This window comes from Paenibacillus sp. F411 (genome assembly GCF_017582705.1).
Classification (GTDB): Bacteria; Bacillota; Bacilli; order Paenibacillales; family Paenibacillaceae; genus Paenibacillus_AQ; species Paenibacillus_AQ algicola.
Map to the genome: position 1 here is coordinate 1 of NZ_JAGFIP010000008.1, position 195,695 is coordinate 195,695.

Genomic DNA, 195,695 nt, shown 5'->3' on the forward strand with positions numbered 1-195,695 from the left:
CGCGGCGCGGCGCAGGCCAGCGCGGCGCCGGTGACCTCGCAGCGGGCGCCCGCCGAGCCGGTCCGCGCGTGGGTGTGCAGCGGGGCCGGCTGCCGCGGCTGGCAGCGCATGGACCACCCGGCGGTCCCGAGCAGCGCGGCGGGCCCCGCTGGCAGCAAGGCCTGCCCGCTGTGCGGCGCGCCCATGCAAGCGGGCATGAAGCAGGCTCCTGCCGCCGGCAGGCGCCCGCCAGGCTAACCCTCGCCTTGCTGAACATCCCGCACTGATGCATCCCAAGCCAGAGGCCAGCCGCCTCTGGCTCTTTAGTTTAGCTGGCGCCAAGCAGCAACCTCCCCTTCGCCCCAGCGTTCTCCTGTTTTTCCTGTTCGTCTTGCCATGCTTATCCTGGAAGGGCTAAAATAGAGACAGCACGTTGCTTTATATACCACTATATACATACAAAAAGGAGCCGTAACGAATGAATGCACAGCAAAGCCATATCAAGCTGGTCGTCACCGCGCTTCTGCTCGGTATTCTGATGTCCGCGATGGATAACACGATTGTAGCGACGGCCATGTACACCATTGTGGAGGATCTCGGCGGGTTTGATCAGATCGTATGGGTCACCTCGGCCTACATGGTTGCCGTCATGGCCGGTACCCCGATCTTCGGGAAACTGTCGGATATGTATGGACGGAAGCGCTTTTTTGTATTCGGTCTGTTGATTTTCCTGCTCGGCTCGGCGCTGTGCGGTCTGGCGGACAGTATGATGCAGCTGATCATCTTCCGCTCTATTCAGGGTATCGGCGGCGGTGCCTTGATGCCGATTGCCTTTACAATTGTGTTCGATTTATTTCCGCCGGAGAAGAGAGGACGGATGACGGGACTGCTCGGCGCTGTCTTCGGCACATCCAGCATTCTGGGGCCCCTGCTCGGCGCTTTTATTACAGACAGCATCGGCTGGGAGTGGGTCTTTTATGTCAATCTCCCCATCGGGCTAATCTCCCTGGTGCTCATTCTCGTCTTCTATAAGGAAACCTTGTCCCGGGTTCAGCAAAAAATCGACTGGACCGGTGCCGCAACCCTCGTCGGCGCGATCATCTGCCTGATGTTCGGTCTGGAGCTGGGAGGGCAGGCTTATGCATGGGACTCTATTCAGATCCTGAGCCTGTTCGGGGGCTTTCTGCTGCTCTTCTTTCTATTTATCTGGGCAGAGAAGCGGGCGAGTGAGCCGATCATTTCCTTCAACATGTTCCGCAAGCGTCTGTTTGCCGCCAGCAATGCTGTCGCGCTCTGTTATGGTGCAGGCTTTATCGTCGCCACCGTCTATATCCCGATCTTTATCGCCGGGGTTTATGGAGGCTCTGCGACCGACTCCGGCTTGATGCTGATGCCGATGATGCTGGGCAGTGTAGCCGGAAGTCAGATCGGCGGACTGCTGACGACCAAGACTACCTTCCGCAACATTATGATCCTCTCGGTCATCTGTTTTGTCACCGGCCTCTTTGCATTAAGCACGCTGTCGCCGGACACGCCGCGGGGCTGGCTCACGGTTTATATGATCCTGACAGGCTTCGGTGTGGGCTTCTCCTTCTCCGTGCTCAGTATTGCGTCGATTCACAATTTTGAAGCGCGTCAGCGGGGAGCTGCCACTTCAACCAACTCGTTCCTGCGCTCGCTCGGGATGACGGTCGGCATTACAGTGTTCGGCATTATCCAGCGCAATGCCCTGACGAACCGCCTGGCGGATACCGCTTCCCAAGCCCCGGGCAGCCTGCCGATCGATTCAGAGTTTACACCGAGCACTGAGGCGCTCCAGCAGCTGCCGCCGGAGGCTCGGGAGCTCGTGACTGGTCTGCTGGCCGACTCCATCACCCAGGCCTTTGCCTGGGCGCTGGTTCCCGCAGGACTGGCCGTATTCTTCGTGCTTATGATGGGGAAGGAACGGGTTCAGGTGAACAAGAAGCCGGCCATGTCCGGCTCATAGTAGATGGACACAGGCGCAATGAATACGACAAAAAGAGGCCTTGCGGACTTCCCCGCAAGGCCTCTCTTCTTGCTACACTTCTTCTCTTGCTTAGATCTTGATCAGATCTTGCTTAGAACAGGAATTCGTCCGGGTTCGGACCAAAGCGCTTGTTCTCGTTCAGGCTGTCCAGCTGTGCCAGATCCTCTGCCGACAGCTCGAAATCAAAAATATCTCCGTTCTCCCGAATCCGGTGCTCCTTCACGGATTTGGGAATAACGATAATGCCATGCTGGAGATCCCAGCGCAGAATGATCTGAGCCGGAGTCTTGCTGTATTTTGCAGCCAGCTCGGTAATGACCGGATGATCCAGGTGACCCTGCATCAGCGGGCTCCAGGCTTCCAGCACAATGCCCTGCTCCTGGCAATATTGAAGCAGCTCCTTCTGGCTGTTCAGCGGGTGCAGCTCAACCTGGTTTACGGTCGGTACGACACCGGAATCCTCGATAATATCCCGAAGGTGATGAATCTGGAAATTGCTGACCCCGATCGAACGCACCAATCCCTGCTCCTGCAGATGGATGAGCGCCTTCCAGGTTTCCTTGTACTTATCTTTCCCCGGCCAGTGGATCAGGTACAGGTCTACATAATCCAGCCCCAGCTTCTTCAGACTGGTTTCACAAGCCCGAAGAGTCGCTTCATACCCCTGATCATCATTCCATACCTTGGTGGTAATGAACAGCTCCTCGCGCGGCACGCCGCATTCGCGAATGGCCTGTCCTACACCTTCTTCATTGCCATAAATGGCCGCAGTATCAATGCTGCGGTAACCGGCCGCAATGGCAGACTTTACCGCGTGGATGACTTCTTCGCCTTCCTTACTCTTGTATACGCCGAGGCCCAGCCACGGCATCTGAACGCCGTCACGCAGCGTAGGCCCTTCATTCAAAACAGGATGCTCCGGATGAGTCATAGTCAATTCCTCCTAAAGGCAAGTTGGATTCGGCAGGCAATTGCCGCCTATACAGTATACTCCTTCCGGCGGAACGTCTCAAATGTACCTCTATGACCCCTCCGCAGCGTTAGCTTCAGTCTCTGTCACCTACATTGCTGCCGCCGCCAGAGCTACGGGCTCAAGGTCACATCGAAGGCAGACCCGGCAGCACCCAGGAATACGATGGAGCCGTTCTCTGGCAGCTTCACCGCCTGGTTACCGGAGATGATGGAATAATACAGACATGCCCCTTGCCCGTCATAAACGGCGAATGCGCTATGAAGCGGAAGAGCCACCTTCATCGCCTTACCGGCCGCCGCAGCCGGAATTGTAAACCAGCGGGCATAGCCGTCATTACCGATCGTCACCTTCGACCGCTTGCCGGCATACAGCTCCTTGATGCTGTCTCCGCTCACGAACAAGGTTCCGGCTGCTTCCAGATATTCTTTGCCTTGCTGCTTGTAGAAGCTGAAATCCATCGTATCCCGGCTGCCCACGCCCGGCACCTCATGCTGACTTCGCGCAGTGTTCGGACCCGTAATCTTCTTGTCGAGCAGATAACCCTTCATGCTGGGGTCCCGCACAATGGCTATGGAAGGCTCCTGCAAAAAGTAAGCCATGGAGCTGTACTTCTCGTTCAGCGGATAATATTTCAGTCCTTCCCGCTGCTCCCACGCGGCAGCCGAAGCTTCATCCAGCTTGTGGCTTTGGAGCTTTTCGCCTGAGTATAGTGATGTTGCCATCTGCCCCAGTCCCGGTGCGGATGCATATTCCTGAACCCAGATGTACGTGCGGCCGTTACTTTCCGTTACGAACGTAATCTTCACCGTGCCCTCATCATTCAAAAAGCTGCCATCCTTCGTGTACACATACTCCTGTGCGGGAAGCTCCGGCATAATGGGCATAGTCAGAATCAGACGTCCCTCTTCCTTCACCGTTGCCTGAAGCACCTGATTCGTGGAGACATAGCGGCCGGCAACATCCATAACCTCTTTCGGCATCGGTGCAGCCACCGGCTTGCCGAAGGATTTCTCCGGCTGGATGGCTTGAATTTCCCCCTTCGCTTTCAGCTGCTGGAGCAATAGCTCACTCGCCATGATCTGGTTCAGCGCGCTGCTGCCGCCAGAGGACAAGACGGCCGCTGCCATATCATGCTCCGGAAGAACGATGAGAGAAGCGTGGTACACAATCGCATCGCCGCCTTTGGCTAATGCCTGAATACCGTAATTCTCGAACGGGAACAGCCGTACACTATCCCACCCCAGTCCATAATCGACAGAATTATCGGCATCCTTCGGCCACATCCCTTTCTTGTACTCCTCCTGTGCCATGATCTTGGCAGAAGAGAAGGACAAGACCGATTCTGCCCCTCCTGTAAACACCTTGGAGAATTTCACTAAATCCTCCGCTGTGGAGTAAATCCCGCCGGTGCCAATCGCATTGACAACTGCATCCGGAAGCTGGACATCAAAGCCGGGGTAAAAGATTCCCGCCCGTGCAGTGTCCTCTAGCTGATCCTGAGGAGTCTTCGTATGCTCCAGCTTCAGGGGCTCCGTAAAATGCTGATGAATAAAGGTCGTAAAGGATTGACCGCTAACGCGTTCAACCAGAAGCTCTGCCAGCGTAAAGCTGTCATTGCTGTAAACCGAATAGGCCCCAGGCTGCGCCTTCAATGTCTGCTTCGAAAGGTTGCTCAACAGGCTGTCATGCGCAGCCGTATCATGATCCTCAAACAAAAAAGCGTTAGCCAGCGTGGACCCATGCAGGCCGGAGGAATGATTAAGCAGCATACGCGGCGTGATCTGCTTATACCGCTCATCCTTCATCGTGAAATCCGGCATATACTGGATAAGCGGAGTGTCCAGCTGAAGCTTGCCCTGCTCCACCAGCTTCATAACGGACGCGGCGGTAAACATTTTGCTCGTCGAGCCGATCCCGTACATCGTTTGCGGCGTCAACGGAATCTGGCCTTCTGCATCATGGATGCCGCTGACCCCCGATAACACCAGCTCCTCTCCATCCAGGAGCGCATACTGTACACTTGTTACACCGTACTGCTCTGTCAGCAGCGACGCTTTCTGGGATGCCAGAGTCTCCAGCTTCGAGGCGACCTCCGTCTGCGAGACCTGCTTCTGATCTTCAGCCGCCATCGCGCCTGGCGACAGGAGCGGATTGAGTGTGAGTGTAACCGATAATGATAGCAGCCACAGCCATTTCTTCTTCAACCTAACAACCTCCTCAGCAAATTTTTCCTTACTTAGTACGGTTCAGTCATCCAATCGGTTCAAAAAAATAAAACCGGATTTTCTGCGAATAAAAGCAGAAAATCCGGCTCTTCTTGCCGGCACAAGCGTCCCCTTGATTGCCGGTCTTATCTTACGCGCTTAAATATACCTACGGCCAGCAGGATGCAGGCCACGATAAATACATACGGTCCGCTGCCGGCAGCATTCACACTGCTGCCCAGGAAATCTACAGACTTTGAAGAAATATAAATGATGCTGAAAATAACACCTACAGCTGCCAGTATATACCCCAGCAGCTTGTTCAGGCGCTGCTCGCGGATCACCACGATCAGCGGATACAAAAACAACAGAAAGAAAAACACGGCGCCCTGCCCGAACCCGTTCTGGGAAGCGAACCCGATATCCACCCAGTCAAAAAATAAAGATACAAATGCTGCACAGGCTGCAATAAAGATCAGTTTACCGCCTATATCCCACTTCTGAAAATTCACTACAATAGCCTCCTATGTACGTTCATGTCGTTTAGCCGGGGACTGGCCTTATTTCGACAAATATAGGTCTATTATACCAACATTTTCAGCGATTTGGTAGGATTTTAGACAGGGTTTCGACCGATTAGGACCCGTTAGGAAGGAACGATTAGGACTCCAGACGGCGTGTTGACTGGTCAATAAAGGTCGTCTTGGATGCAGCGCTCTCGCGGCGGCCTTCCTTCGGCGTCATGTCCGGCTCTCCGATGTAAAGGAAGCCTAGCATTTTATCCTGTTCTCCCAAGCCAAAGGCTTCGTTCACCTGTGGCTTGTAGCAGAAATCACCGGTTCTCCATACCGCGCCAAGACCCAGGCCATGGATTTCAAGCAGCATGTTCTGAATCGCAGCGAACGCAGCCCCGTATTCCTCCAGTTCAATCACTTTAGGATCATCGGCTGGCGCGACAGCAACACCAATCACCAGTGGAGCCCGGTAGGCTCGGCCGATCGCTGCTTCGCGGGCTGCAGCCAGCTCCTCTTCACTTTTGTCTTGAGCACTGGCTTCGGAAATGTCAGCCATAACATGGCCCAGCAGGTCACGTCCACCGCCGGTCATGACGAAGAACCGCCAAGGCTCTGTATGTCTATGCGTCGGGGCCCAGGTTCCTGCCTCCAGAATCTGCTCGATCTTGTCCTGCGAAATCGGTGTATCCTGCACCTTGCCGATACTGCGGCGAGTTCGGATCGCTTCATGAATATTCATACGTTAGCCTCCTCAAAAATCGTTATACAATTAGCTTCTATTGTATCAAATAAAGAGCGCTCCTCATAGGGGAGCCGGATAAGGACACATACGAAGACAAAAGCTTGTCTGATCAAGATGTTGTCGCCAAAATTTGCAGAAAAGCCCTTGCAATTACCCCGGAACCCTTTATAATAAAGATAAACATACCTGATAATGATTATCATTACCGAGTCAGTGAGCATCAAGATCTTCCACGCTGATCGGTATGAATTCCAAACATAAAGGAGAACCGGATCCCCTATGAGAGAGCACCCTCGGCGTACGAACCTGCAGGTAGACGATTACCTGGATCTGTTGAATCTAGCCATTCAGCTCGGTGATCTGAAATGGCAGAAGGAAATTACACGCAAGATGGAAATGAACCTGAAGCCTGTAACCCCGGCTTAATTGGATATAGATGTGGTAGATAAGAACCGGATGCCTCGCGGCTTGAATGCGCGGCATCCGGTTTTTTTGCAGGACAATTTAAAGACGGCCTGCACCGCAGGCCGCTCCCTCGTTAACGCGCCTGGTTCTGATTCTGATCCAGATCCGGCTTGTTCACATAGTGGTACATAAAGGCCATAAACACACTGCCGCCAATCAGGTTCCCGAGCGTCACCGGCACCAGATTGTAGACGGCTCCAGAGAGCGAGATGGTGTCGGGATGATCCACGACAAGCGCAATGGCGAAGGTACACATATTTGCGATGCTGTGCTCATAGCCGGAGATGAAGAAGCAGAATACGAACAGCATCATCGCAAACAGCTTGGGCCCGTCAGACTTCATCCCCATCGGGATGAAAAAGGCCAGACAGACAAGCCAGTTACACAGGATTCCCCGGAAAAAGAGCTCTGTCCACGGCGCATGCATCTTTTTATCGACAACAGACAGCAGAAATCCATTCACCTCAGGAGCATGAAATAATCCTGTGAGATAGATCAGCAGTGCAAATACGGCCGCGCCGACAATATTGCCGAAGTAGCTGGCCACCCACAGCTTGATGGTATCGACCCAGCGGAGCTTTCGCCGCAGCGCACCGTAGGTGTAATAGAATGCATTTCCTGTAAACAGATCCCCGCCCCCGAAGGCGATGAGAATAATAGCGGCCCCAAACGTCAGCGCAGCCATAGGGTACATGGCCGGAGAGTCCACCGCGTAAAAATAACTGCCTGTTCGGAAGGCCACAATGACCCCGAAGCCGATAAACATACTGGCTAACGCCGAGCGCGCCAAATAACGAAGCGGACTTTGCTGAAACAGCCTCATTTTCTTGAGGGCCAGCTTCTCCACTTCATAAAGTGATTGAGTTTCCATGGTGCCACATCCTTTAGCTTCATTCCCATTATCTGATTCTCAACGACTGACTCCTAGTCACAGTATACCTAAATTCTCCCATCTAAACTGTGATATAGTTCACAATTCAGGAAAGATCAGGTTATGCTGCCGATCCAGGATTGCTGCATCAAAAAAAGGCGCGAACCGCAGACCTCCGTCTCCGGCTCACGCCTTTTATATGAAACAGTCATTACGCACCCGAAGCGGGCCCGCTTTAGCCAAGCCTACTTGTCGTCGTTTTCGTTCTCACTGTTTTCCAGCTTATTCTCATGCTCCATCTGATACTTCTCCCGCATCAGCTTCTGCATGATAAACTTCTCCTGCCCATTCAGGCCTTCCTGGTTGTCCTGCAGAATCATGTTGTCGATGTTGCGTTTCAGCACCTCATTTTGCGTATTCAAAATACGGTTCCTCCTTTGGAATTTATGCGATTTTCCGCATGTTTTTATACATAACCCCTAAAATAGGGGATCATGTAATAACTAACCGCTGCCGTCTATTTTGTAACGGTCTTGCGTTCGTCAGACGATGCGGGAGTCGTACATTTTCGAAAAGATACCGACCGTATCTGCGCCGCTTTCGTGGCCCTAGCCGCTATTTCCGATCAATCAGAATCCCTTTGCCAAGTGATTTTTGCTTCTTATTCGTATTGACGAGTAAGGGCAGCATCCTGCTTTCCTTCTCCATCGGAGACTGGCAGAGCTGACATACCGGCTCTGTCTCAAAAGCAAAGTCATCCCGGATCCATCCCTTGCAATCATCCTTAGTACAGGACCACACCTCGGTCATTTCCTCCGGCACAGCTTCCATCGCATTCTTGCGCGAATACATGAGTACGCCTCCTTGTCCCGTCTTGCGAATATTGGCTTTCATCCTGGTTGTACAGCTCACCAGAACCTGAAAACAAAGCTGCCCTTAATGTCACACATTAAGGGCAGGCGTTGTTACATTATTACAGCTTTACCACGTTTTCAGCTTGTGGTCCGCGGTTTCCTTCAACGATGTTGAATTCTACGCGTTGACCTTCGTCCAACGTTTTGAAGCCGTCGCCTTGAATCGCGCTGAAGTGAACGAATACATCGTTACCGCCTTCAACTTCGATAAAGCCGAAGCCTTTCTCTGCATTAAACCATTTAACAGTTCCTGTTTGCATAGTAGTGTACCTCCTTTAAAGATTTACATGACCTTTTTTACTTCGTTAACGAATAAAAAAATTCACATATTGTACAAGGTTATTCATCATATAACAACCCTCTACAATGTGTGATTTCAGGTCGCTCTAGTGATACCTATATTATCACACCTAACGTGTGTTGGCAAGGTGAAGCGTAATTCCGTGAGCAATTTATAAACTTATCTTATGCAAATATTGCCTGAAATATAACTTGTTCTCCTAAAAAAGGCGGCGTCTGCCGCCCCTTCCCTCATTGCCTTAGCTCCTCCAGCGTTTCTCTCCAGCGGGCCAGCACCTCCTCCGGCTGCTTCAGCCGGTAGGTTACGCCACATACAATATCGGCGTAAGGAGCCTGGTCCTCCCGGATAGCCTCCATCCTGGCCTCGAAGCGCTCTCGCGGATGCCGGGCGGAAGCCAGCGTCGCCAGATGCACAAGGACGAGGCGGATGTAATACATTTTTGCCCCGTGAACCAGTACGATCGTCGCTTTACCCGTCCGTATCACATTCCCGGTCGTCATCGTTCCCGGCCAAAGCGCCAGCCGCAGCACGTCCTCCTGCAGGGCGATTATCTCCCCGGCACCGATCATTGCACAATGCGGCCAGCCGTCCTCACACTGCGTGAGCAGCTGGATGCCTTCGCCCTGTTTCTCCTCCAGGTTCTCTCCATCCAGCAGACGGCACAGCTGCTCTGGAAGCTTGATTGAATGAGACATGACTCTCTCTCCCCGTGGTATTCATATTCGTTGACGTTATTTTACCAATTCAGATATGTCAATTTCAACAGACCCTGTCACGGGGTAATGACTTAGCAAAATCACATCCTGCGGGAGGTAGCTCTTATGAAAGCAATATGGCGCATTCCGGGCATCGTGCTGATCCTTTTGGTTTTGTCCGGTTGTTCTCTTTTGGAAGATGTAGATCAATCATTGGATTACAGTGATGAGGCGACCCGGTTCGTAAATGAAACGGTGGCGTTTGCCAACCAGGTTCCACAGCTGGCAGAGGAGGCTGCGAACAACAGTGAGATTTTGCAGCAGCTGAAGGAGCGGCTTGGGGACATGAAGCAGAGCATCTCGGAGTTTAACGGACTGGAGGCTCCCGCTTTTGCACAGGATTTTCATGACCAGCTCACAAGCTATAACGACACACTTAGCGGCCAAATTGACGAGTACTCCACTCAGCTCGAGAACGGCGTGACGAATTTTGAGAACACCAAAATGGCCGATACGCTGGGGCAGATCGAAGGCGCCTTAAGTGAGCTGGGCAACTTCGGAGAAGGGGAATAACCTTGGAGTATTAATGGAGCGAAATCAAGAACAAGAGCAGGCTATCGATGCAGATAGCCTGCTCTTGTGTTGCGCGCGAAAAGTCACTTGACAAGTAGTCTCAAATGCGTGGCGAAGCCTCTTGAAAAATGAGACCACAATTACGCCTCCGGATACATCTCCTGCAAATATGCTACAGAATGCTGGATCAGCTTGATCAGAACAGACTCGTCAATGTCTGCCAGCTTGTTTACATATACACAGGATTTGCCGGTGGTATGCTTGCCTAGCTGCTCCAGCAGCGCCTCTCGTTCCGGCTCACAGGCGGACAGGTACAGACTGATCTTCGCCTTGCGCGGAGAGAAGCCCACCAGCGGCGCATCTCCTTCGTGGCCGGTTGCATACTTGTAATGGTAAGAACCGAAGCCAATGATGCTCGGCCCCCACATGACAGGAGGATACCCTGTTGTCTCCGCAAAAATATCTAACAGCCGGTAGGCATCCTCTTTTTTCTTCGGATGGTCTACAGCCTCTATAAATTCAATAACATTCTCGTCACTGGGGAGGGTCTTTTGCTCGTACATGGGCACGGCTCCTCTCGATTAAAATGGTTCCTTCATTAGATTACCTCTATTTCTAACATGCCGGCTGGGGCGCGTCAACCGGAACGTATTCCCGTGGATGGACAGGCCTATATTTTTGAAGCATTGATAGGTTTTACCCCTCCCGTTCGTATTCTCTAATGTATTATCCTTAAAGGAAGCAGCAGCAAGCAGAGGAGGGAAGCACGCGTGGAGATCACGGAAGACAATATCGTGCAGCAGCTTAGGGAACGCAATGAGAACGGCATTGCCTTCATTATTCATCAGTATGGAAGCCTGTTATCCGGCATCATTCGGCGCCATGTCCATTATAACCCGCAGGAGCTTGAGGAATGCCTGGACGACGTGCTGCTGGCCATCTGGAATCACATTGATGATTACGACGAAAGCAAGAATACGTTTGTTCAGTGGATTGCAGCCATTGCCAAATACCGTGCCATTGACTACCAGCGGCGGATGATCCGCAATGAGCAGCGTTTTGTACAGGGCAAGGGTGAGGATTCGCGCCGAGAGGAAAGGCCGCCCATGACAGGGCCGGGACAAAGAGATGCTGCCGAGGTGCTTGCCCATTTATCGGAGGTCGAGAGGAGCATTTTTGACAAGTACTATTTACAGGGTGTCCCGTCTGCTGAAATCGCGGCGGAGCTGCAGGTCAAGGAATCGTGGATTCATAACAAGCTGTCCCGGGGCCGCAAAAAGCTGCGGCAGATTTTTATTCCAAGTGCAAAGAGGTGCGAGTGATGTCTATTTATAAAGAGCTGAACGACGTTAAGCTGGACGTGTCCTGCTACGAGCAGGAGCCGTTAACGGCCCTGGAGCAGAAGCAATGGGAGCAGCGCGTAAAATCCAAGCTTCGCCCTAGGCGCAAGCGGCTTCCAATCAAGCGTAAGGCCGCAGCATTAACTGCAGCCGCGCTGATGATTCTCCTCGCCATGAGCCTCCCGCAGGTCTCGCTGGCCCGAATCCCGGTGGTAGGGGGATTAATTGAGAATTTCAACAGTAATCACAATGCCTTACAAGCAGACTATTCTTCCTACAAAACAGCGGTCAGGGAAACGGCAGAGAACGAATATGGAAAGCTGACTCTGAATGAGGTGCTGGTCGATGCCGACCGGCTGCTGATCAGCTCCACCCTGCAGCCTGCTCAAGGTATGCGATTTGACTACAAAACCCATCTTCCCGTGGAAGTAATGATTCATGGAGAACGCCGCCAGCTGTCCGCCATGAGCCAGTCGGTTCAAGAAGACGATGGCAGCTATACCGTGTACGGAGATGTGTCTTTCTCAGACTTGCCGTTGCCGGAGAATAAACTCCTGGATCTGCAGATCGCCTACCATACCGTAAACCGCGGAGCACAAAGCATGACATTGGAGCAGCCTTGGGTATTTGATGTTCAGCTATCTGCCGAGGCCATGAGCCAGGACACGAAAACCGTAGAGATTCATAAAACTTTGGATCTGAACGGGCAAGGAACGGTGACGGTACGTAAAGTCGTGTTTACACCGGTCTCCACGCTGCTCTACTTTGACGCTTCCGAGGAGACACAGTCGGTGAGCTTCAAGCTGACTTCGATCCGCGACGGCAGCGAGATTCCGCTCAGTACAGTCACGCTGACCCATGAACCCGGCACGGCCTCTTATGCCCGCTTCTGGTCAGCCAATGCTCTTCAAGGTCCCTATCAATTGACCCCTGTAGACGGGATGGATCACGAGCTCGAGCTGGGATCGGGATTGATTCTGGAATAGGGCGGGTAGCCGCAGATGAGCCGGGATCAAGCCTGTCCGTTAACGCGCGGGACTGCTGCCCCCGCTGCCTGCAGCCGGATGCCGGACTGCTGCAGGGCGCTATGAATCTTCTTCGCAAAAGCGGCGGCATGCTCGCCGTCTCCATGAATACAGACCGTGTCTGCACGGATGGAGACGTCGATGCCCTGCTGTGACAGCACCTTGCCTTCGTCAATCATCCGAATGACCTGAAGCACCGCCTCATCATCGTTAGTAATCAGGGCATCCGGCAGGCGCCGGGACGTAAGCGAGCCGTCTACCTGGTAGGTACGGTCCGAGAATACCTCGCTCGCGGTTCGCAGGCCTGCCCGCTCTCCTGCGGCAATCAGCTCACTGCCGGCCAGACCGAACAGCATAAGGCCGGGATCCACTGCATACACTGCTTCCGCTAACGCCTCCGCGAGCTTCGGCTGGTACGCTGCCATATTGTACAATTCGCCATGCGGCTTCACATGCTGCATGGCTCCGCCTTCAGCGCGGATAAAGCCCCACAGCGCGCCGATCTGGTATACGACCAGATCATAAGCCTCCTGCGGCGTAATATCCATTCGCCGGCGGCCAAAGCCGACCAAGTCCTGCAGGCCGGGATGCGCGCCCAAGGCGGCTCCTTTGTCCAGCGCCATCGTCACCGTCCGGCGCATCGTTGCTGCATCCCCTGCATGAAAGCCGCAGGCGATATTGACCGAGGTTACGTACTCCATCAGCTCCTCATCAGAGCCCAGTGTATACGCACCGAAGCTCTCACCCATGTCACAGTTCAGATCTACTCTCTTCATCATGCCCCTCCTCTACCGCCTGAATTGCAGTACAATGCTCTGTTCTAATTGCCGCAGCCTCAGCTCTGCCTGAAGCAGGAGCTCCTGGGCCTCCTGCAGAGTGACCCGCTGAAACCGTACCCGGCAGCCCGGCTTTCCCTGCGCCAGCAGCGGCAGATCGGCAGTAATCACCTGACCGGCTCTGGGGTAGCCCCCGGTCGTCTGCCGATCAGCCATCAGCACGATGGGATGGCCGTCCGGGGGCAGCTGCACGGTGCCAAACGTGACCGGCACTGATTCCAGCTCCCTGGAAATGCCCAGCCGCAGCGGCTTGCCGGCCAGACGGCAGCCCATCCGGTCCGATTGGGGCTGCAGCGTGAACGTTCTAGAGAACAGCTCACTTTGGCTCTCCTCCTCCAGCCAGTACAGTTCAGGACCTTCCAGAAGGCGCAGCACGGGATGCTCTTCATACTTCGGCAGCAGCGTCTCCGAGATCCGCCAGCTTACCGTGCCAAACTGCGCCTCCCGGTCCATTCCTTTCAGGATTGCGGTCAGCAGAGGCTCTATTGCTTCGTCCCTTGCCCCGACGGGCAAGACATCTCCGGCCCTAAGCGCTCTGCCCTCCAGGCCGCCGAGGCCGGCGCGGAGATAGGTCGAGCGGCTGTTCATGACGAGCGGCACATCCAGTCCGCCGGATATCGCCAGAACCCCCCGGCAGCCCCGTTTCGGGGCATCCACGGTAAGAGTACTGCCCGCCGGCACATATACCGGCCGCCACAGCGGCAGCGGGGAGCCGTTGATGTGCGCGCGGAAATCGCCGCCGCAAATCGCAATTAGCGCGGCATCCTGAAATTCCAGCACCGGGCCCAGCAGCGTCATCTCCAGCGCCGCGTACCCCGGGGGATTTCCTACCAGCAGGTTACCTGCCCGATGGGCAAAGGTGTCCATCGGGCCGCTGACCACGACGCCATACTGCTGAAAGCCATAACGCCCGCTGTCCTGAATCGTCGTCAGGAGTCCGGGCCTGTGTACATGAATGCTCATGGTGACGTTCCTTCCCATGTCTCGTATTCCCGGCGCGTGATCGGGTAGAACCGGAGCATGTCGCCTGCCTTCAGAAGCGCCGGAGGCTGCCGGTCGGGGAGGAACAGCGCTGCCGGCGTCCGGCCAATCAGCTGCCAGCCGCCCGGGGTGCTGATGGGGTACACTCCGGTCTGCTCTCCCGCTATGCCTACAGAGCCCGCAGGGACGAAGAGCCGAGGTGTCGCTTTACGCGGAGCGGCAATCCGCCGATCCATGCCTCCCAGATACGGAAAGCCCGGAGCGAAGCCCAGCATATGCACCTGATACGGCACCCCGTGATGAATGGAGATCACCTCCTCCACGCTCAGTCCACTCAGCGCTGCGACCCCTTCCAGATCAGGGCCGAATTCCCCGCCGTAGCATACAGGAATGTAGACCACGCTTTCAGGGGGCGCCTGCTGCTCTTGCAGGGTCTGCACGAGAGCGTCAAGTTTCCCCACAACGATCTCATAGGGAAGAAGAGTCCCGCTCCCGAGTGCCTGACCTTCGGCCTCCTTACATACCAACACGGGATCATAGATCACGGTCACGGAGGTGAATGCCGGAATGTATTCCACCATGCCCTTTAAGGGCTGCTCCGCCAAAGCTCGTGCCAGCATGCGTACGCCGGCGCGGACGGCGCTGTTGTTCTCCTTCCCGAAGGAAACGACGACCGCATGGTCGCCTTCAGGCTGAATCTGTATTTGCTGCAAGCGCCTGCCTCCTCTCCTGACCCTCCATAGATAGGTACAGCATAGCATAGCAGGGACGGAGACGTCAGCCGCATTAAAGGCTCTTTCAGCAGCAGAAAAAGCCCCGCCTTACACCCTTCCAGGGAACCGGGACTCCTATACAACACTGCTCAGCAGCTTCAACAATCACCATATTTGAAGACCGTCCCCATCACGGATGACGCCGAACCATAGGCGTGATACGCTTCCTCCGCCGCTTGTACAGGAACGATACGCGAGATAAGCGGCTTTATATCGATCCGCTTCTCGGCGAGAAGACGGATGAACTCCGCCGTATTGCGCCCTTCCGTCCAGCGTACGAAGCCGATGGGGTAGTCCTTGTTGTCCATTTCATAGCCAGTGTCATAGCGTCCGGGGCCTCCCGCACGCGAGATGAGCACCTGGGCTTCCTTCCGGAACATCTTGCCCCGGCTGAAATTCATCGTCAGATCACCGACCATGACGACCTTGCCCTTATCCATAATCCAGTCCAGCGAGGCGTTAATCAGCTCTTCGCCGGGACCGCCGGCGCAGAGCAGCACAGCGTCCGCCCCGTGACCACCCGTGAGCGTGTCCACGGCCTTCTCCAGCTCTTCCTGCGTGTCATAAGTATGGAATATGCGTTTCTTGAGGCTGTCTGCCCGCTCCGTATTGAGATCATAGCCAAGCACCTGATAGGCGGCTGCAGAAGATATCTGAGCGATGATTTGGCCCAAGATGCCCAGTCCGACGACGACGACCGATTCGCCAAAGCGCAGATCGGCCGTCCGCAGCGCATGAATGGCAATGGCACCCAGGCCTGCAAAGGATGCCTCCTCCAAGCTGACCTCATCCGGAACTGGAGCGACCAGATTGGCCGGAACGCAAAGCTCCTCTGCATGACGCACATACGGCGCCCCGTAGCAGGCGACGCGCTGTCCAAGATGAAGACGACTTACCCCTTCTCCGAGCTCTGTCACGATGCCGGCGGCACTGTAGCCGATCACGATCTGCTTCTCCGAAGCCCGGCGGATAAAGGTCATCTCCGTTCCCGGACTGATGGCCGAATACACGGTTTGTATCCGTACATGCCCTGCTGGCAGGGCTGGACGCTCTACCTCGGCCAGGCTCACCTTTCCATGCTGTGTAGCAACTGCTTTCATCGTATGGCTCTCCCTTCTCCACCCTGCTCCGCGGCTTTCTTCCGGTACTCGCTGGGAGATACACCGCAATATTTCTTAAACGTGGTTGTGAATGTCGATGAGTTCGTGTACCCCGTCTTCTCGCCGATCTCGGCAATACTGAGGTCAGAGTGCTTGAGATATTCCCTGGCATGAGACAGCCGGACCTTGTTCAGGTATTCCACAAAGTTCACGCCAAAGGTTTTCTTGAAATAGTTGGAAAAATACTTTGAGCTGGTCTCCAGCACCTCCGCCATATGATCCAGGTACAAATTCTCCATATAATGAAGCTCGATATATTGAGAAATAAACGCCGGATCCAGCTTGCTGCGGGAATCCACACTGCGCATCGCGCCGATGCGGCGCAGCCCTTCCTGCAGCGTCTCCCGGACAGACTGGGCATGTTCCGACTCCTGCAGCCGTCTCATCACCTCGGTTTCAAGCCGGAACAGCTCATAGCGGCTCCCCTCCGTGACATCACCCTGCCGGAGCATCACATACATCATGCTCTTGGCCATATGCACCAGCTGATGATGCTGAATATGGCGCTCCGTGTATTCCTCAATGACGTCATCTACGAGCTCCGCGGCCTCATCCTGCTTGCCTGCCAGCAAGCAGTTCGACAGCTTCTCGATCTTGTGGAGCGGAAAATGGATTTCCGCGGCCTGAAAGCTCGCTTCCGCATCAATCAGCGTCTCCCGGCCTCCGGCATCCCGGTACTCAAAGCCCGCCTGGATTTCCTGGTAGGCATCCCGGCAGTTCACAATCTTGGACTCATACACCCGGCTGACACAGCCCTGAAGCCGGAAGCCCTGCAGCTCCTGCCGCTCTGCCTCTCTCAGGACCATCTCCAGAGTGCGCAGCAGCTGCCGCCGCCCTGCCGGCAGCTCTACAGAAAGCAGCAGCAGAAATTTCAGATGGTCCTCATGAAAGACGACAGCCTGCTCCAGCCCCCGCGTCACCGCTTCCCGAAGGCGCGCTGTCACCTCTTCCATCGTAAGCTCCGGCGCGCCTCCCGGCGCTGCAGGGGTCAAGTGGACAGAAGCCATCATGAAATACCTGCGCTGAAACCAGTCCGCATAATGATTCTGGAGCTGGATTTCGTACTCCCTGGAGTGGGAGTAGCCCTCCAGCGTCTGCAGAAAGACGCCCCGCTGAATTTCGGCGTCCACCAGCTGCATCTGATTTTTGAGAGATTCGTTCTCCCGCTGGATCTTCACAATGCCGATCTGGATTTTCACAAAATCATTGCCCTTCAGATTGGAGCTGCCCAGCAGCTGCGCGATATTGCGGACCGGCCGGTACAGATAGATGCTCAGCAGAATTGACAGCAGTCCCGCAAGCACAATAGCTCCGTACATAATGAGCTGGTTCGCACTCGTGACCGAGCCGATATTCTGGAACTGATAGGGGAGCTTGTTAATGTAAATAAAGCCGTTATAGTCCGATTTGTAGAAGTTATACTCGAAATCCTCCCGCTTGAGCGAGCCCTCACTGGATGGATTGAAGTAGACATCGTTCAGGATATCCACCAGATCCAGATTTTTCTCCGTACTCAGAATGAGATTGCGGTCACCATCCATAACGATCAGCGAGGCCCCAGGAATCATTCCCTTGAGGTCGATGCTGTTCAGCAGCCGGTTCACATCAATGAGCACCATAAGCTTCTTGCTGGACATACTCAGCCGGCTGCTGTCTACCGCAACGATCAGCTCTCTCTTCGTGCTGGAGTCAATCTCCTTGTACGTCTCTGCGGGAAAGACCGTGAAATCATGCTCCGAGCGGATAAAGTTCTGCCAGAACACGGAATTGTACTTGAGGTTCGTATACTTCCGGTCGAACAAAGCTTCCATGCTACTGGTGCCTTTAGGCGTAATGACGAGCTTATAATCGTACGTAATCATGGCATTTTCCACAAAATCCATCGTCGATACCATCCGCGCCAGGCTGTCCTCCAGCGACAGCACCTTCTCCATATCCGTCTGCCCGCTGCTGTTCGTAATCTGATTGAACGGCAGCGCGTGGATGTTAAACATCAGGTTATTGATCGAGGTGAAGCTGGCGTCAAACGACTGGATAATGTTGCGGATGACCATCCGGTTGTTCTCCGTCACTTTTTCATAGATGCCGGAGATGGAGTTTTTGTAAACCATATAGTTGAAGATAAACATGATGCCGACGACCAGCTGCAGAGCGAAAAAAATCTGTAGCAATCCTCTGTTCGCGATCAATCGATTCAAATGGATCACCTCTCTTGATGCCATTCCTTATTAACACCATGTTATACTCCCGCGGGACTGGCGTCACCCTTTTTCGGAGCCGAGCATGACGCCCTTGGCGAAGTATTTTTGTGCAAAAGGGTAGATCAGCAGCACAGGCACCATCGCCAGCACGATCGTAGCGTTCTTCATCGCCTGCGGCGCCAGGGCCGAAGCATCTACCAGATTGGCGTTCACCCCGCCCTCCGAGAAGATGAGCATATCCCGCAGCACTACCTGCAGCGGATACATATTCGCATCGTTCAAATAAATCAGCGGCAGGAAGAAGCTGTTCCAGTGACCCATGAAATAAAACAGCCCGATCGAGGCCAGCGCCGGCTTGGAGAGCGGAATCATAATCTGGAACAGAATCCGGTACTCCGAGGCTCCGTCCATGACGGCGGCTTCGCGCAGGCCTTCCGACATATTTTCATAGAAGCTCTTCAGGATGATCAGCTCGAACGTCCAGATGGCATTGGGCAGCACGAGCGCCCACACCGTATCAATCATGCCCAGCTCCTGAACGATCAGATAGTTGGGAATAATGCCGGGATTCAGGAACATGGTCAGGATAATGGCCACCATGAAAAACTTTCGGCCGAAAAATCCGGCCCGGGACAGCGGATAGGCCGCGATGGCTGTAAAGAGCAGATTAATCGTCGTCCCCAGCACCGTATAGAAAATAGTATTCAAGTATGCACGCGGTATCCGGTCATCCTGCAGCACCTGGGCATAGGCATCCAGATTGAAGCCGACCGGGAACAGGGCGACTCTGCCCTGCAGCACGGCCGCTGTGTCACTGAACGACACCGCCGTAATATACAAAATCGGATAAATCGTAATGATCGCCAGGCAGATCAAGATGATGGCGTTAACGACAGAGAACAGTGAGAGGTGTTTGACGCTGAATTTTACCATAGTCCCTTCCCTCCCAGTCTTCGGCTCATGTAGTTGGACGACAGCAGCAGAACCATGGCCACGAGAGCCTCAAACAGACCCACAGCCGCCGCATAGCTGTAGTTCGCCTCCAGCAAGCCCTTCCGGTACACGAAGGTGGAGAAGACATCGGCCACATCGTACGTCATCGGATTGTAGAGCAGGAGCACCTTCTCATAGCCGATCCGCAGCAGCTGACCGGTCTTCAGGACAAACATGATAATGATGGTCGGCATCAGAGACGGAAGCGTAATATTAAAAATCATATGCCGCCGCTTGGCACCGTCCACCCTGGCCGCCTCATACAGTGAGGGGCTGATGCCTGCAATGGCCGCCATATAAATAATGGCCTCGTAGCCGGTATGGGTCCAGATATCGGATATGATATAAATCGGGCGGAACCAGTTCGGATCGATCAGGAAATACTTGCTCTCGAACCCGAACACCGAAAGAATCTGATTGATGATGCCGTTATTCGGTGACAGGAAATCAATGACCATACTGCTGATAATGACGACCGACAGAAAAGAAGGCATGTAGCTGATCGTCTGAACGGATTTCTTGAACCATTTCACCCGCACCTCGTTCAGCAAAATGGCCAAAATTATCGGAAACGGGAACGAGAACACCATGGAGGTGACGCCGAGAATGAGCGTATTCTTGAACAGCTTCCAGAAATCCTGGCCGCTGAAGAAGTTGATGAAATGCTTGAGGCCCACCCAGGGACTTTCGATAATGCCTGTAAATACACTGTAGTCCTTAAATGCAATGAGCAGCCCGTACAGCGGGCCATAACGGAAGATCAGATAGAACAGGAAGCAGGGAATGAACAGAATCAGCAGCTGCCTGTCGCGCTTCATGTGCTGAAAAGCTGTCAGCTTGCGGCGGGGCGCCGATTTTTTAGGTGGTGTGCTTGCTGCTTCCACGCCGGCCTGTGACATGAGGGTTCCTCCTTTAGATCATGAGCAGCATCCGGCAGAGCGGATGCTGCATTGATCTTTTTTTACAGGTTCAGTGGCTTACTGGGAAGCCGAATCCAGACGCTTCTGGGCATTGTTGAACACTTCTGCCAGCTTATCTGCACCCTGAGCGGTAGCCGTCTTCTGCCACTCTTCCCACTGTGCATCACCGTAGCTCTTGTTCAGAATGTACTTGGAGTTAAATTCATTGGAAGCCTTCTGCAGGTTCACCTGAAGCTCGGCAATGCTCGAAACCTCTTCATCGGTAAAATTCAGCACCGGCTCCAGCGGCTCAAAGCTGTTCGCTTCCAGGCGCTTGTCTTGAGCCTCCTGCTCCTTCTCCGTAAAGCTGTAGTAGACGCTGCGCTGATCGGAGTTCACGTACATGCCCTGTACCCACAGGCCATAATTGTCTTCCAGCACCTTAATATCTACGAGCGGCACATCCGTCAGCTCCGGATACACGGCTTTGCCGTCCTTCATCTCGAACGTTTCGCCTTCTACCCCCATCGTTACCAGTGTTGCACCGGACGGGCTTGCGAGGTAATCCAGCAGCTTGAGCGCGGCTTCCTTGTTCTTGCCGTTGCTGACCGCGATGCTGAAGTCCGGCGTGATCTTCGGCAGTGTCGCACCATTGCCTGTCGGACCTACCGGTGTTCCGTATCTCAGGTCATAATTCGGGTTGGTATCTTTGATCTGGTTGTAGAACATATCCAGGCGGCCAATCCAATCCCAGGTCACGAACGCTTTGTTGCTGGTCGTCATCTTGGCCGTCCAGTTGTCGGACGTATCGGTCAGGAATTCCGGATCCATCAGACCCTCGTTATACAGCTTCTTCATGAAATCCAGCATGTCCTTATGCTCCGGTTGAATGGAAGCATATTTCCAGGTCTTGGAATCCTCATCATAGTAGATCGGATAGTTTGGTCCGCCGATGCCCCAGCCATAAGCCCAGTCCCGGAAGATGTATTCCTTCGTCTTGGAAGCATATGGATAGGAATCCGGGTAAGCTTCCTTCAGCTTCTTGAGTGCCTCATAGAACTCTTCAGTGTTGCTCCACTCTTCAATCCCCAGCTCGTCAAATACATCCTTCCGGTACAGGAAGCCATGGTTAACATCACGGGCGATGTTCGCGACCGGCCAGGTGTAGATATTGCCCTTCTCATCGCCGTAGGATGGAATCACCCAAGGGTTCTCCTCGACGAACAGACGCTTGAAGTTAGGCAGCATATCGAGATGCTCGTTAATAGCTACGACTGCATTTTGCTGGCCGATTTTTTTCAATTCACTGGATTTCAAGCCGTGGAAAATGTCCGGAAGCTTCCCGGAAGCCACCACCACTCTCAATTTATCGTTATACGTTGCAGGAGAATACGCCTGGAAGTCGATCGTGATGCCTGTACGCTTCTCGATTTCCTTCGCGATCAGAGAGTCATTCAGATCCGTCTTCTCACTCGCTACCATAAAGGTGACCGTGGTTGGTTCATCCACCAGTGGGAGCGCCAGACCGCCAGTATCGCCGTACTGATCCGGATCTGCCGGCTGCTCGGCCTGCTTATCCGGCTCCGCCGGCGTTGGTGCAGGCTCTGCGGCTTCCTTGTCTCCGCCGCAAGCCGCCAGCAGTGTCATCAATAAGGTAAAAACAAGTGCCATACTCAGCCATTTCTTGGACATGTTTATTCCTCCTGTCGTGCTTCATTAGAATAGGTGTTGCTCCTTGCCAAACTGCTTTGCAGAACCCCCGAGCTTTTGTTGTTCATACTCCTTGATGTTTCAACAGCCTCAAAAAACGCCTCCTTTCTGCCGCTTTCCTTTCCTCTTTCGCAAGAGGCAGATCCAGTGTATGCCCGGCAGCCGCTGCGGTTGAAAGCGTCGGTTTTTTCTACCCACCCCCATCTTAAAAACGCTTCCACTTATCGTAAAGCGCCGTATTTCATCCAGCTGTCGATCCGGAAGGGCAAACCTGCCAAGTTAACAAAAAACCTTGATATATCAACGTTTTTGGCGTGTAGAAAATGCTAAAGTGGTAGAAATAGAGCAAATACAGATTGTATTTTTGTTCAAATTCCATATTTCACAAGCCGGCTGCAGATCTCCATCCCTGACACCTACCTGTCCTGACCATGAAAGGTCTTGCAGGCAGGGCAGCTATACTGTTACCCTGATTCCTTGCTTCCGGCTGATCTCGGCTGCCTCCAGAAATGCAATCACCTCGATTGAGTGCGAGAAGGGAAGCGGAGACTGCCGGGTCTTGAACAGGTTCATGACCTGCTCCAGCAAATCTGCATAGATTGGCTTGCCCGACGCCTGGGCATCTACATAGGTATGGCTTCCGAAGCGGTGAAGAAGCGCGCCAAAGCGATAATTCCCTTTCCGGTTCCCTCGTATCGTTCCGATCCGTCCATCCTGCCATATGCCGGTTAACAGATCATGCTGCGGTGAAGAAGCGGCATACACCTCCCGGCAGCCCGGTCCCATGATAGAAAACAGCATCTCTGCCGCATGAATGCCGTACCAGAAATAATGGGACTGTGTGAGCTCCACCTCCATCGGCCCATGCACCTCAGCGCCGAGTATGGACTCCCGGCCGTCAGCGAGTGCTTGGGCCAGGCTGTCAGCATAACGCAGGGCAGAGGCGCTCATCACTGGCACTCCGTACTGCTGCGCCGCTGCCTGGATCTGTGCGGCGTCCCAAGCGCTCAAGGCGAGCGGCTTGTCAATGAACACGGGCTTGCCGTAAGGGGCCAGCCGGCGAAACAGCTTCGCATGGACCCGCCCGTCCCCTGACAGCAGCATCAGGGCATCACAGGCTTCGGCCGCCTCCTCCGGCGTCTGCGTTATGAAGACACCATAATGATCCCGGAGGGTGGCCGTATAGCCACCGACCCGGGAAATGCTCCGCTCTATATCCGGAGAGCCGCCGGGGTATGCGGCAGTTACCACACCCCCCGGAACATGCCAGGCTCCCTCTTCTTCATGCAGCAGCTTCGTAAAGGCGACGCAATGTGAGGTATCAAGGCCGATCAGGCCAATCTGCATGGCCCTCATTTCCGATCTCCCGGGTCCTCAGAGGTTTCAGAGGAGGTATTGCAGGAGGTGCCGGGGGAGGTGCCGGGGGAGGTGCCGTACAGATCCTTTAGAATTTTTTTGCCGGTCGGTGTCTGAGCCAGTCCCCCCTTGGCCGTCTCCCGGTGCTTGGACGGCATTGCTGTGCCCACCTCCAGCATGACCTCCACCACTTCGTCGGAGGGAATGACACTGCGCACGCCGGCGAGCGCCATATCGGCCGCTGCCAGCGCCGTTACAGCCCCGAATCCGTTGCGGACGATGCATGGAATTTCGACCAGCCCCCCGACGGGATCACAGATGAGGCCCAGGGAATTTTTGAGCGCCAATCCTACAGCGTGTACCGCCTGCTCCGGGCTTCCGCCCCGCAGCTCCGTCAGCGCTCCGGCCGCCATCCCGATCGCGGACCCCACCTCGGCCTGACAGCCGCCCTCGGCACCGGAGATGAAGGAGTTGTTCGCAATGACATAGCCGATCGCTCCCGCTGCGAACAGCCCCATCACCAGCTGCTTATCCTCCCATCCCAGCCGCTGCTGCGAGCTGACAAACACGCCGGGGATAATACCGCAGGAGCCAGCCGTCGGCGTCGCTATAATCCGGCCCATGGAGGCGTTCACCTCCGAGACGGAGAGCGCATAAGCAAGAGCCGTACATGCCTCGGCTCCCAGGGAAGGCATGCTGCTTCCCAGGTAGTCCATGACCCGTACGGCATCTCCTCCCGTAAGTCCGCTGCGGGAGGGCACCGGTTCATGAATACCGCGGTGGACGGCCTCCTTCATCACTTCATAATACTCTGCCATCTGTCTGAAAATTTGTTCCACCGGCTGGCCGGTTTCCTTACCCTGCTCCGACAGCATCAGCTGCCCGATCGTGCTGCCTTCCTCGCGGCAGCACTCTACCAGCTGCGATAACGTTGCAAATTTCATCCTTCCTGCCTCCTCTGATTGAGATCGGCCAAGATCACGCGGTGGACGTGGTCCAGGCTGCGGATGACAGCCATCAGCTCCGGCGATACCGCCTCGTCGGTCTCCACTACGGTTACGGCCTCGCGGCCGCGCCCCTTACGGTCCACATCCATATAGCCGATGTTGACGCCGGAATGACCGAGGATGGTTGAAATCCGGGCCACCATGCCCGGCGTATCCTGATGAAACACGATTAACACGGGATAATTCATGGTGCATTTCACGTCAAAGCCATTAATACCGAGCAGCTCCACATTGCCTCCGCCGATGGAAGCCCCGAGAATCGTATCCTCCCGTCCGCTTGCCTCCTTCAGCTTCAGCAGCACGGTGTTAGGATGGTAGGCTGCATGGCTGGCGGTCTTGAAGCTCAGCCTCATACCCGCCTCCTCAGCCAGCGTCAGAGAATGGCGAATCCGGATATCATCGGCCGGGAAGTCCATCAGCCCGCCGACCACGGCCAGATCCGTGCCGTGCCCGCGGTAGGTGTCGGCGAAGGAGCCGTAGAATACGATCTCCGCCTCCGCAGGAAATGCGCCGAATATGCGCCGCGCTGTCCTGCCAATCACCACCGCACCCGCGGTGTGAGAGCTGGAGGGCCCCACCATGCTGGGCCCAATAATTGAGAAAACATCTTTAAATCGCACGGCATTCCCTCCTCTTCTGCTGCAGCCAGCCTTCACGGTTGGATGAATGATTCTAAGCTAATCCGCGAGCCATTGTGCCAAATGCTCCCGCACAAATGCATCATCATTCAGATGCGGATAATCCCGGTATACGCGGTCAATCTCCTCCATTTGTCCCGGTGACAGCTGCTCTGCAGGATTCAGGCACCATGTACCCTCCAGCAGGCCTTGACGGCGAAGCACCTCATGAATGCCCGGTATACAGCCATGGAATTGATTCCCCGGATCGAAAAAGGCAGCGTTACTGTCGGTCACTTCAATGTTGCGGGTCAGCCATTCCGGGGAGATAGGCCCGCCCTGGGCGCGTAATTCCTTGATCTCCTCCAGCAGCTGAACGGCTTGGTGCGTCCATACGGCCCAGTGACCGAGCAGGCCGCCAATGACGGGCTTCTCTACCATCTCTTCCCCTACCTTGAACCGGTATATCGTCAGCAGGTCATTGATAATGTTGTCATCATTGCCGGTGTACAGGGAAATCTCATCCCGCCGGCTGGAGCCGCATACTGCACGGGCTACGTCGATCGTCTGGTAGCGGTTGAACGGAGCCATTTTGATCGCCACGACATTCGGAATCTCGGCAAATCGCTGCCAGAACGGGAAGCTGAAGCTTCGACCGCCCACTGACGGCTGCAGGTAGAACCCGATGACCGGCATTCGCTGTGCAATATCTTCGGTTCTGGCCAGCAGATCGTCCTCGCCCAGGTCCTGGAGCCCGCCCATCGACAGCAGCGCCGCATCATAGCCGAGCTCTAGCGCGGTTTCTGCTTCTTGTATCGCCTGTTCTGTCGGTCCGCATACCCCGGCTATCATCAGAAAAGGTCGCTCCAGCTCTGCCTTGCGGATCTCCTCTGCAGCCAGGCGCAGCACCGGCTCATAGAGCTCTACGCCCGGGTCACGGATTTCGAACTGGGTTGAATGAACGCCAACAGCGATGCCGCCGGCACCAGAAGCCGCATAGTAACGGGTCAATGCCCGCTGCCGCTTCTCATCCAGCTTACGGTCTGCATTCAGCGCGAGCGGATGCGCCGGAATGACCAGGCCCTCAGCCAGCGCCCGCGCTTTGTCGGGAGAGAGTCTGCTTGCGTCCATATCAGAATTTCCCCTTTCTTTCCTGAAAATGTGTCGGCTTGTTCCAGGTATGTCCGCCCGCCTGCACCCATTCCGCCGTCCAGTCGATCAGCTGCAGCAGCGATACACGGGGATAGCCGAACAGCTGATGGGACCGCGATGCATTATTCAGCAGCGCCGTGTCCGATTCGGTACCGGTCAGCAGCGCTTCCTTCCCGAGCCGCTTCGCCAGCTCTCCCGCTGCCCAGCGGATCGACATCGTCTCGGGTCCTGTTACATTCAGAATCTCCGGCGGTGTGCCGCAATGATTCAGACAGCGCAGTGCCATTTCATTAGCATCCCCCTGCCAGATCACATTCGCATAGCCCATAGTAACGTCAATCTCCCGTCCCTCCTGAATCGCCTTCGCCAGCTCCAGCAGCACTCCATACCGCATATCAATGGCATAGTTCAGGCGATAGATCGTCATCGGGGTTTGATTCTGATGGGCAAAATATTCAAACACACGCTCTCTGCCCAGACAGGATTGCGCATATTCGCCAATCGGCTCGGGGGCTACGGATTCATTCACCCCGCCGCTGCCGACCGGAGAGAACGGATAGACGTTGCCGGAAGAGAACACAACGATGCGCGAATGCTTGTATTTCTCGGCCACGCGTCCGGGAAGATAGGCATTCATCGCCCATGTGAAATACTCCCGCCCTGTCGTGCCGAATTTATTGCCCGCCATATAGATGACATTTCGAGCGTCGGGGAGACGCTGCAGCTCCTCATCATTCAGCAGATCGCATGCGATCGTCTTCACGCCCGCCGCTTCCAGCTCCTGTCTCGCCTGGGCATTGGAGAAGCGGGACACCCCGATAATTTGCTTGCTGAGCCCTCCCTGCCGCACCGCATTTGCCGCTAACCGCGCCAGGCTGGGTCCCATTTTGCCGCCTACACCCAGGATCAGGATATCGCCTTCCATGGCAGCCAGATCATCTATCAGCGCCTGTGATGGCTCCGCGAGCCGCGCTTCAAGCTCCTCTACCGTCTTCATATTCTTCAGCTCCTTTATGCTTCTTCTCCCCTTCATCATAACGAGCCGTTAAATATAAAGACAAATCTTTTAATCGTCTTTAAATGAAGCTGCTCACGCTGGAATGAGCCTTATTTCTCCCGGTTACAGAAAAGCTTTCTCCAGAAAAACAAACCGGAAAATCTGCCGCGGCCGTCCGCGCGGCACCTTCTCCATACCGGATATTTCAACAAGTCCGTTGTCGATCCACAGCAGGAGCAGCCGGTGTGCGCTGCGCACGGTAATGTCCAGCAGATAAGCCAGCTCGTGCACCTTGTACTCGTATTTGCCAAACCGGGCGCGCTGATGCAGCAGCTTGCTGAGATAAGCGCTCGTCATGCCTGCATCCTCTGCCTGCTTGATCAGGGCAGCATCGGTGAAGGACAGCACATCCCGTACAGGGTCGGCCATCTCCAGCGGCCCGATCAGGGTGCCGTTCTCCCGGACGATAAAGCAGGTATTGCCGCCAGCCTCCTTCGCCTTGCGCATTGCTGCGCGGGCGCTCGTGCCTGCCGCGCTGGCCGTACGTCCAAAGCCCATCCCGATGCTCAGGGAAATGCCATGTGTCTTGTTCAGCTCCTTCGCGAGCGGAATGCTCTTGTATCCTCCGCTTTCTCTCTCAAAAATACCGCGGGTCGTAAAGAACAAATACTCATCACCGCCCATAGGAGTCAAATAGCCGTCAAGCGCCTCCACATAATCGAGCACCATCCGGTGAATGTCCAGCTTCAGCTTCTGCACCTCATGCTCCGTGCTGCGCTTCAGCGCCTCACTGCTGAAGTCATCCACATTGATCATGCCGACCACGATCTGGCTCTCCCGGTTCCGCCGGGAGCTTGTGGACAGCAGGGCCCGCTCCAGAGAGACCACAATGTCCTGACTGGACGGCCGCAGCCATACACTTGGTACGCCGCGGTTCGCAAGCTCCACAGCGGCCGACTCCAGGCCGGTAAAGGCGATGGCGGATGCCCCCGACCGATAATGCGCTTCATGGAAGTCTGCCAGCTGCGCTGGCGCCGCATAAGCCGGACCGTCATAGATCTGGACATCGCTATGCTGCATACCCATCTCCTTCAGACTGCGCCGTACCATGGCTTCGGTCAGGCTGTCTACCGAGAAGCCGCCGGTAAGCCTGCCTGTGCGGAGCGCATAAAAGAGTCCCCGGTACAGCCCGGCTTCCGTCACCGGCACATAGCTGACCGGAATAGGCAGGGTCAACTGCTCCTTCACCTTACGCCGCGACAACGGATCGGCAAGAAGCAGCACCTCGACATCTGGAGCCAGGTCTGCAGCAAGCGTCACAGCCTCGTTCTCCCCGGTACAGCTTCTTGCGATCGGCGCAAAGGAAGGAAACGATTCCAAAACACGGAGAATCTGCTCCACCACCTGCTTCGGACCTATAATTCCAATTGAAATTTGCGGTTCTGGCCGTTGCTGCTGGTCTGTCATCATATCACTCTCCTCACAGGGCACAGACCCTCCACCTCGCAGTGCCTATACCCGGGTCTTTATGTCCCATCATAAGGCGCCGGGCTGAGTCTGCGCAATGCCCCATACGCTTAGCTGCTCTTCCTGGTGCCTTGTACCGGTCCTTCCCCGGCTGCATTCAGGGGGTCAACAAGCGGGAGCTTTTGTATTAGAATAAGAGATATCTACATTCAAGAAATCACATGAAAGGCGTGTCCCTATGTCCCGATTAATGGTCGATATGTTTCATTCTCCGTCGGATAATCCACTGGATCTCCGTCTGCGTTTTTTTGGCAGGGAGGAATGCCAGCCTGGACACGCCTGGGGGCCCGGTCTGCGGGACTCCTATATCATTCATTTTATTCATAGCGGCCAAGGCCGTTTTCATATTGGAGAGCACAGCTATGATCTGCAGGCAGGCCAGGGATTCATGATTCCGCCCGCCACGCTGGTCCATTATGAGGCAGACCTGGAGGACCCATGGATCTACTCCTGGTACGGCTTCTCCGGCGTTCAGGCGAAGCCGCTGATGCAGCAGGCCGGGATGACGGTGACTCAGCCGATCTTCGATACCCGCGGCGGCGAGCCTTCGGAAGACGGAGGATTTCACACCTTTCACCAGGAGCTTGTCGAGGCCCGCGACAAGCGCAGCCGGGATGTACTCAGCCTCAGCATTTTGTACCGCCTGATGGCTGAGCTGATTCAGTGCTCCCCGGAGCAGACTCCCTCCTCTGCCGCGCAGCCGTCCTCTCCGAAGGAGGCCTACATCCGCCAGGCTGTCGCCTACATCGAGAATCATTACAGCCAGAGGGTGACCGTCCAGGACATCGCCGATGAGGTGGGCCTCGACCGCACCTACCTGTCCGGTCTGTTCAAGACCAGGTACGGTCTTCCGCTGCAGGCCTTTTTACTGGAGTACCGAATGAGCCGGGCCGCCGAGCTCCTGCGGAATCACGCCCTGTCTGTCAGCGACGTCTCCCGCTCGGTCGGCTACACCGACCCGTTTCTGTTCTCCAAAATGTTCAAAAAAGCAACCGGCCTCTCCCCCACCTCCATGCGCGATAAGCAGTAGCAGGGGGCAGGGGGCTGGTGCATACGAAAGCGAGGAATTATCATGAAACGAGGGTCAGCTCATTTCCGGAATCTGCCCTTACAGCTTCAATAGCCATTGATTCTGTTAATGAAGACCAAGTATTTCGGGCAGAGCAGCAAACCGGTCACGGAACAATTGTTCACTGTTGCCTCTAACTAAACGCGGTTCATTGGCTAATGCCGCTCAGACAAGCGCCGCAGATCATCCACGAGCAGCTTTCTTACCTTTTCATGAAGCACGTACTTGTTATGAAATTCAGGATAGTTGATTATGCTTGATTGTATAAAGCTGTATTGGGGGAACATTTGAAAAAAATCTTTATCCAGAAGCTTGATCTGCTTCGCAGGGATGCTGACAGCATCATCAATCAAAATGTAGCTTATCGTCCCAACCATTAAAGCACAGTACTCACTGAAATCCGCGTTGAAGCATTCGTCCTCCAGTGATGCAAAATCGTATTCAAAATCTTTTTTCATTTTATATATATCTTCATACGGAAATGCAGTACACAATTCATCATGATACCGATCAAACATGTTGCTACTCACCCTCCTGGACCCTAAATCTTTCACTCGTATGACGAAGTTCCACCCGTTACGTTTAAAGTGCGCGAAATTGTTGTAACTTTCATAACCTCGATCGTCAATAACAATCATTTTGCCTTCATGATACACCTCATATTGAATATTTTTCCATTAAATCCTATAATATAAAGTAAAATACAAAATAATTCAATATAAGGTGAAAATAGTGAAAAGAATATTTTTTCTGATAATATCCTTATTATTTGTATGTGTCACAGCCACTTCTGCTCAATCTGCTCAATCAATGCAGAAAACAAAAAAAAATATTCAGGTTTACTGGAATAATAAGCAGCTAAAATCAAACCCAGGTGAAGAAGCTAAAATTATAAACAATCGTGTTTATGTGCCTCTTTATGTATTAAGAGAGGCAAATCTAAATGTTCAGTTCAAAAATTCAATCGTTTCAATTTCAAATAAAAAAGATAATTATGTTGGAAATTTAAATTCATTGAATTTATTTAATGCAACTTATATGACTTATTTATCAGAAATGGATCAAGAGTCACTCACATTACTAGGGAAAATCGTTTTAGGTGAGGAAGCAGATGTTAAGCGGCTTCAGGAACTGACAACCCAAGTGAAAGCAAACGCCTCTTTTAACGAAAATTATACCTTTACAAAGGTAGGAGATGAGGAGTTATTTACATTAGAAGCTCGTTCTAGTATTGAGAGTTATGAAAAAGCCATTAATGCATTAGTTAAGTACTCATCAACGCAAAACCCAGAGGATTTGAAGACATTCTATAAAGAGAGAAATGAGGCGCTGTCATCTCATAAAGCGGTTCAAATAAAATTTGATCGTATTTTTAGACTCAGCGTTCTAAGAGCTTTATCTTAAGTGGCAGAAATACAGGGGAGTTAAAGGTTGGAATAATAAACCCTAACCTCATGCACGGGCGATAACTTGGCGTTGAAAGTCCGCTGTACTTGCTAGGCTAGAGTTTTAGTTATATTTTATGTGTCATATATTGTATAGAACCGCCGCCATGCTACAAGGAGGCGGTTATTTTTTTCTCCTGTGCATCCTACTAAAATCAAGAATAAAAGAGCCAGTGTAATCAGCTTATTTCACATGTCCAACAACCTCCTTTATGGTTATAGGTTACCTTCTGCACAATCCGTTTATGAATTGAATCTATCAGATTCTGTGCATCATAAATATTGATTACAGTCGACTCTATGGTTAATTGTTTACAAAAAAAGGGCATCCTTCCGGATGCCCTTCCTTCTCATCGCGCTTGCGGCGCTTCTTACTTATGATTGTTCAGAAAGCTGACGACCTCAGCCGGGTTCAGGCGCTCGGTGTAGTTGGCGTTGGAGCTGGCCAGCACGACTTTGCGGTCGGTGTTGATGACGAAGGTACCCGGTACCGGCAGGCTCCATGGCTCGTCAGTGCCGTTGTACTCGGATAGCTGGATGTTGAACTTGTCAGAGTACGTGCGGATCAGCTGATCCGGCAGGGTAAAGTACAGGTTGTACGCCTTGATTACCTCATAGGTATCATCACTGAGCACTTCAAAGGACAGCTCGTTCTTCTCCTTTGTGGAGAGAGACGCGTCCGGCTTCTGCGGGCTGATCGCCATCAGGGACGCTCCGGCCGCTTGAAGCTCAGGCAGCACGTTCTGGTATGCTTTCAGCTCCAGATTGCAATACGGGCACCAGCCGCCGCGGTAAAACGTCAGTACGACAGGGCCTTTCTCCAGCTGTTTATATAAAGAAACCTGGTTTCCGGCTGCGTTCGGCAGCACAAAATCCGGGGCCTCCTCGCCGACTTGAAGACCGGTGGCCACGCCAGATTCAATTAACTCCTTCGTTGCCGCCTCTACGCTGTCCAGCACCTCCTGCGGTGCGTTAGCCATAAAGCCTTCTCTTGCCTTGGTCAATTCTGCTGTTAAATCCATGAATGTGGGGCCTCCTTTAAGGTTTTATAATTCGATAACTATCGAACATAGATACCATAGCATGTTTTACTCCAGGATTCAAATTCGGCAACAGTCTGCCGCCGATAGGTTGCCCCAACACCCATTTAAATATCTTCGTCTTTAACCGAGACCAGCGATTCCAGCAGCCCAGGGAACTTTTCGTTCATTTCCTCCTTGCGAAGAGAATAAATATGCTCCTTCCCCTCAATTCGGCCTTGAATAAGGCCGGCCTCGCGAAGAATCTTGATATGGTGGGACACGGTAGATTTGTTCAGCATAAGAGAGTTGGAATACGCCGTGCAGTTGTTCTCTCCACTGTGGTATAGGCAGCGCACCATTCGTATGCGGTTGGGCTCACTTAGCGCCTGAAGCACCTTGGAATAGGGGATGGTCTCCAGCGGCGGGTGATATAAATTTTTCATAAATGGCATTGCACCTCCAATCTAAAGCAGAGCTTTCTGTCGCCACATGCCGCAGATCAGCCTGGATCCTTGGCCAAGCGCTGAAACAGCACCTCGTAGTATTCTGGCGTCTGAGGAGTGATGTCCGCGGCGCTTACTCTGCGGCTGACAGAGCGCAGCTCCCCGGTAGTCTCATCGTAGAGAACGCCCTTCATCACCACACTGTCGCGGCGACCGGAGATGAGCTCCATGAATTCCTGAATCGTGGGGCGGAACAGCCCGGAAATTTCGCTTTTTTGAAAATCATACTCCTCCAGCCGCCGGCCGCATTCGTAGATATAAATATGTGTCATTTCCCGGTCCTTCAGCTTTCCGTCAACGTAATCCTGCCGTACCTGACCGCAGTATTCGAGATCCTGTACTTCCGCAGTCACGCCCAGCTCCTCCGCCAGCTCTCTCACGCCATCCTCGATCTTCTCTCCGGCGAGCAAATGTCCGGCGCAGGAAATGTCCAGATACCCCGGAAAGGTATCCTTATCCTGATGGCGCAGCTGCAGAAGCAGGCCGTCTTCCTCATCATCGGACGAACCGTAAACCCAGCAGTGAAAGGTCTGATGCCAGTACCCTTCCCGGTGTACCTTCTCCCGTGTCTCGGTGCCCAGCCAGTTCATGCTGCGATCGTAGATATCCAGCAGCTCATGCTCCGACATCGTCTGCTGCACCGCCTTTCTGTCCGCCAAGTCCCAGCTTCAGCACCAGCGGCTTGATGGATAAGCCCTGCACGAGCAGCGAGAAAAGCACAACACTGAACGTCAGGACGAGCACATCCTCCCGGCCCTCAAAGCTTGAGGGAAGGCTCAATGCGAGCGCAATAGACAGACTGCCCTTCAGGCCGCCCCAGTTGAGGATAATTTTCCATGCGCCGGAGAAATCCTTTAGCCAGGAGAGGCTTACATAAAGCGCAAAGGTACGGGCAGCCACCACGGTAACCACAGCAGCTGCGATGAGGCCCCATTTGTCGGTGAAATCAATGTTTTTGATCTCCAGGCCGACCATGAGAAAAATCAGCGAGTTCGCCACCAGCGTCACCACATCCCAAAACGAGTTAATATTCGTCTCCGTCGTCTGCGACATTCCGATGCGAGAGCCGTAGCTGCCAAAGATCAGACCGCCCACGACCACGGCAATGACGCCGGATACATGAAAATGCTCCGCAATAAAGTAGCTGCCGAAGAACAGCAGCATGGAAAATGCAATCTCGAGCGGGTAGTCATCATACAGACGGATTAGCTGCGAGAAGAGGAAGCCCAGCACCGCACCTACCGCAATCCCGCCCAGACTGAACTTCAGGAACAGCAGCAGGCCGCTGCCAAGCCCGGCCCATCCCATCTCCAGATAGGTCAGAAGATACACGGACGAGATCTGAAACAGCACGACGGCAATGCCGTCATTAAACAGCGACTCGCCTTCGATGATGGTGACGATCTTTTTGGGAACACCCAGTGATTTAAAAATAGAGATGACACTGATCGGGTCGGTAGCGCTCATGAGCGCCCCGAAGGTAAACGCGACCGCGAGCGGAAGGCCCAGCACATAGTGACCGGTCAGTGCCACGATCAGGAAGGATAACAGCGTCCCGCAAAGCGCGAGTGCCAGGACCGGCTTGCTCTGCTCGCGCAAATGGGAGAAGGGCAGCTTCAGCGTAGCATCTCCGAGCAATATCGGCAGAAACAAGGAAATGACAATGGCCTGAAACACGTCCGATTGGGTAATAAACGCCTCCGCTTCCTCCAGGAAAGGAACATTCGTGACGCCCAGCAGCAAGCCGACGATGACGAGAGCGATAGAGTAGGTCAAGTTGATTTTTTTGGCAATCGCAATGACTCCGACCGAGACCGCCAGCAGCACGAGCAGCTGGATAAAAATATCATGAAACATGCCGTGACCTCCTGTTGCTTGATATGTATATATAAACATTGTACCACCTTCTTGCAGCCCCTGTTGAGGAAACCGGTCCAGAGTTTATACATGAAAATGGTAAACATCCAGAACGGGTATTTGCACAACTCGCGAAGGCCAACGTATTCTCTAAATTACTCACTGCTCCTTCTCATGGCCCGATCTGGGCTGGCGTTAATATCGCGAAGGTAAATGGGTTCTAATTTACTATATTGTCGAAAAAAAGCTTAACATCCTCGATATCATGGGTTGTTAACTTCGTTTCTTTGTTATCAGTAACTAGAATAGTTGGGAATTTGTCAATATCTAGTGATTTTACTTTTGACTGATTATCCTTCCTATCTACATCGTATACTTGGATACCATTAATGATTTTAAGTAATTCATCACTAGAATTCATATAACTGAGTAACTCTTCATCTAATTGAGTTTTATACTCATAGAATAAGTGGATCATATAGGTATCATCTGACTTAGAATAAAGGGATTCAATCTTTTCATCTTTACTCGTGCCCGTGCACCCTGCCGTTAACAAAAAAATCAAAAGAATGAGCAGGAATTTAGTTTGTTTCATATCTGCACCTCACTTTTTATTATGTAAATAACATTATCATATGCAAAAAACCAGTAAATGTAAAATTATGGCGACTTACTCAAAAGATGTATTCCTCAATGGTGGACCTCACCACCAAATTATTGCCCATGCCAGGCGCACATAAAAGATCCAGGCCCCCGGCTAGCGCCGAAAAGCCTGGATCTTTCGCTGTCTATTGGTTCAGCAAAAATTGCTCACCTGCAATGCCTGGAGAGGTCATATGATACGGATCCAGAATGACGGCAACCTGCTCCTCGGTAAGCAGCCCCTTCTCCAGAATAATTTCCTTCACGCTCTGCCCGGTCTGCTGTGCCTCCTTCACGAGCCGGGATGCCACATCGTACCCCAAATGCGGATTCAACGCCGTAATAATACCGTAGCTCGTATCGACATAATGGCGGCAGCGCTCGATATTAGCTTCCAGCTCCTGGATCAGGTTCTGATGGAAGACCTCCATGCCGTTCTTCATTATTTTGATGGAATGCATCAGATTGTTTGCCGCCACCGGCACCATCACGTTCAGCTCGAACTGTCCCGCCTCGCAGGCCAGACAGATGGTGTGGTCATTGCCCATAACCTGGAACGCAATCTGGTTCATAACCTCCGCCATGACCGGGTTCACCTTGCCCGGCATGATCGACGACCCCGGCTGGCGGGCGGGCAGAAGCAGCTCGTTGAAGCCAGCTTTCGGGCCGGAGGCCATCATCCGGATGTCATTGCACATTTTGGAGATATTTACGGCGCACACCTTCAAGGCTGCGGAAAGCTCCAGATAGGCATCCGTATTCTGCGTCGCATCTACCAGGTCATCCGCCAGCGCCAGCGGAATTCCGGTCTGCTCCTGCAGCCGGGAAACGACGCTGTCCATATACTCTACCGGTGCATTCAGCCCGGTGCCGACCGCCGTTGCGCCCATATTAATCTTCAGCAGCCCCTCTGTGGCCCGCTCGATCCGCACAATGTCGCGGTTCAGCACTCTAGCATAGGCACCGAATTCCTGTCCCAGGCGGATTGGAACCGCGTCCTGCAGATGGGTGCGCCCCATCTTGATCACATGATCGAACTGCTTTGCCTTCTTCTCAATGCCCTCCACCAGGCTGCGGAATGACGCCAGCAGCTCATGCGCCAGCCGGTAAGCCGCAATCCGAATGGCCGTCGGGATCGCATCATTGGTGGATTGGGACATATTGACATGGTTGTTCGGGCTGCAGTGAAAATAATCTCCTTTGCTCTTGCCCAGATGCTCCAGCGCCCGATTCGCCAGAACCTCATTCATATTCATATTTATGGAGGTGCCTGCACCCCCCTGTATAGAATCGACGATAAATTCCGAACGGTATTGACCGGCCATGATCTCGTCAGCAGCCGTGATGACCGCTTCTCCGATCTTCTTCGGCAGCAGCCCCAGCTGCATATTTGAAAGTGCTGCAGCCTTCTTCACTTCTGCCAGAGCGGAGATCAGCTCCGCATGGACGGGCACCCCGCTGATCGGGAAATTCTCTACCGCGCGAACGGTATTGATCCCGTAGTACGCCTCGGACGGAAGCTTCTTCTCCCCCAGAAAATCCTTCTCTAACCGGTAATTTACGTCTGTCATTGACATCACCATAACCTTTTTTATTTCATTTCCGGACCAAAAGCTGACACGGCCGGTTACATATACATTCGATCCCTACAGACAGATTCCTTTAATGCTCCCGCCGCAATTTCAAGTCCAGCTATTACTGTTCTTCTATACTATGCGCAAGAGATCCACCTTGCCGGTCTGCAACCTCAGCCAGCACGCCAAAATGATCCGATACCACCGTTCCCCGCTCCCCGTTCATCACCACGTAATGGCTCTTTACCTCTACCGGCAGATGGGAAATGATGTAGTCGATGCGGAGTGGAGACTTGTTGTTCTCCCAGCCGGCAATGCTCTTGAGCACGGTAAATCCCTCGTCCCGCTCCCTGGCCAAGGTGTACAGGTCATGCCAGCCATGCTGCAAAATATAGTCATAGCCTTCTTGACGTATCTGCGCGACATTATTGAAGTCCCCCATCACGTACAGCGGTCCATCCCGGTACGGCTTTAATCGCTCTTCTGTCTGATCCCATTGCCCGCGAAACGGCTCCTCATCCTCCCACCAGCCATAGTGTCCGTTCACGAACCAGGTGTCCTCCCCTTGTGGACAGGTTCTTACGCCAAGGATTTTGCGGGTACGGTAGCTCTCGTAATCACGGAGCTGCGATACATGGTGGGACCAGGCTTCCTTAATGGGACTCCTGGACAGTACGGCCAATCCCTCATCATATACAGCAAAGCCGACATGCACCGGCACCCACGTCCAGTAATAAGAGAGGCCCAGACCCTGCAGCTCCTGCTGCAGCACATAGGCATAATTATCCTCCGTGATCGGTACCCCTTCTTCGACTGGAGCATAAAGCTCCAGCTCGCAAGTCTCTACCAAAGGCGCGTTCATACCCTGGTTGACCTCCTGCAGCGCCACAAGCTCTACCGACTGCTCCTTGATAAAATGGGCCAGCTGCCTGATCTTGTCCCGCTGTGCCTCCTCCTGCCATGCATGAGTATTCAATGTCATTAGCTTCAAAATATCACCTGCTGTCGTTTAGATTGAAATGTTTTATTTATGCCCTTACGAGACAGAGTTCAGACTATAGAAGGATCTGCTGTCCCTCCTGAAGGCTTCCCAGCACAGGCCGCCCTTTCCTGCTGAAACAGGATCGTTTACACTTTGGATACGAGAGCATGACCCGTTAAAGAATCCGAAGCCGCCTGCGCCCAGGCGAGTGATCCCTAAAGGAGAGGTTCGCCCGTGACAAGCCCCCCCATTGCCCTCATTCAAGGGTTCAAAAAAGCAAACGCCCTGCTGAACGTGACCCTGCAGCAGATCATCCATCCCGAAGCTGCGCTTCATGTGCATTACTGGGGATTTATGCCGCAGCATTTCGATAATACGGAGCATAAGCACTCCTTCTTCGAAGCGTGCTATGTGCTGGACGGCACCGGCTCCTATATTGAAGGAGATACCGAGCATCCGCTGGAGGCTGGAGCCCTGTTTCTCTCCCGCCCCGGCATCCCGCACCAGATCCGCAGCCGGGACGGTCTTGCCTTGTGCTATGTCGCCTTCGAGCTGCTCTCTCCCCAGAGAGAGCGTTCTGGAGCGACAGCTGTGAAGGGCCCGGCAGACGTCGCCTCAGGGCCCGGCGGCTCAGACGCCTTTCGCGGTGCCCTCAGCAGGCTCGCAGCGGAAGGCATCTGCGTGCTTCCCGGCGGAAGCCTGGCCGCCCAGCCGGCGGTCATGCTATGGCATTCCTTGCTGTCCTGGTTTCAGCCGGGACGTTCCGAGGCGGGGGTGCCGCCCCTGCTGCTGCAGAGCACGGCTCTCTCGCTCCTCCTCGCCCTGATTCAGGGGCATAGTCCGCCCAAGCCGCAGCAGCCCTCACCACCCGGCCCCGCCGAGGAAGGCGGAATGCTGATGCGCCAAGCCGAGCTGTTCATTAAAGATAATCTGGGCGAGGCGCTGTCTCTGGAACGGGTCGCCGGCTATTTACATATTACCCCGCGGCATTTGACCCGCAGCTTCCGGAAATTCAGGCAGCAATCCTTCGTCCATTATGTACAGGAGCAGCGGGTACAACGAGCCAAGCAGCTTCTCCTCCACACCGAGCTTCAGATCAAGGAGATTTCTGCGCTGTGCGGGTTTGAGTCTGTACATTATTTTACCCGGATCTTTACGATTAAGCTCGGTGTCAGCCCCGCCCGCTTTCGGCGCTCCCAATTCACGGAAGGGCGCTTCGATTCCCGGGACCGGGCGAGCGCGCCCTTCTCTCCTAAGGCGGAGGACAGTAATCTCCCTTCTTCCGGCAACGACAGTCCGTAGCCTCTCTCCCCTTCTCCAGAGAAAGGCTGCGGATTCCGACTCTGCACTCTCCATGTCCTGATATTACAAAAACAGATCCTCTTTTTGCAAAGACGCTCTGCTGCTCTCCTTCTACAATGAACCTATACGCGATTGTTGCAGAAGGAGGGAGTTATTGTGGAGCAGCATTCCCACACATCATTTAACCGTTACCCCATTAATCGGCTAAAATCACCAGAGTTCGTTAATGAGCTGCAAAGCGGCATCGACGCTTTCACAGCGCATATTCTAACGGGCGCGGATCATCCGGAGCCTGCCGGCCCTCTTCGGGTCTGCCTCGACGGAACCCATGGCGCCCATTTCAAGAGTCTGACTTCTGCGCTGGAGCAGGTCTGTATAGAGCAAAAAAAATCACTGCACATCCTTCACACCGCTGCCTATCTCAAGCCCGAGGCTCAGCTGCGGGAGGAGATGGCCCGTTATCTGACAGATAACCGGGCTTTCGGCTATACCGCGCAGGAGGTGCGGCCGATGAATTATTTTCGGGAAGACGCCTTGGCTCAGGTCCAGCAGGATTTGAACGCCCCCGGCATTGACATTTGTGTACTGGCAGGGCCTGGTGCCGCTCTGCTGACCCCGGGTTGGCCGCAGCTGTCTTACTATATTGACCTTTCCCGGGAAAACCAGCAGCTGCTGCATGCACAGGGTATGGGCAGCTTCGGCCTAGGGAATACCGCAGACAAGGTTGAAACCTATAAGGACTGTTATTTCCTGCAATGGCCGGTCTGGGAGCCGTACCGCCGGGACTGGCTGCATCATTTCGGGCAGCTCTCTGCAGCAGGTCATGAAGCCTGCTATATGGATCTGAACCGGGATGAGCAGCCGGTATTTCTGCCGGTTACTGCTCTGCATCGTATGCTTGTTCAGCTGGCGGGCCAGCCGTTCCGGGTAAAGCCGTTTTTTGCACCGGGCATTTGGGGCGGGCAGTATCTGAAGGAGCTGTGTGACCTGCCCAAAGAGTGGGACAACTGCGCCTGGGGCTTTGAGCCGATTGCGCCGGAGAACACGCTGCTGATCGGGGTGGAGGAACAGGTTCTGGAGCTTCCCTTCCCTCTCCTGATGGAAGCCGCGCCGAGCTCCATTCTGGGAACGCGGAATGCGGAGCTGTTCGGGGACTATTTTCCAATTCGGTTCGACTTTCTGGATACGATGGACGGCGGGCGCTTGAGCGTGCAGGTGCATCCGCAGCAGGAGTATATTGAACAGGTTTTTAATGAGCATATGACACAGCAGGAATCCTATTACGTGATGGAGCACAAGCCCGGCTCGACGGTGTATCTGGGATTGACCACGGGAACGACCACGGACATTCTGCTGGACGCCGTGGAGGAAGCTCATGCCACCAGCGTTCCGCTCGATGTTCCCCGATATGTAAATGAATATACAGCGGAAAAAGGGGCGCTCTACCTTATTCCGCCCGGCACCGTGCACTGCTCCGGACAGAACAATCTCGTGCTTGAGATCTCCTCGACCCCGTGGTGGTTTACGTTCAAAATTTACGATTATTTGCGCCGGGATGCCGATGGCAAGCCGCGCCCGATGAATCCGGGGCATGCCCGCCAGAACATCAAGGACGACATGGACACCCAAGCCGCCGAGAATGGCCTGATCCCAAAGCCTGTCGCCGTTCGGCGCCAGGGCGACAATCTGGAGGAGCTGCTGGGCCAGCGGGAGGATCTGCTGTTTCAGGTGAAACGGCTGAAGCTGACAGATGTCTGGACCGATGACACCAAGGGTGAGTTTGTCATGTTTAATCTGGTGGAGGGCCAGCGGGTCCGCCTGATCCCGTTAGACAATACATCCGCGGCGGTGGAGTGGGGCTATGCCGAGGCGTACATTGTTCCCGCAAGTCTCGGGCCTTATCGGCTGGAGAATGCATCAGAGGGCCCGTGCACGCTGATTGCCGCCCGGGTCAGCCCGGAGTGGAATCACCCCCTGCTGCCATTCACCCGCGCGCTGAGCGGAGCGCAGTTCCAGTGACGTCTGTCGTGACGGGAACAAGTGTCAAGGACGCGGCGGTCCGGCCCAAGCTTACACTAGTCCTGGATGCCGGAGGCACCATGCTCAAGGGCGCCGTGCTGCGTAATGGCAAGCGGGTGCCCGGCATTCAATTGAAGCAGCCTTCCCGCGCCCAGGACGATGCAGCACACATCGTCGCCGGATTCGCCCATGCCTGTATAGACCTGCTGGAGCAGTACCTCTCTCAGGAGCAAGGGCTGGAGGGAAGGCTGAATGCAGGGCGACTGGAGGGGCTGCAGAACGAACGGCTGAAGGTCGCCCAACCGATAGGGATCGGCTTTGCTTTTCCGGGACCTTTCGATTACAAGGAGGGCATCGCCCTTCTGCAGGGGGTCGGCAAATACGATGCCTTGTATGGTCAGTCCGTTTGCAGTCTGCTGAAGCAGCAGCTTCTCTCGCTGAAAACAGCTTTTCCGGCGCCCGCCTTGAACGCGCTGGCTGAGGCCGACATCCGTTTCGGCAATGATGCGCTTATGTTCGGGGCAGGGGCAGCCCTGCGGTACCCTTGTGAGCGGCTCATCTGCCTGACGCTCGGGACCGGACTCGGCTCCGCGTTTATCGACCGGGGCCGCGTCGTCGCCGGCGTTCAGGGAGTGCCCGCGAGCGGAATGCTGTATGCACAGACCTTTGAGGGAGCGCCCGTGGACGACCAGTTCGGGCGGCGCGGCCTGCTGCAGTTAGCCGCCTCTCAAGGCTTGCTGCAGCCTGATATGGATGTAGCGGAGCTGGCGGCGGCAGCGGCGGCAGGTGATGAGCCTTGCCTGGCGCTGTTTCACTCCTACGGCGAACGGCTCGGAAGCATGCTGCTGCCTTATGTCATGGATTTCCGTCCAGACCGAATTCTCCTGGGCGGACAGATCTCCAACAGCTGGGAACTGTGGAGAGCTGCTCTGCAGCGCATCCTTGCGCCCAGCGGCGTCAGCCTGGTTCAGCTGCCGGATACGATGTCCTGTGTGTACCAAGGCATCCATCGGCTTTTTGAAGAAGATGAGCAGGATTGAAAACCACTTTACAGCCAAGCCCGAAGCGGCTGGTGATCTGAGCCGAATTTATTTGAAACTGGAGGTCATTTTACGATGAGCGCTATTCCGAAAAACAATCACAAGCCTTCCCGTCCCTGGACAATCTACGCCATTCACCACTCTCATACAGACATTGGCTATACCGAGCGTCAGGAGCGGATTGAGCAGTACCATGTGGATTTCATCCGTCAGGCCGTAAAAATATCCGAAGCCGCGCACCGTGGAGAGCGACCGGATTGGAAGCCGTTCCGGTGGACCTGCGAGACTTTTTGGGCGGTGGAAAAATTTCTGGAGTCTGCTTCTGCAGAGGAGCAGGAAGCCTTCCAGCAGGCTGTCCTTCGGGGAGATATTGAGCTGTCCGGTACGTATCTCAATATGACAGAGCTGCCGGATTACGATCTGCTGCTTCGCAACCACAGCAAGGCGCAGCAATATGCAGCCACCTTTGGCCACCACATCGACAGCGCCATGACCGCCGACATTAACGGCTACAGCTGGGGGTATGCCTCGAGCCTGCTTGAGAACAACATTCAGCACCTGTTCTCCTGCATTCACACGCACCATGGCATGTATCCGCTGGGACGCAAGCAGACGCCATTCTGGTGGGAAACGCCAGACGGTGAGAAGCTGCTCGTATGGAACGGCGAGCATTATATGTTCGGCAACGAGCTCGGGTTCTGCCCGGATGCGCTCGGCAAGTACATGGCCCGGGATGAAATCCAGCATAACCTGATGGAGCCGGAAGAGCTTCACAATGAAATTGCCGAGATCCGGATTAACCGCTATTTGTGGAATCTGGAGCAAGAGGAGTATCCGTACGCCTTCGTACCCATTATGGTATCGGGTCTGGGAACGGATAACGCCTCTCCGAACAGTGATATTGCAACCTGGATTGCGGACTGGAACGCCCGGTACGGCGAGCAGATTACGATTCAGCAGACTACGCTGACTGAATTTTTCTCGGTGCTAAAGCAGCAGGATCTTTCCGGCATTCCGGTGCACCGCGGCGACTGGCCGGACTGGTGGACCGACGGTGTAGCGTCGACCGCGATGCATACTCAGATTTACCGGGATGCCCAGCGCACGCTGCGCAAGGTCAAGTCTCTGGATCCGCAGCATCAGGCGGTTTCGGCAGCGCGTGTAGAGGAGGCGGCCCAGGCACTGACGATGTATGCAGAGCACACCTGGGGCTACCATTCCTCCGTGTGGGAGCCATGGCATCCACAGGTGCAAATGCTGGAGGTCCGCAAGCAGGCATATGCCGCTCAAGCAAGCGTGCTGGCGCACCGGGCACTGGATGAGACGCTGGCGGCTCGGGGCAGTGCCCTGCTGGCTCCGCACCGGGCGCTGCGCTACGAGGTGATTAACACCGAGTCCCGTGAAGCCACGCTGCAGGTGACGCTCCCGCTGGACTCTTGGGAGATGGTTATTCTCGACAAGCAGTACGAGCTGATTGATGAAGCTGACGGCTCGACCCTGGCATGCCAGCCGACCCGCTCGCTGCAGCTGGTGACGGAGCTGACACTGGCACCGGGAGAATCCCGGAAGCTGCTGCTGCGCCAGGTTGATCCCAGCGAGGTCTCCCCGTCCCATCGTATCATGACTGCCCGGAACATAGCTTCTGTCGCGGCGGATGGTGTGGACGATGTCCTCAAAGCGACTGCGCCGGAGGGCCGCATCGTATTCAGCAGCCAGGCGGTGGAATCGGACAGCCTGCGCATAGAGTGGCAGGAGGGCGTCGGCATTACCGCATGGTATGACAAGCAGCGTGATGCAGACCTGCTGGACCCGGAGCGCAAGCATGCTCCGTTCACACCGGTGTATGAGGTCACGCCGGCAGCCGATCTCAGTGATGCGCAGCAGGTTGTAGGCGCCCGCTCCCGCATGGGGCGCAACCGCAAAGGACCGAATGTCCAGCGGGACGCCGGGCGTCTGTCCCGGGTGAAGCTGCTGGATAACGGACCGCTGTTCGCACTTGTAGAGTTTGTGTTTGAGGTTAAGGGCATGTCCTACTACGCCCTGCACGTCAAAATGTATACGCAGCAGCCTCGCGTTGAGGTCGGAGTGCGCTTCCATAAGGACAGCGTATGGCTGGCGGAGAATGTTTATGTGGCGCTGCCGTTTACGCTGGGTGCGGACGCAGAGCTATATGCAGATAAAGCGGGCAGCCCGGTTCGCCCATGGGTCGATCAGCTTCCTTACAGCCTGCTGGATTATACCAGCGTGCAGGAGGGTCTTTTCTGGCAGGACGCCGTGCAAGGCGACGTGCTGGCTCTGTCCATGCCGGACACGCCGCTCGTGCAGCTCGGCTCCCTGGAACCGCAGCCTCGCCTGCTGCACGGTATGCAGGCCGAGGGCAGCCGTCCATCCACGTATGCGTGGATCCTGACGAACTACTGGGAGACCAATTTCAAAGCGACGCTCGGCGGTTTTTACGAGTTCCGCTATGCCGTGGAAGCACTCCGCGGCATCGCCAAGCCGGAGCAAGCCGCGCAGGCGCTGCACGCCTCCACGGGCGGCTTCACCGTGCACCGCATTTAAGAAATCACCCCCGCTGTGTTTGGTCAGGACCGCATTTAGCAGACATGGAAAAAAGCCCTAGGCTGCAAGCTGACGCCGGTACTCAACCGGCGTCAGCTTATTTAGTTTTCCCTATGCTCTTCCCTTGTTGTGAAAGTGAATGTATTCCTCCATTCGCCTTTGTGCCTCTTCAATGCTACTCATGTGATAAGCAATGATTTCACCTCTGGGGATGCTTTATTTAGTGAATACATAAGCTTTAAGCTCCTGAAGTTCGTCCTTTTTCCCCTTTAGCCATTCCACTTCATCATGACTTGCCATTTGATTTACACGATCCTCGTCGAGAATGATTTGAACTGCTGGTATTAACTCCTTATTCCCCTCATCCATTTCATCTAAAATAAAAGGAATAGCCGGAACACCAAGATCCACCAATGCTTTAATTTTTTCTTCGTCACTCAGCTTGTTGAAGCTAACAGTTTCATGAACTTTGCCTGGCGTTAAAGATAGCTGCTTTTTCCATTGGAGAGAAAACTCATTTCCTGTCTCCCAAGCTCCTCTTCTCTTAAGATCGACTTTAGAGATTTTTTCAGCAGCCATAGGTGTGCACGAGTGCGGCGGCACGGCGCAGGGGTACCGGGCGGAGGGCCGCGGGCGCTTCGGCGGCGGAACGAACGCGCTTTTTCGCGTTCGTTGAGGCCGCGGGCGCCTCGGCGGCGGATCGAACGCGCTTTTTCGCGTTCGTTGGGGCCGCGGGCGCCTCGGCGGCGGATCGAACGCGCTTTTTCGCGTTCGTTGAGGTCGCGGGCGCTTCGGCGGCGGAACGAACGCGCTTTTTCGCGTTCGTTGGGGCCGCGGACGCCTCGGCGGCGGATCGAACGCGCTTTTTCGCGTTCGTTGAGGCCGCGAGCGCTTCAGCGGGGGAACGAACGCGCTTTTTCGCGTTCGTTGTGGCCGCGGACGCCTCGGCGGCGGAACGAACGCGCTTTTTCGCGTTCGTTGGGGCCGCGGGCGCCTCAGCGGCGGATCGAACGCGCTTTTTCGCGTTCGTTGAGGTCGCGGGCGCTTCGGCGGCGGAACGAACGCGTTTTTTCGCGTTCGTTGGGGCCGCAGGCGCCTCGGCGACGGAACGAACGCGCTTTTTCGCGTTCGTCCCGCCCGCAAGCGCACCCGCACCCACGCTCCCCCTCCCCCACACCAAAAATCCCGCCGGCGCACCGCAGAATCAACTCTGCACATGCGCCAGCGGGATCGCCGGCTTGACTTGCATTCACTTTTACAACTGGTTCAGATAGTTGTTCTTCACCCAGTTCATGCTATTCTCGATGCTCTGCAGCGGCGGGTTCTGGCAAACGTCCTGCTCCACGATCAGCCACTGGGTTCCTGCGTCCGAGGCTGCCTGGATGACCGCCGGCAGATCCACAACGCCCTGGCTCAGCTCCAGGGTCTTGATATTGCCCTCAGCATCCTTGTCAAAATCCTTCAAGTGCAACAGCGGCAGGCGTCCGGCATACTTGTTGATGTAAGCAATCGGGTCATGACCGGCAAACTGGACCCAGCATACGTCCATCTCTACCTGAACATATTCCGGAGAAGTCGCCGCGTACATCGCATCAAATGCGGTTTCGCTGCCGACCTGATCCGTCAATTCAAATGCGTGGTTGTGATACCCAAACACCATTCCCTGCTTCGCAGCTTCCGCTCCCGCTTCCTCCAGGAACGAGAACAGCGCTTTCCAATCCTCCTCGGTTTCCCGGTCTTCCGGGGCCACGTAAGGACACATCATGTACTTCGCGCCAATGGTTTTCAGGTACTGGATCTCCTTCTGCAGATCCTCCCGGAGCAGATGCAGTCCCACATGTGCGCCGATCGCCTTCAGGCCGAGCTCGTCCAGCAGACTCTTCATTTCCTCTGCCGGGATACCGCCGTAGCCTGCAAATTCCACGCCCTCATAACCGAGCTCTGCGACCTTGCGAAGGGTGCCCTTGAAGTCAGCCTCCGTTTCGTCACGCAGTGTGTACAATTGCAAACCGATACCCATTTTTCTCATTTGCGAAGACACCTCTATTCAAAAGTTTAAATGATTGCTCTATCTGGTACCATCATAATGTATTTTAAGCTAAAATGAACATAAACTATATTCCATCTACATGAACTATCTGCTTATTTTTACATTGAGGTGTTGATTTCATGCCAGAGGCCAGACTGCTGATCTGCGACTATTCTTACCATAGCGCGACATTTCATACGAGTCACAAAAACGGATTGACCACCTATCTGTTCCGTCTGCAGACCGAAGGGTCATGTACGGTATTTTGCAATGGCCAGGAGCACCATGTTCAGGCAGGAGATCTGCTGCTGCTGGAGCCGGGCGATGTTTACGAGCTGCAAATCCGGGAGGATCAGGACGGGCGTTTGGCGAGCGCCGATTATTATATGTTTTGCGACGGGGAGTGGATCAAGCAATGGTGGAAAAGGATGAACCGCCAGCGGGTCAGCCGCATTCCGATGGACGACCATATGCTCGGTCTGTGGAGACAGCTGCTGCTGGAGAAGCGCCGGGGACTGGAAGGCGAGAATGGCGAGCTGATCGGGTATTTGCTGCGGGGGCTGTGTCTTTGTCTAGACCGGGCGATGACGGAAAATAAAACCGCTGACCGCTCCGCCTTTACCGCCTTGCGGCTGAAACGGTTTATCGAGGAGCATGCGACCGTCACCTTCAAGCTGGAGGAAGCGGCCTTGCATGTCGGGCTGAGCCTGTCCCGGGCCGTCCAGCTGTTCAAGGCCTGCTATGGCAAAACGATGATTCAATATGCGTTGGAAATTCGCCTGAACGCCGCCGTGGAGCGAATGAAATACAGCTCCATGACGCTGGAGGAAATTGCAGAAACCTGCGGCTTTGCCAGCTATTCGTATTTTCACCGGGTGTTCCGTTCCAAATACGGCATGCCGCCAGTGAAGTACAGAGAGAAGAAGCAGCAGATGACGCTCCCGGCCGAGCCGCTGCCATAACGCGGGAGCCTGTGAGGGAAACCCTCGATCTGCGGTTTCAACGCAACTCGGGATATGTTAGATTAGAGCCAGAAACTTTGCAGCTTTATAGGAGATGAATAGGATGAATCTTGCCCAGCCGCTGGATGACCTGGAATGGCAGGAGCTGATTGAAGATACTGCACAATATTTTAATGAAATTATGCTGAAGCGCGGCTTCCAGTACTATAAGCAGCAGCGCGTACGCGACCTGGAGATTACGGATTCCGGAGACATCAGCGCCGGTGTATCCGGCACCGAGCCGTATTATGTACGCCTGTATCCTGCCGATCTTCAGCGCAGCATATGCAGCTGTCCGGTCGAAACACGCTGCAAGCATCTCGCTGCGGCCTTACTGGAGGCCGCTTCCCGGCAGGGACGGTCGATCACGGCGCTCGTGAACGCCCACTCCGCCCCGCTGCTGTCACGCCGCAGCAAAGTGACTTCTGCAGCACGCGGCACAGGCACCCCCCAGGACGAGCTTGATCACGGTAAGCCTCAGCTCCAGAAGCTGCTTCAAACCGCTCCGCGGTTAGGGGAGCTTTCCATTGCGGAGTGGCATGAATTTTTCCACCAAGCCTCGCTGCTGCCGGGTGTCGCTGTGACGCATTCGATGTACTCCCGCAGCGCGATGGATGCCATTCAGCAGCTCAAGCCAGCAGGCGCAAAGCTGAGCATGGCGTCCTTTACTACGCTGTATGATTTCAATGCGAGCCTGTTTATTCTGGGTCAGCTGATTGGACAGTCCAAGAACAGCAATGGTGCGACCCTGTTCATGGGCTACCATGTGCAAATGGCAGCAGAGCAGCTGCTGAATAGCATGACGAACCAGCTGGACTCCGGCAAATGGAGCTTTCGCATTCAGGAAATGAAGGAACGCGAGACCTTGCTGCTGCAGGGTACGATTGATTTTTTGCGTGACAAGATGCTCTCCGGTGCACCCAAAAGCCCAACCTACTATCAGGTGTACAGTCTGCTTTGGGCCCGAGGAATTGCACCCTACAGCTTCAATGCCGCCTTTTATGAGCGGGAGCTGCAGCAGCTAAAGACGGCCGCTAACGAGAAGCAGCCCCCGGCTTCGAGCTCTATCAGCCTGATGGCATCTGCCCTGATGCACTTTTATTTGAAGCAGGACGAGGCTTGCTGGGACAAGCTGTACGGCGCCGATGAAGTCATGCACATCCATCCCTATGATCTATTTCAACTTCTGGATGCCGTGGAGCAAAATAAAGACGGGCACCGGCTTGTTCGCTGGCTGGTAGAAACGGGGCCGCTGTTTGCCCATTACAATAATCCATACATGAGCCAGTATATGAGCTTCTGGGAGCAGGCTTTAGAATGGGTTCCTCAAGCAGAGGCCCAGATGTGGGACACACTCACCGCGATGCTTCCGTTCTCCAAAGTCATCTACGACGATGCCCTGTGGAGCCGCGGACAGTGGCGCCGCTGGATCGATCTGCAGCTGAGCACCGAGCGCGAGCCGCTGGATTATCGTGTCAGTGTGCTGGCACCCATTGAAAAAGAAGAGCCGGAGCTGCTCCTCCCCTTCTATCATCAGGCCGTGGAGCGCTATGTGCTGCAAAAGAACCGCAGCAGCTACAAATCAGCAGTCAAGCTGCTGAAACGGCTGGCCAAGCTGTACAAGAAGCTGAAGCAGCCGGAGCGCTGGGAGCTGTTTCTGGATGCATTTATCGAACGTCACAGCAGACTTCGTGCCCTGCATGAAGAAATGCGGAGAGGAAAGCTGTTATCATGATCGGATCTGCCCTGACTATCCATGTACAAATTACGCTAAGCGCCTACGGCGATGCGCTGATCTACGGTTCCCTGAAATCCGGTGCTTACGTGCCCGGCCTTTACCTGAAGCAGCGGTTGTTCGCTTGGCATGAGGAATCTTTTTACGGCACCGCCCTGGAGGTGCAAAAGGTTCAGGAGGTGGAGCTCGTCGTCCTGCCTGCCGAGCAGGTGCTGCCCTACTTTGCGAAGCTGCCCCTGCTCTCTCACATATCATGGAAATGGGGCGAGGAGAGCCTGCCATTTATTGAGGCAGCCCCCGCTCTGATGGAGCTTGTCCGCAGCCGGAAATTCGTGCCTGAATTTGAAGCCTACCGGGAAGGCCGGCTGCAATGGCTGTGGGAATCCCGGCAGCTGGAGCCGGCCAGCCGTTCGGTGGTGGCCCAACTGCAGGAGGACCCCCTGTTCAGTGCAGGAATCCGGTCTGCCTTCACGGCAGCGGTGTTCCAGCAGAGCTACGGCACGGAGGCGGCGGCAGCTGACCTGCGGCGGGAATATCCGCTCCTGTTCGCTGCGGATCGCTCCGCCGCCGCCGGTATGGACGCCGAGGCCTGGCTGCTTTCCATCGGCTGGAAAGCCGATACCGCACCGTTTCGTCCCCTGCTGCAGCTGCTGGAGCCGGAGGAGGAAGAGACTCACTGGCGCCTGACGCTGGTGCTGCAGGACAAGGAGGATCACTCCAGCCTCATGCCGATCACGCTCTCCGGCGATGGAGCGGCCTCCGGCAGCTGGCCCGAAAGCTGGACGCCGTTTGTGACGGAGCGTGCAGCGGGATGGCTGGAACGGCTGCGCGGCGCACTGCCGGACGGAATGCTGTCCGGCGGTGACGATCTGTTCGGCGAGCCGCTTACCGGCGAGGAGGCCTGGCGCTTTCTAAGCGCTGAAAGCCAGCGTTTGCTGCAAACCGGCTGGCAGGTGCTGCTGCCGGCATGGTGGGAGGCGGCCAGCCGCAAGCGGCCGCGGCTGCGCGCGAAATTGCGCTCGGGCGAAGGCCAGGAACGCGGTCAAGGCAGCTCCCTGTTCGGCCTGGATTCGCTCGTCAATTTCGATTGGCGGATTGCAATCGGCAATGCCGATCTGAGCGAAGCCGAGTTTGCACAGCTGGTTGCACAGAACCAGCGGCTCGTGAAATTCCGGGGCCAGTGGATTGCGCTCGACCCGGCGCTTATTGCCCAAATCCGCCAGGCGATGGCAGGTGTGGACCCTTCGGAGGGACTGTCCTTTCAGGATATTTTGCACCTGCATCTTCTGGAGAGCGGACAGGCGGATGAGGATGAGAGCTCTTCCGAGGACAGCGAGGACAAATCGCCGGAGCGCATCCGGCTGGAGGTAGAGCTCAACGAGCATCTGCTGCACCTTATCTCCCAGCTTGGAGGCCAGAGCGAATGGCCGCAAATACCTGTGCCGGCCGGCCTTAGGGCAGAGCTGCGGCATTACCAGCATGAGGGATATTCCTGGCTCGCCTTCCTGCGCCGGTTCGGTCTCGGGGCTTGTCTGGCAGACGATATGGGCCTTGGCAAAACCATTCAATACATTACCTACCTCCTGCACATGAAGGAAGCTGCGATAGAAGAAGCCCGCACGCCTTCCCTGCTGATCTGCCCCACCTCGGTGCTTGGAAACTGGCAGAAGGAGCTGAGCCGCTTTGGGCCATCCATTCGCGTCATGCTCCATTATGGCAGCAAGCGGTACAGCAGCGAGGAATTCCTGGCCGAAGCGATGGAGGCGGACCTTGTCCTGACCTCCTATGCGACCGCAGCGCTGGATCAGGAGCTGCTGCAGGGCATGAAGTGGGATTCCATCTGCCTGGACGAAGCGCAAAATATTAAAAACGCGCAGACGAAGCAGTCCACAGCGGTACGCAGCTTTCCGGCAAGGCATCGCATTGCCCTGACCGGAACGCCGATCGAGAACAAGCTGGCGGAGCTGTGGTCCATCTATGATTTTATTAATCCCGGCTATTTGGGCGGATTACGGGCGTTCACGCAGCGCTTTATTCAGGCTATTGAGAAGGGGCAGAGCGAAGAGAAAACCGCTGATCTGCAAAAGCTCGTCAAGCCATTCATGCTGCGCCGCAAGAAAAAAGACCCCCATATCCAGCTAGACCTGCCGGATAAAAACGAGATGAAAACCTACATTCATCTGACCCAGGAGCAGGGCGTCTTGTACGATCAGACGGTCAATCAGCTGCTGGAGCAGATGAACAAGCTGGAAGGCATTGAGCGCAAGGGCGCCATTCTATCCACCTTGACCCGGCTGAAGCAGCTGTGCGATCATCCGCTCCTGATCAGCCGCGAGGCGCTGCCGCTGAAGGAGAAGGAATCCGCCGAAGGGTTGTCCTCTCGTCAGCTGCAGCCGGCAGGTTTGGCAGAGCAAAGCGCTCTGGAGGGTGACCCTGCAGGGGAAGCCGCAACAAGCAGGCGAGGCTCCAAGGCCTCATCCTCCACGCCGCAGCTGGATACGGAGAGCATCATCAGCCGCTCAGCCAAGCTGGAGCGCCTGATCGCGCTCGTCAAAGAGCTGCGGGAAGAGGGCGAGCGCTGTCTCATCTTCACGCAATACATCGGCATGGGCGAGATGCTGCAGCAGGTGCTGCGCCAAGAGCTCGGCGAGCCGGTGCTGTATCTGAATGGCAGCACGACCAAGACCGCCCGGGACAAAATGATCGAGCAGTTCCAGTCGCAGGTCCTGCCGGCAGAGCAGCAGCCCGGTGTGTTTATTCTATCGCTGAAGGCCGGCGGCGTCGGCCTGAATCTGACGGCTGCGAACCATGTATTTCACTACGACCGCTGGTGGAACCCGGCAGTAGAGAATCAGGCGACCGACCGCGCCTATCGAATGGGCCAAACTAAGGATGTACAGGTGCATAAATTTATTGCCCTGGGCACGCTGGAGGAACGGATTGATGAGATGCTGGAGAGCAAGCAGCAGCTGAGCGACAACATTATTACTTCAAGTGAGGGCTGGATTACGGAGCTGTCTACGGAAGAGCTGAAGGATTTGTTTACCTTAAAGCGAGACTGGGCGTAAGCCGGAAAGAGCAATGCCCTGCCGGGCTTTATGCATAGAACACCGCGATACGCGGCCTGTGAAATTTATGAAAATTGTGAATTTGAGCCAGGAGGAGATTCATTAATGTCTTTTATGAAGCCCTCGCTGATTCAGGCCTATGGCAGCTACGAGATTCCCGATATGATTCAACGCCTGTTCCAGCTGAGTCATTCACTTGCAGCACAAGGTATCGACATGAGCATGATTGGCTTTCGCATGGAGGATAGCTATTTTGCTTATTCTATTACACCGCCGGACCTTATTCCTTTTGCCAGCACTGGGGGGGATGGCATTCACTTCGGTTTTTTAACCGAATTCGGGAGGATCTCCCGGCTGGAGGAAGCCAGCATTGTCTGTGTCACTCCTACAGACGATCCTCCTATCCGCTTGATGGCACGAAACCTTCAGGAGTTTCTGGATCTGATTGTATCCGTTCATCACGTAGAAACCCTGGAACGCTGGTGGGCGTACAAAGGTCTGAACCAGCCCCCATGGGAGGAAGAAGCCTGGGCTGACGATACTCCGCTGTGGCTTCAAGAACACCATCAGGTCATCCAGGAAGCACTGAAGCAGCATTTTGGAGCAGCCCCCCGGCCAGTCCTCCCCTATTTCCAGGAGATCCTGCTGGAAAGGCAGCAAAATTGCGCGATTGACACTTCCGACGGATTGGGAATCGCAGGCAGCCCTGCTGCCTCTGCTGGACGCTATCCCTTTAGGGACGGGTGTCCGGAGGATGAGGCGGAGCTGCAGCGGATGAGCGCTTTTTTTATGACGTCCTGTCTGGAAGAGAAGCTTGCAATGCTCCGGGATTTAAACTTCAGGTATGTGCATGATGCTATGGGCCCTCCTTCTCCCGTTTTTGAATTAATGCAGCAATTTCTGCTTTCACTTGGCCTGCAGGCGGAGGCTGACCGAATGTTTGTCATTGATCGCTTCGAATGATAGAGCCGTACATCGCTTCAGGCCCGCAGCTCATTCACCATCCCTGAAGGTTCCAGTGCTTCGCAAGGTGAAATACGGCCGCTGCTGTGGTACAATACTGAAATTGCAACGCACGAACACCTTAGGGAGGTTTAGGGAAACACCATGCTCATTATTGGAATCGCCGGCGGCACCGGCTCTGGCAAAACAACGGTGGCCCGCTCGGTTATTGATCGTCTGGGACCCGGTAAAGTGACATTTATATCTCAGGATAATTATTATAAGGACAACCCCCACCTCAGTCTGGAGGAGCGGGAGAGCATCAATTATGATCACCCGTTTGCTTTTGACACCGAGCTGCTGGTAGAGCATCTCCAGCTGCTGAAATCGGGTCAGCGTGCAGAAGCCCCTGTGTATGACTTTACTACCCATGCCCGCTCCAAGCAGAAGACGGTAGAGCTTACACCCGGTCATATCACGATCCTTGAAGGCCTGCATGTGCTGTCGGATGAGAATCTGCGCCCGCTGCTGGACATCAAGGTATTCGTGGATACGGATCCGGATGTACGGATTCTGCGCCGGGTGGTGCGCGATATCGAGGATCGCGGCCGCACCATCCAGTCGATTTATGATCAGTATCTGAACACGGTCAAGCCCATGCACGAGGCCTTTATCGAGCCCTCGAAGAAGTACGCTGACATTATTATCCCCGAAGGCGGAGAGAATGAGGTCGGCATTCAGCTGCTGTCGATTCTGACCGAGAAATATTTAAGCGGTGAACGCACCTGGGGCAGCTAGAGCAGCCATTTTCGCTCACCCCACACAAGAAAGGCTGGCGCCAAAGTGCGCCAGCCTTTCTTGTTGTATTCTTTTTCATGGCAATCAGCCTGTCAGCGGCCTGTTCAGCCGCCTCTTCAGTTGCATTGCAGGCAGACCCGCAATCAACACGGACCCTGCTTGAGATGGAGAACCGCGATGCGATTACTCCAGCGCCTTCAGCAGATTCAGCACGGCTTGCGCGCTCTGGGCCCGGGTCGTCCAGCCCTTCGGCTCAAATGCTCCGCCAGGGTGGCCCTGCATAAGACCGAGGAATGCCGCCTGGTTGACCTGTTTCTCAGCCCAGTGTGAAATATGCTCCTGATCCTTCATGCCAGACTTCTCCGCTGCCGGAGCTTCATGCTGGAGCGTATAAGCTCTTACCAGCATAACCGCCATTTCCTCCCGGGTAATGCTGTCATTCGGTGCGAAGACGTTACCGCCCTTGCCGCTGACGAGTCCATGCTGATAAGCGGTCTGAAGGTCTGCGGCATACCATGCATCACGGGACACGTCCTTAAAGGTGCTGCCTGCTGTATTCACAGGCTCCAATCCCAGCGCCCGCACAAGCATGGCGGCGAATTGTGCCCGGGTCAGCTTCTGTGCCGGACTGAAGGCTTTGGCACTCGTTCCTTGTACAATATGCTTCGCGGCCAGCTCCTTCACCGCATTCTGCGCCCAATGTCCGTTCAGATCGGTGAAGATCTTCTCGTACTCCAGCACAGCATACTTGCTGAAATGTCCTGCCTCTGCCTCAATCTGTCCATCCTTCAAGCGGCCTCCGGCATATGTGATGCTTCCGTCATCCTGCAGATGGTATACTCCTGCCCAGCTGGCGTTGATTCCCGGAAGCAGATCGAAGGTCAGTGTGACCGGCGACTCAAACTGCTCCAGCTTCCATTCCGCCCCTCCTGCAGCCTTGACACTCAGATGCAGGTCATACATCACGCTGCCCGGCTTGAGGTTAACCCCCGGAGTTTGACGCTCGGCTTCAAGCACCAGAGCCTTCGTATCCGCAAGCGGCGCTTCTTGCACAAGCAGCGAAATTGTGGATGCCTTCTGCTGCTCGGCAGACACCAGCTTCTGCAATGCCTGCAGCAAAGCCGAAGGCAAGGTGATCTTGATGCCATCTTTACTCACTTCCACCGACTGTCCGTTCAGAAGATCCCCAGCTCCGATGGGAAGCAGCAGCTCTTGATCCCCAGCGCCCAGCTTAACCGATACCGGGGCCTGTGGATTGTTCAATAAAGCCTCACTGATCTGAACAGTGCCCTTAGCTGGCGTACTCACTGGCGCTCCGCTTCCTGGAGCTGGCCCGCTTCCGTCATTGCCATTGCCATTGCCGTTACCGCTTTCTGCTGCGCTTGCCAAAATCACAGTGCCGCCATCTGCCATAGCCGGAAGAAGAACACTCACCGTCTGATCCGACTTCACTTTATACTGCTTTCCGCTGTACAGATCAGCAGCCATGCTTCCCGCTGGGAATGGCACTTTAAAGCTGACCGTCCGCTCCTGTGTTCCGACATGAAGCGCAGTAACAAGATGCTTATCTTCATACTCCTTGTCAAATGCCAGATACTTCTCGTCATCTGAAGCGACAATCGAGGTCCGAACACCCTTCGAGAAAATCCCGGAATGCTCGGCACGAATCTTCAGCAGCTTCCGGTAATGCTCTAGCAGCTTCTTCTCGCTCTCCACCTGATCCCACGGCATATCCGTACGATTCTCGCTAAAATTGCCTTTGTCGAGATCTCCTGAGGCACTGCCGGAACGTCCGAGCTCCTCTCCGTAATAAATGACAGGCTGCCCTTTCGATGTAATCTGCAGTGCTGCAGCAGTCATCAGCTTCGCTTTGTCTCCGTTCACATAGTGTGACAGGAAGCCGTTCTCATCATGGCTGCTCAGGAATTGTCCCATCATCTGCGTGTTATCCAGCCTGGCTTCCCGTTCAGCCAGATAAGACTCTACGTCTTCAACACGGCCATTCACAAAATCACGCGCTCGTCCTTTAAAGCCGAAATCCAGCAGGCCGTCCATCTGTCCGCTTTGCAGCGTTCCTCCATCATTATCCAGCGTACCGCCATAATATTCGCCGATCAGTTTGAATTCCGGATCGATGGCTGTAAGAGCGTTCTTGAACGCCTTCCAGGTGGCTTCCTCCACATGCTTCACGGTATCTACACGGAAATAGTCAATTGTATCTCCGCGGTCCGTCCGGGCACGCTCCAGCCAGCCTGCCTGCCAGTCAATGATTTGCCGGCGCACGTCCGGATCCTCCGTGATCAGATCGGGCAGTCCTGACAATTCTCCCCGCAGCGGATCATCCGTTGTGGACAGCTTAGTATCCCGGAGCATCCCTTCAAACCGGGCTTTGTCGTCCTGGGCCACCGGGGCTGTGTCACCTGGCTTCAAGCCATAGCCTGTATGATTCAGCACAACATCCACCATGATTTTGATGCCTCGGTCATGTGCTTTGTCAATCAGCTCCTTGAACGTATCCAGATCACCCAGATGCTCATCCAGCTTCGTAAAATCCTTGGCCCAATATCCATGATATCCATACTGAATGCCGTTAGAGTTTGCTTTGACATTGTAATCAATGTTATCGACAATAGGTGTGATCCACAGCGTGTTGACTCCGAGCTCCTGAATGTAATCAAGCTTATCAATCAGCCCCCGGAAATCTCCACCGTGATATGCCTCCAGATGGTCCTTGTTTACGTTTTCATTATTAGAGGCATCACCATCCATAAAGCGATCCGTCAGTACAAAATAAATGCGCGCCTCATCCCAGTCAAACTCCGCTTTAGCGGCCGCTTCGGCTGACTTTACCGTGACTTCAGCCGTCCCCTTATGGAAGTTGCCATACTGGTCTATCAGCGTAATGCCAATGGACTTGCGTCCAGACGGGATCCCTTCCTTCACGGCGATGCTCTGCTCCAGCAGCTCCAAATCCAGCTTCACTTGAGGTGATCCCCCCAGTGAACTTAAATCCAGGTACCCGGCTTGGAAGGAGACAGGACCCTCTTCTTCTGAAACAGATACCGCCACCTTCAGCACGGCATGTTCCTTATAAGAAATGCTTTCACGTTGTACAGAGCCGGTCACGTTCACCACAGGCTTGACATAGATCACCACAGATTTGCCGTCTTGCGTATTCTTCGGATCGGTGACCTCCACCGTCTCTCCGTCTGTGGTGACAAGAAAGCTGTATTCATGAGTACCGGGCACGGCATTGTGCCACGTATAGCTGAACCATTCCTTCTCAGCATCGTACGTCATGACCTCTTCCCGACTGCCGATCTTGAGAGACACACTGTCCATGGTATCCATCGCGTTCTCGCGGAATTTAGCCTCATCCCGATAGACAAACGTAATATTTCCGCCCTCCAGCAACGGTCCTGTAGGGCTTGGCACTATAGTAAGCTCCTTCTTCATGCTGGTAACATACACCTTCGTAAAGGCTTCGCCCGGCGTAAGCGGAATGTTACGATCATCCGGGTAGTCCTGCTTGGTGCCGTCCCAGCCTGTTCCCTTGCGAAGTACAAATCCGATACTGCTCGTGTTCGCGGCTACTTCCACAAGTACTGTGGCCATGCCACTCTCAAAGACTTCGAAATCAATCTGGTCGTTCTTGACTCCAGTGTCCCATATCCAGAGATTCCAGTCCTCATAGTCGGCATCCGGCCGAATGTAGTTGATCTGAACATAGCGCTTGCCGGCGGTTACTTTAGTCACCTTCACCGTGACTTCCTGCTGACTGCCCTGATAGCTGATCGTGATGACTGCAGTACCTGCTCGGTGGCCGGTAATCAGGCCTGAAGAACTGACACTTGCGACATCAGCATTGCTTGATACATAGGCAGCCTGCTTCGTAATGATTCTGCGGCTCTCATCGTTATAGATCGCGTGAACGATCGCCTGGCGGGTCTGGCCTACTCCCACAGTGTAGCTCGATTGATCTGCAGCCACCGATGTCAATGCAATGGGATCACTGGCGGTTTTGATCACTACGGCAGTGAGAGGCTCCAGTGTAATGGAGCTTGAATCCAGCTCAAAGCCCGAGGCTTGCTCTACTTCAGCGGTGCCGGCTTCGTCGTTGTCCACGATGACCGTGCCTGAGGTCAGGTCCTTGGACAGCGTCATTGTCCGTGAGACTTTATCGCCATTGACGAACACATAGTATTGTCCCGAAGCATCCGTGGCCTTGGTCGTATAGCCAATGGCTACGTCCTGGGTCCCAATCTCCGGAATGGACAGCAGCGACACGCGGCTGTTAATGAGCTCCTGATCCCCGAGCCGGAAGGCGTCGCTGGATTTGCGCAGCTGGATCAGGCCGGCGGTATATTCCTTCGTCACGTGATTGACCGGGAATACGTCCTTATTCGTCGCCTTCTCCCAATCAAACTTATTAATTGCATCCGATGAATCGTAGGAATCGTGTACGAAATAACCGAATGTCTTGCCGCTCTGATCCTTCAGTTCGTGATATTTCTGCTGCGGCACGCCCTCTCCCAGCCACTGCTTCGTACGGCCATATTCCTGTCCCGCATGCAGGAAGGCGGTGCCTTGAGAGGTCAGAATCAGCAGGTTGCCCAGCCGAATCCGCTTGTGAATTTCCAGATCATTCTCTGCATTTGCCGGATCCTTCTTGGTCGCCTGGGCAATAATGTCGTACAGCGGCAAATTGTCGTGCGCCTCAATATACTGCACAACGTCTCCCGGGTCATCCTCTTTCATATTGCCCGGCTGCGCCTTGATATTGTTAAAGATCATGTCTACACTTTGCTTGCCCCCTGTAATAAATCGAGGCTCTCCTTCACTGCCATAGCCGGATTTCAGCGCATTCCGGAACTCGTCAGAGAATACGCCGACGTCATCCGTGCGGTCCATCCAGTTCTGATCGGCTCCTTGTCCTGCAAGAGCAGGATCTGCCTGAGCACCCTTAAATGTAATCCAGCCCTCCCCAATGAACAGGGCATCCGGATTGATTTCGGCTGCGGCGTCATAAGCGCGTTGTACCGCGTCCTGTGTAGCATCGCCCATCATATCCCAGCGCATGCCGTCAATTTTATATTCCTCAAACCAGTATTTGACGGAATCCACCATCAGCTTCTCTGCCATCTTGCGGTTGGTAGCCAGGTTGTTACCAAAATCGCCAAGGAATTTACCATTCACATCCTGAAAAGCATAATATCCGGGCACAATGTCATTCAGGAAATCCGACTTGGCCATATGGGTATACACCACATCCAGCACTACACCCATCTCGGCCTCATGGATGGCATCAATCATATTTTTCAGCTCCCGGATTCTCAGCTCCGGATCCTGTGGATTCACCGAATATGCACCGTCCGGCGAGAAATAGCTGTGCGGGTCATAGCCCCAGTTATACTCGTTGTTTCCAGCAGAGTAGTTCAGCTCACGATTCTTCATCTTGGACTCATCGCCGTAATACCAGGCCATCACCGGCAGCAGCTGCACATGGGTGACGCCAAGTGATTTGATGTAGTCCAGCTTATGCTTGAACGCTTCGAAAGAGCCCCATTGTGCGTTGTGCAAATCATCTTCAATGGAAGGATCTGACGTGAAGTCGCGGACATGAATCTCCCAGATGATCGCATCCTCCCGCTGTTCATAGCCCGGAATTTGGGCAAAATCATAGCCTTCCGGATTCGTTTCGCTCAGATCCACAATCGCAGCCTTGCCCACGATGTCTCCATCCGGACCCGCTTTGCCCGTCGTGTCGACCCGGAACTCGGCCATGGACTTGGCATATGGATCCAGCACTCGCTTGGACACTCCCTCATGCGTGACCTCATACTGATAAAAGGCTCCTCTGAAATCTTCGATATCGAAATCGCCGCGCTCCAGGCGGACAGACCAGACACCCTGTTCCTGACGCTGCAGCTCCTTAGTACCGATCACTGTGGTGCTGTCATCCTTGCCGTATACATCGACCGTCACCTTGCTCGCCGTCGGCGCCCACAGCTTCAGTACAGCTTCTCCGTCAGCATACACAGCACCGAGATCGTTGCCATCATACGCATATTCCTGATCGAGGTATCTCCAGCCCTTGCTCGCGGTGACGGTCTTCCCGAGAAAAGTCACCTGCAGCGGCACCTGATCCATGGTGAATGAAGCGGTCAGCTCTACGGTCAGGGGACCGGTGACAGCAGCTTCAGTAATGCCAATGCTCTGATCGCCGCTTTTCAGCTGGACGCCTTCCTTCAGGGATTCCGGCGTCAAACCTGCCGTCATCGTATAGCTCAGGCGCAGCTTGCCTTGAGACAGTACCTCCGCTGAGATCAGGCCGGTCGGCACTTCTCCGTACGGGGACGTATAGACGGTGTTATCGCCTTCTCGAATAAACAGATGACGGTAACGGTCAGCCAGGCTGAAGGATTTGTCCCCCCCGTCTTTCCCGTTGTCGCCCACAGCGGGATCCAGAACGATTAAATTAATCTTTGCTCCCTGCGGCTGCAACGGAACATCCAGGTAGGCACCGTACCCATCCAGCTGCTCTTGCGAGAAACGGGTAGCGCCGTTCGGGTAATTTGTTGAAGGAGACGCGACATCGCCCCACAGCCACAAGGCATATGCGGAGTAGTTCTGGTCCTCACGCTGATAGTGAATCCGGACGGTGTCTGCCGGCAGGTCCACCGGCTCGTACGTATACACCTCGTCTGTGTCCTGCTTCAGCCACACCTCGTTCATCTCCGGGGTGATCAGGCTGAACACTTTGTCTTCTCCATCTTTCTGTTCAGTCATACGATTCATCACGACAAGTCCAATCTTGGATGCTCCATGCTGAATCGGCAGATCCACGAAGGCACCGTAATGATCCTGTTGTCCTTCAGGAAACGGTGTAGCGCCTTTCGGCCAATTCTGTGAGGGCTCGGCGACGTCGTTAAAGATCCACAAGGCCCAGCCTTCATAATTAGCATCTGTGCGCTGATAATGTACACGTAAATGTCCATCCGCAACCGGAAGCCCCGGATCTTGCGGAACGGGTGCAAGCTTTATGTCCTCAGCAATCTCATGAGTGTCTGCATCGTACGTGAAGGTGACCTCTGCATCCCGCTCCACGTTCAGCGACATCGGGGTGCCATCCTCGGGATACAGCCTGCCTGCGCCAGGATCACCCAGCGCCACCTGATACTGATGATCCCCTGCATATACATCGGCCGTGACGGAGTAGATTCCATTCAGACTATCATCATTCATGAGGAGCGCCGGACTGTTCTCTATTCCATTTTGGAAGCTGCCAATGACTCTCGGAAGGTGATCTTGCTCTAGAGGTATGTAGTAAGAGGAGTCGGCAACAGCGTGTGTCTTATGATTATAGTAAAAGGTAACCTCTGTCTCCTGTGACAGGGAAAGCTTGATATTCCCATTATCACTCTGTTTGCCGGGAGACGTGTAATGGTCATTGCCGTAGCTTTGATCCCATGTGCCCCCGACAGCCACTTTATATTCATACTCGCCAGCCGGAAGCTTCCCGGTAAACCGGTATTCATCCGGTCCCGCTGGGGTCATAGCGGTTTCAGCAGCATCCGGCTTCCAGTCTGAGGCTGCACCCAGCTCGGATTGCAGATCGCCCACGACAACCACCTGTAGTGCCTGCGAGTCCGTGGCCGCCTGAACCGGCGGGATGCCGATCAGAGAGCAGAGCATAGTTACAATCAGAATAATAGAGCATAATTTCTTGCTTTGAACAGCCGATAACATAGATCAAGTCCTCCTTTATAGATGGGTGAACTCACGCCTGCATCTTCATTTGAGCAAACGTTTGCATAAATGGCATGATCCTCCTTCCTTGATTTGATCAGCAGCGACAGGAAGTGACATTATTCATAGAAGCGCTTACATCAATAAGTGTGTAAACGTTTGCATTTATTTTACGGCGGAAGCCGCTTCTCGTCAATCGGAATTTTTCCTAAGAAACGCTTCGGCCGCATCAGGGGGTTTCTATGGCAGTTCCTGCCCCAATTCAATCTGAATCTGCTGCATGGCAATCTCCCAAGCTTCCTCGGGTTCGATCCTCTCCTGCTCCACCTTCCGGAGCACATCAAACATGACTCTCGCAATCAGAAACTGATCAGAGCCCTCGTAGGTCGGCTTGATCTGACTCGCAATCTGGCTATAAATCTGTCCGGTCGGCGCATCATTAAAATAAGGATCGGTATGCTCCATAATGACCGGATCTGAGAATAGTTCAGGCATGGACGGAAAATTGCCATTGGCCTTGAACAGCTGAACCTGCTGCTCCGCCTGGGTCAGCCAGTCAATCAGATGATACGCCTCCTGAGGGTGCTCTCCTCCCTTGGGCAGGGTTAGAAAGGAACCGCCATAATTACTCGCAATCTGCGGGATAAAGGTCATATCCCATTTTCCAGCGGCGTCCGGTGCATTCTTCTTCAGAATGTCGATCATCCAGGAGGGGGCAAAGGCTACTGCGAACTCTCCCTGCTGCAGCCCTCTGCTCCACTCCGGAGAGAACATCGGCAGACCCGCTGTCAGCCCTTTTTCCTTGGCCTTCATGACGGCAGACCAGGCCCTGTATACTTCCGGATTCCGGTGTACGATAAGCTCTCCGGTGTTCTTGTCGTAATACTGCTCCTCTGCCTGCCCCAAAATGACCCGGTACAGCATATCCAAATTGTCGATCATATACTTTCCGGTCTCCCGTTGGACTTGATCCGCTGTATCCAGAAAATCATCCCAGCTGGACATCTGCGCGGCTACCTCGGCTGGCCCCGCCGGCAGCCCGGCCTGCTCAAAGTAATCTCTGCGATACGCCATCGCGATCGGACCAATGTCTGTCGGCAGCCCGAGCAGAAAGGACTCATCGAATGCTGACGCCTGCTGCCATTTCCAGGGCAGAAATTCCTTCGCTCGTGCTCCTGCGCCGTAATCCAGCAGATTCTCAAAGGAGCCGGACAATTCCTTGAACCGCTCCATGAAGCTGATCTCTACAAGAGCGATATCAGGCACTCCATTGCCAGAAGCGAGCGTGGTCTGCAGCTTGTTCGAGAGCTCCGGATATGAGGAGGTATGAAGATGCACCCGGATCTGTGGATGCTCCTGCTCGTACGCTTCGATCAGCGGCTCCAGCCCGGAGCCGGGAAACAGCCAGAAGGTCAGCTCATGGACAGGCTCCTTCTTGTGCTCTACAGGCATGGAGACCTCCGTGCAGCCCGGAAGCAGTATTAGCAGCAATCCCAGGCTGATTCGCTGAAGCATCCTGTTCATAGCACCTCTCCTCTCTAAAATCAGACGTCTGCCTGCCGGCTGTTCTGATATTCCTGGGGCGTCACGCCAGTGTATTTCTTAAAGGTTTGACTGAAGTACGCAGGGTCCTTGAAGCCAACCTGATCACAAACCTCGTATACTCTGATTCTGAAATCCTCCAGCAGCTGCTTCGCCTGTTTCACCCGAACCAGATTCAAATAATAATTAAAGCTGTGGCCGGTATCTTCCTTAAAAATCCTCCCCAGGTAGGTAGGGTTCATATACACTTCATCGGCCAGGAGCCGAAGCGACAGGTTGTCCGGATAACGCTCGTCGATGACCTGCAGCATATGCTCCACCACCCGCCGCTTTCCTTTTTCGGACATATCCGGCACCCACTCATCCAGCTCCTGTTCGCTGTCCTCGTTTCCATAGCTGCACAGATGCTTTGAAGGCTCCTGTAGAGCGGCCTGCATGGCTTGGCAGCTCTGCCGGTAACGACGTGGAACCTCGCTTTGATGCTGTGCCCCCTGTGAAAGCCCGAGCTTCACGGTCAGCTTCAAATTGCTCTGAATCGCCGAATGCAGCTCCAGTGCCAATGCCTCCATCTCCGGCAGAGTTCTGACATGCTCGTTGAACATGTAGATGACCAAATGGTCTTCTTCCAGAATACCGACCGCCCTCACTTGCGGCTCCAGCCACTCCTCGGCGATATTTTTGACGGCGTTCAGCGCCTGCTGCTCATTCCAGATGAGGTGCGGGACCTTCTCCGCCGGCGCAATACACAGCAAATAAATGCACTGATAGACTGGCAGTATGGATTGATTAAAATACGGAATCGGGATCCCGTAGAGCAAATCGTTCAGATGCTTCTCTAAGACGTGGGAGTGCCGAAGCTGCTCCACCTGCTTCTGAAACCGTTGCAGCCGGTGCGCCTCTGCAAGCTTTTCGATGACCTGAATAATCTCTGCCGAATCGCACGGCTTCAATAAATAATCGGACACCTGATACTTCATCGCCTGACGCGCGTACGAGAAATCCGCATAGCCGGTCAGCAGCACGATTGAAATCTCGGGGTTGTATTCATAAATTCGGCGGCAAAGCTCCAGTCCGTCCATTCGGGGCATTCGTACGTCGGTAATAACCAGGTCAACAGGGTGACTCTGCAGGATCTCAAAGGCCTCTTCTCCATGCCGTGCTGCTCCTGCAATGACATACTCTGAGCTGGCCTCCCGAATCGTTTCCGTCAAGGCTTCCCTCACAAATGACTCGTCATCCACAACCAGTATGTTCAATATGATGATCACCTCTGTGTTAGAAACACTACTTTCTTTAAATTATGATCCAAAACCCGGAGCGGAGAAATATTAAAAATTATATTTTTCTACAAGAAATCATACCATAGCATGCGGCGCGCACGAGAAAACGTTCAAGTTCCTGCTGTTTTAAGGTAGGATACAAGGTAATACAGCGGCTCAACCGTGACACTCAAGCCAAGCTTCCGGGGGATGGACATGAAACGTAAACGCAAGCAAACGATCTTTGCCCAGCTGCTGACTGGATTTTCGGTCATTCTGGTGCTTCTGCTCACCACTATTGGATACTTTACCTACCGCACCAGCTCTGAGGTGGTCCTTGATAAAACATCCCGGTTTCTCACAGAATCCGTGAAACAAATGAACCAGAAGCTGGACATCCTGCTGCAGGAATTCGATACCCTTACGCTCGACATCGGATTTGATCCGGTGCTGCAGCGGGCCTTGCAGGCTCCCGGGGACAGTGAGGAGATCAGCACGTTTGATATTGAGAAGCATCTGAATCAGAAAATGAGATTTATAGGCAGTGACGTGCTGGTGCTGGTGATGGGCAGCAATGAGCGTTACTTCTCAACCTCTAGCTCCTATTATTTCTTATGGAAGAAAACGCAGGACATATTGGAGAAGGAGTGGTATCAGCTGGCTTTGAGCAATGAGGGCTCCATCCACTGGTTCTCCGATACGGTCTGGCAGCTGGGAGAGAAGCCTGCCCTCGTGGGCATCCGGCAAATCCGGAATTGGGGCAACCTTGAAGGCCTGGGTGTGCTGATGATTGCGGTTCCGCTGGAGACGATCAATAATCAGTTCAAGAATCAGCAGGACAGTCCCTTTGACAAAATCCAGATCCACGACACCTACGGCACGATTGTGTACTCTACTCATCCGGACGAAATCGGCACCCCTATGCCGCAAGGCTTCCTGCCGGGGAAATCCGGGGATGGCTCCGGCATCCAGTATTCTGCCGACACAAGCAGGTACTGGACGTCTCTTCCTTCCTCCTACAGCGGCTGGAATCTGGTGGCTTATGTCAAGCCGGAGGAAATCGTGGGAGACCTGAACAGTGTACAGCGTAATATTATGCTGATCGGCCTGTTCGGCAGCCTGTTCGCGCTGGCCCTGGCCGTGTTCTTCTCCTGGTCGGTCGCTCGGCCGATCCGCATGCTGTCCATCAAGCTGAACAAGACGGAACGCGGCTCATTGACGCCAATATCCACCCGAATGAGAAACCGCGAGGTGGAAGGCTTGTTCCAAAGCTTCAACCAGATGCTGGCCAACCTGGATGAGACGATCCTCGATCTGTCGCGGAGGCAGATCAGCGAGCGGCAGGCTCAGCTGGTTGCGTTGAAGGCGCAGTTTCGCCCGCACTTTTTATACAACACCTTGAACACCATCTACTGGACACTGCACCGCAAGAAGCTGACCGAGGAATCCCGAATGGTCATTACGCTGAGCCATTTGCTCCGATACAGCATTGATGGCCGGAGTGAGCTCGTTACGCTGGAGGAAGACATCGGGCAGCTGAACCGGTATGTGTATTTACAGCAGCTGCGTTATGGCGACAAGCTTTCTGTCCGGCTGGATATTCCCGCTGCACTGTACAGCGCCCTGATCATGCGCCTGTTGTTTCAGCCGCTGGTTGAGAATGCGATCGTGCATGGGCTGGAGACGTCAGAGGAAGAGCATTGGATCATCCAGATTACCGGCTTCCAAGAGGGTGGACTGCTGCACCTGACGGTGGAGGACAACGGCATTGGTATGAACAGCGACCAATCGCTGCAGGCACTCACCCTGCCGGAGGATGATGCGGACCCACCCGATCTGCATACAGGCATCGGCCTGTCGAACCTTCAAAACCGCATTCGTCTGTATTACGGCGCCGAATACGGAATTTCGTTAAGCGACAGCTCGCTGTGCGGGCTGAGGGTGGACATCACCCTGCCGCTGGAGATCCGCTGAAGGAAGGCAGCCCTCGAGCGCAAGCTCCGAAGCATCACACGGCGGCGGCTTGCGCTGGACTCACTGACAGCCGCCGCGAACAACAAACAGGGCAGCTCCGACAGATGAACAATCTGCTGGAGCTGCCCTGTTTGAGGGGAGGCGTTATGGCTCGATGATTTGATATTGCCCGCTTGCCGCCAGCAGGCTGAACATGTACAGCATGGAATCATAGTACCGGTATTGGCCGGTCGGGACGTCCATATCCCACAATCGCTGCGCAAACTGCAGCCGATCTTCATGGGTGGAAATCATGGAAGCTGCCCCATTCACTGCAATCAAGCCCGAGGAACGGTTATCCGCCATCGGCTTCCCCTCCACAGTATACCTGGCCACATACCGGTCGATGCCCTCTTTTATAAAAAATTGATGCAGCTGTTCTATATAGCCCCTTCTCCACTCAGACTGCTCGCCGCCATGCCAGATCTCGTCCAGCGTGACGTTGAGAGCAACCCGGTGGGCATCGTAGGAGAACAGATAATGATCGCCGTTCCGGTAAGGCACTCCATCAAAGGTAGTGTAATTGGCCATGAGCCCGGTGTCCGGGTCTGCTGCCTGAGCCCAGAACGCCCGGCTGACCTTGGCCATTTCCGCCCAGCGCTCACGGTCCGTCTCTGCCCATCTGGCCCACAGCTCGTAAAAGGCAGGCAGATGGTAGGAAGGGTCTGTATATCCCTTGCCTGAGGTCCAGGGCACAAATACAATCTGATTCCGTTCCTCATCAAACATATTATAGCCCTCACCGTCATCGGCTTGATGCAGCATCGCCTGCAGTATCTTGTTTCCCTGCTCCCGGTAATGATAGATGCCTTCGCCGTCTCCCCAGCGGTTGGAAGCAAACAGAAGCGCCATGGCAAAATACTCTTCGCCATCCGGTGCCGGATTGCTGTCAAGCACATCCCCCTTCGGGGTATTATGCCAGGAGAAATAATGCTTGAACGGACCCTCTTTATGCTGCATATACGTGACGGCCCAGTTCCACAAGCGGTCAAACTCCTCCTTCTTATCCAGCTGAACCGCAATCATCATCCCGTAGGACATTCCCTCGGTGCGTACATCCTGATACCCCGTATCCAAAATATAGGCCATATCCTCCCCTACAGGGTAATAGATACGCTGCTGTGCATCATCCCCGTAAAACATCTGATCCCAGGCCTGCTGCAGCTTGGCCGAGATGTCCTCCTCGCTTTTGCCAAGCTCCTGAAACACGCTGCGGTACGTCTTGGGCGACGCTTCCTCTTTACCGGTCCTCTCCTGAGCCCACAGCAGGGCCACACCGATCAGCACGGCTGCAAGTATAACGAAGAGCTTTAAGCTTTTTGTATTCATTGTATTCCTCCTTGCTGCATGATTACGGTTCATTGTAACTGGGCGTGCAGGGAGCAGCCTATGGGCCAAACATGTGATAACTTGTGAAAAAATGACCTTTTGTAAAGCCCGCTTGCGCCGGCATCGTAAAGTAGTCGATTTTATACAAGAGATGTAATGTTCCTCCTATACCGATGCTTACGGGGATGCCCTAGAATTTGTATCAAGGATTCACATTCCTTAAAACTAAGAATACAGGGGGCTCTTTACCATGAAAAAACGTTTGGGCACTTTGCTGGCATGTCTGCTTCTGGTGTTCACAACCGCCTGCTCCTCGGGCAACAGTGAGGAAGGCACGTCCACCGGCGGTGAGACCGCAGGCAAATCGGAAGCCTCGAATGGCAAGGTTGAATTATCTCTATGGATGTTCACCGGCACGGGCCTGGAGGGCTTAATCGAGAAATATCAGCAGGAGCATGAGAACATCAAGATTAATGTACAGACCCAGGAATACAATGATCACCATAACGGCCTGATGACAGCGCTTGCGGCAGGCAGCGGCGGACCGGACATTGCCATGATCGAGATTGGCTTCATCGACAAGTTCAAGTCGGATGAGAAGCTGTTCCACAATTTGGCCGACCATGGCGCCAATGACATCATGGGCGACTATCTGGAATGGAAGCGCGTTCAGGCTTCCAGCCAGGACGGCTCCTTCATCTACGGGATCCCTACCGATGTCGGTCCAATGGCTATGTATTACCGCACAGACCTTTTTGAGCAAGCCGGATTGCCGACAGAGCCGGCAGCGGTTGCCGAGCTGATGCCGACTTGGGAGAAATTTATTGAAGTAGGCAAAACCATCAAGGACAAGACCGGCAAGCCTATGGTATATGGCGCCGATATCGTCTATCAGAGCATTCGGGGACAGGCGAAAGAACAATATTTTAACAGCAATGGCGATTTGATTGTCGAGACGAACCCGGCCATCAAACGGGCATGGGATCTCTCCACCGAGATTGCCAACAGCGGACTGGCTGCCAAAATCTCGGCCTGGTCTCCGGAGTGGGGCGCAGGCATGAACAACGGTGACTTCGCCGTCATGCTCGGTCCATCCTGGATGGTAGGCTACATGAAGGGCAATGCGCCGGACTCCTCCGGTAAATGGAATCTGGCACCGATGCCGGAAGGCTCCGGCAACTGGGGCGGCTCCTTCATGACCGTTCCTAGCCAGAGCAAGCATCCGAAGGAAGCGATGGAGTTCCTGAAATGGCTGCTTTCTCCGGAGCAGCAGCTGGAGCTGTTTAAAGAGAACGGCTCGAACTTCCCGTCCACACCGGCAGTGTATGATGATCCGGCGATCCAGACGTACACGGACGAGTTCTTCCAGAACGCACCTCTGGGCAAAACCTTCTCGGATGCTGCGAAGAAAGTCGTTCCTGTCTATCTTGGACCAGACCACATTACCGTGGATACCCCGATCCTGCAGGCACTCGCTAACGTAGAGCGCAACGGAGAAGCTGCCGATGCAGCATGGCAAACAGCGATGGATCAAATCAAGCGCGACCTGCGCCGCTAAGCTTACCTGTCATTCCAATTTCATCATTCCTGATGCGCCGATGGACATCTGCTCCGTTCGGCGCATCCTCTTCTAAAGGAGGACCATAATGAACACACCTGGTGAATCCAAGCTATGGCATAAACAATCCTTCAAGGACCATGTGTCTGCTTATCTTTATTTACTGCCGTTTTTCTTAATATTTGGAATCTTTACGCTTTTCCCTGTCTTCTGGTCGGCTTATATATCGTTCTTCTCGTGGGATGTGCTCGGCACCAAGAAATACATCGGCTTCCAAAACTATATCTGGCTGTTTACAGATGATCCGAAGTTCTGGAAATCTGTCCTGAACACGTTCAGCATCTGGCTCATGTCCACCATCCCGAACCTGTTTCTCGCCCTGGTGCTGGCTAATATTCTGAATCAGCGCTTTATCAAAGGCAAGAAGCTGTTCCGCCTTGGCGTCATTATTCCGAACATTACCTCACTCGTTGCGGTGGCGGTCATCTTCGGCAGCTTCTTCGGATACAATTACGGCCTGATCAACTATTTCCTCTCCGAGCTTGGCCTGGATAAATATGACTGGGGCGCTTCCTACTGGGGAGCTCAGTTTGCGGTCGCGGTCATGGTGATCTGGAGATGGACCGGATATAATGCTGTCATCTATCTGGCGGCGCTGCAGAGTATTCCGGCAGATCTGTATGAAGCGGCGAGAATTGACGGCGCCTCCAGGACACAGCAATTTTTTAAAATTACGATTCCGATGATCCGGCCCATGATTATTTTTACAGTCATTATGTCTACGATTGGCGGGATGCAGCTGTTCGTCGAGCCGCTCATCTTCTCCGGACCTACAGGCGGACCTGAGGGCCAGACCTTGACGATGGTGCTGTATTTGTACACCGAAGCGTTCACCAATAACAATTACGGCTATGCATCGGCTATCGCCTGGATGCTGTTCCTGATCATTTTGCTGTTCTCGATGTTCAACAACTTCCTGACCAAAAAAATCAACTCTGCCCAATAGGAGGAAACCATGAAATCTTTACAACGCCTGCTTACCTACAGCCTGCTTATTCTGACGTTTCTGGTGTCCGTGTTTCCTTTTTACTGGATGCTGGTTATCGCTTCACACCCCACCTCGGAGGCAAACAAGTTTCCGCCGAACTTCATTCCCGGCGACCTGTTTATCACGAATGTGCAGACGATGCTGGATCAGATTGATTTTGCAGGAGCCCTGCTCAATTCGGTGTTCGTATCTACGACCGTTACCATTGCCCAGCTATTCTTCTGTGCGCTGGCGGCCTTCGCGTTCTCCAGACTCCAGTTTAAGGGCAAGCACTTTCTGTTTGTATTTATCATCGGTACCCTGATGATCCCGGGCCAGCTTGGACTGGTTCCATCCTACATGATTATGACCCGCCTGGACTGGATCAACAGCTTCAATGCCCTTATTGTGCCGGGCCTCGTCAGCGCCTTCGGTATTTTCTGGATCAAGCAGTATATGGATACGACCCTGCATCCGGAGCTCGTAGAATCTGCCAGAATGGACGGCTGCTCCAACTTTCAGACCTTTTGGCGCATCGCTCTTCCCACGATTTCGCCGGCCATGGCTACGCTGGCTATTCTGACCTTTATGTATCAATGGAACGACTTTCTCTGGCCCTCGATCGTCCTGAAGGATTCGGCGGTGCACACCATCCAGATTGCGCTGCGGAATCTGAATAAGGTGTACTTCCGTGACGTCTCGGTCATTATGGCCGGTACCTTCCTGGCAACGATTCCGCTGCTGGTGGTGTTCGTCGCTTCCAGCCGCTACTTCATATCAGGCATTACAGCAGGAGCCGTGAAGGGCTAGCCCGCAGATAGAGAGCCTGCATTTCAACATGATAGGAGTGACACTGCATGCACATGATTACCAATCCGATTCTGCGGGGATTTAACCCGGACCCTTCTATTCTAAGGGTAGAGGAGGATTATTATATTGCGACATCGACGTTTGAATGGTTTCCGGGCGTGCAGATTCACCATTCCAGGGATTTGGTGAACTGGCGTCTCTTGACCCATCCGCTGCAGCGCCGGGAGCAGCTGAATATGTCCGGCAATCCGAACTCCGGCGGTGTCTGGGCACCGCATCTCAGCTTTGACGGCGCGTTATATTATCTGGTATATACCAACGTCCGAAGCTTGACCGGTGTCTATAAAGACACTCCCAACTATGTAGTCACCGCAAAGCATATTACAGGCCCCTGGTCGGACCCGGTGTACCTGAACAGCAGCGGCTTCGATCCGTCTCTGTTCCATGACCAGGACGGCAAGAAGTGGCTGGTCAATATGGTATGGGATCACCGCAAGGGCCGAAATCCCTTTAAAGGTATTGTGCTGCAGGAGTATTCCGTGCAAGAACAGCGGCTGGTTGGCCCGATTCATACGATCTTTGAGGGAACCTCGCTTGGCTGCACCGAGGGTCCGCATATTTATCGCATAGAGAACTATTATTACCTCCTCGTTGCTGAAGGCGGCACCGGCTATGAGCATGCGGTGACGCTTGCGCGCTCCAGAAGCTTGACAGGTCCATATGAGGTCGATCCGCTCAATCCCGTGCTGACCTCTAGCCATCACGAGTCCCTGCCGCTGCAGAAGGCCGGCCATGGCAGCCTGGTTCAGACTAGCACCGGAGAATGGTACATAGCTCACCTATGCGCCCGGCCGCTGCCCGGAAGAAAGCAATGCCATCTGGGGCGGGAGACGGCGATTCAGCGCTGTCACTGGACAGATGACGGCTGGCTGCGCGTTGCCGATCCGCAGCACCTGCCGCAGGAGAAGGTCGCCGGGCCTGCGCTCCCGCTGGCTCCTGTGGAGAAGGAGCCGGCCCTGGATCATTTTGACCATCCGGCACTCAGTCCTTCGTTCAGCACGCTGCGGGAGCCGGCCGATCCCTCCTGGCTCAGCCTGGAGGAGCGGCCGGGATGGCTTCGCTTGAGGGGACGCGAGTCCTTGAACTCCTGGCACGCTCAGAGCCTTACAGCCAAACGGCTGGCCTCGTTTACGTGTGAAGTCGAAACCCGGCTTCAATTCGAGCCGAAGTCCTTTCAGCAGATGGCAGGGCTCATCGCTTATTACAACACGAAGAATTACTATTACGTTCACGTCACCCGAGAAGAAGCGGCCGGCAAGTGCCTTCACCTGATCTCGGTCGTGCAGGGACAATATGATGAGCTCACAGAGCCGATGCCGCTTCACGGCACCGAGCCGGTCTATCTGAAGGTATGCTTTCACTACGATGTCCTGCAGTTCTATGCCTCCGTGGACGGTTCACATTGGAGCTCCATCGGCCCTGCCCTTGATGCCGGCTGCCTCTCGGATGAAGCTGCTACCACCTTTCAGAACGGTGTCTTTACAGACTGGGGCTTTACCGGAACCTTTGTCGGTGTCTGCGCCCAGGATTTATCCGGTCAACGCCTCCATGCGGACTTCGATTATTTCTCCCTGAAAGAATGAGAGCAGCAAAGAACCTCTACGGAAGAGCGGAGCATTGGGCTCCAGCTATTCTATAGAGGTTCATTTTGTCTTGTTAGATCAGCTTGTGCGCATACCACTTCTTCCCTCGCAGACGCCAGAGGAAGACGGCTCCCCGCACGCCCCACTCCAGATTCATCGCAAGCCAAACGCCCAGAATGCCCATACCCAGCGTAATACCGAGCACATAGCCCAGAATGACCCGGAACAGCCACATCGTCAGCATGGAGGTGATGGAGGTGAATCTGGAATCTCCTGCCGCCCTGAGCGCGGAAGGCAGAACGAAGCTGACTGACCATAACGGCACTTGCATAATCGTGTTAATCAGCAGGACCAGGAACAGATCATCCACAATGTCCGGCGGCGGATCAAACAGGCTGACCAGCGGGTGAAACAGCGGCATGACAATCAATCCGGTCAGCAGCAGCGATAGAGAACCGAGCCACAGAAAGGAACGGATGAACTTCCGCGCATCCTGAATATCCCCCCGCCCAATACACTGGCCAACGACCGTGACGATCGTCAGCGATAACGCTGCCGCGGGAATCTGGGTAATACCGGCCAAGGCGCCGCTGATCGCATGGGTCGCGATGGCGTAGGTGCCCAGGCTGACAATGAAGATCTGTGTGAGCAGCTTCCCGCCGTTGAAGAACATCTGCTCGGCCGCGAAGGGAACCCCGATAAACATAATCTTGCGCAGCATGGATACCGGGAAATGAAACAGATCGCGGACCCGCAGATGAAGAGTCCCGTCCAGCTTGAACAGATAGTACAGGGCACAAGCCGCACCGACATAGCGGGCAATATTAATGGCCAGGGTCAAGCCGTTGACCCCCATATCCATCAGCAGCACAAACACAACATTCAGCGCCACATACAGAAGATTCATGATCAGCGAGAGCACGAGCGAAGCCCGGCTTCGGCCAATCCCGCGCAATACCCCGCATACCGCCTGAACGATCCCGATACCGACATAGGATATACTGCTGCCGATGAGATAGGTTCGGGCGTTGCCCAGCACCTCCGGGGAGGCCGAGCCGAATAGCAGCGACAGCACGGGATTGTGAAATGCCACCAGCAGCATGCCGATCCCGAAGGCAATCATGCTGACCGAGGCCACCGTTGCTGCTCCAGCCCTCGATACCATGTAGTTATCGCCGCTTCCCTTGTACTGCGCCACCACCACCGTTCCGCCGGTAGCGACCGCGACAAACAGGCTGATCATAAACATATTGAGCGAATCCACCATATTGACCGCACTGACCGCGGATACGCCGGAGGAGCTGATCATGGCGGTATTAATCAGGTTCAAGCCGATAATGAAAGCCTGATCCACCAGAATCGGCAAGAACAGGGCAAAAATCTGCCGATAATCCATCGACTCACCGCTGAAATATTTGTCCAGCAAGCCTGAAAGCCGCCATCTGGAAGGCTGCATCTCTATCACATTCTTTACTGTTTTATTGGCCGTCTCTTTTGACTAGGAGGATAGCACTCCGCCCCGTGCCTGTCAATGAAAGCGCATAAAAAATGTGATGGCCAGACACTTCGGCCTGGCCTTGGATCTCGTGATCAATAGGGCTGTATCGTTACAATGGTTCCGTCCTCGTTATAGGTCAGCTCCGTATACTTCACACAGCGCAGGTGATTCACGCCGCCGGAGAGAGAGCTGTCATGGTAGAACAGATACCATTTGTCCTGAAATTTCACAATGGAATGATGGGTCGTCCAGCCGATGACCGGCTCCAGAATCACGCCCTGATACGTGTACGGACCGTACAGATCACCGCTGACCGCATACACCAGCTTGTGGGTCGTTCCGGTGGAGTAGGACAAGTAGTACAGATCTTCATGCTTGTGGATCCAGGGTCCTTCAAAATATCGGCGCTCCTCATCCCCGGCCCGCAGCGGCTGACCTGTTTCGTCCAGAATGACGATCTCCTTGGGCTCGTGCTGAAAGGACCGCATATCGGATGACAGCAGCGCTGCCCGAGGACCGATTGCCGCTTCATCGGGGGCAGGACCCTCCCCTTCCGGGTTAAAGCTGCCTTCCTGCCATTTCTCCAGCTGCCCGCCCCACAAGCCGCCAAAAAACATATAGGCCAGTCCGCTATCATCTACATAGACCGCCGGATCAATGCTGAAGCTGCCTTCCATGTAGCTTGCCTCCGGCTGAAACGGACCCTCCGGCGCCGTGCTGACGGCGACGCCAATTCGGAAGATGCCGTCGTGATCTCTTGCCGGGAAGAACAGATAATATTTGCCGTCCTTTGAGGCAGCATCCGGGGCCCACAGCTGGGCAGACGCCCAGGGAATGTCGTTGAGGTGCAGCGCCTGGCCGTGATCTGTCACCGGTGCGCCCGGCGCATCCATAGACAGCACATGGTAATCCTCCATCGCATATTGATCGCCATTATCGTTCGTTTCTCCTGCATGCTCCAGATCATGCGAAGGGTACACATAAATACGTCCATTGAATACGTGCGCCGAGGGATCCGCCGTATAGATATGGGTTACCAGCGGCTCGTTGGGCTTTTTGCTTTCGGTTGTCATGGTTTCAGATGCTCCTTTAAACTGGGAATAGATTTTCTGTACTTCATCGGGGAGATGTGAAGCCTTTTCTCAAACTCCTTCAAAAAATGGCTGTAGTTACTATAGCCGACACGCTCGGCAATTTCGGTGATGCTATACTGTACCTCCTGCAGCAGCCGGGCTGCTTCCTGTATTCGCAGATCGTGGACGAAGATATGAAAGCTGACTCCATTCTTCTTCCTCAGCAGCTGTCCAAGATACGCGGGATGCAGATAAAATCGCTTGGCCAGGCTTTTTATGCTGAGCTTCTCCTGGTAATGCTCCTTCAGATACGCATTGATTTCCTGGACAACGCCGAGGGCCTCCTCCTCCCTGCACAACAGCAGCTGCCGAAAGCATGCCTGTCCATACTGGGACACCCGCTCCATAAGCGCATCTAATCCGATAACAGACAGATCCACCTCCAGGAAATCCGGCGGCTCGGCAGCGGCGGCAGGATGCCGAGACATCGACCCCCGGACATACTCCCGGACGTGATGCATGCAGTATGCAGTCATGGTCTTCACCTGCTCCGGATGCACCCGGCGCGCTTTGAAGCCTGCCGCCGCTGCAGCGGCCGCGTCTACATATTCGGCCCAATCCAGCGTGGCAAGCGACCCCAAGATCCGGTTCAACCACGGTGCAGCTTCGCCATAACCGTTCGTGAAGCCTCTCCCTTGCACCGAGTGAATGCTCAGGACCCCCATATATGTGATGTCATAAAATTTATGCGCTATGGCCTCCTGCGCATCCCGCATGCTGGCCGCTATATGCAGAATCGAGGCTTGGCTGGACCCGCAAGCCATGTGAGTCCGAAAGCGTGCCAGCCTTGCTGACAGATCCTGCAGCCGCTTGTCCAGCTCCCGCTCCGCCCCATATCCTCTGACTGCAAACACGATGGCCCATTGCCGCTCGGTCAGCGGCAGCAGATACAGCTGCTCCTGTTCCCAAAGAAAATGCTGAAGCCGCTGCTGTAGATCGCGTGAGCAGGGATCGGCACTGTGGATCAAGCACACCTGCCATCTAGCCCCTGACAGGTCCAGCGACTGCAGGATGGCCATGGCCTCCTCAGACAGCCCATGTCCTCGGAGCACAGCCTGTAAGGCTGTACTCCGAGCCTCCTGCTGTGCCGCCAGATGAATGAGCTGCTGCTTGTTGTGCGCTGACAGCCCCTCACATAGCAGATGGCTTCCCTTCATGAAAGAGCTTGTCTTCCTTGGCCTCCAACCCTCACTGGCTATACGCCTTTCTTTCCGGTCTTTGAATGTGAATGATCCCAAGCATACTCCCTCCTTCCGGTATCCCGTCTGGCAAAAAGAGGCGTCACGGCAAGCTTCGGCCCTGATTTATTGCTGTCTGTACACCGTGGGCAGCAGCCCTGTTGTCCGCTTGAACATACGGATGAAATAATCCGCGTTGGAATAACCGACCTCCATGGCAATCTGATGTATGCTGCTCCCGGTATGTCTTAACAGCCGCTTGGCTTCTTCAATGCGCCGGCTGTGAATATAGGCCTTGAAGGAAACCCCGACTCTGCGCTTGATGATATATCCCAAATAATTAGGGTTCACATGAACGGCACGGGCCAGCTCCTGAAGCTGCAGGCCGCTTCTGTACTCCTGATCGATCCGGGAGATGGCCTGCTCTACAGGACTGCTCTCCTTTCCCTCGTGCAATGAATCCAGAAGGACAGCCGCCTCATCATATAGGGTAAGGCCATAGGCTTTCAGTGTGCGGTAAGTGCTCAGCTCCTCCAGGCTCCCAGACCGGTACCTGAGACGTTCTAGGAGGGGAGCAACGTCACCGCCAAGCTGTGTAATCCGGCTGCACACCTCCAGCTCCAGCATGGAAATCCGAAGCCGAATCATGACAACATCCGGGACTCCCTTCTTCGTGAGGCGGAGAACCTGCTCCAGCTCTCTTACAAACAGCTCCCGCTCGTGCTTCTCGATTCTTGCCGCCTCCAGGTGTACATCGTCCTCCAAGGTGAGTTCCGCCACTGCAGCGCTGCGCCTTCCTCCGCTTATAAAGCCGCTTCCAGCTTCATACTGCTTCTGTAGCAGCAGCTTTAATGCACTGGCATATAACGCTTGAATAGAACCTCTTCCCCTCATCACAGGACTTATGGCGATCAGCACTGAAGGCCATACAGAGGCAAGGCGGCTGTACAGCTGCTCTCCTGCAGCATCAACGGTCTGGGGAGCTTTTAATATGACCAGCAGCCGGCCTGCAGAATCTGTAAACAGCTGATCCCAGGACAGGCACAGGCTCTCTTGAACCTGCTTCTGAAGCAGCGGGCTTTGTTCGCGGGTCTGAATCAGCATGCAGCTTAACGCATCCTCGCTTTCGATGCGCCATAGATCATACAGCTCCCGCTCCAGGGCGGGAGCCGTTTCTCCCTGCAACACAGTTTTCAGAAGATGATTGTAATACCATGCAAGACGCCGCCGCTCCAGCTCCTCCTGCGCAACATTTCGAGGCTTAGTCATGGTCTGCGGCAGCCCGTCCATCAACAGCCTGTGAATCACCCTTCCACCTCCAGGAGCCGGGATCTCACCCGGCATATCACTTCAGACCCGTTGCTCTCTTTATCATAAGGCTACCCTTAAGAGCATGTCATCCGAGGTAAATGTGCTATATATATCAAAAATTTGAGGTTAGACTGCAGGTGCGGATCATTTTTTTACTGAAACATCTCGCAGTATGGTAACGTATAACAATAATCACCATAACCGTATGAAGGAGGAAAATGATATGTTCTCAGATCCGATGGATGGGGGCTTTGGAGGTGGATTTGGAGGTGGGCCGGGGCCTGTCTTTGAATTTATGTTTAACGTGTTTCCGATTATATTCGGTATCGTATTTGTGTTTATTCTATACACCATCATTCGCAACGCCGTGCAGCATGCCAAGAATGCCCGCGCTCCCCGGGAGTCTTCGTATGCCCGGATTATTTCCAAGCGGACAGAGGTGACCGGCTCCAGCCGCAATCATCATGATCACCACCACAGCAGCTCATCCCGAACGTACTATTACATTACGCTGGAATTTGACAACGGGGAGCGAAAGGAATATCTGGACGTGAAAAAGCTGTACGGTCTTGTTACCGAAGGGGATACAGGCTATGCCGCGGTTCAGGGAGACTGGATCGTTGATTTTGAGCGGGAGCATCAACAGCAGCTTGAGAGCAGATAATTCAAAGGACCGATACGATCTTGCCGTATCGGTCCTTTGGGGTTGGTTATGACTTCATGAAACCCTCCATCTCATGAATGTACTGGAGGCTTCCGCTCCTTATTTCAGAGTGGCATCATAATTCCGCTGATAAATATCAATCATTTCGTCTGCACGCAGCGTCTTCAGCTGCTCCAGATGCGCGTCCCAATCGCCTTGGGTTACTCCGTTAATGACGAACTTGGCGGTAATTTTGTCGATATAGTTGTTCTTGCCGCTCAGGTCCGGCTCAATCACCGACAGCTGCTCATTGTCTTCTGGAGTCAGCAGCAGATTGCCACGATTCTCAAACTTGACCGTCGGCTGATACAATTGAACCATCTGCTCGATTTCCTTGCCGATTTCATCCAGAATAATCTTATCCATCGTGGACTTCAGCAGCGCCGACGCACCGAACGTGCCGGGTGCATCCTGGAACGTAAACGTATCATTGCTCATTCCCTCCGGAGCCGGAAGGTGCTCGATCTTGCCGTCGGCGGTTTTCTTCCAGTTCACATTCTCCGGGCCGTAGAACATTTTCAAAGCCTGCTCCTCCGTATAGCTCTGATCAATCCATCTCATCGCGAGTTCCGGGTTCTTATTCGCCGGTGTAATGGCGAAGCCGGAGCGCGAGAAGTTGATGAAGCGCTTATACCAGGATTGGTCTCCGTTCGGACCTTTCAATGCAGGCACGAACGCGTAATCACCAACCTGCTCCTTCGGAATCACCGAAGAGATCCGGAAGTGGAAGAACGCACCGACGATCGGCTCGCTGTTTTTGATTTTGGCCTCATAGACCTGATTGTTCTGAGTGAATACCTCTTCGTCAATCAAACCTTGCTGATTCAGCTTGTTCAAATATTCCACGTAACTGCGGTATCCCTCCTGTGCCGGAGCAAATACCATTTTGCCATTGTCGATGTATGTGTGATGGTAAGGATCGTCCATAATGCCGAACGAGCCGGAAAGCGGGCCAGGACCGCGCGCATGGTTACCATAAACGAAGCTCAGCGGAATTTCATCCTGCTTGCCATTGCCATTCGGGTCGCCCTCTTTGAACGCCTTCAGCACCTGCTCCAGCTCATCCGTCGTCGTCGGCACTTCAAGGCCAAGCTTGTCGAGCCACTTCTTGTTAATGACCATGGCGGAGCTAAACGCTGTAGATTCGTTCTCTTGAATCATAGGGACCGAATAGATGTTACCATCCGGGGCGGTAGCCATCTTCGCAAAGTCCGGATTCTCCTTCAGGAGCTTCGATATATTCGGCGCGTGCTTCTCGATGAGATCATTCAGCGGAATAATAGATCCCTCGGCACCATACTTCACAATCTCCGGGTCCGTTAATGAGTACGCTCCGTAAATAACGTCAGGCAGATCACCGCTCGCGAACATCAGATTCTTTTTCTCTACCTTGTTTTGACTGGTGACCAGGTCCCACTCAATATTGACATTGGTGGCCTCCTTCAGGTCCTTGTAAAATTTCAGATCATTGTAATCTTTGGTCACCAGCTGAGACTTCTCTGCAAAAAACTTCATCGTGACCGGCTCGGTCAAAGGAAACGTTATTTCTGCAGCCTCTTTCCCTTCCTTGCCTTCATTGCCCTTTGCCTCTTTACCATCGCCTCCGCTGCAGCCCATCAGCATGGCTGTGACCAGCATGAGCGATAAACCAGACGAGACCCACTTTTGTACCTTCACTTGTGTATACCTCCTAATATGGAATATGCGAAACCATTTTTATATGAGGGTCGCAAGGGTTATCCCTTGATCGAACCGATCATAACACCCTTAACGAAATAGCGCTGCAAAAACGGATACAGTACCAGCACCGGCAAACTCGCTACAATGACCACACCGTACTTGATCTGCTCTGACAGCTTTTGCTGCTCTGCCGCGGAGGATGAATCCAGCATGTTGCCGTCGGCCTGAGCCTGTATCAAAATATCACGCAATATGATCTGCAGCGGCTGCTTCGCCTGATCGCGAATGTAAATGAGTGCATCAAAGTAGGCATTCCATTCACTCACGGCACGGAAGAGAATCATAACGGCAATAATCGGTGTCGACAGCGGAAGTACAATTCTCAAAAAGAAGCGTGTATTGTTACAGCCGTCCATGACAGCCGCCTCCAGCAGTTCGTCTGGAATCGTACTCTGGAAAAAGGTCCGGCAAATAATGAGCTGGTACACTCCTACTGCATTGGGAATTACGAGCGCCCACAGCGTATCCAGCATGCCGAGCGATTTCACCAGCAGATAGGTCGGGATCAGACCGCCGCCGAAGAACATCGTGAACGCGATCAGCATCATAATGACATTACGTCCCGCGAGATCCTTTCTCGACAGCGCATAACCGCCCGTCAGCAGCAGCACTACCGAAATGACGGTAGATACAATGGTGTATATGATCGTATTCCTATATCCCACCCAGATCTGATCGTTCTCCAAAATGCGCATATAGCCCTCGATGGCGAGCTCTTTAGGCATAAACCATACCTGCCCCGCATTGACAAGATCGGGATTACTGAACGAAGCGATCAAGATAAAGTACAGGGGATAGATGACAATAAACAATACAATAATCCAGAACAGCACGTTGATCCGGTCAAACCAAATGTCGGATTTGCTGCGCTTCCATGTCTCCATTGGTACACGCCTCCCTTTCTACCACAGGCTCGATTGCCCGGCTTTTTTTGCAATTTTATTCATAGTTACCAGAAGAATAAAGTTGGCCACATTGTTAAACAGGCCGATCGCTGCAGAGTAGCTGAACTGTGCGCCGACGAGGCCGCTTTTGTACACGTAGGTCTGAATGACCTCGGCTGCCTCGATGTTCAGCGGGTTCTGCATCAGGTAGATTTTCTGGAAGCCAACCGTCAAGAAGCTGCCCACGTTCAGGATGAGCAAAATGATGATGGTCGGCATAATGCCCGGAATATCAATGTACAGAATACGCTTCAGCTTGCTCGCCCCATCGACGACCGCAGCCTCGTGAAGATCCGGGCTGATGGAGGTCAATGCAGCGAGGTAAATAATCGTACCCCAGCCGGCATTCTGCCATAGACCCGAGAAGACAAAAATACTCGTGAACCAGCCCGGCTCTCCCAAAAAGTAAACGCTTTCCATGCCTAGCGCCTGAAGCAAGTGATTAACAAGACCGTTGCGCGGCGACAGGAACAGCTGAAGCATGCCAATGATGACGACGACCGAGATAAAGTGCGGAGCGTACGTAATCGTCTGCACCAGCTTCTTGAACTTCGTGTTGACCAGCTGGTTGATCAGCAGCGCCATAATGATCGGAATCGGGAACACGGCCAGCTCGTACAAGCTGATCTTCAACGTGTTCCATAGAATCATCTCAAAGGAATACGATTCGAAGAAACGTACGAAATGCTTGAATCCTACCCAGGGGCTGTCCATAATGCCCTTGATCGCCGAGAAATCCTTGAACGCAATTTGCAAGCCGTACATCGGTCCATACTGGAACACGATAAAATAAATCAAGGTCGGCAGCAGCAAGAGATACAGTTCCCAATTCTTCATCGCCTTCGCGAAGGCATGTTGTCGTTTCCGGGGACGAACCGGCACTTCTTCACCGGCAAGTTTTGCTTCCATATGTGCTTTCCTCCTTCGTTAGCGTCATCGCACCATCGACTTACGATAGCGTTTACATCCGCTTGCATCACATCGTAGCAGGCACCATTACGCGGTGCAATTTGCGAATTGCAAATGGATATGCGAAACGCTTTCATCCCTGTGCAGCACTGGGTTTTAGCCATCCATAAATGGCAGGATATGCGAAATGAAAAGTGCTATGCCAAAAGCAAAGAACAAGAAAAGCGGCTCTCCCAAAAATCAGGAAACACAAAGAAACCGCCCCTTGGTAGAGTGAAGTGACTAAGCCACCATCTAAAAAGGAGCGGTTTCATTTGTACATTCATTTAGAAGGCGGTGCCGGGCTAACCTCCGTGACTCCACCATATCTTTATTTGTTGCTTCATATTTCACTCCAGTGAGTTACCTCGTTCAGGCGTTCTTGAAGTGATGTCAATCCATTGTAGACACTACGGTCTTATCTCTCCGCCGCTTAATTCCAGCAGGTTCACCAGTGCCCGTGACGCTTCTGCGCGAGTCGTTGGTTCCATGGGAGCAAAGACCCCGGCGGCGCGGCCCTGCATCAGCTTAAGCTCCGCTGCCTGTTGAATCCATTCCCCAGACCATCCGCGATCTACAACGTCGTTGAACATGTATTTGAAAGAGGTCTCATCCTCTCCAGTTCCGGAGCGGCTGGCTTGTGTGAGCTCCATCCGTTGCGCTGCACGCACCAGCATAACTGCCATCTGCTCGCGAGTGACGGGCTGCTCCGGTGCGAACTGCGTCACACTCACCCCAGCGATGAGCTCAGCCTCCTGCGCTGCTGCAATCGATTTTGCGTACCAGGCCGTTGGCTGAACATCTTCAAACGGTTCTGACGAAGCTGGCGCCAAAGCGTTGCTCTTCTGAGTGACATGCAATAGCTTTATTAGCATCTGGGTGAACTGGGCACGTGTGAGAACAGTATCCGGTTGAAAGGTACGGGCCGTCATTCCGTTGACAATCTGTTTGGCGGAGAGCTCCTCAATGGAACTGCTTGCCCAATGAGAATCACTCAAGTCGTCATATGCTTTGCGCACCTCCAGAACCGCATAGCTGCTGAAATGATTGATCGGGGCCCGCAGCTTGCCATTCGTCAGCCACCGTCCACCGGCATACTCAAATTTCCCCTGCGAATCAACATAATAGACGCCTGTCCTTCTACGGTCTGCACTGACATCAACACGGAAGTCCATCAAAATAGGCTCCTTAAATTGAGATACCACAGCCTCCGTTCCATCCGCTTGAGTTACAGTAAATGAGAATTCGTACATCACACCCACAGATCGCACTGTTTCCAGCTCCGATGTCTGCAGAGATGTAACCGCTGCTTCGGCTTCGGAGGTGTCGGCAGGCACAGCTGTGAACGTAACCATTCCCTCCTTCCCTTGCTGTCCTGAAGGGGCTCCTGCTAAACCCGCCGCAAGGCGGAGCTGCTGGAGCACGGCAGCTGGAATAATCATACTCAGCCTCTCGGAATGGATCTCTAAAGGAATCTGTTCTAGAGAGGACAATGTTGACCATGACAAAGTAAACTGCGGGGCCTTATCCTCAAGCATAACAATCGCTCGTCCATCCTTGAACACCGGAACGGCTTCCAAGAGCTCAGGCGTTGACTCTTTCGTTCCACCTCCTAGCGGTGCAGATGGCGCTGGTGTCGGATCCACCGGTGCAGTTCCCTCTCCCTCGGAAAGCTCTGCCTTCCCGACACGCACAGAGATTGGCAACGACAAATTCCCTGCTGCATCCACTGCTCTCACTCCATATGAAATCTCAAGTCCTTGAGCAGGTGCATCCAGTAAAGTGTATACCGAGTCACTCACCGTCACGACTACGGGGATCTCGGTTTGTTCTCGATACACCTTGTAGCCGCTGACAGCCACATTATCGGTCGCTGCAGGCCACACCAATTTCATAAAGTTGCCGCTTATCTCTGCTGTGAGCCGAGCACCATCCTCCCACTGAGGTGCGTGACCATCCCATACAGCTGCGGCCGATGTGGAAGACAATCCTGCCGTATCAATCGCTCTCACGGTAACCGTGTAGCTCTCTCCAGAGAGCAGCCCCTCTATCACTTGCGACTGTGCAGCCCTATCGAGTGTCCAGCTTTGCAATGGCGTGACAGCCGTTGACAGTCCTTTATAGACTTGAAGCTCGTAATGCCCAACTCCTCTTGCATCGGTGGAGGGCTCCCACTGCACAAGCATTGTGCCGTCTCCCGTCCACTGCAACGTCGGCTGACCAGGTCGAGTTGGAGGAATGACGTCTTCTATGCCGGGGTCGGCATACCAGTCATACTCATTTTGCATAAGTACATAAGGATCCTCAGCCATATCCTTGAAGCCCTCTGCAGAGGCTACTCCCGTGTAAGGAGAAAATTTATTCGTGCCCCCGTCGAGAATACTTTTCTCATACGTGAACCAGGTCATCGCATAACGAATTTTGTTGAGCACAGGATCAGACTTGAAGGCGTTCAAATAATGATTTGTCCAATAATCCGTGATATCAGCATGATTCCAGCTGTGTCCTTCCGTCATGGCCGGAACCTTTCCCCGGTCCTCAGCAAGACCCACAATGGCTAGAAGCGTCGGGTACACCTTTTCATCTTCCAAAATAGGCTTTTTGTCGTTATTGTTGTAGTTATCTAACCCGATGATATCAACGTAAGCATCCCCGGGATAGTATTTGAAAAACTGTGCTTTGATCGCGTCTACATTCGTTCCGACTTCATAATACGCGGCAGAGCCTGAAGGGGCCCAAGCGACTAGCATGTTTTTTACCTGCTTCACGTTTCGCAAGTAGTCGATTGTATATCGGAATAGCTGAATATACTCCTCCGGTGTGGTTGTATCTTTACCCCACCAGAACCATCCTCCATTCATCTCATGAAACGGTCGGTAAATAACCGGAACAGGGCTTCCGTCCGACAGCGTAATGGTGTTCAGCATTAACGCCAGCTCATCGAGATCCTTTACAAATTCAGCATGCTTGGACCCTCCGGGCATAACTGCCTGCACTGCATTCATGCCTGGCTGCCACATGCTGTCACGTTTCACCCAAGAGGTATTGCCCGTTAGATAATTGCGTTGATGCTGGCTTACGCTAATGACGGATCCGGCTCTGGCAAGCTCCATCAGCTTAGCTGTAATGTATGGCGGGTTGTCCACCTTCTCTGAGGAAGGACTGAAGTCACTGCCAACGAAGCCTGGATATTGACCTGATAGCTCGTGCACATAATCAAAGGATTGTTTATAACCGCCTGGGTTACCCGGGTACATCTGTGTACCCCATAGCAGCTTGCCCTCAAGCAAATACAGCTGCTTTAACAAGTTAATGGTCTTATCTGTTCGGGTGGACATTGGCTCTAGCGTAACTCCGCTCACAGCCGCACTAAAATCCGAGACGTTGCCTTCTAGGTCTTTCGCCCTCACCTTGATTGAGTATTCGCTGCCGGGGTTCAGCTTTCCAATGAGTTGAGTTACCTTGCCATTAACAGACCTCGGTTCCACGGCTTCGTGATGCAGTACATCATCTACATACAGCTCATAGCTGTATACGCCCAGATTATCGCTTGATGACTCCCAGCTCAGCGTCATCGTAGTTTCGGTTGGACTCTGCAATGATAGCTGCTGCGGAACGGTCGGCGGCTGGCTGTCCTCATACGCCTGAGTAATTACCGTTAAAGTATCGGTGGCCTCCGAGAGTAATCCCGTATTGTTCTTCGCTTTGACGGCAAAATCGTAAGAGGTAGAGGCGTTCAATCCCGTTATCACTTCCTCATGCCCCAAGCCGTCAGCAGAAACTGCGATTCTAGTGATCGGCTGCTGATCTCTATAAATGATGTATTCAGATATACCTCCTTCCCCATCCGTAGCCGCTTCCCAGCCAATAACTACCGAATTCTCCGTCTTGCTCAGCAGGCGAAGTCCAACGGGAGAGGATGGCGGTGTGTCGTCCAGCGCGGCAATAACCACATCTTGATATACTACAGGGTTTAAGTAGCTGTTGATCCCCGCCTTGCCCGCTGGATACGCGCTGTCCGAGCCAGAAACAACCAGCTCTCCATCGACATAGCCCTCCAGCTGATCTCCGGTGACCACAAATTTGAACGTATATGTCTGTCCAGCCACAAGCTGCTTTTCAATATTACCGATGGCAATTTTTGATTTGTTCACTCGTTTTTGAATATGGAACTTTCGGGAGCCAGGCTCATAATAAAACCAGTAATAATTATTGCTGTCCTGATAACGTGCAATAACACCTGCATTATTGTTCCAGTTATCTGAGGTCAGCTTCGCCTCTACAGATATATCTTTCCATTCGGCGGAACCAAAGGTAGCGACGCTATTGCCACTGGTACCGGTTGCTTTAAATCCTTGTCCGGAACCGGAAGGAACAAGCTCGAAAGAGCCCCCCTCCTTCTTCCAATCTGCAGCTTGATTCTCAAAGCTGGATGCGGCGATTGTTTTCCAATCCGCAGTAGATACTGTAGAACTAGTCTCTGACTCATTGCCAGCCTCGAAATTATCCGACATAGGGACCGTACTGTGCGCTTCTGAAGCCTGCACTCCGCTGAACATGGGCTGCAGCAGTGTGAACACCAGCAGCGCGCAGAGCAGCAGACTGACCTTCTTATGGAATCTCTGAACCATTCTTCTTCCCCCTTCTGCTTCATTTGAAATGGACTGAATTGAGCCCATTATATACAGAAAGCTAAAGACCCGTAGATGTCCCATCCTCTGATTCGCTCAACTATTCGACGCTCCTCCCCAGCCTTTATTGACTTCACAAATCTGTCCCGATACGATTCATTGCAAGCCCTCACACAAATGTCTTTTTTTAATAACGCTGGGCTAAACCAAGAGAAAGGAGAGCATAAATTAAGGATTTCGCTATCGCAATCAACCAAGCTGTAACTATTCGAGTGGAGGTGCTATGATGCACAAGATTTTGCTTCGTACCTGTGTAGCTGTATTGATCGCCGCTTTGTTATCCGTGTCTGGACAGGCTTATGCCCATACCGTGGCTCCAGTCAACGGGAATGCTAATCAGAAGACCAAGAACACGATGAATTACCTGGCGCACCTGCCTAATAAAAACAACAATTCTATTCTGTCTGGCCTCTTCGGAGGCTACAGCAATGACACCTTCACGCTGAACGAATTCAACCAACTCCATACCTCCACCGGACAATACCCGGCAATCATGGCATGTGACTATGCAAGAGGCTGGGCGACAGCACAAGACCCGACAACGCTCATTAATTACAGCTGCAACAGCGGCCTGAAGTCTCATGCCAATCAAGGCGGGCTCGTCACCGTCAGCCTGCATCTCCCGAATCCGGTCAATGCCAACGGGGGCGGAGTGAAGGAAAAGGGCTCACTCGTTTTTGCCGACCTGCTCAAACCTGCGACAGCAACCGGAAAGCGATGGATTCAGTATAAGAACAAGATTGCCGAGGGCCTTGCAGACCTGCAGAGCGCAGGAGTTACAGTTCTGTTCCGCCCCTTTCATGAGGTCAATGGCAGCTGGTTTTGGTGGGGAGGACAGGATCCGGCCACCTTTAAAAATGTGTGGATGGATCTGTACAACGATTTCACAAATACTAAAGGGCTGGATAACTTACTCTGGGTATATGCCGCTTCCCAAAGCCGGGATAATAAGCTGCTGTATTACCCTGGCGCAGCCTATGTAGATATTGTAGGTATGGATGCCTATCTTGACGATCCTGTAACGGCAGAGGGATATACCGAGCTCCTCAGTTTGAGGAAGCCGTTCGCCTTTGCAGAAATCGGACCGGGTACTGTTAACAATTCCTTCGATTACACTAAATGGATTAATGCCATTAACGAGCGCTATCCTGAGGCGATATATTTTCTTACGTGGGATAAAGGCTGGTCTCCAGTGAACAACCTGAATGCATCCGCGTTCATGAATAATGCCTCAGTCGTTAACCGTGGAGAGGTGACGTTAACCAGTATTACAGAGTCCGTAAACAAATTTGATTTCGAGAGCGGGACGCTTGGCTGGACAGGAACAAATCTAACCGGCTCACCCTCAACAGATACCACCTTTAAGGTAAACGGGAATAACAGCCTGAAGGGAAATATCACCTTGACAGGCGGCAGCCAATATTCGCTGCGCTACAACTCGGCAGTTCAAAATTTCAGCAGTAAATCGTTTCTGAAAGCACGCGTAAAGCATGCCTCATGGGGAACGCTGGGAGCCGGAGGAATGACAGCAAAATTGTATGTGAAGTCAGGCTCCTCCCTGACCTGGAAGGACGGCGGTACTATAGCGATTGACTCCGCTGGACCAACAACGCTGACACTTCCGCTCAGCAACGTATCGAATGTAAACGACATTCGTGAGGTGGGCATTATGTTCAGCTCGCCTGCCGGAAGCAGTGGCAGTTCCGCTGTATACGTCGATTACGTAACGCTGCAGTAATAGTCCGTAATAGTCCCATCACTGCGCAAACTCAAACAAGCCCCGCGACGAACTCAGCTCATCTAAAAAAGAGCGGGCCGCCGGGGCTTGTATTTGTCTATCGTTCCATCCAGCCACTCGGATTATAAAGGGGAGCGGGATGCAAATATTTCAGCTGCTGCGGCATGAGCTGGGGCGCTCCCGGCTGCCTAGTCTTATATGCCGCGGTGCGGTACGTGCTTTGAAGCAGCCATTGCAGCAATGCAGCCTGCAGTTTCCGCTTCACCTCCTCATAATTGGCATCATCAAACCGATTGTACAGCTCGTGCGGATCATCCGTCAGATCGTAGAGCTCTCCCTGCTCTTCTTGACCCGTGTAATGCACCAGCTTATGTGTGGCGCTGCGAACCATAGTTAAATAATTATCCTCGCAATAAACATAGGGTCTGTCTATCTCTTCCCGCCCTTCCAGCAGGCCAAGCAATGAGCGACCCTCCAGATAAGACGGCACAGCTACGCCGGCTGCCTCCAGCAGGGTGGGTCCAACGTCCATCAAGGAAACCAGCTTCTCATGCACTAGAGCCGTTGCAGGCTCCCTCTGCTCGCTCGACCAGGAAAACTGCCGCTCTTCGCGAGCTCCTTCCTTGCGTCTACGGTCCCAAACAAGAAAAGGCACTCGAACGACAGAGTCATACATCAGCCACTTGTAAGGTAGGCGGTGATCTCCCAGCATATCTCCGTGATCAGACATCATAAGAACGAGTGCATGCTCCAAATAGCCCTTTTCCTCCAGCTTCGTCATGATGCGGCCAAGCTGCTCATCCACCGTTGTCACCTTCGCATAGTAATGACGCCTCATCTCCACCAGCTGCTCGTCCGTGGCGTCCGGCATCGCGATTTGAGACTCATGATCGAACCGGTTATTGAAATCCTGATGTGCAAGGTGCTGCGGCGGCTTACTTTCCAGCTCTCCTTCACGCCAGACCGGAAGCGGAACATCACGCTCCCGATACAGCTCCAGATGGCGTGGCAAAGGGTCATACGGCTCATGGGGACCGGTGAAGCCAATCTGCAGCAGTACGGGCCGTACCGGCTGATGCCGCTCTATCCAGCCAATGGCTGCATCGGCAACAAACACATCGGGATGAAGCTCTTCCTCCATTGACCATGGAATACCCTGCAGCTTGTCTCTCCACTGTGGATCTGTCCGATGCCGGTTAAGCGGGCGGCTCCTTCCGTGCAGGGAGAGCAGCTTACCCCAATCATCATCCACTCCACTGTTTCGCAGAAAATCAGAGGTTGGATTCTCAACAATTACACGCTCGTGAAACCCCATTCGTTCATCTCGGGGTGAGATATGCATCTTGCCGATGTTTACAGCATGATACCCGGCAGCAGTCAGGTCATGAACCCAAGACCGCTGATGTGCCCAATGTCCAAAGCTGTAGACACCGGTGTTGTGAGGGTACATCCCCGTAAACACAGCTGCCCGGGAGGCCACACATGTGGCACCCGGGCAGTAGGCTTGACTGAACGATACGCCAAGTCGAGCGAATCGATCTAAATTTGGCGTAATCATATGAGGATGCCCATGCGCAGCAATGGTATCAAATCGCTGCTGATCCGTCATGATGACGATAAGATTCGGTTTCTTCATATCCATAGAATAAACAGACTCCTTTCTTCACAGAGCTAACCCTTTACAGAGCCCAGCAGCATCCCTTGGTTAAAGTATTTTTGTAAAAATGGGTACACAAGCAGTAATGGTACTGCCGTCACGACTACCGCAGCCATTTTTACCGCCGGACCATACTCAAAGCCTCCGGAATCTGCCTCTGTGCTTAAATCCGTCTCTATAAGCAGCTGTCTTAAAAACACCTGCAGCGGCCATTTGGCGGAGTCCTGCAAATACAATATCGCGTGAAAATACGTGTTCCAATTGTGTACAGCGTAGAACAGCGTGAATGTCGCAATGGCAGGAAGCGACAGGGGAATAACGATGCTCACGAGCATTCTCCATTCACCACATCCGTCAATGATTCCCGCTTCAGTCAGCTCGTTCGGTATGTTCTGGAAGAAGCTCCGCATCACAATAAGATTGAACGGTGAGATTGCCGCGGAGAGAAACAAGGCCCAGTAGCTGTCCAGCAAGCCAAGTGATTTCACGACGAGAAATGAAGGGATCATCCCTCCGGCAAACACCATTGTAAATAGTACGATAAAATTAATTGGCTTACGTCCGTGAAGCCAGGTTCTAGATAAACCGTAAGCCATGAGACTCGTAAACGCCATGTTTACGACGGTTCCAACGACCGTAATGTATACCGCGTTACCAAACGCCGTCATGAAATTGTCATTGTTCAGCAAATATGCATAGTTGCTGAAGGTCCATTCCCGAGGGATTAGAAAGAAGCCTCTCGTGATCATCTCCTGCTTCGTGGAGAACGAGCTTAGAATAACATAAAGAAACGGAATGACGATAAGAAGGGCGCTGAAGGCCAGCAGACCATATACAAGCATTCCGTATCCGCGGCCACCTCCGCGTGCATCAAATTGCTTGGCCATTAGTATACACCCTCCTCTCCTGCTCGTCGGGCTAGCTTATTAGCACCGACAATTAACACCAAGCCGATTACGGATTTAAACAACCCTACGGCCGTCGTGTAGCTGAAATCACCTTGGAGAATACCATTGCGGTAAATGTACGTATCGAAGACGTCAGCGACACGGTAGTTAGATGTGTTCTGCATCAGCAAGATATGCTCAAAGCCAATGTCCAGCACATTGCCGAGACGAAGGATGAACAGGATGATAATCGTTGACCGGAGTGCAGGCAGCGTGATCGACCAGATCTGCCGCCAGCGGCTGGCACCGTCTACAACGGATGCTTCATATAAGGTAGGATCCACGGACGCTAAGGCAGCTAGAAAAATGATCGCACTCCAGCCCGCTTCCTTCCAAATGTTCTGCAGCACGTAGATGGACCGGAAATAATCCGGGTCTGTCATGAAATCGATTCGCTGAAAGCCTCCATCTGACAACAGATCATTTACAGCACCGTCCTGTGACCCAAGCAGGATGGTCGTAATAGCAACCACGACGACCCATGACAGGAAATGAGGCATGTAAACGAGCGTCTGAATGCTGCGCCGAAACATCGCCCGGCGCACCTCATTCAAGAGCACAGCCAGCATAATCGGAACCGGGAAGAAAAATGCCAGATTTAAAAAGCTTAAAATAAGAGTATTACTGAACAAAGAATAAAAATCCGGCTCGGAAAATAAGCGGGTAAAGTGTGAAAAGCCTACCCATTCGCTGTCCAGAAAGCCTAAGAATGGATCATACTCTTGAAAGGCAATCGAAATGCCCCCCATAGGAACATAACGAAATACGATAAAGTAGAGCAGCCCCGGCAAAATCATAAGATATATGGGGATCCCTCGGATCAGAAACGGATACTTGGCCGGTTTCTTCTTTGGTGTGGGAGGGACTATGCTGCTTGATGAAACATGCCTGGTGTTATTCACCGGCTCTCCCCCTTCTGCTTAATCCTGGAGCAGCACCTGTTGGTGCCGCTCCGAGATTGATAGTGTACACATTTATGGTTGATATTGCTCGTTGAACTCCTTGACGATTTCCTCGCCGCCGTTCTTCTTCCAATAATCATACGCCTTATCAAATTCTTCCGGAGGCGACGAGCCCATAATGACCTTCGTCACCGTCTCCGTCCACTTCAGCTTGAGATCTTGTCCCTTCTTAATCTGCGTTTCCGAGAAATATCCATCCGCAGGATTAGGAACCTTGTATTTCTCATTCATATCGAAATATCCCTTAATCATATTTACCGTATCCTGATTGTCGAACAGCTTCATCTGATTCAGTGGATCATCACGACGAAACAGCCAAGCGACTAACAGGAACGGCCGATCACTTTCGTAGGCAGGCAGCTTCGTATAGCTGGAGCCCTCCTTTTTGTAATGGACGCCCTCGATCCCGTTGCCGATTAGCGCGGTGCCTTCATCCGACAGCATATAATCGAGCAGCATGAGCACTCGCTCCTGCTTCTGTGCATCCGTCTTGGCATTAATGACGATCTTCTCTATGCCATTCGCAAACGTTCTCTGCCCCTGCTCGCCGTTCGGACCGACTGGCGGTGCAAGCTGGATAATTTCCGCATTCGGATCGAGCTTCTTCAAAGCCGGTAGTGTCTTGTTCTCTAATTCATTCGGATTCACATAGGCAATGCCGACCTTACCCGCCTCGAATTTTGTGATCGTATCCGATGGTCCGCTGATCGGGAAGTCCTTGTCAATCACACCCTCAGCATATGCTTCGTTCATGAAGCCTGCGAATGCCTTCCACTGAGGCAGGAACTCCTGCATCGGTACGAGCTTGCCATCCTTCTCGGCAAATTGATTGGGAAGACCGAACGCATAGCGGAAATGCTCCTCCATCGCCAAATCTCCGTTTTTGTAACCAAATGTAATGCCGATCGTATCCTTTTTTCCATTGCCATCGGGGTCGCCATTTACGAACGCTCGCGCTACGTCCATATATTCCTCGATTGTCGTCGGCACCTTCAGATTTAGTTTATCCAGCCAATCCTTGCGCACAACGATAGAATCTCTCGCAGCAACGCCCGTGTAAGGAAGAGACAGCAGCTTTCCCTTCGGGTTACCTACCTCTAATGTCTCTTTGGATAAGTGCTTCGTCAGGTTCGGGTAATTGTCCAGGATGGGAGCCATATCAAGGAATGCTCCTCTCTCTTTCCATTTGTCGAAGGATTCCTTGTCGATCCAGTACAAATCCGGAAAATCATTGGATGCAGCCAGGACATTCAGCTTCTCTTTGTAATTCGGACCAGGCACCCACTGCATTTTGAGATCAATGTTAAATTTCTTGTTCAGCTCATCCAGCACGGGGTGAGAGTCACCCCAGCCTCCCCCGGCAAAGCTCCGGGTCATGACCTCGATCGTCAACTTCTTGGACAGATCCGGCTCTCCCTTGCCGGCTGATGCAGTAGTTCCCCCTTGAGTGTTTCCTTGACTGCTGCTATCGCTTCCGCCAGAGCAGCCGATAACGCTTCCAGCTAGCAGCACCATGGCAAGCAAAAGCGATGTGCCTTTTCTCATCTTCATGTTTCGTTCCTCCCTCATGTCCTTATTGCCTCTTTATCATAATCAAGGCGGCTCTATCCCACGATGTACAGATCCATGAAATACTCCACTATTCTATGATCTCCTTGTTCTGTGCCAGCTGAGGCTGGGGAATGCGAATGCTTACGATCGTGCCGATCTCGCCGTTCTCACCGGCTGTATGAATCGACACCCCATATCGTTCACCATACTGAAGCACCAGCCGGGCATGCACATTGGACAATCCAAAAGACTCCTGCTCAACGTACGACTCGTGCACCTGCTCCGTAATTCTCCGCAGCTTCTGTTGAAGCGCAGATAAAGTCTCTGCCGTCATGCCTTTTCCCTTGTTCATGATCTCCAGCACCAGATCCTGCCGATCCTCATAGGCGCTGACATAGATTGCTCCGCAGCCTCGGTTCGGTTCGATTGAATGCTTGATTGCGTTCTCTACAATCGGCTGCAGAGTCAGCTTGACAAGGCTATAGCCATAATATTTTTCATTGACAATGATGCTGCTCTTGAAAGAATCCTCGTCGAAACGCAGACGGTTAATTTCCAAATACATTCTCAGCACCTCCAGCTCCTGACCAAGCGTGACCTCCCGATGGATGAAGCGGGCGGAGTATCGATATAAAGCTGCCAGGCTCTGGCTCATTGTCACAATCTCCGGCACCTTACGGATGTATGCAATGCTCTTGATAATGTCCAGCGAGTTATATAGCAAGTGCGGATTGATCTGGTTTTGCAGCGCCTTAATGACAGCCTCTTTCTGCTTCAGCTCCTGATTGACCTCCTTCAGTTTGAGTGCAGTGATCGTCTCCATCTGATCACGGAGTCTCTCCACCATGTGGTTAAAGCTTTTGAACAGCGAATGGAATTCCTCAGAGCCCGGATTGCCGGAGGCGGTCACGTCCATTTTGCCCGCAGAGAGCGTCAGCATAAGCTGCTTCAGCTTTAAGATTGGCTTTACAAAGATCCCCGATATGAGGGGAAACGACAGCACGGCAAGACAGCAAATGAGTACAAATACGATAATAACGGACTGCTTGGCGGACTTGAGGCCGCTTGCTACCTCGTCGAAGGGAACCATAGCCACCAGCTTCCAGTTCGTTATGGAGGATTCGCGGATCGCTACGAGCATGTCCTTGTCGCGCCAATCCAGCATATGAGCTCGATCTTCAATGCTCAGATCAATTTTAGATAGCCCGGTAGCGTCCCACGACTGCCCAATCCACTCGTTATCGGCATAATAAATAATAGTGCGGTCTGTAGAGACAACGGCGAACTCCCCTGTCCTGCCGAGATGGATATCCTCCATACTGTTTCGAATCTCCGCGATAGACAGTTCAATAACTAGCGTGCCGATTCTTCCCAGATCCTCCGTGCTATATATAGGCCGCAAGAGCTTGATCCCAGGGACACCGTAGCTAGCGTCAGTGAGATACAGATAGGTCGGCTGCACCTTCAGCTGCTCTCCCTCGGACCAGCTGTCAAGCTCCTCAGATAACTCGATCAAATCGTTGAGGTAGGGTTGATTCATCGTCAGCACCCTTCCGTCACGCGACACAAGGCTCATCGAATAAATTTCAGAATAGTTCAGTGCTACATAGCGGCGCAGCTCTTGATCGACCTCATTCAATTCATATTTGGTGAATGGACGGGAGCCAACAAGCCATTCCTGGATGGCCTGATCATGAACCAGTGTATATGTTGACTTACCAATCTGGGTAAAGTAATAGTCGAGATGGTAGTTGAACTGTGAGGTAGACTCTTGTGTGTTCCTATAGAAATCTTCACGCACTGCGCTTGTATAGTAATAGTTGGCCATGTAGGCCATGGTTATGATAGACAGCAGGCTAAACGTAAGGAAAGCAAGCACCATCTTGAAACGAAGTGTCTGAAAAAATCGCAGCGACCGGTTCCACTTCATAAGCCGATGCTCTTCCGGTATTCTGAAGGCGATTGACCCGCGAACGTTTTAAATACTTTGAAAAAGTAAGACATGGAGGTGTAGCCGACCATCTCGCCGACCTCGTGAATCTTCAAATCCGGCTCTAACAGCAATTCTTTGGCTTTTTGGATACGCACGTAGTTCACATAATTTGTATAAGAGTAACCCGTCTGCTTCTTCATCAACAGGCTGAAATGAGACAGGCTCAAATTGGCCAGCTTTGCCATGTCCCCGATCGGCAGATCATCCATATAGTGTGTTTGAATATGCTCACATACCTTCTTCATCATGTAGTTGCTCGTTGTAGTCTCATCCTGCTCACGCTCCCGATCCTTCGCCTGTCTGCGAAGCCACGCTTCGAGGAGCATGTCGAAATAATGCTGCAGCGGCCCGATCTCGGTCGTTGCAGGCAAAGTGAATTGCACCTCTAATTCGCCGGGCTGCATGACGCTTGCAAGCAGTTGTACCATGCGATGAAATTCAGAAAGATGGTGATGTTTCAAGCTCAGGACCATTTTTACAAATCGTTTATATACTTTGGATGCTTCCTGTGGATCGAGACGCAGCATCTGCTCCTGCAGCTGTCTCAGCTCACTTGTAAGCGGATACATATTATGTAATCGGTGAAGCTGATCTGCTGCTCTTTGCAGGGCGTCACGCAGATCATCCTCCCCGACCGGCTTTAGCAAATAGCTGGAGACGCCGTATGCAATACCTTGCTGCGCATATTGAAAATTATCAAAGCCGCTGAGAACGATGGGGATGACCGGGTATTGCGCTGCATGCAATTCCTTCAGCAGCCATAAGCCATCCGTTTCCGGCATTAGAATGTCCGTAATAACAATGGAGGGATACCACTGCTGGTATGCCTCCATCGCCTCCTTGCCATTCGCTGCCTCTGCAACAACGGCAAATGGTCCGTGTATATTACGGACCATTTCGACAATCCCTTTTCGTATCCACTTCTCATCCTCGGCGATGACAATCTTATGCATGATGAGCCCTCCTCAATTGCTTTTCCCAGTAGTCTTGTGATTACTTTAATTATAAGAGGTACCTCTGTCACTGCCTAGATGATAACGCCAAGCCCCTCCTTTGCAGGTCGAATACTACGAGAAAAAAACCTTCCCCTATACTTCAGGATCCGTAGCCCGCAAAATATATGGCATTCTTTCTTTCGCCCTTTCACTGTCTTCTTCACTCCACCAGGATACCGGTCCGAGTCCGCGTTCCAGCAGCCGCTGCTTCAGTGCCGGGAAGTGAGGCAGCTCGAACATCCGGCGATCGTCCAAATCGTAAGGATGGTCAGGAAACGTAGCCAAGTATGAATTCAGCTCCATTTGCAGTATTCGGAGCCGCTGCTGATGCTCCGGCTTTGCCGCGAGATTACATTGCTCCGTAGGATCATTTCGCAGATCGTATAGCTGATCAGCGTCTAGCGCGTGCGGGAATACATCCATCGTGACATACGGCTGATGCTGATTCGGCATATCCAGGTGATTCGGAAGCTTGTCCAGCTCCCCCTTGGCAGCAAGCTCGGTCAGCCGGTGAGGATAGCGCAGCGAGATATACTTCCATTCATCCATCAATACAGCACGCAGAAAGCCCATCTCAAAGTACAGGCTGCGATGCTTTTCTTCACCCTCCAGAATGCCTCGGATCTCGCGGCCATCCAGCTGCATATGAGAAGGCGGCTGTACCCCCGCTGCCTCGAGCAGCGTTGGCACGAGATCGATATTTTGGACATAGTCGTGGTTAACCGTCCCTTGTCCGAATCCATCCGGCCAGCGAAGAATGAGCGGAATTCGGGTGCCGAATTCATAGCAGCTTGCCTTGCCCGGCTCGACATTATGATCCGATGCATAAACAATCAGGGTATTATCCAGCTCGCCCATCTGCTCCAGCTTCGCGATCACTTTTCCGATCTCCTTGTCCGTCCAATAGGCGCCGACCGTCTGGTGATTAATCGGCAGGCCTGCCGCCTCCAGCTCTTCACAAATCTGCTGCCGTTCTTCTTTAAGTCCAGCAAGCTCCGGATCAGAGCCGCTCCAGGTGAGACAAGGATCCCCCAGCCTTAGCGAGTCATGATGCAAGGGACCATGGAATGAGGATGTCGCATAGTAGAGGAAGAACGGGCGCTCCTTGTCAAAGGTGTCCAACAGTTCAAGAGCTCCTTGAGTCATCCATTCGAGATGATGATAGCGGAGACGGCGCACCGGCATTTCGTCGATATTGCCCCATGCAATACTCCGCGCGTGCTTCACGCCTGTCGTCCGCTTCAGCTCGGCCTGTAATTCTGCTTGCAGCTCCCGGATCTGCTGATCAACGGCAGGATCATAAGGATCTGCATCTGCTGCAAGCTTCGGGATATTAAGCTCGCCCAGCTTTCGTCCGCAATGATACTTGCCTACATATCCCGTTTCGTATCCGGCGTCATTCAGCAAGCCCAGCACGTTCGGTACATTTTCGTCAATGGCGACGTTAAAATTAACCTTGCTGATCTCCCCATCCGGATTATCCCGCTTGAATAGCTCATGACGATTGCGTCCCGCATAGTGCCCTGTCAGATAAGAATATCGGGACGGTGTGCATACGGTGGACGAGCAGTAGGCCCGCTCAAAGCGTACGCCCTCCCGGGCGATTGCGTCGATGTTCGGTGTCAGTACCTGGCCCTTTCCCTTGTAACAGCCCAGGCAATCCTTCTGCGTATCGTCCATAATTAGAAATAATATGTTGGGTTGACGTTTTTCCATTTTGTGAACACTCCTTCACTAAAAATCACTTCACTTGCCTGTCGCTTTTATTAGCATCATAATGCCGGATCAGAGCAGATGGAAATGTACTCTTCTCTGAAATGATGAACTATATTCTTGTTTATTCATATTGTGATTCCAAGTCCAGGTCGAATGCAGAAAGCCACGCTGCAAATAACCTTGCAGCGCGGCTCGCTCTTGTCATCACACTTGTATGCTCTCTTCTCAGCCTACGCCTCGATCAGCCGGACACTTAGTGCCCGCACATCCGCGACATGCCGGCCTGCAATATGCGACGCCTGCAGCTTCAGCACGCCCCTTCCCGCTTGCATCTCCAGCGTCCCGATCCGTAAATGCGTAAATTCCTTCTCATAGGACTCATCCCGCTGGACCCGGTCATCCTGATCCTTCAATGGTGCTTCGAACGGATTCTCAATCACCGCCCGGATCTGCGCTCCGTTAAACGACACCTCGATCTCCGAGCCCTCCTCCCCGATGAAGCATCCATACTTCATCGAAATTTCGTACATTCCTGACGTATGCACCTCAATCTCCCAGGACATTGTCTCCTCTGTGCTGCCCCATTGGATGAAATAAGACGCATTGGGATGCACCGACGACCAACGTATGCCTCCTGTCGGTATGCCATCCTGAGCGTTCAGATAGGTCACCGGAAAGGCCGGATAGCCTACCGGAAGGGGCCGGTCATCAGAATGGCGATCCCGCTCTGCAGCCATCTGCTCTGACCAGCGGGCAGCTCTAAGGTTTAGCTCCGCTGCCAGCTCCGGAACGAATGCAGACACATCCTGCTGCTGCCCTATATCACGGTACATGTCATATAACCCACCCGTGTGACCGCCCGCTCGGTATTGCTGCGTACGTATTCCGGTTACTGTTCCATCATGGCTGTGGGCGAAGATCGCTCGCTCCGGCCACTCACACTCCTCCTCCAGCAGCAGCGGCTTGAGGCTCACCCCGTCCAGCGGCTTCGTCCCTTCCACCGTAATACCAGCCAGCTCCGCCAGCGTAGGCAGCAGATCAATCGCCCCTGCAATCGGCTCGATGCGCTGACCGGCAGCAATCTTGCCCGGCCAATGAATGACGCACGGCGAACGGACACCGCCTTCGTCCGTCGAGCCCTTCTTGCCGCTCATCCCGCCGTTCCAGCGCCAGGTGTTGGGGCCATTATCACTGAAGTACACAACCACCGTGTCCTCCAGCAGCTCCAGGCTGCTCAAATGCTTGATGATTCGGCCGACGTTGTCATCAATATTTTCGCACATGGCCAGCACACTTCGAGTCGCATCCAGTGACTCCGGGTCACTAGGTCGGGCTCGCAGAGGCAGAGGGTGGTTCCGGAACCTGTCGAACCATGGATCAGGGACCTGAAAGGGAGAGTGCGGCGTATTGAATGGAACATAACAGAAAAAGGGATCATTCCGATGTGCTGTCATGAAAGCCATTGCCCGGTCAGTAAGGACATCGGTCAAATAGCCGTCTGCTCGCGTCTCCACACCGTTATGCTCCACGGTGCTGTCAAAGTAGTGGCTCCAATGGCCGCAGCAGTATCCAAAAAACTCATCAAAGCCTCTGCCGTTCGGGTGGTAGGGATAGGCAGAACCGCTATGCCATTTGCCGAAGCAGCCTGTCGCATAGCCAGCGCGCTTGAACACGTCGGCAATGGTTGTTTCCTCCAAATCCAAATACTCGGCCCGCCGAGTGACTCCCTTCACCCCGGTTCGCGGAAAAGAACGGCCCGTCAAAAATTCAGCACGCGTCGGTGCACAGAGCGGCTGGACGTAGAACCAGTTCAGCATCGCTCCCCTCGCAGCCAGTGCATCGATATGAGGCGTGTACACGTTATTATTGCCGTTCAGGCTAAGATCGCCCCAGCCTTGGTCATCCGTCAGAATGACGACGACATTGGGTGGTTTAGGGCTTGATTGTTGAGTCATATGTGTTCTCCTTACGCTCCAGCACCTTGCCGTTTTTTAGATAAATGATGGCCTTCCACTCGCGGTCATCAGGACGCACCTTCCAAGCGGATTGCTTCCAGCTGGTATCAAAATGGACGGTGAATGGCTCCACGTAGGTTGTGTATACCCATTCTTCATTACAATAGAAATCGACATAATCGATCGTCTCCGGATCCAGGCTTGCAAGACGAATCCAACGCTGTCCTTCGTACTCCATCTCCGGCTCGAGGCCCTGCAGGTAAAAACGATCTTCCTCTGGTATATCCGGTACCTCGATGCCGATTCCTTCGGCCATTCGATTGGCGAAAAATTGGTCCTCGCCCCGCGTAATTCCCCAATCGCAGGGGGGCTCTTGCTTGGTCAAGTTGTTATAGTAGCCCCAAGAGGTTCCGCTTCGGTAGGCAACACTCATATTACCGATGGCCTGTGAATCCTCATTGCAAACAATGGGCTTGTCCGGAGCCCAGGACTGGACCCGTCGAATCGCATTGTAATATCCCTGTCTTGTAAGGCCATTGCCATGAATAAGAATGACATCGCTCTCCCTGCACACCTCTTCATCCAGGAAGCCTCCGGTACCGCTGCACCCGACCGGCAAGCCGCCCGACTCATTACGTGCAATCTCCATGAGGGCGACCATCCCTTCGGAGGTATAGATCAGCGGATGAGGCTGGGCGATGTTGTACTCGTTGCATACCTCGATGATGACATTGGTGTATCCGCCCTCTTTTAAAAATCTCGAGGCCACGCGAACAGCATTGAGTACGGCTCGCGTGTCCTGCAGCCGAAACACCTGTCCGGGGTAGAGATAACTGACGATGACCACCATGCCCAGCTCATCCGCAGCGCGAATCAAGCGATCCATACGTTTCGCGTAGGCAGGATCGAGCCTGCTGCCGTCCGGACCGAATGGGTTATTGTCAATGGTGCTGTTAGCGATCGTAAAGCAGGGTCCTCCGCCTTGAAAACCGACCGTAAACGCACGCAGCCCATATTTATACCATTGGGGCAATGCGGAAATTAATGCATCCGTGTTGGAGTCAGCATCGAATTTTTTTCCAAATCGGTGGTATCGGCTGCGATCTCCTTGATCGTCAAATACCCCCTGAATAAATCGGGCGTTCATCAACAAGCCGTGTGCTTCGGGGCGGCTCTTCGGAATCTCGGAATAGGTCTTCTTCCCGTTGATCATGAAATGCTTCCCTTGGATACTTAATATCGTGTTATTCATGTCCTCCTCCTTAAAAGCCGGTTTCGTCAGCCGTAACCACCCAGCTGTCCTGAAAAAGTGCCGCTTCATTATTTTTCACTTCGATGTTCCAGTTTCTCGCATTGTTCGTCCAATGAATAAAGCCGACAATATCCGGCGTATACGTCCGGATGCTGTTAATGACGTCCATATTATTGCTAGTGGTCGAGTCGTCCAGGTATTGTCCGATCAAGATGGGCTTGTTCGGGTGCTGCGCTTTAAAGTTGTTATACGCGCTTAACGTAGCGCTGAACGGCGGAGTTTGAATGCCGAAAATGTCTGTCTTGTCCACCACGAGGCCGCCCATCTGGTTGCTGCGCTTATCCGTGATTTCGTAACAGAAGAGCACATTATGCACCCCTTTAGTCTGTGTCAGATAATTGACCGTATAAGTCCATAGTGCTTTAAACTGCGCATTGGACATTTCCGGCTGATTAAAGTGATACCATGCGTCCCCGTAGTTTGCCTCTCCATACATTCTTAAAATTACCGGGGTGTTGTCCTTCTGGAACTGGAGCAGCACGGCCGCCATATTGTCCAGCTGCTTGTGAAAATTAGTATAGGCGACGGTATTCCGGTCGTAAATGTCCTCCAGCGTCCGGCCATTGGGTACGAATTCCGTGTCCTGACCGTATCCGTTCTTGGTCCATGGGTTGAACGGATTAAACAGCAGCATCGGAATCGAGCCTTTGTTCCGTAATGTCAGCATCTGATCATAATACGTCCCTGTGCCAAAATCCAGATTGGCACTGGATGCAGCGGACCACCAATTCGTCGGCCATGTTTGGGCAAGGCCCGGATACTTGCCGGTGCTGTTGTACAGCTTGGTAATGTCGGTATAAAAGCTGGTCTCTCCTTTGAGTCCGTCCCAGGATTGTCCGGCCAACACCTTATTATTGGCGTTGCCTTTCAACTGGACCAAGTAATTCATCAGCTCCCTGGTGGCTGCTGTCGCGGATGCATCCACAGGTGCCACGGATGTCATTTCAATATAGTCAATGAACACATAGGATTGGTTCTTGGAGAGGACGATCGTGTTAGCGCCACGCTTTAAAGGCAGGGTTACTTTTGTGGTCTTCCATGCTTTCGCAGAGGGGCCTAAGCTCGTTGTGACGACTCCGCCTCCGTTCGCCCGTACATTGATAAGCTTGCTTTGGGAAGTGTTTACGTTCAAGTAGTAACGGAGCGTCACATGGTAGCTGCCGGCTGCCGGCGCCTGCACGGTGAGGGACACCGAGGAGTTATTCCCTGATGACCCGTCAAAATCGACGTAGCCGCTTCCACTGTAGCCGCTGACCGAGGATGAGGTGCTTAACGCAGTCAATGACCCGTTTTCCGCCTCATATCGATACACCCCGGAGCTGGCATTAGCATAAGCATGAGACTGAAAGCCTCCCGCCAGCATAGACACCACAACGATCCCCGAAAGAAGGACTCGCATCCCCTTCATTTTTAATTGACGAAACATCATTACCTCATCTCCTCTTATCTGGAATATAGGCCTGGCCGGGAAAACGTCGGTACGACAAGGTCGTACGCGTTCTCCGGGTCAGGAGGTTACAAGCAGCAGGCAATCAGCTCCTTATTTCAGGGTGGCGTCGTAGTTTCGCTGATAAATATTAATCATTTCCTCCGCACGCAGCTTCTTCAGCTGCTCCAGATGCGCGTCCCAATCGCCTTGGGTTACTCCGTTAATGACGAACTTCGCGGTAATTTTATCAATGTAATTGTTCTTGCCGTTCAGGTCCGGCTCAATAATGGACAGCTGCTCAATGTCATCCGGAGCAAAAAGCAGATTGCCACGATTCTCAAACTTGACCGTTGGCTTATACAATGAGACCACCTGCTCGACCTCCTTGCCAATATCATCGAGAATGATCTTATCCAGTGTGGACTTCAGCAGCGCGGATGCGCCAAATGAAGATGGTGCATCCATGGTCGTGAAGGCATTGTTGCTCATTCCCTCCGGAGCCGGGAGAAGCTCGATTTTGCCATCCGCGGTCTCTTTCCAGTTAACTCCTTCCGGACCATAGAAAATATTCAGTGATTGCTGTTCTGTATAGCTTTGATCAATCCATTTCATCGCGATTTCCGGGTTCTTGTTGACCGATGTGATCGCGAAGCCGGAGCGCGAGTAATTAATGAAGCGGGTATACCAGGATTGGTCTCCCTTCGGGCCTTTTAACGCAGGTACAAACGTATAATCTCCGACCCTTTCCTTCAGCACGACGGAGGAGATCCGGAAGTGGAAGAACGCCCCGATAATCGGCTCACTGTTTTTGATTTTGGCCTCATACACCTGATTGTTCTGAGTGAATACCTCTTCGTCGATCAGGCCAGCCTGATGCAGCTTGTTCAGATATTCCACATAATCCCGGTATCCTGGCTGGGAGGGAGCGTACACCATCTTGCCATTATCAATGTACGTATGGTGATAGGGATCATCCATAATGCCGAAGGAGCCCGCGATCGGGCCGGGGCCGCGCGCATGGTTCCCATAGACGAAGCTCAGCGGAATTTCATCCTGCTTGCCGTTGCCATTGGGGTCGCCCTCTTTGAACGCCTTCAGCACCTGCTCCAGCTCCTCCGTTGTCGTCGGGACTTCAAGGCCCAGCTTGTCGAGCCACTTCTTGTTGATGACCATGGCGGTGTTGTACGCAGAAGATTCTCTGTCCTGCACTGTCGGGATGGAGTAAATGTTGCCATCCGGCGCGGTAGCCATCTTCTTGAACTCCGGGTTGTCCTTGAACATTTGTGAGATATTCGGCGCATGCTTCTCAATGAGATCATTCAGTGGAATGAGAGATCCCTCCGTGCCGTACTTCACAATCTCCGAGTCAGACAATGTGAACGCTCCGTAAATAACGTCAGGCAGATCTCCGCTCGCGAACATCAAGTTCTTTTTCTCTACCTTGTTCTGCCCGGTGACCAAATCCCACTCAATATTCACATTGGTGGCCTTCTTCAGATCCTTATAGTATTTCAAGTCGTTGTAATCCTTCTTCACTTCGTCTGACTTTTCAGCGAAAAACTTCATCGTGACCGGCTCGGCCAAAGGAAACGTGAGATCCGCAGCCTCTTCCCCTGCATTGCTTTCTACCGGCTTGCCGTCACCTCCGCTGCAGCCGATCAGCATCGTCGTCAGCATCATGATCGACAGACCCGTCGAGACCCACTTCTGTACCTTCATCTGTGTTTACCTCCTAAAAATAGAAATAAGTAAAACGTCTCTTGGTAGCGTTTACATCTGCATGCATCACATCGTATCAGGATCTATCCGGAGGTTCAATTTGCGAATTGCAAAGGAGTATGCCAAACGCATGAAGCCTTGTGCAGCCTGGCATTTCAGCGTCATCATCCTCTGATCAATATGCGAAAAGCAAAGAAATCAGACAGCAGGCTTGGCCCGGAAGGCCAAGCCTGCTGTCTGTATGGCTGTTTCTGGATGTCCAGCCTCCGCGTTTACCGGTACTCCTCTCCATCTCCGCCGACGAGCTCCGAATTTTCCTTCAGATAAGCTAACAGCTCATCCACCTGCGTGTAAGCTACTGCCACATACGTATCTGCTGCGCCGTAATAAATAGCGATCCGCCCCGTCTCCGCATCATGAAGTGTCGCGCAAGGAAACGCGACATTCGGAACGAAGCCCACCGTCTCGTACGGCAGCTCCGGGGTCAGCAAGTAATCTCGTGACCGATACAGCACCTTCGACGGGTTATCCAGATCCAGAAGCGCTGCACCGATACTGTACACCAAGCCGTTGCATGTACCGCTCACACCGTGGTAGAACAGCAGCCAGCCCTCCGACGTTTCTACCGGAATGGGTCCTCCTCCGATCTTTACGCTTTGCCACCAGCCGTTTCCTCCCCGGCTCATAACGCGTCGATGCTTGCCCCAATGGACAAGGTCCGGGCTCTCGCTCAGGAAGATATCACCGAATGGCGTATGGCCGCTATCGCTCGGACGGCTGAGCATCATATATTTATCCTTGATTTTGCGCGGGAATAGCGCACCATTGCGGTTGAACGGGATAAATGGATTCTCCAGCCGTACGAACTCCTTGAAGTCCTTGGTCATCCCGAGTCCGATCGTAGCACCGCCAAATTCCGTACACCAGATGATGTAGTACGTGTCCTCCAGCTTCACCAGCCGCGGATCATACGCATAGGACGGCTGGTACGGACGGCCCTGCTCATCCTTCCAGAGCACCTCTTGATCCTCAATATCCCAGCGCAAGCCATCCTTACTGCGGCCTACATGAATCTGTGGCTTGCCGTGCTTGTGGTCAGCACGGAAGACGCCGATGAAGCCGTCCTCGTACGGCATGACCGCACTGTTAAAAATACGGGCAGTCCGTTTCGTCGGATTCCAAGAAATAATCGGGTTCTCGGTATGACGCCACAAGACGCCTTCATGGCCCTCAGGCTTCTCCTGCCATGGCATGTGGGGTAAGGGCTCACCAATAATGCGTACGTTTGTCATTGATCATGTCCTCCTTGAATGGCTTTATTCTCTTCTTGTGTGCGTTCTGCTCTGTGCGACCACGCGGTCAGCTCCGAGCGCAGCCGTTGGACGATGTGCGCGTTGGCCGGTCTGGCTGCAACGTTCGTCAGCTCCCCCGGGTCCTCTTCCAGATCGTACAGCTCGTCCTGGTCCCCCATGGGATCGTGAACGAGCTTCCATTTCTCCGTTCTTATCATTCGACGCTGCCCTTCGGCCTCCCGTTCTTTCAGTGAACGGTTCAACGCGGGCATGCCTGTACAGCTCTCTTCCTCATGCAGCTGCGCCAAGGTGTACGCCGGACCCCCGGCACCGTAGACCGCATACACGCAAGAACGCGGCTCAGCAGCTGTTACGCCTGGCAGCAGCTGTCCATCCATGGGGGCGGACAGCTTGAGGCCCTGCAGCTCAAGTACTGTAGGGACAATATCGAGCAGACTGACGGGACTCGTCTCCCGTACACCCTGCGGCACATGTCCCGGCCAGGACACAATCAGCGGCACCCGGGTCAGGCAGTCATAGAACACACCGCCTTTATCAATCATGCCATGCTCCCCGGCGAAGTCGCCGTGATCGGAGCAGAATACGACGATGGTATCGTCCCGGAGCTGCAGCCGCTCCAGCGCCTCCATAATCCGCCCCAGCTCATCATCAATGAACTGAATCATGCCATAATACGCACCCAGGGCCGCGTAGACATCTTCCTCTGATTCCTGGTCAATCCGCAGGATGTCGTAGAGCACGCGGTTGCGCTCTGGTGCCTCGTGCCAATGATCCTGTCCCCAAGGCGGCAGGACAATCTGTTCTTTGGTATACTTGTCCGCATACACACGGGGCACCTCCAGCGGGGTGTGCGGGTCGGGGAACGAGACCCACAGAGCGAAGGGCTCCTCTTGGTGATCCTCCAGGAACCTCACGGTTTGTGCTGCTACAAGTGAGGTGGAGTAATCCTCCAACGGATAATCCGTTACTGCGTAGCTCATGACTGGACTTTGTACCGGCATATTTCGGCGAACCTCATGCGACCGCCAAATCCCCTCCTGCGGACGCACCCACTCTGCTCCCTTCAGGACGGTGTCCTCTGACAAGCCGAGATGGCCGATCTCGCATATGATATCGAACATGTCAGCATCCTGCTTCAGATCGAAGCAGTGATTTTTGCCAATCAAGCCTGTCCGATATCCCGCCTTCTTCCATTCCCGAAATGCATGAGGCTGCGCCGGCGGTATCGTCTGGTGATTCTCGCGCAAGCCCGATCGGTCAGGGTATAGTGCGGTCCATAGTGCCATGCGGGCCGGAGCGCACAGCGGATGCGGTGTATGCGCCTGTTCATATAACACACCACTGTTCGCCAGCCGCTCCAGGACAGGAGTTCTGCAGAACGAATTGCCGTACAAGTGCGAGGCCGTTGCCTTCATCTGATCGACCATAATAACAATCACATTGGGCTGTGACATCATGGTGTCCTCCCTTCGCTTACCTTAACTCGCTCCATGAGCTCCATGCAGGCGCGTCCGTTGTGGTAGGGACACTTCCACACCCCGGCCTTCGGCAATGTACGGTCCACGTTACCCTGCTCATCGACCTTCCAGTGCCATTCGCCAAGCTCATGATCTATCATATTGTCCTTCGTGTAGGTCCAGCTCCGCAGGGCGGCATGAAGATATCGGGATTCACGTGTCAGCTCGTAGGCGTTCATGAACCCGACGATCGCCTCGGCTTGGAGCCACCATTCCTTATGCTTGGCAATATGCTCGCCGTCCCGCTCATACCACAGGCTGCCGTCTGGCTGCAGCGCCTCTTCGTAAACAGCCGCCGCCAGCTGGATGCATACCGGGCGGGTGCGTGCGAGCAGCTTCTCATCACCAAGCACCCGGGCCGCCTCCCACAGCAGCCAGCTGCCTTCAATATCGTGACCGAACGAGATGGCTGTAGAGAGTGGCTGCCAATTCCGATGAAAGAACCGATGGAAGTGACCGGTGCTCCTATTCACAATATGCGACAGCGTGATCTCGATCAGCTCTGCCAGCTTTCTGCGCAGCCCGCTGTCCTCCCAGACCCGCAGCAAGCACGTATACGCTTCCAGCATGTGCAGCTGGGTATTCATCGATTTGCTTGCCAGCCTATTCCCTTCACCAAGCTCGATACCATGAGCCTGACACCAGTCCCGGTCATATCGCTCCATGTAGCCGCCATAGGCTTCATCATAAGCGTGCTTCTCCAGCAGCCGGTACAGCGCCTTTGCCTGCTCCAGTGCCGTCTTACTGCCCGTTGCCCGGACATATTCGGCCAGCCCGTAAATGGCGAAGGCTTGACCGTGCACCTGCTTCTGATCCTCTTTAGGGCTTCCATCACAGGCAAGCAGCCAAAGCATCCCTCCCTGCTGCGAATCCGTAAAATGTGCAGTCAGGTAAGCATATGCCCGTTCCATATAGGCGGCGTAGGTGACATCGCCCGTGATTCGGCAGGCTGAGGAGAAGGTCCACAAGATTCTCGCATGAAGCACGAGCCCTTTATCGGCCTTCTCCCGCATGGTGCCGTCCGAAGATACCTCGCCAGCGAACCCGCCATACCGCTCATCTACCGTGTGCTCCATCCAGAAGGGCAAGATGTTATGAATCAATTGTCCCTCCAGCTCCTGGCAAAGCTGCTTCATGGTGTCCTGCATTCATGTCCTCCTCGCAGTGACAAGCCTAAATATATAATTCCCACCTAAAGTTATCATAAAATTATGTTATTTACAATAAATAAACCTAATAAAAAAGCAGCCCTCTGCTGCTGATTGAGGACTGCCTGCTTCTTCATACCGTTTCAATGGCAAATGAGTTTTTACTATATCGCTACCGCACGATCTGATTGTATAGCCTGTACAGCAGGGCGGCCATTTCAGCCCGAGTAGTCGGCGCTTTAGGCTGCAGACGTCCATCTGCGCCTTGGATCAAGCCTGCTTGGGATAACTTATTCACACTTTCCAGCGCATAGGAAGATATGTCTGCGGCATCGGACCAGCTCTTGACGCTGGAGTCTGGATCCTGCGCCTGAACCCATCCCGGCTTTAGCTGCAGGGCAGCTGCAGTCATAACCATCATATCTTGACGAGTCACGGCCTCGCGCGGAGCGAACCGATGATTACCTACGCCGCTGGTGATGCCAAGGGCACGCGCTGTCATTACTTCACGGGCATAGTCATCGGAAGCCTCCACATCTGTGAACGGTACCCAGCTCGAAGCAGGGGCATTCAGTTCCAGCGTGCGTACCAGCAGCGTCACGAAGTCGCCTCTGGTCATAAGCGCCTCCGGTCCGTAGACATTAGCGGTTCTGCCTTGGATGATGCCTTTGGAAGCCAGCACACTCACTGCATGCCGCGCCCAATGCGATTCCATATCTTGAAACGATTTGTCCACGTACACAACCTTGTATGCACTGAAGTGGTTAACCCGGAACGTCACCATCCCGGACACCTCGTCATAGCCGCCATTGACGACCGGGTGGGCCATCCCGTCATCATGGATGTGATGAACGGTTATGAATTCACTCTTCTCGCCACGCTGTAACGTATAGGGCAGGGCGACATGAACGAGCGCATCCTCACCATCCCATTCCAGCACTTTTCCGTCCACTATAAGATCCAGCTCTACGCCCGGCTTTCCGTTCTTCGCGAGGAGAGGTACCGCCCGCAAGGCAAGCTGCTGCTCTTTGCGAAGCTGGTTCTTGGCAAGCATGTGACCTGGCAGAGCCACGACACCAAAGCTTGTCTTCACCTCCATGATCTGCTCCTTGCCAAGCTGCAGCGCTTCCGGGGGCAGGCTTAGCTCCAGCGCTGCGTCTGCCGGCAGCGAAGCAGCGTCCAGCGTAACCCGTTTCGCCCCGTCCAGCTGCGCAGGGGCTTGCTGGAATGCCGCCCGCAGCAGCTCACTGTTCACGGACAGTACTTTCATGGATAACCCGTTATCCGTCTTGGTTTGCAACTCCTTCAGCTTCAATGTGACCGCACCGTCGCGCCCGCGCTGAAGCTCAGCAGAGGGTGAGGGTAACGGAACAACTGCTGACTGGCCAGGTGTTCCATCCGGCTGCACCGGCGCCGGATCCAGTGGCTGCGGCTGCGGCGGCTGGGCTGCTTTGAAATACGGCAGCAGCCTTTGATACAGCTCATCATTGCGTTCATAAGTGCCGGTAGCAGGGTTCGTTTCATACAAGCCGAAGCGACCGCTGCCTTGCCGGAAATTCCAGACCGTCCACGGGATGCTCTCCTCGTTCAGCAGCGACAGCACATCGTCATGCCACTGCAGATAGCCCGGAGCCGTGTTCTTCGCGCCCACCTGATCACAATAAATCGGCACGTTAAATTTGTCGCGGAACGAAAGCGGCACCTCCAGCCGCTTGGACAAAAATGCTTTGTCCCAGCCCTTGCCCGCATTCGGGTATTCCAGCAGCGGCGACTTCTCTGCATGTGTAAATTCATGCGGATCAAAGTGATTGAACGCATAAATGATCGGATACCCCTTCAGGTAGTACGTATCAATTAAATTCTCGGCATTGTAAAATTTCGCCGGGCCGATCACAAACGGAGTGTCGGTGTCCACCTGCATGATGCGGTCAATCGTCTCCTTATACAAGCGGACGACCTCCTCATGCTGCAGTACGGTTGGCTGCGGCTCTGCATGAATTTCATACGAGGCCATGTAAGGCTGATCCTTATACCGCTCCGCAAGGAACGTCCACATCGTCATGAACTTCTCTCTGGTCTCCGGATCGTTCAGCAGATCATCGTAATGGGTCGTGGTGTTGACGAACAAATCGATCCAGATCCCATTCGAAGACAGCCATTCAATATATTGATCCAGCTGCGCCAAATGAACAGGGTTAATATGTCCCGGCTCATCATCCTTGCGGGCATTCCAGGGATGGGTGCTGTCTCCGAAGTTCCAGCGGAAGTTCAGGCGGACGAAATTCCCTCCCATCTCCTTCAACAGGACCGCATCCTCGGCCAGATTCTGATCCCACCAGCCCCAATTGTAGCCTCGGAGCGTAAGCGGTGTGCCGTCCGGAGCGAGTATGCTCTTGCCGTCGAGCTTCAAGCGGGGAGCGCCTTGCTGATCGGTCGGCTTCGTAAGCAGCAGAACCACCTCTTCTCTCGCCTCACTCTCCCCGTCTGTGGCAATGAGGGTGATTTTATTCCAGGAATCCGCTTGCGCACCCGGTGTCCATGTGAAGGCACCGGTCGTTTCATTCAACTGCGCCCCTTCTGGAAGCTGCTCTGCCCGATAGCGAATAGGATCGCTGTTTCCGTCCGTCGCCTTCATGGTGAAAGAAAGCGTGCTTCCAGCCTTCACACGCTGCAATCCGATCTGTTCCAGGATTGGAGGCTTGTTTAGCTTTGGCAGCGGAACCGGCTCGTCGTTCTGATGCAGAGCAAGATCGGTCAACTCAATATAATCGAGGTGAATGCTGCCCCCGTTTTTTCGGATCTGCAGGCTGTTATAGCCCTGATTCAGCTCAAGCTTCCTTGTGTCCGTTACCCATCGTCCGGGTTCTCCGAGCAAGAACGTCTTGACGTAGGTCTGTTTACCATTCACCACGACATCCTGCACCTTGTTGGAATCTGCCCCGTACAGCTGATAGGCGAATGTCACATCATAAGTGCCTTTATAGGAAACGTATATATCAAAATCGATCGCATCCTCCGTATTGAGAAATCCGGTGATGTAGCCGCTTCCGGAATAACCCTCTGCCCGCGCTTCTGTCACCACACCACCTTGCTTGCTCGCAGACTCAGCTTCATATCTTCTCTGGATTGGCTGAAGCGAGTATCCTTCCTCCAGCACTGCAACGGTTACGCGGTCCTGTGCCGTATATACTCCGTCAGTTACACTGACCACAGGGGTATACGTACCGATTTGACTCGCGGTCGGCACCCATTGAAATTCACGGCTGACCGGATCAAACATCGCGCCTTCCGGCAGCTCAGACATGGAGAACGTCATGACATCTCCGTTCGGATCGGCAGCCTCTACCTGAAAGGCTACCGGCTCTCCTGCGACAGCGGCCTTCAAGGTTAACGGCTGCAGCACCGGTCCAGAAGGCTTTTGAGGCTCCGGTAAGGGCAGCTTCGTCTCGGCATCCACAGGGGCATAGTCGTCATATTCTACATAGTCAATCTTTAACCAGCTCTGATTCTTCGCCAGAACCAGCTCATTATGGCCCTTTTGCAGGCTGAGACTGACAACGGCATTCTGCCATTGGTCTCTTGGCGGTGCAAAGGTAACTGCACTCTGCTTCACGCCGTTCACGTACAGATCCAGCTTCTTGGAACTGCCTGCCTGTACCTGGTATCGCAGTTTTACATCGTATACTTTGGACTCGGAGGCATAGGTCTCAAACACAAGCTGGTCGGATATGTCGTCAAAGTGCCCCACGTAGCCTGCTCCGGAATATCCGGACAGCGCCGTCTCGACAGCCAGGTTAAAGCCCCGGAGCTTCGCTCCTTCCGCTTCGTATTTGCGGGCGATCTGCTTCAGCTTCACACCCGGCTCCACGACCCGGACTATGAAAGAACGGGACGCCTCGAATACGCCGTCTGTCACCTTGCAAGAAAGCGGATACGTGCCAATTGCGTCCGCCCCCGGCGTCCATGTCAGTACACCGGTCACTGCATCCAGCGCTGCTCCTTGCGGAAGAGAGTCACACGAATAAAGGAGCTCCTGAGGCTCCGGACCCGCACCCGGCAAAGAAAGCTGGAGCGTCTCGCCTGGACTTACCTCCTGATCCTCGACAGGCTCCATCGTGATTAGCTTGGCCGGGTCCACTGCCAGCTCCATATAATCGATCAAAATATAAGCCTGCTCCTTGGACAGCTTGATCGTGTTCTTGCCGCGCGTCAGCGATACCGTGATCTGCTGTGTCGTCCATTCCTTGGAGGAAGGGCCTAGCTTTACAGAAAACGCCGTACCCTCATTCACGGTGACACGGATATTTTTGGTTTGTGCACTGGCAACGTTCAGGTAATACCCGATCGTCAGCTGATGATCCCCCGACTCGGTCGCGTTTACCGTAAACGACATGGACGCGTCCTGTGCGGTAGAAGCTCCCATCTCCACATAGCCAGTGCCGCTGAAGCCGGATGTGGATGAAGTCGCAGTGACGTCTTTTAGCATCGCCTCCTCCGACTCATACCGATTCACTTCCCTCTCCGCTTCGCTATTTGTCACGAGTGGAGACCACTCGGCCTGCTCCGCACTCTCTGCGGCGCCAGGCGCAGCATTCGCCTGACCTTCCACCGGTACGAACAGCGAAGCCAGCTGAAAGCACACCAGCAGCATTGAAATGATGCGTGTGAACGTTCTCTTCATACTATCTTCTACCTCCTTCAGATAAAGACCCGGCACTCCATCCACGTGTACAACCTTGAAAGTGAGGGTACATACGCGGAATAGTGAATGCGTTTCCAAAAGTCTGGGCTTCATCGTACCAGAGTAGCTTTTGACAGCACAATTTGCGATTTGCTAAGTCGTATGCGATTTTGAAAGCGTATACCATATTAGAGCCCATATGCGAAAAGCAAAGCCCGCCGTCAAGGGCTTTAGCCGGACCGATACAGCTTGCGATACTCACCCGGCGTCATCGAAACGAGCTGCTTGAACTTGCGGATAAAGCTCGACACGTCGCTATAGCCGACCTGGTTGACAATATCCTGCAGCGGAATATCTGTCGTTCTTAAAATATCCTTCGCCTTTTCGATCCGCAGCTTATTTGTATATTCCAGCACGGTGCTGCCCGTTTTTTCTTTAAAATATTTCCCGAGATACACCGTCGAAACCGAGAAGTGCTCTGCCATCTGCTTGACGGAAAATTGATAATCATTATATTGCTGATGAATGTAATCCAGCATGAGCTGTTCCAGCGGCTTGGCACCCTCTTCCTCCTGCTGCTGAAGCTGCTCCATCTGGGCACATACATCCCTGCACATCCGCAATACAGACTGCTCCAGCTCCTCGAGCGTATTGTTGCGCGTCAGCGACAGCACATCCGGATAGTCATACGCGACTGCGCTCGGCACCGCATCTGTCATCGCTCTGCTGAACAGATGCACGATGTCGAAGCAGTAATATTTGGCGGCCAGCAGCGTTCGGCATTCAGCCTTCATGGTCTGCATCAGAGCCGCAGCAGCAACCATGGACTTGTCTGCATTGCGCTGGCGCAGCGCCTGTTCCAGCACATCCAACTGCGCCTTCGGGTACGATTGAGAGGATGCTGCAGCCGTATCAATCTCTTGAAAAAAAATCATTTGCCTCGCGCCCTTGATCGACTTATATTGCAGCGCGGTCGTGGCCTCAAGAAACGATTTGGACAGCTCCGTCAGATCTCGGTAGGCATACCCGATGCCTACCGTTAACGGAATATCGTTCTTCTCACTATAGGCACTGTACAGTTCCTGCCACAAGCTGTTCGGAGCCGCTTCCTCCATGCCTGCAATCATCACGACCGTCGCCGGCTCGGTTCCCTCCACATCGTATGCCGTAATATCGCCGGGCAGCAGCGAAAGCCAGCGGGCAGCTGCTTGCTGCTTCAGCTCTGTCGCCGATGCAATATGAGTTGGCTCCTCCTGCTGCTCCAGCTGAAGCAGCAGGACCGTATAATACGGCTTATTCAGCTGAAGTCCCAGCGCAGCCCCCTTCTCGTTAAACTCCTTCTCTCCGTGCACATCTCCCCGCAGCACTCGCATGAGCAGCTGCTGCCGCATCGCTTGCTGGCTTCCCTCGAGCTGCGAGCTCATTCTGCGCACCATCGCCTGTACCGGATTGTAATTCAGGTGCATCGCTGCATAGATCAACAGACTGCCGATGATAAGAACTGCGGCCGTTGTCCACAGTGCTCGATTGCGGACTTCAGCCACTGGCTGCAGCAGCTCTTCCTCCGCAATCGCGGTCACATAGGTCCAGCCCGTGACCGGAGAGCGCAACGCCGAGACGTAATATGGGGTGTCCCCCAGCGCTGTGCGGATCGTCTCTCCATCCTCTGACAAGGGAATGGTACGTAGAAATCCCGTTTCCTGCAGTGACGGCTCGCCACTCAGCGAGGTCACGACGCGATCACGGTCATCGATAATGAATGATACCCCCTTGCGATACGGTATCGTAGCTGCGATCAGATCCTGCAAAGCACTTTCGTCAATCATGTACATAACCGCCCCATGCGGCTTTGAGGAATTGACCGGCAGCGGAACAAGATACGTAATAAGACGGCGGCTCACTTTATTGTCTGAGCCGACCAGAACGTCCTCCGCCGGCCGCAATGTCGGCTTTCGCAAGGTATCCAAATCTTTCTGCAGCTCCTCCGGAGACCAGCTGCTGTAATTAAACAAGGTATGAAAGATAGGAAGAGAGTAGCTGCTATTGTACGAGTACAAGAAGCTGCTTCCTTGAAAATAGAGCAGAATATCCGATATAAACGTATTCGCCACGGAATAATTAAACAGCTCTCTTACCTCGAACAGATCATAGGGACGCTGCAGCTCGCGAGGAGACAGCTCCCTCGTCATTGAAACATGCGCAGATATTTTGGTAATCTCGCTCATTTTCGTATCGACAGCCTGCTGCGCTTCCTGAAGCGCCTTCCGGTTCGTCGAGAGCACCTGATCCTGAAGGATAGAGACAAAATGCGTATAGGCTACGGCCCCGATCACAATAATGGGCAGAAAGAGCAGAAGCATATACGACAGGAGATACCGGTGAAACAAAGGAAACCGCTTCATGACCTGCCTGCACGCCGTACAATAACCCCATCTGAAGGATAGCTGAAGCTTACAGCGTCTCCGGCTCCGGACGGAACATCGATGAGCCGAAGCGTAAGCTCAAATCGTCCCGCTTCCAAGTGTACGCGGCCTAACAGACAAGGCTGTCCCGACCGCAGCACGCCTTGAATGCGAATGTTCCCGATGCTTACCTCTGCCATCGTACCTTCCTTTAAGACGTCAGCACGCAGCTGAAGCTCATATTCCCCGGGATCCAGCACCTCGATATCTGCCGACTGTCCGTCCCCTGCCATCATCCAGCCCTTGCTGCTATGACTGCCCGGAACGACATGACCGCTAACCGCAACAGGGGCGTAGGTCGGAATGACCGTCTCCTGCTCACCAGGGTACCCGATGTAAAAGGTTGCCGTCCGGTGGGCGCGGCCTGAACGAACGAGCTCCTCAAACCATGACTGCAGCTTGTTAGCCAGCCCGGAGGTCGTTTCCGGCAGCTCACTGGCCAGATCCGTCGTCTCCCGAGGATCTGCCTCCATATCATAAAGCTCATGCCTTCCATCTCCCGCTGGAACGAGCTTGTATTTCCCATGGCGAATCGACAGATTATACCGCTGGTCCAGGTAAGAGAATTGCCGGTCCCTTGGAGGCACCGACCATTCGTTGGGACGTGCGGGCCAGTAGGTTTGATGGGTGCCGTTTACAATGTAGCGGTCATCCGGCTGCTCCGGCAGCTTGGCCGCTGTGGGCTCCTTCTCAAGGACAGGCTCAAGCATCGGCACGAGGCTTCTGCCGTCCAGCGGAAAGGCATTCTCTTTTCGCGACGCTCCCGTCAGCTCTAAAATAGTAGGAAATAGATCCGTGACATGAACAAGCTCCTCGATAATTGTCGGCCGGAAACGAGCAGGACTATGTATGAAGCAAGGAACCCGGGAACCATTATCCCAGATCGTCCCCTTGTTGCCGCGCATCCCGGCTGCATTGCGGAGTGACATTTCCTCTGCTGTAAGGTCAGGCAGATTCGAGGAACCTGCGATCGGTCCATTATCACTCATAAAGATGACTATCGTATCCTCCTCCAGCCCTTCCTCACGCACTGTATCCAGCAGACGCCCTACCTGGGTATCCACCTGCTCAATCATCGCAAAGACAGTGGCCAGACTCTCGGAGAGGCCCTTGGACTTATACTTCTCAATAAGCTCATCCGGGGCATACCATGGCTCATGCGGAGCAAGATACGGCACATACAGGAAAAAAGGCTCCTCCTTGCTGCTCCGTATAAAGTCGATCGCCTTATCGGTTAACGTATCCGTCGTCCAGCCTGTCGTATCGACCCATTCGCCATTATGATCCATCCGGTTATTCATATGGACGTACAGCTTCGCCATCCATACCTCATCAAAGCCACGATGATACGGCAAGTATGCATTCGTCTTTCCTGAGTGCCACTTGCCCATCATGCCTGTGCGGTAGCCATGGTCCCGCAGCACCTCAGGCAGCAATGTCTCATCGGTGTTCAGAAAATCCCGTCCTCCATGAACATGCCAGACGCCGGTTCTTAGAAATTGTCTTCCTGTCAGAAGCGAGGCTCTTGTCGGTGCGCATACAGGTGTTGCATAGAACTGCTCAAATCGAACCCCTTCTGCACCCAGGGCATCCAATCGCGGGGTTTCTACATACGAATTGCCGTGCAGGCCGAGATCACCGTAGCCTTGGTCGTCCGTTAATATGAGGATAACATTCGGTTTCTTAGCAGACATAAAGCTGTCACACTCCTCGCTCATTGTAGTACTTGCTTTATACATCTCATAAACATAAAGTTATCATAAAATTATGTTGTCATCAAATAAAATTATATACATGGACCTCCGTTATTAGCCGCTGTTTCCCATCAAAAAGCCTCGGCAAACACTGTCTGCCGAGGCGCTATATTTCTCCTACGTTAGCTGCAGGGGGGCCGTGCTGCTGCCCAGCAGCATATGACCAGAAAGCAGCACCTTCTGAATGGGCTTCTCCGGATTTTTCAGCCGATGCAGCAGCAGCTCCACTGCCGTTGCCCCGAGTTCCTCCTTACTGACATTAATGGTACTAAGAGAACGCCCCCCGGTCTGTTCCACATGATCGAAGCCAAACACCGAGCATTGCTGCGGAACCTGGATCCCCAGCTCTTCAAGAGCTTCCCAGGTATAGAGCGCGATGACATCATTGACGCACAGAAACGCGGTTGGCAGCGAGTCGGCTTCATGCAGGCGCCTCAATTGCTGTCTCACCTGATTTGGCAGTCCTGTTACCCCCTCCAGCTGAATGGTGCATCGTTCCAGCACCTCCTTCTCTCCAGCCGCCTCCATCGCCATCCGAAAGCCGAGCCAGCGATCCATGAAGCTGCGGGAATGCGTAAGGCTTCCGATATACTTAATATCCCGGTGGCCGCTGCCCAGCAAGTGCTGCGCCGCCTTCCGGAAGTCGTCCAGATTGTTCGTAAACACAGAATCGGACGGAAGAAGCTCATCCTCATGATCGACCAGCACATACGGAATTCCTGCACCCTTTACCTGCATCAGCAGTGCGTTGGAGATCATCCCGATGCCAATTAACCCCATTACCTTATCCACCTGAATGATATGTGTAAACAGCTCATCATTAAATTCCGTAATGACGACGGGGTGGACGCCCTCCGCTTCCAACGCATCCGTAACGCCATTCATCACCCGCCCCCAGTACAGCGAATCCTTAGTCTGAAAGCGTACATTGGGAATAAGAACAATAACGGTCGGCACCGTGCTTGACGGTTGCTGCTCTTGATGAGTGTCAGCCAGCTGCGTCCGCGGCTTCATACGTACGTGATTCTGGGAGTAATAGCCGAGACTGGCGGCAGCCTGCCGTATTTTCTCTCTCGTCTCGGCACTGATGCCCGGCTTGCCGGACAACGCCATAGATACCGCGAATTTAGATACGCCAACCTGTTCAGCGATATGCTGAAGTGTAATTTTTTTGGACAACCGACAACCCTCATTCCATGACAATATGAATAACCATAATTTTATCATAACATAGAAGCTGTCGTTTGAAGCAGATTAAAAATCCCCGGCAATGACTCCAATGACACAATAACAGCCGCCCTTTGTCACCTCATCGGCTTAGGGGCGGCTGTGATAGATGGGCAGGTTATTGCCCTGATCTCAATGGAGTACTTAGCTCTTCTTTCGGAGCTTCTGTGGTATACATCCATACATAAACAGGCAGCTCTTGTGCTGTAAAGTTCTCGTAGACATCCATGCGGCGGTTATCCCCATCTCCCCTCAGCCATGTCTTGGCTGGTTTGGCGTAAATACGTTTACCTCCCTCTTCCAAATAATAGGTCTGGGTTACGCCGCCAAACCGGGAATCCTGGCTTGAGGACTCCACATACAGATGACCGTCTTTTCGGTAATAGGTGAATTGAACAGGATACGCTCCCAGGCTGACCTCTACGCTTTGGCGCTGCTCGGAAATCCGGTTTAACAGAATCGGGGTTCCGTCTCCCTCGTGCTCATCGATCCGATGCTTGGCCACCAGCGTCATTGGAAGTCCCGCCAACTCATCCGCCTTCAAGCCGTTCATTTCAAACCTTAGCTCGGTGGATTTTGAATAGTCTACAAGGCTGCTTCCACCCTGAAGGACGGTCTCTCCTGCATGAAGCTCAAACCTTTGATATGGCAGGAGCAGAACCTTCTCTTGATGCTTCAGGATCACCTGAACCTGGGTAGGTGTGATGATCAGCTCATGCACAGAGGTTCCACCCGGCACCTGCGGCAGCGGCACGTTCAGCTTCTCTTGGAAGGTGCTCTTCTCCATTTGTTTCTTGGAAAGCTGCAAGTCGATTCCCCATACTCCTGTTGACGTTCGGGCAGCTCGGCTGTACACCATCTCAAAACGCGTGTCCTCCTTCTGAAGCTGCTCGGCACTGAATACCTGCTCATTGATGACCTCACCGGGCTTACCCGGAGTCCCGAAAATTCCTGGATTGCGCGCTGCCGTTCGATGCTGGTCAGATTTCTGCTCTATCTCGATCCGGACCCAGCCTGCTTGTTCTGGCTTGAAGTTCTCGGCGAATCGAAATACAGACCGCAGCAGCACTTCTCCTTCAGACTGGGGAAAGGATTGAATCAACAGTGACTCCACCCCATCCCGGCCGATCTTCAACTCTTGTGCTTCCGATTGCTTCGGATTGTACGATACCGGAAAGCGCGCCTCCTCCATGAAATGCACATCTTCGATGCCAAAGGTCAATTCACTCAGGGAACCGCTCGGTACCCATTCACTTTCAAAATATCCCTGTACCACTCCAAGCTGTTCATTATATCTCTGGTTAAAATCACCTTTAATGAGCTTTCCCTTATCATCTCTCAAGCTCAACTGGCCATAATCTATGGATTGTCCCTCGGTCACCGAACCGGGATCCAGTGAATATAGCAGAACCGTCCGATTCTCATCCGTAAAGGCGGTGTGTACCGTCAGCGTAATCCCGTTTCGGGTCACGGACTGCTCAATGGTTTGCCCGAGTCCATCCTCCAGAGCGGTCATGATCCCTGAGCGGTACGACAGAAGGTCAGACCAGTCATACTGAATGGCCGCATAGACCGGTACAGCCACCAGCGCTGCAGAGATCCCGAGGATCATAGCCGCTCTCTTGTGGAACCGCTGAGACACTACAGGCGTCCAGGACTTCCCGCCAGCCTCGGTCTCGGTATGCAGCTCATTCTGCTGAATACGGCCCCACATCGCTTCAAAGTCTGGATAGGGTACGCCTCTGTCACTTTTCATCTGATTCTTGAGATCTCGTTCAAGGTGCTCCATACTGTCGTTCACCTCTCCTATCATATAATTCCTTGCTTTCCAGCTTGCCCCGCATCAGCTTGAGGGCTTTATGCAGCCGGGATTTTACCGTCCCTTGAGGCAAATTCAGCGACTGTGCAATTTCAGCGGTAGACAGCTCTCCAAGGTATCGAAGAACCACCACGGCCATGAGCTTCTCAGGCAATTGTCCCAGCAGCTTCTCCCACTCTTCCGACGATTCCCGCTTCAGCACCTGCGCATCTACAGCAGGAACCGAAGCCTCTTGATGCTTCCGCATCCACTGCAGCTGAGGCTGCTTTACGGTTCGCCTCTGCTGCTTGCGCAGCAGATTCAAGCAATGATTGACAGAGATCCGCAAAATCCAGGCTCGCAGCTGCTCAATCTCGTGCCAATCCTGGCGAAATACGGTGACGAATACGTCATGACATACATCCTCCGCATCCTGAACGTTACGCAGCATATAATAGCAGGTACGGTATACATCTTTGTTATAAGCATCAAACAGCTCTCGATCTGTCAATTTCAGAGCCCTCCTTTCCGGTACGTGATGTAATATAAACAACGGACCGGCTAAAACGGTTCATTTTTTCGGACAAAAAAGCAAACAAAAAAGACAGCCTCCGCTTTGGACGGTTCAACACGGTCCAAGCGGAGGCTGTCTGTATTTCATACATAGGTTCTATCACGTAACGCATAAGCTCCTCATCCGCAAAGCATGCCCTCGTAGACGTTCCTACCGCTTGCCGGAATCGAACGGCTCACCAACCGCTTTCGGTGCGTTAGAGGACTTGGAGAAGATGACCAGGGCAATCAGGGTGACCACGTACGGGAACACCTTTAGCACTACGGGTGGAATAACCGCCAGCGACGGAATGACCTGGGACACGTTCGCCACGGTGCTTGCAAACCCGAAGAAGAAGGTTGCGGCAAGCACACCCAGCGGCCTCCACTGACCGAAGATCAAGGACGCCAGCGCCAGGAAGCCCAGACCCGAGACGTTACCATTAAATTCTCCGGAGTAGGTCATCAGGATGGCGGCACCGCCAAGACCCGAGAAAGCACCGGAGATCAGCACGCCGGCATAACGCATGGACTGCACCCGCACCCCGGCAGCTTCAGCCGCGTGCGGATGCTCTCCGCAGGCGCGCAGGCGCATTCCGAACGGCGTCTTGTACAGAACGACCGTGCTGACGGCGAGAATAATAAGCACGAACCAGGTCACGGGGTTACTCCGCGTGAAGAATAAATCCCCCAGAAAGGGAATGTCCGAGAGCAGCGGCACATTGAAGGGCTCAAAGATGCTGATGCGGATATTCCCGCTGCCCGTCATGTTCCGCGCGAGAAAGATCGTCAACGCGCCGGCGATCAGATTGATGGCCGTACCACTAATGATCTGATTCGCGCTGAGGTTGATGCTGGCAAACGCATGCAGCACCGAGAACAGCATGCCGGCTGCCATAGCTGCCAGCAAGCCTACCCACAGCACCCAGGGCGCATCTCCATATTGCTCCTGAAGCTTGAAGGTCACAAAGGCGCCCATGAAGGAGCCGATGATCATCAAGCCGTCCAGACCAATGTTGACCACGCCGCTCCGTTCACTGAACAGGGCACCCAGGGCGGTAATCAGCAGCGGAATTGTGAACACGATCGCGTAGGGAAAAATTTGCTCAAGTGTCGTCCACATTGGTTCAGCCCCCCTGCTTCTTGTTCGCCGCACGGCGTGATTTGTATTTACGATACAAGCGATCCACGAGAATGCTCGTCGCTGCAAAATAAATAATAATCGCGATGATCGAATCCGCAATTTCCGGCGGTATATCGGTCATGGCGTTCATAAAGCCCCGGCCAGAGTAAAGCAGGCCGAAGAAAATAGCAGCCAGCAGCACGCCAAGCGGTGCGTTGGCACCCAGCAGTGCAACGGCAATGCCGTCAAAGCCCTGGCTCGGCAGGATGCCGATCTGAATGCTGGAGGCATTGCCCGTATACTGGGTTACTCCCGCAAGGCCTGCGATGCCGCCGGAGATAAACATCGACAGCACGATGCTCCGCTGCACCCCGATGCCGGCATACTCTGCCGCATGACGGTTAAAGCCGACTGCCTTCAGCTCGTAGCCGAGCGTTGTTTTTTGAATCAGGAAGGCCACCAGAACAACACTGATCAAGGCGACGAACAGGCCCAGATTGATGTAGGAGCCTTGAAACAAATCGCTAAGCCCCTGCTGCTGGAGCAGGGCATTGGCCGGAAGCTGCCGGGATTCCGTCTCACTGCTTCCCTTGAAGTAGGAAGGCACCGCATAGAACACAATCCAGTAGGCAATCCAGTTCATCATAATGGTGCTGACCACCTCATGCACGTTGTACCGGGCCTTTAGAATGCCCGGCACCAGCGCCCACAGCGCCCCGCCGATAAAGCCGGCCAGCACAATGACGACCAGAAGAAGGGCGCGGGGCAAGTCCAGCCAGTGGCCGACCGCCGTTGCACAGAAGCCGCCAAACAGCATCTGCCCCGCGGCCCCGATATTGAAGAGACCGGTGCGGAACGCGAACGCGACGGACAGGCCTGTCAGAATGAGCGGGGTAGCGGTAGCGAGGGTGTTCCCGATCCGCTCCGGATTTTTCAGGCCGCCCTCGATCAGATATTTAAAGCCTTCCACCGGGTTGTGACCGGTTACAGCCATGAGCAGAACTCCGGCCAGCAGTCCGAGCAGGACGGCGACAAACGATTTTATACTGTTGTTCATGCGCTGCCCTCCTCTTTGCCATAACCGGCCATCATCAGGCCCAGCTCCTGTTCATTCGTTTCGGAAGCGTTCACGATGCCGACCAGCTCCCCGCTGTTAATGACCGCAATGCGGTCAGAGAGATTCAGAATTTCATCAAGCTCCAGCGAGACGAGCAGCACGGCTTTCCCTTTATCGCGCTGCTCTACCAGGCGGCGGTGAATGTATTCAATCGATCCTACGTCCAGACCCCGTGTGGGCTGCACAGCGATGAGGAGATCAGGATCACGCTCCACCTCACGCCCGATAATAGCCTTCTGCTGGTTCCCTCCGGACAGCGAGCGGGCCACAGAGCGGACACCGCTGCCAGAGCGCACGTCAAAGCTCTCAATAATATGCTCCGCATGCTCCCGCATCGCGTTCGGCTTCAGCAATCCATTCCGGGAAAATGGCGGCCGGTTGTACACTTCCAGCATCATATTCTCTTCCAGGCTGTAATCCAGCACAAGCCCGCGCTTGTGGCGGTCCTCTGGAATATGCCCGATGCCTCTGTCATTCCGCTCCCGGATCGACAGCTCGTGAATCGGCTTGCCGCTCAGCAGCACTTCGCCGCTCTCGGCCTTCTGCAGGCCGGTAATGGCCTCGATGAGCTCGGTCTGGCCATTGCCGTCCACGCCTGCAATGCCGACAATCTCACCGGCGTGAACGCTCAGGCTAAAGCGCTTCAGCGCTTCTACCTTCTTGCTGTTCTTCACCGTCAGAGACGACACCTCCAGCACGGCAGCTCCCGGAGCGCTCGCGGTCTTATCCACCTTGAAGGATACGCTGCGGCCGACCATCATCTCCGCCATGGCCTCCCGGCTCGTCTCCGCCACATCCACGGTGCCGATCGTCTTGCCGCGCCGGATGACGGTGCAGCGGTCTGCCACTGCCTTGATCTCCTTCAGCTTATGGGTGATAAGAATGATGGACTTACCTTCCTTGGTCAGGTTCTTCATGATTTCCTGGAGATCGGTAATCTCCTGAGGAGTCAGCACCGCCGTCGGCTCGTCAAAGATAAGCACATCTGCATTGCGGTAAAGCATCTTCAGAATCTCCACCCGCTGCTGCATCCCGACCGAAATATCCTCAATCTTCGCATAAGGGTCCACGTTCAGGCCGTACTGCTTCGACAGCTCCCCGACCCGCTTCGCGGCCTTGTCTGTATCCATGAACAGTCCGAACTTGCGGGTTTCATAGCCCAAAATAATATTCTCCGTCACGGTAAACGGCTCGACCAGCTTAAAGTGCTGATGCACCATGCCAATGCCCAGCTTGTTCGCAACGTTCGGGCTCGTGATCCGCACTTCCTTGCCCTCGACCAGAATCCGGCCGCGATCCGGCTGATACATCCCGAACAGAATGCTCATCAGAGTCGATTTGCCTGCGCCGTTTTCCCCGAGCAGAGCGTGAATCTCCCCTTTTCGCAATCTGAGTGTAATATCGTCGTTGGCAACGATGCCCGTGAATTCCTTTCGGATGCCCTCCATCTCGACAACGTAGTCCATAGGTTCGGCTCTCTCCTTCTTCATCCCCGAAGGCCGGGGAGTCTTCAGCATCCATAAGCTCTGTTTCTTACTCTCAACAAAAAAGACGGATAGCTTCTCCGTCTTTTTTGTTGCGGGTTGACTGGATTACTGGATCAGGTCGCCCTGCTCTGCAGATACCGTAATCTCACCGGATTTGATTTTGCCGAGAACTTCCTCTACCTGCTTCATCACGTCCTCGCTCAGGTTCGGGTTCTCTTCCGGCAGGCCTACACCGTCAGACTTTGCATCCAGCGTAAGAGTCTGTCCGCCCGGGAAGGTGCCGTCCATCTCTGCCTTGATCATATCGTAGGCAGCCTGGTCCACCTTCTTCACCGCCGAGGTCAGCACGACGGACTTGCCGTCTCCGTATGCTCCATCCTCATACTGGTCTACGTCAACGCCGACCATCCATACCGCTTCTCCGCCCTTCGCGCGGGTTACTGCCTCTTGAATGGCACCGACACCCACACCGCCGGCTGCCGCGAAGACAACATCCACGCCGCGGTCATACATTTGTGCCGCAAGCTGTCCGCCTGCTGCTACGTTATCGAAGGTGCCTTGGTATACGACATTCTCCTTCTTGATCGTTACGTTTGTGCCGAGGTTCTCATTGGCGTAGCTCAGGCCCTGCTGGAAGCCCCAGTTGAACTTCTGTACCGGTGGAATCTGAATGCCGCCGATGAAGCCGGCTTCGCCTTCCTTCAGCTGCAGCGCAGAGGCAACACCTGCGAGGAAGCCGGATTCCTGCTCCGCGAAGAAGATAGAAACTGTGTTCTCAGCTACGACGGGCGCCGCGCCCTGCTCTCCGGAATTCGGAGCGCCGTCGATCAGAACAAACTTCGCATCTTTATACTTCTCCTGCGCCTTGAAAATCGCCGTTTCGAACTTGAAGCCTGGTGTCACGATGAGTCTGTAGTCTGCATCATACAGATTGCCGATCTCCTTCGTATACTCCGCCTCTGTCGTGCCCGCCGGCTTGAGATATTTCATCTCGATGCCGAACTCCTCGCTTGCTCTCTTGATTCCCTCATAAGTGCCCTGGTTAAAGGACTTATCATCAATGGTACCTGCGTCCGTAACCATTCCTACCGTAAAGCTAGCTTTCGGTGCTTCTCCTCCAGCTCCGCTGGTTGCACCTTCCTCCGGTTTACTTCCGCAGCCTGCAAGCATGGTAACCGACAGTGCGAGACTGATTAAAGACATGACCCCTTTTTTCATATGGGAAGACCCTCCTAGATAATTTGCTGACAACGCGATGTTTGTCCTATTTACAATATATTAATAAATGTACCGCTTTTCAACTTAAATGTTCGTCTTTCAAGCCAAATGCACCTTTAACGCGGTGAAACGTTGGAGGAGTAAATAGCAGATTCCGAACAGCAAGCAACCGACCAGATGCTTCCTCAGGCTGCCCGCTCCGGCTTGCGGATTTGCCTGGTCACCAGCTTGATGATTTCGTTGATGATCAGCGGAATGAGCGCCAGACCAATGACCAGTCCCCAATCGGAGAGGCTCAGGTTCTGCACCTTGAAGGCTGCCGCGAGCACGGGTACGCTGATGGAGATGAACTGCAGCACCAGGCCGGCCAGCACCGCCCCCACCAGATATTTATTGGAGAAGACTCCGATTTGAAAAATCGACTTGGTCGCGCTCCGCTTCGTAAATGCGTAAAACAGCTGCGACGCAGCCAGAACGACAAAAGCCATCGTCCGCGCATAGGTCATGGCATCATCCGGGATATCGGAATCTCCCAGGCTGTAGCCAAACTCCCGCAGGCCGAGATAAAAAGCCAGCAGGGTCAGGCTTCCGATCAGCAGCCCGCCCAGCACAGCATTCACAGCGGCGCCGCCAGCGAAGAAGCTCTCCTTCGGATCACGCGGCTTCTTCTTCATAATATCCTTCTCACCGGGATCTATACCCAGCGCGATGGCGGGTAAAGTGTCCGTAACCAGGTTGATCCACAAAATCTGTGTCGCCAGCAGCGGCAGCGGCCAGAAGAACAGGATGGAGGCGAGAATGGCCACGACCTCCCCGAAGTTACATGACAGCAGGAAGGTGACGGTCTTGCGGATATTTCCATAAATGTTCCGCCCTTCCCGGATGGCGTGCACAATCGTCGTAAAGTTGTCATCGGTCAAAATCATATCACTGGCGCCCTTGGACACATCCGTGCCGGTGATGCCCATGGCAACCCCGATGTCTGCATTTTTGAGAGAAGGTGCGTCATTGACGCCATCGCCGGTCATGGAAACGATATTGCCCTGCGCCCGCAGCGCCTTCACAATCTTGACCTTGTGCTCGGGAGACACGCGGGCAAAGACGCGCACATCCTTGATGCGGCTCGCGAACTGTTCTTCGGACAGCTCGTCGATCTCGGCTCCGGTCATGCTCTGGCTGAGATCCTTCGCAATGTCCAGCTCTCTCGCAATAGCAACCGCCGTATTTTTGTGGTCCCCGGTGATCATGACCGGTGTAATGCCGGCCATCTTGGCCTCGCGGATGGAATCCTTCACCTCGGTCCGCGGCGGATCGATCATGCCGACAAAGCCGAGGAAGGTTAAGTCCTGTTCCATGTCCTGCGGCTCTACCTTGGAGGGGCTGTCCTTAAAGGCCGCGGCCAGAACCCGGAGTGCCTGATCGGACATTTCTTCAGCCGCCTGCAAATACTGCTGCTTCAGCGCCTCTGTCATCGGTACCGTTTCTCCGCCAACCCTGGCAGAGGTGGAGATACGCAGCAGCTGGTCGATCGCGCCCTTTGTGTGAACCCGGAACCCGCCCGGGACCGTGTTTAGCGTAGACATGAGCTTGCGGTCGGAATCAAACGGCCTCTCGGATACACGCTTGAATTCCGTTTCGAGGTTTCTTTTGGATAACCCCTGCTCTTCTCCTTCATACACCAGTGCAATCTCGGTAGGGTCGCCGGTAGCCTCGCCATCATGAATGCTGGCATCACTGCACAGGACAAAGGCCCTCAGCATGTCCTGCTGAGTTTCCGGGTGAGCCTCCGGTATACTATAGCGCTTTACGACGGTCATTTTGTTCTGGGTCAGCGTTCCCGTCTTGTCGGAGCAGATAATGTTAACCGAGCCGAGCGTTTCGACGGCAGGGAGCTTTTTGACGATAGCGTTGATCTTGGACATTCGTGTGACGCCAAGCGACAGCACGATTGCTACAATCGCCGGAAGTCCTTCCGGAATAGCCGCCACTGCAAGGCTGATCGCTGTCAGGAACAGCTCGAACAACTCCCGGCCCTGGATAAGGCCGATCACGAAGATAAGCACGCACACCCCGATGGCAATATAGCCCAGAAACCTGCCAAGCTCCTCCAGCTTCTGCTGCAGTGGGGTCAGCTTCTGCTCGTCGGTGTCCAGCGCCTGGGCGATTTTGCCCATCTCGGTGTCCATTGCCGTGCCGATCACGACTCCTTCGCCGCGTCCGTAAGTGACCAGGGTGGACATGAACGCCATGTTGGAGCGGTCTCCCACCGGTGTCTTGGGATGCTCGTGCACGGCTTCTGCGTGCTTGTCCGAAGGCACCGACTCTCCGGTCAACGCGGATTCCTCAATCTGCAGATTCGCGCTGTCCAGCAGCCGGACGTCGGCGGGGATGAATCTGCCTGCATCCAGGATGACCACATCTCCCGGCACGAGGTTGACGGAGTCGATTTCCTTCACAGCCCCGTCCCGGCGAACCAGGGATCTCGGGGCAGTCATTTGCTGCAGCGCCTCAATGGCTTTTTCCGCCTTCTGCTCCTGAAATACTCCGATTGCTGCATTCAGCAGCACCACCGCCAGAATGATTACAGCATCCATATACTCGCCAACGATCAGCGTCACGACCGCGGCGCCGAGGAGGACGTAGATAAGCATATCCTTCAACTGGGCAAAAAACAGGGCCGCCACACTCTTCTTCGGCTTTCCCTTCAGCCGGTTCGGGCCATGCTGCTCTCGCCTGGCTGCGGCTTCCTCCGCGCTCAGTCCCTTGGCAGGATCTACGTTTAGCTTCTCCAGCACTGCTTCTCTTGTTTCCGAGAACCACATCCTACCAACACCTCTTTATTCATATGTGTGTCAAGCATCCGTTACGGGTATTGTAAACAGGGAGAGGGATAATTAACCGGGATTTGTGGAATTCGCGGCGGGGTGAAGGCAGGCGGCGGGTTTGGAGTCATTGTATTCCTTCCGGACGATATTACCTTATGTCGACATAGCAAAAACAGCCCATCGGCCATAATTCCGCCAACAGGCTTTCAACCAGCTGTTGCTCTTCCTTCAATCTTTCAGCAAATGGAACCGCTCTCGAAAGCGGATTAGCTGTACAGTCCCGAACAGGGCCACCAGACAAAAAACTCCTTGCTCAAGCAGGTAAACGTCCGAGGGTAGCCCTGTAACCTGGCGGTACCATTGCATGAGGTAGAGAGGTCCCTGCCCGCTCCCGCCGGTAAACAATCCGAAAAAAAGAAAAATCAACCCGCCGCAAAGACCGAATGCACTATTCTTAAAAAGTGTGGTAATCAGGGCGATAAGCAGCATGTACATAAGAACCGAGATGCATCCTCCTGCCACCTGCGCAGGCGTGTAATAACGGTGAAGCACAGATGTGAACAAACCTGCATACAACAAGCTCATTAGAAGTGGACGTACAGCGCCTGCACGCCATGGCGATACGGGCAGCGTGATCCACAGCTCCTTCTGATAAGCTGATCCGATAGACGACATCAGTCCAACCACCGGGAAGGCCAGGCTTGGGTACAGCAAAAATACGGCCAAATCTTTGGCAAGCTGCTGCGATGAAGAGCCAGCTAAAATGACAACCAGCCACAGCATAATCGGAATTAACAGCAACGGTCGCTGTGTTTTCCACACAAATCGCCACTGTATTACTTCCTGTTTAACCAAACCATATAGCCCTCCTCCAATGTAGGCTGCAACGGCTGCGCATCTTCCGAAGGCTTGGAGGCCGCAACCACCCGTATATGATAGAGCCCTTCCTGCTGCTCTTTCAGGTCGGTAATAAAAACGGATGGATCGCTGCGGAGCTGCTCGTACTTCCCCTGTTCAGTCTGAAGTCCCCACACGCTGCCTGCCGCATATGCCACTACCTCACGCACATGGTCATGTGATTGAAGCCAGCCCTTGTTCATCAGCAGTACACGGTCACAGGTTACGGACACATCTTCCGTTATATGGGTGGATAGAAGAACCGCTCTGCTGTGACCCAGCCGTTTAATCAGATTCCGGAAACGGATCCTCTCCTCAGGATCAAGACCTGCGGTCGGTTCATCCACAAGCAGAAGCGCAGGCTCATGAATTATTGCTTGCGCAATGCCCAGCCGCTGTTTCATGCCTCCAGAAAGTGAACGAACCTTCTCCCTCCCCACCTCTTCCAGATTAACCTCTCTCAACACTTCATTCATTCGTTTATTGATGCTGCTACTGTTCATTCCCCGCATACTTGCGATATAGTCCAGATACTCCGTAACTGTCAGAGAGGGAAATAATCCGATGTGCTGCGGCAAGTAGCCAATGTCCGCGCGAAGCTTCTCCATATTGGCTGAGGTCCATTCTACCCCGTTCAGCAACAGCCTTCCCCCACTAGCCTTATGATAGGTAGCGAGGATGCGCAGCAGCGTTGTTTTTCCGGCTCCGTTTGGACCCAGCAGGCCGGTTATCCCTTTCTCCAGTGTGAAGGTCGCTTCCTGCAAGGCTGTCTTGGATCCATAGCGCTTTGTCAGCTGTTCAGCCACCAGCATTTGTTTTCCCCTCCAAATCCTTCATTATACGTTCAGGTGTCAGAAGACCGCCGGTTTGTTGATACCACATCCGGAGCATCTGTTCCTTCTCCTGCTCTGGCAGCTCCATATATACCGTGCGGATACGTTTCACAACATCTTCTCCGAAGATAGATTTATAGTAAATATCCGTCGAGGGATTCTTCATGTTACCGAAATACAGGGCTGCAAACAGCCGGGTATCCTTCATCCCGCTACCTCCTGTTTCCGATCCCCTTAAGAACATGACGTTCAATAAGGATTCAGACTGAAGCAGCCTCTCATCCTGGTACACGAAGAATTCATCGGGATTGGCGGTGAACTGCTGCATGGTTGTGATCATATAACCGCGGACAGGCAACTCCGCTCCTGCACCAAGCCTCTCCTTCGCTTCCTCGACCAAGCGTGCCAGCTCGTTATGGCCACGTTCCACAGACCGCCTATCCTTAAAAGCTGGGCTTATAATCTCTCCTGCCTTCTTATAGGCGCCGTAAATAATCGTCGGTCCGTATGCTTTTCCTTCCCACATCCCATCTCCCAAGGCAGACAGATTTGTCCAAACTAGTTTATGATCTAACCCCTTCAAATCCAACCGATATGTTTCCTTAAGGCCATGGTGATACGGATCCGCAGCCTCAAGCGGATGCATAGGGTACCAGGGTAATGCCGAGGGCAGCTCAAAGAAACTAGGTCCCACAGAAGCGTAAGTGTGAGTAACCAAGCTAAGCATCAATCTTCCTTCAGCCGCAGGCAGCTTTAATTTAAGTTGACCCTCTTGCTGAGAAACCGGGATAAGCAGGTCTCCGAACCTCGCTTCCACCACTTGAAAATCATCCAAAAGCGCCAGTGTGATTACGTCAACCTCAGCCTTTATATCCACTTCATAGACATAAGACAGATCATGATTGCTTCGCCCATGCTCAAGTCTGATTTCGACGTTATCGATCGCATATTTCAGCTCTTCCTCATTTAGCGGCGCAGCCGCTTGGTAAACCAACACCGGGTCACCACCTGATAAATAGGGAACATGTGAAGAGACGACAGGCAGCGTAAGAGCCGCAGCCATGACAATATATGCGATTTTTCTTGTCAGACCTTTCCACACTACCGCCGCGTATATGCCAACTGTCAAAAGCAGGGCGGCAAGCCGCTGTATATAAAAACCTATATTTATCTGTTGACTTTCCATGTCATAGATACCAAAAATTTGTTCAATATTCGGATCGCCTATCACCAGCCAGCCTGATACCTCCAACGGCAGAAATTCTCCAAATGCCATTGTGTTATAAGGCATGATCAGAAACCAAACCAGTACAATAAGCACATAACTGTATAGGCTGCTGAGCAGAGAGTAAATCACATATCCCAGAACAACAGTCAGGAAGAATGGAAACCACCAGCACAACCACGTATATACTAAGGCCTGCGTGATTTTCTCAGCACTTCCTCCGCCGTGCGTTCCAACAATATACAAACTTACTGCCGTAAAGAATAATAGATAAAAAGCGCTTGTTAGAAGCAGCCAGTAAACAAACTTTCCCATGCGATACCTTGTGTAACCGGGTAGAGTGCGCACGAGCTCATACTGGTTCCAGCGCTGTTCCGACCGCGCTTCCTCAGCCCCATATAAAAAAAACAAAAGACTTGCCGCCATAATAAAATACACCATTCCCGGAAAAACATCAAAACTCGTAAGATTAGATCTCGGGAGGATCATCGATAACGCTATACATAAACCGAATATACTTAGCCATAGAGGCGACCTCAAAAGCTGAAGCCACTGTTTGCGGATTGTTGAAACCATAGATCACCATACTTCCTGAGCTTAATCAATAAATTTAAAGCGTAATTTAAAGAAGGGCTCGAAGGGTAGTATAATTAAGTAAGCTGTATAATTAGTTCGTGATGCTGGATGTGACTCCGAGAGATTTGTCACCTGAAGCTGTTACATTGTAAGCTTCACTTGAACTCAGCCAATAGCTAGTACTTTGCGAAGGTTGTCCGTTATAGTACACAGTGTGTGTATAGAGCAGGTCATCAGGCCAGTATCTGATAAATTTGTACAATTTACCATATCCAGTTCCCGTACCCGCTGTAACACTAGTAGCGAAAGTACCATACTGGCCCAAACCTGATATAGAAACACTTTCATGGGTTGAAGTGTCATTTACAGGTTTGGTCGCAGTAGCCGTAGCGGCATAAACATTGGCGGACGCAAAGAGAAGTCCAGCAACTGAAGCAATCCCTACTACCTTTTTAAAAGTCGATTTCAAATTTAGCCCTCCTCAATTCCCCTCACGAGCCCAATTACAATATAACCCATATATGGATTTATGAACAATAGTAAGAATGTACCAAATATGTGACATGACTCTCTAGTTACATAGTACTTAACATAAGTTGGAATACTGGGGAGCGGATGTGGATACGCGATTTGTTCAAGTCAATGCATGTGGAATCATCCGGCTTGGCTCCTAATAGAGATGCATGAGGTCGTAAAATGAATACAACGAGCTGTCCCTCTGCGCAGAGCGCGAGGAATTCGAATTCATTGAGACAGATGTGTTCGTACTTAAGAGTGCGGAAATATACTGTCCGGCTGTTATCTGTTTCCCGGCCCTTGCCATCCATAGAGATCTTTACATCTGCTTTTTCAAGCAGTTCAAGATAGTCAGCATTGGAAAAATGGGAATCCTGGTCACTGTTCATTATCTCGGGTTAGCACTGGCTGAGAGCACATTTGAGGCAATTAAAAACAAAGCCTTTTTGAGGGTGTTGGACAGCTCGTAATCGAGGATTTTTCGAGTGTACCCATTCGGTGATGTTTTGAACAGGTACATGTGAGAAAGCAAGTGCATTCAATCATGCTTTAGAGTTCCTGGCATCGGAACCCGATTTGGAAAGCTTAATTATGGATGCCTCCATCGTTCGTGTACATTAACGTGGGACTGGCGCAAAAGAGGAATCTGGCTATACAGACCGGAAGCGCTAAACAGGCGCACCGCCCCGGTTCTTGCGAAACTGTCTGGGCGAGCAGCCATAGCGGCGCTTAAACAGGCGCTCGAAGTGAGTCATCGTGCCAAACCCTGCCGCGAAGCCGATCTCCGTCACCGGCAGATCACTGCTTAGCAGCAGCCGGGAGGAGAATTGCAGCCGCTTGTCATTAACGTAGGCTTGAAAAGGAATGCCGACCTGCTTGCGAAAGCACTCACTGAAATAGTTAGGTGCAAGGCCTGCATAGGCTGCGGCGGTGCTCAGCGGGATGGGCTCGCGAAAATGATACTGAATCATGTCCACCGCCTTGACGATGGATGGATGCAGCTTGTTCTTGGGATCATTCCGTGGTGGCCCTGCCGCATTCAGGCCTTCTCCAGGCAAAGCTCTTGCCATTACGATGAGGATTCGCTCGAAGCACCCCTGTATAAGCATGGGGCTGCCCCAGCGCATTGGCTCCGTCTCCTTGCGGATCTGTTCAAAGGCCTGCTCCACCTCCCGGGCTTCCTCCCCGGCGAAGGTGTACTGAAGCCATCCTCGATGACGCAGAACCTCCTCCAGCAAGCCCGGACGGACAAAGCCGCCTTCAAATATGAAATCATACAGCTCGATCGTACTGTGCTCATCGGGAATAATCTCGTGAAAGTCGGCCGTCGTCAGCAGAAAGGTCATCCCTCGTTCCAGACGAAACCGCTCCCCGTTCACAACATGCCAGCCGGAGCCGGAGATCACAAACGCCATCTCGAAGAAATCATGCCAATGCGTCTCAATGGGATCGCGGATCTCATGCCTGAACAGACGAAAAGAGGAGGACAAATCGAGAAATGAGCTGCCCAATAAACGCTCGGGTGCTTCTTTCATCTGATGTCCTCCTCTACATAAAATTAGGCGTTTACGAACGAGTTGCCAGCGAGGTCCTTACCCCGGGCAAGCCAAATTTGGTGGCCATGGTTCTTCTCGGTAATCACCTGTGCATCGGTAGCAAAGTAGCGCATGGTATAACCGCAGCGGCGGTGCTCGCTTGTGTTGGCAGCGGCTCCGTGAATAATTCGGGAGTCGTGCAGCGAGCACTGACCTGGCTCCAGCTCGAAGTATACAGCTTGATCGGGATCAATATTTTTAATTTCGGTATCAAAAATATTCTTCTCTCCGTCCACTGCCTCATAATCAGAAAATCCGTTATTATGCGTGCCCGGAATGACTCGCATGCAGCCGTTCTCCTTCGTGCTGTGGTCAATGGCGAGCCACACGGTCACGATCTTGTCAAAACGGGACAGTCTGCCCTTCCAATAAGCGGAGTCTTCATGCCATGGCGTCTGTCTGCCCACCAGCGGCTCCTTGCAGATGAAATGACTGGACCACAGTCCGATGTTCGGGCCAATGATAGGCTCCACCAGATCCAGCACTTCATCACTCAGCAGGAATTTCAGCAGCCTCTCATCCCGAAAATGGGGCGTATCCAGCTCACTGTTCAGCTTTTTGCCGACCAGCTCCCACTGCTCCTCAAAAATGCTGCTCAGCTCCTGCATCTTGTCTGCCGAAAATAGCTGTTTCTTATGAAGCATATAGCCATTCTTCTCGTAAAATTCAATTTCGTCACGGGTCAGCGATGAATCAGTCATGGTTATGACCTCCATTATAGTTGATGTTGCCGGCTATTTCATCATACGTCCTGCCCGATCTTAAATCTTCGCATTCCTTCCGATAAACTCAACCGATTTTACGATGATGCTTCCTAGAGCCGATTCCTTCTGAAAAAAAGGATCATCAGGCAGCCCCCGATAAGGAGCAGCAATGCAGCTCCAGCCGTCAAAGCCTCTGCAGTGCTCCCGGCAGTCCCGCCGTTCTCCATGGCCGGACCGCCGAAGCCGGTCCGGCCGCCTCCAGCCTGCATACCGGGCGGTGCCATGCCCTGCATGCCCTGTTGGCCCCGAACGCCCGGCTCTCCTTGCTGATCCATTGCCCCTTGCTCTCCTGCCCCCGGCCTTCCTGCACCATCCGGCGGCATTCCTTCTCCAGCAGCAGGACCGGGGAAGCCGCCGGCATCTTCGGCATTGCCCTCTGCAGCGGCATTGTTTCTCATTCCCATACCGCCATCCATGCCGTCCGGATTTCTGCCCCCGCCGCTGCCGGAGCCATCCCCAGAAGAAGGTCGGGTTCCTTCCAGCTGCTCTGAGATGATGTTGACCTGGCTGGCATTCACTGCTTTCAGCGCTTCTACGCCGTCTTGAAACTGCTCGAAGGTGTAGAAGGCATTCGGGTCCTGCTTCACGTCCTCTGCAATCAGCGCATACAGCTCATCCACCCGGGCATCAAATACATCGGCTGCCAATACCTTATCAATAGCCTGCTGCAGTAAGGTATAATACTGTTCCTTATACTCCGGCTGCTCCAGCAGGTGATGCACGAGCGGACGCTCCGCTACGGCGCCTTGGGTCGGCTCATCTATGAGCAGCGACGAATATCCCTCTTGACCAAAGGCAAGATTATAATCCCATGGCAAGATGGTTAAGATTCCCTTTTTATCATAAAAATAGTAATTATGCTTGTTCTGTCCGATATAACTGTCTGTATTGTTCGCCGCCACATTCAAAGCAATATATTGCAGTCCTGCCTCCACATCCAGCACAGACTCATAATCGGTACCGTGATTGAGCTCGTCCAGCATTTGAATCAGTGCGTCATCGCTGTTGCCGCCGGATTTTTTGACCAGAGCCGCGTAATCGTCTGCATCGTCGCTAATCCACTGCAGATCACCGCCCGCCCCGCTCATCTCGGATTTATACAGATCTCCCGTACTGCTCCCGAAATAACGCTCCAGATAGGCGCTCCCGATCTGCTCCACCGCAAGATACGTCCCATAACGCTCACCATTCACATACACATTAACATACGAGTGACCCGGTACCGGCAAACCCAGCTCTTCCGCGAGCTCATACGTCATAAATTCCCGCATGGAGGAGGCATCACTGAAGTTGTTGTTGAGATTGATCTTGGTCACGCCGAACAGATGCTGTGAAGACATATATTCATCCAGCGACAGCTTGAAGCTGTATCGGTCAGAATCCGGCATATTTACCACCGAGCGAAGGCTTAAATTGCCTTTCGTACGGATACCGATATTGTCCACCTTGATCCCGTTATATTCCACGGAAGCGGTCTTCATCACTTCCTCTGAAGCCTGCTCCAGCATATCCTCGAAATCCTGTGGATCGATTGTGATTCTGACGTCCACCACCTCGTTTTCAACAAACACCCTGGACCTCAGCTGTTCCTCATTCGTTCCGGAGCTAACAGCCGTTGCTGTTTCTGCAGTGTCACCATCCTCCACTTCCACGGTGGCCTGAGCTGCAGGCGTCAAGGCACCATTCCAGACCAGTCCGGCTAGCAGCAGCACCGCAAACAAGGCACACAGCAGCGGCACAGCCGCTTTTGATTTCCAAAACATGAGGACCACCACCGTTTCGTTTTTCTAAGATACATAATCACCGTTATAGCTGATCAGGACGGCATGCTTCACCCCGGGGATCGAGATCAGTTCGTTGACGAACGCTCCTTCCTTGTCCTTCAGCCGAACCTCGAGGGTCATCTCCACCTGGCCTGGCAAGACGGTTTTCTGTTTCACGTTATACCGCTTTACCAGAGACTGCACCTTACCGTGTACCTCCCGCTCACTCTGGTCATCCACGCAATTGACGACCACCAGATATGGCGTATCCTGCATCGGGTTTTTGATAAACACCAGCAGCACCATGCCCACAATAACAGAGCCCAGCATCGCAAGCGTGTAGAATCCGGCTCCTGCCACGATACCTGCCGCAGCAGACCAGAACAAGAAGATCAAATCCGTTGGATCCTTGATTGGCGTTCTGAACCGGACAATACTGAGTGCGCCGACCATACCGAGAGACAGCACGAGATTCGAATTAATGGCCATGATGACAAGGGCCGTAACCAGGGTCATGCCGATCAAGGAAACGTTGAAGCTTTTGGAATACAGCACTCCGCTGAAGATCCGTTTGTACAGCAAGTAAATGAACACCCCGATCGCAAACGCGATCGCAAACGTGATCAGCATCTTCGATATCGTAATGTCCGATTCAAACTGGCTCACCAGAGAGCTCTTGAGCATATCCGAAAAGGTAACCTGCTCATTCGTTGTCGTTGTTGTTTCCATTCTTAATAATCCTCCCACGTATTCGACTTCAAATATTTGCGGCAAATGACATACTTGGAGGCAGACTGCCGCTGCAGGCCTTCTGTTTGCAGCACAGCCCGGATATACTCCGGCAGGTACTCATCATACTTGACCTCCAGTATCATCAGATCCTCATCCAGCGCGCGAATCGCCGCCAGATCCTGACTGAACATATCAGTCCGGTGCAGGCCGGTCCGCAGCTCCTTGTCAAAGGTAATCCGTACGTTGCCGTGATGGCACACAAACGGCTCACGCACATAGTCGACAATGACCTTGGGAGCCAGAAGCTGCTGCTTCATCTGATAGTAAATCTCTAGCAGCAGCGGCTTGCTTGGCACGTTCAGGACCTCCATATCTCCAGCCAGGAGCCGGTCAAACATTTCTCGCGTCAGCGGCTCCTTCAGCTTGGCAATATAGTCCCGCTGCTTGATTTTTTTCTCGAAATGAATCACGTCATCCTGAAAGTTGTAGATCCGGATGCGGTATTTGGCCCGGCTGGAGATCCCCCCTAGCTTCTCGTGCAGCGCGGTATTGCTGGCATCATCAAAATACAGGCTGCGAATGTGATACTCCCCGGTACTTGAAGCATGCACATCCCGAGTCAGCAGGGGCTTAAGCCGGCTGCTTAGCACCGCATGCTGATGACGGTTCATATAATATTTGAGCTCACTGCGGTATTTTAAAGCCCCGTCCATGTCCATTCTCCCCTCTGCTTCTTTCTTCATCGTTCGGTGCAATCATCCGTTGCATAGGGAAAGTATAGAGATGAAATCTGATAGGACAATGAAAATCAGCTGAATGAAAGCTGAAAGTTTTACACTGCGTTTACAATTCAAGCAGCACAAAAAAAGCAGCACCGCTGCATGCGGTACTGCTGTCTCCATAATTTCATCCGGCTTCTGCTTAATGCGCCTGTCCTCACGGCAGGCAGGCCTTACTTCCGCCGATGTCGGGTCATTCTGCTATATACGATAAATGCCGCGATAATCATCGCCCCAAAGCCGATATTGCTTGCCGTCTCCGCCTCCACACCGAACAGCATACACAAATTGGTGACCAGGCTGTTCGTTAACATTGCCGTCAGTATGAGCATCAACGGCCGCCATATGTTGTACCTTCTCATCTCCCAAGACCCACTCCCGACTAACCTTGCCTCAAGGTTTAAGTTTCCTGCCATTATATCACAAAAAGGCGGCGCTTACATGAACAACGTAAGCCCTTGTCAGCTCAGCTTATGGCCGCAGTTCGGGCAGAAGTTGCCGCCTTCATTCTTGGCGCCGCAGTTGGGACAGAAGTTCGGCTTTGCCGCTGGCTCTCCGGAGGAGGACGTCTTCCCGCCTTGAGCTGACTCCTCAGCGGAGGAAGGAGCCTTCTCTGGGGATGAGGACGGCTGCTGCCGATCCGGGTTCATATGCTTGAGCATGTCCTGGGCCATATTCATGCCCATCATCATGCCCGCCATATCGGAGGCCGCCCCGCCACCCTGCATTTTGCCGGAGGCCATGCCATCGGTCAGGCTGACCTGCTGGTACTTCTGCAGGTTGCCGATCATTTCATGCGAGGCCGTCTTCGTGATCATATCCTGAATTTCCTGCGGGTAATTGAAGCTCATCACCTGGAAGCCGGTAATCGCAATGCCGTAGCCCAGCATCTCCATATCCAGATCCTCGCGGATCCCCCGGGCAATCTCGTAAGCGTTCCCCTGCAGATTGAACATATCCTTGCCCTCGCGGCTGATCCACTTCATGAGCAGCTGATCCAGCACCGAGGTTATGCGGAGCTTGACGTCCTCCACCAGATAGCTCTTTTTGACGCCGGCAATCTTATCAATCAGCGTGACATAATCCTTCACCTTGAACTGAAACGTACCGTTCGCCCGGATCGGCATACCGCCTGGCAGCTGTGGTGTCTGAATAAGCACAGGGTTCTGCGTTCCCCAGCGCACCGTGAATTCCTTCGTATTTACAAACAGCACCTCGACCCGCATCCCGCTGTTGAAGCCAAACTTGAAGCCCTTCAGCGTGGACAGGAACGGAATAATATCGGATTCAACATTGAACGTGCCCTCATCCTCAAAAATTCCCTCGATTTTGCCGTTATTAATAAACACCGCGTCCTGTCCGGGACGGATAACGAGCCGGCTGCCCTTCTTGATCTCCCGGCTGTCCCATTTCCAAAAAATCATATCCTCCCGAAACTCTTCCCACTCCACAACATCCGCAAACTGATTTCTGAAAAACCCCATACTTCATGCACTCCTTTCTCGATCCGCTTCTAAAATGAGCCCCGGCTGCCGCTGCGGGAGTGTCCGCCTCCCGTAGTACCGCCGCCCGGCCCGCTGTTGCTCTTCGGAATCTTGGTCTTCGTAACTGTGGTGCGAATATATTGATCCTCCCGGTCCAGTACACCGGAGGAGGCTGAATTCTCGTAGCTGCGTCGATTGACGGTCATTACCCCGCCAGAGCGGTAGGCCATGATGCCAACGACCCCGGCTCCGATCGCTGCAGATACCAGGAGCTGAAACCACGTCTGATGCAGCACGTTCCCGTTCGCACCCGGACTGCCATTGCGGTCTGTCCCTCCATAAGCAGCTGAGCCTGTGTCCGGCACGATGCCAAGATAGCGGTAGGCTTCCGTAATATAAGTCTCAAACGCCTCGGCATAGCTTCCTTCAGTCAAAGCCGGTGTAATCTGGCGGCGGATTTGGTCCAGCCTGCCGGAGTTTAGATAGCTTTCCGCTTTCTGGAAGCCGCCCAAGTCTACCTCGCGGTAATTCATGTCGAGCGTCAGGATGACCGTATTGCCAAAAGGCTGATCATATCCCGGTGCGTACTGGTCATAGAAATCATTCGTAATATTTGCGACATCTCGGCCTTCCCGGTTTAAGGTGGTCAGGATGATAATATCCGTCTCCCGCTCCGCGCCAAGCTTCCCGGCCAGCTCATTCAGCCGTTCATGTTCCTTGGGGCTGAGTAATCCCGCGTCATCCCAGATCAGCTGTTTGTCTGACGGCGGGACTGACGGCTCTCCCTTTACCACGGCAGGGAAGCTATAAAGCAGGAGCACTGCCAGCATCAGCAGGCCTCCTGTACGCAGTCTTGCAAATATCCCTGACTTCACCACAGACTCCCTCCCATCGTCCACGATGCCAGCCTTAAGGCGACAAAGGCCGCGCCGCTCACGCCCGCAAACCATCCGAACACCTTGGCTTTGCTGATCGGCGGCTTGCCGACAATCTTCCCGGTCTGCCCGTTCATGGCAAAGGTGTGCTCTGCGCTGTTGTAATCATAATACACCATCCATACCGGAAAGAGCGCGTACTTGGCCTGCTCTACAGAGGTGTCAATGGAGGTGTCTCCATAAGTGACATGCGTATATCCGGTAATGGTGGAGGCGATATAGTCATCAATATAGCTGCGAATTCTCCGCTCCGCACGAGGCAGCAGCTCCTTGTCGTCATAGCTGTATTTCTCGGCTATATAACCCGCCAGATACGGCGTCTTGAAATCCTTCAGCTGCTCATAGGGAAACGGCTCCAGCTTGTCCATCAGCTCGTCGTTCATTTTCTCGGCGGCATCCACTGGCAGCTTCGTCAGATCCAGCACGAGCTTGCGATATACCTTGTAGTGGTCTGTCTCCGTGTACCTATAATCTCCGCGCGTGTAGGTTCTGACCTTGATGGCCTGCGCATGAACCTCCACCCGGTTATGTAAGTCATACAGCCAGAACGGAACATAGATCCCTGTCATGCCCTTGATCCGGCTGGCTTTCATGAAGCCTCTTGGCGTCAGCAGCCCCTTTCGGCACCATTTGCGGAACGCTTCCTCTGCCTGAGCCTTGCTGATGGCAAAAGGAATGACCCAGGCCGGTGCCAGCGCCCCGCTTAACCGATCCCCCAATACAACAGCCGAGCCGCAGAAGCTGCAGCGGGTAGCCGACGTCTCCGGCTCGGTCATCAGCACCGCGCCGCAGCTTGTACAGGAGTACTGCTTCACCTCCCCCTCTGTGAATACCTCCTGCGTCAAGGGATCGGGAATAGCTTCAATATTGTCCTTTCTGCCGCAGCTCGGACAGGACAGCATCCCGCTCTCACTATCATAATTCATGCCGCTGCCGCAATTCGGACATTTGTACGCAATGACTGGCATTCGCCTCACCTCCCCTCTGTCTGTCCCTTACGGGGCCTGCCGAATCAGCTCGTCAAACAGCTCATCAAAGCTCTTCTCCTGACGCTCTGATCTTAACTCAGCCAGCGCCTCTGCTTCATAAAGTGCAAGATCCGCTTTCTCTTCCAGCATGCCCAAGGGAGCGTCAATCGGCCCGGCAGGGTCGCTGCCGCCCTGATTCTGCTGCTGCAGCCGCGCTTCCGCCATCGTATGCTTCACCCTGGCATGCCGGGCTTCCAGATCCCGCACGTCGGCAACCAGCTTGCCCCTCAGCTCCTGCAGTCGGGCCGCTTCCTCTGTGGCAGCCAGGAAGTCTGCCTGGAGCGGCTCGACCTTCTTCTCCTGCTGCTCCTTCATATCCTGGAAGGAACGGGCCTTGCCTTCATCGCCCGACTCCTGAGCTTTCGCGGTATACCGCTCCAGCCGGTGAAGCTCCTCGCGCGCTTCATCCAGCGCCCGGCGGGCCCGCCCCTGCGCCGCCTCTGCAGCGGCTGCCTCTGCCTTCAGCTGGCCCAGATTGCGGCCCAGCTCCTCCAAATATCGGCGGACGGCCCGTTCCGGATCCTCCGCCTGCTCCATGACTGACGGAAAGCTGCTTGACATTAGTTGAGTAAAACGTGACAGAATTCCCATAGAACTCCTCCTTATTCACACTTGTAGTTATGCTGCCCCATCAGGCAGCTTCGCGGCTCCGGTGCCGGGTCAGCCACAAATAGAGCAGCAGGCCGACAATCGGGAGCAGGCCCATCCAGGATATCCCTGACGGGTACGGTTTCCGCTGATCATCACGGTAAATCCCATACACCGACAGCAGAGTCAGCACGAGAAAATCCAGACTCATCACATGGACGAATTGGGAGGACTGAAAAGCTGCTTGATAGGTCTCCATACTCCCTTGCGTCAGCCCCCAGCCGATAACCGCCAGGGTGCCTGCGATCAGCAGCCACAAAAACCACCCGGACCCCGCGAGTCCTTGCACCCAGCGGGGGGCGCGGTTTTTTCTAAAGGAGCTTTGTCGCTCTTCCCCTTGCAGCACATAGTAGGGAATCAGCGCAAAGGCTCCCAGTCCAAAGGCCGCCAAAGAGAACGGCCAGGCGGGAAGAGTGCCCCGGTCACTGCGCAGCAGCAAACAGGCAAAAGCAATCGGGAACAGCCCCAGCATCGAGAACAGGGCCATCAGCGACGGCTCCTTCGACTGTAGCGTGATCAGCTCCTTGAACAGGGGATCGTCTCCTGCCCCCTGCCCCGGTGCGAGCCACGCCGCATAGACGATAAATGCCAGCCACAGGGCCAGCCAGCTCCAGCGTAACATAGGATTCCTCCTGACATTTGATTTAGTCATGCCTGGCATGTCGTCCATTACCCGGCACGCACGTTCCTTTAAACGAGCTCCTGCCCCCTGCCCTTCCGATCTCCGTTCGGTCAGGTCCTATAAATGCTTCTACCTTTATCTTAACAAACGTGTGATTCGCTGTATAACATCTTTAATTTTCGCAGTGTAGTGCGAGAGGCTCTGCGCTATCATGATTCTGTGAAGGGAGGCTCCGGGAACTCACTGCATTTATGAGAGCGTTTTATTTCTTAACAAAGCTTCATTCTTATGTAAAGGGGTGCATATTGTGCGAACATTCAAGCAGATGATGGCCGCTGTGCTTGCGGCCGTTTTGTTCATTCCGGCTTTACCGCCTGAAGCGGCGGCTGCGTCAACTTCTGTTGTATACGAGGAGCATTTTGAAAACGGTACCAGCGTGGCGGCTGCAAGCGGTAATGCCCGCCTGGATTACGTTAGCGACAAGCCTTTCGAGCTTCAAGACGATGCTGCAGCGCTATATGTCCATAGCCGCAGCAACGACTGGGACGCCGCTGATTTTACATTTGAGGATATCGGATTGGAGAATGGAGTCACCTATACCGTAACGGCGTCCGTCTACGTAGATACTGATGTGCCGCTTCCTGCGGGAGCCAAAGCTGCGCTGCAGACGGTAAACAGCTACAGCAATCATGTCGAGGTTGATTATAAGTCCGGGGGCACTGTGATTCTGGAGAAGGAGTTCACGGCAGACCAGAACCGCGATGTAGCCCTTCGGATCAAGTCTAATGAAGCTGGGGCGGCGGTTCCTTTTTATATCGGTCATGTGCTTATTACCAAGACACCCGGCACGGACCCGGAGCAGCCCCCTTCTGCACCTGTCCGGGAGTGGTCCACCATAACGTTTGAACATGGTCAGGTCAATGGCTTTGAGGGCCGGAAGGGCACGGAGCAGCTTACTCTTGTTTCCGGGGAGAATCATAGCTCAGGCGGTAGCTTTGCACTAAAGACAGAAGGCCGCTCCGACACCTGGCATGGACCGAGCCTGCGCATCGACCCCTATATAGTGCAAGGCGCGGAATATACGATCAGCGCTTGGGTCAAGCTGATCTCTCCGGAGAGTGCCGATCTGCAGCTGTCCACGCAGATTGGTACCGAGAACAGTGCCAGCTATGTAACGCTGGATAAGGAGAGCGTCACAGCCGAGAGCGGATGGATAGAGCTAAAGGGCACCTATCGCTATAACAATGTCAGCAGCGGAGTGCTGACGATTTATGTAGAGAGCTCCAGCAGCACGGCCTCTTTTTATCTCGATGATGTGCATCTGGAGCGTACTGACTCAGGACCAATCGCTATCCAGCCTGATCTGGAGGCGCTCAAGGACGTCTATGCATCTCAATTTCTCATAGGCGCTGCCATTACAGCGGAGGATCTGGAAGGCATCCGCCTGGAGCTGCTAAGCAAGCACCATAACACAGCAACAGCCGAGAATGCCATGAAGCCGGAAGCGTTGCAGCCGCAAAAGGGGACGTATACCTTTGAGGCTGCAGATCAAATGGTCAATGCCGCCCTGGATGCGGGACTCCGCATGCATGGACATGTTCTCGTATGGCATCAGCAGTCTCCTGCCTGGATGACCACGCGTCCCGGCGAGGGTTCTTCGCTCGATCGCGAGGAAGCATTAGACAATATGAGGACGCATATTCGCGCGGTGATGGAGCATTTTGGAGACCGGATGATTTCGTGGGATGTTGTGAACGAAGCCATAAACGATAACCCCTCCTCCCCGGAACAATGGAAAGGCTCACTGCGCCAGTCGCCCTGGTACCACGCTATCGGCCCTGATTATGTCGAGCAGGCTTTTCTGGCAGCGAGAGAGGTGCTGGATGAGAATCCCGATTGGGATATCAAGCTGTACTACAATGATTACAATGAAGACAACCGGAACAAGGCCACAGCCATCTACCACATGGTGAAGGAGATCAATGAGAGGTACAGTCAGGAGCATCCCGGCAAGCTTCTCATTGATGGTATTGGCATGCAGGGCCACTACGGCTTGAATACGAACCCGGACAATGTGAAAGCTTCCCTGGAACGCTTCATTTCATTAGGCGTGGAGATCAGCATTACGGAGCTGGACATTCAGGCCGGCAGTGACTATCAGATGACGAAGCAGCAGGCTGATGCGCAGGGCTACATCTATGCGAGACTCTTTCAGCTGTATGAACAGTATGCCGAGCACATCAGCCGCGTCACCTTCTGGGGGCTAGAGGACAGCAAAAGCTGGAGAGCGGCGTTTAACCCGCTCGTGTTTGACCGGAATTTACAAGCGAAGCCTGCCTACTACGGTATTGTAGACCCTGACACGTTTATCGCCGGGTATCAGCCGGTGCTCCCGGAAGGGAACTTCACTTCGGCAAGCTATGCTGCTTCCCCAGTTGCTATCGACGGGATCGAGGATGCCGCATGGAATTCTGCCACCGCCATTCCGGTCAATCAGTACCAGATGGCTTGGCAGGGTGCGACCGGAACCGCAAAGGCATTGTGGGATGATCAATATCTCTATGTGCTGGTCAAGGTAAACGATGGTCAGCTCGACAAGAGCAGCCCCAACCCTTGGGAGCAGGATTCTATTGAGGTTTTTGTGGATGAGAATAACGAGAAGACGACCTACTATCAGCAGGATGACGGACAATATCGCGTCAATTATGATAATGAAACGTCCTTTAATCCAGAACCTGCTCCTGCGAGCTTCAAATCCTCTACTCGGACCAGCGGCAGCATGTATACCGTTGAGCTCCAGATTCCTCTGCGCGAGGTAAAGCCTGGCAACGGAGCCCGCCTCGGATTTGATGTTCAGATCAACGACGCAAGGAATGGGGCCCGCCAAAGTGTTGCTGCCTGGAACGATACCACTGGCAATGCTTATATGGATACCTCTGTATTCGGCACCCTGCACTTGACGGGCAAGCCGGCTGCTGGCAGCAGCGACATGCCGGGAAGCATCATTACCGTTCCTGCGAACAACCCGGATGGCTCCGTGACTGTTCATGACGGTGTCATAACTCTGAAGCCGCAGGCAGCCTTGAAGCAGGGACGCATGCAAGCCGTCGTTTCTGCAGCACTGCTGCAGAAGGCGCTGCAGTCATCGCAAGCCGCCGGGGAGCGAGGACGTCAGATGATGATTGATGTGCCCGGTCTAAAGGGGACGGCCGGTCTGGATCTACAGCTGCCGATGTCCGAGCTGCAGGCGCTGGAGGGCTGGGAGCTGGTCATTCCCTCTGGCGCAGCCAAGCTGACGATCCCGGGCCAGGCGCTGCACCAAGCCACCAAAGGTAAAGATATACAGGCTCAGGGCTTCATCACCCTGTCCTTGGATCACCACGTTAGCCTGCGGCCGGGAATGAGTATGACGCCTCTTCCGGGGAATCGTCCGGCTCTTCGGGTCAGCCTGCTTCATGGAGATACACTTCTTCCTTGGGACCAGGCCGGGATGCCGATTCAAACCGAGATATTCTATACACCTTCAGCAGCCGAAGCTAATCATCAGGAACAGATTGTCGTCTGGCATATGGATGATCAAGGCGTACCCACACCAGTCGTCAGCAGCCGTTACGATGATTCTACACAAGCGGTCCGCTTCTCGATGAAGAAGTTGGGGACCTACGCCGTAACGTATGCGGCGAAGCCGTTTGCCGATGTCACGTGCGTTCCTTGGGCGGAGCAAGCCGTTCATGCCATGGCTGCACGCGGTGTGATTCAGGGGACCACCCCGCAGACGTTCTCGCCGGGCGATACGATGACCCGGGCCGGATTCGCTGCGCTGCTGGTCCGGATGCTGGATCTTCCGGCTGCTGATCTCTCCGGCCGCTCCTTCAGCGATGCTGCCGCGGCGAACGCTCTTCAGGCTGAGGTTGCTGCCGCATTAGAGCTTGGGATCATTAGCGGATATGCTGATGGCACCTTCAGGCCAGAGCAGCCGCTGAAGCGCCAGGATATGATGGTCATGGCGGTACGGGCTCTGAAGGCCGGCGAAAAAACGCTCGGCGAGCCCCAAGATTTGACCCGGTTTAAAGACGCGGCTGCCCTCTCGGGGTATGCTAAGGAAAGTGCTGCAATCATGACCGGGGAGGGTCTGGTTCATGGCAGGAACCAAGCTCTTGCACCGCAGGAGCTCATGACCCGTGCAGAAGCAGCGGTCATTCTGTATCGAATCTGGAGCCTGGAATAAGGCAAGAAAGCCGGTGCGCTGCACCGGCTTTTGTTATGCCATTTGAATAGGCTGTCCTCAGGCTAAAACTCTCCATTTCCAGCCATACTATGGCACAAAAGGAAACCTTCGTAGTCCTGTGAACCGCTGTGGCGCCTGCGGGAGACGACAGACAGAAAGGATGAAGTGCCTGTGCTGGAATGGATGAAGGATTGTGCTGTCGTGCTGGGAAGAATTGTGACCATCTTCCCCCTGATGCTGATCATTACACTATTTATGGGTAGACGCTCCATCGGAGAGCTGCCTATCTTTGATTACCTGATCGTGCTGGCTCTTGGCGCTGTCGTAGGCGCGGACATTGCCGATCCTCAGATTCAGCATCTGCCGACGGCGTTCGCGATTGTGGTCATCGGTATTTTTCAGAAAATATTTTCGTATGCGGTCATCACCTTCCGCAAGTTTGGAAAGTGGGTCACGTTCGAGCCGGTCATTGTGATCCACCATGGAAAGCTCATCTACCCTAACATCAAGAAGGCGCGGTACACGATCGATAATATTTTGCAGATGCTGCGTGAAAATCTGGTCTTTAACCCCAGCACGGTAGAGCTGGCTCTGATTGAGCCTAACGGACAGCTGAGCATCCTGGAAAAATCCCATACACAAGGTGCCTCCCCCCTCGTGTTTCCCCTCATTCGGGAGGGGCGGATCGAGCCCCGTGTGCTGGCATCGTTTCAACTGGAGGCATCATGGGTGCACGAGGAGCTGCGCCGGATGGACATTTCCCTGGAGGATGTTTTTCTGGCCACGATGGATGGGAAGCTTCGCTTGCACATTACGCTTTACCAGGAGCAGGAGCATCTCAATCTGCCGCCGCTGCATTATTAATAAACAGGACCGCCTTGTGGTGCCATTCTTCTAATCAAAGGAGCTGCCTATGCAACAGAACTTTTTCTCGCTGTCACGCAAGCTGGTACAAGAACCGTTTCAACACCCGCCTCTGCTGCAATCGGTATGGGGCAAGCCTTGGGGCATGAGAAGTCCGGTCGGTGCCATTCGGCAAGTACTCATGCATCGTCCCGGGCACGAAGTTCTGCTGCTGGATGAGAACAGCGGGGCGATCGAATCCGGGCCGCTGCTGTTGCAGCATATTCAAGGCTGTCTGCCCAAGAATAGTCCTGTACAGTCTGTTGACTTGAGCGTGCTGCAGGAGCAGCATGACCATCTGGCCGCTGTCCTGAAGCAGCACGGTGTCGAAGTGCTGGGTCTGGAAGGCACGGTAGAGCATTTTCCCGAAGCGATATTCACCCGGGATGGAGGCATGGTGGTGCCAGGCGGCATCATACTGTCCAGACCTGCGCTCCATGTCCGTCACGGGGAGACTCCCCTCCTCGCTTCCACACTTAGCCGGGCCGGAATGCCAATTCTCGGCATGATACAGGGAAAAGGGCTCGCAGAGGGGGGCAGCTTCACGATGCTGGATGAAAGGACCGCGGTCATCGGCCGTTCGGAACGCGTCAATGCTGACGGCATTCACCAGGTGAGGCAGCTGCTCTCACTGCAGGACATCGAACTGATGACCGTAGAGTTGCCGGCTTCCATCATTCATCTGGATGAAGCCTTTGTGATTGTGGATCATCAGAAAGCTTTAGTGAACATTGCTGTACTGCCATTCTGGTTTCTGGATGAGCTGCAGCAGCGGGGCTTTGAGCTGCTGCAGGTACACCCCCAGGACCCCATGCTGAGTATCAATGTATTCGCCCTCTCGCCCGGTCAGGTGCTGTGCTCCAAGAGCGGAGTCCGTACCCTGGAGCTGCTATCCCGGAATGGCGTGGAAGCGATCCCTGTCGACGTCTCGGAAATTCACAAATTGGGCGGCGGCATTCATTGCTGTATTCTCCCGCTCATGCGGGATTACGTATAGCGGCGGTGCAGTCGGCAAATACTACCTTGCACCCTATTTTGACGCAGCGAAGGAGGCGGCTTACTGTGAATACAGAGCATCCGGACAAAAATCTGGTCAACACGGTAAAAGAGCTGGAGCACACTCCCGTGAACAGCCTGGAGGCGCAGCAGCAGCAACAGGCTCGCAACGACCGCAGGAAGCAATCCCTGCACGACCAGAACGGTAAATACAAGGAGAGCGAAGGCGGCAATTATCGCTAGCTAGCTTGCAGCGCCTGCGTTAGCACTGCGCTGGCGAGGCTGATGCCGAAGCTTTCAGCTGATCTAAGCAAGCACCAAAAAGCGGCCGGGAACGGCCGCTTTTTGGTGCAGGTGTATCTTATGGTTGTTGTTCGATCAGGCGGGATTGCTGCAGCAGCTTCTGTACCATTTGCGCGGCTTCTGCCCGGGTGACCGGAGACTTCGCTGCCAGCTTCTGTCCGCTTCTTCCATTGACGATGCCGGCGTTCAGGCAGTCTAGCACGCCTGACTGTGCCCATGCTGCTACAGTATCAGCGTCTATAAAGGAATCAAGACTTGCGCTGGCGTCAGCCTGCTGGCCTTTCAGCCCGGTCAGAACCATCGCTTTCGAAATCATGGTCATGGCCTGCTCCCGGTTGACCTTCTCCCATGGACGGAACGTTCCGTCTTGAAAGCCTTGAATCAGCTGATAGGACGCTGCTGTGGCCACAGATCCGCTGTACCCATCGTTTTTGTTCACATCCGTGAACGAAACCGTATTAGACTGCTCCTTCAGGCCAAGGGCACGAACGAGTATCGTGGCCAGCTCTCCCCGGGTAATATCCTGGTCCGGTGCCACCCGTCCATGACCCACTCCGCTGATCACCATCCGTGAACCCATATCATTTACAGCATTCTCCGCCCAGTGACCACTGGCATCCTGAAACCTCACTGGATTCCAGATGATCGCGTAAGTGCTGTTGCTCAGGCTATTCATCGTAGCGAAATATACGCCGTTCTCTTGAATAACCCGGGTCGGTACGTGACGGACCGAGCCATCCTCCTCTACCACAACGCCAGTCGTAATTCGGCTGAGGTCCGTACCTTCCGGAATCACAATGGCGCGCTCTACATAATCATTAAACTGCGAGATTTCAATGGTCTTTCCGCGATGCGTGGCGCTCAATGAAAATTCTACCGGCGGCGCAACCCACTCCCAAGCGCCTTGGTCTGCTGCTGACTGTAACGCTTGCAGCTTGTCAGGCTCCGGCTGTGAAATTTTGATCTGCACTTGTAGATCCTGCAGGGCTGCTCCGCTTCCCAGCTGCTCAGATACTTCATCTATGCTGATCCGTGATGCCGGCAGCGTATAGGATGCCTGCTTGGTTTGAAGCACAAGTGCTGCCTGCTGCTTCTCCATGGCCTTAATCATCTGGCCATTGAACTCGCCGACGACCTCGTCCGCGTCCGTCTGTACCGGAATCTTAATACTGACACCATTGCCGGCAGCAGCCAGCCTGCTTTCCAGCTTGCCAGCGTCCAGCGTCACCACCGTCCGTTTCTTGCCGCCGGTTTCTGTCGTTTGGAACGTGCCGGCCTTCTCCGCCTTCCCGTTCACCCAGATTTCCAGCTCTGCTGGCGCAGCAGGCACCTGCGGTGCCGCAGAGCCGGTGTCTGGCGCTGTAGGAGCCGGTGTTACTGGTGGATCTGGTGTCACCGGCGGTGTTACTGGTGGATCTGGTGTCACCGGCGGTGTTACTGGCGGATCTGGTGTCACCGGTGGTGTTACTGGTGGATCTGGTGTCACCGGTGGTGTTACTGGTGGATCTGGTGTCACCGGTGGTGTTACTGGTGGATCCGGGATTTCATGCGCGAGCTCAACCGTTACCTTAACCGGGATGCTATAGGTCGTTGCTGTCTGCTTGCCTTTATGAGACACGTCCGTATTCGTAACCGCGACATAGTAATACGTTGCGCCAATAACATCTGTAGGCGGTGCATAGGTATCTGTCGTGGCATCCACTATTTCTACACCGCTTTGATTGTCATTCACTGTGTTGCTATACCACTGGTAGCTTAAGTCTCCACTAGCCTCAGCAGACACGGTCAGCTCTACGTCGTCTCCAAGATGCACTACCTTGTCCTGCGGGTGTGCAGTGATAGTTGGTAACAAGGCACTTGTAATGACCGTGACTTCTCCCGGAGTTGAATCAAATATCCTGTTTCTAACACCAGCGTCATAATTAACAAAATATCCTATATGCAGCTTAAGCTCTGTAAATCTCTTTGTAGATTCTTTAATTTTGAAATGAAGGATAAAAATTTCTTTCTCTTCATCAAAATAATCATTACTAGAATTTAAATCATTTACCGCTACTTGAACATTTCCCTCCACCTTGTAAACCTCTGAACTTTTCCAGGTTTCATATATAGTGGGGTCTTCGGGCAACAGTTCAAGAACCTCAGGATCAAACTCAATGTTAATGTTGTACCCGTATATTGCATAATCACCTGGATTCAGAACTACTGGAATGTCTATCTTATCTCCAACTTCTCCTGTAGCGTTACCAATCTTCACTGATGGAAGGACAGCAGGCGCCGCCTGAACGGCCAAGGAATAGAAAGGCACCCATAATAAATGAAATATTAGCAGCAAAGCCATCACTCTGCCCGAAAAGACTTTGGGTTGGTCAAAAAGGCGTATCATGTATAAATCCTCCTACGTAGTCTGCATTTTTTTGCTGGTTATTGCCGCTTCACTCGTTCTCCTTTCTGTAGTCATGCTAGAACTATATATCCCGGCACTCACAAAATACTAACAAGCGACATTACATATGCAGAAACAGAGATTCATTTCATTGTTTACAGCTATGATCTTTATGAGGAAAACAGGGCACAAGAGTATTACCTGATGTTGAGGGTTATATTGTAGAAAAAAAGAAAAGCTATATTAGAGCAACAAGGAACATTAGTACAGCCCCACGCCTGAGTATCTCAGGTCGTGAGGCTGTCTTTCTTTCCTATTCATCTTCATTGTGGCGAGCAACCTAATTGCCCGTATATTTAACCCAATCGTAGTAAGCGTATAATGGATTAGCTCCATTGTAGGGTCCCAGCCAGCCGTCTACCCCGGTACCGTTCCAAAGGTTCATCATGATCTTCCCTGGAGTCTTCGGAATATTGGAGGTCGCGGTGTGCTTCTTCACGCCATCCACGTACCATGTAATGGAGCCTGGCTGCCAGTCAAAAGCATAGGTGTGGTAGCTCTTGGAGGCATCAAAGCCAAGATCCACTACTTTTTCGTGACCGCCCACGCCATTGGTATAATAATTAAATTGTACCTTCGTCGTGTCCTTGCCTAAGAATTCAATATCGATTTCGTCCCATTGTGTACCATCTGACGGGCCCGTATACGTAAAGAAGGAGGAAACAACTCCGGTGTTCTTGGCAGGCTTCATGCTCACCTCGTACAGCCCGTAACCGAATTTAGCCGTAGAGCGGTACTCTCCGCAATCGTATTTATTTGTAGAAGGGCTTGTAAGTGCTAGACGAAGCTTTCCGTCACTCGTAAACGTTGCATTGTTAGCCCGCCAGGTACAGTTGAACATAGCCCCGTTAGACCATCCATCGGCTTTCTCCCACTTCTGTGAATTATGCGAGGTCAAAGGCTCCCATAATGAGGTCGCACCAAAAGCCGTACCCGCCAATGAAGCCAGCAGAACCAGTGAAGAACAAAGGGCAATCCATCTTTTTTTCATTTGCAATTTGCTCACCTTCCCAATCTGTATTTTTTTCCTGACATGCACGCAGCTGAATGGCTTCACTGTGCCCCCTTCCTGTGGTTAGGTTAGATGCAAGCTAATTGTATCTCTGTTTGAAGACGCTTTCTATAACAAGAAGTTTACTTTCATAACGATTTGTTAAGGGGACTCTGATCTTGAGATCTCAACTTTTGCAGCTCAAATTTGTCGGATATAACTGGAAAAATCGGCAATCCATTGCTGTAGTTGTGTTTGTATGAGTTTGTCATTTTCTTATTTGATTTCTTAGCCATATCTTCATGAATTTGAATGAGCTGCTCACGCAGAGGCAATTGTTACGACAACGCCACCACCCAGAGCTTCTTCTCACATCTAAAAGTAGAGGCTCTATATATTTATAATATCCGAAGCATTGAAGCATAAAGGAGAATTGAGGAATGCATTCACTTTTATAACAAGGGAAGAGCACAGAGAAAACTAAATAAGCTGACGCCGGTTGAGTACCGGCACCAGCTTGCAGCCCAGGGCTTTTTCAATGTCTACTAAATGGAGGCTTGACCAAACCAATCCACAACAGCGTTTTTTATCATTGTAAATGACACTAGTTTTTGATTTTTACGGTAACATTGACTTGGGCGGGATAAGAGTTTTTAATTACTCCTTCAATACCTAACTCTACATTATCACCTATTGCTATAGTGTCATACACTTCTGGATTTTTAAGCGTTATCCAGACTGCATCAGGTTGGTTTTGTTTGAGAAGTTCTGATACTGACATGTTACCAGTGTCAAGTTCAGGTTTATGCCTGACTACCAATATTTTCTCGTCTTCTTTTGCAATCACATAGCCACTTGAATCATCCCATTTCTCAGGATTGATTGATTCATTTCCAGAGCAACCAACAATAAACAAGAAAAAACAAGTTACTACAAGCAAACTCCACCCTTTCATTCATATTCCTCCTAACACTGTTGGACCTTCCTCAATAATTGACGGTTTTCCCTTATATAGAATGTTGCTATCAAATTCATACTAAATTTCGTTGTCAGGCTCCAGGATACATCGGATTAGAGGATACTTTTTACGTTTCCATGCCAGGGTTGTCTGGCTGATTATACTTCCATGCATTGAGTTTACTTCTTAGAATCCACTTCTTCTACTTCGACTGGAACAAGGAGCGACAGATACGCAGCGTGAATGTGTTGTTATAAGATGTTATTGCCTTCCTGAATAACCTTCAAAAATTCCATTAAATCTAAATGCCCTAACAGATTTTGTTAGGGCATGATGTCATTTGTATACGTCTCCTCTTGGTCCTACTCGTACTACATATATTATTAATTCTTTATCCTTGATTTCATAGATGATTCTAAAATTCCCTACTCGCAATCTGAAAATTTGTTCTTCAGATCCCTTCATTCTCTTTACATTCGGAGCATCAAATGGATCATTACACAACAGATCCAGGGCTTTAAAAATTCTCCTTATCATTGGTTTATCTAGTTTTACAAGTGTCTTTTCAGCATCATTCGAAAATTCAACTCTATATTTCGAACTCACGCTTCAAGTCCTCCAATGATTTTGTTTGTCCATTCTGATATTCAATTCGACCTTTTTCTAATGCCTTTAAATCATCGCTTGTTAAATACTCGTCTTCTTCATCCGCTTGTTTTTCGAGTAACCAAGATAAAAAGCTTTTGGCTACTAATTTATTCGTATCGTTCAGATGATCCAAAATATTGTCGATATCATCGTGTTTCGAAGCACTCATGGGTAATAGCCTCCTTTAGATTGCTCTACCTTATTATACGCCAATTTATAAGAACGCTCCAGAAAATGTTGGTTTTATACACTTCCTGAGTTCACATTCAATATAGCACTTGCGCTAATTTCTTATAACGTTCTGGCTTGGATCACTTTCAATATCATCCATAAAACAAAAGAACATCAGGTACTTTCTACACTTGATGTTCTTCAATCCATTGTCCTATATGTTCGTGTGTCCATATTCCTTCAGCAGTTTTCAAACCTAATTCAACTAATTCTTCTTGACTGTATTTTATGTTTATTTCGTTTAACCTAAGTAATAACAGCATCACAGCTACTCCAATGCGTTTATTGCCATCTACAAATCCATGATTCTTAATTAATGAATAACAGCTATCTTCCTAGTAATACCTTCGTATAGTTCAATTTCATCAAAAGTAGCTTCAGCTTTCATTAATGCACTCTATTGTAATATGTTTCATTTCGCTAACTCATTTAATGCATCATTATTCTCATGAATAATTTCGTCCATGAGAGAGTCTAAATGTCTTTCATTTCTACTCTTTAAGAATTCAACAAAGTCAATTACTTCAAGTTTCTTATCTTCTGGTAAAGTTGAAAAGTCTCTAATGAGTCTTTCTTCGATACTCATGTCAAACACCTCCAACAATTCTTAATATTCATTATACTCTAAAGCATAAAACAATTAACATATTCTTCCATATAAAATCATTTGATCTTGCCGATCTTTCACCTAACGTCATATCTGCAAATTTGGTAAATAACTCCATATGTAAAGTATTCGCGAAATCAATGAACTACCCCTGCCGGTAGCTGAATAAATTAGATCAATACTTAAATACTCAACTTTCGCAGAGCGAAAATCGACTCAATTGCATGATGTAACTGAAGAAATGACATATTCAATATAATCGTTGCGAAATAGAAAAACACTACTTGTTTCATCACAAAAACTGGTTTCGTTTGCTGGAAAGTGGTAAGGGAGCAACGTTCCCTGGAAAAGACACCGTGTATCGTTTCTTGAATCATAGCGCGATCGGGTATCCGTTTATATTGGTTGCCGATTTCCCCAGTTATATCAAGGCTTATCTGCCAAATTTAAGCTGCGAACGTTGAGTTAAGATGAAATAAGCTTTTTATTTCACGCCCGTTTTTTCACGATAATCCTGAGGTGTCATCCCGAATTCGTCCTTGAACACCTTGATAAAATATTGGGAGTTGGAATAGCCGAGCTGCTCGGAGATTTCATACACCTTGGCGTCCGAGTCTCTGAGCTGTGCCAAAGCCCGCTCCATCTTCAGTTTATGAATATAATCACTGATGCTGCTCCCCGTAACCTGCTTGAACAGCCTGGATACGTAAGAGGGATGCAGAGACACATGATCCGCGACAGTCTGAAGACTGGCATTTGCATAGCTCACATCTAAAAAGCTGGAAATTTCCTGAATGATCTTCTGCTGATTCGTTTGCGTATCCGTCTCCAGCTGGTCCTTTAACAGCTCGGCAAGCTCTTCTCCCCACCGCATAAGCTGCTCCATTGAGCGAAACGAGGATTTATGCATTCGTTCATATCCCACCAGATCGGATAGAAGCTTCTGATTCTTGTGGGCAATATAATGAAAGGAAGATAACAGCAAGCTCCGAATTTCTTCAAAATATTCTTCACTGCACCCCTCCCAGCTGTCATATTCCTGCTGAATACGCGCAAGCCGTTCCTTATAGCCTTCCCACTGCCCGGTCTCCAGCAGATGAATAAGGGTCGGAGGCTCATACAGTATTCTTAACGGCTGTACCTGCGCCTGCTGGGGACGTCCACCCACGGAGAGCAGATAGCCCTGACGGCTTCCCACCTGCTGCTTCAGGGCATACACAGCATCCTCGTACATCTTGCGCACATCCTGAGTGAATAATCCGGGGTTGGATACAACGACCGAAATGCCGCCCTTTAAATACTCATTCACGTTATAGTGCAATTGATCTGCCTTGTTGTTCAGCTGCTTCAGTACCTGTTCCGGGCTCAGGCCCTTGCCTTCCTCCTTATATTTCAGAAGAAACACCAGATATTCGTATGGGTCCCGGCACTGCCAGACTACAAAGCTATCACCAAAAATCTCTTCCGCAATGTTAATGACAGCGTATTCAAATAACAGCTGACTGTCTGAACCGTAGTTGGTAAAGCGCTCCTCCAAACGAACCAGGACCAAGTGAACAACCTCCTGCTCATGAATGGAGATCTGATAATGATTCATTTTGTCCGCCAGCTCATCCGGCCTGAATTTCTTGCCCTGTACCAGCTCACTCAGCAGCTTATCCTTCAGCAAGGGCAGGTGTTCTCGGAAAGCCAGCTTTGCAAGATCTAACGAGGCGGCCATGCTCAGCTCCTCATGAATTTTGGTCACGGTTGCATGCAGTGTCGCTCGCAGCTGACTTTGATCCAGAGGCTTGACCAGATATTCCAGCACCCCATGCTTCAGAGCCTCGACAGCATATTCAAAATCAGAGAAGCCTGTCAGCAGAATACACTTGGTATGAGGATGATGCTCTTTAACCAAGCCCACCAATTCCAGTCCATTCATCCCCGGCATCGCGATGTCGGTAATGAGAATATCTACAGGATGCTCCTGCAGGATCTGTGCAGCCTGGACGCCGGAGTACGCTTGATGGACCTTGCCAATGCCGAACTCCTCCCAGGGAAAGGCGATGGTTAAATCGTCTACGACATAATGCTCATCATCAACCAGTAAAATCTGCAGCATGCTCATCATCTCCTTTCTGTATCTGGATCCGGTAGCAGGTTCCCTGAAGGGGAGTAGATTCAATAATTAGCCCGGAATTTTTTCCATAATATAGACGCAGTCGCTGGTGTACATTGCGGATGCCCGCACCCAGAGCGCCGTCCTGGGGGATTACGTCATCCATATGCCGCTGTATAGCCAGTGTTCTCTCCTCCGTCATCCCTACTCCATTGTCCTCTATGACAATCTCAAAGCCGTGCTTCATCGGTTCTGTCCGGATTGACACAATACCGGGCTGCATCCCCGGCTCAATGCCATGCCGCACACAGTTCTCAACGAGCGGCTGCAGAATCATTCTTGGCACTCTTTTGTCATGTACATGCTCTGGAATGTGTACGTGAAAGGTAATTTCAGGCTTCCGCAGATGAACAATCGATAGAAAATGCTTCACAAACGTGACCTCTTCCAGCAGGGTTGCATCCACCAGCTCGATTTTGTGGATGTACCGGCAGTAAGACCCCAGATGCAGGGTCATGGCGGTCACCGACTCGTGATCCTTCACGCTCGCCTTGCTTTGTATATAATTCAGGCAATTGAACAAAAAATGCGGATTGATCTGAGCCTGATACTGGCGCAGCTTCGCTTCTTTCACTTCAATCTCGATGAGGAGCACCTGTTCAATCAGCCTTTGCGTATTCTCAGCCATTCGATTAAACGAATTGCCGAGCACTGAGAACTCGTTGGCATCGAGGCTGGCCACGCGGCTGGACAGATCTCCACGATCAAAACGGTTGATGGCCGTCCGAAGCGCCCGTACCGGCTGCTGAACCTGCTTTTGCAGCAGCAAAGTGTAGCAAATGACTCCCCCCAGCACCATCAGCACTGCGTAAAGAAAATACTGGTTATTGCGGGAAATTTGCTGGGTATATTGGCTCTTGGGATGGTAGTCTATAAAATAAAGATCGAGCTCATCGGATTTCATGTAATTCACCACATACGCGGTGCCCTGATCCTGGAGGGTAAAGGAGCCGCTCAGACCCTCAATCTGCTGGGCCATCGCCGGATATGCATCCTGAAGAAGCCCTGAATCCTTGGTGATAAATGTATTTTGGGCGGAATCGTACAGCAAGGGAGTTCCCGAATTATACTGCTCCACCATTTTCGTGATGTTCTCCAGCGATATTCTGACCTCGATCAGAAGTACACTGAAAGGGCTGCGCATAATATAGGAATAATAGCCGGCTTCCGGATCCTCCATATGGATTGTCCATTCATGATATTGGTCATCCGGCAGCTTAAAGCTGCTAAAGGAAAAGGAATTCACCGAGGAGATCATCTCTTTTTCATTGGGATAGTAGAGAATCACCGTGTTGTTCCAGGTTGTGGCGGCCGAATTCAGTGCGAGCTTATCCATAATGGCAATCTTGTTTTCGAACCGCGCAAATCTGTCGCCGGATTTGATCGCTTCAGGGAAGCTTCTCACCGTTGAGTCCTGGGATAGTGTCATGGTGTTCATCAGCACCTGTTCGAATTGCGTCGTAAGCTGAGAGGTAATAAACCGCATATCATTCATTTTGTTTTTGTTCACTTCGGTCTGAATGACCTTGAGATTTAAGCTGTTAATATACCAGAAAGCGATCACAAAAATCGCCACCATAAACAGAAGAAAGTAAAACAGTTTCTGAAAGATGGACAATTTCGTAATCACGGATGACGCCCCCTAAGGTTTGAGGATGAACATAGAGCATGAAGGGCAGCCTGGATGGCTGCCCTCTCTGGCCTGCACCTCTATTATTGTTGAACTTGGACCGACTGGTACCAAGCGTTTACTTCTTCGGTAATTTTATCACCACCGCTAGATTTCCATTTTTCCACAAAGGTATCAAATTCGTCAACCGAGGACTTGCCATAAATAATTTTGTTCAAAATTTCCTTCTCCAGCTTGCCCAGTATGTCTCCACGAGACAGCTGAGTCGCGGTTGGGGCACCCGTGAACATTTCCGGCATCACAGCATCCTGCTGCTCCACAACGATCTTGGCAGCTTGAATCTGCTCCGGAAGACGTTCGGACAGAACCTTCTCATACTGGTTGGTTGGCTCGGCACCATCTGCAAGCTTCGCCAGCGTATTCATCATGAGATCTGGTACAATCGCACCATCAAAGGTCAGTGTATAACGGATGGCATCCACCCAGCCGCCAGGAATCTGGTCGCTCTGCTGTTCCCGGTATACTTCGCCGTTTGGACCCAAATCATAGTCATACCCTTTTGCAAAACCGTTCGCGAAGGTCTCGCTTTCCGGATTTGCCCAGTGATCGAACAGATAGTTCTGGTAAACGAAGAACGCGTCTTTATGCTTCATGTCCTTGTTAATCAGTACCGCGCCGCTGCTGATGGCCGTGCCATGACGTCCAATTTTGCCATCCGGTCCTGCCGGTAGAGGGTAGGCTTTAAACTCTGCATCCGGAACGTTAGCTTTCAAATCCGGAAGCGGCCAGCCTGTCATCCAGTAAGGACCGACAATAATTCCTGACTTTCCTGCCGTAAAGGCTTCTGTTGCTTTCACTTCATCGTACAGACCGGATTCGGCAGAAATATAGCCTTTATCCATCCATTCCTGCATCTTCTGCAGGGCTGGCTTCATTTCCGGCTGAACAGATCCGTAAGCAAGCTGGTTATCTGCCGTCTTGTTCCATTGGTTAGGCATGGCGCCGAACATCCCGAAGATCCAGCCGGAGTCAGACATCCATGTATTCAGGTTGCCCTTGAAGCCCACCGAAAGCGCCGTGGTATCCTTCTTCCCGTTTCCATCCGGATCCTGATTCGTGAACGCATCCATGACGGTTTCGAGCTCGGCGAGATTGGTTGGCGCCTGTAAATTCAGCTTCTTCAGCCAATCCTCCCGGATGTACATGACAGGATCATTATTGTAGGCATTTTCCAGAATCGGAACACCCATTCTTTTGCCATCGCGCATTAACGGATTCCATACCTCAGGATGCTGTGCCATAGCATTCTTATAAGATTCAGAAGCGTATTTATCGAATAATTCCCCTGCGTCGGTAAACTGCTCGCTATCAATTAAATCTGCAATCAGAGCAGGATTGCCACGGTAGACAACAATGTCAGGCATCTCTTCGCCGGCGGTCAGCATGAGCCGCAGCTTGGTTTCATAAGCATTGTTCTGCTCGGTGACCGTCCACAGGTATTTAATATCAATGCCAAGCGTTTCCTTCGCCCACTTTGTGTGGACGTTGTTCTCGATGTTCTCCCCGTTCTTGAATTTCACGTTGCTTTGAATCGGGAATACGGTTGAGATGGTTACCGGCTCTGTGTATTTGCCATTCTCGAACGGAGCGGAGTAGAAGCTCTCTTCACCCGTGCTTGCCTCTTCCGGCTGTTCTTCTTTCGTACCGGTGCAGCCGGCCAGCGTACTGGATAACATTACCGTGCTAAGTAAAGCCATGATCGTGGTTTTCATTTTCTTTGCCATGGTAGGAACCCCCTTATTCATCTTGAGCATTTCATATGTGTACACACGTACAGGATGTTGTGCAAATGAGACTCTGTAATCCGGTCCCTCACCTCCAATCCGGCGATTGTTATAAGCATGACTATTCTTTGACCGCCCCGAGCACGATCCCTTTTACGAAAAATCGCTGCAGAAACGGATACACCAGCAGGATCGGTGCCATGCCGATAAAGATCTGGGCCGCCTTCACCGTTCTCTGCGAAATGTTCTCCAGATCCTCCGGACGGACAGACACTTTACTGAAATCCTGTTGTACAATGACGGTCTGCAAATAAGAGGCTAGTGGATATTTCTCGTAATCCGTCATAAACAACAGGCCGTCAAACCATGAATTCCAGTGCCCGACCAGGGTAAACAGAGAAAGCGTGGCCAGGGCAGGCGTTGAAATGGGCAGGTACACACTGATCAGTGTCCGGAGGTGCCCTGCGCCGTCAATTAACGAGGCCTCTTCCATCTCTTTAGGGATTCCCCGAAAGAAATTCAGCAGCAGGATCATGTTCCAGACCGAGACCGCACCCGGCAGGATCAGCACCCACATCGTGTTGAGGAGCTCCAGATTTCGGATCAGGATGTAAAAAGGCACTAAGCCTCCGCTGAACAGCATGGTGAATACAAAATACCAGATGTAGATGTTTCTTCGTTTAAAGCTGCTGTTCTCCTTGGATAAAGGGTACGCTGCAAAAATGACGATGAGCATCCCTATCACAGTACCGAGAACGGTACGCTGAACCGTGACCCAGATCGATCTTAGAAAGTTTTCATTCGCCATGGTCTTTACATAGGCATCCCAGGTGAAGTCTACCGGCCACAGCTTGACCAGGTTCGCACTCGCTGCCGCCTTGCCGCTGAAGGAAACCGCCAGAATATGAACCAAGGGAATGATACATATAAGTGAAATGACAATCATGAAGACGATGTTGAACACATTGAACGTTTGATAAGCCTTGGATTTATGATACACGTCTTGATGGCCCCCTCTCTAAAAAATGCGGTAATTCGCTAGTTTATAGGCCATACGGTAAGCGGCTACAATCAGAACAAAGCTGACAATGGATTTGAACAGACCGACCGCCGTGGAGAAGCTGAATTTCCCTCCGATAATGCCGTAGCGATAAACAAAGGTGTCGATAATATCTCCTTTGTCGAAGACGAGGGCATTGTACAGATTGAAAATCTGATCAAAGCCTCCATTCAGAATGTTACCTAGAGCCAGAGTTCCTACCACGATAGTAATCGGCAGCATGGAAGGAATCGTGATCGACCAGGTCTGCTGCCATCTTCCCGCTCCGTCCACCTCTGCCGCCTCATACAGTGCAGGGTTGACGCCAGCCAATGCTGCGAGGAACACGATGGTGTTGAAGCCGAATTCCTTCCAGACATCACTGACTACGACGACAAAGCGGAACCAGTCTCCGTCTCCCAGGAAGAAGATTGGCTTTATGCCGAACACAGCTGTCAGTGTCTGGTTGACAAGGCCGCCATTCTGCGCGAGCAAATCAATCAGGATTCCGCCGACCAGCACCCAGGACAGGAAGTGCGGCATGTACACGATCGTCTGCACTACTTTCTTGAACATCGCTCTGCGAATTTCATTCAAGAGGAGCGCAAAGATGAAGGGAACGACCAGGTTGGCTACCATCTTCAGTCCGGCGATAATGACCGTATTCCAAATGACCTGAACGTTCTCCGGGATACTGAACAGAAATTCAAAGTGCTCCAGTCCGACCCACTCTGATCCTGTCATGCCCAGTGCAGGCTTGAAATTTTGAAATGCCATCACTAAACCGGCCATCGGAATATATGAGAAGATAAACGTCAGAATGAGTGCGGGCAAAAGCATCATATCGAGCACAATGTTCTTTCTCCATTTCGAGCCTTTCCGGGTTGAAGCAGCCACTGCCGTGCTCTTCCCGGTTGCGTCTTGCTCCTGTACTACCTCCGTTTGTTTCATAAGCATGCTTCCCTTCTGGACCCACCGTAGTGAACCGTTCTTCTACATTTATCTTATCGTCCATGGAGTTTCAGATACACGATAAATTGACAGCATTCATAACAAATTGTTGATATCCTCGCGGTCGGTAACAACACGGCAGCGACAAAAGAACGCCCCCGCGCGGCTGAACCTGTCACAATCCCAGGTCCATTCACACAGGGGCGCTGTACTTGTCACCAATGCTAGTCTAGCTGCTCCAGCAGCGCTTTAATCTCCGGATCCAGAGAAAGCATACGGTAGACCACGGTCATGGCTTCGGCGCGTGAAGTCTCCGCCTTGGGTGCAAATCTGTCATTTCCCTTTCCTGTTATGATGCCGGCTTTTGCCGCTTGAGTGATGGCCTCGGAGGCATAGGTGTTCTGCAGGTCTTGAAAGACACCATGCTCTGAGACGCTCGGTAGGCTCGGCAGATCAATCATTCGGGATAAAATAACAACCATTTCCTCCCGGGTGATGGATTGATTCGGTCTGAAGCTGCCGTCCTTATAGCCCTGAATAATTCCGGCTGCCGCGAAATCGGCAATGGAAGCCTGGGCCCAATGCTTGCTCGTATCCTTGAACGACACCTGCTGCGTCCCCGTGACGTCCAGAAGCTTGGACAATACCGCCACGAACTCCGCACGGGTTACCGCTTTGTCCGGCTTGACGGTACCGTCAGGATAGCCCTGAATAACGTCTAGCTGGACCCATTTCTTGATCGTCTTGGAAGCCCAGTGATTCGTGATGTCATGGAACGTTACCCGCGTTGGCGAGCCTGTAACACGTGTAACAAGAGCCTCAATCTTGGCAGCCGCATTCTTCACCACACCGCTCTTGAAGACAGACGGCACGGACGGTGCCGGCGTTGGCGCCGGTGTTGGTGCTGGCGCTGGTGCCGGTGCTGGTGCCGGTGCCGGTGCCGGTGTTGGCGCTGGTGCTGGCGTTGGTGCCGGCGTTGGTGCTGGTGCTGGCGCTGGCGTTGGCGCTGGTGCTGGCGCTGGCGCCGCAAACGTCAGAATGCCAAATTGCGACGTATTTTGCCACGAGTCATTTGTTGGATCATACCATTTGCTTGAAGCCCGCACTCCCTCGCCCTGATCATCATTGATCTGAAGATCAAATCCGATCGACTGCCCTGCTTGTGGAGATACGGCACCCAGCTTGATTTTCACTTCCATATCATAGCCGTCGTCTGTTGTAACCACCGCACTTTCCAATCGGTCTGCAGAAGCACCGCCAGTAAAGGAAAGCTCATTCCGAATATTGATGCGGTATTGACTGTCATCGCCTTGATAGTACGACGTTCTCTGATGGTTCTCATCCAGAAAAATCTCTACAGAATCCTGGAACCACGGCTCCGGCGCATCTGCACGCAGCAGCGGGTCTTTGACCTTCAAGAAGATCAGCAGGCTGTCCTCTTTCCACATCGTCCAAGCCTCTGCGGTTGCACTCTTTGGCGCGGTCGTCTTTTGAACGAGCATAGGCTCTGCCTGATCCCAGGCACCTTCTTTTACGCCATCAATGACAGCCGATCCATGAACAGCTTCTACAGATTTGGGCATGGCGGCCAATCGAATCAGGCCATAGTTCCGGGTGTCATCATCCTGCTGCAGCGTTCGATCATTCCAGTAAATCGGAACAGCTGTAGAGCCGCTTCCGTCTGTAACGACAACGTCAAAGCCCATCAGACTGCCGGCCTGAGGCTCTACTATCGTGGACCACGGAATGGCTGCTTCTACGCTATAGCCCGCAGCACCTGGTCTAACCAATGTGGTGATTCCTTGTGGTCCCGGGTTAGAACGGGGGATCACTACCTTCCGGACACCCGGCCCCAATGATCCGGACTCGTCGTTCGCCTCATTGAAATACAGCTCCACCTTATCCCCGGAATTCACAGTGCTGTCCTGGACATCCACCTTAATATGAAGGTGATCTTCATCCCACAGGATCTGATGCGAAGCACGCAACGCATCCTGTTCAGACAGCTGCGACCTCACAGCCTTTTTCCATAGTGGATCTTCTTGAGCTGTCTGCTCTGGCGATCCGAAAAGTCCAGCAGACACCTGCCGAATGACCGGCAAACGGGAAGGATCGGCAAGACCCCAATAGGCATCCTTGGCTTTTAGATTTTTGTCGAACAGCAAGGCATGACGGTTATAGCTTTTCTCATCCTGAAGTCCCCAGATGGTGACAGAGGAAATATGTTCACTGTATTTCTTGTAAACCTCCATCAGCTCCAAATACCGATACCCCTGCCGGGCTTCCACATCTGCCGGCAACGGCGTATCGACACTCACTCCGGAATCGACATCCAGCTCGGTAATTTGAATATCCAGGCCCAGCTCGGAATATTGCTTGATCGTTTTCTCAACCTCTTCAATAGAAGGAGAATACAGCAAATGGTGAGATTGCAGACCGACCCCGTCAATCAGATCCTTTTCCTTTAGTGTTTTTAACAGCTCATAGATGTGCGCTCTCTTGGACGGAACCTCTGTGTAATAGTCGTTATAGTACAGCTTGGCATCCGGATCCGCTTTGCGCGCGAACTCAAACGCTTTTTCAATATAATCAGGTCCGATTTGTGTATACCAAGGTGTTATCCGCAGACCATTCTCATCCCCGCCGTTGTCGGCTATCACTTCATTCGCGACGTCCCACGCATCAATCTTGCCCTTATAGCGCTGCATGACGGTCGTAATATACTCCTCGAGCCGCTGCAGCAGCAGCTCCCGGCTTGCCGGCTCGCCATCCGGACCTGTAAACATCCACTCCGCTGCATCAATATGCCACAGCAATGCATGTCCCCGAATGTCCATGTTATTATCTTCTGCAAATTGTACATAGCGATCCGCTACTTCAAAGTTATATTTCCCCTCTCCCAAAGAGATAAATTTAGGCTTCATCTCATAGGTAGCCGTGATGCTGTTAAAATGCTTTTTCAACAGCTCTGCATAGGAGCCCTCCAGCTGCCAGGTGTACACAGCCGCTCCCATCTTGAAATCATCAGCATACACCTCATAAAGAGACGGAAGATCCTGAATCTCTAAAGGGGCAGCAGGCTCGATGACAGCTTCGTCTACATAAAAAGCCAATGTATCCACGGGCTCCGGCGTGCGGTATGGCGTTTCGACATAAAGAGACAGCTCCGAAGGAGCATTGCTGTATCGGTAGCTTCCCTCCAGCAGGTGCCACTTCTCCCAATCCTCCTGAGTGATGGTTACCTGATCCGGCACCACATAGTTATCACTTTCCGCCTTGTTAAATACCGTTAGCTGCAGGGTCTGGTTTGCCTGCGGCTCCTCCTTCAGGCGGACATATACCGAAATCTGATAATCCTGATGGGGAAGCAGGCGATCCTTCAGATCCAGCATAGGACCATGATAGGTTCTTTGCCGGCCCTCTACGAGCATACTGTGCTGACCGCTGTAGTACACGTCATTCGTGACGCTTAAGCTCTCATTCTCACCTCTTTTCACCCATCCCTGAAGCGTGCCATCCTCAAAATCCGTACTGATCCTTTCTACAGCGCTGTCCGCATCCGCCTGACTCATCAAGCCCCGGGGTGACAGCATCGTCATGATCATCAAGATGGTAAGCATCATCGCAATGCTTGCTTTGCCTTTGTTCATCGGAATCCTCCTTATGAATGTATATCGTTAGCTTAATCTTGATTATATCCAGCGCTGCTTCGGCTCTATATAACAAATACGTGATTCATATAACAAATCAGTGCTGCAAAAAACAGATCGAGCGGGCATCAGAAAAAGCCGTCATCTGTGAACGATGACGACTCTCTGAGCTTGCTTTTGTGTATAGACCTTTAGCACTTACTCGCCAAGCTTATGACTCAACGCCTTCCGTCTTCTTGGCAGCTGCTTCATCCAGGACCTGGTCCAGGAGGAGGGCCAGGCGGCCATCATGGTCTCTTTGCAGCGCCTCAGCCACTCGCCCCAGCCGAATTTCGTGCTCTCGCTCCCGCTCCAGCTGAAGCTTCTTGTCACGGTAGGCTGCGATATCTTCTTCTTCTGCTCCTTCACCTTCAAGCTGGGCAATCTTCTGATCCAGCAGCAGCATGTGCAGCTGAACTTTCGCCAGCGGCGTCAACGGGCTGGCAAAATAGCCGGTGTCCACCAGCACTTCTTCCCCGACGCCAAAATAAGCGGCGAGCGCCTGCAGCCGTTCCTGGGGAATGGGCCTGCGCTTTTTGATCCAATCTGAGAATTGCTGAGGGGTAATGTTCAGCTGACGGCCAATACCGGAATACGACTGCTCATTAAGCATGACCATATATTCCAGCACCGTCTTGACCGTGGTGGATTGAGATCTTTTCATTACGATAGCACCTCCGACATAATTTATGTCATTATCATAACAACAGACATAATTTATGTCAAGGAGGACGAAAACAACCTTTCCAATTTATGTTACCGCAAGCCGCTGTACAGCCTCCGCAAACCTTGGGGCGGCTCCTCCCCCAGCTCCTCTCGGAAGCTGCGTTTTATTTTTTCATAATGGGCTATAAATGAAGTCCGTTGCTGTAATCCGTCATAGGCTCTGAGCAGCAGCTCATGCCCTTCTTCATCCAGAGGGGCCTCCTCCAGCAAAGGCAGAAGAAGCTCTACCGCCTCATGATACCGGTGCTGCCCGGTCTGCCAGGCTGCCAGCTTCCTGGACAAGGCTCTGTAGCAGCGGGACATGCGCTCCCGCTCACCTTCGCACCAGGGATAATCCCTGCCTGCAAAAAGCGGCCCTTTATACAGCTTCACCGCCTCTGTTAAACCCTTGACGTTCTCCCTGTTTACTTGGGGTGCTTGTCCTGCCTCCTCCAGTGCAATGTAATCGCAAGGGTCGTCACACTCCAGCCGGTAAAATCCGCGCTGTGAGGAAATACGGACAGCCAGCCCGTGGTCCTTGAGGCTCTTCTTCATCCGGTAGACGGCCATATGCAGATTATGATTGACCTTCTCTGTCGACATGATGTCCGGCCATAGCAAATCGCCCAGCGTCCACTTGGACACGTCCGTGTTCCGGTGTACAAGCAAGTAGGCGAACAGCTCTTCCGCCTTCGCTGTCGGAAACCGGACCGGCTCGGGCTGTCCCGCCTTGTGCAGCTCCAGGCCGCCAAGACATGCAATTGAGGCCCCTTCCTGATCTTCCACCACCGCCGGTCTTGATCCAAGCTTCCGCCTGATTACCCGGTCCACACTGCCCTGCAGCAGCACAGGATCGACCGGCTTCAGCAGGTAATCCACCGCCTGTACGCGAAACGCCTCCAGCGCATACTGGTGGTAAGCGCTCACGAAGATGACCTCTATCTCCTCCTGCATATCCAATAGCGCAGCTGCCAGCTCCAGACCGTTCATCCCTGGCATTTCGATATCCAGAAGCACCAGATGAGGCCGGCATTCCTGCAGCTGCTGCATCAGCTCTGCGGGATTGGTGAACGCACCGGTAAGCTCTACCCCCTTCATAGACCGGATGAGTCCGCTCAGTACGTTCAGAGCCGGCCTTTCATCATCCAGCAGGGCAACTCTCAGCATAAGGCATCTCCTCCTTCATCGATCCGTATCTCTGCCAGCACCTGGCCACATATTCGTTTCTTATTATTATAGCATCTGGATGGAGAGCGGGATGCCTATCGCTGCCAGCATCCGCAGCATTTCCACGCCTGTATGCTGGCAAACATCCACTCCTCCATGAGATAAGCATCATAAGCTGGAGTATACAAGAAGGGGTGTGGTAAACATTGGCCGTCATTAATCGTTTTGACACGACCATCAATGGTGCTATTACCTTTACGGGGAATACGATCGGGCTCAGTAAGCAGCTAAATACGAACAATCAAGGAGATCAGGATGCAATCGGGGCTATGGCCACGCCGAATCCACTGAGCCAGGTCAATGATTTCCCTCCAGGTACAACGCTTAACTTTCAAGAAAATGCAGCAAGCGCCGTGCTGCAGCTGCCCGCACAGAGTACCGTGCTGTATGCGGAATTAATCTGGTCCGGCAGCTATAATGTTGCAGGACAAGATCTTTCCGCTTTTATTAACGATAATGTCTCGTTCACAACACCGGCCGGCAGCTTTTCGATTCCTTTCGATCCTGCTACAGCCGCTACTATATTTAACGTATTGTATGTGCGCTCGGCGGACGTCACCGCCCTTGTCCAAGCAGCAGGCGCGGGGACTTATACGGTAGGGGACATTGTGGCTACGACCTCTGCCATCAACAATACGACCAACTCCGGCGGCTGGACCCTGATGGTTGCCTATCAGAATCCGACGCTGCCGATTCGTAACATGTCTATTTTTGTAGCCAGTGAGTTTGTCAGTACCGGCTCCGGAAGTACACCCTTTAATATTTCGGGCTTCTTTACACCGACTACCGGTCCCGTTAATGGCAGGCTGCAGGTCAGCTCCCTGGAGGGAGATTCCAACCGGATTGGGGATCAGCTCTTGTTCGGGCCTACGGTAGGAACGCTGACACCTGTATCGGGTCCCAATAACCCGATTGATAATTTTTTTGCTTCCCAAATTAACGGCGATGATGGAACCCTCGACACCTCCGGCACCTTCGGCAATCTCAATCAGCCGCTGGGGATCAATGCCGATGGCCGCAGACAAGGCTATGACATTACGAACATTGACGTCTCCCCCCAGCTGGTTAACGCGCAGACGGATGCCGTCATTCAGGGCACGACCTCCGGGGATGCCTATGTCATTAACGGGGTCGGGCTGCAAATCGACGTCAACGCCCCCCGGTTTGAAGCACTTAAAAGCGCAGACGTCTCTGTAGTCAGTCCAGGCGATGTCATTACGTACACGGTGGAGATTACTAACACAGGCACCGCCGATGCCACCGTCGTGGTCATGTTCGACGCTTCACCAGAGTGTACCACACTCGTTCCGAACAGTGTCACGGTTGACGGAGTGCCGCAGCCCGGCGCAACCCCGGCCAACTTGCCGCTGGGGAACATCATTCCGGGCCAGACCGTGATCGTGCAGTACCAGCTGGTGGTTTCTTGTGTCCCTCCATCCGGGCAGTATGTCAATGAGGCGCTGTTCGAGTTCCAGTTTCAAAGTGAGCCGGGCGGTCCCATCCTCACCGGGTTTGGTGCCTCCAATATACTCGTCATTCAGTCTCTGCAGCAATATTATGCCATTAACCTGGCTGCCATTGCCCTGGCTGAGCTCAGTCAGGCCCATATTATGAACTCCGAGGCCGAGAAGCTGCAGACCGTGCTCGGAACCGCCAGCCTTCCTGTGATCACGCCCTCCCTCGTTAATTTTAATCAGCTGATCCAGGTGAACTCTTCGGTTGAAGCCACTCTTGAAACCCTGAGTGCCCAGGAAATCGTTCTGCTGCAGCGATTTGAGCATATCTTAAGAGGCCTTTCGGTCACACCGGGCACTTAATCGCAAAAAAAACCATCCCGCAGGATGGTTTCATGTTAAGCCGGCTGTTACAGCCGGTTTATTTGTGCTTTGGCTGCGGCAGCAGCACCTGATCAATGACATGAATGACGCCATTGGAAGCCAGAATATCCGGTTTCACCACATTTGCATCATTCACCTTCACCGGATTCGTGGAGATCGTTACATCGCTGCCCTGCAGCGTTTTGACCTTCATTCCGTCTTTAAGATCGGTAGACAGAACCTTGCCCGGCACCACATGGTACAGCAAAATATCCTTCAAATCCTTGCGTGCAAGCAGCTCCTCTGCAGTGATGTCCAGCTGCTTCAGCAGAGCGGCAAACGCCTCATCGGTTGGCGCGAACACCGTGAACGGTCCGCTGCCCTTCAGCGTTTCCACCAGCCCGGCTTGCTCCAGCGCTTTGACAAGGATCGAGAACTGTCCGGCTGCGACCGCAGTATCCACGACGTCTTTTCGTTCTTCAGCATTCGCCATGCCCAGCGGCATCATCAGCAGACTCAGGGTCATCAGCAGCAGCAATGTTTTTTTCATTCCATATTTCCTCCTTCGGGGTATAGGTACCTATGTACCTTTCGTTACGTATAAATCATGACCCAAGGAGAGGAACATTATGTATTTCTTCCGTGCTTACTGTTATGAAAAAAAATCCAGGCTCCTGTCATCGAACAAAAAGCCTGGATGTACTTGCAGCCGAAGCCGCGCCAGCCCTCCAGTCACGGCATGGCTGACATGGACGGCATTAGCCGCAGCAGCCTGATTCAGGTTTCGGCGCGGTGCAGGCGTCCTCCGGGTCCGACGATGCGCGGGGAACGCTGCACACTCCTGTTTCCGGCAGCACCAGCTCAACCTTTTGCGCAGCTTCCAGATCGCCGGCCAGATAAGCTGCAATGGATCTAACCTGCTCATAGCCGGTCGCCATCAGGAAGGTTGGCGCCCGGCCATAGCTCTTCATGCCTGCCGTATAGAAGTAGGGATCGCCATGGCGCAGCTCACGCTCCCCATGAGGCCGTACCGTGCCACAGCTATGCTCATTGGGATCAATCAGGGGCGCCAGCGCCTCGACGCTTTCGGTCGCCGGATCAATGTGGAGCCGAATCTCACTCAGGAAGGAATAGTCTGGCCGGCTGCCCGTATTCACGATGATTTCATCCAGCCTGTCGATGACCATCGTGCCGTCTGCTCCCGTACCGAGCAGCTGCAGCTTCCCTCCCTGGCCACTCACTTGCTCTACTCGAAAAGGTGTCACTGCCGTGATCTGACCTGCATCCATTAGCTGATGAATCCGGCTTCCCAAGGTGCCCCGCGCCTCCAGCTGGTCATCGCCCTCCCCGCCGTAAGCTTCCTCCACGGTGCGTTTGCGCAGAATCCAGATCAGCTCGGTCGCAGGAACCTCGGCCTTCAGGGTGGCCAGATCGAGCAGGGTGTTGATCGCAGAGTGTCCGCTGCCGATCACGGCCACCCGCTTGCCGGCGTATCTCGATTTCTGTTCACCGGAAATGTCCGGAATGCCATAGGTCACTTGGTCTGCCCACAAGCGCTCCTCCCGAGTCCATACGCCATCAGCCTGGAGCGGATTTGGCTGACCCCAAGTTCCGGATGCATCAATAACCGCTCTTGCCTCTACGCGGGAAGTGACACCGTCCTGCTCGACATACAGCACGAAGGGAAATGCTTCGCGGCCGGCAGACTTCATCTTGTCAGTGCCTCTTCTGGACAGGGAGACCACCTTCGTATTCAGCCGGATATGCGGCTTCAGCGGCGGCACCTGAGCCAAGGGCTCCAGGTACTGCTCTACCAGCTCCCGTCCCAGCGGCAGCTCATCAGACTTCGGCGCCTCCCAGCCGTGCTGGCGCAGCAGACGGGCCGCGGCCTGATCCACGTTGTACTGCCAGGTCGAGAAGAGCTGGACATGTCCCCATTGACGGATATGATGTCCTACCGCATCCCCCGCTTCAAACAGCACAAAAGACTGCCCTCTCTCCGCCAGCTGCGCAGCAGCCGCAAGTCCGATCGGGCCTGCCCCGATGATCGCTACAGGCAGGTGAGCGTGCTGCTGCACTGGCGCATCCGCTTGAACTACGGAGGCAGCTGGCTTTGTTTCCGCACCCCCTGCTCCCTTCGGGGTACAGCACGAGGCTCCTGTTTCCTTGAACTCAATCGGTTTCATGTGTAACTCCTCCTTGTTTAGTTCATGTCTACTCTTCCACTGCTACCCATGCTACGCTAATTATTTGCATTATGCAAGTATTATCGTGTAAAATCAGGTATTGTTACGGGTACAGCTGCAGACTTTCTTTCTGAGCACCTGCCCATCCCGTATAACACAGAGACTGTGGTATCCTAGAATCAAAGATCCCTGTAGATGGAGATGATAAATCTATGGAGCATGCCCGCGAGCTGTTTCAGATTATGACCCGCCGCTTTGGCTTTTTGAACAAGCATTGCTGCAGTGTGGGAGATACCGATATTACTCTGGTTCAGAGCCATATTTTATATGAGGTGGACCGGCAGCATAACCCTTCCATGCAGCAGGTTGCCGACACGCTGGGTACGGATATTACGACCTTCAGCAGACAAGTCCAGTCCCTGATCAAAATGAATCTCATCATCAAGCAGCAGGATCCTCGGGACCGCAGAGTGTATACTCTTGCGCTTACCCCTGAAGGGCAATCCATTGCTGCCGCTATTGACCATCAGATGAACGATTACCTGAGCGAGGTCTTTTCCTATATGAGCCCCTCTGATCAGGAACAGGTGCTGCACGCTGTAAGTCTGTTTAATGAAGCCATGGCCAAATCAGACCGCTGCTGCAGTCCCTTGTCCAGCGGAGGCTGCGGCGGCTCCAGATAAAATTAAGTTAAAGCCACCTGGTGCTTCAATACGCCTGTTAATGAGTGGGAAAAGGCACCGTAATCATCACTCACCTCGGATTTTCTCAAAATATAGGAGCCGTCACTCCATCGATAATCGTTATTTCAGCAGCTCCCAGGAGATGGTCGCTCAAGAAGTGCGTCCATACTTCAATGCTCTGCCCGTCCTGCAGGTCCGAGATCGCCGCGATCTCTCTTACTCCATCCTCGGTTTTTTTGAACACCCGCGTCTCTTTCGTAAGAGCAAATCCCTTCGGGGCATCCAACACTTCATTCACAGCCTCCCCCTGAAAAGTCAAAGTGCCTTCGTATCGAATGAAGTCCAGTTGTTTGGAGGAAATCTGCACCTCGCTGACGGTTCCCACGGACAGCCATTGTTTTTCATCAGGAACAGGGGTCATCATTTTGAATTATATATTACTTGGGATGGAAGGATAAGAATAAAAAAAAAGGACGGATCAAAATCCGTCCTTCCAGGCGGCTATCACAGCCTCTTCCCAATCCGTATAGCCGTCAGCTCACTTTGGCGAGTCTTGCACTGCGTACTGAGGCTGCCGCGTACACAATCAGGGCGGTCCAGATGAGCACAAAGCCAACAAGCACCAGCGGCGAGACGGCTTCCTTAAACACAAACACACTCAGCAGCAGCATGATCGTGGGTCCAATATATTGGACGAAACCGAGCGTAGACAGCGACATCCGGGCAGCCGCCCGGGCAAAGAACAACAGCGGCAGCGCCGTGACCACTCCGGAAAGCAGCAATCCGACAAACATGGCTGGAGACAGCGTCCATGCTGTTGCTTGTCCCGCAGCCGCTAGATACATCCAATAGATCAGGGCGATGGGCAGAATCACAGCCGTCTCCGACAATAAGCCGACCGAGGCCTCTTGCTTGATCTTCTTCTTCGCAAGGCCGTACAGACCAAAAGAGAACGCCAGTGACATGGAAACCCATGGGAAGCGTCCGTAATCGACTGCGATGATGAGTACGGCAATACCGGCAATCGCAATGGCGAGCCATTGTCCACGGTTCGGTTTTTCCTGGAGGAACACCACAGCCAGCACGACGTTCAGCAGCGGGTTCAAATAATAACCGAGACTGGTTTCCACAACATGACCATGGTTCACAGCCCATATAAAAATGAGCCAGTTTATCGCGATCAGCACCCCGCTTGCCGCAAGAGGCAGCAGAAGCGCACGGCTCGACATGATCACCTTGATGTCACCAAAACGGCGCTGGGCCGCGACCAGTATGCCGACGAAGACGAACGACCAGACCACCCGGTGAGACAGAATTTCCCCTGCTGGCACGTCGCCCAGCCACTTCCAGTAAAGCGGGAGTACCCCCCACATGATATACGCTATGATTGCGTTAACTAACCCGTTATTCATTCAAGCGCTCCTCTTCTCTCTTCGATGTCTGAACGAATTATATGCCTAAATGACCATATAAGTAAAGACTTCAAGCTTTTCGTAGAAGGGAACCGCCGATGTCAGTCTTGCTCATGGTCTGTGGCTTTTTGCGGGCTTGGAGTGACTTCATACAAATCAGTCACATTACAGCCGATGGAATCGGCAATAGCGATCGCCGCTTTAAGCGGCATGACTCGTTTGTTGTCGATATAATCATGCACCCGCTCCGGCTTCATGTGCAGGTCTTTGGCCAGCCAAGATACTGACTTTCCGGATTCCAGTAATCGTTCATGTAACAAACAGCGTCCCAGTTCAAACTTCAAGCTATACCCGCCTCCTTCAATGATAGAATTCATATGCTTTCCGCATTTAGCTTCATGACGATGATAAACGCTGCTCCAATCAGGGCGGACAGGATGAGAAACGGCTTTTTATTGAGCTTTTTTTGAGCCACCCAGGTTCCGTAGGAGCAGATAAGCGCCGTGCTTGTAAAAAACATTAGAAAGTAAACGCCCTCCGGCGAAAATACAAATTTAAAATTGCTCACGCTGAATGAGCCCATCATAAATGCAACCATGGTAATCGGAATGATCCCCACGCCTATAAACACTGCTGTTTGAAGCCAAAAATAATATCTGCGGATGGCCCTCAAGAGCACTACGCAAAGAAAAAAGAATGAAGTACCGACTGTAAAAAAAGTAACCAGCGTCCAGGTCATCAGCAGCTCCAGGTTTATGAAAAACCTGCCGTTCGTTACCCAGAGAGAAATGATATACGTTAGCATACCCGCTATATAACCGGTAATAGCGACCCAAATGTAAAAAAAATCCGCACGCTTCACCCTGCCACTCCCTTACTATTTCTCGATAGATAACATTTCAGGACCTGACCCCAGTTTTGCACACGACCTGTCCACTTGCAGGTGACATCGACCGTCACCCAATAGAAACCTGCCGCTAGTTACCCAAAGAGAAATGATATACGTCTTCCTGCAAAAACGTCATCACTGCATTCTCACGCACTCGTTTATTACTGCTTCATATAGTAAACATGGACGCACCTGATTGCATGACTTACTTCCATGCATGTGGCTTGGCTTTTTTCATAATCTCTTGGATATGCTCTCGCAAAATTGTCCAAAGACCTATGGTATGATTCTGGTTCGTGAATGAAATAATGATGGAACTGACCACACGTTGAGGTTGTATTTCTCCATTGTCCGGTGGCTTGCTGTTACCTCCCAGCCTTCTTTCCTCCCTAATGATGGCTTCACGTTCAGCGGCTGAACCAAATGCATATCCAGATGATTGAAGTGGATCAAAATTATAAACAAACTCATTTCCAAGAATGTATTCCTCTCCATGTAATGTACCAACAGCAAAGGTTTCATACCTAACCCCGTTGTAGAAAAACTCATTCTCGTGATGCACATGATAATTGAGCCCGACATAAAAATATCTGACGCCTTGATACAACCCTTTATCGATCTCGCTAAAATAGGGCTGAACCTCATGTATATCCTTCTCGGATATCTCTTTAATTTCTGAAATTTCAATGGATTTCACCGAGAGAATTCCTGTACGGCTGTTACGTTGTGCTTCACTTGGAAAATTCGTTAATCGTCGATCTGGAGAATAGCTGTTTACGTAGCTTTCCCAATCCTCGCTATTGATCGAGTGTACATATTTTTTTATCGACTTTGGTACAGTACTTATCAATGGATCTGCGCTTGAGGCATGAATATCAATCCTAATTCCTGTGAGGCCAACAAAAGTGACAACAACAGCGGCAAAAGTCATTACATATCGTTTCATACATTGAACCAAGTGTTTAACGCCCCCTCCTGAAAATTCCTTATTCTACTTAATAACAGATTTATGTAGCAAGAAGTAACGTTTTTTATTGAATGGTTTTGAAGTCATCGCAATGCCCGACTGAGTGTATCAAGAAATGAACAAAAACCCGCAAGCACGACACTCTGAAGGGAGTGGACGGCTTGCGGATTTTTGTCTGACAGAAAAATAAAGCGAATCTACAGGCTTTAAGCGTGGCGGCCTCATAGGACAAAGGATAAAGCCGGAGAATGCCGGTACATCGGCATTCTCCGGCTTTTTGCCGCAGGTGAAGACAGGGAGAAGATTTATTGCTCCAGATCTAGCACGATAGATATAATTTTGGCCGTTTCGCTGCGGAGAATGTTGCCCGTTGGCGCAAAGCGATTATTGGGCATGCCGCTCATGATGCCTAGCTTCTGCACGGTTTGAACCGCGTCAGCCGCATAGGCTGCAATATCGCTATGATCGGCAAAGCCGACGGCTTCTTGAGAACCTGATACTGTAATTCCTTTATAAGACAAATATCGATCAATCATAACGGCTGCGTTTTGACGGCTAATCATTTTACCAGGTGCAAACGTCCCATCCGCAAATCCGGCTACGATGCCAGCTTGCTCGGCCCATTTGACATAAGGCGCATAATAGGCGCTGCTGTTTACATCGGTAAATGACGTACTTCCGTCTTCATCACTAACTTGATTCATTCGGCCAAGCAGGGTGACGAACATCCCTCTTGTCATAGCCTGGCTTGGCGAGAACTCGGTTACAGAGGTTCCCTTCACAACCCCGTCAGCAACAAGATCGCTAATATATTGCACAGCCCAGTGATTTGAAATATCTGTAAATGCCGCCAGCTCTGGCAATGGTGTCAGCGAAGGCGTCAGGCTGGACTGTACATGTCCATTGGATTGAGCTGTGTATGCGTAGGCATATCCCATCAAATCTCCATCTGAATAGGCTTTGCCCTGCAATTGAAAGCCTATCGGCTGATCATGATCGTTGACCCCGGCAGGGAAAATAACAGTAGGTACGCCGGAAGCAGAGGACTGCGGATCAAGACGGCCAAAGCTTGGCTGAATGGAATCGTTGAGATGAATATCGCTCAGCTCTGTAGGGAAGAGGAGAACGTCAACGCCTTCTTCATCCATCCAGTTGTGCAGCAGCTCGCGGTAGTTGGCCCGGTAGTTCTCGAATGCCTGAAGTGCTTCCTCCGTCATTGCGCCTGCGCCTGTATAGGTTGAGGTTGGATTCATGATTTGGGTAGGGTCTGTATACGGATTGTCTGGATGAGCCTCAATCCATTGACTCCAGCCTTCATAACGGGTGTCGCCGGTAAAGTCGCGAGTTGGCGCTTTTGGCGGGGCGCTAATTTCTTTAATGGTTGCGCCTGCTTCAACAAAGTGAACAAATTGTGCGCGCATGGCGTCGCTTGTGCCACTTGTGCCAAACGGGTCATCAAAGGCTCCTGCCGGAACGCCTATTACCTTGCCTTCAAGCGCATCCTCACGCAGGAAGGATTGCCAATCCGTTGGACGATGTCCGTCGGATACATCATCATAGGGATCGTTCGGGTTTCCAATCGCGGTTGCTTCCAGCAGCAAGGCGAGATCGGGAAGGGAACGGGCAATCATCCCCGTGTAATCCTGAATAATGGTAAGCGGCATTGTGCCTGCCGTGCTTTGCATGCCATCGGTTCCACGCAGACTGAACAGGCTGGCAGCTCCCGAGGGTCCCCACAGCGAGTCGCCTGTTTGCGTGCCTAATGCTGCTGCCGCAAAGCTGGATGCCACAGCGACTGCCGATCCTCCGCTGGAGCCAATGGAGCTTCTTGAAGGATCAAATGCGTTCCAAACCGGTCCAAATGCGCTAAAGCTGAAGTGGCCGTCGCGGGCGAATTCGGCAAGATTTGCTTTGCCAAAAATAATAGCTCCTGCTTCACGAAGCTTTGCAACCTGCCATGCATCCTCAAGCGACTGATAATCCCGGAACAGGTCTGAGCCGCCGGTTGTTGGCATGTTCTTCGTATCGATAATATCTTTAACCAAAATAGGAATGCCCAGCAATGGACGCGTATCTCCATTGGCGCGAGCGAGGTCGGCTTCTCTTGCCTGCTGCATCGCATCCGGCGCAATCATAATGACCGAGTTAAGACCAAGCGGTCCCTCGTCATACGCAGCAATACGGTCGATGTAAGCCTTCGTAACTTGCTGTGCGTTCGTTTTGCCAGATTCCATATCAGCCAGCAATTCCGTAATGGTTTTACCAGTGACATCGTATAGTGAGGTTGTACTTACAATGGGTGTAGTGACGGGATTAGTTGCGGCGCCCGGCAGCATTATATCTGTGTTGTCGCAATCTGCGTCGATGACACTGGCAGTGACCAGAGCGTCGAGATCATAGTTGCTGAGGCTGCATACTGCGCCTGTCGGTAAATCGCTGAAGTCAGGATGCTCGGACAGCTCTTCTGCAACAGTCTGCACCAGCTTGACCTGTGAACCGGCAGCAAGCTCGGCGGATACCTCGGATTGGCCTGTTACAACGAAATGGGCCAGTGAGCGAGTTTGCTGAGGCGGAAGCTCCAAAGAATAAATTAGTCCATAATGATTGGCTTCATCCCCTGTCCGTTCTAATGGGTTGGTGAAGGGATCGCGAAGGAAATTGCCTGTGCGATTCAAGCTCCCCACAAATCCGCCTGTGCCAATCGTTGTGGCTGAAGGTCCATTAAAGCTGGCCGATCCTTCACCGTCGGAGGGAGTATAGAAGGACACCCAGTGGTCGGTGTTGTCGATCGTTGCATCTCCACTTGATGTGGTAGAGATTGCGCTTTGGTTGGTTGACGTATTGTAGCCAAGTTGACCGCCAAAGGCGACCTCCACATAAATAGTTTCATTGGTTGTGTTTGTGAAGGTGTCGAAGAAACGCCCGGAGTTATTACTTTTATCCAGCTTGATTTCACGCTTTACGGCAACGCCGTCAATGGTAACGGCATTGGTGCTTGAGTATGTGTCTACGCCATCAAAGGTAAGTCCAAATCCGCGAAGCAGCACGCCATCCAGCAAATTGTCGGAGCCAATGACGTGCATGCGAATTCCGCCAAAGCCCATCAGCGCCCGGGAATCTGTGCTGCGTACGCTGCCAGTGTCCAGGCCAGTTGGCGCCTTCGTGTAATTTACAACCCAGCTATCGTCAACAACAGACGCAGATGCTGCTTGTGCAGTCAAAGGCATTGAAATTGCGGAAATAGAAAGTGAAAGTGAGAGTGAGAGAGCTGCCGTCATATAAAGCTTGTTCTTAAAAAGAGTTTTTTTCAACTTCGCACCATCCTCTTGAGAGTATTTAAGTTCCTGATCACGGATTAATAGATATAGCGAGGTATTACGCGAAATTTATGTAATGTAATATGACACATAAGTTGAATTTTGCGTATTGCCCCCCCCTTTATTTTTTTGTTTAGTGTCAGATAACATGACTTAAAGGGGATTATAAAGTTAAATCACTCTAATTTCAATGACTATTTTAATTTAATCTAAGAAAATATATCACACATATATGACATCATAACATCGAAAATGATTGCGCCACTGAAGAACTTGACATTTTTCAAGTGGTCGATAGAGTCAAACAAAAAAGAAGATGTCTGCCCCCCTTTATTGGGTTATACATCTTCTATCTATAGGTTATTGTGTTGTACTTTCGTTGGGAATAAATATGGAAAAACATCTGCAAATCCTGTATTACTGCACGTCCTACCTTTTGCTGCGTGTAAATAACAGCCCATATGAAATACAGTAATGAATCAAACCAATCAAGGATGCCAAGGAAATAGAGATTAATCTCATCGTTTAAAATGAAACGCAATACAATATTGCGTTGATCACAATCAGAAAATAAAGGGAATTCATTATCAACTTACCTTGGCCAGAACATAGAGATACCCAAAATCGAGAGCACCACAGTAAAGGAAATCCATATTTTCACTATACTATTAATCTAAACACCCCTTTAACTGGCATGTTCATCCCTCCAAATAACAGAACCCTTGTTTGCTTTTTTTATCATTATGTGAGAACATATATTCTTTTATTTAACAAAAAAAGGTTTTATCGATTTAATCGACAGAGTCCTCTTTGTTTATTTTTGACTCAGTAAATATTCACAAAGTTTCACATACATGTTCTGCATTTGAAGAGATCTTAAAAGATATGACGGATTAACATCGGCCGGAGCAATCAATTCCATGAGAAATACGAATTCTTCATATGTTGGTGGAGATTCACTCAATAAGAAATCATCAGAAACAGAAAAGAATTTATTACGCTCCTTAATCTCCTCTATTTTTTCATTATGAAAAAGTTCCATCTTCTCATCATTGATCGTGGACAGTTCACCTAATCGGCGGTTGAATATGTACAATATGTCATTCAAAGATCGGGTTTGTCTTTCAGAAAAATCATGATCAAGTAGGAACATGAAATATGGATGTTCATCCGAGGCAACCATCGTTTTAATGAGCTTGATTTGATACTTCAAAAGCTCAAGTTGTTCATCTACACTCATTCCATTCCCACACCTTATAAATTAATTAAAATGCGATAAACGTAAAAATCAACTACCAGTTCAGTTTCCTCTAAGAAGTTCGCAATAGATAAACGGTTTTCCTTTACATAATCAGCATACTCTTTTTTACCCAAATATTCCAATAGCTCTTCCAGGAGTTCGCCACCATATTTAAGAGCATACGCAAAAACTGATTTCTTTACACCCATTGTCTCATCAGTTCCGTCATCAACCTGGCTTGGAATAATTACTTGAGACTCAGTTGGAACTACAGCTCTATCCACCGGGTTTTGAGTGGTTTCAAATGCGGAAATCGGAGTTAGTGCGAAGGAGAGAGCAAGTAAAGATGTTGACATTACTAGAACCATTTTCGGACTTGGTTCGGCTCAGATCGTACCCGTCGTTGTGGATTTATTAGTTGAATGAACTTTACCTGACCCTCAGAATCATACTCAAAATGTTCACGCATGAACAACAACTCGATCTAGCTAAGATTGATCGGTATACTCATCAGTTATTCAGTGGTCCGTACAGATCACCATCGTGTTCAAGCAAGAGGCAGATAGTGAATAAAGAACCATGGAAGCAGTGCACTATCATTAAGAGTGAACCGAATTACTGAAACAATGAATATAGAAGATAGCTAATTAACAAACCTATAATAAAAGCGACAGGGGATGTAACCCATTTTGGCCAACGCCCTCCTGGATTTGAATCCAGAATACCTGCGATACAAACCAGAATAAATACAATAATTTTAAATGGGGTATTGAAATACGGGTTAGCTATACCCGCAGCAAAAGCTATGATACGTAACACTATGTTCCAAAAATAAGAGGGCTTAATAAACAATTCTCCAACCACCTTGTCTAGGTAATTTTCACCATACAACGAAAAATACGTTTTTAATTGAGGAGTAAATTATTTCACTTTAAATAACTTCCATGAAAGGTGATAGGAACTGATGTCTCATTAAAATAGTCATTATCAGGCTCCTGTTTAGTAGCGTGAATATGAAGATGAGGTTCGCTGTTTAATCCTGAATTTCCTACTTTCGCTAGTTATTATCCGACTCTTACAAAGTCATGTTCTTTAACTAAAATACTGTACTTGCCAATAACAACTTAAGTTTAAAGATCCGACAGGATCCCTATGCAGTTCTGAGCTCCGTTTTAATTTTGAGCTAAGGTAGCCCCGGCTTGAGTTTGGTAGTAAATATACTCTATTATGCTCTGCCTTTTCTGTGAGCGATAGCGTTGTATTTCGTTGTATTTCATGGATTAAACTCGTCTGCCCAGCATAGATGCAGCACATCGAAGCGAACATGAGTAACGTCAGATAACGATCAATCGCTTCAGTGGAACAAACTTGGTAGCGATCCATCGACAGTTGAACCTTGGCGGTTCGGAAATAGGTTTCAATGGCCCAGCGCTTGCTGTAATAGCCTAGAATTTCTTCGTTTGCCAGTGCGACATCCGTGCTTAAAAATGCCTTCATTCGTTTAGGATCCAGTACTCTTGATTTGGAGTTTATACAAACATATTGACAGACCCACCTTCTGGTCTCGATGTTTTCCACCTGTTTAAACTTTGAAAGGACTTGAATTATTCATTGGAAGTCCAAACCAAATAATATATTTGCTCATCTATTACTTCAATATCTGCATGGATCTCTTTGTTTAAAATCCCATGTGTTTTTATCTTTGTTAATTCAAATAGAAGAGAAAAGGCTAGTTTAGGGTCAGTTGTTTTATACCCATTAGAACTTTGCAGAATTTCAGGATAAACTTCACTCGATACATATTCTTGTGCCTCATACATTGACGAAAATTTATTTTTTTCTTCATGCCATGTTACTTTAGATTTGTTTTTATCAAAGAATTTATTACCTTCATTGTTTATTGATATAAATTCACTGTAGTTATGCTCTTGGTAATCTTTACTCTCATTAGACATAGATAATTCGCCCCTAATTTTTTTTATAAGACGGATTGTAATATGAAGTGCGACACCTAGAAAAACAAAAGACCCATGTTGGTTTTCTGTAAAATGGAAGTCACCACAACACCATTTACAGGAGGACCCAACATGAGCTACTCCCATCTTAGCATAATTGAACGAGGGCAACTAGAGGCATTACAGCGGTTGGGGTGGTCAGCCCGAGCCATTGCCCGTCAACTCGGCCGACACCATTCAACCATCTCCCGAGAGATCAAGCGGAGTCCCCAGGAGCAGAAGTATACCGCCACAATATCGCGCCAGGCTTCCGAACAACGAAGATTGGCAAGTAAGCCGCAAGGGAAATTCTCGACGTCATTAGCGGAAGAGCTTCAGGTAGATTTGAATCAAACCTGGTCACCTGAGCAGATTGCGGAGAAACGTCGAATCGATGGGAAGGCGTTTGTATGCTTCAAAACGATCTATCGATGTGTTTCAAAAACTAACTTTGAAAAACATTTGGAGAATGCGGTCGTATATTCTTGTCAACAAACATTCTATGTTGCTTATGGAGAGGGAAATGGGTTTCAACTGATTCTTCCCCAACACTTTGCCGACAAATATTTTCTGCGCAATCCTGATTCAAAAAGCCACTACACAATCGGCACTACAGAACTCGCATTAAATGCACTGGTTGAAGCCGGTGCAGTATTAAGGAGAATGCCAGAAATTTTCGAGAAAGAACCTTCCGATAACCAGGCGGAATCACTCCTCAAATTGTTGCCTTTTGAAAGCATACTAATGAAAGCACTAAACAATAAAGTAGATCGAGTTATAACTTCTAAATCCAAGTCCTATAGCAGAAATGACGCGGTAAGTGTTGTTACCAAATTAGTTGCGAATGGTATCTGCCAATTGTGCGACCAACCCGCTCCTTTTAGAGATTCTCATGGACATCCGTTCCTTGAATCCCATCACATAGTTTGGCGATCTAATAATGGACCTGACATTTTAGAAAACACGGCTGCACTTTGCCCAAATTGTCATCGAAAAATGCATGTTCTTGCTCTTAAAGGAGACGTGGACAAATTAAAGTTAAGAGCGACTAGAAATTATAGAGATTTAATTCAAAATTATCCATATCTTCAGCACTTAAAAAGTCTTTAATTGCAGCTGCTAGCTCACTCTGCCTCCAATTCAAATAATCAAATAGCTTAACACTGTTTCTTTATATTAAATTTCCTGTACATCATTGAAGATTATCAGATCAATATGTCCTTGTTACGTAGAATCACCAAAGCCTACTTTTTAAATATAAATTCCTGGGATTTTTTTATGACGATTTTTGTGATTTCAAATTTTTTATCTGATGGTAAGAGAACAGAGCTTTCAATTTTTATAGAGTCTTTTGGTTTTACTTCTTTATTTACTTGATTCGTTAAATCCTCATTTATGTTATTGATTAGAGGCTTAACTGATTCAATATATATTGCTGCATCAGCATTATTAGTTATGTTTATTTCATACTCCAAATAATAATGATCTCCTTTTTTTATATTGTTATAATTTAACAGAGAAATGTCTAATGAGGAATTAATTTCTGTTTGTCTTGAACATCCTATATTCATTATTAAAAAAAACACGATTAGTAAAGTAAATAACTTATTCTTCATTCACAACAACTCCCTTTAAATTGTTATGTCAAACATGATTAGACCCGGAATAGTAAGACTTTTCCGTAATGTTGAATCTGAGGAGTTTAAAGAAGTCTATAGCAGTGGCAACTCGTTAATCAACCGAATTGAAGCTTTTGCAGAAAAATAGGCCTGTTGATTAACCACTTAATCAGAGTCGTCAAACCGGTAAAATGTTCGTACCCCTACAAACGAATCGGAAGGTGACGACTCCATGAAAAATACCAACACGATTCTCCCCATCCTACAAATTGTTCTTACGCCCGATGAAGTCGAATCCATCGTCCAAACGGAGGGCTACCTAGATAAGGCGCGAAAATTCACGGTCCATCATTTTATTTGAAAAATGGTCAGGGTACCGTTTCGGTGCGGATCATGCCGCTTGTAGCGGCTTGTCTCAAGTTCACTATTCCTGTTTTTCCGGTAATGCAGCAGATGTGCCGTTTGCTGTATGTAAAGAACTGTTTCAACTGCTTGTCCGCAAATGTAATCTTGAAACCCGTCGAAAGCTGACTTTTCCGAAAGAATTGCTGCTGATCGATTCTACTGCGATGACCGTCGGAATAACTCGCTTGCCTTGGGCTCCCTACCACGGAGAACGGGCTGCGGTTAAACTGCATGTCGCCCTACGGGCTCAAAATGGATAGCCACTTGGCGTCACGGAAACGATTGGCGCAAGGCATGATGGCCCTGTATGCGAATCTTTGAAAAACCCCGACTTTATTAGGTTAATGAAGAGTTACCTCGTCATGCTATTCTTTCTTTTGTTCGATTAGCTCATTTGCTGCTTCTGGATAGACTACCGGCTGAATAGACGATACCGCATACATCGTCTGATTGCTTTCGAGTACAAATTAATTTAATTAACATATTCTGGTTGATAAACAGACTTGGTTATACATAGTCTTTATGGTTCACTCTATTCACAAATCATTTGATGATTAGGCAAAAAAGTCCCCGGTAATCGGGAGCTTTTTGAGCAACAAAAATTGAATCAATCTCTAACATCCGAAATGGCTGAACCAGTTTTCCCATAGAATTCACCATTAACATTATAACCGCCACCGCTCCATTGAAGCGTATAGTCTCCACCAATCATCCCTTGCTCGTAACCTTCCTCAAAATCTTTCCATGTTAAGAAACTATTTCCTTCCATCACTCTAGAGAAATATATTCTCTTAGTATAATTATGTGTTAAGCTAACGGTCACTGGTTTACTGCTATAGTTTTTCATGAAAAGTTTAATATGGCCAAATCCAGTATTTACAGTAAAGTATTTTTGTACAGTTGCGCCTTCCGATACTTTATCGCCAATAGGGTTACTTGTATCAATAACCAATGGGCTTATCAATTGATCCTCTACAAAAGGATTATTAATTGGAAGACTTTCTTTTACCCTAGATTCAGGACTTACATTCTCCTGAGTTGTACTTAATGAAGCAAAAGCAGTTACTCCTGTTGTTGCCAGTGCTAAAAATAATGTCGCAACAAAAGCATTTCTTTTCTTCATAAAATAATCCCTCCCCAATTCCTACTATTATGTATTAATTGGTTGATACTGTATTAATTATATAACTACTGTTTAAATATTTCCATGAATTATGGCTCAACCTCAAATTCAGTGCTTGACTATAAGCCCAACATCCGATGTCGGTTGCATTTAATGAGAATCCCTGCTTTATTTGATAATTGTTTGATAGTGTGCTTCAAATAAATATCATTATCGGCGATTTCATTTAACTCTAATCGACTCAAATGCATGATGTAACTGGAGAAATCGCGTATATAGTTACGAAATAGAAAAACACCACTTCATTTGGTAAAGTGAGAGTGTCGAACAATCACTACCATACAGAAGAGGTGTCCTCTAAATGATAGAGCAAAACGTCCATCAGAATCAACTTCCTAAATGAAAATGAAATTAAATCGGCATTTAAAGAACTAAAAGTGGTGCAGCACTTGAAAACAGCGGGCTTTAAGAAGAATTTATTTCAGCTCGTTTTTGTTCTCTTGTTTCATCACAAAAACTGGTTTCGTTTGCTGGAAAGCGGTATGGGAGCAACGTTCCCTGGAAAGACACCGTGTATCGTTTCTTAAATCATAGCGCCGATCGGGTATCCGTCATTATAGTCGATGATTCTATGTTTGAACGTAATCGCAGCAAGGCGGTTGCATTGCTTTCCAGATGTAAGGACCATGCGAGCGGCTGTTACTACAAAGGTTTTCGAATGCTTACACTGGGCTGGTCAGATGGGCACACGTTTATCCCCGTCGACTTCTCCTTGCTCGCTTCGCTCAAGTCGCAAGTGAATGGAATTATAGACGGTATCGATCAGCGGACGTCCGGCTACAAAAGACGGATGGAGGCACTCCTGCCCGCACCTGAAGTAGTCCCCGCGATGATCGATCGAGCGCTTTCGACAGGCATGCAAGCTTCTTACGTGTTGATGGACAGTTGGTTTACACACGCCATATGCTGTATCAGTTGCAACAGTTTGCGGTCCTTGATTCGAACCTCCAGGCATTTCATCATCCAGCTATGATCAACATGGTCAAAGAAAACAGATATATCCGTATTCGCGTCCACAACCCAGTTCGTTTTCTTCTTCGTGATCGGCGTATTTAGCATTCGCAGTGCGTCGTGACAGCCAAGCCCTGGTCGAAATCCAAATGAAAAGTTCAGAAAGTCCTGTTCGTAAATGGCCGACGGATTTTACTCACGGCCAACTGAACAATCTTATTTTCGTTGGCTGGAATGCCCAGCGGTCTCTTCTTCTTGCTTCCAGGCTTAAGGATATAAACTCGCCTGACGGGGTGAGGATTGTAAGCCATTCGACGCAAGGTGGTTGTCGCTTCTACGGCATACCCAGTGGTTTCAGGGAAAGACCTTGCCCGGCCGCACTACACAAACTTATTGACAGACTCTTTAAATGGCTTTACACAAGCTATTTTACAAATTCATTTTCTATTCTCTTAACTTCTATCATTTTTTGTTCAATCCACTTTCTAACCATATTTGCCTCTTCAAAAGCAATTACTCCCCTCTCGCTTTTATATTTATAAGTTTCGTGAGCCCATATCAATATAATCTTCACAAATTCAACTGTCTCTAATTTACAGATCGGTTCAATTTCATCTTCTTCCTCATCATAAAATGGATCTTCAATTATTGTATAGTCTTTATAAGATATAACGCTGGATGCATTTCCTCCATGTCTATATTCGGGTATATTCCCCCTCAATAAATCAAGATAATTCTCAATATCCTTTTTTAAATCTTTGAATCTCCAAGGTATATCAGATCCTAAGGGATCACTTATCATACTGGCGAATTCTAGTGATTTTTCCTCATCAAAATCCAATACTACAATATTAAATTCATCCATATATTTCAATTTATAAGTATACTTTGTCATCATTGAAATACCCTCCAATTCAGTATATTGGGTATGCTGAGATTATCTTGTCATTTCTTAAAATAAACTCTATTTCCATTCCCGTTCTTGTTTTCCCAGTATATTTATTGTTTTTTATATTTACTTTATTAATTGAAGCTTCATTTATTGCATCTATTACCTGTTGTGGTGTCCATTCCTTTGGAAAAAATGCAGATTTAGGTCCTTTTAGTACTCCATTAATTTCAACATTGGCTTGATAAACACCAAACTCGTTAGGTGGGTCAACATTCCCGACAATTTTACCATTACTATTTGGCATCCCTTCATAATGAAAACCATTGGCATTCCCATTTTTGAGTATTTCCCCATTAAAAATATGGTTTAATCCATTTTCTTTAGTTCCTTGTTTAAAGTTGTCTGTGTTTTGTAGATTCCCGAGCCATCTCTCTTTATCTACAACAGGTTTACCAGCTTCTCCCGTCCCCTATGTTGTAAAGCTGATTCCTTTTATGAAAAAGCGGCACCGACATTCCTTCCAGTTACCACCATTATACGATTTATCCGACATGCTTTTCTATCGCCTCTACATCCGGTAAAACAAACTTTGTCTTGTTCCTCATCATGCCATAGATGATGTTTACAAGTCTTCGCATCACGCATACCAATGCTTGCCCTTTCGTCTTTCCTTCGGCAATCTTCCGCTGGTAATATTCATGAAAGAAAGGATTTCTCGGCTTGCGGCTGCCTTTGGCTACTTGAACTTGTTGAACGGCAAGGTTATAGAATAGACCGTGGAGGATACGATTGCCCTGCTTGCTCTTCATCGTCTTGCCTTTCCCCGCCGAACTGAATAATACCGGGGCGACTCCTGCGAATCTCGCTAATTTATTTGGATTTGGGAAACGGTTAATGTCTCCGATCTCAGCGATCAAGTACGCCGCTGTAACAAGGTCGATGCCTGGCATCGTTTCCAGCTTGTAATCAAATTGAGCGAGCAGAGTCCTTAGCTCATCATGAATATTCTTCATTTCTTCCTGCTTAAATCGTAATTCCCGAACAAAGCTTTGAATCAAGAAATCTCGGTAATGTTGGTAATCTCGGGTGGTATCGCCATCGCGTTTCACCAGAGTTAAGATTTCCTCCGCTTTCTTCGTGGAGCAGGTGTTATGGCTTGCTTTCCGTAACACTTTAGCCAGTTCTTCCGCTGTCATATCTTCGAGCAATTGTGGTGAAGGAAACGTATGCCAAAAGACAAGCGCACACTTGCCGTCAATATCGCTGAAAAACTTCTTGTAGCTCGGATAGTGGTGACTGAGTTGCGCATGAAGTTGATTCTTGAGCGAGATTTGCGACTTTATTAAGCCTGTTCTTCGTGATACAAGCTGACCCATTGTCCAATATACATCTTGAACATTGGCATCTGGCAGGATGTCCAGCTTGTTCAGCAGAATTTTTGCCAAACATTCCGCATCCCAGCTATCACTTTTCTGCGTGGTTGGGTAGCTTTTGCGTTCGGCGAACGATAATGCCGTATTGACTTCCTTGACTTTCTGATTCTGTTCAAGCAGATAAACGGCAAGAGAACGCCCGTATCCACCAACATCTTCAAGACCAAAGATCGGGTTTACGCCTCTTTTGGCATAACCTTTTACCTGCTGAAGAAAGTCCGGGAACGCATTCGGAATATTGTTGAATTGAATTTCTCCGAGCTTTTCATTCCAGCAGTTGATAATGACAGCAGTATGGGTATGCTTGTGCAAATCCACGCCGACATAAATATGCTTTTCCTTGTAATGACGCATCGAATCCCTCCATGTCAATGAGATGGAAAGAATGTCGGCAACCTCAGCTCGAGCGTTAGTCCGAAGACCCGCATTGGGACGCCAGCCAGTCCATTCTTTCGTTTCAGTTGACATATAGAATTGTCCGCTTATTTTTTAAGCAGACCGAAAAACTTTTTAGATGATGGCTTGATGCTGACCAGTGGCTTCAATACTGCCGTATGAATATATCCCTCGATATGTAAGTTCATGATCAAAAATCCGCTTGATCTGCACTTTGGTGAAGTATTTGCCTTGGTCAGTCGTATAACCTTCCTTGTTCAGTTGCTTCGCATATTGAGCTAATGTCCAATGCGAGTTCTGCTGCTTCAGTTCAAACAACCTTCTGACAATCTCGGCTTTTCGATCATCGACAATGAGCAGCTTCTTGCCCTTGATCACTCTGTAGCCAAAGGGGATTCCTCCGCCTGCGTAACCGCCCTGCTCTGCCTTTTTCCTTCTTCCTCTGCCAAGCTTCAACGCGATCTCAAGACGTTGGTACTGATCAAGCAATTCGAGCATTCCATTGACCAAGAAGTCGTTCGGGTCATACGCATAGATGCTATAATTCGGCTGCTCTATCGCCTTCACATCGGCTTGGTTCCGCTTCAATTCCCGCTGAATCAATACCTTTGCCATGTCCGAACGCCACAAACGCGAAGTATTCAATACGATAACTCCTTGAATATTCAACTGGCTGATGTCGGCAAGCATGTTTTGCAACCCTTCACGTTCAACGGTCAAGCCTACTTCATCGACTTTTGCCCCACTAATTCCCCGATCTTCGTAAATTCGGAGCAGATTGCAGTGGTTTTCCCGGCAATATCGGGTTATTTCATCAACCTGATATTGCAGACTGTAACCGTCTTTGACTTGCCCCTGAGTTGAAACCCGGACATAACCAACGACATTTTGCATCGTTTCCTCCCCCTCGGTTACAGCATTTCAAGTTGCTGTAACCCTTGCTATTCAGCATGTCACCTGCTTCTGTGAGATTGTATGAGATCGGCCTTTTGCTGACAAGGGGGGTCCAAATTATGAGCATGGGGGTGAATTTCGTTTCCGAATTACTTGCATGAGGTACTGTATTTGAAATAAGCCCTATGCGCATGAGGTTTGTGTATTTGTGACTAAAAATCTTGCATGAGCTACCGGTATTCAAATACGATCTATTTCTCATCTGCTGATTCAGTATGCCTTTTTAGCGCACGAGTTTCGATTTTAGCGCGTTCTATTGTTTAAGGATGAGGGTAATATAGGGCAAAAGAAAAACCTTGACTGAGTGACGAGCACTCGATCAAGGTTATATTAATTACTCTACGGTTACATTATCACTTCTAAATGTCATTATTTTTATATCTCCTTCACCTTCAAAGACGATTTTTATGTCTTTCGACGTTGAAGAAGAATCCACATCCGTACAACTGATCTCCAAGATTGAATCGGAATCTACCGTATCATTTGTTGAATCTAAATGATAATTTTGTACATTTTCAAAAGTAACCTTAATTACTTTCATTTCATCTTCCTCGGGACTGTAATTTTTTTGTCTCCAATTACAGAGATCGATATCGAGAACCAGTTTCTCGCCGTTAATACTAATATTTTCTAATAGGCTGTCATGCAGATCGAATTCTTCAATAAAAGTAGTTATTTTCATACTTACTCACCGTCCTTTATTACAATATGAGAAGCTTTCGAACCTTTACCCACAGGATTCCCGTCAATATCAAAATAATAATCAACTTTTTTATCGGTATAATTCGGATTGTGGACATGGTAATGGTCTACCGCTTCAAATCCTGTAGCACCTTTCTTTCCTGGATCATAACTGATTTTTACACCTGTTTCAGGATTATAATATTCCCGAGACATGGTATTCTGGGCTTTCCTTGGATCTGTTACATCCTTCCAGCCTTCTTTGAGCAATTGATCTGGTGTCTTTGTTCTTATGTCGTTAATCATGTTGCCCATGGCTTTACCCGTACCCTCATTCCCCGTCTTGTCCTCCGGGTTCTCATCATCCGGCTTACCATCTTTACCGCCATTGTCCGAACTGTCTCCAGTGCCGTCTCGATTACTGTCACTACCACCACTACCACTACTGCTGCTTCCGTTGCTCCCGCCGCTGCTTCCGCCCTCAGGCATATTCAGCTTTGGCTTAATCCCCACCCGGTGCATCATAAAGGCGCTAAGCCCCATCGCGGTTTGCTGCCCCAGGAAAGCGGACCAGCCTTTCTCATCAATTTCAGATTGGATGCCGGCCATCTGCTTGTCGAAGTCTCCGCGTGTGTTACCAACGTCAAAAGTCATTTTTGCGCCCCACACCGCAGTGTTAATGATGTACTCAGCTGTTCCAATTGTCGCATTATAAAACATACTGCCAGCCGTATTAATAGGATCTTCATAGAGGTTTACGGCGGTCTCTTTAATAGAGTTGGATATCCTCTTAGCTCCCGAGCCTGCTCCCTTTAAAAACCCATCTATTTCATCTCCAATGGATTTAGGGGCAGGCATGATTTGGTCCGGTCCGCACATGATAAAGTTATTCGTTATCCCTGCTGGCAGGAACTCCGGGTTCACGCAGTTCGGATCCAGACTGCCGTCAAGGATCTGAAACTTGATAGCTGCACGTGTTAATTCTAACTGAACCTCATGCATATGCTCCAGCGTCTGCTTCATCTCTCGGGAGGCCTTCTGGAAATCACCGAAAAAACGCTCCCGGGTCATTCCTTCCCACTCCATCGACATCTTGTGGATGCTTTGGCGCAGCGCATTATTCATTCCCTCTAGTTGATTAGCACCGTGTTTGAAATGCTCCGCTGCCTGCATCAGTACTTCAGGGGGAACCAGTATTCTCGACATCGTATAACCTCTCCGTATATTAGATAACTATCTTTTTACCATATCTACTATTAACCGGAAAAGATGCCGAAGTCCTCATGAGTCCCAAAAAATTTCATGCCGGAAGTCTCAATTTTCAGTGTCGAGGGTGACGAGCTTCTAACCAAATTTCGTGAGCGGCAAGCTGCCCTTCGGGGAGCTGTAAAAAGTTTAATCTCTGAGTCTAAAGAAGCTGCTCGCGAATTTAAGCAGGACAATCAAACCGAAGAAATATTTAGTGATATACTGGAGAATTAGAAGTGGTACTTACAGTCATTTCAATATTACAAAAAAACACCTTGAAAGGCACGGAGCCAATCAAGGTTATAGTACAAAACATCAGTCTCCATTATGAGTTGATTATTTCGTTACGCATTTTACAAAGTAACTCGTCTTCATCCATAGTTGTAGGATATAAATCGCCATCTTCAAAAAGATTCGAGAGCGTAAAATATTATGTGTAAATAGATAAATAGAAAAAGGAAGACCTTTTCTTGTAGAATTGAGTTACCACACAACAATTCGAAGAGAGGTCTTCCCTATGAATCATTTTACATCAGATTTAGTTCAGGCTCTAGTCACAAAGCAGGATGTGAGCGAAATTTTTCGCAATCATCTGGAGATGGCTATGAATCGGTTGTTAGAAACTGAGCTCACCGCATTTTTAGATGATGAGAAATATGATCGTGCAGGTGTAAACTCAGGGAACTCTCGGAACGGAAGCTACACACGCACGTTGCACACCGAATATGGAGATCTGAAACTCAACATTCCCCGAGATCGAAATGGAGAGTTTAAACAGCAAACCGTTGCTCCGTACAAGCGCTCCAATGACACGCTGGAGGCCTTCGTCATTCACATGTTCCAGAAAGGTGTGACGATGACGGAGATTGCTGACCTCATTGAGAAAATGTATGGGCATCACTATACGCCGCAAACCGTATCAAATATGACCAAAACCATGGTTGAACATGTCGATGCCTTAACGACACGCCAGCTGGCTAAACGTTATGTTTGCGTGTATATCGATGCCACTTATGTGGCTGTGAAACGGGAAACGGTCTCGAAAGAAGCCATCTATCTAGCCGTGGGCATTCGTGAGGACGGCTCTAAAGAGGTGTTAGCGTACACCATCGCTCCGACAGAGTCTGCTTACATATGGAATGAATTGCTTCAAGACGTGAAAGCACGCGGCACCGAAGAGGTTCTTCTCTTTATTTCCGATGGTTTAAAGGGCATTGTGTCTGCCATTGAACAAGTTTATCCTCGGGCGAAGTACCAGTCTTGCTGCGTCCATGTTTCACGCAGCATAGCCCACAAAGTACGTGTAACGGACCGGCTTGAGATCTGCAATGATTTTAAAACCGTGTACCGTGCAGAGAACGAAGAACAAGGAAAGACCGCTCTAGATGAGCTTTGTACCAAGTGGAAATCCAGCTATCCCAAGGTTGTGAAATCTCTGCAGGAAAACCCCTATATCTTCACGTTCTACAGCTTTCCAGAGTCCATCTGGAGAAGTATTTACTCTACGAATCTCATCGAGTCGTTTAACAAACAGAATAAGAAATACACCAAGCGCAAAGAGCAATTCCCACACGAGGAAGCGTTGGAGAAGTTTTTGGTTGCACAGTTTGAGGGCTACAACCAACGTTTCGCAACCCGATGCCATACCGGCTTTGACCAGGCTCGGGCTGAACTACAGGCTATGTTCACAACCACAGATTAAACGCGGCAGAGTCTGTAAAATAGATTGTGTAAACTCCCAAAACTATTAAAATGAAACATAGTAGAAAGGTTGGGAGAACACATGGGACTTTGGGATAAACAACAGTTGCGCGCCTTCATTAAAGAGAATAATCTGGTGACCGCGCAGGATGCACAA

General features: G+C 52.0%; 155 protein-coding genes and 4 pseudogenes. 36 read left to right on the plus strand and 123 right to left on the minus strand.

Going from position 1 to position 195,695, the window contains the following annotated elements; all coding sequences use genetic code 11:
• Window positions 1-72 precede the first annotated feature (72 nt).
• Together JJQ72_RS10045 and JJQ72_RS10050 are read left to right on the plus strand one after the other, a co-directional pair.
• Window positions 73-237 (plus strand): hypothetical protein, encoded by a 165-nt coding sequence (locus tag JJQ72_RS10045; RefSeq protein ID WP_347880743.1) that lies wholly within the window; start codon window positions 73-75, stop codon window positions 235-237.
• A 220-nt stretch (window positions 238-457) separates the two neighbouring features.
• Window positions 458-1,966, plus strand: coding sequence for an MDR family MFS transporter (locus JJQ72_RS10050; protein ID WP_208203571.1), 1,509 nt, complete (start codon window positions 458-460; stop codon window positions 1,964-1,966).
• Between the two features lie 112 nt (window positions 1,967-2,078).
• Here JJQ72_RS10050 and JJQ72_RS10055 read toward each other — a convergent pair whose 3' ends face one another.
• From JJQ72_RS10055 to JJQ72_RS10070, 4 genes are all read right to left on the minus strand, one after another.
• On the minus strand, window positions 2,079-2,918 hold the full coding sequence (locus JJQ72_RS10055; RefSeq protein WP_138224261.1) for an aldo/keto reductase: 840 nt from the start codon (window positions 2,916-2,918) through the stop codon (window positions 2,079-2,081).
• 152 nt (window positions 2,919-3,070) lie between these two features.
• Window positions 3,071-5,164, minus strand: coding sequence for a serine hydrolase domain-containing protein (locus JJQ72_RS10060; RefSeq protein WP_208203572.1), 2,094 nt, complete (start codon window positions 5,162-5,164; stop codon window positions 3,071-3,073).
• Window positions 5,165-5,310: 146 nt separating this feature from the next.
• A complete protein-coding gene (locus tag JJQ72_RS10065) occupies window positions 5,311-5,676 on the minus strand; it encodes a hypothetical protein (RefSeq protein ID WP_243896011.1) in 366 nt (121 codons plus the stop codon).
• Between the two features lie 148 nt (window positions 5,677-5,824).
• Window positions 5,825-6,418 (minus strand): nitroreductase family protein, encoded by a 594-nt coding sequence (locus tag JJQ72_RS10070; RefSeq protein ID WP_208203573.1) that lies wholly within the window; start codon window positions 6,416-6,418, stop codon window positions 5,825-5,827.
• 282 nt (window positions 6,419-6,700) lie between these two features.
• Here JJQ72_RS10070 and JJQ72_RS10075 point away from each other — a divergent pair, with 282 nt between their 5' ends.
• Entirely contained in the window at window positions 6,701-6,847 is a 147-nt protein-coding gene (locus JJQ72_RS10075; RefSeq protein ID WP_208203574.1) for a hypothetical protein, read from the plus strand.
• A 112-nt stretch (window positions 6,848-6,959) separates the two neighbouring features.
• Here JJQ72_RS10075 and JJQ72_RS10080 read toward each other — a convergent pair whose 3' ends face one another.
• The 5 genes from JJQ72_RS10080 to JJQ72_RS10100 form a co-directional block, all read right to left on the minus strand.
• Entirely contained in the window at window positions 6,960-7,757 is a 798-nt protein-coding gene (locus JJQ72_RS10080; protein ID WP_208203575.1) for a formate/nitrite transporter family protein, read from the minus strand.
• 245 nt (window positions 7,758-8,002) lie between these two features.
• Entirely contained in the window at window positions 8,003-8,179 is a 177-nt protein-coding gene (locus JJQ72_RS10085) for a hypothetical protein (protein ID WP_208203576.1), read from the minus strand.
• Between the two features lie 193 nt (window positions 8,180-8,372).
• Window positions 8,373-8,609 (minus strand): cold-shock protein, encoded by a 237-nt coding sequence (locus JJQ72_RS10090; RefSeq protein ID WP_208203577.1) that lies wholly within the window; start codon window positions 8,607-8,609, stop codon window positions 8,373-8,375.
• A 121-nt stretch (window positions 8,610-8,730) separates the two neighbouring features.
• A complete protein-coding gene (gene cspD, locus JJQ72_RS10095) occupies window positions 8,731-8,931 on the minus strand; it encodes a cold-shock protein CspD (protein WP_006207896.1) in 201 nt (66 codons plus the stop codon).
• A 271-nt stretch (window positions 8,932-9,202) separates the two neighbouring features.
• The gene (locus tag JJQ72_RS10100; RefSeq protein WP_208203578.1) at window positions 9,203-9,667 is read right to left on the minus strand and encodes a pyridoxamine 5'-phosphate oxidase family protein; all 465 of its coding nucleotides are present in this window, start codon (window positions 9,665-9,667) and stop codon (window positions 9,203-9,205) included.
• A gap of 126 nt (window positions 9,668-9,793) precedes the next feature.
• Here JJQ72_RS10100 and JJQ72_RS10105 point away from each other — a divergent pair, with 126 nt between their 5' ends.
• A complete protein-coding gene (locus tag JJQ72_RS10105; protein ID WP_138224254.1) occupies window positions 9,794-10,240 on the plus strand; it encodes a DUF6376 family protein in 447 nt (148 codons plus the stop codon).
• A 140-nt stretch (window positions 10,241-10,380) separates the two neighbouring features.
• Here JJQ72_RS10105 and JJQ72_RS10110 read toward each other — a convergent pair whose 3' ends face one another.
• Window positions 10,381-10,803 carry a DUF1801 domain-containing protein gene (locus tag JJQ72_RS10110; protein ID WP_208203579.1) on the minus strand — a complete coding sequence of 141 codons (423 nt, stop codon included), beginning with the start codon at window positions 10,801-10,803 and terminating at the stop codon, window positions 10,381-10,383.
• A gap of 207 nt (window positions 10,804-11,010) precedes the next feature.
• Between JJQ72_RS10110 and JJQ72_RS10115 the strand changes: the two genes are divergently transcribed.
• Window positions 11,011-11,562, plus strand: coding sequence for a sigma-70 family RNA polymerase sigma factor (locus JJQ72_RS10115; protein ID WP_208203580.1), 552 nt, complete (start codon window positions 11,011-11,013; stop codon window positions 11,560-11,562).
• Complete coding sequence (locus JJQ72_RS10120; protein WP_208203581.1) at window positions 11,562-12,566, plus strand: DUF4179 domain-containing protein; 1,005 nt, start codon at window positions 11,562-11,564, stop codon at window positions 12,564-12,566. The genes JJQ72_RS10115 and JJQ72_RS10120 overlap by 1 nt, the downstream gene beginning before the upstream one ends.
• 26 nt (window positions 12,567-12,592) lie before the next feature.
• On the opposite strand, the gene JJQ72_RS10125 is transcribed toward JJQ72_RS10120, so the two are convergent.
• From JJQ72_RS10125 to JJQ72_RS10190, 14 genes are all read right to left on the minus strand, one after another.
• Entirely contained in the window at window positions 12,593-13,381 is a 789-nt protein-coding gene (locus tag JJQ72_RS10125; protein ID WP_208203678.1) for a LamB/YcsF family protein, read from the minus strand.
• A gap of 12 nt (window positions 13,382-13,393) precedes the next feature.
• A complete protein-coding gene (locus JJQ72_RS10130; RefSeq protein ID WP_208203582.1) occupies window positions 13,394-14,404 on the minus strand; it encodes a 5-oxoprolinase subunit C family protein in 1,011 nt (336 codons plus the stop codon).
• The gene (gene pxpB / locus JJQ72_RS10135) at window positions 14,401-15,135 is read right to left on the minus strand and encodes a 5-oxoprolinase subunit PxpB (protein ID WP_279591714.1); all 735 of its coding nucleotides are present in this window, start codon (window positions 15,133-15,135) and stop codon (window positions 14,401-14,403) included. Before pxpB ends, JJQ72_RS10130 begins: the two co-directional genes overlap by 4 nt.
• A gap of 158 nt (window positions 15,136-15,293) precedes the next feature.
• The gene (locus JJQ72_RS10140) at window positions 15,294-16,295 is read right to left on the minus strand and encodes a zinc-dependent alcohol dehydrogenase (RefSeq protein ID WP_208203584.1); all 1,002 of its coding nucleotides are present in this window, start codon (window positions 16,293-16,295) and stop codon (window positions 15,294-15,296) included.
• On the minus strand, window positions 16,292-18,577 hold the full coding sequence (locus JJQ72_RS10145; protein WP_243896012.1) for a helix-turn-helix domain-containing protein: 2,286 nt from the start codon (window positions 18,575-18,577) through the stop codon (window positions 16,292-16,294). The genes JJQ72_RS10140 and JJQ72_RS10145 overlap by 4 nt, the downstream gene beginning before the upstream one ends.
• Window positions 18,578-18,616: 39 nt before the next feature.
• Window positions 18,617-19,489: a carbohydrate ABC transporter permease gene (locus JJQ72_RS10150; protein ID WP_138224247.1), complete on the minus strand. Its 873-nt coding sequence runs from the start codon at window positions 19,487-19,489 to the stop codon at window positions 18,617-18,619.
• The gene (locus JJQ72_RS10155; protein WP_138224246.1) at window positions 19,483-20,448 is read right to left on the minus strand and encodes an ABC transporter permease; all 966 of its coding nucleotides are present in this window, start codon (window positions 20,446-20,448) and stop codon (window positions 19,483-19,485) included. Before JJQ72_RS10155 ends, JJQ72_RS10150 begins: the two co-directional genes overlap by 7 nt.
• Before the next feature lie 78 nt (window positions 20,449-20,526).
• Window positions 20,527-22,140 carry an extracellular solute-binding protein gene (locus JJQ72_RS10160; RefSeq protein ID WP_138224245.1) on the minus strand — a complete coding sequence of 538 codons (1,614 nt, stop codon included), beginning with the start codon at window positions 22,138-22,140 and terminating at the stop codon, window positions 20,527-20,529.
• A 474-nt stretch (window positions 22,141-22,614) separates the two neighbouring features.
• Window positions 22,615-23,514 (minus strand): Gfo/Idh/MocA family oxidoreductase, encoded by a 900-nt coding sequence (locus JJQ72_RS10165; protein WP_208203585.1) that lies wholly within the window; start codon window positions 23,512-23,514, stop codon window positions 22,615-22,617.
• Window positions 23,511-24,458: an L-serine ammonia-lyase, iron-sulfur-dependent, subunit alpha gene (gene sdaAA / locus JJQ72_RS10170; RefSeq protein ID WP_208203586.1), complete on the minus strand. Its 948-nt coding sequence runs from the start codon at window positions 24,456-24,458 to the stop codon at window positions 23,511-23,513. The genes JJQ72_RS10165 and sdaAA overlap by 4 nt, the downstream gene beginning before the upstream one ends.
• Window positions 24,455-25,141: an L-serine ammonia-lyase, iron-sulfur-dependent subunit beta gene (gene sdaAB, locus JJQ72_RS10175; RefSeq protein WP_208203587.1), complete on the minus strand. Its 687-nt coding sequence runs from the start codon at window positions 25,139-25,141 to the stop codon at window positions 24,455-24,457. The genes sdaAA and sdaAB overlap by 4 nt, the downstream gene beginning before the upstream one ends.
• 57 nt (window positions 25,142-25,198) lie before the next feature.
• Window positions 25,199-26,269: a dihydrodipicolinate synthase family protein gene (locus tag JJQ72_RS10180; RefSeq protein WP_208203588.1), complete on the minus strand. Its 1,071-nt coding sequence runs from the start codon at window positions 26,267-26,269 to the stop codon at window positions 25,199-25,201.
• 1 nt (window position 26,270) lies between these two features.
• Entirely contained in the window at window positions 26,271-27,287 is a 1,017-nt protein-coding gene (locus JJQ72_RS10185) for an NAD-dependent epimerase/dehydratase family protein (RefSeq protein WP_208203589.1), read from the minus strand.
• 123 nt (window positions 27,288-27,410) lie between these two features.
• Window positions 27,411-28,754 (minus strand): hypothetical protein, encoded by a 1,344-nt coding sequence (locus JJQ72_RS10190; RefSeq protein WP_208203680.1) that lies wholly within the window; start codon window positions 28,752-28,754, stop codon window positions 27,411-27,413.
• 238 nt (window positions 28,755-28,992) lie between these two features.
• Between JJQ72_RS10190 and JJQ72_RS10195 the strand changes: the two genes are divergently transcribed.
• Window positions 28,993-29,844: an AraC family transcriptional regulator gene (locus JJQ72_RS10195; protein WP_208203590.1), complete on the plus strand. Its 852-nt coding sequence runs from the start codon at window positions 28,993-28,995 to the stop codon at window positions 29,842-29,844.
• A 194-nt stretch (window positions 29,845-30,038) separates the two neighbouring features.
• Here the strand turns inward: JJQ72_RS10195 and JJQ72_RS10200 are convergent, their stop codons facing one another.
• On the minus strand, window positions 30,039-30,401 hold the full coding sequence (locus tag JJQ72_RS10200) for a YxiJ family protein (protein ID WP_208203591.1): 363 nt from the start codon (window positions 30,399-30,401) through the stop codon (window positions 30,039-30,041).
• A gap of 214 nt (window positions 30,402-30,615) precedes the next feature.
• On the opposite strand from JJQ72_RS10200, the gene JJQ72_RS10205 reads away from it, so the two are divergent.
• Window positions 30,616-31,287: a hypothetical protein gene (locus JJQ72_RS10205; protein ID WP_208203592.1), complete on the plus strand. Its 672-nt coding sequence runs from the start codon at window positions 30,616-30,618 to the stop codon at window positions 31,285-31,287.
• Window positions 31,288-31,699: 412 nt separating this feature from the next.
• On the opposite strand, the gene JJQ72_RS10210 is transcribed toward JJQ72_RS10205, so the two are convergent.
• The 7 genes from JJQ72_RS10210 to JJQ72_RS10240 all read right to left on the minus strand — a co-directional run bounded on the left by JJQ72_RS10210 (window position 31,700) and on the right by JJQ72_RS10240 (window position 37,908).
• Window positions 31,700-32,350, minus strand: a complete 651-nt coding sequence (locus JJQ72_RS10210) for a peroxiredoxin-like family protein (protein ID WP_138224223.1) — start codon at window positions 32,348-32,350, stop codon at window positions 31,700-31,702.
• Between the two features lie 125 nt (window positions 32,351-32,475).
• A complete protein-coding gene (locus JJQ72_RS10215) occupies window positions 32,476-32,793 on the minus strand; it encodes an ArsR/SmtB family transcription factor (protein WP_138224221.1) in 318 nt (105 codons plus the stop codon).
• A 56-nt stretch (window positions 32,794-32,849) separates the two neighbouring features.
• On the minus strand, window positions 32,850-33,512 hold the full coding sequence (locus JJQ72_RS10220) for an NUDIX hydrolase (RefSeq protein ID WP_208203593.1): 663 nt from the start codon (window positions 33,510-33,512) through the stop codon (window positions 32,850-32,852).
• Complete coding sequence (locus JJQ72_RS10225) at window positions 33,469-34,710, minus strand: cation:proton antiporter (RefSeq protein ID WP_208203594.1); 1,242 nt, start codon at window positions 34,708-34,710, stop codon at window positions 33,469-33,471. Before JJQ72_RS10225 ends, JJQ72_RS10220 begins: the two co-directional genes overlap by 44 nt.
• A 220-nt stretch (window positions 34,711-34,930) precedes the next feature.
• Complete coding sequence (locus tag JJQ72_RS10230) at window positions 34,931-35,305, minus strand: hypothetical protein (RefSeq protein WP_208203595.1); 375 nt, start codon at window positions 35,303-35,305, stop codon at window positions 34,931-34,933.
• Between the two features lie 193 nt (window positions 35,306-35,498).
• Window positions 35,499-36,923 carry an aspartate ammonia-lyase gene (locus JJQ72_RS10235; protein WP_208203596.1) on the minus strand — a complete coding sequence of 475 codons (1,425 nt, stop codon included), beginning with the start codon at window positions 36,921-36,923 and terminating at the stop codon, window positions 35,499-35,501.
• A 124-nt stretch (window positions 36,924-37,047) separates the two neighbouring features.
• Window positions 37,048-37,908, minus strand: coding sequence for an endonuclease/exonuclease/phosphatase family protein (locus JJQ72_RS10240; protein ID WP_347880744.1), 861 nt, complete (start codon window positions 37,906-37,908; stop codon window positions 37,048-37,050).
• 234 nt (window positions 37,909-38,142) lie between these two features.
• On the opposite strand from JJQ72_RS10240, the gene JJQ72_RS10245 reads away from it, so the two are divergent.
• The 4 genes from JJQ72_RS10245 (at window position 38,143) to JJQ72_RS10260 (ending at window position 44,831) form a co-directional block, all read left to right on the plus strand.
• Window positions 38,143-39,210 carry an AraC family transcriptional regulator gene (locus JJQ72_RS10245; protein WP_347880736.1) on the plus strand — a complete coding sequence of 356 codons (1,068 nt, stop codon included), beginning with the start codon at window positions 38,143-38,145 and terminating at the stop codon, window positions 39,208-39,210.
• A 156-nt stretch (window positions 39,211-39,366) separates the two neighbouring features.
• Window positions 39,367-41,229 carry a class I mannose-6-phosphate isomerase gene (locus tag JJQ72_RS10250; protein WP_208203598.1) on the plus strand — a complete coding sequence of 621 codons (1,863 nt, stop codon included), beginning with the start codon at window positions 39,367-39,369 and terminating at the stop codon, window positions 41,227-41,229.
• A complete protein-coding gene (locus tag JJQ72_RS20655; protein ID WP_347880737.1) occupies window positions 41,226-42,269 on the plus strand; it encodes an ROK family protein in 1,044 nt (347 codons plus the stop codon). Before JJQ72_RS10250 ends, JJQ72_RS20655 begins: the two co-directional genes overlap by 4 nt.
• Before the next feature lie 75 nt (window positions 42,270-42,344).
• Window positions 42,345-44,831 (plus strand): glycoside hydrolase family 38 N-terminal domain-containing protein, encoded by a 2,487-nt coding sequence (locus JJQ72_RS10260; protein WP_208203599.1) that lies wholly within the window; start codon window positions 42,345-42,347, stop codon window positions 44,829-44,831.
• A gap of 216 nt (window positions 44,832-45,047) precedes the next feature.
• Here JJQ72_RS10260 and JJQ72_RS10265 read toward each other — a convergent pair whose 3' ends face one another.
• The 3 genes from JJQ72_RS10265 to JJQ72_RS10275 all read right to left on the minus strand — a co-directional run bounded on the left by JJQ72_RS10265 (window position 45,048) and on the right by JJQ72_RS10275 (window position 46,860).
• Window positions 45,048-45,410 (minus strand): hypothetical protein, encoded by a 363-nt coding sequence (locus tag JJQ72_RS10265; protein ID WP_208203600.1) that lies wholly within the window; start codon window positions 45,408-45,410, stop codon window positions 45,048-45,050.
• Window positions 45,400-45,990 carry a hypothetical protein gene (locus tag JJQ72_RS10270; protein WP_208203601.1) on the minus strand — a complete coding sequence of 197 codons (591 nt, stop codon included), beginning with the start codon at window positions 45,988-45,990 and terminating at the stop codon, window positions 45,400-45,402. The genes JJQ72_RS10265 and JJQ72_RS10270 overlap by 11 nt, the downstream gene beginning before the upstream one ends.
• A 96-nt stretch (window positions 45,991-46,086) precedes the next feature.
• Entirely contained in the window at window positions 46,087-46,860 is a 774-nt protein-coding gene (locus JJQ72_RS10275; RefSeq protein ID WP_208203602.1) for a sugar phosphate isomerase/epimerase family protein, read from the minus strand.
• Between the two features lie 140 nt (window positions 46,861-47,000).
• Here JJQ72_RS10275 and JJQ72_RS10280 point away from each other — a divergent pair, with 140 nt between their 5' ends.
• The 5 genes from JJQ72_RS10280 to udk all read left to right on the plus strand — a co-directional run bounded on the left by JJQ72_RS10280 (window position 47,001) and on the right by udk (window position 54,404).
• Window positions 47,001-47,822 (plus strand): AraC family transcriptional regulator, encoded by an 822-nt coding sequence (locus JJQ72_RS10280; protein ID WP_138224210.1) that lies wholly within the window; start codon window positions 47,001-47,003, stop codon window positions 47,820-47,822.
• 103 nt (window positions 47,823-47,925) lie between these two features.
• Entirely contained in the window at window positions 47,926-49,596 is a 1,671-nt protein-coding gene (locus JJQ72_RS10285) for an SWIM zinc finger family protein (protein ID WP_138224209.1), read from the plus strand.
• The gene (locus tag JJQ72_RS10290) at window positions 49,593-52,664 is read left to right on the plus strand and encodes a DEAD/DEAH box helicase (protein WP_208203603.1); all 3,072 of its coding nucleotides are present in this window, start codon (window positions 49,593-49,595) and stop codon (window positions 52,662-52,664) included. Before JJQ72_RS10285 ends, JJQ72_RS10290 begins: the two co-directional genes overlap by 4 nt.
• Before the next feature lie 105 nt (window positions 52,665-52,769).
• Window positions 52,770-53,627 (plus strand): glycosyltransferase family protein, encoded by an 858-nt coding sequence (locus JJQ72_RS10295; protein WP_208203604.1) that lies wholly within the window; start codon window positions 52,770-52,772, stop codon window positions 53,625-53,627.
• A 144-nt stretch (window positions 53,628-53,771) separates the two neighbouring features.
• Window positions 53,772-54,404 (plus strand): uridine kinase, encoded by a 633-nt coding sequence (gene udk / locus JJQ72_RS10300; RefSeq protein ID WP_208203605.1) that lies wholly within the window; start codon window positions 53,772-53,774, stop codon window positions 54,402-54,404.
• 183 nt (window positions 54,405-54,587) lie between these two features.
• On the opposite strand, the gene JJQ72_RS10305 is transcribed toward udk, so the two are convergent.
• The 3 genes from JJQ72_RS10305 to JJQ72_RS10315 form a co-directional block, all read right to left on the minus strand.
• Complete coding sequence (locus JJQ72_RS10305; RefSeq protein ID WP_208203606.1) at window positions 54,588-62,153, minus strand: pullulanase; 7,566 nt, start codon at window positions 62,151-62,153, stop codon at window positions 54,588-54,590.
• A gap of 240 nt (window positions 62,154-62,393) precedes the next feature.
• Window positions 62,394-63,677 (minus strand): ABC transporter substrate-binding protein, encoded by a 1,284-nt coding sequence (locus tag JJQ72_RS10310; RefSeq protein ID WP_208203607.1) that lies wholly within the window; start codon window positions 63,675-63,677, stop codon window positions 62,394-62,396.
• A gap of 20 nt (window positions 63,678-63,697) precedes the next feature.
• Window positions 63,698-64,951 carry a response regulator transcription factor gene (locus tag JJQ72_RS10315; RefSeq protein ID WP_208203608.1) on the minus strand — a complete coding sequence of 418 codons (1,254 nt, stop codon included), beginning with the start codon at window positions 64,949-64,951 and terminating at the stop codon, window positions 63,698-63,700.
• 219 nt (window positions 64,952-65,170) lie between these two features.
• On the opposite strand from JJQ72_RS10315, the gene JJQ72_RS10320 reads away from it, so the two are divergent.
• Window positions 65,171-66,928 carry a cache domain-containing sensor histidine kinase gene (locus tag JJQ72_RS10320; protein WP_208203609.1) on the plus strand — a complete coding sequence of 586 codons (1,758 nt, stop codon included), beginning with the start codon at window positions 65,171-65,173 and terminating at the stop codon, window positions 66,926-66,928.
• 144 nt (window positions 66,929-67,072) lie between these two features.
• On the opposite strand, the gene JJQ72_RS10325 is transcribed toward JJQ72_RS10320, so the two are convergent.
• Complete coding sequence (locus JJQ72_RS10325) at window positions 67,073-68,296, minus strand: family 8 glycosyl hydrolase (protein WP_208203610.1); 1,224 nt, start codon at window positions 68,294-68,296, stop codon at window positions 67,073-67,075.
• A 250-nt stretch (window positions 68,297-68,546) separates the two neighbouring features.
• On the opposite strand from JJQ72_RS10325, the gene JJQ72_RS10330 reads away from it, so the two are divergent.
• From JJQ72_RS10330 to JJQ72_RS10345, 4 genes are all read left to right on the plus strand, one after another.
• Window positions 68,547-69,854, plus strand: coding sequence for an ABC transporter substrate-binding protein (locus JJQ72_RS10330; protein WP_208203611.1), 1,308 nt, complete (start codon window positions 68,547-68,549; stop codon window positions 69,852-69,854).
• A gap of 88 nt (window positions 69,855-69,942) precedes the next feature.
• Window positions 69,943-70,860 carry a carbohydrate ABC transporter permease gene (locus JJQ72_RS10335; protein ID WP_138224199.1) on the plus strand — a complete coding sequence of 306 codons (918 nt, stop codon included), beginning with the start codon at window positions 69,943-69,945 and terminating at the stop codon, window positions 70,858-70,860.
• A gap of 9 nt (window positions 70,861-70,869) precedes the next feature.
• The gene (locus JJQ72_RS10340) at window positions 70,870-71,691 is read left to right on the plus strand and encodes a carbohydrate ABC transporter permease (protein WP_138224198.1); all 822 of its coding nucleotides are present in this window, start codon (window positions 70,870-70,872) and stop codon (window positions 71,689-71,691) included.
• A gap of 47 nt (window positions 71,692-71,738) precedes the next feature.
• A complete protein-coding gene (locus JJQ72_RS10345) occupies window positions 71,739-73,334 on the plus strand; it encodes a glycoside hydrolase family 43 protein (RefSeq protein ID WP_208203612.1) in 1,596 nt (531 codons plus the stop codon).
• Between the two features lie 73 nt (window positions 73,335-73,407).
• Here JJQ72_RS10345 and JJQ72_RS10350 read toward each other — a convergent pair whose 3' ends face one another.
• The 4 genes from JJQ72_RS10350 to JJQ72_RS20740 all read right to left on the minus strand — a co-directional run bounded on the left by JJQ72_RS10350 (window position 73,408) and on the right by JJQ72_RS20740 (window position 78,451).
• Entirely contained in the window at window positions 73,408-74,790 is a 1,383-nt protein-coding gene (locus tag JJQ72_RS10350) for an MATE family efflux transporter (protein WP_138224196.1), read from the minus strand.
• A gap of 134 nt (window positions 74,791-74,924) precedes the next feature.
• On the minus strand, window positions 74,925-75,905 hold the full coding sequence (locus tag JJQ72_RS10355) for a glycoside hydrolase family 43 protein (protein ID WP_208203613.1): 981 nt from the start codon (window positions 75,903-75,905) through the stop codon (window positions 74,925-74,927).
• A complete protein-coding gene (locus JJQ72_RS10360; protein ID WP_208203614.1) occupies window positions 75,902-77,122 on the minus strand; it encodes a helix-turn-helix transcriptional regulator in 1,221 nt (406 codons plus the stop codon). The genes JJQ72_RS10355 and JJQ72_RS10360 overlap by 4 nt, the downstream gene beginning before the upstream one ends.
• Before the next feature lie 147 nt (window positions 77,123-77,269).
• Window positions 77,270-78,451: a helix-turn-helix domain-containing protein gene (locus JJQ72_RS20740; protein WP_208203615.1), complete on the minus strand. Its 1,182-nt coding sequence runs from the start codon at window positions 78,449-78,451 to the stop codon at window positions 77,270-77,272.
• A gap of 226 nt (window positions 78,452-78,677) precedes the next feature.
• Here JJQ72_RS20740 and JJQ72_RS10370 point away from each other — a divergent pair, with 226 nt between their 5' ends.
• The gene (locus JJQ72_RS10370; RefSeq protein WP_481856836.1) at window positions 78,678-79,118 is read left to right on the plus strand and encodes a DUF2500 domain-containing protein; all 441 of its coding nucleotides are present in this window, start codon (window positions 78,678-78,680) and stop codon (window positions 79,116-79,118) included.
• A gap of 99 nt (window positions 79,119-79,217) precedes the next feature.
• Here JJQ72_RS10370 and JJQ72_RS10375 read toward each other — a convergent pair whose 3' ends face one another.
• The 4 genes from JJQ72_RS10375 to JJQ72_RS10390 form a co-directional block, all read right to left on the minus strand.
• Window positions 79,218-80,834 (minus strand): extracellular solute-binding protein, encoded by a 1,617-nt coding sequence (locus JJQ72_RS10375; RefSeq protein ID WP_208203616.1) that lies wholly within the window; start codon window positions 80,832-80,834, stop codon window positions 79,218-79,220.
• 59 nt (window positions 80,835-80,893) lie between these two features.
• Entirely contained in the window at window positions 80,894-81,781 is an 888-nt protein-coding gene (locus tag JJQ72_RS10380) for a carbohydrate ABC transporter permease (protein ID WP_208203617.1), read from the minus strand.
• An 18-nt stretch (window positions 81,782-81,799) separates the two neighbouring features.
• Complete coding sequence (locus JJQ72_RS10385) at window positions 81,800-82,750, minus strand: ABC transporter permease (protein WP_208203618.1); 951 nt, start codon at window positions 82,748-82,750, stop codon at window positions 81,800-81,802.
• A 449-nt stretch (window positions 82,751-83,199) separates the two neighbouring features.
• Window positions 83,200-87,420: a glycosyl hydrolase gene (locus JJQ72_RS10390; protein ID WP_208203619.1), complete on the minus strand. Its 4,221-nt coding sequence runs from the start codon at window positions 87,418-87,420 to the stop codon at window positions 83,200-83,202.
• A gap of 283 nt (window positions 87,421-87,703) precedes the next feature.
• Between JJQ72_RS10390 and JJQ72_RS10395 the strand changes: the two genes are divergently transcribed.
• Complete coding sequence (locus JJQ72_RS10395; protein ID WP_208203620.1) at window positions 87,704-89,218, plus strand: glycosyl hydrolase; 1,515 nt, start codon at window positions 87,704-87,706, stop codon at window positions 89,216-89,218.
• Between the two features lie 97 nt (window positions 89,219-89,315).
• Here JJQ72_RS10395 and JJQ72_RS10400 read toward each other — a convergent pair whose 3' ends face one another.
• The 40 genes from JJQ72_RS10400 to JJQ72_RS10595 form a co-directional block, all read right to left on the minus strand.
• A complete protein-coding gene (locus tag JJQ72_RS10400) occupies window positions 89,316-90,860 on the minus strand; it encodes a sulfatase-like hydrolase/transferase (RefSeq protein WP_208203621.1) in 1,545 nt (514 codons plus the stop codon).
• A 29-nt stretch (window positions 90,861-90,889) separates the two neighbouring features.
• Window positions 90,890-91,762, minus strand: coding sequence for a carbohydrate ABC transporter permease (locus tag JJQ72_RS10405; protein WP_208203622.1), 873 nt, complete (start codon window positions 91,760-91,762; stop codon window positions 90,890-90,892).
• The gene (locus tag JJQ72_RS10410) at window positions 91,762-92,619 is read right to left on the minus strand and encodes an ABC transporter permease (protein ID WP_208203623.1); all 858 of its coding nucleotides are present in this window, start codon (window positions 92,617-92,619) and stop codon (window positions 91,762-91,764) included. Before JJQ72_RS10410 ends, JJQ72_RS10405 begins: the two co-directional genes overlap by 1 nt.
• Before the next feature lie 177 nt (window positions 92,620-92,796).
• Window positions 92,797-94,335 (minus strand): extracellular solute-binding protein, encoded by a 1,539-nt coding sequence (locus tag JJQ72_RS10415; protein ID WP_208203624.1) that lies wholly within the window; start codon window positions 94,333-94,335, stop codon window positions 92,797-92,799.
• 88 nt (window positions 94,336-94,423) lie between these two features.
• Complete coding sequence (locus JJQ72_RS10420; protein ID WP_208203625.1) at window positions 94,424-96,265, minus strand: sensor histidine kinase; 1,842 nt, start codon at window positions 96,263-96,265, stop codon at window positions 94,424-94,426.
• On the minus strand, window positions 96,262-97,281 hold the full coding sequence (locus JJQ72_RS10425; RefSeq protein ID WP_208203626.1) for a response regulator: 1,020 nt from the start codon (window positions 97,279-97,281) through the stop codon (window positions 96,262-96,264). Before JJQ72_RS10425 ends, JJQ72_RS10420 begins: the two co-directional genes overlap by 4 nt.
• A gap of 135 nt (window positions 97,282-97,416) precedes the next feature.
• On the minus strand, window positions 97,417-99,039 hold the full coding sequence (locus tag JJQ72_RS10430) for a sulfatase family protein (RefSeq protein ID WP_208203627.1): 1,623 nt from the start codon (window positions 99,037-99,039) through the stop codon (window positions 97,417-97,419).
• A 230-nt stretch (window positions 99,040-99,269) separates the two neighbouring features.
• Window positions 99,270-100,994 (minus strand): arylsulfatase, encoded by a 1,725-nt coding sequence (locus tag JJQ72_RS10435; protein ID WP_208203628.1) that lies wholly within the window; start codon window positions 100,992-100,994, stop codon window positions 99,270-99,272.
• Entirely contained in the window at window positions 100,972-102,246 is a 1,275-nt protein-coding gene (locus tag JJQ72_RS10440) for a glycoside hydrolase family protein (protein WP_208203629.1), read from the minus strand. Before JJQ72_RS10440 ends, JJQ72_RS10435 begins: the two co-directional genes overlap by 23 nt.
• 10 nt (window positions 102,247-102,256) lie before the next feature.
• Entirely contained in the window at window positions 102,257-103,735 is a 1,479-nt protein-coding gene (locus tag JJQ72_RS10445) for a glycosyl hydrolase (RefSeq protein WP_208203630.1), read from the minus strand.
• 111 nt (window positions 103,736-103,846) lie between these two features.
• Window positions 103,847-105,454 carry an extracellular solute-binding protein gene (locus JJQ72_RS10450; protein ID WP_208203631.1) on the minus strand — a complete coding sequence of 536 codons (1,608 nt, stop codon included), beginning with the start codon at window positions 105,452-105,454 and terminating at the stop codon, window positions 103,847-103,849.
• Window positions 105,455-105,726: 272 nt separating this feature from the next.
• Entirely contained in the window at window positions 105,727-106,746 is a 1,020-nt protein-coding gene (locus JJQ72_RS10455) for a glycoside hydrolase family 130 protein (RefSeq protein WP_208203632.1), read from the minus strand.
• Entirely contained in the window at window positions 106,743-108,224 is a 1,482-nt protein-coding gene (locus JJQ72_RS10460) for a sulfatase family protein (RefSeq protein WP_208203633.1), read from the minus strand. Before JJQ72_RS10460 ends, JJQ72_RS10455 begins: the two co-directional genes overlap by 4 nt.
• On the minus strand, window positions 108,221-109,432 hold the full coding sequence (locus tag JJQ72_RS10465; RefSeq protein ID WP_208203634.1) for an AGE family epimerase/isomerase: 1,212 nt from the start codon (window positions 109,430-109,432) through the stop codon (window positions 108,221-108,223). Before JJQ72_RS10465 ends, JJQ72_RS10460 begins: the two co-directional genes overlap by 4 nt.
• 172 nt (window positions 109,433-109,604) lie before the next feature.
• Window positions 109,605-114,113, minus strand: coding sequence for a CBM35 domain-containing protein (locus JJQ72_RS10470; RefSeq protein WP_208203635.1), 4,509 nt, complete (start codon window positions 114,111-114,113; stop codon window positions 109,605-109,607).
• Window positions 114,114-114,343: 230 nt separating this feature from the next.
• Window positions 114,344-116,515, minus strand: coding sequence for a helix-turn-helix domain-containing protein (locus tag JJQ72_RS10475; RefSeq protein ID WP_208203636.1), 2,172 nt, complete (start codon window positions 116,513-116,515; stop codon window positions 114,344-114,346).
• On the minus strand, window positions 116,512-118,269 hold the full coding sequence (locus tag JJQ72_RS10480; protein ID WP_208203637.1) for an arylsulfatase: 1,758 nt from the start codon (window positions 118,267-118,269) through the stop codon (window positions 116,512-116,514). Before JJQ72_RS10480 ends, JJQ72_RS10475 begins: the two co-directional genes overlap by 4 nt.
• 177 nt (window positions 118,270-118,446) lie before the next feature.
• Window positions 118,447-119,508 (minus strand): LacI family DNA-binding transcriptional regulator, encoded by a 1,062-nt coding sequence (locus JJQ72_RS10485; RefSeq protein WP_208203638.1) that lies wholly within the window; start codon window positions 119,506-119,508, stop codon window positions 118,447-118,449.
• Window positions 119,509-119,674: 166 nt separating this feature from the next.
• Window positions 119,675-121,345 (minus strand): DUF4179 domain-containing protein, encoded by a 1,671-nt coding sequence (locus JJQ72_RS10490; protein ID WP_208203639.1) that lies wholly within the window; start codon window positions 121,343-121,345, stop codon window positions 119,675-119,677.
• Entirely contained in the window at window positions 121,332-121,865 is a 534-nt protein-coding gene (locus tag JJQ72_RS10495) for an RNA polymerase sigma factor (protein WP_208203640.1), read from the minus strand. Before JJQ72_RS10495 ends, JJQ72_RS10490 begins: the two co-directional genes overlap by 14 nt.
• 213 nt (window positions 121,866-122,078) lie before the next feature.
• A complete protein-coding gene (locus JJQ72_RS10500; RefSeq protein WP_138224190.1) occupies window positions 122,079-123,029 on the minus strand; it encodes an ABC transporter permease in 951 nt (316 codons plus the stop codon).
• Window positions 123,030-123,033: 4 nt separating this feature from the next.
• Window positions 123,034-124,086: an ABC transporter permease gene (locus JJQ72_RS10505; RefSeq protein WP_138224189.1), complete on the minus strand. Its 1,053-nt coding sequence runs from the start codon at window positions 124,084-124,086 to the stop codon at window positions 123,034-123,036.
• Complete coding sequence (locus tag JJQ72_RS10510) at window positions 124,083-125,612, minus strand: ABC transporter ATP-binding protein (RefSeq protein ID WP_208203641.1); 1,530 nt, start codon at window positions 125,610-125,612, stop codon at window positions 124,083-124,085. The genes JJQ72_RS10505 and JJQ72_RS10510 overlap by 4 nt, the downstream gene beginning before the upstream one ends.
• Window positions 125,613-125,738: 126 nt before the next feature.
• Window positions 125,739-126,851: a BMP family lipoprotein gene (locus JJQ72_RS10515; protein WP_138224187.1), complete on the minus strand. Its 1,113-nt coding sequence runs from the start codon at window positions 126,849-126,851 to the stop codon at window positions 125,739-125,741.
• A 185-nt stretch (window positions 126,852-127,036) separates the two neighbouring features.
• The gene (locus JJQ72_RS10520; RefSeq protein ID WP_208203642.1) at window positions 127,037-129,673 is read right to left on the minus strand and encodes a cation-translocating P-type ATPase; all 2,637 of its coding nucleotides are present in this window, start codon (window positions 129,671-129,673) and stop codon (window positions 127,037-127,039) included.
• Between the two features lie 231 nt (window positions 129,674-129,904).
• Window positions 129,905-130,531: a hypothetical protein gene (locus tag JJQ72_RS10525; RefSeq protein WP_138224185.1), complete on the minus strand. Its 627-nt coding sequence runs from the start codon at window positions 130,529-130,531 to the stop codon at window positions 129,905-129,907.
• Window positions 130,513-131,385, minus strand: coding sequence for an ABC transporter ATP-binding protein (locus JJQ72_RS10530; protein WP_138224184.1), 873 nt, complete (start codon window positions 131,383-131,385; stop codon window positions 130,513-130,515). Before JJQ72_RS10530 ends, JJQ72_RS10525 begins: the two co-directional genes overlap by 19 nt.
• On the minus strand, window positions 131,372-133,207 hold the full coding sequence (locus JJQ72_RS10535) for a hypothetical protein (RefSeq protein WP_208203643.1): 1,836 nt from the start codon (window positions 133,205-133,207) through the stop codon (window positions 131,372-131,374). Before JJQ72_RS10535 ends, JJQ72_RS10530 begins: the two co-directional genes overlap by 14 nt.
• A gap of 91 nt (window positions 133,208-133,298) precedes the next feature.
• A complete protein-coding gene (locus tag JJQ72_RS10540) occupies window positions 133,299-133,676 on the minus strand; it encodes a hypothetical protein (RefSeq protein ID WP_138224182.1) in 378 nt (125 codons plus the stop codon).
• Window positions 133,677-134,391: 715 nt separating this feature from the next.
• A complete protein-coding gene (locus JJQ72_RS10545; protein WP_138224181.1) occupies window positions 134,392-135,258 on the minus strand; it encodes a helix-turn-helix transcriptional regulator in 867 nt (288 codons plus the stop codon).
• 23 nt (window positions 135,259-135,281) lie between these two features.
• Window positions 135,282-136,019 (minus strand): phytanoyl-CoA dioxygenase family protein, encoded by a 738-nt coding sequence (locus JJQ72_RS10550; RefSeq protein ID WP_138224180.1) that lies wholly within the window; start codon window positions 136,017-136,019, stop codon window positions 135,282-135,284.
• A gap of 113 nt (window positions 136,020-136,132) precedes the next feature.
• Window positions 136,133-137,845, minus strand: coding sequence for a CotH kinase family protein (locus JJQ72_RS10555; RefSeq protein WP_208203644.1), 1,713 nt, complete (start codon window positions 137,843-137,845; stop codon window positions 136,133-136,135).
• Between the two features lie 24 nt (window positions 137,846-137,869).
• Window positions 137,870-138,574, minus strand: coding sequence for a DUF4956 domain-containing protein (locus JJQ72_RS10560; RefSeq protein WP_208203645.1), 705 nt, complete (start codon window positions 138,572-138,574; stop codon window positions 137,870-137,872).
• A gap of 2 nt (window positions 138,575-138,576) precedes the next feature.
• Window positions 138,577-139,290 carry a polyphosphate polymerase domain-containing protein gene (locus JJQ72_RS10565; protein WP_138227571.1) on the minus strand — a complete coding sequence of 238 codons (714 nt, stop codon included), beginning with the start codon at window positions 139,288-139,290 and terminating at the stop codon, window positions 138,577-138,579.
• A 239-nt stretch (window positions 139,291-139,529) separates the two neighbouring features.
• Complete coding sequence (locus tag JJQ72_RS10570) at window positions 139,530-139,718, minus strand: hypothetical protein (RefSeq protein ID WP_138224177.1); 189 nt, start codon at window positions 139,716-139,718, stop codon at window positions 139,530-139,532.
• A 99-nt stretch (window positions 139,719-139,817) separates the two neighbouring features.
• Window positions 139,818-140,840 (minus strand): SPFH domain-containing protein, encoded by a 1,023-nt coding sequence (locus JJQ72_RS10575; protein ID WP_208203646.1) that lies wholly within the window; start codon window positions 140,838-140,840, stop codon window positions 139,818-139,820.
• A 29-nt stretch (window positions 140,841-140,869) separates the two neighbouring features.
• Window positions 140,870-141,670, minus strand: a complete 801-nt coding sequence (locus tag JJQ72_RS10580; RefSeq protein ID WP_208203684.1) for a TPM domain-containing protein — start codon at window positions 141,668-141,670, stop codon at window positions 140,870-140,872.
• 41 nt (window positions 141,671-141,711) lie between these two features.
• Entirely contained in the window at window positions 141,712-142,743 is a 1,032-nt protein-coding gene (locus tag JJQ72_RS10585) for a TFIIB-type zinc ribbon-containing protein (protein ID WP_208203647.1), read from the minus strand.
• Window positions 142,744-142,770: 27 nt separating this feature from the next.
• On the minus strand, window positions 142,771-143,394 hold the full coding sequence (locus JJQ72_RS10590; protein WP_208203648.1) for a PspA/IM30 family protein: 624 nt from the start codon (window positions 143,392-143,394) through the stop codon (window positions 142,771-142,773).
• A gap of 40 nt (window positions 143,395-143,434) precedes the next feature.
• A complete protein-coding gene (locus JJQ72_RS10595; RefSeq protein WP_208203649.1) occupies window positions 143,435-144,073 on the minus strand; it encodes a hypothetical protein in 639 nt (212 codons plus the stop codon).
• A gap of 307 nt (window positions 144,074-144,380) precedes the next feature.
• On the opposite strand from JJQ72_RS10595, the gene JJQ72_RS10600 reads away from it, so the two are divergent.
• The 4 genes from JJQ72_RS10600 to JJQ72_RS10615 all read left to right on the plus strand — a co-directional run bounded on the left by JJQ72_RS10600 (window position 144,381) and on the right by JJQ72_RS10615 (window position 150,443).
• Window positions 144,381-148,301, plus strand: coding sequence for an endo-1,4-beta-xylanase (locus JJQ72_RS10600; RefSeq protein WP_347880739.1), 3,921 nt, complete (start codon window positions 144,381-144,383; stop codon window positions 148,299-148,301).
• 171 nt (window positions 148,302-148,472) lie between these two features.
• Window positions 148,473-149,165 (plus strand): DUF421 domain-containing protein, encoded by a 693-nt coding sequence (locus JJQ72_RS10605; RefSeq protein ID WP_325053172.1) that lies wholly within the window; start codon window positions 148,473-148,475, stop codon window positions 149,163-149,165.
• Between the two features lie 49 nt (window positions 149,166-149,214).
• Complete coding sequence (locus JJQ72_RS10610) at window positions 149,215-150,201, plus strand: dimethylarginine dimethylaminohydrolase family protein (protein ID WP_138224172.1); 987 nt, start codon at window positions 149,215-149,217, stop codon at window positions 150,199-150,201.
• A 65-nt stretch (window positions 150,202-150,266) separates the two neighbouring features.
• Window positions 150,267-150,443: a hypothetical protein gene (locus JJQ72_RS10615; protein WP_175415141.1), complete on the plus strand. Its 177-nt coding sequence runs from the start codon at window positions 150,267-150,269 to the stop codon at window positions 150,441-150,443.
• 118 nt (window positions 150,444-150,561) lie between these two features.
• Here JJQ72_RS10615 and JJQ72_RS20745 read toward each other — a convergent pair whose 3' ends face one another.
• The 3 genes and pseudogenes from JJQ72_RS20745 to bglS all read right to left on the minus strand — a co-directional run bounded on the left by JJQ72_RS20745 (window position 150,562) and on the right by bglS (window position 153,940).
• Complete coding sequence (locus JJQ72_RS20745) at window positions 150,562-152,316, minus strand: S-layer homology domain-containing protein (protein WP_347880740.1); 1,755 nt, start codon at window positions 152,314-152,316, stop codon at window positions 150,562-150,564.
• A gap of 138 nt (window positions 152,317-152,454) precedes the next feature.
• Window positions 152,455-152,889, minus strand: a pseudogene (locus tag JJQ72_RS20850) (cohesin domain-containing protein); the annotation flags it as partial.
• Window positions 152,890-153,229: 340 nt separating this feature from the next.
• Complete coding sequence (bglS, locus tag JJQ72_RS10625; protein ID WP_208203651.1) at window positions 153,230-153,940, minus strand: beta-glucanase; 711 nt, start codon at window positions 153,938-153,940, stop codon at window positions 153,230-153,232.
• Window positions 153,941-154,372: 432 nt separating this feature from the next.
• On the opposite strand from bglS, the gene JJQ72_RS20855 reads away from it, so the two are divergent.
• Window positions 154,373-154,489, plus strand: coding sequence for an IS3 family transposase (locus JJQ72_RS20855; RefSeq protein ID WP_138227568.1), 117 nt, complete (start codon window positions 154,373-154,375; stop codon window positions 154,487-154,489).
• Window positions 154,490-154,544: 55 nt separating this feature from the next.
• Here the strand turns inward: JJQ72_RS20855 and JJQ72_RS10635 are convergent, their stop codons facing one another.
• From JJQ72_RS10635 to JJQ72_RS10695, 13 genes are all read right to left on the minus strand, one after another.
• Window positions 154,545-154,895, minus strand: coding sequence for a DUF3221 domain-containing protein (locus JJQ72_RS10635; RefSeq protein WP_208203652.1), 351 nt, complete (start codon window positions 154,893-154,895; stop codon window positions 154,545-154,547).
• Window positions 154,896-155,234: 339 nt separating this feature from the next.
• Window positions 155,235-155,504 carry a type II toxin-antitoxin system RelE family toxin gene (locus tag JJQ72_RS10640; RefSeq protein ID WP_138224169.1) on the minus strand — a complete coding sequence of 90 codons (270 nt, stop codon included), beginning with the start codon at window positions 155,502-155,504 and terminating at the stop codon, window positions 155,235-155,237.
• Complete coding sequence (locus tag JJQ72_RS10645; protein WP_208203653.1) at window positions 155,488-155,715, minus strand: hypothetical protein; 228 nt, start codon at window positions 155,713-155,715, stop codon at window positions 155,488-155,490. Before JJQ72_RS10645 ends, JJQ72_RS10640 begins: the two co-directional genes overlap by 17 nt.
• A 187-nt stretch (window positions 155,716-155,902) precedes the next feature.
• Window positions 155,903-156,091 (minus strand): type II toxin-antitoxin system death-on-curing family toxin, encoded by a 189-nt coding sequence (locus JJQ72_RS10650; RefSeq protein WP_208203686.1) that lies wholly within the window; start codon window positions 156,089-156,091, stop codon window positions 155,903-155,905.
• A 98-nt stretch (window positions 156,092-156,189) separates the two neighbouring features.
• A complete protein-coding gene (locus JJQ72_RS10655) occupies window positions 156,190-156,363 on the minus strand; it encodes a DUF2281 domain-containing protein (protein WP_208203654.1) in 174 nt (57 codons plus the stop codon).
• A 505-nt stretch (window positions 156,364-156,868) separates the two neighbouring features.
• Window positions 156,869-158,488, minus strand: coding sequence for a response regulator (locus tag JJQ72_RS10660; protein ID WP_175415139.1), 1,620 nt, complete (start codon window positions 158,486-158,488; stop codon window positions 156,869-156,871).
• Window positions 158,466-160,175 (minus strand): sensor histidine kinase, encoded by a 1,710-nt coding sequence (locus JJQ72_RS20750; RefSeq protein ID WP_208203655.1) that lies wholly within the window; start codon window positions 160,173-160,175, stop codon window positions 158,466-158,468. Before JJQ72_RS20750 ends, JJQ72_RS10660 begins: the two co-directional genes overlap by 23 nt.
• Before the next feature lie 83 nt (window positions 160,176-160,258).
• Window positions 160,259-161,959 carry an extracellular solute-binding protein gene (locus JJQ72_RS10670; RefSeq protein WP_208203656.1) on the minus strand — a complete coding sequence of 567 codons (1,701 nt, stop codon included), beginning with the start codon at window positions 161,957-161,959 and terminating at the stop codon, window positions 160,259-160,261.
• A gap of 121 nt (window positions 161,960-162,080) precedes the next feature.
• Window positions 162,081-162,959, minus strand: coding sequence for a carbohydrate ABC transporter permease (locus tag JJQ72_RS10675; RefSeq protein ID WP_138224161.1), 879 nt, complete (start codon window positions 162,957-162,959; stop codon window positions 162,081-162,083).
• A gap of 18 nt (window positions 162,960-162,977) precedes the next feature.
• Window positions 162,978-163,949 carry an ABC transporter permease gene (locus JJQ72_RS10680; RefSeq protein ID WP_208203657.1) on the minus strand — a complete coding sequence of 324 codons (972 nt, stop codon included), beginning with the start codon at window positions 163,947-163,949 and terminating at the stop codon, window positions 162,978-162,980.
• 224 nt (window positions 163,950-164,173) lie between these two features.
• A complete protein-coding gene (locus JJQ72_RS10685) occupies window positions 164,174-167,599 on the minus strand; it encodes an endo-1,4-beta-xylanase (protein ID WP_208203658.1) in 3,426 nt (1,141 codons plus the stop codon).
• 211 nt (window positions 167,600-167,810) lie between these two features.
• The gene (locus tag JJQ72_RS10690) at window positions 167,811-168,302 is read right to left on the minus strand and encodes a helix-turn-helix domain-containing protein (protein WP_208203659.1); all 492 of its coding nucleotides are present in this window, start codon (window positions 168,300-168,302) and stop codon (window positions 167,811-167,813) included.
• Window positions 168,303-168,394: 92 nt separating this feature from the next.
• Window positions 168,395-169,510 (minus strand): response regulator, encoded by a 1,116-nt coding sequence (locus tag JJQ72_RS10695; protein WP_208203660.1) that lies wholly within the window; start codon window positions 169,508-169,510, stop codon window positions 168,395-168,397.
• Between the two features lie 206 nt (window positions 169,511-169,716).
• On the opposite strand from JJQ72_RS10695, the gene JJQ72_RS10700 reads away from it, so the two are divergent.
• Window positions 169,717-171,387 (plus strand): DUF11 domain-containing protein, encoded by a 1,671-nt coding sequence (locus tag JJQ72_RS10700; RefSeq protein ID WP_208203661.1) that lies wholly within the window; start codon window positions 169,717-169,719, stop codon window positions 171,385-171,387.
• 58 nt (window positions 171,388-171,445) lie between these two features.
• On the opposite strand, the gene JJQ72_RS10705 is transcribed toward JJQ72_RS10700, so the two are convergent.
• Together JJQ72_RS10705 and JJQ72_RS10710 are read right to left on the minus strand one after the other, a co-directional pair.
• On the minus strand, window positions 171,446-171,937 hold the full coding sequence (locus JJQ72_RS10705; protein ID WP_138224154.1) for a fasciclin domain-containing protein: 492 nt from the start codon (window positions 171,935-171,937) through the stop codon (window positions 171,446-171,448).
• Between the two features lie 208 nt (window positions 171,938-172,145).
• The gene (locus JJQ72_RS10710; RefSeq protein ID WP_208203662.1) at window positions 172,146-173,573 is read right to left on the minus strand and encodes an FAD-dependent oxidoreductase; all 1,428 of its coding nucleotides are present in this window, start codon (window positions 173,571-173,573) and stop codon (window positions 172,146-172,148) included.
• Between the two features lie 212 nt (window positions 173,574-173,785).
• Here JJQ72_RS10710 and JJQ72_RS10715 point away from each other — a divergent pair, with 212 nt between their 5' ends.
• Window positions 173,786-174,256: a MarR family winged helix-turn-helix transcriptional regulator gene (locus JJQ72_RS10715; protein WP_208203663.1), complete on the plus strand. Its 471-nt coding sequence runs from the start codon at window positions 173,786-173,788 to the stop codon at window positions 174,254-174,256.
• Window positions 174,257-174,341: 85 nt separating this feature from the next.
• On the opposite strand, the gene JJQ72_RS10720 is transcribed toward JJQ72_RS10715, so the two are convergent.
• The 10 genes from JJQ72_RS10720 to JJQ72_RS10765 all read right to left on the minus strand — a co-directional run bounded on the left by JJQ72_RS10720 (window position 174,342) and on the right by JJQ72_RS10765 (window position 184,036).
• Window positions 174,342-174,554 (minus strand): hypothetical protein, encoded by a 213-nt coding sequence (locus JJQ72_RS10720; protein ID WP_138224151.1) that lies wholly within the window; start codon window positions 174,552-174,554, stop codon window positions 174,342-174,344.
• A gap of 235 nt (window positions 174,555-174,789) precedes the next feature.
• Entirely contained in the window at window positions 174,790-175,668 is an 879-nt protein-coding gene (rarD, locus tag JJQ72_RS10725; RefSeq protein WP_138224150.1) for an EamA family transporter RarD, read from the minus strand.
• Between the two features lie 101 nt (window positions 175,669-175,769).
• On the minus strand, window positions 175,770-176,012 hold the full coding sequence (locus JJQ72_RS10730) for a helix-turn-helix domain-containing protein (RefSeq protein ID WP_208203664.1): 243 nt from the start codon (window positions 176,010-176,012) through the stop codon (window positions 175,770-175,772).
• A gap of 29 nt (window positions 176,013-176,041) precedes the next feature.
• On the minus strand, window positions 176,042-176,530 hold the full coding sequence (locus tag JJQ72_RS10735) for a hypothetical protein (RefSeq protein ID WP_208203665.1): 489 nt from the start codon (window positions 176,528-176,530) through the stop codon (window positions 176,042-176,044).
• A 232-nt stretch (window positions 176,531-176,762) separates the two neighbouring features.
• Window positions 176,763-177,515, minus strand: a complete 753-nt coding sequence (locus JJQ72_RS10740) for a hypothetical protein (protein ID WP_208203666.1) — start codon at window positions 177,513-177,515, stop codon at window positions 176,763-176,765.
• A gap of 314 nt (window positions 177,516-177,829) precedes the next feature.
• Window positions 177,830-180,835 carry an amidase family protein gene (locus JJQ72_RS10745; protein WP_208203667.1) on the minus strand — a complete coding sequence of 1,002 codons (3,006 nt, stop codon included), beginning with the start codon at window positions 180,833-180,835 and terminating at the stop codon, window positions 177,830-177,832.
• Between the two features lie 820 nt (window positions 180,836-181,655).
• On the minus strand, window positions 181,656-182,081 hold the full coding sequence (locus JJQ72_RS10750; protein WP_208203668.1) for a hypothetical protein: 426 nt from the start codon (window positions 182,079-182,081) through the stop codon (window positions 181,656-181,658).
• A 14-nt stretch (window positions 182,082-182,095) separates the two neighbouring features.
• Window positions 182,096-182,437 (minus strand): hypothetical protein, encoded by a 342-nt coding sequence (locus JJQ72_RS10755; protein ID WP_208203669.1) that lies wholly within the window; start codon window positions 182,435-182,437, stop codon window positions 182,096-182,098.
• A gap of 736 nt (window positions 182,438-183,173) precedes the next feature.
• A complete protein-coding gene (locus JJQ72_RS10760; protein WP_208203670.1) occupies window positions 183,174-183,578 on the minus strand; it encodes a transposase in 405 nt (134 codons plus the stop codon).
• 107 nt (window positions 183,579-183,685) lie between these two features.
• Window positions 183,686-184,036 (minus strand): hypothetical protein, encoded by a 351-nt coding sequence (locus tag JJQ72_RS10765; RefSeq protein ID WP_208203671.1) that lies wholly within the window; start codon window positions 184,034-184,036, stop codon window positions 183,686-183,688.
• A 132-nt stretch (window positions 184,037-184,168) separates the two neighbouring features.
• Between JJQ72_RS10765 and JJQ72_RS20860 the strand changes: the two are divergent.
• A pseudogene (locus JJQ72_RS20860) lies at window positions 184,169-184,507 on the plus strand (transposase); the annotation flags it as partial.
• Entirely contained in the window at window positions 184,499-185,185 is a 687-nt protein-coding gene (locus tag JJQ72_RS10770; protein WP_481856837.1) for an HNH endonuclease, read from the plus strand. The pseudogene JJQ72_RS20860 and the gene JJQ72_RS10770, both read left to right, overlap by 9 nt.
• A gap of 134 nt (window positions 185,186-185,319) precedes the next feature.
• On the opposite strand, the gene JJQ72_RS10775 is transcribed toward JJQ72_RS10770, so the two are convergent.
• Both JJQ72_RS10775 and JJQ72_RS10780 read right to left on the minus strand, forming a co-directional pair.
• Window positions 185,320-185,691 carry a hypothetical protein gene (locus JJQ72_RS10775; protein WP_208203673.1) on the minus strand — a complete coding sequence of 124 codons (372 nt, stop codon included), beginning with the start codon at window positions 185,689-185,691 and terminating at the stop codon, window positions 185,320-185,322.
• 1,015 nt (window positions 185,692-186,706) lie between these two features.
• A complete protein-coding gene (locus tag JJQ72_RS10780; RefSeq protein WP_208203674.1) occupies window positions 186,707-187,222 on the minus strand; it encodes a hypothetical protein in 516 nt (171 codons plus the stop codon).
• A 361-nt stretch (window positions 187,223-187,583) separates the two neighbouring features.
• Here JJQ72_RS10780 and JJQ72_RS10785 point away from each other — a divergent pair.
• A pseudogene (locus tag JJQ72_RS10785) lies at window positions 187,584-188,183 on the plus strand (transposase); the annotation flags it as partial.
• Between the two features lie 474 nt (window positions 188,184-188,657).
• On the opposite strand, the gene JJQ72_RS10795 reads toward JJQ72_RS10785, so the two are convergent.
• The 6 genes and pseudogenes from JJQ72_RS10795 to JJQ72_RS10820 all read right to left on the minus strand — a co-directional run bounded on the left by JJQ72_RS10795 (window position 188,658) and on the right by JJQ72_RS10820 (window position 193,795).
• Window positions 188,658-189,128: a hypothetical protein gene (locus JJQ72_RS10795; protein WP_208203688.1), complete on the minus strand. Its 471-nt coding sequence runs from the start codon at window positions 189,126-189,128 to the stop codon at window positions 188,658-188,660.
• 19 nt (window positions 189,129-189,147) lie between these two features.
• Window positions 189,148-189,492 (minus strand): annotated as a pseudogene (locus tag JJQ72_RS10800) (EndoU domain-containing protein); the annotation flags it as partial.
• A gap of 175 nt (window positions 189,493-189,667) precedes the next feature.
• Window positions 189,668-190,912, minus strand: a complete 1,245-nt coding sequence (locus JJQ72_RS10805) for an IS110 family RNA-guided transposase (RefSeq protein ID WP_208203675.1) — start codon at window positions 190,910-190,912, stop codon at window positions 189,668-189,670.
• A 156-nt stretch (window positions 190,913-191,068) separates the two neighbouring features.
• Window positions 191,069-191,848, minus strand: coding sequence for a recombinase family protein (locus JJQ72_RS10810; RefSeq protein WP_208203676.1), 780 nt, complete (start codon window positions 191,846-191,848; stop codon window positions 191,069-191,071).
• 394 nt (window positions 191,849-192,242) lie between these two features.
• Window positions 192,243-192,590, minus strand: a complete 348-nt coding sequence (locus JJQ72_RS10815; protein ID WP_138224137.1) for a hypothetical protein — start codon at window positions 192,588-192,590, stop codon at window positions 192,243-192,245.
• Between the two features lie 2 nt (window positions 192,591-192,592).
• Window positions 192,593-193,795, minus strand: a complete 1,203-nt coding sequence (locus tag JJQ72_RS10820; RefSeq protein WP_138224136.1) for a WXG100 family type VII secretion target — start codon at window positions 193,793-193,795, stop codon at window positions 192,593-192,595.
• 559 nt (window positions 193,796-194,354) lie between these two features.
• Between JJQ72_RS10820 and JJQ72_RS10825 the strand changes: the two genes are divergently transcribed.
• Window positions 194,355-195,539: an IS256 family transposase gene (locus JJQ72_RS10825; RefSeq protein WP_138224134.1), complete on the plus strand. Its 1,185-nt coding sequence runs from the start codon at window positions 194,355-194,357 to the stop codon at window positions 195,537-195,539.
• An 81-nt stretch (window positions 195,540-195,620) separates the two neighbouring features.
• The coding region (locus JJQ72_RS20865; RefSeq protein ID WP_481856838.1) for an oxidoreductase at window positions 195,621-195,695 on the plus strand (75 nt) is incomplete at its 3' end.

Coding starts and splice junctions, on each gene's coding strand:
- JJQ72_RS10050 (WP_208203571.1), top strand. CDS start 458: ATGAATGCACAGCAAAGCCATATCAAGCTGGTCGTCACCGCGCTTCTG.
- JJQ72_RS10055 (WP_138224261.1), bottom strand. CDS start 2,918: ATGACTCATCCGGAGCATCCTGTTTTGAATGAAGGGCCTACGCTGCGT.
- JJQ72_RS10070 (WP_208203573.1), bottom strand. CDS start 6,418: ATGAATATTCATGAAGCGATCCGAACTCGCCGCAGTATCGGCAAGGTG.
- JJQ72_RS10075 (WP_208203574.1), top strand. CDS start 6,701: ATGAGAGAGCACCCTCGGCGTACGAACCTGCAGGTAGACGATTACCTG.
- JJQ72_RS10080 (WP_208203575.1), bottom strand. CDS start 7,757: ATGGAAACTCAATCACTTTATGAAGTGGAGAAGCTGGCCCTCAAGAAA.
- JJQ72_RS10090 (WP_208203577.1), bottom strand. CDS start 8,609: ATGTATTCGCGCAAGAATGCGATGGAAGCTGTGCCGGAGGAAATGACC.
- cspD (WP_006207896.1), bottom strand. CDS start 8,931: ATGCAAACAGGAACTGTTAAATGGTTTAATGCAGAGAAAGGCTTCGGC.
- JJQ72_RS10100 (WP_208203578.1), bottom strand. CDS start 9,667: ATGTCTCATTCAATCAAGCTTCCAGAGCAGCTGTGCCGTCTGCTGGAT.
- JJQ72_RS10105 (WP_138224254.1), top strand. CDS start 9,794: ATGAAAGCAATATGGCGCATTCCGGGCATCGTGCTGATCCTTTTGGTT.
- JJQ72_RS10110 (WP_208203579.1), bottom strand. CDS start 10,803: ATGTACGAGCAAAAGACCCTCCCCAGTGACGAGAATGTTATTGAATTT.
- JJQ72_RS10120 (WP_208203581.1), top strand. CDS start 11,562: ATGTCTATTTATAAAGAGCTGAACGACGTTAAGCTGGACGTGTCCTGC.
- JJQ72_RS10125 (WP_208203678.1), bottom strand. CDS start 13,381: ATGAAGAGAGTAGATCTGAACTGTGACATGGGTGAGAGCTTCGGTGCG.
- JJQ72_RS10130 (WP_208203582.1), bottom strand. CDS start 14,404: ATGAGCATTCATGTACACAGGCCCGGACTCCTGACGACGATTCAGGAC.
- JJQ72_RS10140 (WP_208203584.1), bottom strand. CDS start 16,295: ATGAAAGCAGTTGCTACACAGCATGGAAAGGTGAGCCTGGCCGAGGTA.
- JJQ72_RS10145 (WP_243896012.1), bottom strand. CDS start 18,577: ATGGCATCAAGAGAGGTGATCCATTTGAATCGATTGATCGCGAACAGA.
- JJQ72_RS10150 (WP_138224247.1), bottom strand. CDS start 19,489: ATGGTAAAATTCAGCGTCAAACACCTCTCACTGTTCTCTGTCGTTAAC.
- JJQ72_RS10155 (WP_138224246.1), bottom strand. CDS start 20,448: ATGTCACAGGCCGGCGTGGAAGCAGCAAGCACACCACCTAAAAAATCG.
- JJQ72_RS10160 (WP_138224245.1), bottom strand. CDS start 22,140: ATGTCCAAGAAATGGCTGAGTATGGCACTTGTTTTTACCTTATTGATG.
- JJQ72_RS10165 (WP_208203585.1), bottom strand. CDS start 23,514: ATGAGGGCCATGCAGATTGGCCTGATCGGCCTTGATACCTCACATTGC.
- sdaAA (WP_208203586.1), bottom strand. CDS start 24,458: ATGAAATTTGCAACGTTATCGCAGCTGGTAGAGTGCTGCCGCGAGGAA.
- JJQ72_RS10180 (WP_208203588.1), bottom strand. CDS start 26,269: ATGGACGCAAGCAGACTCTCTCCCGACAAAGCGCGGGCGCTGGCTGAG.
- JJQ72_RS10185 (WP_208203589.1), bottom strand. CDS start 27,287: ATGAAGACGGTAGAGGAGCTTGAAGCGCGGCTCGCGGAGCCATCACAG.
- JJQ72_RS10190 (WP_208203680.1), bottom strand. CDS start 28,754: ATGACAGACCAGCAGCAACGGCCAGAACCGCAAATTTCAATTGGAATT.
- JJQ72_RS10195 (WP_208203590.1), top strand. CDS start 28,993: ATGTCCCGATTAATGGTCGATATGTTTCATTCTCCGTCGGATAATCCA.
- JJQ72_RS10200 (WP_208203591.1), bottom strand. CDS start 30,401: ATGTTTGATCGGTATCATGATGAATTGTGTACTGCATTTCCGTATGAA.
- JJQ72_RS10210 (WP_138224223.1), bottom strand. CDS start 32,350: ATGGATTTAACAGCAGAATTGACCAAGGCAAGAGAAGGCTTTATGGCT.
- JJQ72_RS10215 (WP_138224221.1), bottom strand. CDS start 32,793: ATGAAAAATTTATATCACCCGCCGCTGGAGACCATCCCCTATTCCAAG.
- JJQ72_RS10225 (WP_208203594.1), bottom strand. CDS start 34,710: ATGTTTCATGATATTTTTATCCAGCTGCTCGTGCTGCTGGCGGTCTCG.
- JJQ72_RS10230 (WP_208203595.1), bottom strand. CDS start 35,305: ATGAAACAAACTAAATTCCTGCTCATTCTTTTGATTTTTTTGTTAACG.
- JJQ72_RS10235 (WP_208203596.1), bottom strand. CDS start 36,923: ATGACAGACGTAAATTACCGGTTAGAGAAGGATTTTCTGGGGGAGAAG.
- JJQ72_RS10240 (WP_347880744.1), bottom strand. CDS start 37,908: ATGACATTGAATACTCATGCATGGCAGGAGGAGGCACAGCGGGACAAG.
- JJQ72_RS10260 (WP_208203599.1), top strand. CDS start 42,345: ATGAGCGCTATTCCGAAAAACAATCACAAGCCTTCCCGTCCCTGGACA.
- JJQ72_RS10265 (WP_208203600.1), bottom strand. CDS start 45,410: ATGGCTGCTGAAAAAATCTCTAAAGTCGATCTTAAGAGAAGAGGAGCT.
- JJQ72_RS10275 (WP_208203602.1), bottom strand. CDS start 46,860: ATGAGAAAAATGGGTATCGGTTTGCAATTGTACACACTGCGTGACGAA.
- JJQ72_RS10280 (WP_138224210.1), top strand. CDS start 47,001: ATGCCAGAGGCCAGACTGCTGATCTGCGACTATTCTTACCATAGCGCG.
- JJQ72_RS10285 (WP_138224209.1), top strand. CDS start 47,926: ATGAATCTTGCCCAGCCGCTGGATGACCTGGAATGGCAGGAGCTGATT.
- JJQ72_RS10290 (WP_208203603.1), top strand. CDS start 49,593: ATGATCGGATCTGCCCTGACTATCCATGTACAAATTACGCTAAGCGCC.
- JJQ72_RS10295 (WP_208203604.1), top strand. CDS start 52,770: ATGTCTTTTATGAAGCCCTCGCTGATTCAGGCCTATGGCAGCTACGAG.
- udk (WP_208203605.1), top strand. CDS start 53,772: ATGCTCATTATTGGAATCGCCGGCGGCACCGGCTCTGGCAAAACAACG.
- JJQ72_RS10305 (WP_208203606.1), bottom strand. CDS start 62,153: ATGTTATCGGCTGTTCAAAGCAAGAAATTATGCTCTATTATTCTGATT.
- JJQ72_RS10310 (WP_208203607.1), bottom strand. CDS start 63,677: ATGAACAGGATGCTTCAGCGAATCAGCCTGGGATTGCTGCTAATACTG.
- JJQ72_RS10320 (WP_208203609.1), top strand. CDS start 65,171: ATGAAACGTAAACGCAAGCAAACGATCTTTGCCCAGCTGCTGACTGGA.
- JJQ72_RS10325 (WP_208203610.1), bottom strand. CDS start 68,296: ATGAATACAAAAAGCTTAAAGCTCTTCGTTATACTTGCAGCCGTGCTG.
- JJQ72_RS10330 (WP_208203611.1), top strand. CDS start 68,547: ATGAAAAAACGTTTGGGCACTTTGCTGGCATGTCTGCTTCTGGTGTTC.
- JJQ72_RS10335 (WP_138224199.1), top strand. CDS start 69,943: ATGAACACACCTGGTGAATCCAAGCTATGGCATAAACAATCCTTCAAG.
- JJQ72_RS10340 (WP_138224198.1), top strand. CDS start 70,870: ATGAAATCTTTACAACGCCTGCTTACCTACAGCCTGCTTATTCTGACG.
- JJQ72_RS10345 (WP_208203612.1), top strand. CDS start 71,739: ATGCACATGATTACCAATCCGATTCTGCGGGGATTTAACCCGGACCCT.
- JJQ72_RS10350 (WP_138224196.1), bottom strand. CDS start 74,790: ATGCAGCCTTCCAGATGGCGGCTTTCAGGCTTGCTGGACAAATATTTC.
- JJQ72_RS10355 (WP_208203613.1), bottom strand. CDS start 75,905: ATGACAACCGAAAGCAAAAAGCCCAACGAGCCGCTGGTAACCCATATC.
- JJQ72_RS10360 (WP_208203614.1), bottom strand. CDS start 77,122: ATGAAGGGAAGCCATCTGCTATGTGAGGGGCTGTCAGCGCACAACAAG.
- JJQ72_RS10370 (WP_481856836.1), top strand. CDS start 78,678: ATGTTCTCAGATCCGATGGATGGGGGCTTTGGAGGTGGATTTGGAGGT.
- JJQ72_RS10380 (WP_208203617.1), bottom strand. CDS start 81,781: ATGGAGACATGGAAGCGCAGCAAATCCGACATTTGGTTTGACCGGATC.
- JJQ72_RS10385 (WP_208203618.1), bottom strand. CDS start 82,750: ATGGAAGCAAAACTTGCCGGTGAAGAAGTGCCGGTTCGTCCCCGGAAA.
- JJQ72_RS10390 (WP_208203619.1), bottom strand. CDS start 87,420: ATGGTTCAGAGATTCCATAAGAAGGTCAGTCTGCTGCTCTGCGCGCTG.
- JJQ72_RS10395 (WP_208203620.1), top strand. CDS start 87,704: ATGATGCACAAGATTTTGCTTCGTACCTGTGTAGCTGTATTGATCGCC.
- JJQ72_RS10400 (WP_208203621.1), bottom strand. CDS start 90,860: ATGGATATGAAGAAACCGAATCTTATCGTCATCATGACGGATCAGCAG.
- JJQ72_RS10405 (WP_208203622.1), bottom strand. CDS start 91,762: ATGGCCAAGCAATTTGATGCACGCGGAGGTGGCCGCGGATACGGAATG.
- JJQ72_RS10410 (WP_208203623.1), bottom strand. CDS start 92,619: ATGATTTTGCCGGGGCTGCTCTACTTTATCGTATTTCGTTATGTTCCT.
- JJQ72_RS10415 (WP_208203624.1), bottom strand. CDS start 94,335: ATGAAGATGAGAAAAGGCACATCGCTTTTGCTTGCCATGGTGCTGCTA.
- JJQ72_RS10420 (WP_208203625.1), bottom strand. CDS start 96,265: ATGAAGTGGAACCGGTCGCTGCGATTTTTTCAGACACTTCGTTTCAAG.
- JJQ72_RS10425 (WP_208203626.1), bottom strand. CDS start 97,281: ATGCATAAGATTGTCATCGCCGAGGATGAGAAGTGGATACGAAAAGGG.
- JJQ72_RS10430 (WP_208203627.1), bottom strand. CDS start 99,039: ATGGAAAAACGTCAACCCAACATATTATTTCTAATTATGGACGATACG.
- JJQ72_RS10435 (WP_208203628.1), bottom strand. CDS start 100,994: ATGACTCAACAATCAAGCCCTAAACCACCCAATGTCGTCGTCATTCTG.
- JJQ72_RS10440 (WP_208203629.1), bottom strand. CDS start 102,246: ATGAATAACACGATATTAAGTATCCAAGGGAAGCATTTCATGATCAAC.
- JJQ72_RS10445 (WP_208203630.1), bottom strand. CDS start 103,735: ATGATGTTTCGTCAATTAAAAATGAAGGGGATGCGAGTCCTTCTTTCG.
- JJQ72_RS10450 (WP_208203631.1), bottom strand. CDS start 105,454: ATGAAGGTACAGAAGTGGGTCTCGACGGGTCTGTCGATCATGATGCTG.
- JJQ72_RS10455 (WP_208203632.1), bottom strand. CDS start 106,746: ATGACAAACGTACGCATTATTGGTGAGCCCTTACCCCACATGCCATGG.
- JJQ72_RS10460 (WP_208203633.1), bottom strand. CDS start 108,224: ATGATGTCACAGCCCAATGTGATTGTTATTATGGTCGATCAGATGAAG.
- JJQ72_RS10465 (WP_208203634.1), bottom strand. CDS start 109,432: ATGCAGGACACCATGAAGCAGCTTTGCCAGGAGCTGGAGGGACAATTG.
- JJQ72_RS10470 (WP_208203635.1), bottom strand. CDS start 114,113: ATGAAGAGAACGTTCACACGCATCATTTCAATGCTGCTGGTGTGCTTT.
- JJQ72_RS10475 (WP_208203636.1), bottom strand. CDS start 116,515: ATGAAGCGGTTTCCTTTGTTTCACCGGTATCTCCTGTCGTATATGCTT.
- JJQ72_RS10480 (WP_208203637.1), bottom strand. CDS start 118,269: ATGTCTGCTAAGAAACCGAATGTTATCCTCATATTAACGGACGACCAA.
- JJQ72_RS10490 (WP_208203639.1), bottom strand. CDS start 121,345: ATGGAGCACCTTGAACGAGATCTCAAGAATCAGATGAAAAGTGACAGA.
- JJQ72_RS10500 (WP_138224190.1), bottom strand. CDS start 123,029: ATGTGGACGACACTTGAGCAAATTTTTCCCTACGCGATCGTGTTCACA.
- JJQ72_RS10505 (WP_138224189.1), bottom strand. CDS start 124,086: ATGAACAACAGTATAAAATCGTTTGTCGCCGTCCTGCTCGGACTGCTG.
- JJQ72_RS10510 (WP_208203641.1), bottom strand. CDS start 125,612: ATGGACTACGTTGTCGAGATGGAGGGCATCCGAAAGGAATTCACGGGC.
- JJQ72_RS10515 (WP_138224187.1), bottom strand. CDS start 126,851: ATGAAAAAAGGGGTCATGTCTTTAATCAGTCTCGCACTGTCGGTTACC.
- JJQ72_RS10520 (WP_208203642.1), bottom strand. CDS start 129,673: ATGTGGTTCTCGGAAACAAGAGAAGCAGTGCTGGAGAAGCTAAACGTA.
- JJQ72_RS10530 (WP_138224184.1), bottom strand. CDS start 131,385: ATGCTGGTGGCTGAACAGCTGACAAAGCGCTATGGATCCAAGACAGCC.
- JJQ72_RS10535 (WP_208203643.1), bottom strand. CDS start 133,207: ATGGTTTCAACAATCCGCAAACAGTGGCTTCAGCTTTTGAGGTCGCCT.
- JJQ72_RS10545 (WP_138224181.1), bottom strand. CDS start 135,258: ATGAAAGAAGCACCCGAGCGTTTATTGGGCAGCTCATTTCTCGATTTG.
- JJQ72_RS10550 (WP_138224180.1), bottom strand. CDS start 136,019: ATGACTGATTCATCGCTGACCCGTGACGAAATTGAATTTTACGAGAAG.
- JJQ72_RS10555 (WP_208203644.1), bottom strand. CDS start 137,845: ATGTTTTGGAAATCAAAAGCGGCTGTGCCGCTGCTGTGTGCCTTGTTT.
- JJQ72_RS10560 (WP_208203645.1), bottom strand. CDS start 138,574: ATGGAAACAACAACGACAACGAATGAGCAGGTTACCTTTTCGGATATG.
- JJQ72_RS10565 (WP_138227571.1), bottom strand. CDS start 139,290: ATGGACGGGGCTTTAAAATACCGCAGTGAGCTCAAATATTATATGAAC.
- JJQ72_RS10570 (WP_138224177.1), bottom strand. CDS start 139,718: ATGAGAAGGTACAACATATGGCGGCCGTTGATGCTCATACTGACGGCA.
- JJQ72_RS10575 (WP_208203646.1), bottom strand. CDS start 140,840: ATGGGGTTTTTCAGAAATCAGTTTGCGGATGTTGTGGAGTGGGAAGAG.
- JJQ72_RS10580 (WP_208203684.1), bottom strand. CDS start 141,670: ATGCTGGCAGTGCTCCTGCTTTATAGCTTCCCTGCCGTGGTAAAGGGA.
- JJQ72_RS10585 (WP_208203647.1), bottom strand. CDS start 142,743: ATGCCAGTCATTGCGTACAAATGTCCGAATTGCGGCAGCGGCATGAAT.
- JJQ72_RS10590 (WP_208203648.1), bottom strand. CDS start 143,394: ATGGGAATTCTGTCACGTTTTACTCAACTAATGTCAAGCAGCTTTCCG.
- JJQ72_RS10595 (WP_208203649.1), bottom strand. CDS start 144,073: ATGTTACGCTGGAGCTGGCTGGCCCTGTGGCTGGCATTTATCGTCTAT.
- JJQ72_RS10610 (WP_138224172.1), top strand. CDS start 149,215: ATGCAACAGAACTTTTTCTCGCTGTCACGCAAGCTGGTACAAGAACCG.
- bglS (WP_208203651.1), bottom strand. CDS start 153,940: ATGAAAAAAAGATGGATTGCCCTTTGTTCTTCACTGGTTCTGCTGGCT.
- JJQ72_RS10635 (WP_208203652.1), bottom strand. CDS start 154,895: ATGAAAGGGTGGAGTTTGCTTGTAGTAACTTGTTTTTTCTTGTTTATT.
- JJQ72_RS10645 (WP_208203653.1), bottom strand. CDS start 155,715: ATGAGTGCTTCGAAACACGATGATATCGACAATATTTTGGATCATCTG.
- JJQ72_RS10655 (WP_208203654.1), bottom strand. CDS start 156,363: ATGAGTATCGAAGAAAGACTCATTAGAGACTTTTCAACTTTACCAGAA.
- JJQ72_RS10660 (WP_175415139.1), bottom strand. CDS start 158,488: ATGCTGCAGATTTTACTGGTTGATGATGAGCATTATGTCGTAGACGAT.
- JJQ72_RS10670 (WP_208203656.1), bottom strand. CDS start 161,959: ATGGCAAAGAAAATGAAAACCACGATCATGGCTTTACTTAGCACGGTA.
- JJQ72_RS10680 (WP_208203657.1), bottom strand. CDS start 163,949: ATGAAACAAACGGAGGTAGTACAGGAGCAAGACGCAACCGGGAAGAGC.
- JJQ72_RS10685 (WP_208203658.1), bottom strand. CDS start 167,599: ATGAACAAAGGCAAAGCAAGCATTGCGATGATGCTTACCATCTTGATG.
- JJQ72_RS10690 (WP_208203659.1), bottom strand. CDS start 168,302: ATGAAAAGATCTCAATCCACCACGGTCAAGACGGTGCTGGAATATATG.
- JJQ72_RS10695 (WP_208203660.1), bottom strand. CDS start 169,510: ATGCTGAGAGTTGCCCTGCTGGATGATGAAAGGCCGGCTCTGAACGTA.
- JJQ72_RS10705 (WP_138224154.1), bottom strand. CDS start 171,937: ATGAAAAAAACATTGCTGCTGCTGATGACCCTGAGTCTGCTGATGATG.
- JJQ72_RS10710 (WP_208203662.1), bottom strand. CDS start 173,573: ATGAAACCGATTGAGTTCAAGGAAACAGGAGCCTCGTGCTGTACCCCG.
- JJQ72_RS10715 (WP_208203663.1), top strand. CDS start 173,786: ATGGAGCATGCCCGCGAGCTGTTTCAGATTATGACCCGCCGCTTTGGC.
- rarD (WP_138224150.1), bottom strand. CDS start 175,668: ATGAATAACGGGTTAGTTAACGCAATCATAGCGTATATCATGTGGGGG.
- JJQ72_RS10750 (WP_208203668.1), bottom strand. CDS start 182,081: ATGAGTGTAGATGAACAACTTGAGCTTTTGAAGTATCAAATCAAGCTC.
- JJQ72_RS10755 (WP_208203669.1), bottom strand. CDS start 182,437: ATGTCAACATCTTTACTTGCTCTCTCCTTCGCACTAACTCCGATTTCC.
- JJQ72_RS10760 (WP_208203670.1), bottom strand. CDS start 183,578: ATGAAGGCATTTTTAAGCACGGATGTCGCACTGGCAAACGAAGAAATT.
- JJQ72_RS10765 (WP_208203671.1), bottom strand. CDS start 184,036: ATGTCTAATGAGAGTAAAGATTACCAAGAGCATAACTACAGTGAATTT.
- JJQ72_RS10775 (WP_208203673.1), bottom strand. CDS start 185,691: ATGAAGAATAAGTTATTTACTTTACTAATCGTGTTTTTTTTAATAATG.
- JJQ72_RS10780 (WP_208203674.1), bottom strand. CDS start 187,222: ATGAAGAAAAGAAATGCTTTTGTTGCGACATTATTTTTAGCACTGGCA.
- JJQ72_RS10795 (WP_208203688.1), bottom strand. CDS start 189,128: ATGACAAAGTATACTTATAAATTGAAATATATGGATGAATTTAATATT.
- JJQ72_RS10805 (WP_208203675.1), bottom strand. CDS start 190,912: ATGCGTCATTACAAGGAAAAGCATATTTATGTCGGCGTGGATTTGCAC.
- JJQ72_RS10810 (WP_208203676.1), bottom strand. CDS start 191,848: ATGCAAAATGTCGTTGGTTATGTCCGGGTTTCAACTCAGGGGCAAGTC.
- JJQ72_RS10815 (WP_138224137.1), bottom strand. CDS start 192,590: ATGAAAATAACTACTTTTATTGAAGAATTCGATCTGCATGACAGCCTA.
- JJQ72_RS10820 (WP_138224136.1), bottom strand. CDS start 193,795: ATGTCGAGAATACTGGTTCCCCCTGAAGTACTGATGCAGGCAGCGGAG.
- JJQ72_RS10825 (WP_138224134.1), top strand. CDS start 194,355: ATGAATCATTTTACATCAGATTTAGTTCAGGCTCTAGTCACAAAGCAG.